A 230,686-nucleotide genomic window follows, 5' to 3' on the forward strand; every position below is an offset into this window, starting at 1 on the left:
TCGCCCTTGATACTTTTATCGCAACCTTTTTCGACTGTTTGTCAAGAGCGATTGCGGGGCCTCACGTCCCCCCAATGGAAGTGATCTAATACTTTACATAGTTTTCATAGAACTTTTGACACTACCATTAAGTTAATAGTTTTATATGGGAGCGGATATATTTTGGTAAGAGGAAAAACAACCAATGGGTTAATGCGTCACCTTAGGGACAAGCATGGCATTGAAATTAGTGGCAGCAAACAGAAAAGGGATTTGTTGAATTTAGGTTACTATCACGGATACAAAGGATATCGTTTTATTGGTCATGCCAGTAATCAAATACCATTCACCAATTTCGATGAAGTCGTTGGTGTCTATGAATTTGATACAAACCTTAAAACGATTTTATATCCACGAATCATGTTCATTGAAACAGCAATTAAAAATTATACACTAAATACCCTGATTGGAATAGGGCCGGTAGACTTTGATTTTGTTTTTTCACACCTATTAAATGATTATAAGAAAGAAAATACGGGTAATAGTAAGTATAGGGATAAAATGAAAAAACGGCTTGATTTAAGGAATAAAATCCACCAACAAATCAGTTATAATTACTCAGAACAAAAAGCCGTAATTTCACACTTTTTCCATACCAATAAGCCGATACCACTATGGGCAATATTTGAGGTAATTAATCTTGGGGAATTCGGTTTTTTCTTACAATGTTTAAACCAGGACACAAGGATTGCAATCGCAGAGGATTTAGGCATGCATACAACTAACCATAATCAAAATGGTAGAATTGTTGAAGATATCATTTTTCTAATTAAGGAACTGCGTAATGCTGTTGCACATAACTCCGTTGTCTTTGATTGCAGATTCAAAAAGACAAACCCGCCTTCACGCTTGAAGGAATACTTGCAAAGCGAGACTGGTATTACAAATATTACATTTGATAACATTGTGGATTACTTTATCATTGTGATTTTTCTTCTTAAAAAACTTGGAGTAACCAAAACTGAATTGAAACAAATTGTTCGAAAGTTTCATGCGGAATCTGAAAAGCTTAGAGATGCCATACCAATACCGGTTCACACCTCTATAATGGGGTCCGATTTTAGAAACAAAATAACTAGCTTAACGAATTATATTTAGGCTTGTACTTTACGAATAGGACAAACTGTAGTATCATAATATATAACTAATAGCGGTGTACAGCTTCGGCTTACACTTAAGGGGACTGGATGCGTCTGGTCCTCTTTTAATTTTGTCTAAAAATATTACTAAAAACCCACCAAGTGGCTCTGCACAAGCCTACTCAATGGGTTCCGCAATACTTCTCCAATGCATTTATCCATCCAGCCCATAACCAATGGAATCTAATCCATTTTTAATAGATTGCTAGATTAGCAGATTACCTATTTTCCTTTACTCTATACGCATACTCCCTGATATTCTTCCTTTGTCCCTGTACTTTGAAGCGCTCAAACGTCCCTTCTTTAAACAAAGGCATAACCACTCGATCGACAAGGGTTGTTTTCCCCATTTGTTTTCTTTCCAACATAAATGTCAACATCTCTTTCACCGTCCTAGGTTCATGACAGTATTCGAGAAGAGCAGCCACTTCTGGCCCTTTCAAAAATGCTTCATATTTTGCTTTTGCCTTCGCCCGCCGCTCCCTTTCACATTGTTCCTGAAAAGTAGAATACACCTCGTCGGTCGTCCATTCCAACCCAAAGCGCAAATGATACACAATGCTGCCATCTTTATATACAGCCGCATGGTCCACAACATCTGTATAAATCTCGCCGGGAAAGGCTTTTGATTCACTTTTTATATAAGCCTTCAAGTTTTTCATAAAACGCTTGAGTGTTTTTCGTTCTTCTTCCGCTTTCTCCTTCCAATCTCGAAAAGCCGCAAGACTCTCATACATGGCACATAGCTTTTCAGTCAATTGGTCCACTCGTTCTGTATCTCGACCCTGACCATGAAGGCTTTCATCGACCACCTCATAAAGTTCTTGATTTAATACGTTCACTTCTTGTTCTAGGTGCGTTTCTTTGACTTTCTCTTCAGGGGATAAGTCCAACTGTTCAATCGCCTGCTCTGCCTTTTGATAGAAAGTGGAATCTTCATAAATATTTGTTAAAAGGTGTCTAAAATGCTGTTCATAATAGTCTTGTTTAAAAGCCATCGAATCACAAGGATCATGAACATGATAGTGTGGATAGCCCGCTCGGTAACAGACCCAGAAATGTTGATAATAGTCACCATCTTTTTTCGGCCTTTTCTTCACATAATGGACCACTTGTTTGGAACATTCCCCACAATTCATCTTCCCTAAGAATGTTTCATTTTTATTTTCATTAATTTCTGGCAAGGGAGCTGAACGTTTCTTCTTTACCTCTTCCGCTCGCTCATCTAATATCCTCTGTACTTCCTCCCATTTTTTCTTTGAAATGATCGGTTCATGATGTTGTTCAATATAATATTGAGGTTCTTGCCCTTCATTTGGAACGATTTTCTTTTGACCGTTTTGAAGAGATACAGTTTGCTGGAATAAAATATCCCCTTTATAAACTACATTTCTTAAAATGTTTGTAATCGTTCTTACTCCCCAGGTTAAATTACCAGTTGGGCTCGGAAGCTTTTTTTCACTTAAATCCACTGCGATTTGAGACACTGTGACTCCTTTTCTTACTTCTCTAAAGATGCGCCGGACCACGCTCGCTTCTTCTTTCACTATGTGCCAACGGTAGTTATCATCAATCGTATAACCATAGTTCGGTCTTTTCTGATGGATAATACCCCGCTTGGCCATACTGCGGATGCCCCAAGCCGAGGATCTACCCATGCTAATACTTTCCTCTTGTGCAATGCTTCCGAAAATGGATAACATAAGGTCTGCTTGAGGGTCCGAAGTCCATATATTTTCACGTTCAAAGTAGATGTAGGTTGGATTAGGAAGCTGACGAAGATATCTCGTGATTTCCAATGTATCTTGAATATCTCGGCTTAGTCTGGAAACGGACTTAACCAAAATAACGTCAATTCGCCCACGCTCACATTCTTGAATGAGCCGATTCAATTCATCCCGATTTTTCATTGAACGCCCCGATATTCCCTCGTCTGCATAGATGCCTGCAAATTGATAGTTTGGGTTTTTCCAAATCAAATAAGTATAGTATGCGACCTGTGTTTTCAGGCTTGATTGCTGCTCTAAACGGTCAGTTGAAACACGGCAATAAGCTGCTGTTCGCAACGGTTCTATAGTATTTAGTTGGGAAGAAGGTTGTTTATTCACCCCCTCCATCGATGCTTCAATCGTCTGCAATATCGCTTTACTGTTGTTGGGTTCAATCTTCTGTACTTCTCTTTTTGGAATCGATGCTTTCTTTTGTTCCTTTTCCTTAATAAGCAAATCGCCTTTCTCATTCAGTATTTTCAATTCAGAAGTCACCTCCTTTGTTCTTTGGCTTTCTTCAGTCGGTGATGAGTCTATATCTTTTATTAATGGTGAGCCTATGGTCGTCACCGTTCCATCCAACCATTTCACCTCATAGTCTGTTTCAGTAGTTACCGATGCGTTTAAAATCCATGCTCTCAAATGTTCTAGAGTAACTTGTTCGTAAAAAGTCTCCATATTCTGAATGGAATCCAACCATCGAATGGTACTGGTCCGATAAGATCGTCCTTCTTCTATGCTTTCAATATGCACTTCAAATGCACGATACGCTTCTTCTTTTTCCTTCAGCTCTTCATCGGTATCCGTAGTTCGAGCCATCTCCATTTCCGTCAGCCACTTTAACCGATGGAACTCGAAATGGTCTTGTTGATTGGCAACGGTCAGGATTTTCTTTAAAGCACCGATTTGAACATTTTCATCTTTCAAGAACTTTTTCTCAAAAGCCTTTAGCATCATGGTTTGTAATTGATGTTCTTGTAATTCTGGTCCCTCGCAAACACCAGCTTTTCTTGCATTACACCGCCAGATATTACCGATCTTCCTTTTATGAACTCTTATAAGTTTTCCACAATGCTGGCAGATGATTTGTTTCTGAAAAGCATGTGGTTCTGTGGGAGTAGGTCGCTTACGTGGAGATTTATGGTCCAAACTAAACTTTTCCTGAGCCCGATCAAAGACATCAATACTGATAATGGCTGGATGGGTATTTTCAATCGTAATGGGGTCATCCTTGTTAATCGTTTTTTTCTTGGTAAACAAATCAATAGAATGAAGTCTGGCAACCTTATTACCGGTATAGGTAGGATTCTGCAACATATATTTAACACTTTTTGTCCTCCACACTTTTCCGCCCTTCATGGTTGGAATCTCCAGACGTATAAGTTCTCTCACGATGTCTTGGATGGACCAATCTTGTAAATACCAATCGTATATCAAACGAACTACCCCTGCCTGTTCCTCGTTGATTTCAAGGGTGGGCTGTCCATCTTTTGTGATTTTACGATAGCCGTAGGTCGCTACAAACTTTGGCTTTCCTTTTTGCAAACTTTTTTCATAGCCCCATTTGACAGAGGCGGAGATCGTTTCAATTTCTTCTTGTGCCAGAGCTGCATAGGTGCTTAGCAGAAATTGATTGTATTCAACCGAGGTATCTACCTTTTGCTCTTCAAAGTACACGCCGACTCCCTTCGCCTTTAGCTCTTCTACAATCGTGATAAGATGCTCCGCATTCCGTGTGAAGCGAGACACATTTTTGGTCAAAATAAAATCGACACGTCCTTCATGGCAGTGGCGGATAAGTCGTTGTAACCCTTTCTGCTTATTGGCATTCCCACCACTCGTGCCGTTATCAAAATACACACCAACAAACTTCCAGTTCGGCTTACTTCGAATGAGATGCGTATAATGTTGCACTTGGTTCTCTAGCGAATGCAGTTGCTTTTCTAAATCTGTACTTACTCGACAATAAGCAGCTACCTTCACTTCATGGTTTCCGATTAACGGACTTTCTTCCCTTGCCTTGACTGGATCCCACAACGTTCGGACCCACATACCTTTTTGAATTTCATCCAATATAAAAACCCCTTTCCTATAAGTGATAATGGCTCGTGTCCATCTATCACTCACATCCCGAGAACTTTCAAGTTCTTTTTATGGGTGGAAAGAGGTTTATGTTTATTTGATTAAATTTTGCTTATTTCTTCTTGGGTGTCTTTCGTTCTCTTACACAGAGGGTCCGTTTCACCCGGCATTTAAATTGAAATTCAACTATTCGTTCCTTATAAATAATGCCCCGTTCGATTGTCTTTTTGAAAAGCGTTACATCAAAGTCCTCTAGTTTCTCAGTTTCTTCTAATAAGACTAGGAGCGATTGAAATTGCTTTTCTAAATAAAGTTGTTCTTGCATGTTGTCCTCTAGGCTGTCCCGCTCCTGTTGGAGAATTTCTTGTTCATAAATCAAGTGCCTTAATGTCGCATCGTAAATGGCATCGCTGGTGGCGGACTCTCTTGCAGCCAAGTCACTAATGCGGTCGGTTATCGCTTCAATTTGCGTGTTCAACTCCTCCAGCCGTTGTTGTTCCGGTGGCGAGAGGGATGCTTTTTGAATGGCTTGTTTCGCTTCTTCTATTACTTCATCGAGGTTTTCTTTCATTCCCCTCATAATTTTCATAAAGGCATTTTCAAGGTCTGTCTCATGAACATAACTTGTTTTACAATCTTTATAGTCTCGATCTAGCCCTGCAGTCACTCGGCATTGCCATGCAGAAATGTAATACTTCTCCCCCTTCCTGCTTGAAGTCATCCTTCTTCGTATCACCGGCCTTCCACATTCTCCGCAATAGTACTGATTGGAAAATGGGCTGTGTCCGCTAAAGTGCTGCCGGTATTTGTTATCCGGGTCCCGCATCATCAAACTTCGCCTTTTCATTTCTTGTTGAACGGCTTCAAAGGTTTCTTCGCTGATAATGGCTGGGTGGGTGTTCTTTACAAAATACTGTGGTTGAATATCTCGGTTGCGAACGCGTTTATGCGATAAAAAATCAATCGTAACGGTCTTCTGTGCTAAACAGTGGCCTTGGTACTTCTCTTGTTTCAAGATTTTATAAACCGCATCTGACGTCCACGTTTTATTTCCCTTTCCTGTCTTTAATCCATCTCTTGTTAGGCCTTTTGCAATGCTTGGACACCCTTTTCCTTCTAAATACTCTCGAAAAATTCGTCTGACTACTTCAGCTTGTTCCTCGTTAATCACAATTTCTCCGTCCTCATCGGTATCATAGCCCAAGAAGAAGGTAGTCGGCATGTGTACGATACCTTGTTGGAATCTCTTCTGAACGCCCCATTTCGTATTTTCACTTACGCTGCGGCTTTCTTCCTGTGCCATTGAGGATAAAATCGTTAGGAAAAGCTCTGACTTTGAATCTAATGTGTCAATATTTTCCTTTTCAAAGAAAACACCCACGGCTGGCCTTAGACTCTTCAAACGCCTGATAATTGATATGCAGTCAAGAGTGTTTCTCGCGAAGCGACTGATTGACTTGGTCAAAATATAGTCAATCCGCCCTTCTTCACAGTCTTGGATCATTCGATTAAATTCTGTACGGTTCTTCGTCGAGGTCCCTGATATCCCTTCATCTGCATACACATCTGCGAGTATCCAAGCAGGGTTTTTACTTACATAATCTTTGTAATGATCCACTTGGAGTTCATAACTGCTTGCCTGCATTTCTGAGTCAGTGGATACTCGGGCATAAACTGCAATCCGTTTCTTTTGTCCACCAGGATTCGCTTCCGTCCGGCTCGTTCTAGCCTTTGCCGGAATTATCCGAACCCTTGAAGGGCTTTGATGGTTAGTCAATATCATGATCTCCTTTCCCAAAATCAATAATGGTTTCTTTACCGTCAATCCAATGCATACAAAAGGACATTGGTGATATCGCTTTTATGCGAACTACCCATGCCCTTAAAAATGCAGTTTGTTTCATCTCTTCATGTAATAGTTTTATTGGATTTCTAACTGCATCCATTTCCCTAAGCTTTATTAGTGCTGCTTTGCGAAAAGCGACATCCTGATCCAGAAGTTCCCACCATTCTTCTTTTACTCTTAACTCCTTCTCAATAGCTTCACGTTTGCGTGACAGTTCCTCAAGTACTTCTTTTGATTTCTCTGCTTCTGTTCCATTGGCGTTTATAAGGGCTACATTTTCTTCTAATAAAATCCGTTCTAAATCTAAGCGCAGTTGGTTGTAAGAAAAATCTCTTGCGGCGACTGCCCTAGTCAGGTCCTTTTGCATACGATCTATATCAATTACCTTCCTTATTGACCGATAGCGTTCGAGAAAAGCTTCTTGCATTGCTTTTAAAATTATCGTTTCTTGGATTCCTTGCATCTTACAAAGCTCTTTGCTTTTTCTGCTATTTTCACAACGCCATGTAACTCTCTCTCGGCAGACAAATCGGTGCAGATTTCCTCCACAAACTCCACATTGGATTCTGCTCGATAGTGGATAGCGTTTCGTCTTTTTATTAGGATTTGGTTTGTTGCGCCTCTCCAGTTCTCTTTGGACTGCTTCAAATACTTCTTGACTTACAATGGGTTCGTGGTGGTTCTCGATGAAATATTGAGTTCGTTCACCTGTGTTTAATTGCTGTTTATGAGAAAGGTGATCTTCCACATATGTTTTTTGGCAAATAACATCCCCCGTATAATCACTGTTTTGTAGCATTAACTTTAAGGTTGGTGATGACCAGTCTGTGCGTCCGTTCGTTTTTTTATATTTCTTTCTGATGAACTGTTTGCATATTTGGGAGAGTGTCTTGCCGTTCAAGATTTCATTAAAAGCCTCTCGAACAATTTGGGCTTCCTCTTCTACTACAACCCACTCTTTTCTTTCATTTAGTTCATAGCCGAGTTTCTTTACAAAGATCGGTTCACCTCTTTCAAACCTCTTAGTTTTAGCCCAAGTTATATTCTCCGAAATGCTTCTGCTTTCTTCCTGTGCTGTTGCGGAAAGCATGGTCAAAATAAACTCGCTTGCCATATCATCTGTGTCAATATTCTCTTTATCAAATATAATGCGCACTCCAAGTTGTCGCAGTTTCCGTATCGTATTAATTGCGTCAAGTACATTCCTCGCAAATCTTGATACCGACTTGCAAAGAATAAGATCAATTTTCTTTTCGGTAGCGTGCCGTATCATTCGATTAAATCCTGGCCTTTTAGCCATCGATGTTCCTGTTCGTCCATGGTCTGTATAAATGTCAACCATCTTCCAACCCGGTGTGGAGCGAATTAATTGAGTGTAATGCGTTTTTTGGTTATCAAAAGATCCTTCTTGTTCATCTGAAAGGCTGCTGACTCGTACATATGCAGCCACTCTCAGTTGTTTAGGTTTCTCTGGAGGTAGCTCCATTAATGAAATACCACCAACTCCTTGTCCAAATGAACCAAATAATGCTTCTGCCATGCTGTTGCCTCCTTTCAATTTTCATCCTCGTTTCTCAACACTAGGCTTCTTCTATTCAATCATGGCTCCCAAAAAAATCTGCTGAAGTCGCTTTGTATCAAGGTTCTTCAGCTTTATGGGTTATAGTATATATCACTTAGAAGGGGCTAAATAGCAAGAGAATAAGTAGATAAAAATCCATAAAAAAGAGCCGATATGTCAGCACATACCAGCCCTATTTTGTATAGCCTTATTTTAAAAATGCATCAGTAAATCCGGCAGATTTCAACTTCTTTAGTAATGTTTCTGCATTCCCTTTATTGGTGAAGGCCCCCACTTGCACCCTATAAAGTTTTTGATTGTCTGGAGGCTTACTAGATTTAACAACATTCAAAGCACCTACATCAATCCAACTCATAATCCCTGCAGATTCCTTATTCGTCTTCTTATCGACCTTTTTACCTAATAGCACACAATTCTTACCGCCTTTAACAACTGGCTTACCATTCGAAATAATCTGGGTCACTTTATGATAAGAGCCAGTTTTGACCCAAGCTGGGATACTAGCACCACCGGGATAATAAGTACTTGCTGAAGATTTTACCTCCACCACATCTCCCACCTGAATAGATGTTGATTGATTAATAGTAGGTTTACCGCCTGTTTTATTAAGCGCAACTTTAACAGCCGCACGGAAGGAATTCATGCTTTCCCCATGCTTCGGAAACCAATGCATCACATCCCCATGATTGCTTGCAATACCTTTTTTTGCTCCTTCAGAATGGCAAATAATATCTTCTTCTGTTAATTCATATTCCTGGCAAAGCATCACACAAAGATCTACTGCATTCTGCCAAGCCTTTCTAAAATAGGACTCGTTCTTTGCAACATTGTAGCCAACCATCGTTGAGCCTTTACCATAAGAAAAGCCACCCGGTTCGCAAATTTCAAAACCTATGTGCGTATTGTTCCCTGTACCACCGCAATGCCAACCTCTATGGTTCCAAGGTAAGTACTGCCATACTTCTTTATCATCAACAAAAGCATGAACACAAACTTGACGATTGGTTTCACCCGACTTGTACGACTTATTCCAGCGACTAAACCAGTCTGCTGCCATCACACCAGGAGTTGCAGTCGAGTGAACCATAATTCCTTTTGGTGAGATTTTCTTCCCAACTGTAAAACAATCGTTTCTTGTCATATATTTAGCGTTTAGTTTCATTCTTATCTTCTCCCTTGCCATGTAATTGTGCTAAGACATCTTTCAATTTTTGTGGAATTGGAAGCCCGATTCTTGAGCCATTTTCCATTATGCTGATGCCCTCATTGGAGAGATAAAAAAAGATGACGGCTGTTCGAATAACACTGCCCTCACCAATCAGTCGGCTGTCAATGATATGAGCTATCCCGACAAGTATAAAAATAAGGATCTTTTTGAAAATCCCTCGAGCACCAATTTCACTGGAAAGCTCTTTATTAATAATGGCCACCATAATTCCAGTAATATAGTCTACAATGACAAAAATAATAAGAGCATATAAAAATCCATCAAGTCCCCCAAGGAACCAGCCCAACCAACCGCCCACTGCAGCAATTACCGTTTGTAAAACAATCCAAAGTTCTTTTATTGCCATGTTTCTCCCCTCGCTCTCCAATCCGTTTTAATCTATATAAAAAGACGCCTGTGACAAGAGAGCCACAAAGCGCCTGTATTTTCATTATTTAATACGGAGCATAATACACATAACCACTGGCTTTCACATAAAACCCATCCCCAGGAACATAAATAGCTCCACCGAATGTATCCGAATTAGTTGTTGTAAATCCCGGTTGTTCGACTCCTTCCCAAGTCAGACCATCAGCCGATACATAAAGCATGCCTTCATTGAAAAGAGCATATTTCCCCCAATCCTCCATCCAGATGATGTTCTGTGGATTCGGAATTTTGTTATTGGCTAGATTTCCGACATGCGATAGGTTTGTTTCCGTCAGCTCCGTAGCACTATCGTTCATGACACACAAATTCACATGAAAGATTCCACTAACATATCGATATTTCATGACGAAAAGTTTATCGTGAACCGAGCGGACATACATATAATATGTATTTAAATCCTCTGAAATAGTCGTAGACCAAGAACCAGGGCTTGAAGTGCTTGCCGATGCAATCGACCGATCACCTCCAACGATTCCGATAAATCTTCCTTTATGTGCTGTCATATAGCTAAAAATAGGAACGGAAGTCCCGTCAGCACCTACCAAAGTCCAAGCCACTCTTTGTGTTAATGAAGCAAAGTTGTAATATACGGGAGACTTATAATACCACCAACTAACCACTCCGGCTCCCCTATTGCTGTCATATGCTCCAGTGGTCATGGAGTTCTGTGCCCCCTGACAGTAACCAGCATTATACCAGGTGATGCCATCAAATGAAGCGATAATATTGGCCAAGCCTATAATTTTGGCTAAAAACACACCATCGCCTGCCCATAAAATTTCTGGGGCACCGTTATTCCACCAAGAAACATTCACCACGGTCCATTTTCCAGTGGCTTTATTGTAATAGGACATATATGGGGTCTTTGCACGATACACGGCAATCTGTGCGTTCCCATTGTCGTGAACATCAATTCTTGTTTCACTTCCATACTTGGTATAGCCAAAATCATTATAATATTTCCTTTGCCAACTTAAGGTGGGGATGGGAAGAATGAGTTCACCCCTGCCTCCAAAAGCAGTCCAGATGGCTAGTGTATTATTAAAATTACTATGATAACTCATGCCCTATCCCACCACCTTTTTAATTCCAGTAATCCGACCACTACTATCGGTCGTGTAGGTATAACTAGCCTTTTCACCATCGACATACGTAATTTCAAATCTCGAAGTATCCACCAATAAAGTTGATACCTCTTTCAACAGTAGCTCTGAAAAAATATCCTCTAACGTAATACTTGTAATTCTTCCATTGCTATCCGTTGTGTAGTTGTATTTTGCGTGATATTGATGGGTATCTCCCTTTTCCACTTCATAGGTCACATTAATAAAGCCCGCATCCACAGACAGACTTTTTACAATGGTGTAGGATACTCCGAGCTGGTCCATTTTAAATTGAAGCCCTTCAACTGAACTTCCAACATCAGTGAGCGAACTTTCCACTTTACTCATGGAACTTTCAATTCTATAAAAAGTATCTGAAATGCTAGGCTTATAGCGTCCAACCTCAACCCGAATGTCATATCGATAAAAAGGATTGTATTCTAAAGAGATGATCCTCGTTTTGACATCAATACCAAGAGGCTTGAAAACGATATGGACATTATCCCCTACTGCTAGACTCATCAGTTTGAAAAAAGAAATATCATATGAAGAAGCATTTTCTCGAGAATCGTGGGATACAGCTACATTGGTGACGTTTTTACTACCCATTACGAGTTGATAGTCGCTACTGCCCCGGTGTTTGCGAATATTAATCTTGTAGCCATCGTATTCTATTTCGCCACCAAGGATAGCGATATACTGCATCAAAGCTGCCCGTCTTGATACTTCCTGATTAATTTTCATTGTACAGCTCTCAGTAAAATCTACTGTTCCGGCTGAAAAAGGAGTTCCTGATAATAGCTGATTTAATCCAGCCGCAGGAGCTCCCGTAAAATCAAACGCATCTATATTAAAAATCTCGTCATTTAAAATGTAAGAGACATGCTCACACGTGACAGAACAGACTGGAAGGCTACCTTGTAACGACTTCGCTATTTGTACAATTTCAAAATACTGATTATTTAGCTTAGCGAGTTGCTTCGTTTTTAAAGCAAGAGCAGACTTGGCTAGCACAGTAAAGGACAAGGTAAACTCTCCCTCGAGTGTCTCTCTTACATTCGCAGTCATGACCTTTCGAATGGATTGAATGAGTGTATTCCCCGCATAAATGTCAATCACCAATCTGCCCTCCTTTTACGAACCTGCAACTCCTAAGTTTCTAACGGTTACTGTATTTCGATTCCACTGAAGCTGGGCGATAATTCTTGTTAGGACATTGCCGTCAATCGTAAGTGGAATCGTGACATCGAATGTGGTTCCATCCGTCCCTTTTGCAGTAGCGCTTACTTCGCTATTGAGGTCAAGGCCAAAGTCAGTAGGAATGGCTTCTTCCATATCCTTTTCCACACCTTTCATGGCATCTGAAAAACCAACACCAATCCCTTCACCCATGTTTTCACCGATACCAGCAAAAACTCGTGAAGGTGAACGAATCCCAAGGACACCTTTTACACTACTAACGATGCCACCGACAAAACCGCTAACCTTATCTTTTATCCAGCCAATCATGGAAGCAATCCCATTCCAAAGCCCACGTACAATATTCACTCCCACTTGACCGATGGAAACAGCCGCTTTTCCAATTCCAACGATGATTGCAGAAATAATCTGCGGTAATTGCGCCACAAGCTGAGGGATAGCTCGGACTAATCCCGCTGCCAACTGAATGATCAATGAAATACCCAACTCAATAATCTTAGGGATATTCTCGGTAATAAAGGTAATGATTGATGAAATAATAGCTGGCAATGCTTCTATGAGTCTAGGCAGAGCATTGATAATTCCTACGGCTAAACCTTCTATAATTTTAAAAGCCGCCTCCAAAACCATGTCGAGATTGTTTATGATCGTTTCTACAATTAATAGAATCGCTGATACTATGGATGGAATAAGGTTAGGTAAAGCCTCACCAATCCCAGTTGCTAGAGTCACGACCATAGTTAATGCAGCTTCGATTAAGGCAGGGAGGTTGGCGAGAATACCCTCTACCAAACTAAGAACAAGGTAAAGTGCTCCTTCTGTGATTTGAGGTAGAGCCTCTATAATCCCTTGGAGTAGAGTCGTCACGATTTGCATGGCGGAATCAATGATCATTGGGAGGTTTTCTACGATTGCACCAACTAAGGACATAATAATTTGAAGTCCTAACGTAACGAACTGAGGCAATTGCTCTGTGATAAGTTCTGTAATACCGGCGACAGTCTCGCCAATCACCTCTGCAATTTTTTCAAAATCCCCATCTGCTTCATTAATCCCATTCGATAAGCCAGAAAATAAATCAGTGATCCCTGCAGACACTTCGCTCACAGCAGGCAAAAATACGCCTTGTAAGGAGCGTTTTACCCCCTCAATGCCATCAGTCAGGTTATCGTATTTGACCTCTGTAATTTGGGCCAGTGCGTCTCCGCTTGCAATGGTACTATCTTTTATCCCACCAAGAACTGGTAATATACTAGCTTCTAAATCTTCAAACTGTGTACCAAACAACTGCACACCAATTGTGTTTTTAAGAAGCGGATCTTCAATTTCTTGAAGTTTTTGAATGACACTAAAAAAGGCGGCATTGGCTGTTTCCCCACCTTGAGCAAACTGCTTCGTCATTTCTTCTGCATTAAGCCCAAGAGCAGTGAAAGCCTCCATACTTGACTTACTACCGTCTTTTGCCCGGATGTTAAATTCTTTTACGGCATCCCCAACCTTATCAATACTGAAAGCTCCACTTTCTGCCCCCGCTACTAAACTAGCAATAAATTCATCGGCACTAAGGCCAAGTGAAGCATATTGTACGGAGTATTCATTCAAGGTATCTAATAGATCGCCATTTTTATCGGCACCGTTTTGAGCACCAACAGCAATAATGTTATAGGCTTCATCTGCAGAGATGCCAAAGTTTTTCATAAGAGCACTGGCTGCCCTTGCCGATTCCTGCATATCGAAGTCAAAAGTTTTCCTCAAAGCAAAACCGGACTCGGTGGCTTTTTCTAGCTCGTCACCCATGAGTCCGGTTATCTTTTGTACCTCTGATATTCCTACTGCCACATCATCCAAGCTGTCGCCAAAATTATGCTTGTACACATTTTGAGCAATTTCCCCCAACTCCTCAAGTTCGGCACCTGTTGCACCAGTTGAAGCGGAAATTTGATTGACCGCCATATTGTACTCATCGCCGAGTTTAATCAGGCTTGCCCCTGTAGCAACCGCAGCGGTTCCAATAGCGGCTACCGCTGCACCAATCGTTGCTCCGATTCCTTTTAAAACGCCACCCAACTTTTCAAAACGACCAGAAGCATCTTCAGTCTGATCCGCTGCATTCTGTACTTCATCAGCAAACTCCTCAACTTCTCCTTCAGCATCATTGAACCCTTCATTCAACTCTTGTATGGCTTGATTGTTATTCTCAAGTTCCCGCTCCATCTTCATCAGTTCAGACTTTGCGTTATTCAGCTGAATTTGCCAGTTTTGGGTTCGTTTGTCTGTCTCTCCAAATGAATCTGCAGCATTTCTTAATGCGGCTTCTAACGTGCTGATTTTGTCTTTTTGGGCATCTACTGACTTGGTGAGCGTTCCATTTCTTGCTGTAAGAGCTTCAATGGATCTGTCTTGTCGGTCAAACTGCGAGGTTACAAGTTTCATTTCACTGGCTAATACTTTGAAATTTTGATTGATATCCCTCAAAGCATTTTTAAAGTCTTTTTCTCCCTCAACACCAATGCGGAGGCCAAAATTATCAGCCACGACTCCACCTCCCTTCTTCGCAAAGTATCCCTACCTAAATCCCCACTGGAATCACATCATCAATAAAAAGCTCCTGCTTTGGTTTAGCAATGCCAGTAAACTGTTTATGACATTCCCATAAATCCATTAAATAACCCATCGGCATCAGCCACACTTCTTCTTCTCTTCGATCTAGCTGAGCTGTTCCATAATAAAGAAGTCGGATAAACAATTCATCATCACTTACCCGACCTCCACGTTTTTTGATGGTTCACTCTGTATATGCCGTTTTGTACCTTTCAACATACTGGCCATAATTGCGTTTTTGTACTCTGCCAGCTCAAAAGGAGTAGTCAACAATTCAACTTCTTCCTCTTTTAGCAGGTCTTTCTTCAAATCTTTATTTCGTAAATTATGAATTAGGATCGACTGATTCGCTAACAACGTGATGAGCCAAACGATTTCATCTAAAGCCATTTCAAAATCTTTCGTATTCATCAGTTTTGTTCCGAGATTTTCAAGACCGCCATAGCGTTTGGCGATTTCCTTTGTTGCCTTTGTGGTTAGAATCAATTTGTATTCCAATCCACCAACTTCAATGACCGCACTTCTTTCTTCAGCGGCAAAATCAATATCTATCGCTTCATTTCCCATTTTCCATCATCCCCCTATGAAACATTTACTGTCGCAACATTCGACTTAACGGCACTTGCACCAGTTGAATTCAGCACACAGTAATAGTAGTAAGTTCCCGCTGTCAGATCCTTTGGAATGTTAAAGCTTGCTGATGTTTCCCCATTAATAGTTGTTCCACCAGTTGTACTTTCCACCGTATTTTCATACCACTGATAAGTAACAGGATGAATCGTATTTGTGCTTGCAACCACTGATAGACTACCAGAAATGCTACCCTCTACCACATCCGTCAATTCAGCTGGCTGCGTAAGAATTGTAATCATGGGTGTGACGGGTGTAAAATCAGGCTCATAGACAGTTTTGAACCAATTATTGATGGTCTCTAAGGAAACACCATTGTCACTTTCCGTCACTTCTGCCTTCCATGGATGTTTATTTTCACCATCCAGCTTATTTCGTCTAAACACCGTTCCTTCTATGGTGGGACTGCTAAACGTAATCGAATCCCCTTTTGTCGCAAGGTTGGTCGTGGGAATGCTAAAAATAACCCGATAAAGCCAAAAGTAACGGTATTTTCCATTTGATTTCTTGGCACGAAACCCAATCGCCACAGGATTCCCACCATCTTCACTTCTTGAAACCACGACATTGTTGCTGTCGATTTTACTTCCTGTTAAATCCTGGGCTACTAATGCACCGATATCATCGATACCAAGTGTTAACGTCCCGCTCTTAAATTCTTTTACCACTTCAGATGCTCCATCATCCGCATAAAGAATTGCTTCAATTAGTTCCACACTTAGCTCGGCGGTCATCGCTTTGGCGAGGATTTTCGGTGTTCCATAGGTTTCGGTGCCATTTTCGTCCTCTGTGATATTGGCGTAATACAAACGATCCAATCCTATAGTTGCCATTTACCCTTCCTCCATTTCATATTCTTTTAGTACATCAATCGCATAGTGATGATATTTAGTATCATCTTCAAATCCGATATATTGCCGGTCGGTTATTGTTATCTCTCCAACTAAAAGAGCCTTTGTTAATTGCTTTTTTAATGCCTGGTAATTCTTTTTAGTAAAAAGAGAAAGCCTTGCTTCTTCGATAACGGATTGGGCCTTGTTGTCTGCATAAAAATCCAACCTGTCCGACATTGGGGTAATGACGATATACTCTTCAGGTGGCTTTTTAGAAAAAAAGCCTGTTTCAATTGGAACTCCAATGGGCTCAAGTAGCTCCACTAAATCCTTTAACAAACTCATAATCTTTCAATCTCCCTATCCAATGCTTGTTCCATGGCACTTATACAGGCTTTCCTCGTAGCCGATTTGGTTGGTTTTAACCATGGTTTCGGTGGTTGACCGGATTTTCCGTATTCGATAACGGCTGCTTTCAAAGCATTGGAAACACCTTTGCTATCTTTCGTTGTAGGTACACCAACACGAAGATTCCAGTCTCCTTTTGCATCTTGAACAGGTTTTGTCGTTTCAAGTGAGGCTAACAATTCCCCGGTGGATTGAGATGGCTCCTTAGTTCCTTGACCAATTCTCGCTGCTAGATTGTTTTTTGCTTTTTGAATAACAGGCTTGGATCCTTTTTCTAGCACTCTTGGAACAATTTCATCAAAGTGACGATTGAGCTTTGAGATTTTTTCTAAAAATTCATCAGGCATTTTCACCGCTGCTCTTGCCATCCAATCACCCCTTCGAACCTGCAATTCTTTGTGCTAGCACTTCCATATACATCCCACGCTCTTTGATATCCTCCACACTTAAAATGTTGTAACGTTGGTCTTTACAAACAATAATCAAATCTGTTGTAATTTCTATGCCACGAGGTTTTCTAAAACGAAAAAGAGAACTAGCCTCACTAAAGCTAGCCCTGTTTTTCCATGCTTCACTTCCATGCTGATTTTCCTTGTAGGCCCTCATGGATGTGACGAGGAGCTCCTGTTTCGAGACAAACCCTTCCTCATCCCTAATTGATACTTCTTCATGTATCTCTATAAAACTATTCATTTTTCCAATACTCATATGATCACGTCCTTATTTAGACGGAGAAGCATATTAACCACATTCCACACTTGTTTACTCGCTTCCACATTGTCAGCAAAAAAGCCACCAGTGCTACCATCCCGACTCTCAAAAAAGTGGGATGATAGCATAATGACAGCCTGTTCAGTGGTTGGGTGCATTGGGTTTTCTTTATAAAAACCATCTGGTTTCTTTTGATAACTCTCTGCATAGGAAACAGCGGCAGTGATAAAGCTGGAAAGCAGGGTGTCATCTTCATCATGGTTTAGGATTAGGTTTTGTTTTACCTTTGGCAATAAATCCTCCATCACTGAATCCCCCTTATTTCATCAAACCAGCCGCTTTTAGTTTGGCTAAAAGAGCATTAAAATCGGCAACAAGACCAGCAACATCAGTCGCAGTAGAATCCTTTTGATTTACCGCAGGTTGTAATTGAGCTCCATCGAATAGAAGTTTCCCATCAGAAGCAATTTCCAAAGTCCCACCGATAACTGTTCTCTCGCCGCCTTGTTCCGTATAATTTTTTACATTACTCATGGCTATCACCTACCCTTTCTGTTGCAGCACTTTGATTGCTTCAGGGAGGATTAGTTTCCCGTCAACCCGCTGTGTGGCTTTAAATCCAACTTGGCCCGTTGCGGCATACAGTTCATTTAACCGCTGGAAGGAACGACCTTGGCGATCCGCTACCCAATAGTATCCGAAATCACCAAATGCAACGGTCTTGGCTCCCGCTTCAACCGTTGGTACGTAGGCGGAAGTTTTCACTGGTCGATTTAAAATCGTATCAGGTTGTCCCGCTTGAATGGATGGTTGCCATAGGTACTGGCCATTTCCATCTTTCAATTTTCGAATCAGTTTGACTGTCGCATCATTCATAATAAAGATAGCCTTTTTACGATAAGGGGATTTTAATGAATAAAATAAATCCATAATCTCATCAACTGAAATGGCGGTTGTAGAGGTACCAGTGACCCCAAGTTCAGCGCCACCCGTTGCATTAAAAATGCCAGTCGGTTTTCCGGTGCCGTCTCCTACAAAGAACGCTTCTTCTTCCTTAGCACCAATCCGTCTGGCAAATTCTTTTGCAATATACGCTTCTAAATTGAATACGCTGTCGTTCAATAACTCTTCTGATACTTTGATCATCGTTGCAAGCTTATAAGCCCCAATGGAAACTTGACCAAAGCTATCATCTGATTCAGGAATCAAGCCTTCCTCATCCACCCATGAAGCTGTTCCCTTTGAGGCAACGACTGGAATTTTCCGATCACCTGAAGAAGTCGTGATGACCTTCGCTAATGAGCGGAAGATGTTCTCTTCTTCTAAAGATTCAATAAGGGTACGTTCAAACTCATCCGGAGCTAGGTAACCCCCTTCAGAATCCGTTCCAACCTTTAATGCATTTTGTACATCATAATTGCTTTTGTTTCTCATCGCTCTCCAGAATGCATTTCTGTATTCATCGGTTGCTCGTCCTGTTTTTTGCCCTTCAACACCCGCTGGTTTAGAAGTAATCGGTTGATTGATTGGCTTGGAAAGTTCTAAATCAATGGCCTGTTGTCGTTCTAATCGGTCAATTTCTTTCCCTAAATTAACGACTTCTGTCTCCATCTTTTCATAGGTTGCAGTATCCTCTGCGGAAAGTAGTCCATTTTCTCCTCTTTTCGAATCAAGAAAGGCTTTCGCACCTTCCCATGCTTTTGCTCGTTTTTCACGTAGTTCTAAAACTTTACTCATCCAAATCTCCTCCTTAATATTTCAAGAGTTCTAATCTCTTGTCTAAAATGCTGATATCAGTACCTGTTTTCTTTTCCTTTTGCGGCAGCTTGTGTAAAAATGAATTCACCACAGCCATCTGACTATAGATGATTCCTTCTTCTGGAGAAGCTTGGGCACTTTCGTTTGCAAAAAGGATGCCATTAGCAAAGCCAAGCTCCATTGCCTTTTTGGAATTGAACCAGCTTTCCGCATCCATTAAGCTTGATAGCTTTGTCCTAGGTAAACCCGTTTTCAATTCATAGGCATTGATGATGCTTTCCTTTACCTCACTCAACATCTGAATGGCCTTTTTCATTTCAGCTGTATCTCCAAAAGCTATCGTCATCGGATTATGGATCATCATCATTGAAACAGGCGACATTAGCACTTCTCCACCCGCCATCGCAATAACGGAAGCAGCACTTGCAGCTATCCCATCAATTTTTACAGTGACATGACCCTTGTAATCCATCAGCATGTTATAAATTTGACTAGCGGCAAACACATCACCCCCAGGAGAATTAATCCAAATGGATATATCCCCGCTCTCATTGAATAGTTCAGATTTAAATTGCTTCGGTGTGACTTCGTCGCCAAACCATGTCTCTTCAGCAATGACACCATCAAGAAATAGTGTCCGGCCATCTTCGTTTTTGACCCAGTTCCAAAACTTTCTCATGGCTTATCCCTCCTCATACTTTTCTGTCCATGCTCCGGCCTTTGACATATCTACAAAATTCCCGTTCACTAAGTACTTGGATCCACCCTGCTCTTCAGGGATTAAGTTCATCTCTTCTAGTTCTCGGATGTCATTCGCAGACATCACTCCGTTTTGCCGCATGATTTGATAGAATTGCGCTCTTGAACCTGCATCTCCTCGGAGTCGCCCATTCAGATTAAATTTGATAAAGTATTCCTTCTTATCTGTTTCACTTAACAGGGCCTTCTTCATGGACTGTTCAATTCTAGTTACCCAAGGCATGATTGTATTGTCGATAAAGCTAATCGATTGATGTTCAATATTACTAAAAGTCGCTTTATCTAGATTGGCCACAAGGTGAGGTGGAACTCTAAAAATCCGGCAAATTTCTTCAGTCTGAAACTTCCTTGTTTCCAAAAACTGTGCTTGTTCTGGTGGAATACCGATACTTTGAAATTTCATCCCTTCTTCAAGGACAGCAATTCGATGGGCATTGTTAGATCCTTGATAAACTGCATTCCAGCTTTCCCGTATTTTCGATGGATCCTTAACCACACCGGGATGTTCTAATACACCACCAGGATTGGCACCATTAGCGAAGAACCTAGCTCCATACTCTTCGGTTGCCAAGGCCATTCCAATCGCATTTTTAGCCATAGCAATCGGTGAATAACCAACTAGTCCATCAAAGCCAAGCCCAGGAATATGAAGCACTTCCTCACTTCGAAGGATGACCGAACCCGTGTCTTTTCGGTATTCATAATAAAGTTCCCCTGTAGAAGTTCTATCTACCGCCATCCTATCTGGAAGTAAAGGATAAAGAGATAGTACATTTCCTCTGCCATCCCGGATAATCTGGGCGTAGGCATTTCCCCATAATAAAAGATGACTCATCAGTGTTTCTCTAAACACGAACGAAGTCATCTCGGCATTTGGCTCATCATGGAGCTTGTAATATAAACTGTTTTCTACTGCTTTTTCCTTCCCATTGTCAGTGTATCTGTATAGATGTAGCGGGAGACTTGCAATGGTTTCTGCTAGAATTCGTACACAGGCATAAACTGCAGTGGTTTGCATTGCTGTTCTTTCATTGACTGTTTTTCCACTTGTGGTACCACCAAAGAAAAAGCTGTAGGTACTACCCACAAAGCTGTTCTTTGGACCATCTCTTGATTGAAAAAGTCTAGATATCAATGGTATTTTCATTCACACACCTCCTTGCTGGCAGCAATTTATAAGATTAAAATCCCCCGACCATCATAAACACTCTCTCGATTCTCATTCCGAATAGCCCGGTCCAACGCCATAATCATAGCCACAGCACCGTCAATTCGTTCAGTACTCTTCGATTTATCCGGCTTTATGTTCCCAGCATCGTCGGTTTTAACAAAAATGTTATCCATCATCCACCTTAATACTGGATTTCCACCATGTATGATTCTCTTCTCGAGGGTTATTTTCATCAACTCTTTTGAAGCAGGTGACATATCCTTGTACCCTTGTCCAAATGGAATAACGGTAAAACCCATCCCTTCTAGGTTTTGCACCATTTGTACGGCACCCCAACGGTCAAACGCAATTTCTTTTATGTTATATTTTTTCCCAAGTTCTTCAATAAAAGCTTCAATAAAGCCATAATAAATGACGTTCCCCTCAGTCGTTTTGATATAACCTTGTTTTTCCCAAACGTCATAAGGAACATGGTCTCGCCTTACCCTCAACTTTAGGTTTTCATCTGGAATCCAAAAATGAGGAAGTACAATAAATTTCTCATCTTCTGTCCTTGGTGGGAAAACCAACACAAATGCTGTAATATCCGTTGTACTTGATAAGTCAAGGCCAGCATAACATTCTCTTCCACGAAGGCTATCAAAATCAACAGGATCATCACAAGCATCCCATTTCTCCATCTGCATCCAGCGGGTTGACTGCTTTACCCATTGATTTAGCCGCAGCTGCCGGAAGATATTTTCTTCGGCTGGGTTTTCCTTTGCACTTATATAAGCATTTCTTACTTTCTCTATATCAATGGTATGGCCAAGAGATGGATTGGCTTTGTACCAGTTCTTTTCAACAGACCAATCATCGTTATCTTCAATTCCATAAATCACTGGATAAAATGTTGGATCAATCTTTCTTCCTTCCAAAAGGTCCATCGCTTTTTGATGTACTTCATAACAAATCGAATTTCGATCCGTTCCTGCAGTCGTAATCAAGAAAAAGAGTGGTTGCAACCGTGCATCACCAGACCCTTTAGTCATAACATCGAATAACTCACGGTTAGGTTGGGCGTGTAGTTCATCAAAAATAACGGAATGAACATTAAGACCGTGCTTCGTATAAGCCTCAGCTGATAGTACTTGATAAAAGCTGTTCGTTGGCTTGTAAACCAATCGTTTCATGGACATAACAGGTTTGATTCTTTTTTTCAAAGCGGGGGACTGCTCCACCATTTCAACGGCAACATCAAAAACAATCGATGCCTGTTGGCGATCAGAAGCACATCCATAAACTTCCGCTCCCCATTCACCATCACCACATGTCATTAATAGGGCAACCGCTGCGGCGAGCTCACTTTTCCCATTCTTCTTTGGAATTTCAATGTAAGCAGTGTTGTATTGCCGATAGCCATTATCCTTAACCGTACCAAAAATATCTCGGATGATTTCATCCTGCCAAGGCAAAAGATCGAAAGGAACTCCACGCCACTGCCCCTTCGTATGTTTTAGACAATTGATAAAGTTGACGGCATGTTGGGCTTTTTTCTCGTCATACAACCTTAGCCACCACCTTTAAAGAGCATGAACTCCATCGGATCATCAGCGTCAATTGGCTTGTCCGCCACAATTCTACTTCTCGATGAAGGAGTTAATCCGAACTGCTCACAGAACCGATTCATGATTTTTAAATAGCTCTGGGCGATGGAAACCTGCGGCACCTGTTGCCAATATCCTGAAGGGGTTTTGACAATGGTTCCATGCTTGGTGATAAACTCTTCTGCCTCTTTCCATCTGGCATACGCTTGGCAATATCCAGCAAAGGCAGCCATATCTACTTCAGTCAGGATTCCTAATTGCTCTAGTTGTTTGACCATTCTTCGCCACTCTTTCTTGGCTTCTGGTTCCAGCCAAGATGGGCATCTTGGTGCTTTCTTTTCAGGCTTCGGTTCTTTCTGATTCAGATCTCGCTTCCCTGGGTTGCCTTCTAATGCCTTTAGTGCAGTTGGCTTTGGTTTCCTTCCACGTTGAGCCACAGGCGCCACCTCCTTTCAAATTTTGCATAAGAAAAGAGCCTACCTCCTGATAGACTCCAATTGATTCATTCCCTTAGTTCTTCCATATTTCCATTCTGAATTCTCCTCCAAAAACCATCCAGCGTACTTCCCCATCTTCAAGTTTTAGGACTAGTATTCCCGGCAAAAGATACATCTCATTTTCTTGGTATCCCGCTTCTGTCAATTCTCGCTTTTGCTGAAGTAAAAGTTCCATCCCTCTCACTGCATTAACGTTCCCTTGCAGCATCTGAACTATATCTCTGGTCATTCAAACAACCTCCCTGTGTTTTGGTATGTCTATACATCACTCTAAACACAGGGGTTATCAAGTTAATTATCACCTTTAATGCCTTTATAATTGTAGTTGCCTTTCTTAAATTCCTTATGTTCAGCTTCGACCGCCTCACCATAATCAGCCCGCTTGGATTCCTTATCCTTGCACGTTAAGCAAATGCAATCGGTATTGTACATGGACATAATCCGTCCGCCCTTTAAGCTACTGCCACAGCGATCACAATGTGTTTGTGTGAAAAATTTATCCATCATGTTTCACCTCAGAACTGTACTTCTTCCTTGTTTCCTTAATGAATGCTTCAAGGGCACTAGCTTCCGGATCCAAGTCCTCTTCACTGTTCCAAAACTGGTCCAGATCCTCTAGTAAGTCGAGAATGTTAAGCACTCCTTCTTTAGCATCCGCTTCACCAAGGACGACCTCTTTTTCAATGATGGTTGCCTTAAGTCCCTGAATCATTGCTTGGTAGATTTGCTCATTCATTCGGTTCACTCACCTTTCTAAAGGCTCCGCTTCCTTCAAGGTTTTGCAGTAGCACCTTTCTTGTCGTTTTGTACTCAGGACCATTCATTCCAAGTCTTATCAACCAAGTTCTAAAGGCATATTTCGGATTGTCATCCTGAGCCCGTTTAAAGGTTGCTCGCTTTTGCTTTTTGGCATTTTGGTTAATGAATGCGGTGAGGTCTTGAAATGCGGCCACCTTCTCTGAATCCAAATTTTGCGCCGCTAGTTTGATAGTGAATGTTTCTTTTTCAAAATCAAAAGCTAAACCTGGTATTCTCTCAAGGCTAAGTTCATCAAGTGCCTTCTTAAACTCTTCAAAGGTACTCGTTTCCTTTTCGCTCAAATCCTCTGGGAAGGTTTCATCCATCAGCAGCTCGCTTGTTTCAAAGGCCATCATGATCAGGAGCTGTTTGCTATAAAGCATGTTTACTAGATTTCTTAATGTGTTTCCGGTGTGGCCCTCGAGCGGGAGCGTTACCTCAATCTCATCCAAATCAAGAACCGCTGGCTGTTCCTCACCTGTTTCTTCTTCAGGCTCTGGCGGATTAGTTATCTCTTCAAAGGTTTTCACTTCTCCGGCTGAGTTTGTAATCGTGCCCTGCCTGTCAATGGTGTAGGTTGCATCCTCGGTTATAATTTCGTAGGCAAAGGTTGGAACGTTTAGATACTTGGGTTTCACTCCTAAAAATTCTCCTAGCTTTTTGACCATTTCTTTTCGATCCATTTTTACTACCTCCTGTGTTTTGGTGTAGTACATATATCACTCTAAACACAAGTAATAGCAAGTCATTCCTGATCAAAATGAGTATATTTATAGACCAATAGAAAAAGGCCCGTTAAGGCCACCACTTTAGTCGTTTTCAATTGCTGTATATCTTGGATAACTATAGCCTTCACTGTTTACTAAAACTGTTTCACAAGTTTCTTTATTGATGACTCTGATGCATCGAGCCTCCCTATTCGAATTCATTCCACCATCTTCTTCTGTGATCCAAGGCTGGTCGTTAAAGAAGTCTTTAGCAAAGTTATGAAAATCGTTATCTTCTAACTCCACTTCTTTTGTTACGATGTATGTTTGACCTCGCTGTCCTTGCTTCATAGCCTCTTCCGTGATTTCCTTCAGCTCAACTAGATTACTAATTTTCCTTCCAAACAACGCTTTCATTTCATCATCACTCCACCTCAACGTATTCCATGATGATTTGGAGGGCTTCACCATAGGAACTGGATTCCATCACCCGCTCACTGACTTCTTTAACATGTTCTTCTTTCCCAGCTTCTTTCAGCGCCCTACTCACTCGCCCAAGAATGGAAAAGATATTGCCATCTTCACCAATAAGTTTGACTGATGGTTTTCGGTTCACTTCCATCACTCTGCCTCCAATCTCTTCAAGGTAGTAGCATATTGCCATACATGCCTGAGGTATTGCAACTTAGTTCGTCTATAATATTTCATCTAATACAGGTTTGGGAACATCTGAATACGATAGCTTCTCTCCGTCTCTTTCCAGATAAACATTCGCATCCGTTCCCACATGTTCGATATACCGTTTGACAATCGCATCTGCATATTTTTCATCTAGTTCAATCGTATAGCAGATTCGATTAGTTTGTTCACAAGCCATGAGAGTGGAGCCACTCCCGCCAAAAGGATCCAGCACGATGCAGTTACTCATGCTACTGTTTTGAATCGGATAGGCACACAAGTTAACCGGCTTCATTGTTGGATGGAGTGCATTCTTCGATGGTCTGTCGAAATTCCAAATGGTACTCTGCTTACGATCGGCATACCAATTATGCTTCCCATCCTTTAACCAGCCAAATAAAATCGGTTCATGTTTCCATTGGTATGGACTTCTTCCAAGAACCAGACTCTGCTTGGCCCAGATGCAAACACCTGATAAGTAAAAGCCTGCATCCTTGAAAGCCTTTCTAAAGTTGTAACCTTCCGTATCCGCATGGAACACATAGATGGATGCATCCTTTTCCATACTAGCAGCCATATTCTTATAGGCTTTGAGTAAGAAGTTATAAAACTCTTCATCTTTCATATTATCGTTCTGGATACTGCCTGCTTGTGAAGAATAATTGACGTTGTAAGGCGGGTCCGTTACGACAAGATTTGCTTTCTGGCCATTCATAAGAACTTGATAAACTTCTGGATCTGTACTGTCCCCACAAACTAAACGATGCCTACCAAGTAACCACACGTCACCTTTTTGGGTAATAGCTGGTTCAGCTAATTCCTTTTCGACATCAAAATCGTCTTCCGTTATATCTTTATCATGTACCTCATTAAAAAGCTGGTCGATTTCTGGTGGGTCAAAACCTGTGAATGAAACGTCGTAATCCAAGGACTGCAAATCCTGAATGAGATCTGCTAACAATTCCTTGTTCCATTCCCCGCTGATTTTATTTAAAGCGATATTGAGAGCTTTTTCTTTTGTCTTATCAATATCGATAACTACACAGTCTATTTCTGTAAACCCTAACGTCTTTAAAACCGTGATTCTTTGGTGCCCACCGATCACCGTCATATCCTGATTGACAATGACAGGTTCTACATAACCAAATTGCTCAATACTATTTTTAATCTTTTCAAATTCACTGTCCCCCGGCTTTAGCTTTTTTCTGGGGTTATAACTAGCAGGAATCAAATCATCAATGGTCAGCTTTTTAAATTCCATCTTCTTCACTCCAAAATCTATATTTGATATAACAATCATGGCTGCAGAACTTCCGCTTCTTATTTCCGTAGCAACTAAAACTTCCCCCGCATTGTGGACACGTATAGTTATAAGTAGCGGTTTCCCTTTTCTTTCGTGCCTGAGGATTTTCATTCCACCATTTACGGCGGCATTCATCTGAACAAAACTTCCGAACTCTTCCTCGACCCTTTTGCTTAAGCAGTTTACCGCAGGAGGAGCAGAGCACATGGTTTTTCATTTGTTCTTTCACATTTAATGAAACAACTTTTGCGTCGCCTTCAAGGCCATTATGCTTACAAAAAATACGCACAGTATCACGGGATTTCCCCAACACTGTAGCAATCGCTTTATAGCCAACACCTTTGAGCCTTAGTGCATAGATTTGTTGTTTTTCGCCTTCAGTCACCGCTCCCACTCCTTTCTGCGTAAACAGTATTTGAAAGGGCAATAAAAAAACGCATAATTCAGCTATTCAACAAGCCAAAACATGCGTTTCGTTCGTATTTTTTGTTTATCGATTAAAACTGTTAAAACCCAGTCCCGCCAAGGGACGAACGCCATTTTTATCATTTCCTCAATCGTACCTTTTCGCAAAATTAAAAGTACTCCAAACCCTTACCACCATTGAGGCGAAGCTCATATTCAGTCCTTCAAGAGTAACCCCCCTTGTTTAATTCCGCGAAAATTCACGTGAAGGGGGCGCGCGGTCGCCATATAAAAGGTTGTAGAGATTTGACCTCCCCTACCCGTCCATTAAAAAGTGTAGATTGGATACTGATCTTCTGTTCTTGTCTTACGATCATGACATCTCTTACACAAAGACTGCCAGTTCTTTTCATCCCAGAACAGTCTCTGGTCTCCTCGGTGTGGTCTGATGTGGTCAACAACCGTTGCTTGAGTCAGCTTCCCTTTCTGCTCACAGTGTTTACAAAGAGGGTGGGCGTTTAAGAAACGCTTGCTCGCCTTCCTCCATCGGTTATCATAACCACGCTCGGTTGCGTTTGCTCTATCATCTACATGAAGCTTTGCATGAAACTCACAGTACTTGTCGTCCGTTAACAAAGGACAACCGTTGTGTTTGCATGGCTTCTTTGGTTTCATTGGCATTGCTCTCAACTCCGTTTAATCCTATTAAAAAAGCCCCGAAGGTAAGTTCCTTCAAGGGCTGTATCATTCTATTTCTATAGCTTATACTCTATCACAGGAAGAGGGTGGCTTATAATGGCTTTTCATGGCGTGTTTCAAAATCCAAACAAAAACCCTTAAAGAAACTGGATCCTTCAAGGGTGTTGTGAATAATCTTCTTTTTCATATGCATTCCACCGGGCTACTTTCTAATCGTTCCGTTGCTTCTTTCAATGCCTTTCGATGCAACCGATAGACCCACCGTACATCATACCCCATGATGGCAGCGACTTCTTCCCAAGTGCTACCACTAAGATAACGAAGCTCAAGTAGTAATCGGTACGAGTGATTCTCAATTTCAGATACAAAGGTTGCCAACTCACGTTTTAAATCAATCAATTGATCAATGTCGTCATTGATTTCCTCTTCAAGGCACATTAACTTAACGAGAGCACTCTCCATCGGTGATTGTTGTTTTGTATTTTGTACTTTATCATCCTGAAGGACGGATGTTGTTTTTAAAGCAAGGTCTCGTAACATCGAAACCTGTTCTAGTTTACTGTTTATTCTTTGATCAAGCTGAAAAGCTTGGGATAAATACTCTTTTGCATTCACCGGCGATTCCTCCCTCTTTACAATCCATGTGGCAAACCTTCTTTGTATTGGTTCATCCTTGCCTTGACTGCTTCAATCAGTGCAGCTTGACTCACATCTTTATCTTCCAATGCTTTCATCACTCGCTCATCAATCGTATCCTTTGCAATAATGTGATGAATGACTACTGTTTGTTTTTGCCCCTGCCGCCATAGTCTTGCATTGGCTTGTTGGTAGAGTTCGAGGCTCCAAGTTAAACCAAACCAAATGATAATGTTCCCACCTGTTTGAAGGTTCAGCCCATGACCAGCTGATGCTGGGTGGGCTAACATAACTTGAACCTTCCCTTGATTCCAATCCTTGATATCTTGATCTGTTTGAAGGATCCTCGGTTTTAGTTTCTTTAAATGCTGTAAAATCCTGTCCTTATCATGCTGATAACCATAAAACACAAGAACCGGTTTTCCGTTAGCTGTTTCAATCAATTCATCCAACGCTTTTAACTTTTCATCATGAATTGGTTTCACTTCTCCGTTTTCATCGTAAACAGCACCATTTGCCATTTGTAATAATTTATTAGCAAGGACGGCAGCGGAACCAGCCAAGACATCTGCTTCTTCGATTGATAAAATTAGTTCTTTTTCTAATCGGTCATACTGCTCCTTCGTCTTCATAGGAAGTTCCACCGAAATCACATTATTGATTCTGTCCGGCAGCTCGAGGTAATCCTTGGCCTTCATACTCACACAAATATCAGAAAGCCTTTCATGTATTGCGTCTTCCGCTCCCTCTTTTAATTTCCAAGTATAGACAATCATTTGGTTTCGTTTATCCGGTAAGAAATATTTCTCACGATATCCTGTGACTGTTTTACCCAGTCGTTCTCCACCATCTAGTAAATAAATCTGTGGCCACAAATCGATTAAACCATTCGGTGCAGGTGTTCCAGTTAAACCGACTATTCTTTTAATAAACGGCCTCACCTTTTTTAAAGCTTTAAACCGTTGGGCCTTCGAAGATTTAAAGCTGGACAACTCATCAATGACTACCATGTCAAATGGCCAGTCCGAATCAAATCGTTCTACAAGCCATGTTACGTTTTCACGATTGATGATGTAGATGTCAGCTTTTCTATATAAAGCAGCAACCCTTTGCTTTTCACTGCCGAGCACTTTGGAAATTCGGAGCCCTTTCAGATGATCCCACTTTTCCACTTCTTCCTCCCAAGTTGTACTGGCTACCCGAAGCGGTGCAATGACCAAAACCTTCGCCACATCAAAGTAGTCATACATTAGTTCCAAAATGGCGGTTAGAGTTGCTATCGATTTCCCCATTCCCATTTCGAGGAAGAGAGCTGATTTCTTTTTATCAATAATCCACTGGGTAGCATAAGCCTGGTAATGATACGGTTTATATTTCAAGGGTTCATCTCCTCCAGCATTCGATCGACCGCCTCATAGCTACCAATCTTAAAAACTTTAAAACCTAATGCTTCCAGCTGCTTTTTCCTTTTTCGTTGTAATGCTCGTAGCTTCTTAGCCGGTGCCTTTAATTCCACAAAAGCAATCTTTGAACCGTTAAAGAGTACCAACCGATCTGGCACCCCTGCAAAACCAGGGGATACAAGTTTCAAAGCCAATCCGCCTTCTTGCTTCACTTTCATTTTTAGCCTTTTTTCTATACTCGCTTCATTCATCTATCGATCACCCCTAAAATAAATGTTTACAGCTAAATCCCAGTATTCATAAGGCTTTCAGCTTTCTCGTAAACAAGTAAACATAAAAACAGTTAACCTACACATATATGGCTATTAGGCTATATAAGCTATATATGTTATTCTCTATTTCTTCTTTATATAGATAGTTATGTTTATCATGTTTACAAAGTATATAAGTAAGATGTAGTAAGGGCTTGAGGTGTAAACAATAAATGTTTTTTAAAGTTTACCTGTTTACAAATCCTCTCTTCTAAATCCTCTTTGTGTTCCATAACTATTATCAAAACGAACAGAGCTCACTCTTTTCCAGCCCGGTGTATGCTGAATAATCATATTAATTTCTTTGGCATCATATCTGGTCATAATGGATATATCTTTTTGAAATAGCTCTTCCCACACCATTTGAGCACACACCTTATTTAACTTCATTGTTTTTTCTGGCTGGCTTTCACCCTGATCCATATGCAAATAGGTTCTTCTAGTACCAATATCTAGTTCATACCAATTCAACGGAACCGCAGTTTCTAAATACTTTCTAATGCTCTCAGCAATTGGATTTTCCTGAGTATGAGCGGTCTGAAGTTCATAAGCTTTTTCTTCAATTTCTTTACTCAAAGCCAAGGTCTCTCCCTTTTCATACAGCACCTTTGCCTCCGCCCAAATCTGGTCCACTTCCTCTTCCGTTAAATCATCCCACATGTTTTTCCTACCGCCACCATTAACTGTTATGGGTAAAAAGCGGCGGTTCCCGGTAGGATCATTTAAAAAATCATAATCATTGGTTGTCCCAAAAAACACGCACTGCCGTTTAAACGTTTCATTATGTCTGCCATAAGCAACTCTAAAGGTATCCTCGGACTTAGAAATAAAATGCTTTACTGCTTCCGTATCTGCTTTCTTTGTTGCCGTCAGCTCGGCCATTTCTAAAATCCATGCACCCTGAAGCTGTTCATAGGCTTCTTTGCCCTTCACAGTAATCAAGGAATCCGAGTGCCATTCCTTACCTATAAGCTTAATAATGTAACTTTTCCCCACACCTTGAGGGCCAACAAGTACCACACAGTAATCAAACTTGGCACCCGGTCTATAAACCCTTGTCACTGCTGCAAGCATAATTTTTCGAGTAAATGTTCGGACGCACTCATTATCATCAGCACCAAGATAATCTACCAGTAAGGTTTCAATCCGCTCCTTTTCATCCCAAACGAGTCCGTCTAAATAGTCCTTAATCGGATGAAAGGCATACTTCACCGCCACTTCACTCCAAGCATCCGCAATAACACCCGCTCCTTTAATGCCGTAAATAGAGTAAAGGTAATTTCGTAAACTGGCATCATCGCTATCGGACCAATATTCACCCCGTTCGACACCCCGCCAAGGCAAATCATCTTTTATGACCACCCGGTGGACGAAGTCATTCAATGCGATTCGGTCTTTTAAAGCTGGGTCATTTTCAAGAATGAGGATGACATTCGGTGCACTGGAGACGATGTTCCCTTTTTGATCCCTTGTTAACTCCGTTAGCCATTCCATGTCTTCATCTTCAAAATCATCAGCAGCAAGGCTTAACTGTTCTTTACCGAGTGTCAGTTTGACCTGCTTGTCCTTTAAAGCTTCCTCTAACATGGCTTTATAGGAAGGCAAGCGATTAATAGGAGTTCCTTCTTTCACCGTTTCATCAAGCTCACCAAATAAATGCATTCGAACTAAATCAAATGCGTTACAAAGCCTTCCACCAATAGGGTCAGTAGAATGGTGAGAGTAGGCAAAGTCACCATCTTCGTATATCACCAATCCACCAGCAGTGGAACCAGCTGAATACGTATATCGGTTTGAATCCTCACAAGGAACGTAAATATCGCTTAAATATTTCTCAATCACATCGGTGACAGTGTAAGTCCGGCAAAAAGCACCGACCACACCTTCTTTGGATTTAGGATCACCTTGCTTATCAGCGAGCTTCTTTCGCTCGTGAACAGTTCTCGAGCTTTCGGGCCAATAAGAGGAATCTCTCCAATCTGGATATCTCGCCAAAACAGTATCTGGATCAATCCACGGCTCGTCCAGTACTTTAAACACAAACTCTCCATCAGATGAAGTCGATGGCCAATACATCAGTCGGTGCACTTGATAGGTGGTATCATCGAAAAAATCAATTCCTAGGTCAGCGGCAATCCTTCTGGCAATCGGTACGTATTCATCGGCAGTAACAGGTCTGGATAAAGGAATGACTAGTCTTAACCTTGGATTCTTCGGATGGTGTTTATGAGTAGAATACATGGCGCACCCGTAACCAAACATGGTCTCAACAGATGCCCATAAGTCCCCTTTCACAAAGTCAGCATCAAGGGAAACAATCTGCCGCCAAACCACACTGTCATGCTTTCTTCTGCCACCCTTCAGCGTTCCACCGACAAAGCCACCTACATCCTTAATTTCATCCTGTTTTGATTTGGAAAGCTTTTTATATTCCTCATATGTTTCGTGTGTTCTAACCGTATTGTTTAATTTCTGAACTACCTCAGACCAGAGCATATCCCGATTTTTCCAGTTCAGTTCTTTTCTGTTTCTTCCGGTTGCGATCGTAAGATTTGCATCATGTTTTATACTATGGCTTCTTCTTTCACTGAGCTCTTTCACATCTACCAGCCCTCCTTCGTAACACAGTACCCAGGCCCTTTTTGGCTCCTTCCAAATCACCGGAAAGAGCCTGACCTTTCAATGTTTTCATTGTTTGTTTTGGTAGTATATCTTTGTATCGTTTCAGGTACATTAGTAATTTCACTGTATCCATGTCAGCCAATCGCCATCGCTCCTATCCGAATGTTAATCTTTCTTGTAATAGAAGGTTTCAAAGCTATCCGCCCCAAGAGGTAGACCAGGTGCCCAATTAATTGATTGGCCCATTATGTTTTCTACCTCTTCCATTGACCCGGTTCCGATAGGAACATCAAGGATGACTTCATCATGAACATGAAAGTTAATGCGATACCCCACTTCATCCAACCGCAGCATGGCAACAGCAAGACAATCCCTAGCAATGGCCTGAATAATATTCTCCGTCAACTTCCCACCATAAGTAGGAATCCTTCCCCATTGCTTAGAGCCTTGTTCCGTTCCTTCATACGTAAGTTGCTCTTTTCCAAAACGCTCGTCTATCCCGATTCTTGGTCTAACATAAGCGAGGGACCGACCAGATGGCAGTGTAATAAATAGAATACCTTTGGTGTAATGAAAGGTAAGTCCATACTGCATTTTCACCACCGCTTTTTCTTTCACTGCTTTGATAGCTGCCGCTTCGATTCCCCACCAAAGTTTCACGATATTCGGATTAGCCTCTCGCCAAGCGGAAACTAACTCCGGAAGTTCATCCTCGGTCAACCCCATTTCTAAAGCCCCCATCTGCATCAACGCCCCTTTAGAACCGCCATAACCAAGAGCCAGTTCAGCAATTTTTCCTTTCTGCCTTAGCGGACTACCCTTATCAATCGTTTCAATTGGTACCTTGAACATTTGTGCAGCAGAAGCTTCATAAATCTTCCCATGAGATTGGAACACGTCCATTCGCCAACGCTCTCCCCCAAGCCAAGCAATTACTCTTGCTTCAATCGCTGAAAAGTCAGCTACAATAAAACGGTTGCCCTGTGAAGGAATAAACGCCGTTCGAATTAATTGAGATAATACGTCCGACACACTATCAAAAAGAAGTTCCAAAGCTTCATAGTTCCCTGACTTCAAAAGATCTCTTGCAATCTGTAAATCTATTAAACTGTTTCTTGGCAGGTTATGAATTTGAACAAGTCTACCCGCCCAGCGGCCTGTACGGTTTGCCCCGTAGAATTGCAACAAACCCCTAATTCTTTGGTCAGGACAGATAGACCGATCCATTGCTTCATACTTTTTCACTGATGTTTTTGACATTGCCTGTCTTAATTCCAACAGCCGCTTTACTTCCTGATTTTCCACTTCACCCATCAGTGCTTCTACATTTTTCTTTGCCAGACTATCTACTTCTATCCCTTGCTTAAGCAACCAGCCTTTTAACTGCGCTGGGCTATTTGGATTCTCTAGCCCTGTTAGGCGCACAGCTTCCTCAAAGAGCTTATCCTGAAATGCCTTATCTGCTTGAATGGCATTAATGACTAAGCCTTTATCGATGAGAACACCTTCATCGTTTATTTTCTGATCCAATTCCCAAAGTTTCTGTTCGACTTTCGTGATGGGGAAGGCCTCTAGCTTCTTTCGGATTTGTCTCTCGACCTCTACGTCCTGTTTGCAGTAATCCTTAAAGGTTACCCACTTATCCAAGTCATGTTCTGGTAAATTACGGCTCCTTCCCTCATTCACTTTTGTAGGTTTACATGGAACCGAAAAATAGCGAATTAAGGATTTCCCTTCCTTCAGTTTCTGTTCTTTCAACTTGAGGCATTTGGCCACACCATCAAGATATCCGGGCAACCCAAGCATTAATGCATGAACCGACGAACACCGCCATTGATCCGGCGGCATCGGCTTATTAAAGTGTTTGGCTAAACAAGTTCTTTCAAAATTGGCATTGTAAGCTGTCTTTATCACGGCTGGATCCGTAATGGCTTCTAAAACGTCAGTCGGTATCTTCTCACCTGAAGCTAAGTCAACAACCTGTACCTCTTCATCATCAACAGCATAAGCAAAAAGAAGAATTTCAAAATCAGATGACTCACAATAGGCATAGACCCCAGATTTAATGAGGTCTACACTACTGTAAGTTTCTATATCAATGGATAAGAGTTTCATTGACATCAACCTAAGATGTCATCTTCTTCATCGTCACTGTCATCGCCAAAATCAGCTTCAGCACTGCTACGGCCACCAAGTGGATCTCCATCATCTGTCTTCATAATGTTTTGAAGTCCGGCAGCAACCCCACGATTTCCGTTTACGTTAAACCCATAAAAGGTCAAACTAACTCGTCCATAGCAACCGGAGTAAAATTCGCTTTGGTCCATGATTGGATTTAAATCCGCATCGACAATTCCTGGTTTAATCTTGCTGTTGGCATTAATGAAGTAGGAATCCGCATAAGCCTCATCATCTTCACGATCCACATCACCGTCCCGCAGGGGCGTCTTCAAATTTGAAGGTACCTTGCCACCGAATTTATCCTTGTTTTCTTGAGTTGCTTTTTGAATCGCATCTTTAACCTTTTTGATAGTTTTCTTGTCCGATTTTGGGATAATAATACTTACTGAATACTTCAGGTCACTTCCATTAACGCTGACTGCTTGATGTACATTTGCATAACTGAACCGTACTGGATTTTCCTTTGTTCCAATTGTGATCTTTATCATTATTTAGTTCCTCCTCATTATTGAAAATCTGCTTCAGGTGAAGCTTTTATTTCTGGTCGCTTTTCCTCTTCAGGCACGAGCTTTATCTTGCCTGGCGCTTTTGTAATAAGAGAACCAAGCAACTCTTGAAACGCCTTTTTACCAAGTTCCTTTTCAAGTGTCGTAATAGTATTGAGTGATTTCTTATAAATCACATCTCCGTCATATCCAGCAGCAGTGAGTGCTTCAACCACAGCATTTTCATCACTATATTTACGGCTACCTCTGCCCTCAACCAGTTTCATCCCTGGCCATTGCTTGTTTTCATTCATCGCCATAGCAAATGCATATTCTTGTACATCTTTTGCCCAGCTCAGCAGCTGATCAATGGAAGTTAATACTTCTACTACTTCATCATCTGTCAGTAAGGGAGGTTTCTGAAAATCCATACAAGCAAGTTTCAGATTTTCTTCTGCTCTCGCTCTACAAGTCGCTTTCACCTTACAAAAGCGGCAATGCTCGCCAGCCATGAAGTCACCTTCACCCTTAAAAGCTAACTCCGCTTTGGGCTTGACCTCATTCTCTGCCCATTCCAATAGTTCTTCGACCTGCATTTCATCAGTGGAGATATTATCTAACCTTGGCTGCACAATGGTCATCAGTATTTTCTGAGTATCATAGAGTACACCAAAGTTGTTTAATGCACCCAAAGCGTACAGTCGCATTTGTGGGTTTTCAACTGCTGAAACCTTGACACCTTTCCCACCCTTAAGATCAATAACTTCTAATCTATCACCATAAATCAGTATTACGTCCCCGGTTCCGAATCCATCTGGAACATAGGGACTAAAATCTACCCTTTCCTCAATAAGGATGAGCGGATCCTTGCTAGATGCCCTAGCCTCGTTCATCTTTTCAGTAACAACATCTACATAGGTTTTTACAGCTTGTTCAATTTCTGAGTTATAAAATTCATTTTGTTTCATCTGCTTCAGCTTTTTGTTCAACTGAGCTTTTGTTATGTTTTTTAGTTCATGAGACAAATAGAGTTCTGACAGCTCATGCATGAATGTACCTTCTTTGGCAAAGACGCTTGTCGTTTCTTCGTACTGTTCTGACAACCGAACACTTGGTGGACAAGCTAACCAGCGACTCGCACCAGAAGCACTTAAACTCGCATGCGCTCTTTCTGAATGATTCATAGCTTTCCTCATTAAAGTTTCCCCGCTTCTTCTAAAAGCTCCGGATACTTTTCAGCTGGGATGTCACTTAATTTCTTAGCCCCAAAACTAGTAATTAGCTCTTTCACTTGTAACTGTTTTCCATCTTGAGAAAGTGCTGCAAGTTTTGCCCTGACATCTTCCAATGTTGGAAGCTTAGCTTTTTGAGGCTGTGTAGATTTCTTCGGTTCCTTGATTTCCTCCGCTTCCTGTTTCTCAACAGGGGCAGCGGAGTCCGTTTGATTACTCTCTAATGCAAACACCAAGGTTTCAATACTTCCTGCTAGATTTCTTAAGTCTGTTACTACATCAAGTGCAAGTTTAATTTTGCTCATGTGCTTTTTCTCCCTTCTTTTCATTTTGTACATCAAGCTGACTCAGTCGATTGGCTAGTCTTTTCGATACAATGCTGATAGCCGTAAGGACTCCAACCATCTCTTCCTGCATATCTTTATTGACACCTTTTTGCTTTACTTGTGTTGTCATCATCAGTCACCTCCTCGTTTTAGATATGGCCCTTCACTTATTAGCCAATGGGAAGGATCGTTTGGTAACCAAAATTACAAAAAATATTTTTTAAGCTTGTCCAACACCTTTTTATGCCGCTTAACCACAGCTACATGAGAGATGTTTTCTTCCTTCGCTACCTCTCTTACTGTTAATTCTTTATAGTAAAGAGCCTGTATGAGCGCTTGTTCCTTTTCATTCAGTTCAGCCATCGCTTCCTGCAAGATTAATAGAGTTGCCTTGTCACAAAGAATATCTTCTATCATTAGGTCATCTTCAAAATCAGCACCCAGTTCAATCAAACGATTGATTGAATCTTCTTTGCTCGGTACAAAATCAACTGTTTCTGCTTCAAGATCAACAGCTATCCGTCCAACTTTAATATCCTCTTCCAGGTACCGCTCTCTTCTTTTCATTTTGTAATACTCCTTGTAGACCTCCTCATTAACACAGACCTGCTCCTTGCCGATTTTAATATAAAACTCAGTCATTCTCTTTTCCTCCTATGGCCCGGCAAGGAGGAAAAGAGACAAAAAAATAAGCCGGACACAGAACACCCAACTGCATTATTTGCAGGGCGATCCATGTCCGGCTTATAGGTAGTTCACACCACGACTCCATTGCTCGGTACCGATTATTTTTGATTCAATGTGCATTCACTTGCTAGATGATCATTTTTTCTCAAAATATCGATCATCCGGCCTGGGTAATGCAGTCGATTCCTCGCTCGGTATCATCGTGATATGAACTTTTTATATAAATAAAAAAGGCCCAGATATATCAGTTATACTCCACTGATTTATCCGGACCCTAAGGTAGATCTGATTTGCAACTCATGGTGAGGCACTATCTCCTTTTCGTCTCGCTTTTGGTTTTCTGCTGACTTGTTTAAATTCATTTGTCGCGAGTTCAACTTCCCAAACCCGCTTACATCTAGTGCACTTCGTTTGTACGGGACCACACGCTTGAACCCCTTTATCAAACAACCTGTAACCACAGGCAGGACATTCAACTCGTGTAATGCTAGCTTCTTTTATCATTTGTTTTCCTCCCAACTATGCTGAAGCCATTTAAATGAAAAGTAATCCTTAATTATATTTTACATAGGAACACATGTTCTGTACAGTGAGAATTGTAAACAGTTGTCAATTAGCAACAAATATCAAAGCTAAATTACACCGCTTCCCCGTGAACCTCATTATTTAAAAATGATACATTAATCACTTTTCTGCATTTGGGACATTTTACTTGTACTTCCGCCTCCTTTGCCGAAAGCATGTCCATTAACCTTTTCTTACAAACCGGGCATTTTACTACTGTAGCCATTGATTCCATCCCCTTTTAATATCATGTAATTGAACTGAATTTAATATTGTTAGAACTTCACTTTATGTATTGTTTACAGTCAATAGATGTAGCAAAAAAATATGCGAGCAAAATAAACAATGTACCAGATGATTTTTCCAACAACTAATTTTGAAATTATTATATCACGCTACAAAAATTTACACAACATAATTATTGAAATTATTTTTGTTGTCTATTGACTGTACTTAATGGATAAAATATAATAAGAACATAAGATAGGATGAGGTGAATTATAATGGATAGTGAGGAACAATTCAATAAAGAGGAGTTTGCCAATCTTCTTGACCGGGCGAAAGGTGAAAGATCCATAAATAATTTCGCTAATGAAACAGGTGTAAGTGCCGCTCACATCTCCAGGTTTCTTAGACAAATGATCGCTTCACCTCCCACTCCGGAAACAATATCAAAATTTGCAGCAAAAGCACATAATGAAGTTACATATCAAGATCTTATGGTTGCTGCTGGGCATTTAGCTAGAAAAGATGAATCGGATGAAAATAGAAATGGCGGAGTAGAGAAATACTCTCCGATGAACTTTAGAGAGCAAATGGAAGAGTTAGAGAGAAAATTCCTACAGGTTATATTGGCTGATTTATTTGAGAGGCCATTTAAATGGAGTGTAGAAAAGACTGAGGAAAGATTTAGATTCCCTGATATGGTACTTAACATAGAGCACAATGAATATAAAAGATGGTATTTAGATTTTAGACCAAGTATTCCAGGCCGGAACCACCCTTCATTCCACCCATTTCACCTTTATGGGCGGATTGCTACATTTGAATTACTTGAAACTGATAAATTTACTATAGTTGTTAATGATGAAAAGGATTTTAATTATATCATGAGGAGACTACCATTATCTCTTCGAGCTAATTTATATGTAATGCTTATTGATCTTGAGTGGGGAAAAATATTAAAAGAAGAAATGCTGTGCAAATATAGGAAGGATTGAATATGGAATGGAGGATTATGTTATGAAGTGCATGATCCTCTTCTTTGTGGTCGGAAAAGATAAAAAGTACGACAAATAAGCCCGCCGAGCCACTTTTGGCCCAGCGGGTAATTGTAATTAGTCCTTCAAATTATAATAATCTACATACCAATCGGCAAATTTCTGAAGCCCTTCTTCAATCGAAGTCTCCGGCTTAAAGTCTACGGCTTTCTGCAATTGATCCGTCGAAGCATAAGTAGCTGGCACATCACCCGGCTTAATAGGTTCAAAGACCTTTTCAAATTGTACTTCTTTGCCTAGCGCTTTACTTAAGGCCTGTTCTAATGTTTCAATAAACACCATCAATTTTTCTGGGCTATTGTTTCCAATGTTAAAGACTTTATGTTGAACTTCACCTTCCGGTGGATTACTTAATAATCGTTCGATTCCTTCAACAATATCATCTATATAAGTAAAGTCCCGGTAAAGATCATTCTCAAAATCACCATTATTAAATATCTTAATTGGTTCACCAGCAAAATACTTATTTGCAAATCCATAATAGGCCATATCTGGTCTACCCATAGGGCCATAAACAGTAAAGAACCGAAGCCCTGTAGCTGGAATTTTATAAAGGTGGCTATACGTATGTGCCATTAATTCATTTGATTTCTTTGTAGATGCATAAAGTGATACTGGGTTATCTACAAAATCTGTTTCCTCAAATGGAACCTTTTTATTAGCCCCATAAACAGAACTAGAAGATGCATATACAAGATGGTCCACTGGATTATATCTACACGCCTCAAGGATATTATAAAAGCCAATGATATTACTTTGAATATAAACATCCGGATTCTCGATTGAATATCTTACTCCTGCTTGAGCCGCTAGGTTTACTACAACGTTAGGCTTGAACTCTTCAAAGGTCTTCATTATCAAATCCTTGTCTGATATGTCACCTTTAATAAAAGTAAAATTCTTATAAGGTTCCAAATTCCCTAAACGAGTATGTTTAAGATTCACATCATAGTAGTCATTGACATTATCAATACCAATCACCCGGCAACCCTGTTCCAGTAGTTTTCTAGATAAGAAGTATCCGATAAAACCAGCTGCTCCAGTGATTAGGTATGTTTTACTAGGATCAAGAGTTTTGTAATTCAAGATTCTTCGACTCCTTTAAAGCTTCTCTAGTTGCTGGCTTTCTTCCGATTGAGTGGTACTCTACTCGAGCCTCCTGCATTTCTTCAACACGGTAGATATTTCTTCCGTCATATACTAATGGAGTTCTCATTAATTTCTTGTACGTTTCAGGTGTTAATGCTTTTACTTCTCCCCATTCAGTAAAGATAAAGCAGACATTAGCACCTTCTAATGCATGCTCGATATTGGCAACATACGTGATACTACCTTTGCCATTTTTACCTTCTGGATGAACTTTGGCAAAATTCTCTGCTCCCACAGGATCATAAGCATAGATATCGGCACCTTGTTCTAATAATAAAGGCACATTCTCAAGAGATGCTGCCTCTCTTAAATCGTCCGTTCCAGGCTTAAAAGTTAATCCTAACACCGCAACCTTAAGACCGTTAAATGTAATAAGTCTTTTACTAGCTTTCTTATAAAGCATTGTTTTTTGTTCTTTGTTTACATCAATAGCAGCTTTAACTGTTTTAAGCTCATATCCGTTCTGTTTAGCAATATACTCAAGCGCTTTTGTATCCTTAGGAAAGCATGATCCACCAAAGCCAATCCCTGCATTTAAAAACTTACTTCCAATACGTTCATCAAAACTCATCCCTTTTGCTACATCTTGAATATCCGCTCCAACAAGTTCACATAGATTTGCAATATCATTCATATAAGAAATTTTAAGGGCAAGGAAGTCATTTGAAGCATATTTGATCATCTCAGCAGATCTTCTATTCACTGAAACAATCGGTAAGTGAAACGGTTCATAAATTTTTGTTAATAATTCCTCAGCCCATTTACTTTCTGTTCCAATAATGATTCTCTCAGCATGAAGAGTATCATGAACGGCAGATCCTTGCGCTAAGAACTCAGGGTTTGATGCTACTTCTACTTTCACATCTTTGACTAAAAAGTCCTGAATAAACTGTTCCACTTTATCATTCGTTCCAACTGGAACAGTAGATTTCACAACAACAAGACAGTCCTTTTCTACAGATTCAGCAATTTGCCTTGCAACAGTTGCAATATACGAAAGATTCGCGGAACCATCTGGCTGTTCTGGGGTACCTACACCAATAAATATTGCATCTGCATCCTTGTAGGCAGATTGGTAATCAGTCGTATAATTAATTCTTCCAGCAGCATAATTCTTTCTCATTAACTCTTCCAAATCAGCCTCATAAATTGGAGATACGCCTGATTTCATTGATTCGACTTTTTGATTATCTATATCAACACAAGTTACTTGATGGCCGACTTCAGCAAAACATACGCCAGCTACTAAACCAACATAGCCTGTTCCAGCTACTGCTATCTTATACATTTAGACCATCCTTTATCTAATTATTTTTTATATAAAAATTGATAAATATTCATTTTGTAAGACTTACTTCTTACAAATTTTTAATTCTTTTAGCTGGCACACCCGCATATATTCCATTTGGTTCACAATCTTTATTAACAACTGAACCTGCAGCTATTACACATCCACTACCAATGGTAACACCTGGTAAAATTGTTGCACGAGCACCAATCCAACAACCATCCCCTACCTTAATTGGTTTTCCAATAGGACGACCAGCTCTTTTACTTGCATGTCCTGAATCGTGGGTAGCAGTGCAAAACATAACCTCCATAGCAATGCTACAGTTATTTCCTATTTCAATGGGAGCCATTGTATTTTCGAAAAAACAATTATGATTTATAAAGGATCCATTACCGATTTTCAAATTACTCCTACAGATAAATTGACCAGAATATATCTGACTATTTATAATGCTAATTCCAAACAATCTATATATTAAAACCCTTATCTTATTATGGATAATTGATGATGAAGAAATGGAGTTTATAAATAATGACCAAATAAATTGTTTCATTGATTTCCCTCCCCTAAATAAAAACGATTGCAAACTCACCACAGGGTTATTTCCAATTTAATACCTTTACAATTTCTTAAAAAATCCCACAACATTGAAAAGTCATGTTCCTAAACTATTGTTTTTTACGTCTAATTTTATAATAGAATTTTAATATAATAGTTTTAATTAATGTTCTCTCTTCATTACGGGAAAAGAACAATACTAATAAAATAAAGTAAAAAATTATTGTAATAAAACTAATTATGAATACTCCCAGCCAATCATGTGATAGGAATGTTCTACTTATACCACTAATTATGCCTACCAAAAATGTCACAAAACATACTTTAAATATAGTTTTATAAAGACCCTTTGAAGAAATCCCCATAATTTTGGATGTATATTTCGGCATAAAAATGAAATTCATGAGAGAATAAGAGAAAAATCCACTAATCGCTAGCCCTAATGCCCCTAAATCAATTAAACTGGTAAGAAAAACTGCAAGGGAAATATTTATAAAACCGGTAAAAAGTTGCATAAACGCAGGTACCTTTACCTTTTGATAAGTAATTAAAATAGCAAACAGCGGTGAAATACAAACATTAATCGCTAAGGTTACAGCAAATATTATTAAAATAAATTGATACTTTAAAAAATTATCTCCAAGCCATAGCGCCACTACTATATCTCCAATTCCACCAAATAGACCAATTGGAATAGCCATCAAACATCCCGTAAACCAGACGGATTTTTTTGTATATTCTGTAAGTTCTACTATGCGATTTTTTGCATAAAGTTCTATATACCTTGGTGAAAATGTTGATGATATTGAATTACCTAATGACTTAATTAACTGAGGGATTTGATATATACCAGCAAATTCACCTGCAGTAGTAGCACTTAAATTTTTATTTGCTACAATTACGTCACTCTGATTATAGAGCAGCGATCCAAAGTTTGTTAGAGAATTCCAAGAACCAACAGAAAGTAAGGTTTTAGCCTTATCCTTACTAAATCTTGTTAAATTAATTTTCATATCAGGCATTAATTTTCTAAAAGTATAGAATTCCATTAATAAAAGTAACAACATGCCAATTGAATTTGCTAAACTATAATACCACAGCTCTTTATAATAAGTTATTAGTATAATTCCTAATATAGATCGAATTATAATAGAAATCATCAGGTTGTTATTAGAAATATACAGCTTATTTTCAGAAAAAGCGGCAACCTTAAATGCTATACTTAATGTACTGAACAAAAATGCAATACCTTGAAATAATAGAGCTAATTTTACATCTTTTATTAAGTTATCAGGTACATTTAAAAAAAGTTGTATATCATTCGCTACAATATAAATGATAAAAAGGAATAGGAAACTTACTGATAATAATGAAAAAAAGGATGTGTTTAGATATTCCTCCGCTTCACGTATGTTTCTGTTTTTAATGGAAATAGTAAAATACCTTCCTACCATTGAGGTAAACGCTATAGAGATTGCGTTTATATAATTCATTATACTTTGAATAATCGGGATGAAAGCATACGCCACTACACCAATTTCTTTTATTAATATAGGGGTTATTACTAATGTAGCTATAACATTTATACCTAAAGCAAATATATTAGTAAACATATTTAAAGAGAACCGATTCTTCAATTTAGCGCCTACTTCATTTTTCGTTTTATTTTTTTCTTAATTACTTTGAATAAATGCTTATAATAAAAAGACTTCTCTTGAAATTTCTCCACTAATTTTCCTTGATATGGATTATATATGGAAAAATTTAGTGTTTCTAAGTTATCATTTTTTATTAAGTTAAATCCATCAGGACCTATTAAGAAGCTTGAATAATCATTTGAATATTTTTTGACATTATTAAACTTTCTTTTTTGAAAATGGATATAGAGATATTCCTCTTCATAGATTTTTCCATTATCAATATATGCGTGAATAATAGACCCATCTCTCCATAAAAAAAGCTGATTTTCATAGTTTTTTTTACCGGTTATTTTAAATCTTCTATAACTAGGAGAAATATCAGCAAAAATTCTTTTATCGTAAATCGAGTATTTATTCTTTTTATATATTTCATTAATCGTTATCTCATCAAATGCTACGTGCTCTTCATTGCATAAAGCAGTAATATAATTTATTTCCCCCCCAGTGTCTTTGTACCTTTCATTTACAATGCTAGTATTTCTATATAATGTTAAGTGGCCAAGGGTAAGTACCTTATCATATTTATTCAGTATTTCGTTTGTAATAAATTTAGATATATCTCCAAATATCATATCGAAATCACAATGTCCCCAGAAATCATAATCCTTGATATCATCCTCAAAGATTTTCCCATAAACCGGTTTAAAATCACAGAGTTTATATGGCGCATTTATGACTGCTTGAATTCCTAACTTATCTCTTGCTAAACTTTCTATTTTTCCTAAAGTAGTATTAATCATAGCTACATTTTCAGGTAAATCTGGATAAGTCTGATCTGTATATATGATCCAATCTATATGGTTATTAGTTGAACAGGATTTTAGCCAATAGCTAAAATAATCGGGTAAGTTACCAAAATAACATCCTATAATCACTATCTTATATTTGTCCTGCACTTTAAATGCTCCTTTTACCTATATTCCAAATGATTATACTTTTTAAAACGAATTCGAATTGAACTATATATAGTTTTAGAATAGATTAGATAGTTTGAAGGACGTGCTGCCCTCCAGAACATGTTAGACTTAAAGAATACTAAAATCTTTTGCGGATTGTCCATCACTGTCTTAATAACAAAAATAAAATACCTTTTCATAAGTGTTTTAATAAATACTTTATTTTCATTCTTTTTACTTCTGAATAAATAATCAGTCCAATTATTAACAGACTCTATTGAAAATTCTCCAGAAGGTATGTTCCCACATAAAATAGAGTGTGACTGTATATCAATGTATGAAGGCTCTATGTCTAGTTCACGCAGTAATCGATACTGTATATTCGTAGTAATCTCTTTTTGCTGTTCTTTTGATTTATTGGTTATCTGGTCCTCATGTACTCTGTAAAGAAGTAGCGGCTCTTCTAGTATTCGTATAGGAAAATGACTTTTACACCTACTCCATAAGTCATAATCTTGTGATTTTTTTATACTCTCATCGTAATATAAATTATATCTCTCAATTAAACACTTACGTATAATTACACTAGGATGAACTATTGGACAGCCAAATATAAGTTCACTTCCTATAGATTCAAAATCGTCCCTTATAGTATTTATCAAACCGTTTTTTTCTCCAAAATAATATGCCCAAGTAGCTAGCACACCCACATCGTCATTATTCTCCATAAACTTAACCTGTTTTTCTATACGAGTTGGTAGACTTATATCATCTGCGTCCATTCTAACTATATATTTTCCATTCGAGAATCTTAGTCCTTTATTAAGAGACTTAGTTAAGCCTAAGTTTTCATTATTCTCTATATAAGTTATTCTAGAATCATTGTTTGATAGTATTATTGTTTTTGTGTTATCAGTAGAGCAGTCGTTTATCACTATTAATTCAAAGTTTGTATATGTTTGGTTTAAGATACTTAAAATAGCATCCTGTACATATTCCTCTCCATTAAATACTGACATCACTATTGATACTAGTGGATTAACCATTTTTCACCAACCTTACGATATCTTTTTGTATTTTTCCTTTTTTGTAAAAACCCATAAAAAAAACATTGTAAACCAAGGCCAAGGATGTATAAGGTCCCATTGCATAGTGCTACTAATTATTAAATACAGAAAAAATATATATAATTGGTAAGCTCTCAATGATTGTTTTCTTTTTACATAAATAAAAACCAATGAACATACTATACCAAAAATGAAGGGAATTATTATAACTCCTAAAATCCCAAAATCTCTACCAAACGTATATAAAGATGTAGCGAAAGCATTATATATAGTATTAGTGCCTATAACATAATCTTGACCTGTTACTCCCAACACAATTTCGTCTGGTCGGAGTATTTCAATACCTGTTATAACAGAAAATGTTGTAAGTAATGGTGCTATTAATCCCCCAATGGATGCAAATCCAAATAAATAGCCACCACCTATATCGGGATAACTCTCTAAATTTGTTAAAATATCCAACATGGTAAACGATCCCGTAAAATAAGTAACCAAATTTCCAGCTATGCTTAAACCTGGTAAACTTCGTTGGCTTGTAATAACTAACATAGAAACTATACCAACAATAGATAATAGCAAAGTTACTTTTCTTCTTTTCAATATTTTTATATCATATTTTTTAAAGGATTTTAGGAATAAGCTTGATAAAACGAGCATTACTATAAATCTATAAATAATCCATCTTCCACCAAACGTAAATGTATAAACTAATATGACAACCAATGCTAAAAAGAACAGAATCTTTTTTCCTTTACTTAAAGTTAATTGTATTGTTGCTGTTATCATAGTTGCTGTAAAAATCCCTAAAACTAGCCACTGAATGATAACTAAATTTAATAAAGAACCCGTTAATCCATCTTCACTTAACGAAACTGCCCTTAAAATTGCCGCACCGTGATTTATAAATATCTCAATTGCTTCAAGCGTGTATGGAATCATAAAAAGAATAGCAGCAAGATTGATAACTATAACATTTCTATAATTAACATTACCTTTTATATCATTACTTTTTATATCTATTTTTTTTAGATTTCCTGTTTTATCTCTCTTAGAAACAATTATTATACAACCCACACTAAATGCAATTATTGATAATAGAACCATCATATATACATCTACATCAGGTTTAAAAAGCCCAAAAAGTCCCAGGCTAGATATAATAGAATTAATAGTCCACCATATAGAATAAATAGAAATAGGGTTAATAATATTATTAAACATATCTCTAGAAACTACTGTAAGTATTAAACTAAGTAATACCATCAATATTAAAATAAATATAATCATGTTATCTCCTACCTAAAGCCTGAATCCATTTCTACATTTATCAATTATATAGTCCATCTGATTTGCAAGTTCTTTAGGGTTAAATGGATTAAAATAAAACGCCATATCATAACTATCTAACATATCGTGAGCAAAGGAACAATCTGATGCCAGTATAAAACAGTTATGCAACTTTGCCTCTAGTAAAGGCAAACCTACTGTTTCTATATATGAAGGGAAAATTAAAACTGAGTTAGTGTAATATTCAAAAACTTCGTCCCTATTTAAATTCCCAATAAAAGAAATTGGTAGGTTTTCTTTTTTAACTATACGATATATTTCTTTAATACTTGCATTTTCATCCCCATTTAAGGTTAAGACTACCCTGTAGTTTTTTTTTCTAAGCTTTCTACAAGCTTCTAAAATTAGTCTGTGATTTTTAAATTCTACTGCACTTGCCGGATAAAAAAAGACTAATGGTGATGCCCCATTATATTCAAAGGTTTTTTTCACTTCTATTTTTATTTCAGGAAATTTAACTTCAACTTTTTCACTAGAAATTCCTGTATCACGTATACAAGCCCTCTTCATCCATTCTGTTTGAACTAGCACCTTGTCAGCGTTACTTATCGACTTCATTATTTTTTTGCCTATAATGTTTTGATAAAACCATAGATATTTGTTCTCTTTGAAGCTAAATTTAATATCTGAAAAAGGTATTGCATTATGAACAAATAATGTTTGGGGAATGTTAGAAAAAGGAACAGTTACATTTTGCAATGATAAAACTCGATTAACTTTATAAATTCTTAATAATAACGGAGCTACTAAATAATCAAAAAATATCCTGTGTAACAAACTTTTTTTAATCCATGGAAACCTTAAAACTTTAATATTATCCGTTTCATCTAATATTGGTTTACTAACAACAAAAATCCATTTTACTCCGCTATTTTGATTAGTCATCACTTCTTTGTAAAAATCAGTTAATACCGATAACGCTCCTCCACTTTCAGCTGGAACATCAAAGACCATAATGTTCATAACTTTCTCCACACCATTCTATTTACAATACCAGTATAACTTTGAATAATTTTCACTATTTTCATACTAACATTTTTATCTATATAATTAGGTACATCGATACCAACATCATGATCAGAATTCATCCCCACTGCCATATCCACAGCTTGAAGCACTTGCTCAGTTGTTATACTACCAATAATCATGTTTCCTTTATCAAAAGCTTCTGGCCGTTCTGTACTAGTCCTTACTGAAACTGCAGGAAATTTAAAATAAGAAGCTTCCTCAGCAATTGTTCCACTATCTGAAACTACACAATATGAATTAAGTTGAAGATGATTATAATCAGAAAATCCAAAAGGTTGTAGACTTTTTATATTAGGATGGAATTTAAATCCTCTCTTTTCTATTAATTTCTTACTTCTAGGGTGAGTGCTATAAATAACCGGCATATCATAAATCTCTGCCATAACATTAACGGCATTCATAAGTTCCATAAAGTTTTGCTCATTATCGATATTCTCTTCCCGGTGAGCCGATAACAGGATATATTTCCCCTTTTCTAAACCGAGTGTTTCTAACACTTTACTTTTATTTATTTTATCTGCATTTATACTTAGGACTTCCGCCATAGGTGAACCTACAACATAGGTTCTTTCTTTTGGTACTCCTTCAGAATTCAGATATCTTCTTGCATGCTCCGTGTAGCAAAGATTAACATCACTAGTATGGTCAACAATTCTTCTATTAATTTCTTCAGGAAGATTCTCATCAAAGCATCTATTTCCAGCTTCCATATGAAAAATAGGGATTTTCAACCTCTTTGCCGATATAACACTTAGACAAGAATTTGTGTCCCCAAGAACTAAAATAGCATCCGGCTTTTGTTCTATCATAATCTCATAAGATTTAGCAAGAACATTACCCATTGTCTGCCCTAAATTTTCACCTACAACCCCCAAATAAAAATCAGGTTCTCTTAAACCTAACTCCTCAAAAAATACTTGATTCAGATTATAATCATAATTTTGACCTGTATGAACCAATATATGTTCAAAATATTTATCGCATTTTTTAATTGTCTCTGATAGTTTAATAATTTCTGGGCGAGTACCCACTATTGTCATAAGTTTTAACTTCCGCATTATTATGCCCATCCTTTACTTAAAAATAATGTGTATACATCTCTTTATGATTTAAGATCCACTCTTTCATTTCTACTATCATCTGTTCATAACTAGGGACCTTGAATGAGAAATCTGCTCTATTATTAACAAGAGATTTATCTACTACCACTGATTCACTCGGTAAGATATTAATAGAGTTATCCTTTAAATGCTTATTAAATAAATTAAGTAAATCAAACTTACTGATGGTCTGATTATTTACAAGGTTATATAAACCCGTTAAGTTTTCATCTGTCGCTTTCTCCATTGCTTTAGCTAAAGTTAACGTCGTTACTCCAGTCCAAATTGCCTTTGTGAAACCATTAATTTCACCATCCTGCTTCATAAACCAGTTAAACAGACCTATACCATCTTTATTAATATCTGGACCAATAATTGAGTTTCTAAACGTCAGATCTTTATCGTTTTCTAATTCTCCTAGAGCTTTCGAACGATCATAAAAAGTGTCTCCATCTCTTAAAGAATTTTCATTATAATTTCCACTCTTACCAGAGAAAACACAATCAGTACTCATATGAAAAATTTTAGTTTCAGTCTCTTTCGTTATATGACTTAAATAATGGGGTAAATAACTATTTAAAAATACAGCTTGATGTTTATTATCTTCTGCAAATTGATTTAATATACCGATACAGTTAATAACAGCATCATAGCTACCGTTTTGAATTACTTCTGTCACTACAGGTAAATCAGTCACATCAGCTATTATACTGTCGCAATAAGGAAAAGGCCTTCTGGTTAATGCTTCTACTTCATGACCTTGCTCTTTTAAATAAATAGCTATCACGTGACCAGCCATGCCAGTAGCACCTAATACTAAAAATCTCATACAGATACCTTTTCTAAATTATTGAGTTCTTCTTTTATATAATCAAGCTGCATTAATTTATCTTTAATTTGTTCAATATTTAAGCGATGTGTGTTATGAGAGTTGTATTCTTGATCAATAGAAAGTTTTTCATTTCCTTGCTCAAAGTATTTTTCATAGTTTAGGTCACGATTATCCGCTGGAACTCTAAAGAATCCACCCATATCATCCGCCACTACATACTCTTCTCTTGTTAAAAGAGTTTCATATAGTTTTTCTCCATGACGAGTGCCAATAACTTGTATCTCATTATCTGCATTAAAAAGTTCCTTTAATGCCACTGCTAAATCTCCGATTAAGCAAGCTGGTGCTTTTTGAACCATGATATCCCCAGCTGAAGCATTATGAAATGCAAATACAACTAACTCTACAGCTTCTTCAAGGCTCATTAAATATCTAGTCATATTAGGATCTGTAACTGTAATTGGTTGTCCACTTTTAATCTGCTCAATGAACAACGGAATTACAGAGCCACGAGAGGCCATTACATTACCATATCTTGTTCCACATATAAGTGTTTTATCTGAATCTACAGTTTTGGACTTAGCCACAAATACTTTTTCCATCATTGCCTTTGATATACCCATGGCATTAATAGGATAAGCTGCTTTATCAGTTGAAAGGCAGATTGCCTTTTTCACTCCATAATCTATTGCAGCGGTTAATACATTATCAGTTCCTATTACATTTGTTTTTACAGCCTCAAGAGGAAAAAATTCACAAGAAGGAACTTGTTTCAATGCTGCAGCATGAAAAACATAATCAACTCCATGCATTGCATTTTTAACACTTGCTAAGTCTCTTACATCGCCGATATAAAACTTTAATTTATCATTTTTATATAATTTTCTCATATCATCTTGTTTTTTCTCATCTCTTGAAAAAATACGAATTTCTTTTATCTCGCTATCTAAAAATCTTTCCATAACAGCATTCCCAAATGATCCTGTACCACCAGTAATTAATAATGTTTTATCTTTAAACATAGTTTAAGTTCACCAACTTTGAATTATTTGTTAATTACTTTTGTAATCATTCTGTAGTATTGATTTGTACAAACTACTCTTTCATAACGTTCATTAAATAATTTCCTTGCATTAATTCCAGATGTATTAATTTGTTTCGGGTTATTCAAGTAATTAAGAATTAATCTCTCCAAACCTTTATAATCACCCTGGCTTACGTTTCCACCTGCATTATATTTACTTAGATCACAAGCTATATCAGTCTCATCTGACATAATTGCTAGCACAGGTTTCCCAGCAGCTAAGTAACCATAAGTCTTACTAGGAACCCCTAATCCCTCAATTCCTTCTGCCAAACTTACAAGACAAACATCTGCTATATTAAGGACATCTTTATAATCTTGACCAAGTAAAAATCCATAAACTTTTGCATTATTAATCCCATTTGAATTGATATAATTTTTTACGTACTCTGCTTTATTTCCATGACCAGTAAACATAAAAAATACATCTTTTCTATTCATCATTAATTTCAAACATTCTAAGATAGTCTCCATATCTTGAAGAGTACCCATATTTCCACTATAAAGTACTATAAGTGGCCAATCCTCTTTTAATTTCTTGAATTCTGTATTACCTATAGTTTTTTTTTGTTCAACCTTATCTTTATTGTACCAATTTGGAATGACATCTATATTACCTGCGTTTAGAGATAGATTTTCTCTAATCATGTACTGTTTCATATCATTACTTATTGCAACTACTCGTGAAGCATGCTTATAGACTCTTTTATTGATATAATTCATTATTTTTTCAATAATTCCACCCTTTTTGATTGAACCTGATTTCAGTGCATTATCTGGGTAAATATCAAAAGCAACAAAGACAAACTTAGTTTTAGAAATACACGAAACAAAATAAGGTATCAAAGGAAGAATCGGAGGATTAGAATAAACTATTATACTTTTATATTTAAACAAATAAGGTAGCTTAAATAATATTGATATAAAAAAAGAAAAAAAGTTTATTAATCTTCCAAGCGTTGATTTATTATTAAACTCAGTGTACTTAACTCTATTTATTGTTAACCCTTTATAAAGTTCCTTTGTCTTTACCGGTTCTCCATCGTAATACTCTTTTGGATAACCGCATAAGACATCAACTGTTAAACCCTTATCAACTAGGTCCTCGGCCAAATCCGTAGGTAGTGTAGCAGATGAAACGTATTCTGGATAAAAATACTGACATAGAATTAAAATATCTTTCTTTTTTTTCATTGCATTTACTCCCTACCCTCTGTACTTATAATAGACTCTCCAAAAGAAACAACCTCATAATCTATTTTCACTCCATTTATTAATGTCCCTGGGCCACCTGAGATTCTTTTATCATAGACAAATGTCCCGAATACTTTCCTTAAAGTCCCTGACAGTTTAAGTCCTATTGCAACAGCCCAGTTAAAAACCTTTGATGTCTTAACTTCTTTCCCTCGAGCCTTTGCGATAAGCCTTACTAAATCAGTTGTATTCACATAATCCTTATTTTGGGGAAAATATATACCACCTTGGCTATTATCAATTATTATCCTTATAAATTCAGATAGATTGTCAATATATATCATGCTTCGCTCGTTCTTTATCTCTGGAAAAATTGGTAGCGTTATAGCCAACTTTGCTAGCCTAACGTAGTTCCCAGGACATCCTCTACCGTATACAATCGGTGGACGTAGAATTGACACATTAAAATCAGTAGAATTGATACCTAATAAAATCTGTTCAGCTTCATATTTTGACTGAGCATAAGGTGTCTTTGGAATTGGCTTAGTATCTTTAGTAATATAGCCTGTTTCCGTACCAAAAACCCCCATAGTACTTAAGAATATGAATTGCTTCACACCTTCTTTTTTGGCTTTCTTAGCGAGTTCTACTGTTGTATCTCTATTTATTTTAAAATACTTATTTGTATCGTCTTCCTTAACATGGACAATTGCTGCTGTATGAAAAATGACGTCATATCCAGAGAATGACTTTTCCTTCCAATGATCATCTCTTATACTAATAAAATCTACAGAATACTTATCAGGATATTGTGAAACCCATTTTTCAAATGAAGTACCTATATAACTATTAACTCCTGTTATAAGTATCTTTTTCATTTCAAAATCTTCTCCTCATTAGTAGATGCTACCTCTGCAGATCCTAAATTAATATCAACCAAGTACTTGTTGACATATCTATCTTCGCCAAATAACACAACACCAACAGTCCTAATAATTATCTTCAGATCAAGTAACAAGCTATAATGCTCCACATAATAAACATCAAACTTATACCGGTCTTCTAAAGAAAGATATATATTACCACTCACCTGTGCTAACCCCGTCATACCCGGACTCATATTAAGCCTTTTAGAAATTTCATCTGTATAATCACCAAGGGATGCTACTCGTTCTGGCCTTGGACCAACAAGGCTCATTTCGCCCTTAAGTACATTTAATACTTGAGGAATTTCATCTAACTTACTTCTTCTAAGAAACTTTCCAATGACTGTGATACGGTCATCGTCTTTCATTACCTCTTGACCTTTAACCATTTTTTCTGAACCCGGTCTCATTGTTCTAAATTTATAAACCTTAAAGATTTTCTTATTTAACCCCGGCCTATCTTGTAAGAAAATAACTGGCCCAGGAGATGTAACCTTGATTAAGATTGCAATTAAAACCCATATTGGAAGAAATGGTATAAGAACTATTAACGAAACAACAATATCAAATAAACGTTTAATTAATTTTTGGAATTTCAAATCTTTCATAACTAATCCTCTACCTCAAAATCGATAGGAAATAAATACCCATCAACAAGTTTTATAGCCCCGTCTTCTTTATTTGTTTTAGCAGACCAAATTCTGTAGGTTTTATCCCCATCTTTATAAAATGCACCTGGATAGGGGCGTGTAACTGCTCTTACCAATTTATCTGCTTCGTCCATGCTCATACTGTTTAGAATTTCACCATCTTCAGGCTTTCTTCCAGGCCATTCTGTGGCTTCTAGTTCATTTTGTTTCGTAAGTGTAATGTTGTTATTAACGATATCTTCCCAGTACTTTGCAATTAGTGTAATGTGCATATCATCAACTTTTTGATAAAGTTCTGTTGCTGTTGTGTTCTGATCTAATTTGATAACCCCTTGACCGATAATATCACCGGTATCAACACCTTCATCTAACTTAAACATAGTTACACCTGTTTCATCTAACCCCTTGATAATTGCCCATGGTATTGCCGCTCTCCCTCTACCGGTTGGTAATAAAGTAGGGTGCATACCGATACAGCCATACTTCGGTGTTTCAAGTACATCTTTCTTAGCAATTTGCGACCAACCAATAATAAATAACCAATCAATCTGGTATTCCTTTAAAGCAGAAAGAACCTCTTGATCGTTGATATTATCAATCTTCAATAGAGGTGCGTCATGTTCATTTGCAATCTCATCTAAATAGATTCTACCGGACTTTTTTTTTGCTTTTTCATCTTTAAGCGTAATAAGTAAATCTAGATTCCCACCAATACGATATATTTTTTCAATACAACTTAGCCCTAATTGAACGCAAGTTGCAAACGCAATTCTCTTCTTCAACGTATACCATCCTCTCTACTTTCTAGAATCCACGTCTAAATACACTCTCAAAGGCTTCTGCATAAACCATGCCTGATTGCCCACCACGGTAAGCTGCTAGTCCTTTGATTGCTTCCTTACTTCTAGGATGAGGGTAATCTCGCATAACTCCGCGATATTGTGCAAGAGCTTCTATTTTTTTATCCACGCTCAACTCACCAACTTCAATAAATGTATTAGGTGAAAACTGGTTCATAGCTTTATTTAATCCCCATTCTGTGGATGATGGCACTTCCATGAAAAGTAGTTCTCTAAGAGGAGCTATATCATTTCTTCTTTGGAATAACCTAACTGCTGCTTGGCATGCCATAGAAGTGTGTAAGTGGTCATTGTTTAAATCAGCTGGATGGTGAGTAAATACAACATCAGCATTTGTTTCAAGAATTGCCGCTTCTATAAACTGAACAAGTTTTAAATGACCTGCATTGTTAAACTCTATATTCGGAAAGTTACCAGTGATAACTCTATCAACACCTAAAATATTCATAGAGTTGTTGACATCTTCATTAAGCTCTTCAGTAGTAGGACGGTAGTTTCTTGCATTCACTTCACCTGATAAAATGCAGACATTCACTGAATGTCCTTCTTGAGCGAGCTTATACATTGTAGCGCCTGCCCCTAAAACCTCATCGTCTGGATGTGCAACAACAACTAAATATGACATATGATTTAACCTCACTTGTTTTTTATTCTCAACTCTTATAATCTATAAATAGGCCTTTATCGACCTTTTAGTTGGTTAGGACTTAATTGGAATATCATCTTCCAACCAACTACTAACCCACTAAATCTTATCTACAACTGATAGCCACCTCGCATTTAATATGCAATATGAGAAATAGATGAAAAAATCAACATATAGTATGTTTTGTCCTTAAAAAGCGATTTTCAATACTACATATTGCGTTTTCTTATCGAATTTCAATACTCACCTCGTAATATCTATTCAATCTACCACACAAATACGAAATAGATAATCACTACAAAACCACTCTAAACCATGTTTCTTCCTATTATATATACCATTCAATCAATCTATAATTCTCACTAAAAACGCTTCAAACCCTTATCCCGCAAGGTTTCTAGCACTCAATCTAACTACGATAGTCAGTTCCCAATGTTTATTCAATCATTTTTCCATTTTCAGGAATTTAAAAAGCCCGTCAATTCAACGTTTTCAATTTCTAGACTTCCAAAAATTAGGTGAAAAATGACCTTTTTATCTTTTTATACTAACAAAATGGTAATATGTTGATTAGATAAAATCCATATATTGTATATTTGATGGAATTTTCGTTAAAAAACATACTATATATTGTGGTTATCTAATAACAATAGTGACTTCCTTAACTCCATTCAATATTTTTCATTATTTTTGGTTACCAAAAAGCCCGTCAATTCAACGTTTTCCAAATTCAAAACACCTGATTTTAGCCATTTTATCTTTATATACTAACAAAATGGTACTATGTTATATAGATAAATCCCATATATTGTATAATTTCGTGACTTTTCACTGATTTTAATACTATATGTTGCGTTTATCTCTTGACCATTCTGACTTCCCTAAACTCCATTCAATATTTTTCCATATTTTTGGTTACTAAAAAGCCCGTCAATTCAACGTTTTCCAAAATCAAAACACCCAATTTTAACCATTTTATCTTTATATACTAACAAAATAGTACTATGTCATTTAGATAAACCCATATATTGTATATTTTCATGATTTTTCAATGTTTTTAACACAATATGTCGTGGTTATCTCTTGACCATTCTGACTTCCACTTCTCCATTCAATCTTTTCCCCAATATTTCAGGTCTCCAAAAACCCCGACACTCTCAATCTTTTTCAGAACCCATATCTTTAAAAACAACCATATGATCTATTTCAAAGTAACCCCATAACCTCAAAAATTGTGCATACTATAGCTAATGCAGATCTAACCACCTACCCAATTCCCTCAAATCAAGCAAACAATCATAAACAAAACAAAGATAATCCTCTAACCTCATCAAAGAATAATAATTTCTATAAAAACGGAACATCCTCATTCTCTTCACCAGATTCAGAATGAATGCTACACAATACCTCACCATCTTTATAGATAACCACTCCATGTTCAGGACATATCTCATCACCATAATTATTAAAATATTCATTAAACACAACCAACGAGTCTTGAATCCCCTCAAGCTGAATATATGTTAAATAATTATTTCTCAACTCTAACCGATTGGCTAAACAAACCTCTACTTTAGCCTTCTCTAGCAACTCAACTACACTTGGAACGGCAATCATTGCAATAATTCCTAATATTACCATGGTGACCAGCAATTCAATCAATGTGAATCCTTTCTCTTTCAACAAACGCATAGTTGTCTTCTTCTTAGAGGTCATATAAAAACACCTCCATGTACTATTAAAATTAGGTTTTTCAAAATAAATAATTAGGGCATCTAACCCCACCTCACACCATACCCATGACAACCAACGTGTCTAAGGCGTTTCCACCCACAGCATAGCCGAGTGCCCCCATTGATAACGGTAAGGAGACATCACCAAACTTCTTATGACAAAAAACCTTCTAGATACACGAATCCACGTCTGTATATCTAGAATAAAAGCACCACTTTAACTTACAAATTCATTTTCTTGTACACTTTTCTTATTCGCTAATCCCAGAACATACTCCTGAATTTCCATAGAAGTCATCTGAACAAACTCATGGATTAAATACTCCACTTCCTCATATCCACCCAAAACAGCCTTCCCGATAAAAATCTTCGGAAACACCGCTTCTCTATGCACTTCATTATCTCCAAGAAGCTCTTCATACATCTTCTCTCCGGGGCGAATTCCCGAGTATTGAATCCCGATTTCTTCTATTGTATATCCAGAAAGTTTAATAAGGTTCTTCGCTAGATCCACAATCTTAACCGGTTCTCCCATATCAAGAACAAAGATTTCTCCTCCACGAGCTAGAGCACCTGCTTGAATCACCAATCTAGAAGCTTCCGGAATCGTCATAAAGTATCGAGTCATATCCGGATGTGTTACCGTTACTGGGCCACCAGCTTGAATCTGCTTTTTAAATAAAGGAATTACACTTCCACGACTACCGAGTACATTCCCAAATCGAACAGCCACAAACTTCGTCTTGCTATGTTGTGCCAAATGCTGAATGACCATCTCAGCAATCCGCTTCGTGGATCCCATCACATTCGTTGGGTTTACTGCTTTGTCTGAAGAAACAAGCACGAACGTTCCAATCGAGAACGTATCTGCTGCTTCTGCTACATTTTTTGTTCCAATTACATTGTTCTTTACAGATTCCTTTGGATTGTACTCCATTAACGGTACATGCTTATGCGCCGCTGCGTGATAAACCACATCTGGTCGATGTAGTTCCATCACCTCGAAGATACGATGACGATCTTGAATATCTGCGATAATCGGAATGATTTCAAAATCATTTTTGTATTTGTTTCTAATCTCCATATCAATCTGATAAATGGAGTTTTCGCCATGTCCTAATAACAAAAGCTTTTTCGGCTGAAATTTACTTACTTGTCGGCAAATCTCTGAACCGATTGATCCACCAGCTCCAGTTACAAGAATCGTATTACCAGTAATCTTTTTCGAAATACTATCCATATCAAGCTCGACTGGATCACGACCAAGTAAGTCTTCCACTTCAACATCGCGGAATTGTTTTACAGAAACTCGTCCGATCATCACATCTTCCACTTTTGGCATAATCACTGTTTTCGCCTTGGTTTTTGCGCATTCCTGAAAAATGCTATTCATTTCTTTTTTACTAAGTGATGGAATGGCAATGATTACTTTATCAATATTCCACTCTTCTACTGCTTCTTGAATACTCACTGATGTCCCAACAACAGGTATTCCATGTATATCAAGCTTTAGTAAGTGTGTATTATCATCGATAAAAGCAACTGGGACAATTCCCGCATCTTGATTATTTAATAATTGGCGCGCAAGTAGAGTTCCTGCTGCTCCTGCTCCAACGATAAGTGCTCTTTCTTGTTCACTTTTCGGCTTAATATAACGATCTCGGTATACTCTCCATGAAAACCTTGAGCCACCGATCAATAACACATGCATCATCCATGCAAGAGATAACGCCCTTACATAGATGTCCTGAAATAGAACTAATTGAACAACTGCTGCTGACATAACCGCAAAGCTCACGGCTTTCACAATGGCTACTAGTTCTCCGACACTCGCATACTGCCAGGCCTTCTGATATAAACGATAATATGATGCAAAGATATGATGGCTAACCAGTAAGGTAACGGAACTAATCAATAGGGTCTTGTATGTAAAGACCTGGACTGTCGGATGGAGTATGATATAGCTTATATAGATGGCTGTTAAAACGATGAGTGAGTCTAACACGGTTAAAAATGTTAACCTTTTTTGAAAAGACAATCGTACCCTCCCCTTTCTAAATATTTGCTCGTAGTAACGCTTTAAAGCGTTATGAGCATAAAAATATCTAAGAAAAGACATATAATTCATATATTTTTTCTTAGATATTGACTTCCAATTAAAAGATTCCTAGAAACTTCTTTACTTTCACTTTTTCTGGAATCTCTTTCATCACGTTCTTTCCTTCAATTAGTAGTTCTGCATTTTCTGTATAGAAGTAGACCATGTCGTTTCCGAACTTAGACTCCACGATATCTAGCGCATCCATCACCTTAAATGTTCGATTATTCACATTATGTGCATCAGATGCTAGAAAATGAGTAAGATTTGCCTCGATCAGCTGTGTGGAAAACTTCTGGATTTTCTTCCCGAAATATCCTGCTACACTTGAAGCTGTTAGTTGAGTAAGAGCCCCTTTCTTGACGAGGTTGTATAAAATATCCGGATTCGTGATTATTTCTGTGTTTCGTTCTGGGTGAACGATAATCGGTGTTAATCCTTTTAGCTGAATATCAAATAGTAATCGATCGGTATATCTAGGTACATGACCTGAAGGGAGCTCCACGAATACATATTGAGTTTGATTTAATGGAAGGATATGAATAAGCTCTTCTTCTTCAAGAAATTCACCAAAGATTCTCGTTTCCTGACCTGGGAGAATCTTCAAGGGGATTTGTCCCTTCTGAAGTACCTCATTCAACTTGGTTACCTCTTCAATAATCGTTTGCTTATTGTTGTCATAACGCCCGTTTTTATGATGGGGAGTAGCGATAATTGTATCAATGCCTTCCTTTACCGCTTCTCTTGCCATTGCAACGGACTCACTTATATCCTTCGCTCCATCATCAAGAGATGGGAGGATATGACAATGGATATCAATCATATCATTCACTACTCTCCAAATATTTTAATCTGAGATTATTCAATACCGATACATATCATACCATTTGCCTATTAAACTGGCAATTAACTCCTATTTGCCACCATAATAGTAATAGTATTGAGATTGGTCTTGCTTCTTATTGTTTAAAATAACCCCTAATAACTTGGCTTTTGATGTGGTTAGCTGTTCTTTCGCTTTTACCGCATTTTCTTTTTCTGTGAAACCTGATGAAACAACTAGCACCGTTCCATCACACTTATTCGCTAGTAGCTGAGCATCTGTCACCACTAACACAGGAGGAGTGTCAAATATTACCAGATCATACACTTTTAAAGCTGTCTCCAAAAACTCATCCATAGAACGTGAGCTAAGTAGTTCGGATGGATTCGGGGGAATTGGCCCACAAGGTAATACATATAAATTTGATGTATCAATTTGTGTTACGGCATCATCTAAGTCGGATTGCTTGGTTAGTACAGTTGTTAGCCCGAATGTATTCGTAATGCTAAAAGTATAGTGAACGGTTGGTTTTCTCATATCCGCGTCGACCAGCAGGACTTTATTTCCCTGTTGAGCGAACACAGTTGCTAAATTGGCTACAGTCGTAGATTTCCCTTCTCCAGGTCCGGATGAAGTAACCATTAACGTACGGATTTCATTATCTATTTGTGAAAATTGAATATTGGTACGGATCGTACGATATTGCTCTGATACAGGAGATTTAGGATCGTTCTTTACTACGAGCTTACGCTTAAAGTCCGACACCTTTGATTTTTTTTCTTTTTTAAACGCCAACTCTCTCACCTCTTGTACGTGTTTTGCTTGAACGGCTTGTTTCTGGCACGGTTTCTTGAATGGTTGGGATAGCACCTAGTACAGGTAGTCCTAATGTTTGCTCTATATCCTGTTCTGTCTTGATTGTGTTATCAAGGTACTCCATTAGAAACGCTAACCCAACACCGATCATCAACCCTACGATAAGGGCAATGGCGATATTCATTAATGGCTGCGGCTTAATTGGAGATTGATTGTCTAAAACTACTGCTTTAGCTAAGATGCTAACATTGTCTACATTCATAATGTCTTTGATTTCTGCTTGGAAAATGGAAGCCGTCTCATTCGCTATATCAGCTGCTAAATTTGGATCTGCGTCTTGAACAGAAATGGTCACTACCTGAGAGTTTTGCTCACTTTGAACGGTAATTTTTCCATTTAGCTGGCCCGTTGTCATATTTAGATCAAGTTCTTTAATGACTAAATCTAGGATAGCTGGGCTTTTAATAATGACGTTGTACGTGTTGATTAATTGAAGGTTGGTCTGAACTTCACCAGCACTGTAAGTGTTTTGTTCATTTTTTGATTGGTTTACAAGGATTTGCGTTGATGCTTGATAAATCGGAGTAAGGTAAAAATAACTAATCAAACCACTAATTGTTGCAAATAGAATCGTAATTAAAGCTATTAAACTAAGACGTTTTTTTAACGTTAGAAATAGTTCTTTTAAACTTATTGTCTCTTCCATCATATCCTCCTAAAATGAAAAACTCATAGTATTATATCATATAATGTTGTAAAATCTGGTGGTTTTTGTCATACTTTATATGATTTTGTAGAATCATTTTTTCGTCTTTCTTAATAATAACTGTTTTTTTATAAAATCCTACTACTCTTTTTAAATTTACAGCAATTAACAAATCAATAGGAGTGATCAATTTTGCGAGCCTTTTTTACCACTATGATTGGACTTTTATGTTTGATTCTACTTATTCTCGGGAACTTACATTGGCAAAAGAAAACCGAAGTAACAGGAAGTGGTTCAAGTCAACAAGCTACTGTTTCGGAGGAAGGTTCGGAAGCATTCGCGCAAGTGGAGCCAGTCCTAAATTACACAATCAATTGGTCTGAGCAAGAAAAAATGCATTTCCAAACTGCTCTATCTGAAAATCGTCCCTATCATATTCTTATTGTTGGATCAGAACAACTAGGTGAAGGTGAAACTTCTTGGCCTACTTTATTTCAGAATGAAGTGGTAGCTACATATGGAGAAAATATTATTTCTATTGAATCAAGCACCTACACAGAAACTACATCAGAGTTTGTTGAATCAGGAAAGCAAGCAGAATTCATTGCGAATCAAGCAGACCTGATTATCTGGGAGCCTTTTATCTTAAGTGATAATGCGGTTGTTCCGATTGAAGCGACCCTAGAAAACATCTCATCTGTGATTAATGAGGTAAAAAAATCGAATCCGAATACAACATTTATTCTCCAGCCTCCAAATCCCTTGTACCAACCAAAGCTTTATAAAACACAAGTAGAGGAGTTAAAAGCATTCGCAGAGGCACAAGGAATACCTTATCTCGATCACTGGACAAGTTGGCCTGACCCTATGTCTGAGCAGATAAAGGAATACTTAAATGAATACAATCAACCGAATGAAGAAGGACATCGCGTTTGGGCAGATTATTTACTCGGGCGGTTTATTAGCCAATAAAAAGACAGACAGCAGATATTGTTATCTGCTGTCTTTTTTGTATACTTCTAAATTTATAGAACATTTATCCTATTTATCCAACAAAATCCTCCTATTTCTCTTATATATGGTAAGATAGAATTAGTTATTTTTCATAGATTAGGAGGATTTGTCAAAAAATGAAGAAAAAAGTCGTATCTCTTACATCCGCTGTTCTATTAACCTCAACCTTTGCATCCCAAGCTTTAGCAAGCACCTATACAGTTCAAAAAGGAGATACGTTAACCCGAATTGCTACCAAGTATAGTACGTCGGTTGCGTCTTTAAAATCCTTAAACCAGTTGTCTTCTGACATGATTTATATTAATCAGGTTCTAAAAGTTGCAGAGACTTCTTCTCCAACTCCTACTCAAACCGTTCAGACTCCAACTGTCGTAACAACATCGGAGGTTAAATACCATACTGTTGTTTCTGGTGATAGCTTAAGTAAGATTGCAAGTTTATACAAGATTTCATTAAGTGACTTACGTAATTGGAATAATCAACCGAGCGACTTAATTTATCCAGGGCAGAAATTTATTGTTTCAAACCCATCTAGTAGCGCTAGTACGCCTAATACCCCACCTACTTCAATCGCTCCAGTTACTTCGACACCAACCACTTCATCGGTGAGTGAGTATAGTGTCATGAGCGGAGATTATTTAGGAAAAATTGCTCTCCAGTTTGGATTAACCGTACAAGAGTTAAAAACCCTTAATGGGCTAACATCAGACCGGATTTATGTTGGACAAAAATTACTAGTTAGGCAATCAACTGGTACCACAACTCCTGCACAAGTGGCCACTCCAGCAAATACGGTTACACCGGTAGTAGACTTTGCCAAAACTTTAATAGGTATTCCTTATGTTTGGGGAGGAAGTACTCCTTCTGGTTTTGATTGTAGTGGATTCATTCATTATGTTCTTAATCAAACTGGAACAAAGATTGGACGCTATTCCGCAGAAGGCTACTATAGTCGCTCTTACTATGTGGATCAGCCGCAGGTTGGGGATTTTGTGTTTTTCGAAAATACATATAAAGCCGGAATCTCTCATATGGGGATATATATAGGTAATAATGAATTTATTCATGCCGATGCTAAAGGAGTAGTTATTACTAATTTAAATAACACGTATTATAAACAACGCTTTGATGGGTTTAAGAGACTATACTAGATATTTAGCACCTTCGTGATCAATCCGAAGGTGCTTTTTTATACACTCAAATTATATGAATATTCACAAATTATTTAGATTGGTAATTGTTTTTCTACTTTCCTCTAAGAGAGATTTTCTATATAATGGATTTATGATTGTTTTTTCCTAGTAGATTGGTAATTTTTTAAAGTTATACTATTAAAAAATAGGAATCTTCTCCGATGAAATATAGTAAGTATACGTATTTTTACTAGAAATGAGGATTCTCAGTGATTAATATAAATGAAAAGGATTTTATTGAGACTGTTCAGGTAAAAGGGTTGCAAGTTTCACTACTCGCTTCAAGCAGTTCAACAGAAATCATTCATCATAAACTGGATAATGGTGCAAATTGGGCATTAGAACCTGAGGAGGGTTGGGAAGCTCTAGAATATCTTCTTGTCTTAAGTGGAGAACTAAAAACCTTCCCTTACAATGAAAAGGTCCCTAACCTAAAAGCTGGAGATTCTTTCTTTAAACATCCTGTAAAAGAGGTTTATACTTTCCAAGCAGTTGGGACTACTGAGTTCCTTTATGTAACTTCTCAGCCAATTTTCCATCGATACAGTAAAATTGTGAATGAGATGATCGAGTTGGTAAAATCCATTGAAGCCAAAGATGGATATACTCTTAATCATTGCACAAGAATTACTCGTCTTTCTATGATAATCGGTGAGGCAATGGGAATGGATTCTGAGCAGATATTAAAGTTAAATTTAGCTTCCTTTTTTCATGATGTTGGAAAGGTTGAAATTCCTGAAAACATTTTAAAAAAACCTGGGAAGTTAACAGACGAAGAGTGGATTACCATGCGAAAACACCCTACTATTGGAAGAAATTTATTAGAAGGTTCAAATATCCCTGTGCTTGCATCTGTTGCAAAAATTGTAGAACAGCATCATGAGCGATTTGACGGAAAGGGATATCCGAAAGGGTTAACTGGAGATGAAATTTCTATGGAAGCGGCTATTATTTCTGTCGTTGATTCCTTCGATGCGATGACAACCGATCGTGTCTACCAAGAAAGAAGATCCCCAGAATATGCATTTAATGAATTATTACAATGTCGAGGAACTATGTATCATCCCGAGGTTGTTGATAAGTTTATAGAATTAAAAGATAGTATACTAGGAGTGAGCGAAAAGTGAAAAAAGTATTATTTTCTTTTATAGCAATATTAATTTTTGCTATCAGCATTGCGGTTTCACCTGCAAAAGCAGCGTATTTACCAGAATACGATAAGTATGTAGAAGTTTCTTCTGAAGAGGCACGTGCAATTGCTGATTTATTAGGATTAAAGGGTGTTCCACTTGGTGAAGAAACTGCTAAATTATCATTTGAAATCCAAGAAGCGATGATTGCAAAGATTGAATCTATTATTAACAAAGAAATTGATCACTACTATATCTGGTTAACAGTCAATGGAGAACCCGTACTAGGTATTGACCCTCCTGTAGTTTTAATTTAATTTAAGGTTAAACCTCGGTATTGTACCGAGGTTTTATTTTTCATATAATTCAATAGGCATCCCATCAGGATCAGCAAAAAACGTAAATTTTTTCTCCGTAAATTCGTCTATCCTTACCATCTCTACTTCAATTCCCTTTGCTTGTAATTCCTCCACCGCTTCTTCTATGTTATCTACCTCAAAAGCCAAGTGTCGTAATCCAGCAGCCTCTGGAAAGCTCGGTCTATCTGGGGGATTTGGAAAGGAAAAGAGTTCAACTTGGTATTGCCCGTTCACCGCTAAGTCAAGCTTGTATGAGTCTCTTTCTTTACGATAGACTTCATTTTTGGGTGTTAGTCCTAGGATTTCCGTGTAAAATTTCTTTGATTTTTCGTAGTTACTACAGATGATTGCAATATGATGGATTTTGTTTAGTTTCATGTCACACCCTGCCTTTTCATAATTTTGACCCCTCTTAGTTCAGAGGGGTCGTTTCTGTTATTCTGTTTGAATTACCCGTTTTACCTTTTCAACGACTACCTTCGAACCGCCTCTACCCTCCACATTTTCAATCATCATTGCAACAAGTAGACTTGGGTTGTCAGTGTTGTAGGCTACGAACCAGCCGTTCTCCTTGCCGGCTTCGTTTTGTTTTTCTTTAAATTCTGCTGTTCCCGTTTTCCCTGCTAGCGGGTAACCATCTATCTTGGCAGCATTTGCTGTTCCTCTTGGATTCTCAACTACTTGCTTTAGTGCTTCATTTAATTTTGTTACATTTTCTCGGTCAAGAAGATTTGACTTCCATACCTGACTATCTTCGTCATCTAGTAAAAGAGTTGGCTTGATCATATTTCCGTTGTTTACTAGCATGGTGTATGTGCTAGCCAGATGAAGGACACTCATTTCGACCTGCCCTTGACCGTATCCTGAGTCCGCTAGTGTCACTTCTGAGCTCATGTCTCCATAGGTGGATGTTTCTAATGGAAATAGGTATTCCGATTCTTCTTCAAATCCAAATGCTTTTAATCCTTGTTCGAATGGTTCTTTACCAAGATCCAGTGCTGTTTGAGCAAAGTACACATTATCCGAGTAAAGAAGCGCATCTGCTAAATTGACTGGTGCATTTGGATCGGTTACTCTTGTTACATAATAGCTTCCCCACGAGGAGTCCTTTTGCCATTGCTTCCCGCTCAGCTGCATGGTTTTTTCCCAATCCGTTGTTCCTGCTTGCAGGGCAATTGCCGCTGTTATTGGCTTTATTACAGATCCAGGCGCATAATTTGCTTTAAAACGATTTAGCAGTGGCTGTTTTGGATCTTCCTCTAATGCTTTCCAATCAGCTGCTGTTGCGCCAAAAGATAGCTTGTTTGGATCAAAGCTCGGACTGCTAACAAGTGCGAGTGTTTCTCCTGTTGTTGGATGAATGACTGTACCCATTCCCGCCTCTCCTTGAAGTTCTATATATATATCCTTTTGAACGGCCCCATCAATCGTTAGCTTTACATTCTCGCCTTCTTTGACAGGCTTTTCAGCGAGTACGGTTTCTGTTCCGTCTTCTTTTTGGATGAGTATCTGTACTCCCGACTCCCCTTTTAGACGTTTTTCTAGAACCTGTTCGAGTCCTCTTTTTCCAATTACATCATTAGCAGAATATGTTCCTGGCTCTTGCTTATCCAGTTCCTCTGCAGTAATAGCACCAACATAGCCAATCAGGTGTGCAGCTGCTTCACCGAATGGATATACACGAGCTTCGACTGTTTTTCTCTGAACACCAGGAATTTGGCCAAGCTGAGCTCTCAATTCTGTATCATTTTCAGAAATGGTCTTTAGTGGTACAAAATAATCGGGTTGTACCCAACTTGCATTCAAAGCTTTTTCTACGCTTTCTTTCGTCATACCCAAAACCGTCGCGAGTTGTTCAATAACCATTGTTTCTTGACCCTCAATTTCTTTTGGAACTATCCCCATTTCGAGGGCTGTTCCCGTTGTTGCTAGTTCAAGTCCATTGCGATCTAGAATATCTCCCCGTTTTGGTGTAGTTGTGTTAATTCCGACCTTATCTCCTTCTTTTAGGTCTGGAAATATATATGTAGTATCCCAGTTAAGGTACCAGTTTGTGTTATCTTCTCGCTCTTCCTTTGTTAACCGAGCATCATGCTCAAAGGAAATCTCACCAGCCATGCTATCCATGCTAACAGTAAAAGGAAGACTTGCTTCTGTGACCTTTTTGTCACGTTCCTTTATTTCGGTTGGTTTTTCATAAGAAACTTTTAAGTTGGTGATGCCGAGGTCATTGTATATTTTTTGATATCTCTCAACAAACTCATTCTTCTTAATGCTCTCCTTCGCTTCAGCCGAAAGATAGCTGTACATGTTCTCAAAATTTTGATCATTCCAAAGCTTTACATACATTACAAAACGATCCTCCGGCTGCGGCTCTTTGTTACAGCTCGTAAGGACAAATAGTAGTATTATGGCTATTAGCCATAGTGACTTCTTCATGATTCTCCTCCTTTAAATCTCATTGTTCTATTTTACCATATTCCTGTAAATAAACGTAAAAATCCGCACATGTCTAGTTTGTGACTACCCTCCAAAAGGGAAAAGAAAAACATAAAAAGAATGAGGTGAAAAGAATGGTCAAAATATTTATTGATCCTGGACATGGCGGATCTGATTCAGGTGCCGCGGGCTACGGGATTCTTGAAAAAAATGTGACACTACAAATTGGTCTTAGAATTAGAGACATTCTTGAAAGAGAATACTCCAATGTGTCAGTAAGAATGAGTCGGACTGGAGATACAACTGTTTCTTTGAATCAAAGATCCAATGCAGCAAATTCCTGGGGTGCAGACTTCCTTTATTCGGTACATGTGAACGCAGGTGGAGGCGTTGGTTACGAGGATTATATCTATAGTGGCTTATCTAGTAGTTCTCGTACTGCTCAGATGCAACGCACTATCCACTCTGAAATCATTGCGAGAAACAATATGAATGACAGAGGGATGAAGAAAGCGGACTTCCATATGCTTCGTGAAACCAATATGGACGCTGTATTAACAGAGAATGGTTTCATAGATAATGCTGGTGATGCGGCAAAAATGAAGGATCCAGCCTGGATTGAGCAGGTGGCTAGAGGGCATGTGGTTGGGTTAGAAAGAATCTATAATCTGACAAGAAACGGAAATGCTCCAGCCACATCTACTCCTGCTGCGGCAACGGCACCGGCAACGGCACCAGCACCGTCATCAGGTAGAACGATTTATCTCCCAGCATCAGCAGATTCGTGGAGAATTTATCGTGTAAATGATGCGCCTGTTAGAGCAAATGCTATTGGGCAACTAAGACCAGCAAAATTTGGTGGGCTCTCGTATCGTATTGTTGCTAACGGTAATGAACCATACACCTATATTATTGATACAGCTGACTTTGGAAGAGTGAAGATCTATGGGCATTCTAGTACGGGTGCAGTTATTAGGTAAGCTAGGTTGCCTCGAATGATTCGAGGCTATTTTTTGGGGGGAAGCAGAAGATAGCTTCCCCCTTTCTTTAGCTAACAAATCCTTTTAATGCTGTTTTTAATGCCTTCCTCTTCCCCATTTCCTTGAAATCTTTTTTCTTTAGCTTCTTTGGTTCAAGGGAGGTGTAGAACTTTGTTTTGTTTTTAAGCGTGTTCGCTTTGAGAACAAATTTTTCGCCCTCCTCCGCGTTGGCTTTAATTTCTTTTACATGGTTCAGTTGTAAGCCCGTTTCTATTTGGCGACGTTCGATGGTTCCGTTTGCCATCATGACATAGACGTATGACTTCGCACCTTTTTCTTGAATAGATTTAGTAGAAACGGTCAATGCATCGTTTATTTCGTTTGTAATGATTTTTAAGTTCACGTTTGAACCCAAAGGAATGTTTGAGCTAGGCTGTTCATCTAATTCTATTATGTAGGAATACTGAGTTTCCTTTTTTTCCTTTGGCTCATTTTTCGGAAGAGTCGAGATGCTTGAGATGGTTCCTTCCAACTTGTCTTTTTGAAGACCTGATGTTATTACTACCTTCATCCCCTCTTCAAAGGTTGAAATCTCTTTTTCTGTAAGAGTCGCTTCCACCTGTAAGTTATTCGATGTAATGGTAACAATCGGGTTATTTAGATCATGACGAATCTCTTTTACGATTCCAGCTATTTTGCTATCAATCGTCAGGCTGGATATACTCTCGTCCATACTAGCAAGTACAGTTTCCTGTTTTTCGAGTTCTGCTTCTAGTCTACTTACCTGTAATTCTTTTTCATAGATTTCAATTTCAAGTGAGTTGGCCATAATGGTGTTAGATGATTCATTTTCTTCGGTTATTGAACTTTCTATATCACCTAAGAGGTCATCTAAGCTATCAATATTGTCTTCAAGAGCTGCTATATCATCTTCAAGCCTTGATATTTCTAGTTCCTTTTGGGAAATGGCTGTATCAATATCGACAGAGGAAAGCTCTAAGATGGGAGTATTTTCTTCAACCTGGTCCCCTTCCTTTACAAGAAATGCTTCAAAGTTCCCTGTTTTCTCTTCGTAGTATATGTATTCCTCTTCTACTGGAGTAATTAAACCTTCGTCAGTTTGAGATTCTACTAGGTTCTGTTTTTTTACGGTTGTCCATGTATCTACGTAACTCATCCTCTTGATTTCGCTATCCTTTTTGTAAATAAGATAGAGATTGCCGATCATGAAGAGAGTTCCAACGAGGATGACTGTCCACTTTTTCCAGTTCATAATTCTAGCAACTCCTTTATAGTATTTTCTCAAAATCGACATAGGAGAATAATGCCTGTACTAGCCAGATAAAGACGTTTGTGGTAATCACAATGGCTAAGACGATTTTGTGGTTTCGGTTCATGTTGGATTTTACGTATGTATATTGAAGGACTATTGCCCAAATTTGAAAAAAGGTGATCTGAGCTAAGAATAGGATGATATACCTATATTCTGTTATATATTGAGCAATAACTCCTAACGAGTATGGAAGTGACACTGGGTCAAGTCCGAAATAGAAGTGGAACAGGATATTGATGGATTTTTCTATGAGGATAATAGTCGTGATGATTAGTTGAATGTTTACATATTTAATATAGTCCGTGTCAGAAAAAAGCCAGAAGATGAGCGCTGGGAAGAAAATAAAAAGTAGTGTTCCGAGTACCCCTATTAGTACTTGTCCAGCTGCAAACAATAGTTTGGTTGCTTCATATTCTGAAGGAGTTAACTGATAGATTTTGTTTGATAACATCTCGCTTCCTATACCTAGGTATGCACTAATGGAGTAAAGTAGGAAGCTCGCAAAGGTGAGTATCATCGTATACTTCCAGGTTCCTTCTACTTTTTCAGCTTTTGTCAATTGGTGTCCAATGATGTATGGGTCTTTTAATCCGCGGAACAACTGTACACGATAGATCATGTTTATCCTCCAATATTTCGCATATACTCTGATAATCTTACATTTTATTTTACTTGATATGATATTTTTTGGAAATGGAATCGACAAAAAAAGACCACTTCCGACGTGGAGATGGTCTAACTGGAGATTTCATATTGCTCATAAAGTTTGGTTACTAACGAGGGTTGGTACCCCAATCAAGCAACTTTTGTTTCAGTTCGTCTTCCATTTGAGCTAGTTCGTGCTCCGCTTGACGACGTTTCACACGACCTTCTTGCTGAATGCGAATGGTTTCCTCAAGTGTTTGGATGAGGTTTTCTTGCGTTTTCTTGAGTGTTTCAATATCCACTATGCCACGTTCGTTTTCCTTTGCTGTTTCGATTGTGTTGGTTTTTAGCATTTCAGCGTTTTTGAGTAAGAGTTCGTTTGTTGTTTTAGAGACTTGCTTTTGAGCTTCTACGGCGTTTCGTTGACGGATGAGTGTTAGTGCGATGGCCACTTGATTTTTCCATAATGGGATAGCTGTCATAATAGATGACTGAATTTTTTCAATCAGTGCTTGGTTGGTGTTTTGAATCAAGCGAATTTGTGGTGCACTTTGCACGGTAATTTCACGGCTGAGCTTTAGGTCGTAAATACGCTTGTCTAGACGGTCCGTAAACTGCATCATGTCGTTGACTTCTTGGAACGCCATTTGGTCTTGAGTTTGTTCCGCTTTCTGTTTAAGCTTTGGAATGGTAGATTGGTTCAGTTCCTCGAGCTTTAGTTCTCCCGCTGCGATGTATACGTTCAGAGCATGGAAATACTCTTTATTGTGTTCGTAAAGTTTTTCAAGAAACACCACATCGCTCATGAGTGTGTTTTTTGAGCGCTCTAACTTTACACTGATTCGATCAATCTGCGCACCTGTTTTTTGGTATTTCGAGAGCACCTCTTGTAGTGAATTTTGGATTTTTCCAAACATCCTTGAAAACATCGATCGTTTCTCCGGCTTTAGTTCGTCTGGATTGACCTCATTGAATTTCTTCATAAGGTCGGAGAGGATCTCGCCTACTTCCCCTATGTCTTCTTTTTTCACATGCTCAATCATCGAATTTGAAAAAGTCATCAGCTTTGATTGAGCTTGTGTACCGTACGTGATAATTGCTTGATGGTTTTTCGGATCAATTTGTTGCGCCAACTGGAATGCCTTCTCCCTGTTCTCCGGCGGGATCACATCAATTAGCTTTAACGGCTTATCTGTTTGTTGCGTAGCTAGGATAGGTTGGTCCTGAGCTGAAATTGGATCAGCAAAGGGGTTTCCGAGCAAATCGTCTAACATATTGCTGTTAGATGATGCTCGCTGCAATTGCGGTTCTGTGTTACGATCTGTCATTTTATTCTCCTACTTTCTTCATTCGGATCTAGATTCTTCGGTTTGAGGGTAATTTTCTTCACCACGTCAAGCTCGTAGTTCAGTTTATCTATATCATTCGATAGCACTTGGTTTAAATCCTCTTCAATTACATGGGAAAGGTCACGTAGAGCTATTTTTGTGTCTTGAAGAGATATAAGTAGTTCAGAGTTCTTTTTCGGCTGGCTAGATAGGAATGCGTATTTTTCTGCTAGCTCCACCATTGAATCTAAGTGTGAGTAGTAGAATGGTTCTGCTTGGTAGAAGCGCTTTGGTTCTTTTTTTGTAATCGAGTAGATCTTATTTGCTACTCGAAGTGTATCAAGCTGTTGCTTAAAAGCTGCGACGTCTCTAACTTGGAAGAATGCTTTTCTCAAACGTTGGAGCTTTGGCTTTGCTTCCTTTAGGTTCTTTCTAATGTATACATACTCTTTACGCGAGATGTTATATTTCTTGAATGTTTTTGCCTTTACGACTCCATTAGCGATCATATAAGTAATGATACCAGATACAACTGAGATTCCTGACGCTGTAAGAAAGCCATTGTTCAAAGCGAAAAAGCTAACAAGCCATGTCGTAATGGTCGTTGGAAGGGAGATAAAGAAAAATATAAGCAATGCAATGAAGAAGTTCACTGTAATCGACTCCTGACCTCTCGGGATTTCTATGTTAAGTAATACGAACCAATTGTAAAAAAAGTTTCATGTTTAAGTGAATCTAGTTTTTGATTCCAACTAATTTTCTCTATAATCAATATAACCGAAATTCACCATATTCAAAATGGACTTCCTTTGTATTTACATCTAGGTCTCAAGACTGAGAAACTGGGTGTCAGACACCCTCCGTGGACACTTTTGGGTGTTTTGTCTTTTTGGGGTGTCTGTCACCGCTCGTGGACAAAAATACCCATTTTGTCCTTGTGGGGCGGACACTTCCTGGCACCACTTAAGTATGATAGGCCCAATTAAGTACTGATGTCGGACTTTGTAGAAGTTTAGGTTGTTTATCTGTATATCATATGTGGTAAATAATGAGTACTTGATACCTAGGTTGAAGTGACAAATACAAAGGAGTGGTCTTGTGAAGATTAAGGTCAAAAGCTGGAAGATGCTTACTGCTCAAGACAAAATCTTTATTTTAAAAGCCATTAGCTTTCGGTCACAGGCAATGTCTTCAAGTAATACCTCAGATTAATTAACCAGCTATTTTTCCTTAAGGCATTTACTCACTATGCTAGTTAGCCTGTAAACATTCCACCTTTTCAGCCATATTTTGTGAACTTTATTAACATATGTCCCACTGCATGAATATACATACTATTGAAAGGAGGGATTTATGTTGAATAGTTATCCTTTATTACTCTTAGCTGCTATGCTTGCTGGTTTTGGATTGTTACGTGTTCCTGTAAGCGGATTCTTAGCGCCTCTTGATCCACTGATCGATGGCATTGGAGTTTTAACTGTCCTTATCTTTGCTTTAGCTCTTATCTATCATGGATTGATGTTTTTAGCAGGAAAGAAAAAATTTTAACTTATTCTAACCAGACTCTTTGGGTCTGGTTTTTTGTTTGAAAATAGAAAAAGTATTCATAATTCCTTCTTTTGGAATTAAAATGGAATAGTACATAATTTCCAGGAGGATGATGGGGTTGTTTAAAAAAATTGCTGCAGATGCTTTAGGATTATCGGATATTGGTAAGATCATTGACCCAAAGGATTTTGACAAGACAGATGCTGACGATTATGTCATGCATGAGGACAATGAAAGAATTTACTTCTTGATCAAAACAAAGGCTGATGAATATTGCTTTACGAATTTAGCATTGATTCATGTTGATGGTCAAAGTGCTGCTTCCTCTAAGCGCACATTGTATCGTTATCCGTATTCTCAACACAAGATCTCGAACGTAACATTAGAAACTGCCGGAAAGCTTGATATGGATGTGGAGATTAAGTTCCGATTAGGCGATGTTCAATTTGATGTTGATGTACAAAAAGATCAAATTGAAAAACTGAAGGATTTGTATAAGGCGTTGCTACGCATCTCTGAAACTACTTATGAAAATTCAGTTGTAACTGGCTTGGCGAACGAAAGTCTAGCGAAGGCGGTTGCTATTCTTCAAAACTCTCGCACTGAGGAGTTAAAGCTCTCTGAACAATATAAAGAGCTTACTGAGTTTGGCTTTAATTGGCTAACGTCTATTCGTGAACAGTATCATGAGAAGGACTTTGGAGATATGTTTGAGAAGTATATAAATAATTAGTAAACCATTAATAATTGAAAAAGCTGAATTCTCCATCAGCGGGAACTCAGCTTTTATTCACTGTATCATAGTCCTTCGTCTGGTTTACATCTAAATGCTACTTAACTTGTTTTATAGATTCATGACCGGGGATTTTAGGACCGCTTCATCTGCAAAAATAGTTACATGTGGATGTTTTTGGAGTATGGAAGCGGGGAATTTTTCGCTTACCTCACCATTAATCAACGCATTAAGTGCCTCCGCTTTTTTCTCTCCGGAAACTAGCAAAACAATTTCTTTACTTTTCATTATGGTATCAATCCCCATTGTTATGGCTCTAGTAGGGACTTCCTCTAGGGATTGAAAGAATCTTGAATTCGCTTTTCGAGTTGACTCTTCTAATTCAACTACATGGGTTTGAGTCGAAAAGGGAGTTCCAGGCTCATTAAATCCAATATGTCCGTTCCTCCCAATTCCTAGAATTTGTAGATCAATCCCCTTTAACTCTTCAATTCGCGATTCATAATTCTCACACTCCTTAGAAATATTCTTTGCTAATCCATTAGGAACGTGAGTATTTTCTATTTGTATATCTATATGATCAAAAAACTTTGAATTCATGTAGTATCGATAGCTATTTCTATCATTTCCAGATATACCCACATATTCATCTAAGTTAAATGTTGTTACGTTTTTAAAAGACAGAGATTCTTTTTGGACTTCATCAACTAGCAGTTCATACAGTCTTTCCGGTGTTGAACCAGTTGCTAATCCCAGCACAGGTGTGGCCAGAGTATTTATTTTCATTTTTACTAGCTTACAGACTTCAACACTCATCTCCTCATTATCCTTCACTTCAATTAGTTTCATCGAATAACCTCCCTAAACAACAATTCTTGATTCTCCCTTTTTTCTAGGAATCGTCAACCATTTCCCAAAAATGCATCATCTAATTGCGTATTCAGATACACTATCAAAAAAGTGAACCTTATTCATATTTATTTTGAGTTTAGTTGAGTGACCAATTGTCGGGTTGGATTGTCCAGGTACCCTGGCAATTATCGTCTCATTGTTTAACAATAAGTGTAGAAATAGTTCTGAACCCATATTTTCTATGACTTCTACTTTAAGATGAACCATTGAGTTATGTTCGGCACCTTCAACATTCACAACATCCTCACGAATATCTTCAGGGCGTACACCAAGAGTAATCGATTTATTGACATACCCACCTTTTTTCAGTACTTCTGCTTTTTCTGGTGGAATACCCAACCGAACTTCTTTACTTTTGAAAAATAAAGAAGATTGCTGTTCAATTATTTCACCGTCTATAAAATTCATTCCTGGAGAGCCAATGAACCCAGCTACATACTTATTTGCTGGATGATTATATATTTCATGTGGTGATGCAACCTGCTGAATCACTCCATTATTCATAACAACAATTCTGTCTCCCATGGTCATTGCCTCTGTTTGATCATGAGTCACATAGACAAATGTTGCGCCTAGTCGTTTATGCAATCGCCCAATTTCTGTCCTCATCTGAACTCTCAGCTTGGCATCCAAATTAGAAAGAGGCTCATCCATTAAAAACACTTGAGGTTCACGTACGATTGCTCTCCCAAGAGCTACACGTTGACGTTGACCTCCTGATAAATGCTTTGGCTTTCGATCTAGTAGATGAGCAATACCTAAAATTTCTGATGCTTCCTTCACACGACGATCGATTTCCTCTTTTGGAAATTTACGCACTTGCAATGCTAAGGCCATATTTTTATAGATTGTCATATGTGGATATAAAGCATAGTTTTGAAAGACCATCGCAATGTCTCGGTTTTTCGGAGCGATTTCATTGACTATTTGATCTCCGATAATAAGTTCACCCTCTGTAATCTCTTCTAACCCTGCGATCATTCGTAGCGTTGTTGATTTACCACATCCTGAAGGTCCAACTAAGACTAGGAATTCCTTATCCTTTACCTCAAGATGGAAATCTTTTACCGTATAGTCATTATCTTTTCCATAATTCTTTCTGACATGATTAAATATTAAAGTTGCCATACTACTCATCCCCTTATGCTGGATTCAATCTTTGTTTTGTTATTTTGTATACATAAAAAAGTAGGATTGCACCAAAACACGAACTTATGGAGCACGATAAGTACATAAGATTCGGCCCACCAACCTCAAACAAATAACCATTCAGTAAATTCCCTACCATTCCAGCCAATCCGACAAAAACCATATTAAATACACTTTGCCCTGTAGCTTGAATATGCTTTCCTGTAATCTTTGCTACATATTCAACAGCAGCAATATAGAAAAACCCAAATGAGAGACCATGCAATACTTGGATCCCAATCACAACAAAGGGGATTGGAAAGAACAATTGAATACCCCAACGAACAATATAGGCTGTGGCCGCAAATAATAGTGTTTTCTCGTATCCAATGCGGTTAATTACTCTAGACGCTAGGACCATTGCTGGTACATTTGTTAGAGATGCTATCAAAAGCGCTGTCCCTGCCAATGAGAACGATCCTCCAATTGCTTGAAAAGACAAAACAAAATACGTATTAAAAGCTGTTAATGTTTGATTTACCATAAAGCAGCCTAACAGGAACACGATAAAAATCGGATTCGTAATAAGCTCTTTTACCCCTTTGGAAAATGGACTATTACCGGACACACTCTTTCTACTTCTATTAAAAGGTAAGATTAAGACTACTGTAATAGCAGCCACATTTAGTATCAAATAAGGAACCCATATTGAGTCAATTAAGAAATATGAAAGATAGAGTCCTCCGGCAAATCCCCCTAACGCATTCCCAAAACTCCCTAGGCTACGAATACTTCCATATGTCTTCTTTGCTTGTTTTGCCGCCTCCACTGCATAGGAATCAGAGGTTGGAATTTGAGAAGCAGCAAAAATAGTTGATACTGAATAAATAATAACCATCATCATAAATAAACCGGTATTATAAAAATAAGCTAGTATTCCAGGGACCGCTAAACTTAGGGTTAAGATGAGCCGTGTACATTGATAGCGATCAACCAGCATTCCCCAGATGGGTTGGATCAACACCGATATACAGGTTCCTATCGACATTACGATTCCTACCTGGTTACTTGATAATCCATTATAGGAAAATAAAGTCGTTAAGTACGGTCCTAAGAGTCCACCCGTTAGACCTGTTAAAAAATAAAATAATCTTAAGTTATATACCGCCTTCATAGCTGATAGACTAGTGACTTTTGGTTGCTGAGCTACTGATTTTAGTAATTCCACTTTGTTACAACCACCATCTCTTTAAATTGATTATTCCTCTTTAAATGACAACTCCCCATCTCTTGCACAGTAAGTATACTTTTTCCCGCGATAGGAAATCCCCTTTACTAAGGTGTTCCCCCACTTAGGGATTTTCAATTCAAAGTCGCCATTCAGTTGAGGTGTTAATCCTAATCCCCCATAGAGCATAGCTGCTGCAGGCATTGCACTCCACCCTTGAAGATAGGAACCCTTCCCAAAAACTGGATCGAAGTATTCTACAGGAGTTAACCACTGTCTCTCAATTGAGTAGGTGAACCATCGAGTAAGTGGGTATTCCCAATCGTCTCTATTTCGGGTAAGCTTCGCCCAGGCATATACACCACTTAAATACGGCCAATCACTTCCACTATGGTAACGGAATGGGTAGGAAGATTTTTCAACTAGATGTTTTGTATGAGTGTAAGAGGGATAAACAGTCATTACACCCCAATCGCCAAATGGCTGATCGGCATTATTTTTCGTTTCAAGTATATCTGTGAGCAAATCTAATAGCTGCTCTTGGTCTTTATCTGAACCAATGTTAAAAACAGCGGCTAAAGCCTGCTCTATGGACACATTATTCTCACTTACACCATTTTCACTCGTATTCACATAGTTGGCATATCCACCGCCTTTCCATAGCTGTTCTTTTAAAGCCTCTACCATGGGTACAGTACTTTTCATTATTTTCTCTGCCTTTTTCCCTTCACCTATAAAGCGTAAGATTTCAGCAAAGCAGCTTCTGGCACGGATATGAAGCAGAACATCGTAGGTGACTAAACCTTGGCGAACAACATTATCACACCAATCTCGGCGATTTTCAGGCTTATTCAATTGATTTAATTCCAAATCTGTATAACGCTCTAGTTTTCCAATACATGCATTTACTAAATCCAATACTGTCCTTCCCTTTACTTCGACGACCAATAAGTCCGTATCATGAGTCCATGCCAAGTAGTCATGGATCATCATGACAAAAAAGGAGGGAGAGTCAAAATGATCTGGCCAAAACTGTTCAAATTTATTTTGTAAAAAATTATAAATAACTGCACTTGGACAAGATCCGTCTTCATCAATTCCATATGCCAATGTAAGAATTTCATTTCTCACCCATTCGGGTTTAAAAGGTAAGATGGGAAGAATAGTCCAGTAACCATCTCTAAAGTACGTTCTTGATGGGCTTTGATAGTTGACACCTGCATAAAATGCTGCGAATTCCTCTCCTGATTCCTTATATGAGGAATTTGATACATTTACACAAGAAGCAAACATTGAGTTCAGTAGGTTATTTTCAGAAGTAAATAGCTCTTGTAGCCATCGGGAATAATCCACAGCTTGATGATAAGTAGTATTCCTTTTATCCATCAATTCGTTTATCGGTAGGGGGCTTGTTCCTCCCGAAATAGAAATGGTGATGAAAGCAGATTTCCCTGGTTCCAAATGATCTTTGAAGTCTAAAACCATTCTTGGTCCTTCTTGTTCAATTTGAATAGCTGGATGACTAGATGCCAAATGAACAAAGTAATCTTTCCCTAGTTCCGCTTCCCATGAAGTATGAGATTCGTTCCAAGATCCTTTCATTTCCATAGATTCATATCTACCATAGGTTTTAACCATTGATGACATATAACTAGCTAAATCCCAGTTCATGCCATGACGTACAAACACATCTGCAGGCTGGTCTCCCTTATTTTCAAACCTCATCTGAATGTACATCGCATTATCATTATCATTACAATATTGATTCACAGAAACCTCAACCGAATCGAGTTCCTCTCCTGAATCAAAGGTAATGTTCATCAACCGCCCAAGGGTCGAAACCTTTTTTGTCCTCCTCGATGACAGTCTCTTTCCATTAACTGACCAAGCGGTAAACCAGCTTTTCTCTGTGACAATCACCCATTCTCCTGCTACAGAATATTTAGAAATACCAATATTCCCATCGAATTGTCCAATTACTTTTTTATTGGATACATCATATTCCAAAGGCTCATACCAAAAACCCTCCGTAATAAGTGCCTTGTCTTTTGGCTTGGTTACTAACATGGATCTATCTCCCCTTACTGTTGTTATTTAGATGCTCCTTGTGAAAGACCGCTGACAAAATGCTTTTGACAGGCAAAGAATAAGATAAGAATTGGTATGATTGAGATAATGGCATAAGCTGCCATTGGACCCAAATCCCCCATCCTCTCTCCCAACGCATTTCTAAGCCCAACAGGAATGGTTCGTGATTCATCTGAGGATGTTAAGGTTAAGGCAATCATAAATTCATTCCACGTTCTCACAAAAACCAGAATGGATGCAGCCGCAAGACCTGGACGTACTAATGGAATAAGAATCGTTAAAAACATTCGTAATCGAGAAAGTCCATCTATCATCGCAGCCTCTTCAATTTCGTCTGATATCCCTGCAAAAAAGTCCTTCATTACAAAGATCACCATTGGAATTCCCATAGCGGTATATGCTAAGATTACTGCCCAAAGAGTATTTAATAAGCCTAGTGAATGCATAAGCACATATAATGGAATCACAGTTAATAAGGCTGGAATCATTTTCACAGAGAAAATGGTCATAAAAATAGTTTCTTTAAATGGAAACTTCAATCTCCCCAGTGCGTATCCAGCTAGACATCCAAGAACAATGGATAGAAAAAGGGAAACTGCTGTAACAAAGACACTATTTAGAAAGTAAGTAGTTATAGGTGAGTTATTAAAAGCACTTAAATAATTTTCAAGGGTAGGTTTTGTAGGAAAAAAAGTAGGGGGAAAACTCATCCACTCTTCTTCGGATTTAAAGGATAGACCTAACAACCAAATAATTGGTGCGATTGATATGACTACCCATGTCAATACAGGTACATAGATTAGCAGTTTTTTTAGCCATTTTTTAGCGACCATACTGTTCTCCCTCCAATTACTCCTCTTTTGTTTTTAGTAATTTTAGGTAAAAAATACTCAAACCTAAATTTATGACGAACATTAGTACAGCAATAGCTGAACCTTGCTCAAAGGCACCGAATTTGAAGGCCGTATTATACATATGGATACCGAGTAAATTAGTTGATTCTAGCGGTCCACCACCAGTTAACGCATAGACAAGATCGAACTCATTTAAAGTACTTGCCGAGATCCAAATTAATGTGACTAAAATAGTAGGCTTTAACAAAGGTAGTGTAATATGAATTAACTCTTGCCATTTATTCGCTCCGTCAATGGTTGCTGCTTCATATACATCATCATTTATTGATTGAATCCCTGCTAGGAGCATAACCATTGAGAATGGCATCCCAAACCATAGGTTGGCTAAAATTACCATCTCCATAGCCGACTCGACACCTAACCAAGCTACCGGCTCAGAAAGGATTCCCAAAGACATTAGTAAATAGTTTAATAGCCCGGTTTGATCAGGAATGTATAAAAATTGAAAGATAACAGCTATAACTACCGGAGATAATATCCACGGAATAATAATCATCGCTCTTAAAATTGCGTTTAATTTCAATTCGCGCCTCAGCAGAAGTGCCATTAACAAACCAAGTCCGAACTGTAAAACAACACTAAAAAAAGTAAAGAAAAGAGTTTTATATAGAGGTAACCAAAAGCCTTTACCTGTTAACAACTCCAGATAATTCTGTAATCCTACAAACGTTCGATTAAACACTAGAAATTTACTTTGAAAAAAACTTAGATAAACGGCGTAAAATGCAGGATAAAATGCAAAAACACCTATAAATATGAGAACAGGTAACAATAGTAATGCAGCGAGCACCCATTCTCTATTAAGCTTCTTTTTCTTTCTTTTAGTCACTGGAGCAGTCCATTCTTTTTTCAGAGAAATATTTGAGTACTCCTTTTCCATCTGCAGCCCTCCTAAATGTTTAAGGGGAAAAGGAAAATCCAGTTCCCCTCTACTTTGTTCCAATTATTCTTTCCATTCCGCTTCAGCTTTTGCTTGCGCCTCATCTAATGCTTCCTGAGGTGTCATTTCTCCACTAAGTACTAACTGGATGGCCTGACGGTACGATTGTGATAGTAATTCGTAATTTAATGTTTTCGGACGAGGTTGAGCATTAGGGAGAATGTCTACAAATGTTTGGAATACTGGATCAGATGTAAAAATAGGATCTTCATACGCTGATAGTCTTAGAGGCATGTTTCCAGTACCATCTTTAAAAATATTCACTTGATGTTCTGGAGAAGTTACTTTCTCAATCCATTCCCATGCTTCATCCTTTACCTTTGAGTGATCGAAAACAACCCACACTCCATATCCGACTGCTGTAGCAGCTTTATCTGGATCTTCTCCATTTGGTACTGGTATTGGTGCAGAAGCTAATTTCCCCTTTAAACCTTCTTGTGCTAAAAAGCTTGCATCGGATCGCCATTCCCAAGAACCAACAATTGCCATCGCACTCTGTCCACTATTTACAAGACCTTGAACTTCCACTTTTTTATTTAAGTAGCTATCACTAGGAGATACTTTATACTTCTTGACTAAGTCAGACATAAATTGAACAGTATCTACTACTTCTGGACTATTTAATGCTGGCTGTCCCTCTTCGTCTACAAAACTACCACCCATATCCCAAATCCAAGGTAACGATCTCATAGAAGTGTGTTCAGAATCTCCTCCATTTAACGCAAAACCATACTTAACACCTTCATCCTTACCCGCTTCCATTAATTTAGTCGATACATCGATGAGCTCATCCCACGTTTTAGGTGGTGAAGCTGGATCAAGACCTGCCTTTTCCATTAAATCTGTACGATATAATAACGATCGTACATCCCCATCACCAGGTACTCCATAAACCTCGCCATCAAATACAACTGAATCCCATACTTTTTCTGGATAATCACTTGCATGACCCGATTCATCCGTATATTCTGTAAGAGGTGCTAACATCCCCACCGCTTGAAACTCTGCGAGCCATTGTCCATCTAAGAAAGCTACGTCTGGTAGATTGTTTGCTGATGCAGCTGCCATTAGTTTTGTACGAAGACTATCATTTGTAATTTTTTCGATGTTTAATTCCACATTAGGGTTTTCCGCTTGATAGCTATCCATGACAATATCCATCGGCTTTTTCTTATCATCCAAGTAGGGGTCTGTCCAATCCCAGATGACTAACTCTTTTTTCCCGTCCTCATTCTCACCAGAGACTCCCCCACCTGTTTCCTCTTTTGATGAACAACCAGCAAGAACCATACTTAAACCTAAAGCAACACTTAGAAATTTACTTATTTTTTTCATTTCATTGCCCCCTTGATTTCTTATATAGTCATTTCATATACTTGTTTTCTGCATTTCCCTAAGATAAATGCAATTCCACCAATAGCCCCTGCCTCATTTCCTAGAGATGCAGGAATAATCTTTGCCTGATTCGGAGTATATTTTCTGACACGCTTTGCAATTTCTACTATATAAAAATCCCCTCCTTGTGGAACTCCTCCTCCAATAACAACTTTTTCTAAATCTAGTAATGAAATGATATTGGCAACTCCAATCGCCATATGATTTAATGGCTTTTCAAGTATGTCTAGAGCAACACGATCGCCCTTTATGGCTGCTTCAATGACCTCTTTTGCACCGATCTTTTCAATTTCATGATTCACTAAACTTAAAATTAGTGAATGCTTCCTTTGCTTTCTAAAATACTCTCTAGCCCTGTTTCCAATCCCAGTTCCAGAGGTCACTGTTTCAAAACTCCCAAATTCCTCCGTATAAATATGCTCAGAAGATGTTTCATCATCTGTTATTACAAAATGTGAGATTTCACCGGCTGCCTTATGCACACCTTGAAACAATTCTCCATTTAGGATTAATGCTCCACCAATTCCTGTCCCCACAGTAATCATTAGAAAGTTGCTGACTCCTTTAGCAGCACCAATCCATTGTTCTCCTAACGCAGCTAGATTTACGTCATTATTTAAAAGCACCTTACCTTTAAAATGATGTTTTACTAGTTTCTCAACATCTGTATCTCTCCAAGGTAATGCAGGTGCATTGGTCAAATAACCCGTTTCATGATCAACCACTCCTGGTAATCCAATTCCTATTCCACCTACATGGTTTAACGATAACTGCTTCTCTGCTAGCAATAGTTTTAGTTCCGTAAACAAACGATTAAAAAAAGTTTCAGGAACATCACAGGGAGTTGTTGATATTCTCTTTTTCAATATGATTTCATGTGTTGGATTAGCTACGCAGATTAAAGTCTTCGTTCCACCGATATCAATTCCTACTGTGTATGTTTCCAAGTAAGTAACAGTCCCTTCTTCCTACATTAGTTATCAGATAATATTTCATTTCGGATATAGTCCATCGTACTTAACACAGCTTGATGAACAGCTCCTAGCACAACCGCTTCATCTCCTATTTCAGTCTTCTTCAACATAGGAATAACTTGTAATTTTGAATCAAGAATGGACTTCAGCTTTTCAATAAGTAAATCCCCACTCCCCCCAACATCACCTCCTAAAATAATCAAATCTGGTGCTACAATTACACTCAAACTAACTAGTGCGAGAGAAAGAAGATGGCAGTACTCTTCTACAATTTGTGTTGCTACCTTATCGCCTTTGTTTGCATTTTGGAAAATAAAATGAGGCGTCAGCACTTTTACCGTATCTAATAAACTAGATTCCTTTTTCTCTCGTAAATATCGCCTAGCTATTTTTAGCAGACCTTGTGTTGAAATAAAGTCTTCTAGCTTTTTTCCACCATCTATTCCAATAAGCATTTCACCAAGCTCTCCTGCTGCTCCCCGAAGCCCTCTCCATAACACTCCGTTCATAACCAGTCCTGCCCCTACACCAGCACCGATAGAGAAATAGATAAAGTTCTCTTGTTTCTTGGCCACACCATATTGTTGTTCCGCTAAGGCAGCGAGATTAACGTCATTTTCAAGAAGAACTTTACAAGGAAAAAGTTCTGATAAAACTTGAAGGCTTAAATGAGTATCGAATCCTTTTAAGGTTTGAACAATTAGCATTACAACCCCTGTATCAGGAGTAACAACTGCAGGTGCCCCGATCGAGATGTACTTAATAGACTCCCAACAAATATGTCTGGAATTAATCAATAACTCTACACGTTGATAAATCAGTGTAAGAATTTCATCAGGCGTTAAGTCGATTATGTTAAACTGATCATAAAAAAGGAGCTCTCCATAAAGATTTCCTAAAGCCACACGGATGTGTGTGGCACCTATATCAATCCCGATAACATAAAATCTCAATTCATTAAACTCTACTAATGTTGCCTTTCTCCCCTGGTGATTCTCTGCTCTCCCAACATTCCTAATAAGCTCATTTTCCAACAAATTAGTAACAGCTGATGAGATGGTTGGTTTACTAAGACCAGTTATCCTGCTCAAATCTGCTCTAGATAAACTTCCATGCTGTATTAGTACCTCTAATACTAATTTTTCATTTAAGTTTCTTATCAATTGAGGATTCCCTTTTGTCTCCATCATCATAGTCCTCCGATTTAGTTAGTAAAGTTTCCTTACTAACTAACTAAAAAATATAGCCACTATTTTTGGCAGCTAAAACTTCTTCGGTATTTCCAATAAATTAGTTAGTAAACTATACTTACTAATTTTTTATAAAGTAATTAAATTCGCTCTACATAATCTGATTATTTCAATATCAGTTATTTAGTTGTATTATTAATCAATCAAAATAAGCTGTCCATTTTGGTGTTAGGTTACCTGACATAGAATTTTAAAAACTACTAAAAAAAGATCCTCTCTTGAAAAAGAGAGGATCTTTTTGAGCAATTCTTTAATTATTGATAAGTTTATCTAGTTCTACTTTTTCTTCGCATAAATAATATACCGCTCCGGCGCATCACCTATATATCCAAATGGATAACAGGTAGTTAGGATAAGTTCTTCCTCCTGATTTTGTAACGTAATAACGCTCGTATCTTCAGCATCAACGATTTTTGTATTCACTATTTTATATGATGTTTCTCCGTAGGACATTTTCATTACGAATTCATCACCAATGTCAAGCTCCCCTACTCGTTTAAATACGGTATCACGGTGGCCTGATAAGACAATTTGACCACCTTGTTCTGGATAAAAGGAACCTCTGTAATGTCCCACTCCTTTAGCGAGTTCGTCTGGTTCCGTTCCTTCGACAATGGCTAACTCTGATTCTATTTTAGGAAGAAAAAGCAAGCCTACCACTTCCCCAACCACTGGCTCAAAATTTGATTCATCCTCTTGGTCATCCTGCACTTCCACTTTCCCTTTTGCTTCCTTCAATGATTTCTCTGCTTGTATATTCGAATGCATAATCTGATACCCTGCATAACCAGTTATTCCCAACCCTAAAAGAATGAAAAGATAAATAATGGACTTAATTTTGACCAGTCCTCCTTTTCTCATAATTATAGCAATGTTTATAAAATTTTCTGTTAAAATTTGTTATATACTTATAGAAAAAAGTGGAGGAAACCTTAATGAAGCTAATATTATTTTTTGCATTGATGCTTTTTTCCTTAGTCTTATCATTACTAGTTGGTCGTTTGTCTTTAAAGAATTCAACTAATCTATGGAGACCTTTTATGTACTCGGTATTCACCAATATCGTTATTTTAGGACTCGCTAGTATCTGGTGGTTTTTAACTGAAACGGATGGGATTAGTCAGGGTCTTGGTGTTATATACTATTGCATTGCAATGGCTTTGATCTCATTGGTTAACCTCGTTGTATTATCCATATTCCGTTCCAAACTAGATTCCTAGTGAAAAGGGAATCCCTCAACTCTGAGAGATTCCCTTCCTCAATCATTCTAATTCCTTCTTAATCTAGCTCTTCGGTTTACACCCAATAAGGTCAACCCTATAAAGAGAAATGCGAAACCTAACAATAGGATGTTATAGAAGTTTGTTGCTGTATTTGGTAATGTTTTTCCTGCTACCGGTGCTGTTGTTACCTTCGACATATCCTTTTTAAAGACTGCGAAAGTCGTAAAGTGAGTGGTCGGGACACTTACTTTTCCATTTTTGTATTCAGCACCTGAAACAAGCTCCCACCTCTTTGTTTTTTCGTTGTAAAAATAAACATCCAGACTACTTCCGTTTGCCTGTGCTCCCACATTGAAGGTTACCATAATAGCTTCGCTAAAACGTGAGATCTTCTTGCCCTTTTCATCGTAAATATTGAAATCATAGACCGCACTGATCGCATCATCCATATCCTTCATACGCTTCATCTCTATTTTCACTGCACCATTTGGAAAGATAGAAACTGGAATAGTTAATGTTGCTTTGCTATTAGAAAGAACAATCTTCGCACCCTTTTCTTTTAGCACTTCAATTTGAGCTGCGGTCAAGCTTAATTCTACTGAATCGTTACTAACCTCCACCGTTAGTGTGCCGTTTTGAATCAGTTTTTCTACATCAGCATCTGCGATGGTTGCTACTCCATTTTTGATCTTTGGTTTTACAATTACGTGGCTTTGTCCTGTGTTTTCAGGATTACTCGGTTTTCCTGGATTGCCTGGTACCGTAGGATTACCTGGGTTACTTGGTGTCCCCGGATTGTTGCCGCCATTACCTGGATTGCCCGGTGTTCCTGGGTTATTGCCTCCATTACCAGGATTACCCGGATTCTCACCCTCATCAGGATCCCCTGGATTTTCACCATCTCCATCCCCCGGCTCCCCAGTAGATGCCGCCTCAGCTAAAATAAACGTTCCACCCGCATCACGAGACGCAAGATCCACCGCTACTTCCTTCGCATCAGAAACCGTATAGCTTACTCCACTATACTCATCCACAAGCACCGCGCCTGGCTCAAAGTCCACCGCAAAAGTGACCTTCGTGGCTTCCGTTGCTGTGTTTAATCCAACATATACTTTCTTTCCAAGGTACTCACGCTTCGTGATGGAGTACTTCTCTTCATTTCCACCAGCAACCATCATACGTGTACCCTTCGAGAAAATCTTCGAGTAGTCGCCACGAATATTTAGTAGCTTGGCATAATGGTCATGCAGCTTAACCGCTGTTTCGTCTCCACTTTCAAGCTTTTCCCATGACATTCCGTCACGGTTTTGGCCGAACGCTGATACGACGCCATTGCTAGATTCCCAACTTGATTTTCCAGAGTTCCCAAGCTCTTCTCCGTAGTAAATCACTGGTTGACCTTTGGACGTAATTTGCAGAGCTGCTGCGACCATTAGCTTGCCAACATCGCCACCCACATACTCAGACAAGAAGCCGTCCTGGTCATGTGAGCTTAAGAATTGTCCAAGTGTCGCCGTGTTGTCGATGTGAGCATCGCGCTCGACTAAATACGACTCCACTCCACTGATGTCACCGTTCACAAAGTTCTTTGCTTTTTCTTTAAAATCAAAGTCCAACAACGAGTCCATTTGTCCAGAGCGTAGGTAGCCACCGTCATTCGTGACGCTTGCTCCCCAATATTCGCCGATCATTTTGAAGCTCGGGCTGATTTCGGTTAGCGCGTTTTTAAACGCCATCCAAGTAGTTTCTTCGACGTGCTTCACGGTGTCGACACGGAAGTAGTCAATCGTTTCTCCGCTATCTGTTCTTGCTTTTTCCAACCAAGCGGTTTGCCATTCAATGATTTTGGCACGAACGGCTGGGTCTTCGGTTCTGAAGTCAGGAAGTCCGTCTAGTTCTCCGCGAACGGTTGGGTCCTCCATTTCGGTACGAAGCATATCCTTTAACACTGCTTGCTCTTCGGCCGTTGGTAGTCCTGCTTGACCTTGCCAGTTCGGTTCAATGGAATCCATTCCGTAACCAGCGTGGTTTAACACGACGTCCACCATGATTTTGATGCCTTTGTCATGCGCTTTTTCGATGAGCTTTTTGAATGTTTCCATGTCACCGAGGCTTTCATCTAAAGACGTGAAGTCCTTTGCCCAGTAGCCATGATACGCGTATTGCTTCGCATCTAAGCCTTCGGTTGTTGTAAAATCGACACCCTTATTAAAGTCGATATTATCAACGATTGGTGAAATCCAGATGGTGTTGATGCCTAAGTTATCTAAGTAATCCAAGTTATCAATGATACCTTGGAAGTCCCCGCCATGGTACGCCTCACTATGCTCTGGGTCGTAACCAACCGGGTTATTGCTTGAATCTCCATCCTTGAAACGGTCGGTGAGCATGAAGTAAATTCGTGCTTCATCCCAATCAAAGTCAAGATCTCCTTGGTATGTGCGTGGTGCAACTTCCACCGCTACCGTTTGATTGTGTCGGTTTCCGAATTCGTCCACCGCTGTTACCGTCAGGTTCTTGATTCCTGCGGCAACCGAATCCTTCACTCCGATTGTGACTGCTTGAAGCTGCGGGTCAATCATGAGCTTGGATTTTCCACCAAGTGGTGTGGCATCGACGTACATTTCTTTAAAATTGACATTTTCATCTGTTGTCACATTGATCTTTAATACGGCATTTTCGTTATGCGTGATTTTCCCTGGTGAAACCTGACCTTCTATGGTCACCTTCGGCACGGTATATACAATCACCGATTTGCCATCAACCGTGTTTTTCGGGTCGGTCACCTCGGTTGTTTCGCCGTCCTTTGTTACAAGGAAGCTGTACTCGTAGGTGCCTGGGTCCAGGTTTTTCAACGTGTAGTAAAAGTACTCATTCTTCTCGTCATATGTCATCGCATATTCCTGAGCTCCGACTTTCACCTTCACGCCTTCAATCGTGTGCATCGCGTCGTTTTGGTACAACTCTTCATCACGATAGTAGAACGTTACATTTCCATCTTCTAAAACTGGTCCTTTTACTGCTGGTACAACGGTTTGGCCCGCTACACCTGTGACGACGGTTACCTTTGTGATGACCTCATCACGGTCAATTTTTACCACATGGTCATCGCTGTCCGGTGCAATCTTCGCCGTTGCCCAGTCGGTTCCTTTTCGGATTAAGAAGCCGATCGATTCGGTTGTTGGTGCGATTTCGATATTCGCAATCGCTGTGTCATCATTGATTTCCGTAAAGTCGATTTGATCGTTCTTCACGCCTGTATTCCATACCCAAATGTTCCAGTCCGTGAAGTCCTTGTCTGGTCTCACATATTTCACGCGAACATAGCGTTTCACGTTTTTCTTTACCGTTAAGGCGAGTGTTGCTTCCGCGTCGCCTGCTTTTGCTTTGATCGTTGCGGTTCCTGGCTTTAGGCCTGATACCTTGCCCGTTCCATCCACGATGGCTATTGCTTCATCAGACGATGTCCATGTAACCTTTGCCCCAAGCATTTCTTGGTTAAATTGGTCACGAACTAGTGCGGATAGCTGAGCTGTGTAGGTTTCGTAGACGGATTTATCTCCTGAAATCGTAATACTCTTCGGTGCGAGTGTGGCCACCGTGACTTCAATTTCCGCCTTCGCTTCACCAACTGCGGCAACAATCGTTGCTGTCCCATTTTTCACAGAGGAGACTTTCCCACCATCCACCTTTGCTACTTCTGGATTGGAAGACGTCCATGTGATGTTTTGGTCAAGCATGATGCGTCCCTTTTGGTCTTTCACGTAAGCGGTGATCGTTTTCGTTGTGCCTGGATTGATCGCAAAGCTCGTTGTGTTTGTTTCGATGCTTGTGACCGTTGGTGTGTATTCACCTTCTGCCTCATCGTACAGCACCATCATCGATAATGGAGCGACCGTTGCTGTTGCACCATTGATCGTGCGAAGCGTTTCGACACCGGCTGCTTGGTCGTCGACTACCACATTCCAGGACGCGCTGGATGGGAGGCTAACTTCCTTCGCTGCGTTGTTTGCATTGTAAATGACGACGATGTTTTTCCAAGAATCGTTGTTCGCATAGTTTTTTAACTGGAATGCGACGATATTATCGTCAGTTTTGTACACTTGAAGATTTTGTTCAATGGCTGTTTTTGTGTTCATTTTAAATGCTGGATGCGCTTTTCGTAGCTCGATCAAGCCTTGGTAATAATCAAACACTGGCTGGTATTGGTCCTTCAGCTCCCAACGAATTTGGTTGATGCTGTCAGGACTCTTATAGCTATTGTGGTTACCATATTTACTTCTCAGCATTTCTTCTCCTGCATGGAGGAAAGGAATTCCTTGTGACGTAAGGACGATGCCATTCGCTAGTAGACTGCGTTTGACCCATTCGTTTTGAAGGGCATTGTCTTCAGTGATGATCGCGTGCGGATCGGTCGTGATGTCCTGGGTCGCGACCTTCATCATTTTGTCCCATAGGTTTAAATTGTCATGCGCGGTGACGTAGTTGATGCTTTCGGATGCACGGTTTGTAAAGTCGGTGATCGAACCGATGACACCTTTGGCAACGTCGGCTTCCTTCCCGGTTGCTCCTGTCGCGAAACCTGTGGATGCGTCATCACTTCCGCCTTTAATGGCACCACGGATATTGTCGTTAAATACCGCGTAACCTTGGTCTTTCTGCGTTCCTTTGAAGTTTTGTAAGGAAGCATCTAAGCTTGTCGATCCGCCAGTCCATGGTTCGCCATAAATCAGAATGCTCGGATCAACCTCTTCCTTCAGCTCCTTCGTTAATTCGCTCATTGTTTGACGGTCGATTAAGCCCATCAAGTCAAAGCGGAAGCCGTCAACTCCATATTCGGATGCCCAATATTTCACGGAGTCTTTGATGTACTTACGAACCATCGGACGTTCGGAAGCGACTTCATTTCCTGTGCCCGAACCGTTCGTAATTTTCCCGGCATCGTCCGTACGGTAGTAGTAGCCCGGAACGATTTTGTCAAATGGAGAACCGCCAGAAAGCTGGGTCGCTTCAGGGATGTACGTGTGATTGTACACCACGTCCATCACGACGCGAATGCCTTTGTCGTGCATCGCTTGAACCATTTCCTTAAACTCGGTCACACGTGACGTTGGATCTGCTGGGTCGGTGGCGTACGATCCTTCTGGTACGTTGAAGTGGATCGGGTCATAGCCCCAGTTGAACTTCGGGTCAGTGGAGTTCGGGTCATCGACGGTTCGCTCGTTCACGGAACCGAAGTCATAGACTGGCAGCAAGTGAACGTGAGTCACTCCCAATTCTTTTAGTGAGTCTAAGCCTGTTTTGACGCCATTTGGCCCCGTGGTGTTCGACTCGGTAAATGCCTTGTACTTCCCTTTATTGGTCATGCCTGAATTTTCATCTATGGAAAAATCTCGCACGTGCAGCTCGTATAGAATTGCATCGGTTGGCGACACAAACGCTGGTTTGACTTCCGGATTAAACCCGGTTGGGTCCGTATCATCCAAGTTGATGATCGCGGTCCGTTGGCCGTTTGGCGAAGTGGAGCGGGCATACGGGTCAACCGCATAGTTGGTTGTTCCGTCTGCGAACTCGACTTTGTACATATAGTATTTTCCGTTTTGATCACCGTTTAGGGTGAGTGACCACACGCCGTTGGAGGCACGAGTCATGGCGGTTTCGTTGCCGTTTGTATGGTCAGTGACGAACGCCCCTTCGTAAGTGCCTTGGTCGCTATAGATGGCGACGCTTACTTTTTGAGCAGTTGGAGCCCATAGCTTGAACGTGGTTTCTGATGGTGAGTACGTGTACCCTAGATCTTTTCCATCATAGTAAAATTGGTCATCGTTTAAAACGTTTCGCATCGTTACCTTTGTAGGTTGGTAACCGGTTGCGTTGACTTGGTATTGCTTTCTTACGTCGATTTGTGAAGGGTCTGTGATTGTTAGCTTCACTTTTGTATCGCTAAGCTTCGTTGTGGTTGTTGCGATTTCTTGGTTCGCTTCGACATCTGTTAGTGTGAACGTAGTGTCATCTGACAGCTTTTTGTTTACGGACACGGTGATGCTGTTTTTAGCATCCATTAATGCCGCTTGAACCGCTGCGGTTAAGTCTGGCTTGGTGTAGCTCACTTCGGTTTGGTCTTGAGTGAGCCAAACTTCAACAGAGTCACCTTCTTTGATCTCGATTTTTCTTTGAACATCTTGTGTTGTCCAGTCCCCTGTTCTTGTGATGATGTTAATGGAGCTGGATGAGAATTCGTATGTTGCTTGGGCAAATCCGTCTTGTGTTGTGGTGAATGGATAAGCCGCTCCTTCTTTTCCGTCTTCCCAAATCCACATATCCCAATTGTTTTGGGCACCGTCAAAACGGTAGTAATTGATGGTATAAGAATAAGTAGTGCTTAAGATTTGAATCGTTTTTTCTGCCGTTTTTCCGTCGAGTGACGCTTGGACAGTGATGCTCTCGTTCGGTTGAACGGAGTACGTGTCTGCGATCGTTAGGCTGTTGTTGGATAACGTGATTCCGTCTCTACCATCCTTCAGGCTCCATTGAGGAGTCACGTCAGACTGTTCTCCCTTTTCGTTAAGTGCTTTCGCAGAGAGAGTAACCGTTTGGCCTTTTTTCATTGTGGCTGGTGCGTTGATGATAAGACCCGGTGCATGGACGACGGAGTTACCGTTCGCTTCGTTCGGGTTGCTTGGGTCGGTGATCCAATTGCTTTCTCCGATGATGAACTTGTATTCGTAGGTTCCTGGAGGAAGCTCGGTGGTGAGCTGCCACACACCTTCCGCGTTTTTCTTCATTTCTTTTGCGTTGTCAGCCCAGTTCGTAAAGCTACCTGCCACACGCACGCGGTCACCCTCACCTAAATACTGGAAAGTAACCGTAGCATCATCGTTGATGACCGGACTTGAGGCTGTCGCTGGTGGCGGTCCGATAAGGAAAGTTGAATTATCTCCCGCCTTCGGGTTGGTGTTTAATGGGTCCGCCGTGCTTTGATCCCAGCTTTTGTTGTTTAGTAGAAACTTATATTCATAGTTTCCTTCCGCTAGGGTTGGTAGTGTGGCGGTAAACACACCGTTTTCTAAGGTCATCGGGGTCGCTGTCTCAAGCGTCCAGTTGTTATGGGTACCAATGACATACGCGGCAGTTTCCCCTTGGCTTACATAGTTAAAGGTAACGCTGTTGTCTTCATGGATAATCGGGCTCGCTGGTGTGGTTTCGGCATTTACTCTTGTATACAATCCACTTCCTGAAACTAGCTGAAGTAGAAGAGCTATAACCATCACTATCGAGAACGCCCTCATGTTCTTCCTACTCAATCGCTTCTCCTCCTATTCTGTTTTACGGGTGGTGCTGACTAGCTGTGAACCTTGGTGATGTTTGTTGAAAAATGTGGTGCTTTATGTAGCTTCATGTTGCAATGGGGTGCAGGTTTTTGTGCAATCGATTGCACAAATGATAAAAAAAGAGATAATAGTTCAGTTGACGCCCTGTGCAACAAGTTGCGCAAGCGCTTTCACAAACTACTAACCTAATAATATCACCCCCCTATGGTGTCTGTCACCACAAAAAGACAAAATCGTACAATTTGTCCACGAGCGGTGTCTGTCACCCTTCGTGGACAGATTCAACGTTTTTGTACGCCTGAGATGGACACCCCATTACATTACTACTTTGTCTTCATTGGATACCTTTGCTAAATCTAACGCCTTTTTCAAAAATGCCTCTTCGCTTATTTCTCCGTTTAGCCTTGATCGGACTAGCTTCTCATGTTTCTCTGTCACATTGAAACCTGAGATTTCCAGGGACGCCTTCGCATTACGGAATGCCCTTTCCATTGGTTCTTCATTTGGTTTTGTCATTGATAGCCCTCCTAAATATAGGTTTCTTCTGATCTTTCGCCTAATATCACCATTCTCATATTATACAAGAGGACAATTGTATCTTTATAGTGCAGGACCTATTACATAATCCTTAAGTTTCATGTAAAATACAATCATTACCACTTACATATAATAGGAGCTACCACCATGAAACATACGATGAACTATACATTATCGGAGCGCTTTGAGGTTGCCTTTAATCAAATTCACGAAATGTTAAAAAATAAAGTGAAAATAAATGATGATAGATTTGTAGTGTTGTTGGATAGAGGGGCGAATAGACATCAATTAATAGCAAACTATCAAAAGGATTTAAAGCAATATGCTAAGTTAAGAAATGCGATTGTCCATGATAAGCGCGAGTTAGGCTTTTATATCGCTGAACCCCATAGCGAGATTGTCGAACATATTGAAATGATTGCTAAAGTGTTCAGCCGGCCAAATTACGCATTATCGATCGCAACTAAAGAAGTGATTTGTTTTGATTACGAAGATAGCTTACAAGAGGTCTTTAAAGTTATTAAAGAATATGGCTATGCTCAATATCCCATCTATAAAAATAAAGAATGTATAGGCTTATTATCTACTGATGATATTGTCAGATGGATGTCTGAGAATCTGATCAATACGATTGTAGACATAACTGACATTCGTGTATTTGATATTATTTCAACGGTAGAAAGCCACCCGATAGAGTTTGTTTCAAAAACAATGGACATCTTTTCAGTAGAAGAAATTTATGAGGAAAAACATAAAAATACGTTGGATTTAGAAGCGATTATTATTACTGAAAATGGAAGCAATTCTGAAAGACCACTAGGAATCATTACTGCTTGGGATCTAATAGAGTTGGACTACCAGGATGAAAATTGAATACGCTCGTCGTAAAGGCACTTGCAGTGATGCAGATGTCTTTTACGTATTAAGCACTACTGAGGTGTTAATAGGGTGTCTGTCACCCTTCGTGGACACTTTTGGTATTTTTGTACGCGTGGAGTGGACAGTCTACTTCCTTACTTATTCTAAGGTGTTTATTTAGAGAGACTAAATGAATACGTAGTGTTTCTCTCAAGGAACAAATTACAACGAATGGCAAAAATCCCTAGATATAATTTGTTTATTTACCACCACTCTGTAAGCGATTACAATATTGCTTACAAGTACTTGTCAGATATCACCAATACCTACATACCTAACTATCTGAACTTTCAGTTATTTGGTTATCCGGGGACATACGAACATATGAGGTATTTATTTTTCACATCCAGAAAAACAGAAGAGTTTTCACCTATTAACTATTTTTAGATCGATCTTAGAACGTGAGTTAAAGACGAACATAGGGGGAAAAAGGATGAGTAAATTTAATAGCTTCTTAGAAACAAAAGTAATGCCTGTGGCAGGTAGATTAGCTGCCCAGCGACATCTTGGTGCACTGCGAGACGGGATTATCCTAGCCATGCCACTGATTATCATTGGCTCTCTTTTCTTAATCATTGCTAACTTCCCAATTACTGCATGGACTAACTATCTAGCAGAACATCCAACTCTTAAAACTAGTCTGTTATATCCATACCGCGGGACCTTCGAAATCATGGGGCTCGTCGCTACATTTGGGGTCGCATATCGCTTAGCTGAAAGTTATAAGCTCGATGCACTGGCTAGCGCGGCTATTTCACTTGCTGCCTACTTTGTTGTATCACCTTTTACTAGCTATGTGATTGGACAAGATCCAAATACTGGTGCAGACATCTTGGAAAATGCTTATAATACTGGACTTTTTACAAGTAAAGGCTTATTCGTTGGAATGGTCATTGCCATCCTATCAACTGAAATTTACCGAAAAATTACTGAAATGAATATTGTCATTAAGTTACCTGATGGAGTACCTCCTGCTGTTTCGAGATCCTTCTCAGCTTTAATACCAGCGTTTGTAGCCGTTGTTGTAGCATGGGGATTACGCTTGCTTGTAGAAAACATCGGTGACTTTGGCAGCATACACAATGTTGTATCCGTCCTATTACAGCAGCCGCTAACCACCCTTGGCACAAGCTTGGTTGGAACGATTATTGTCTTTATACTTATTCAAATGTTATGGTGCTTAGGTTTACACGGAGCAAACATTGTTAACGCAGTTATCTTACCGGTTTGGTTAACATTGACACAAGAAAATGCAATGTCATTTGAAGCTGGCGAACCTGTGAAAAATATTGTAACAAACGAGTTTAATGATATTGTCTTTATCGGTGGATCCGGTACAACGCTCTCTTTAGTACTCGCCATGGTATTTTTCGCAAGAAGCCAACAGATGAAACAGTTAGGACGCCTTGGTATTGGACCTGGAATCTTTAATATCAATGAACCAGTTACCTTTGGTATGCCAATCGTTCTGAATCCAATTATGATGATTCCATTTATCTTAGCTCCAGTTGCTGCGGTTATTATGACGTTTGTTTCTATGGATTTAGGATTGGTAGCAAAACCAATCGGAGTCGTAACTCCGTTTACCATGCCTCCTATCCTAAACGGTTATATCATCACTGGCAGTATCTCAGGTGCCATTCTTCAATTGGCCATCATCGTAGTATCATTCTTCATCTACTTCCCATTCTTTAAAATGTGGGATACGCAGAAGCTTGCCGAAGAGAAAGGTGCCGCTACGAATACTACATCTACAGAAAACACTGTTAATATGTAGTTGTGGTGACAGACACCCTTAAAAGACAGATTGGCTTGTTTTGTCCACGGATGGTGTCTGTCACCCTTCGTGGACAAAACCACTCATTTTGTACGTGTGGAGTGGACACTGTCATTAAAAAAGGATTGGCTCGTATGGAGCCAATCCTTTTTCTTTATGTTCTAACTACTAAATCTCCCCGTATTATAAGCTTCCCTTCCAATTCTAATGAAAATAGTTGCTCTTCTAGATCACCATATTCCGATCCTAATATCTGCTTTAATTTACTGATTGAGACAGACTGAGGAATTTTCTCCAATAAAACTGAATTTGCATCCGGTTTAATAGCTGATTTAGGATCCACACTCGTATTTTCTTGAAACACTGACTCCACACCAATATAAGGTCTCTTTCCTTTTACCAATAATTGATTACATCCTTGGCCTTCTAATGAATAAATAGGATGTGGGACTGCATATACCTCCCGTTTCTGCCTTTCAGCAAACTTAGCGGTCCAGAGTGCCCCACTTTTGACACCAGCTTCAACAATAATGACTTCGTTAGACCAAGCACTAATTAAAGCATTTCTTTCGATAAATTGTGGCTGTTTAACCGATGTTCCAGGTGGATATTTAGATAAAAATACGCTTCCTGATTCAATCAGTTCATCATAAAGCTTTCGCTGTTCAGTGGGATAACATATGTCTACCCCACTTCCTAAGAACGATATCGTTTTACCGCCCGCCTTCATACATGCAGCTTGTGAATACGAATCGATACCTTTCGCAAAACCACTTACTACGACTATGTCCCTTTTAGCAAGCTCTTTTCCTATTTCCTTGGCTACTTTTTTCCCATACTCAGTACAACGTCTTGCACCAACGACTCCAATTGAACGTTCAAACTTCTGTAGCCTGCCCTTAAAATAAAGTAGGATTGGCGACTCACCACATGTCTTTGCGATTTCAGGATACCTTTCATCTGTAATGGGTAACAAACCTATTCCCTTTTCTTCGATGGTTCTACTAATTGAATCAACTTTTTCAAAACTCTTGTTATCCATTATTTGTTGGATCATTCGTGTAGTGATACCAGGGACTCCATTCAAATCCTCTTGTGTTGAAAGGTATATCCTCTTCAGATCCCCATTAAAATATGCATAGAGATTCTTCTGCATAACTGGACCAATATATTTTAAAGTTGCTAGCCAAATCCAATACTTATCCATGGCCTCCTCCAAACAAATGAAATGCGTCTTTATCCAAGTCTCTACTTTGTAAACTAAGTCTCATATGATTTACATTTATTTTATTTTCGCCTTCTAGATCAGCAATAGTCCTTGCCACTTTAATAAATTTGTGAAGACTTCTGCCACTATACTTAAAACGATCATATGCCTTTTGAAGCAATGAAGTGGTTTCAGAATCTAACGGACAAAACTGCGCGATTAGGGATGCTGTTAGTTGAGCATTTGAGCTTATTCCTGATATATTTTTGTACCGTTTTTCCTGAATCTTTCTTGCATAGTCCACCCGCGCTTTTAATTCAGCCGAACTTTTAGATGGTAGGACATTTGAAAAGAAATTTACGTTATTAACGTATTTCTGAATATCCATTCGATCAATGATCGGACCTGATAATCTTTGCCGATATTTAATAATTTCGTAGTCTGTGCATCTACATTTTTCATTCCCAAAATAACCACAGGGACAAGGATTCATCGCACCAACTAGCATAAAATTAGCAGGATAGGAGTTTGAACCCCACACCCTAGTGATTGTCACCATCTGATCCTCAAGAGGCTGTCTTAGAGCATCAAGAGTTTTCCTACTGAATTCAGCGATCTCATCAAGAAAAAGAACCCCATTATGTGCAAAAGAAATCTCTCCTGGTTTCGCAAATGGACCACCTCCAATGAGTGAGTTTGTTGAAGCATTATGATGGGGTGCACGAAACGGTCTCTGTGTAATTAAAGTTCCTTTTTCATGTAACATACTTGCTATGCTATAAATCTTGGTTACTTCTAATGACTCCTTTTCACTCATCTCAGGAAGGATCGTAGGAATTCTTTTAGCAATCATTGATTTGCCACAACCGGGTGGACCAATCATAAGGAGATTATGTCCTCCAGCTGCCGCTATTACCATATAATTAAGGATGGTTTCCTGTCCCTTAACATCAATAAAATCCAATTTGGTTTGTTGTTCTGGAATACCTTTTTCATTTAGTAATAATTCGTCTGGAACCTTCCCTCCCAAAATTTCAACAGCCTCTCTTAAATCTCTACATCCAAAGATTTCTACTCCTTTTACTAATTTCGCTTCCTGTACATTTTCTATTGGAAGGAGAATTTTCTTAATTCCAACCTCTTGCGCTTTTAAAACCATGGGAAGGATTCCACTGCTTCCACGAATGTTAGCGTTCAATGAAAGTTCTCCAATAAATGCGGTTTGATTCAAATCTCTTGGTTCTGGTATTTGATTGCTTCTTAAAAGTAACCCTATTGCCATAGCTAAGTCGTAATGAGTTCCCGTTTTCTTCATATCAGAAGGGGCAAGGTTAAAAACCACTTTGAATACAGGAAAAACAAAGCCTGATGATAACATTGCTGCTTCGAGTCTTTCTCGTGCCTCTTTCACTGCCTTATCACCTAACCCAACAATGGATACAGAACTCAGCCCCGCCATTGTCTCTGTTTCCACTTCAACCACCTGCCCATCAATCCCCAGCAAAGCAAAACTATAAACACTCGAGGCCATACAACCGCTCCATTTCCTTTGATCCATAATTCTCTTTTTGCATCAAAAACTCTAGATAGTGTTCTCGCATTGGTTCGGGAAAATAGGAAAGGATTTGTTCTTTTGTTACAAGGGGATTATGTTCGTTGAGCATGTAGGCACGGTAACTACTCCAAGGATAAGTTTCTAAAGATTCAACCATACCAGCAGATAAGGGGTTTCTGTGAATATAACGGCTTAGGTCCAGTTCATGTTCGGGGGAATCAATTATATCGTGGAAATATCTCTTTTCGAATACATGTCCGGAGAAGTCATATTTGAGGTTAAAATATCTGGCGTATTTGCTGTGAAGGTATTTGATGATAGGACCAGGAGGGATTTTCGTGGTTTCTAGCTGAAGATGAATATGATTGGACATAAGGCAGTAGGCGTGGATATTGAAACTGTATCTTTCCTTAGTTTCTAATAACATACCTAAGTATTTTCTTCGATCCGGATCATCGTAAAACAAGGGTTGCTTCCTGATTCCTCTACTTGTGATATGATACTTCGCACCCGGAAACCAAGTACGTGCACGTCTTGCCATGCGTGAGCCTCCTTTTAATTTTATTTAATGAAGTGTCGAGTTTGTTGAGAGAGATTTGTAGGTTTCGCAAAGTGGGAGAAGTGGGGTTTCTAATATTATACTACTCTCTCACCCACCAATAAATAGAGTCAACAGTTTACCTCATATAAATCATAATAAATATGACAACCTTCCTCTCCTCCCCACTGTCCACCTCAGAAAGACAAAAAGACCAAATCTGTCCACGAAGGGTGACAGACACCCTAAAAAGACAGATTGGCCCTATTTGTCCACGAACGGTGTCTGTCACCATAAGTGTCACCGTAAGTAGACTCTTGTTTCATATGGTTGGAGGGTGGATTCTTTGTGGAGCTTCCTTTCAGCCCCTTCATAGTTTGCCAGAGCTAGTTCAAAGTCTCCTAGTTTTCCTCCATCACTAACTACAGAATTTCCCGGCACTCTGAATCTTGTCACTTCTTCACTGAAGTTATTCACCACAAGTGCCATCTTTTTCCCCCATTTGCGTGTATATGCAAACAGCTTCGGGTGATTTGCTAGCAATAACTCATACGTACCATACACGAACACAGGCTGATCCTTTCTCAATCGGATCAACTGCTTATAAAAGCTCAAGATCGAATCCGGATCCCCGACCTGCGTCTCCACATTGATATCCACATAATTCGGGTTCACCCCGAGCCATGTAGAATCTCCGCTCGTGAATCCTGCCGTCTCTGATGAAGCATTCCACTGCATCGGCGTTCGCGAGTTGTCTCGGCATTGCTTCCAGATGAGCTGCATGAGCTCCTCATGCGAGCGACCTTTCCCGCGTTCCACCCGGTAGTAATTCACCATTCCCACATCGTTGTAATCCTCGATCCTCGGGAACTGCACGTTTGTCATTCCAATTTCTTGACCTTGGTAAATGAACGGAGTTCCTTTCATCAGGAAGTACAGCGCAGCTAGCATTTTCGCGCTTTCTTTCCAGTATTCCTTGTCATTTCCCCAGCTCGACACACGGCGCGGCTGGTCGTGATTTTCGATGAAGAGCGCATTCCAGCCTCTTCCTTCCAATCCCGTCTGCCACTTGGTTAGCGCCTTTTTCAACGCGAGAACATCCACACGACTGTCATCCGAGTTCTTATCCCAAAGGTCCAAAAACTCAAACTGAAAAATCATATTAAAATAGCCATTCTCTTCACCAACCCAGCGATCCGCGTCAGCAATCCGAACCCCGTTAGCCTCACCGACCGTCATCACATCGTACTTTTTAAAAGTCCTTTGTGAAAAGTCAGCCAACCACTCATCGATACCCTCCACATTCATCATGTAAGGAAAGCAAGGAACCACATCTAGCCCTTCAGGATTTGGCATATCTGGGAAACCTGGCTTCTTTTTAATATGAGAAATCGCATCGACACGGAATCCATCAATGCCCTTATCAAGCCACCAGTTCACCATGTTCTCCAACGACTCACGCACCTCTGGATTTTCCCAGTTTAGATCAGGCTGACGCGTCGAGAAGATATGCATGAAATACTGGTCGGTCGCCTCGTCGTACTTCCAAGCCGGACCACTAAAAATCGACTCCCAGTTATTCGGCTCCTTACCTTCCTTCCCATCAGCCCAAATATACCAATCACGCTTCGGGTTATCCTTACTCGACCGTGACTCAATGAACCACGGATGCTCATCGCTCGTATGATTGATCACCAAATCCAAAATGATCCTCATTCCACGCTCATGAACACCCGCCAACAGCTCATCAAAATCCGCCATCGTGCCAAACTCATCCATAATGTCATGATAATCGGAAATATCATAGCCATTATCGTCGTTTGGCGATTTGTACATCGGCGAAAGCCAAATCACATCAATGCCCAAATCCTTTAAATAATCTAGCTTCGAGGTTAACCCCTTTAAGTCGCCAATCCCGTCTCCATTGCTATCCATGAAGCTTCTTGGATACACCTGATAGGCAACACTTTCCTTCCACCACTTCTTGTTCACGTTCGCACCTCTATTTCTACTTACACCCACCACATTTGTGAAACAGGCTCTTCAATTAACACCGACTTTAAATTCACAACCGCGCGTGTAAAGCCTTCTTCAATCGACATGATTGGATCTTCATGCTCAATGCTTACCACATAGTCATAGCCGTATGTGCGTAATGCACTCATCATATCCGACCACTCTTTCAAGCTGTGTCCACAGCCAACTGAACGGAAGTTCCATGCGCGTGTTCTGATCTCCCCATACGGCTGCATATCCGTTAATCCATACATATTGACATTATCTTGGTCAATATACGTATCCTTCGCATGGAAATGATGAATCGCATTTTCTTTTCCTAAAATTTTAATCGCAGCCACCGGGTCAATTCCCTGCCACCATAAGTGACTCGGATCCAGGTTCGCCCCAATTGCGTCACAAGTTTCCTTGCGAAGCTTTAACAAAGTATATGGCGTGTGAACCAAAAATCCGCCATGTAACTCTAGACCAATTTTCACATGATGATCTTTCGCGTATTGTCCAACTTCACGCCAGTAAGGAATCAATTTCTCTTCCCACTGCCATTTCAACACATCGCCATACTCATTCGGCCAAGGTGCCACCGGCCAGTTCGGCTGTTTCGCATCCTCGGAATCACCAGCTGTACCAGAGAAACAGTTCACGACTGGTACGTTTAAAAGTGACGCCAACTTGATCGTCTTCAACAACGTATCATTGGACTGCTCCGCAAATGCCTTATCCGGTGAAATCGGATTGCCGTGACAGCTGAACGCACTAATGATCAAGCCACGCTCTTCCACTTTACGAAGATACTCTGCCCTTGCTTCTTCACTTGCCAAAAGACCATCCAGATCACAATGGTTATTCCCCGGATAGCACCCCGTACCTATTTCGACTGCATGTAAGCCTGCCTTTTTTACCGTATCAAGCATTTCCTCAAATGATTTCTCTGCAAAAAGTACTGTAAATACTCCTAGTTTCATCGTGAACCTTCCTCCCTTTCACTGCTTTCATAAATCTTGTCTATAATTTGTGACACTTGCAGCGCTTGCTTTGGTTTTACCACAAGCTCCGCCTCACCCAAACAAGCCGCGACAAAATTGCTTGCCTGTGGTACATCTGGTTCCTCTTCTCCTGGCATCCAGTCGGCTTGCGTGTTAAAAAGCATGCCATTTTTCGTTGTATATAACTCAAATGGGAATACATTTAATCCGCCTTCCACACCAGAAACGCTAACATTCGCCACATCTTCCTTGATGTTGGCTGCCCAAGATGTTTCAAACAGCATCGATGCTCCATTTTCAAACGTCATGTAAGCCGTTACATGATCATCCACTTCAAACGTCTGATGGTCAAACTCTCCCCATTGGTTCACTTGACCTGGAATTTTACTCAACGTATTGTACGAGCGACCCGTAACGCTTGTTTGCTTCGGATTGCCCATCAGCCAAAGAGCCAAATCAAGTAAATGGCAGCCGAAATCGATTAAGCTTCCGCCACCTTGGAGTTCTTTGTTTGTAAAAACACCCCAGCCAGGAACCTTGCGACGTCTGAGCGCTTGAACCCGAACAACCAATGCCTCCCCAACGTCCTCCATCGACTTCTTAGCCGCGATCGCTTCCTTCATAAATCGGTAGTGATATGCGATCGCCAGTACCTTGTTTGCCTTTTTCGAAGCGTCAATCATCGCCTCACACTCGGCTGCACTTAGCGCCATCGGTTTTTCACATAGCACATGAACTCCCGCTTCAAACGCAGCAATCGTAATTTCTGCGTGAAACTTATTCGGAGTACAAATGCAAACCGCATCCACCTCTTGAAAAAGTTCTTTATAGTCCTGAAACACATGCGGGATGTTGAACTTTTCCGCCGCCTCACGAGCTCGATCACCATTCACATCACTAACGGCCGTAATCGTGCATTTATCGCCTAAAGCAAGAAAAGCCGGGATATGGCGGGCCTGTGCAATCCCGCCAACCCCGATAATCCCGATTCGTAGCTTTTCCATTATTCTTTTACTCTCACAATCTGTTTCGTTTCATTAGACTCAAGAGCTGCTAAGATCACTCCAAGAGATTTCATTCCCTCTTCACCACTTACAGGCACTTCTTTATCATTCAGCACAGCATCCACAAACTGATCAATCACATGTGAACTCGACTGGCCGCCCTCGTCATTGGATTGAATTTTTCCAAGCTGATAATTCACAACATCACCATTTTTGTATTGAACAACTAACGAGTTGTTTGGATCGTCCTCTAAACGAAGGATCGCATTTTCTCCATAAATAATCGTTGAGTTGTCTTCCTTGCCCACATACGACCAGCTCGCCGCAAGCGTCCCAATGGTACCGCTTTCTGTTTTCAACACACAAACCGCTGTGTCATCGACCGTAGCAAATTCCTTCGCACTCGTCTCAACAAATGCACCCACTTCAACTATTTCTTCTCCTAATACGTAACGAAGAAGGTCTGTTTTATGAACGCCTAAATCGCCCATCGCCCCAACGAAAGCTTTATCTTTTTGGAAAAACCAACCTTCCTTGCCTTCCACACTCCAGCCCTCTGGTCCACCGTGTCCAAAAGCCGTACGGAAGCTATAAATCTTCCCAACTTCTCCACTTTCAATCAGTTGACGAGCTTTTTGGTGAGAGGCCACAAAACGTTGGTTGTGCGCGATCATCAGCTTTTTACCGCTATTTTTCGCTGTCTCAATCATCGATTTTGCTTCCTCTTCTGAAGTCGCCATTGGCTTTTCGCAAAGAACATGAACACCTGCAAGCAGCGCAGCATTAGAGATTGGTGCATGAAGATAGTTCGGTGTACACACGCTCACCGCATCTACTTCCGCGTTTCTTAAAAGTTCCACAAAGCTCGTGTACGATGGAACTCCGTACTTTTCACCAATTTCAAGTGCTCTTTCTGCGTTATTATCGCAAACTGCCACAAGCTCTACATTCGGATTTGCTGCATATTCAGGTAAATGGCGATGGCGCGCGATACTTCCGCAGCCAATCACACCTACTCGTAATTTTTTCATGTTAGTTTCCTCCTTTGATCGTTTCTAACGGTTTTGCATTTCCGTATACTGGACGCTCTCTCTTTACTGGCTGTGCCCAATTGACAGCGTTTGTGATGACCTTTTGAATTTGTTCATTATGGTAAGTCGGGTACGTTTCATGTCCTGGTCGGAAGTAGAATACCTTTCCGTTTCCGCGCGTATATGTACAACCGCTTCGGAACACTTCTCCGCCTTCAAACCAGCTAGTAAAAACAAGCTCGTCTGGCTGTGGAATATCAAAATGCTCGCCGTACATTTCTTCCTGTGGTAACTCGATATATTCACCAATACCTTCTGCGATCGGGTGACTCGGGCTCACTACCCAAAGACGCTCTTTCTCATCCGCTTCACGCCACTTCAGATCACAGCTCGTTCCCATTAATGTTTTAAAGATTTTCGAAAAATGGCCAGAATGAAGCACAATTAAGCCCATTCCATCAAGAACGCGCTGCTGCACCTTTTGTACGACAGTGTCTGACACTTCGTTATGCGCAAGATGCCCCCACCAAACAAGTACATCTGTATTCGCTAACACTTCATCCGTTAATCCATGCTCCGGCTCATCAAGAGTCGCTGTCTTCGCTTCGTAACCTGCTGAAGTTAAAAACGACGCAATCGCCCCGTGAATACCCTCCGGATAAATATCCCTTACCACTGGATTCTTCTGCTCATGTCGATTCTCATTCCATACTGTTACCTTCACCACGTCAAACCACTCCTTTTACAATATCTTACTCCCTATTTTAGAGATTCATAGATTTTATGAAACGGCTTACATTGACTAGTAGGGTGGAAAATATTGACCTCAGCGGGTGCATTAGTAATTAGATTACTATCAAATATATATATTCTGCTTCATGAGGACTTAGAAACTCTTTTGGTTACCGTTAACTTAGTTTTCCTGCCTTCGCGGGAACCTAACTCTTTTGGTTACCGCTAGACTAGTTTTTCTTCTTCCACGGGAACTCAACTGCCCTTTCACTTACCGCTAACCCCGTTCTCCTCCCTTCATCGGTAACTCAACTACCCTTTCAGTGACCACCAAACCCTATTTTCCTCATAAACAGGCACTGCCCCCCCCTGCCAAACTCGACCTCTCCTATTGAAAAAAGACACCACCTCATAGTAGTCTCCCAACAATCTATTTCTTCCCTTCACCCCGATACTCATTCGGCGTAATCCCCACAACCTTCTTAAACACCTTACGAAAATACTTATCATCCTGATAGCCAATCATATTCGCAATTTCATAAATTTTCAGCTGGCTATTTTTCAACAATGATTTTGCCTTTTTCATTCGAATGTTCACAATGTAATCAGAGATATTCACGTTAAATTCCTGCTTGAACTTTCTTGAAATATACTCCCGGCTAATGTAAAAATGCTCAGAGATCTCTTGTAGCTTCACGTCGCGATCGAAGTTTGCCTGCAAATATGCTTCGATATCTTCAATAATATTGCTTGTCTTTCTACTAGCCTGTTTCTTCAGCTTCCTCAAAAACAAACTGATCTCGCGCCTTTTCGCAGCCACATACTCATCCAGCATGAAGTTCCCATCTTCATCAAAGAACGAATCCACTCGCCCTTCGACATCTTCAGACACCTTCACCTCAAGCTTTTTGGCCTTATACGAGCGATTGCTCAACAGCAAGTACTCATTTTCAAACTGCAATACTTGTCTAACCGATAAGTAATCATTTTCAGTAAAATCGGCCCGCACCTGCTCAATAACCTCATCGAATGCTTCAATTTCTCCTGCTTGCATCGCTAGGTCTATGCTTGAGGTGTAGTCCATGAGGCTCTTCAACGGTTTGTCCGGCATCATATATTCCACATACACTTTGCATGCTTTCGGCTCCAATAGATTTCTGCCCACGAGTACTTTCCTCGCTTCTCGGTACGATTCCATTAGCTGTGCGCTTTCACCGACCATTTTTCCTAACGCCATCGGACAAGCGATATTCATGGCCGCTTGCAGAGATTCATAAATGCCAGCAAGAATGTCCCCGACCTCATCAAACCGGTCCCAAAAGATGATCACAACCTCACCTTTGTTGGATAAATATCGAAACCCGATTCCGCATTCTTTTTCTAGTAAAATCTCGTTCACCACATTTAGTACTGTAAAATAGGCTAAATCACGATCTCCACTAAAGGCTTCAATCGTACTTCGGTTCACCCGAATGATCCCCACCGTGTAGCTTCGAGATGACTGAAACCCTAATTCCTCAAACAGACCCTCGTCTACACCTTCATCACTATTCATGAGCTGCGTCAACTTTCGGTCGCGGTAGACAGGCTTCATCATGTTCATCAACTGTCCGCTAGTCTCTTCTTTTTTCCGCTCCTCTTCTTCCTCTTTCCATTCGTTCACAGCCGTTTCTAGCGTTTGATTCAATATCTCCGGATCAACCGGCTTCAGCAAATAATCCGTGCTTCCGAAGTGAATAGCTTTTCTCATATAATGATAGTCATCGTATCCAGTGACGACGATCACCTTGCTTGAGGGGTGATTTCCTTTGATCCATTCAAGTAGCTTCGTGCCGTCCATTTTCGGCATTTTCATATCGGAAAAAATAATCTCTGGACGGTGTTTTTCGATCAGGTTCGTTGCTTCTTCCCCATTGCTCGCTTCATAGATCGTGGTGATTCCGTGCTTCTCCCACTCCCCTAGAAGTTTGATTCCTTCACGTACATGCGTTTCATCATCAACAATTAAAACGATCACGGCTAGTTCCCCTCCTTCGGCATTTCAACAGGAATGCTCATGCTTACAACAAAGCCTTCTTCTCCATTTTTATAAATGGAAAAATCCGCTTGATTTCGATAATAAATTACTAAGCGATCATAAATATTTTTCAGGCCGATCGATGCCGATGACTTCTCCGCGCCAGTATATAATTCGTGACGAATAAGGGTTAATTGCTCATCGGTTACTCCTGCTCCATTGTCCTTTACGGAGATTTTAAGCATCCCGTTCTCCTGAACAGCTGCTGAAAGGATGATCGATTGTTTGTCTGTATGCTGATCAAAGCCATGCTTAAAGCAATTTTCAACAATTGGCTGCAGAATCATCTTCGGAACGAGAATTCCCTCGGTTTCCTTTTGAATCACTAAATGAAAGTTAAATTGATCATCAAATCGTTGTTTTTGTAACTGCAAGTACGCTTTCACATGCCGTATTTCATGTGAAAGCGGGACGATATCGTCTTTCATATTCATGCTATAGCGCATAATTGCTGCAAGTGACGTTAGCAAGGTATACACCTTTGTCCCGTTTGCTTTGAGTGCCAACGTGCCAATCGACTGGAGCGAATTATATAAAAAATGCGGATTGATTTGCGAGCGTAAGACGCGAAGCTGGGAAGCTTTATTTTCAATTTCCAACCGGTATTCGCGCTCGATCAGTTCATTTATTTTTTCAATCATGCTCTTAAAATGTTTTCCTAGCATACCAATTTCATCATTTCCTAATGACTCAAAATCAGCCTTGAACTCCCCTTTTTCTACTCTTTTCATATTGGAAATAAGCACTTTGATAGGGGCTGTAATTTTAAAAGAAACAAACATCGTTGCTCCTAGTACGACGACCATGGTTACAATCCCGATCAGGATGTTCGTATAGGCGGTCTGACGAGCGATTTGGTACAACACATCATACGGAATACGCTTGGCAATATACCAATTTTCAACAGGTCCTGAAAATTGGTCAAACACGATGACCCCTTCGTCCCATTCTAGGCTCTTTGTGGATACCGGTTGCTCCTTGATTGGTTCGTACCAACTCTCCTTCATTGGTTCTCCAATCACTTCTTCATTAGAGGAATACACCACGATTCCCTGATCATTCACAATGAAAAGCTCTTCGGCGTCCTTTGTATATAACCGATCCGCTACCGCACCGATTCTTGATAAATTAATATCAATCGAAAGAAAACCTAATATATCTTCCGCTGGTACGTCGCGAATAATGCTATGAAAGCTGAGGACCTTTGTACTCTGTGATTTTGGTATAAAGGCCATATTGTTATAGCTGGAAATTTCATGTGGTGGTTCAATTAAATAAAAATCATCATGACCAGGCAGCTGCGCATAATAAGGATGTGACATGATATTCTCGTATTCACCCCTGCCACTAATCGTAGAATGATAGTTCGTAAACGAGTCCTTATCCTTATCAATATACAAATGCATTTGTTCAATTTCAGGACGTGTATTAAATAAATACGCTAGCGCGCGTCGGATTTCTTCTTGGTTACTCCCAATGTCTCCCGATACTCCTTCTCTCATCACGCTCATTAGCGGGTCATAGCGATAGAGCACCGTTGACATTTGTGCAATATCTTCCAGATAAACCGTTAGCTCCTGCTCACCTTTTGTGATAAGGTCATGATTCGTGGAGACAAACTGATCATTAATAGAGTTGGTTGTTTGGTAATAGGTGATTCCAATCGCTGTACCAAATGGAAGGATGGTTGCCAGCATTAAAAAGATGATTAACTTTTTTCTAATTCCCCACTTCATAGCTCCCTGCTCCTCCTCGGACACGAAATCCCACTCATTGTAGCACAATTTTCTTGGACTTTAACAGAGGGTGTAAAAAATGAAACCGTTCAATATTTTCCACCCTGTTGGTCAATGTAAGCCGTTTCATAGTTTTTTAAAATAGTTGAAAATAGGACTATGGAGGTGCAGGGGATGAATAGTCAAAGTAATGTAAAAGAAGTTGACGGGGCAGTTGTTGTTAGTGAGAAACGCACGCAAAAAGCTGTGTCCACTCCTTTGTTTAGTAAAAAGAAGCTGAAAGATGCAGGATTGTTCACCTTATTCGTTGGACCTGTATTCTTAGCATTTACCTTAATTGTCCTAATTCCTTTCTTTTCGGGTGTTTATTATGCATTTACGGATTGGAACGGGATTACGGGGTCGGTCCAGTGGGTTGGACTTGATAACTTTAAGTATTTGATTTTTGAAGATAAACAGTTTCACGCTTCCTTCCTTCTAACGACGAAATATACGATTGTAGCAATCTTGCTCACAAACGTGATCGGGTTTGGATTAGCGATTCTCGTGACACAAATGCTGAAAACGAGAAATATTTTACGAACAGTCTTCTTCATGCCGAATCTACTTGGTGGTCTTTTACTAGGATTCATTTGGCAGTTTATTTTTGTAAAAGGATTCGCTTCTATCGGTGAAATCACAGGAATTCCACTTTTTGAACTAGCTTGGCTAGGAGATGCAAGCACAGCCTTTTGGGGAATTGTGATTGTCAGCGTGTGGCAAGGTGCTGGTTACATCATGATCATCTATATCGCGGCACTACAAAATGTTCCACAAGAATTAATTGAAGCAGCAAGAATTGACGGGGCTAACAGATTTCAAATTCTCCGTCACATCACGATGCCATTAGTTGCACCAGCTGTAACGATCTGTTTATTCTTAACAACGGCATCCTCTTTTAAAATCTTTGATGCGAACCTATCGCTAACGAATGGTGGGCCATTTAAATCAACGGAAATGTTAGCGCTTAATATTTATACAGAGGCTTTCGTTAATAACCGTTACGGAATTGGTGAAGCCAAGGCATTGATCTTCTTCCTTGTCGTAGCTGCAATTACCGTATTACAAGTGACGATTTCTAAGAAAAGGGAGGTTGAATCGTGATGGGTCACAAGTATTCATGGAGAACCTTCAGTGTTGAGATCTTTGCGATTGTACTCGGACTTTTGTTCCTAGTCCCTTTCTATTATGTGGTGTCAAACTCCTTGAAGCCTTTTGCCGAAATTTTAACGAATACGTCGGCATTACCGAAAGTGTTTCAGTTTGAAAACTATGTACGAGCTTTTGAAATGCTTGATTTCTTTAACGTTTTTAAAAATTCGTTGATTATAACGATTGCTAGTAATGTAGTTTTGGTGATCTTTTGCTCGATGGCGGCGTATATGCTCGTTCGTACGAAAAAGAAGATTAGTAATATCATCTTTATGACCTTCGTTGCTGCGATGATTATTCCGTTCCAATCCATTATGATTCCGCTGATTAAAACAGCTGGAAATTTTGGATTACTGAACAGCGTGTGGGGCCTTGTGATTATGTATTTAGGCTTCGGGTCTGGAATGACGATCTTCTTGTACCACGGTTTTATTAAAGGAATTCCGGTTGAACTGGAAGAAGCAGCAATCATTGATGGTTGTTCTAGATTCGGCGTCTTCTGGAGAATTGTTTTTCCACTATTGAAGCCGATTACGGTGACGATTGTGATTTTAAACAGCTTATGGATTTGGAATGACTTCCTATTGCCGTCTCTTGTTCTTCAGGATCCGGAGCTAAGAACGATTCCACTTGCGACTTTCTTCTTCTTCGGTCAATATACGAAGCAATGGGATTTAGCACTAGCTGCATTGGTACTTGGTATCATTCCGTTATTGATTTTCTTCTTCTCGATGCAAAAACACATCATTAAGGGGATTACTAGTGGTTCGATTAAGTAAGGGTTTTACCTCCACAGTCTGAAAAAACTCAGGCTGTGGAATCAAATATAAAAATTTTAAAGATCTTTTTCCAAGGGGGAAAACAAAAATGGCTTTAAAGTTGAAAAAGTATTCTGTTTTAGCAGGTGTATTGTCTGCCTCACTTCTTTTAGGAGCTTGTTCAAGTGATAGCACTTCTGGCGACAAAGAAGGTGCAAGCAAGGACGATAAAGTAGTAATTGATATTTTCCAAGGAAAGGTTGAAATTGCTGATCAATTGAAAGCGTTAACAGATGAGTATACTAAAGAACACCCTGATGTGACTTTTAATATTGAAACAGTTGGTGGTGGTGCGGACGGTGCTGCTGCACTAAAAGCAAAATTTGCTTCAAATAAAGCACCTGATATTTTCACAAATGATGGAGATGCACAATTACTGGTTTGGCAGGATAAGTTAGAAGATTTATCTGACCAACCTTGGGTAGCTGACGCATTCGAAGGTACTCTAGATGGTATGACATCTGATGGGAAAATTTACGGTATGCCTTTAAATATGGAAGGTTACGGCTTTGCTTATAACAAAGAATTATTTGAAAAAGCAGGTATCACGGAGCTTCCTACGACGTTCTCTGAATTAGAAGCAGCTGCTAAGAAGCTTCAAGACGCTGGAATCACTCCATTCTCGATCGGATACGGCGAGTGGTGGGTATTAGCAAACCACGGCTTAAACGTTCCATTTGCTTACCAAGAAGACACAGATGCTTTCTTCACTGGCTTAAACGACGGTTCTGGTAAAATTGAAGGCAACGAATTCGTAAGCAAGTACTTTGATCTAATCGACCTAACGATCAAGTACGGTAACAAAAATCCATTAACAACTGACTACAACACACAAGTAACACTTTTCGCTACAGGCGAAGCAGCAATGACGCAACAAGGGAACTGGATTCAACCAATGTTAGACAAGATCAACCCTGAAATTGAAGTTGGATTTATTCCAATGCCAATTACAGATGATGCAGCACAAGCAGATAAGCTAATGGTTGACGTACCAAGTAACTGGGTCATCCACAATGGTGCTACAGATGAAGAAAAAGAAGCAGCGAAGGACTTCTTAAACTGGATGGTTACTTCTGACGCTGGTAAAACAGCTATGACAAAAGAATTCAAGTACATCCCAGCATTCAAGTCTGTTGAAGCATCTGCCGATGACATCGGACCTCTAGGAGCTGACCTTCTGAAGTACTCTCAAGAAGGCAAAACCTACTCTTGGCAGTTCATGAAGTACCCAGACGGTGCTGGTCAAGAATTCGGTGCAGCTCTTCAAGCATACGTTGGCGGCCAAGCATCTAAAGAAGACACAATGAAAGCCTTCGACGCAACTTGGCAGAAGCTTAAGAAATAAGTAGTAAAACATGGGATTCACTGACTGACTCAACTAAGTTGGGTCAGTTTTTTTGTATTGCCCCCTGACTGTCCACCCGACACGGACAAAAAGGGCAGTTCTGTCCACGAGCGGTGACAGACACCCTAAAAAGACACTTCTCTACATTCTGTCCACGAACGGTGTCAGACACCGCAAAAAGACACTTTCCCACATTCTGTCCGCGAGGGGTGTCTGTCACCGCATTCGGTGGTATAATGGAGGATAGACTATTTTTGATAACGGGAGGGTTGGACGGATGTCACATATCCCTGAGGTATACAAAGAATTAATTGAAGCGACTGCCGCAGATGTTTCGAAGCTCCTTAGTCCGGGTTATGAGCCGGATGCGAAGCTGGTGCAGAAAGGACTTCTGATATATAGACAAGGGCTTGTTACAAAGGTCCGCTACGAGGATGGCTCGGTTACATCAACGGTTCAGGATGTTTCACCGGTGTTTGTTCAGGTGGAACTCAACTTCTTCCAAACAAGCTCCTGCTCCTGCCCAGCCGACGGAATTTGCCGTCATATCGTCGCTACCTTTCTTTACGCATTTTCTCAAGTTGGCAGCGTGGCTGACTGGGTCGAGGAATGGCGCACTCCTCTTCATGAGAAAAAAACGGCGCAACAGCTCGGACTCATGAAGGCCAAGGATTTAATGAAAGGATCAGGCTCCATCAAACCCGATTACGATCATTGGGTGCAAACCTTTCAAAATAGCTTTCAATCCATCATGAATGGCCAAGGGACACCCAAGCCCTACCTCATCCCAGAACTGTACCAGGCCTATACACGACGCCTCCGTGCAAGTGCACCTGTTGAACAAGAATGGAAGCAGCTCTACCTACTGATCGGAAACATCTTTTCGTTCCGCCAGTTACTTAACTTAAGCCAACAATCCGGTCATAGCTCGTATGACATTGAACGCAACTACCAGCAGCTATTTTTCTCACTCATTGACGAAACCGAGGTGCTCATTAACCGCCTAAGCGTACACGCCCTTCCTTTCGCCTTTGATGAGTTCATCGCCCGACTCAAAGATGACGTAACCGACCTTCTCATCGACGAGGTCGCCCTAGAATTCGAACGAATTCAACTTTATCAGCTGCTTTGGAGTTCTCTTTTTAAAAAGAAGCATTGGCGTGAAGAAGAGCTAGAAAAACTAGCGAACCTTGGAAAAATCAATGGCTCCTACGCCCTATCCATTGGCTTCATTCACCTCAACCTATTGTTAAAACGAGACGAAAAAGCTCTAGCTATCATCACTCAACACGAAGCAGACATTAGTCCTTTTCTTCTCATCTGGTTGGAGGACTTTAAATCACAGCGTGACTGGAAACGCATGGGACCATTCGTTGAGGCATTTATTGGATACTTACGGCCATATTTACTCAGCTTACCGAACAGCTACGCATGCTTTGACTTCACACGCTATGCAACAAGGGTGCTGCAATCCTATTGCTCAGAAACCAATCGGATTGATCTGTATGAAAAAATTCTCATGCAGCTTCTTCCCTACAGCTACCGTGAATACGAGCAATACTTATATATAGAAAAGCAATACGAAAAATGGAGCGACCTGCAAGCCTATATCGGCTATGACATGACCTCCATCTCGACCGACAAAATCAAAGAGCTTCAAAAAGAGGACCCAGCCGTCCTTTTGCCGCTCTACCATCAATCAATTCAGAAAAATATTGATTTAAAAAATCGTGGCAACTATCGCCAAGCTGTTCGTGAGCTAAAAAAGCTTCGAACACTATACAAAAAACTCAAGCGCCAAGACGAGTTTGAGCAATTTTTCGACCTATTACTTGAGCGCACGAAACGGCTTCGAGCGTTTCACGAGGAATGTCAAAGGGGTAAGCTGATTCATGCTTAAAACGAGACTCGTACACATACACATTCGTCATACAGAGAACAATCGCTACTTTATTTGGGCAACCAATGACCATAACGACGACGTCCAACCGTCCCGATGGAAATCGCTTCTTTTTAACCGCCATAAGGAATCGTATTACGGAACCTTTGTCGATGAAGAAACGATTGACCAACATCGCGGCGTGTCCATCGATGCTTGGCAGCTAGTCTCCCTTTTAGCACAAGAGCAATTCAACCAGCTGATCGAGTGGGACTGGGATGAAACGGCGCAAATCTGCCTAGCCTCTGCCCATTCGCTACACGAAGCGATTTCGGAAAAAGATTGGCTTCCTGACTTTTCAGCGTGGGAACAAGACGAATTCCGCTGGGCTCTTCCTGAGCGGGTAAAGCAGGAATTTGATCCTTCTTTTTTCGAGCAACAAATTTCTGAGGAAGAAACCGTTCAACTTTTTATAGAAAAATGGTTCGATTCCTCCCTGAGCGCCTTCTTCGACAGAAATCAGGAATGGCATGAAAAAGTCGGAGTAAAGCTTGATGCCTTGAAAAATCAAGCCCTGTCTCCACGCGCATTGGCTACGTATTTTGATGAAGAAACCTGGAGTGAATGGATTGGACTGAAGGAATCCCAAGTACCGTTTTCATTGGGTTTGCGATTAGAAGAACCAGCGGATCTTGATGGAATATGGGAGCTGCAAGTCTTTTTACGAGGAAAAAATCAACCCGATCTCATTGTCGATGCCAAAGATGACAGCAATATGCCAAGAAACTGGCAGGCGTACGATTCGTATATTGAACGTGAGCAACAGCGCTGGGTGGAACTTTTTCCATGGCTGGAAGGAAGACGTGGAGTCACTAGCCAGTTAACGGAAAACGATGCTTGGATGTTCTTGTCTGATGCGAGTGAAACGTTGCTGGCACTAGGAGTTGAAATCCTCCTCCCTTCTTGGTGGCAAGCAATGAAGAATGCGAACTTGAAGGTTAAAGCAAAGCTCAAGGGCACGGGCTCACGCGGCCAGTCCTTTGTGGGACTCCAGGCAATGCTCGATTACAACTGGCGTTTCTCGATGAGCGGAGTGGAGCTAAGTGAAGATGAGTTCCATCAGCTTGTAGAGGAAAAAAGACGCCTCGTGTTTATTCGCGGTCGCTGGATCAAGCTCGATCCAGGATTTATTCGCACGATTCAAGATCTGATGAAAAAAGCGGAAAAAGAAGGCTTGCACGTAAGGGACCTCATTCAGCAAGAGCTTTTAGATGGAGATGACGAAGATCCATCCCAATCGCTAGATGATCCACGTGCGTTTGCCAAAATACAAATCGAGCTGAATCGTCAGTGGAAGCAAATGATCAAGCAGCTTCAGGACGTTCGGTCGATTCCTGAGGTTGAAGTGCCAAAAAGCTTCCTCGGTGAGCTAAGACCATACCAAAAACAAGGCATGAGCTGGCTATTGTTCTTACGAAAGTATGGATTTGGTGCGATTTTAGCGGATGATATGGGACTTGGAAAAACGATTCAGTTGATCAGTTACCTTTTACAGGTGAAAAAAGAGGACAAAAATCCGGCACCCGCTTTGATTGTTTGCCCAACCTCCGTACTCGGAAACTGGCAAAAGGAGATCGAACGCTTTGCTCCAAATATGAAGGTTTACCTGCATTACGGTTCGAATCGTTTGAAAGAGGAAAAGTTCAACGAGAAAGTGCTGGAGTCGGACGTGGTGTTAACATCCTATGGACTGACCCATATTGATGCAGCCGAGTTTGAGGCCATTACGTGGAGCTCGGTCGCGATCGACGAAGCGCAAAACATTAAAAATGCCGGAACGAAGCAATCCCGTGCGGTCCGAAAGCTGAACGGCAAGCATCACATCGCACTAACGGGAACACCGATGGAAAACCGCCTGACCGAGCTTTGGAGTATTTTTGATTTTACCAATCACGGTTACTTAGGAAGCTTAGGGAATTTCCAGAAAAAGTTCGTCTTGCCGATCGAAAAAGACAATGAGAAGGAAAAAATCAGTGAGCTTCAAGCATTGATTCGCCCATTTTTACTCAGACGGACGAAAAAAGACGAAGAAGTTGCTCTCAACCTGCCGGATAAGCAGGAACAAAAGGAATACTGTCCGCTTACGGCCGAGCAAGCATCCCTGTACGAGCAACTCGTTCAAGATACGTTTGCTCAGATCGAAACGTTAACTGGCCTCGAGCGAAAGGGACTTATTTTACAATTGTTGAGCCGCTTAAAGCAGCTGTGCAACCACCCTGCCCTTTACTTGAAGGAAGAAAATCCATTACAGCTTCTAGAACGATCAGTTAAGCTTGAAAAATTAACCGAGCTCATTGAAGCCGTACTTGAGCGTGAGGAAAGTGGCTTGATTTTCACCCAGTATATCGAAATGGGTGAAATTATCCGACGCGTGTTAAATAAGAAGTATGGCATTGAAGTTCCTTTCTTAAACGGAAGTGTGCCAAAAGCAAAGCGTGACGAGATGATCACACGATTCCAAAACCGCGAGTTCCCTGTGTTCCTACTCAGCTTGAAAGCTGGTGGAACCGGGTTAAATCTAACAGCGGCGAATCACGTCATCCACTACGACCGCTGGTGGAATCCAGCCGTTGAAAACCAAGCAACCGACCGTGCGTACCGAATCGGCCAAAAACGATTCGTCCACGTTCACAAATTCATCAGCACCGGAACACTCGAAGAAAAAATTGACGCCATGCTAGAGAAAAAACAAACGCTAAACGATGCCATCATCCAAAGCGATAACTGGATCACCGAGCTCTCCACCGACGAGCTCCGCGACCTAATCCTGCTCTCCTAGTAAAAACGGTGTCTGTCACCACAAAAAGACAGATCAGGCCTTTTTGTCCGCCTGGAGTGGACACTTTACATTTTGTCTATTGTCCGCCTCAGGTGAACAAAACCGGCAAAAGTGTCCACGAAGGGTGTCTGTCACCGCAAGCGGGACGCAGAAAGACCCAGCCAGTGGCTGGGGCTTTTCCTTATATCGCTAAATGCCCTTTCAACTCCTGCCGTACTCTTTCCCTTTCCTCATCAGAAACAAAAAGGTACCACACTCTCCCTATATAACCACCTTCACCTTGAATCGCGAGTTGGTCAATCATCCTCCCAGATTTCCGATAATTCTTCTGGATATCGACCATTTGGTCCCAAGTTAGGTTTGTTCGTACATTTTCTCCGAGTGCGGAGAAGATATCACCGAAATTGGTTAATGAGTTCAAGCTTGCTCCTTCACGAATAACCCCTCGAATAATTTGGCGCTGGCGTTGCTGTCTTCCGAAGTCTCCTTGTGGGTCATCGTATCTCATTTGCACATACGAAAGAGCTTCTTCACCCGTTAAGCCGATTTGACCTTCTTTAAAAGTAATGCCACCGTTAGAAAACTCGAACGAGTTATTTACTGTAATTCCACCTACTGCATCCACAATATCTTGAAAGCCTTCCATATTCACCTTTATATAATAGTCAATCGGAATATCGAGGAAGTTCTCTACAGTTGCCATCGCCATTTCTTCATTCCCGAAGGCATACGCATGATTAATCTTATCCTCGGTACCACGACCAACGATCTCCACCCTCGTATCACGAGGAATACTTAACATCTTCACTGTCTCTAATTCCGGATTCACCGTCAATACTATCATCGTATCTGATCGGCCTTTGTCTCCTTCTCTCTCATCCACACCAAGCATCAACACAGAGAACGGCTCCTGCGCCTCGAGCGAAACCTCCTGTGCCCTCTTGTCGGACACCTTCCGACTCGTTGGATCATGCATCGTCTCCATCGCTTTACTCAGCGAGTGATACACGGAATATGCATATGCACCTGCTCCAAGAAAAAGCAGCAGCAGGATGATTCCTGTTACCCTGACCCATCTCCGCTTTTTCTTACGCCTTTCTGCCCTCATAAAGACAACCTCCCTTTATGAAAAAAGAATAACAGAAAATTATTCCAATTCTAGAAAAAGTGTTCGACAATTCTTTTATATATTAAACAACCAAACCACCAAAGTCGCAAAACTAGAACCTAAAATCGCACTTAACGTCATAGCAACCGAGCTTATCGAAACCGTTAATTCATCAAATTCCTTAGCCTTCGAGGTTCCAATCGCATGAGAGGCACTTCCAAAAGCCATTCCCCTTCCTAATTGGCTTGTAATGCGGAACCATTTAAAGATGGTAGGTCCCAACACCGCTCCTGTCAGACCTGCAAGCAACACGAATACGATCGTCATAGAAGGGATTCCTCCGATTGCTGTGGTCACCTGGATGGCAACGGGTGTGGTAATTGATTTAGGAATAATAGAAAGAATGAAATTTTGTGAAACTCCTAAAACCTCCGCCAGCAACAATCCGCTAACCATTCCAACTACTAACCCCATAACCACCCCTCCCACAATCGGAACAAGCTTACCCATTAACGTTTTTCTCTGCTTATACAACGGAAGGGCAAGAGCAACAACCGCGGGTCCAAGCAAGTGGTTGATCCATTCTCCACCAATCATATACGTTTCATAGGATAGTTGAAGCACACTTAATATCACTATAATCGCGATGGTGGTTGTCAGTAAGGGGAGAAGAAACGCGAAGGAATACTTCAAGTACAACCTGTTCATCAAAAGGTACATAGCTACCGTTAATACCACAATAATTATTGAGACAAGGAATTGTTGCACTGAATTTTCTCCTTCCTTTTTTGTGCCATTCTTTCCAAGTGCTGACTACACCACCCCACCGAAACCATCGTCACGATCGTACTTATCATGATAATCCCGAATAACACCAACCCATTTCCTGAAAAAAGCGACGGTTCATTCATTACGCTGACCGTTGCTGGTACTAATAACAGTGGAAGAAAAGTGATGAGAACATTCGCACCGTCCTGAATCCAATCGACGGGAATTATTTTTAAAAATAATAAAATCAATAATAATAGCAATCCAATAATACTCCCAGGAAGAGGGATATGAAGAAAGCCTTTAAGAAAACTGCCTATATAAAATAAACCAATCAAAATACCAATCTGAAAAATTACCTTCGTAACGTACATAGTCAGTTGATTCGCCACCTTATTAATAAGATTATCTTCATTTTACTATAAAAAAACTTTTAGTAGAGAGTCGATTGGACTGCATTCTCTTCGCTGTTATTTCTATCGAAATAAAGGCTCGATTCTGCATTCCAATCGACATTGAATTTTCCACCCACGCAAAAAAAATCAAGCAGCCAATATAGCTGCTCGAATAGTGAGGGGGAGTGAGGAAGTTATTGATTCTATCTAAGGGAGAAAATATGAGGGTTATTTTAGTATCTTACATGCATTTCTCGTATCGCACATTCTAATTGCGCGATTCTCATTTGTAACAGGGAAATATGTTCATGGGATTTCCCCACAAGTTCGATTAGTTGTTCCACTACATGTTCGTTCATCTGTTTCAAGGAGTAACAACCTCTCTTTCTGGGGGAGGAGTTGGAAATGGGATTTTCGCGACCCGTTCGTCCTCTCTTTTCGGACCGATAAATCGGACATTTTCAGCGACCACTTCGGTTACATACGTTCTTTTCCCCTGTTGATCATAGCTGCGTGTTTGGATTCTGCCGGTAATGCCAATGAGGGAGCCCTTTTTACAAAAGGCCGTCGTGTTTTCGGCGGTTTTTCGCCATAAGGTACAATGAACAAAGTCTGTGTCCACCTCTCCTTTTTGGTTTCGATATTGTCGGTTTACTGCGAGGATGATATTGCAGACATATACTCCTTCTGGTGTCACTCTCAAATCTGGATCCTTTGTCAACCTCCCTACCAACGTCACTTGATTAATCATCTGTCATCTCCTCTCCAATTGATGCTCTTATCATAATCGGAAAAGGACGCCTATGTAAAATAGTCATGGTTCAATTTTCCTATTTATTTCCCATGAACTTTTCATCATTTCCTTAGATAAAAATGCAAATTCACCCTCTAATCACCCCTCCAAATTACGATTTTCACCTTTTCAAAAGTTTTTTTCGACAAAGCTATTTGTTTATTGCATAGGCAATAAGGACTGTACCCACAAATTCCACCCACCCTCCTGTAAAAAGAAGGATTCGTTTTTGTTTCTCCTTTTCCTCCGAAGTTAGTACACCGATTGAATCGAGGATCGTACCTAACGTAATCAGACTCAATCCAGCCAACTCTAGGTTAGGTGACGTTCCTTCTCCCACTTGGGCAACACCAGTTGCTTCTAGCGCCGCCCCCATCGATTGAATCGTGCTTCCTAAGGAGTTGAATCTGGTATTCTCTTCAGAAGGACTTTCAATTTCAACATTGGTCGCCAAACTATTAATGGTATTTCCACTTGCCTGTACAAAGGTCCCGACCATCCCAAGAACATTCTTCTCTTCCTCCGCATCATCCATCAGCTTTAACCGACCAACTCCTTGTAAGGTATTCCCAACCGCTTGTACCGCATTGCCATCACGTATGAGCTTCTTATTGATTTCTTCCACTGGATGAGCCCCCGTTTCCCCAACGGCAGAAATGAAAGCACCTATTGCCAATAAATTGGCTCCGACCACATTTAACTCTTCTCCCTCTAAATACAAAGAAATCACCTCACCCCTAAGCTCATGCTAATATCCTATTCGAGGAGCATTTCCCTGACTATTTTTTATGGATTTTTTCAAAAGGGAGCAGAATTCGCTTTCATCTCTGCATATGTTATAATTTAGGAAAGCTTGTTCGGGAGGTATCAAAATGAAAACGTTCAAATTGATTTCTTTACAAATCATTGACGACAGTGAAGCACTAGATATTACTCTCCATGACGGACTAATTATCAACAAAGAGGACGAAAGAAACAGATGGCTGATTGAAGCGTATGTCGGTGCTAACTACCATGATTTTTTTACAAAGCTTCTTGAATCGGAAAAAGAAACACCAGCTCAAGTTGTCATATCTAAAAAGGAAAATGATCCTGCCAGTTTTACAACAAGAGTTCTATCCGTGAAAAAAATTGATGGTCGTCTTTCTGTTTTATTTGAAGGCTTTTTAAAAAGATCGAAAAATTACGCAGAGCTACTGCTAAGTGACCTTATTGAAAAAGGATTAAGCGGGGAAGAGCTATTAAGCGAATTCCGTGAAAAAATGATGACCAAACCCAAATTAACTTCTACCTCATAAAAAAAACGTCAACGAGCAGTGCTTGTTGACGTTTCATTTACTTCCTCACCTTAACTACCATAAACTAGGAATACCGTCCATTTCATTTTTCAATCATACTGTAAAAGCTCCGAAACCGTCACAAAGGTGTAGCCTTTCTTTTTCAAAGCTTCAATAGTTGGCCCCACCGAATTCAAGCTCTCTTTTCGACTTTCGTACATAACATGCAGTAAAATAATCGAACCAGGCTCAATATGTGTCACAATATCATCCGTTATTTTCTCAGAATCGGCAGCAATCTCCGGATCTGTCTCTGGTTCCCTATTCCACATAATGGTTGGTCGATCATGCTTATTCAAGTAGTAGGGAAGAAACAATAGTTTTTTTCCAAAAGGAGGTCGAAACGTAATCTCTCCTTCGTACCCAGCCGCCCGAATCCACTCATCCGTCGATTCGATTTCATTTTTAATAAAGCTTGGTGATTTTAACACCATCCGCTCGTGAGAATAGGTATGGTTGCCTATTTCATGACCGGCCTGTACAATCTTTTTTGCCTCTTCTATATTTTCTTCGATTTCTCTTCCTGTGAGATAGAAGGTTGCTTTAATCCCCTCTTTTTTTAAAATCGACAGGATCTCATCTGTTTGAATCCCAGGCCCATCATCGAACGTTAATGCGACGACTTTTTCTTCCGTCTCTACTTTTTCTACAATGCCTCCAAAAAATTGAAAGCTTCGAGATTTCGATACTTGAAATAACGAATAACTCACCGCTATAAGTACGAGTAGAACAATCAAGATCTTTTTCATATATCCTCCAAAAAAATAGACCAAATCCTATGATTTGGCCTATTTTAATCTATTCCTTTTTGTCTCCAAGACCAAACATAATTTCCACTTCACAAACAAGTTCGCCTTCAACCGTAGCAACTGCCTTGCCTTTTCCGAACGTGCCGCGTACTCTTGTCATTTCTACCTCTAATCGAAGCTGATCACCAGGAACCACTTGGCGCTTAAAGCGACAGTTATCAATTCCTGCAAAAAATGCCAGACGGCCTTTATTTTCTTCTTTAACGAGCATCGCAACCGCTCCAACTTGCGCAAGAGCTTCTACAATCAGAACCCCTGGCATAACAGGAAACTCAGGAAAATGTCCGTTGAAAAACTCTTCGTTTGCTGTCACATTTTTAATACCGATTGCACGCTTTCCTTCTTCAAGCTCTAAAATGCGATCTACAAGCAAGAATGGGTAACGATGCGGAATGATTTCTTTAATTTGTTCTATATTCAACATGAGAATTAGTACCTCCTACTAATACTAGGTTTTATAGATACTATTGTAGCGGAAATCCACTAGGAAAAGCAAACAAAAAAAGCAGTCAGACTCCTTGACTGCTTTCTGCTTATTTATCACTATTCACCAATTCAACGATATGCGTCCACGTTGATTTGTCAAACACATCCTTGGCTTTGCCATTACCCATGACGCTGTATCCGATCATGGCACCTGATACGGTACTAACAACAAGTAGAATGGCAACGATGATAACCCGAAGCCAGATCGGAATCAGACGAATGCGAATTCGCTTTCGGCCTTCCTTTAGCGCTTTCTCCTTTTCTTCTCTGCGTTCCTTTTTTCGCTGCTCGCGTAAGGAAACAGCTTCCTGGTTACTATTGTTTACAGCCATGGTTGATTCCCCTTTTAACGAATTCCGTTCACAAGTCCCATCATCTGGTCCGCAAGTGTCACGGAGCGAGATTGAAATTGATATGCACGCTGAACATTGATTAGTTCCGTCATTTCTTTTGAAAGATCCACATTCGATTGTTCAAGAGCTCCCTGTTGAAGACTAATTTCTCCTCTTAGTCCTCCCGTTAACTCGGTTAAGACCTCATCTTGAGCTACATTTGCCGGAAGACCAAGTAAGTTCCCACCGCGTTGCTCTAAGAATTGTGGCTTATTCACACGAACCACTCCAAGGTTAAACACTTCTGTCGCACCTGCCGTTTTCGTTACCGTTAACTGGCCATTTGCATCGATGCTATAATCCTTGGCTTCACCATTTATTGTAATCGGATTATTATTTTCGTCAAGTACTGGCAACCCATCGCCATTGACAAGCATCACTTCTGTATCGGAAAGAGGCGATAAATAAAGCGCACCATTTCTCGTATACTGAACTTCGTTCACTCCATTAGTTTGAACGAGCACTTTAAAAAGTTGTCCTTCTTTTGTAAAAGCCGTATCCAGTGAGCGATCCGTTTGCTTAAGTGCTCCTTGGGTCATGACTAGTTGAGCTTGTCCAAGCTTTGCCCCTGTTCCTTGGCGGATACCGTTGGGAGTGAGTCGATTCACTTCTTTATTCGCACGTTCTTGGTTGTTGAACTCTTGCACCAATAGATCAGTGAACGTCGCTTCTCTTCTTTTATAGCCATTTGTATCAACGTTTGAAATATTATTAGAGATAATATCCATTTGCTTTTGAAGCTGAGATAATGTGTTCGTCGCTGTAATCATCGTACGATTCATGAATGAGTGCCTCCTTCCTTATCCAATTCTTCCGATTTCATTTGCTGCCTTGTCCATGCTCTTATCATACGCTTGAAGCACCTTTTGGTTGGCTTCAAAGGCACGATACGCCGTTAACATATCTGTCATTGTACGGCTCACGTCAACATTTGAGCGCTCTAAATACCCTTGCTGCAGCTTAAACTGAATGCCTGCTTCGTTAAAGGCGTTGGCAAGTGGATTGCCATCCTCTGTGCGATATAACCCATCGCCCTCTTTAATCATACGCTGTGGATTTGCGGCAAAGCCTACACCTAGTCGGTCCGTTTCTCCATTTGCCCCAGTGATACGACCATCTTCAGTTACTGTGAACTGATCACTAGAAAGCTGGATACGCTGTCCTTGATCATTTAGGACGAAATTCCCGCTAGACGTGGTTAAAAACCCTTGTCCATCTAATGTAAAGTCACCATTACGAGTGTATTTCGTCGTACCATCTGCGCCTTGTACGCTATAAAAAACCGATCCTGCTAGTCCGTTGTCTCCATTTGGCGGCATATACAAATCAACAAGCGCAATATCCGTACGTTGCTCTGTCGCTTGTAAATCACCTTGAATGAACTTTGGAATCGCTTCTTGCATATACACGCCTGTATTAATCGCACCAATCGTTGTTCCAGTCGTAAGGTTTAACCCTTTTTCAGTCGGAATCGATTGTGAATCATACCGTTTTAACAGCATCTCAGGAAATGCACGCATCGACGCCTGATCCGCCTTAAATCCTGGCGTATTCGCATTCGCCATATTATTAGAGAACATCTCCGTTCTTCTCTGTTGGGAGATCATACCTGAAGCAGCCGTATAAAACCCTCTAAACATCCTGTCACCTCTTCATTTTTAAACTATCTATATAAATATCAATAAATTTCAAAAATATATAAAACCACACTTAGTATCTATTATAAAAAAAAATGTCGAAAAGCACATTATGTTTTTTCAGGAAATTTGGTACGGGTAATATTTCCCGGTAACCCCCTCGGTGACACCCCTCCGGTGACAGACACCACAAAAAGACAAATCACCCCATATTGTCCACGGACGGTGTCTGTCACCACAGAAAGACAGATTAGCCTGTTTTGTACGTCTGGAGTGGACACTCAATGAACTGTCCGCCTGAGGTGGAAAAATGGTGTGTTTTGTCCACGAAGGGTGACAGACACCCTCATACGGACACCCGATATCAGCAAACGAAAGGCACTTCCGGACGGAAGTGCCTTTTGGTTGGTTTTAGCCTAGTCTTCTGCGTGGGAGACGGTCGATGTTATCGAGCATGATGCCTGTTCCGATTGCTACGCAGTCCATTGGGTTTTCTGCTACTAATACAGGGACCTTCAGCTCTTCGGCAAGTAGCATGTCGATGCCGTGTAGTAGTGCGCCTCCACCTGTTAAAATTACGCCACGGTCAATGATGTCCGCAGATAATTCTGGTGGTGTTCTCTCAAGAACAGATTTTGCTGCTTGTACAATAACTGCCACAGATTCACGAAGAGCTCCTTCGATTTCTTCTGAACGAACTGTGATCGTGCGTGGAAGTCCTGACACCATGTCACGACCGCGAATTTCCATTTCCTCTGAACGAGAACCTGGGAAAACTGTTCCGATATTGATTTTGATATTCTCTGCCGTACGCTCACCGATTAATAATTTGTATTGACGCTTAATATAATGAAGAATTTCGTTATCGAACTTATCTCCAGCCATCTTAATCGAAGAAGAAGTAACGATATCACCCATAGAAAGAACAGCCACATCCGTTGTTCCGCCACCGATATCAACAACCATATTTCCGCTTGGCATGAAAATGTCCATCCCTGCGCCAATCGCTGCCACCTTTGGCTCCTCTTCTAAATAAACCTTTTTCCCGCCGCTCTTCTCAGCCGCTTCTTTAATTGCCTTTTGCTCAACACTTGTAATATTGGTTGGGCAGCAAATCAAAATGCGTGGCTTAGATAAGAAGCCTTTTACATTTAACTTATTAATAAAGTGCTTTAGCATCGCTTCTGTTACGTCGAAGTCAGCGATTACTCCGTCCTTCAGCGGGCGAATCGCAACGATATTCCCCGGTGTACGACCAACCATCTTTCTCGCTTCTTCACCAACCGCAAGCACGCGATTCGTATTCTTATCTATAGCCACAACAGATGGTTCATTTAACACAATGCCGCGGCCTTTCACATGGATCAGTACGTTAGCTGTTCCTAAATCGATTCCAATATCTCTCGCAAACATCCTTTTCATTTCCTCCTTGAAAGGTAACAATCGTATTCGTGCTCTTCTCATATATATCATGGGTTAAATTCTCATTAAAAACTCGGTGTGTAGGAAAAGAGACTTACCTATTACGAACCTAATGTCTCTAATAGAGTATTTTATCACAAATAGGTAAATTACAATAATAATTTGTCAAAAAGACAGACAAAATGTCAAAAAAACTTTTGAATACGAAAATTCACAACCCTTTTCTTTGTAAAACAAGGCTAATACCCGTTTTTATAGGTCCTTCCGCAAAAGGTAATCTGCACAAACAAAAACCTCCCATAATAGATATGGAAGGTTTTAAAAATCACTTTACAGGCTCGCCTTCTAGTTCTTCTTTCTTATACTTCATTTTTGTCGCTTCTCCCCCACGCAGGTGGCGGATGGATTTATGGTAATCTAATATGTCCTTCACTTCGTTTGCCAGTTCTGGGTTTATCTCGGGTAGTCTTTCAGTTAGATCTTTATGGACTGTACTTTTGGACACGCCAAACTCCTTCGCGATTACGCGAACTGTTTTTCTCGTCTCCACGATATACTTTCCAATCTTGATAGTTCTCTCTTTGATGTAATCGTGCACACCACTCGCCCTCCCTAAATTGGATGTGAGAAGTGTGAAATGAGACTCGCTTCCGCTTTTGGTGTACTGTTACCCGCACAACATCCATTATTATTTTCAAAAAACAATTTCTTCTGAGCATTGTGTGCGGCAGAAAGTGTGACACTTTCTAAACTTTACAAGGAATAAACATGTATGGAACTAAATCTCGCGCATTTGCAAACGACTCCTCACCTCATACACTCTCTTTGTAGGTTTGTAACAGTTTATTAGCTTGGTTGATAATTTATGCACGAAAAACTCAATAGGGACAAGGCTTATTGAAAATATTTTGAAAAATCGGATAAAAGAAACCTTTCCGCTCTTATTTATTTCGTAATAAATGTTACAAAATCGGCACAAACAAGAAAAAAGGACCATTCGATAAAAAGGACAAGCAACTATCATTTACCGGTCATTTTGTCCCTGTCGTCGGAAATTCTGGAAATCCCCTCCAAAAGTGTAGGTCGTATTATGCCAAAAATCCTCATGTTTTTGTTGAAAAATAGGCGAAAGGTTTGAAGAAGCCTGTCGAAATTTTAGAGAGGTTCTCCCTATTGTCTACCCAGGGACATATTACGTAGAATGAGGTGAATTTATACATAAATATTGGTTTTACTACTACATTTTGGGGAGATATTATGGACTATACAAGAAAAGCACGGATTCAAAACGAAAGAAAAGCAGCGGCCAAGGCAAACCGTCGTAAACTGGCTGGTGTGACCATGATGGCAGCGATTACAGCTTCATCCTTATTTGGATCTGGTATGAAGTCTGCAATAGCAGAAACAGAGGCAGGCATATACACCGTTCAAAAAGGTGATACCCTTACACGCATTGCAAAACAATACAATGTAAGCGTAAACGAGCTGATGAAGGAAAATAAGCTCGTTTCCGACAAAATATATATCGGCCAAAAACTTGAGGTTCCTACTCACCTTGAGGAAGAAGAGAACTACGAAGAGATTTCCGTGCAATCACATAAAGTGGTTTCCGGTGATACGTTATACCGGATTTCTGTCAAATACGGAACAACGATTTCAGAGCTAAAAAAAGTAAATAGTCTAACGTCCAATACAATTAAAATCGGACAAACGCTACTCATTCCAGCGAAAGAAAAGGAAATCTCACAAAAATCAAAGCAGCTTGCAAAGTTTTATACCGTTGCCCCTGGGGATACGATCTATGGGTTATCCAAGCGCTTTGGTACGTCCATTGAAGTACTAAAGGGACAAAATGGCCTGAATACAGAAATGATCTTAATCGGGCAAAAAATACTGATTACCGATACACCCGTTACTACAAGAGCCAAAGTGGTTGGTGCGATCGACAAGTTTACCGTCGAGTTCCAAACAGCCACTGGATCACTTCCCTTAAAAGTGTCTTACGGAACGGCAGAGGCCTATCAAAAGCTATCAGGTAAAGAGTACATTCTTTCCTATAAAAACGGTGCGTTAGTCTCCATTCAACCGGAATAAAATAAAGAGCATGGGTAACCCCCATGCTCTTACAACTGTAAGGAACGCGCTTGACTCTCAGTTGCCTTCACAAGCTCCCCCCACGTACGATAGCCGCGATCACGAAATTGCTGGATAAGCTCCACAAATAAATACGCCGTAGTCTTCGCATCACCTACCGCATTATGCCGCTCATAAATTCTTGTTCCAAACGCACGCGCGTATCTCTCCAGGTCACGCATATCATAGGACGGAGCAAGAAACCCGATCAGATCAAGTGTATCGATTGTAAAAGTCTCCTTTAACCCGTGCTTTTCCCGTTTCAACTCATTTTTCAACACCAGTGCATCAAAGCTTACATAATGCCCGACCAGACTCACCGTTTCCTGCTCTCTTACATACGAAAAGAAGTCGGAAATGGCCTCAAATGCAGACGGTGCGCCAGCCACTTGCTCATTAGAAATAGACGTCAATTCCGTTATTTCCCGAGAAATTTGTCGAGATGGATTCACATAGGTTTGAAAGCTAGAAGCCTCATCAACCTTAAATCCTTCTACTAAAACGGCCCCAATTTCTATTAATCTGTCTGACGTAGCTATTTCGAACCCTGTCGTTTCCGTGTCAAAAACGACAAATTTCAGCTCTTCTAGTGGAGTGGATAACGGTATTTCCTGATATAGAAGCGGGCAGGTGATTGATTTTCGCAAAAAAAACATTTCTTCCCTCCTTCTATACAGTAAAGTTAGCAAACACTTGGCTTTGCAACTCTTTTAATGATTTTAAACTAAGAATGAGCTCTTCTTTTTCACGAGTGGATAGTCTAGCAAACTCAATATGGGACTTTCCTTGATGCTGCCAGCGCTGAGTCACATACAGCCGCAGAACCTCTTCCGCCGCCTGCTTCAAATCGTTGGCAAACACCTCCGACAGCACCCCTTTCTCTTTTAAAAAAGAGATCTTGGCAACGGACGTCCCAGACATTCCCCCGTGTAAAAGAGTGAGAATTTGCAAACTATGATGATAAGCAAATAACACTTCCTTTTTCATATCCAATTGCTTACGCTCAAGTTTGAATATGGAACGTATCGGCTGATCCAGAGTCGGAATCACATGCTCTCTTTCCACTTGAGAGAGTCGAAACAGAAAGATTTTGGAACGCTGTAACAGCTCTCGTATTCCCTCTTCAAATCTCTCATGCAACGTATGTGATCCTGTTAAAAATCGATAAGAAAAGAAGTTTTGCGCTAATAGGAGATGGTCATTGGTCGCTTGCAGTATCCACCCTCTTACTCTTTCTTGCCACCCTTCAATGGTCCCACGCCATTTCCCCTCACTACACATCATCAAACCTAGACAACGTGCATAACCCGCTTTTTCAAGCATGTTGGTAATCTCCCTACCTAATCTTGAAAAATATTCGTTGTACTCCTCCTTCTCGTAAACAAGGAAATGATCCTGATCGGTGAGCAAAAACTGCTCACCACGGCCCGCACTTCCCATTTGATAGAAAGCAAACGCACAAGGAACCTCTTCTCCCATTGCCTCTACGGAAAGCTCCACCGCTCTCTTTACTAGACGATCGTACAACCCAGTCACAATCTCTAACGTTTTTAACATAGGAATCTTGTCTTTAATCAGCGTTCCAAGAATGTCATAAATCGCTTTTTTCACAGAAACGATCGTCTCTTCTGTGCATTGCTCAATCTTTTGAATCGTCTTCATCACATTTAGGTTCTTTTTCCGTAATAAATCAGATAATGTGACCACTCCGATGAGCTTTTCACCTTCTACGACTGGCAAATGCTTGATTCCTTTTAACAGGATTAAAGATAACGCATCATAATAATAGGAGAAACGCGAGATCGTCACTGGATCAGGTGTCATAACCTCACGTGCGACACAATCTAAAGATCGCCCTGCCGCAATTACTCGCTCGACCATGTCCCGTTCTGTAATGATTCCATCCAGCCTACCATTTTCCATGACAAGTACTGAGCTTGTGCTCTCTTTATGCATCAGAATGGCGGCCTCTTGTACCTTTGTTGTCGGGGAAACACCCACTACTCGGTCCGTCATCAAATCTTGAACGCGCAGCATGAAAGCATCTCTTTCTCCAAAATCACGTACAAGCTGAACCTGCTCCGCTAACGAGGCATAAATGTCCTTAAGCCGCACACTCACCTGCGCTAATAAATAATCATGAACATTCGGGTCATCCCACCGCTTGGCAATGACGGTAAAAGGGATATAAAGGGCTTTGCAAGGTTCGACCGCGCGTACCTCTACTTGAGTGGCTGCCTCCTTGCCCGGCTTGGAAACACCTAGGAAGTCAGCCAAACTCGAAATGCCAATCAACTCCCCCTTTTGAACTACTTCAAGTACTTCCTCCTGCGTCCCTTGCTCATTTTTTATAAACACTTCAGCAATTCCCGATAAGATGAGGAGCAAGCCGTCACGTGGAGCCTCTTTTTTCAGCATCGTTTCGTGCTTTTCATACATTCGAAGCTCGCAAAGCTCGATAAGGGAAAGGGCCATACGGACATCCACCCCTTGAAAAAAGGGGTGAAACCGTACAGCCTCTAAAATGATCTCCTTATAATTCTTTGGTTCCATCGTTCATCCAAACCTCGCCATTCTTATACACCATCTGCTCTGGATAGCGTAAATCAATCACTTCCTCTTGGATTTTCTGCGATGGAGCCTCTGTTGATAAAGAAACGATAATATTCGTTAAGAACGCCGCTGCTGCTCCAAACACTCCCGCTCCTGTATCAATAATGCCTAAGATCGTAAATCCACCGTATTTCGCAGCAAAAATATACGTTAAGGTCACACCTAACCCGACTAATAGACCTGCGATTACTCCTTTTGCATTCGAACGCTTCCACCAAACACCAAGAACAAGTGCTGGGAAGAATGTTCCTGTCGCAAGCGCAAACGCCCAAGCCACAATCTGTGTGATCGCTCCTGGTGGGTTAAGAGCGATCAACCCTGCAAATAAAGTCGCGATAACGATCGACCAGCGAGCTACAGAAAGACGTTTCTTTTCCGTCGAATTTGGCTTCAAGACACGGTAATAAATATCATGAGCAAAGGAAGAAGAGATTGCAATCATCAATCCACCTGCTGTAGATAATGCCGCTGCCATCGCACCAGCAGCGACCAAACCGATGACGAATACACCAAGATTCGCAATTTCAGGTGTGGCCATAACAACGATATCGTTAGAAATCACGAGCTCGCTCCATTGAAGAATGCCATCACCATTACCATCCGCTACTTGAAGCTTCCCAGTATCCACCCATGTTTTTGTCCATTCCGGAAGCTCAGAAATTTTACTACCAGCCACTTTTGTCATTAAAATAAAGCGTGAAAACGCCGCATAAGCTGGTGCCGATAAGTACAATAATCCGATGAATAGCAGAGCCCAAGCTCCTGACCAACGAGCCGCTTTCATCGTGGATACCGTATAGAAACGTACGATGACGTGTGGAAGTCCAGCCGTTCCAGCCATAAGCGTAAACATAAGAGCCAGGAACTGCCACTTCGTTCCGTTCGTAAACGGTGCAAAGTATTCTGAAATGCCAAGTTCCCTATCGAGTTCACCCATTTTTCCAACAAGCTCCCCGTACGATAGCCACGGCATCGGGTTCCCTGTAATTTGCAAGCTCATAAAAATAACAGGAATCAAGTAAGCAATAATTAAAATAATATACTGTGCTACCTGCGTCCATGTAATCCCCTTCATTCCTCCGAACGCTGCATAGAAGGCGATTAACACCACCCCGATCATCGTTCCAAGCTTTGCATCGATTTCAAACAATCGCCCGATAACTACCCCAGAGCCTGACAACTGACCGATTGAATACGTAAAAGAAATAATGATCGTAATGACAGCCGCAATCACACGAGCCGTATGACTGTCAAATCGGTCACCGATAAATTCAGGAACCGTGTAGCGACCATACTTACGAAGCTGTGGAGCAAGTAAGAACGTCAGCAATAAATATCCGCCCGTCCAGCCCATGATATAAGCAAGACCATCGTATCCGAGTAGCATGATCGTACCTGCCATACCAATGAATGAAGCTGCACTCATCCAATCCGCCCCAATAGCCATCCCGTTAAAAATAGGCGGTACCCCGCGTCCGGCTACATAGAAATCAGAGGTTGCCTTCGCCTTGTTGTATAAGGCAATCCCGATATACAGGGCAAACGTCGCTAAAATGATCGTTAATGAGACCAAGAATTGTGTATCCAAATGTATTCCCCCCTATGGATTGATTTCGCTTTTTCTATTTGAGACCCCGAGCATTCCCCTTTAATGCTCGAACACTTTTCCAGAACTGATTTGTTCATTTTTGCTCTCATCAATTCCGTATTTTTTGTCCACATTGTCACTTAGCTTGGCATTTACAAATAGTAAAATGATAAACGTGATCACTGCCCCTTGAGCTCCCATAAAGTAATGAAGGGGAAACCCATTAATTGAATACTGACTTAGTGGCTCAGCAAAAAAGACTACTCCAAAGGAAACGAGAAACCAGAAGATAAAATAAATAATAATATTGCGTGTTCTTTCGCGGAAATAACGATCGGCTACCTCTTTATCAATTTTCTTCACACTTACACCCCCATGAAAAATGATGTTCTTGTGCGGTTCTAGATGTTTCTCACACAACCCTCCTTTCTATTCGAAAAATATATATGAACTTTTACTCGCCGGTTATGCAAGAAAAAGTCATCAACCTTTTTAACTTAAGCTGAAGATAAACTTGATGGTATCAATGAATGGCATAGGAACTAGGATGATTTGAACGATGAAGTAGACGAAAATGGATAGGAATGGAATAACTAAGAAGAAGGGTCTTTTCTTTTTAAATGCAAAAAATAAACAAACGACAGAGATGAGAAGTAAGCTTAAAAAGATCATTTCTTGCCTCCTTTTATGTGAAAGCGTTAACAACTTTTACTTTTCTGAAATTTTAAGAAAATTCAATACTTATTATCTACATAAACCGTCTCTTGGTCAAGTAAGACTAGCAAGTAAATTTTCAGAGTGCTTGTCGAAATTTGAAAATACACCTTAAAAACATAGATTTACCAATACTTTCCTTTCAAAACATCCGTCGAAAACTTTTTCTTCCAAGGAGTTTGTAAGATTAGTTAACACTATCTTGAAATTAGAAAACCCAACCCAAATGGTGACATAGAAAAAGCATGTGAAGTCTCACACGCTCAGTGCCTTAATCACTATTTTAACGGCTTCAAGCAAGTCTCTGGAGGACCAGCTTGGCATCTCTTTTTTCCCATCTATTACAAGCTCGTGGGAAGCTGGAACATGTACAAAGCCAGCTGGAATATCCCATTGCTTCTCCTTTAACTCATGTAAAACGGTGTACATCACATTGTTGCATAAATACGTACCCGCACTGTTCGAGACCCTAGCAGGATAGCCTTTCTCTTGAAGGGTGTCCACTAGCATCCGAATAGGAAGTGTAGAAAAATAGCCATCTGCACCCTCTTCAGCGATCTTAGAATCTACGAAAGCTCTCCCGCTATTATCCGCTTCCCCGTCGCGACAATTAATGGCAATCCGCTCCGGTGTTATCTCCGTCCGTCCCGCAGCAAGACCGAGCGACAGGACCGCATCAGGGGCAACCTCACGAACCGCATCCAATATCGCCAATGGTGCTTTTTCAAAATCTACTGGCAAAAGAACTCCCTTCACCTCGTATTCACCAATCTGTGCTCCGTCCAGTCTCAATACGATCTCCTCGGTGGGATTGATTGGATGGTTTAGAAACGGTTCAAACCCTGTTAACAATAGCTTTTTCATAGATGTGTCTCCCCTTAATAACTAGCAATGCTACCGTCCGTACGCTTTTCCGTACCTCCCGTTAGCACACCTGTCTCTGGATTACGAACAATCACCTGACCACGACCAAACCCACCAGAATCATGTGCAACAACCATCTCATGCCCTTTTCTCGCCAGCCCCTGAACCAAATGATTTGGAAAATCATGCTCCACTTCGATCTTCTTTCCAGATATCCACTGCCATCTAGGAGCATCTAGCGCACTTTGCGGGTTTAGGTCAAAATCAATCATATTCATCGCTACCTGCACATGCCCTTGTGGCTGCATATAACCACCCATCACACCAAAAGGCCCAACAGCCTCTCCATCCTTTGAAATAAAACCAGGAATGATCGTGTGATACGTCTTTTTCCCAGGAGCAAGCGCATTTTCGTCTTCTACATTTAATGAGAAATCATGGCCGCGATTTTGCAAACCAATTCCTGTGTTTGGAACGACAATCCCAGAGCCAAAGCCCATATAATTGCTTTGGATAAAAGAAACCATATTTCCTTCCCCATCAGCAGTCGCCAAATACACCGTCCCGCCCTTTGGAAGAGTACCTGGTTCTGGGATCTGAGCCTCCTCTGTGATTTTCTCACGAGCCCGCTCAGCAAATTCCTCTGAAAGCAAATCTGAAACACTTGCCTTCATCGTAGTTGCATCCGTAATATACGTTTTCCCATCGGTAAATGCCTGCTTCATGGCTTCTAATTGCAAATGCAAGCCCGTCAAATCTTCACGATGCGAAAACTCGTAGCCTTTTAATATATTGAGTGCCATAAGCGCAACCAAGCCCTGACCGTTCGGTGGAATTTCCCACACATCGTAGCCGCGGTAGTTGACAGAAATCGGCTCCACCCACTCTGCTTTGTACGCGGAAAGATCTTCTTTTCGTAAAAAGCCCCCATGAGCCTTAGAAGCAGCATCGATTTCATCGGCTAATCGGCCTCGATAAAAGCTTTCTGCATTCGTCTCAGCAATTTCTTGAAGAGTATTGGCATGATCCTCAGACTTCCACATCTCCCCGATTTGTGGTGGCTTTCCATCTGGAGCAAACACGCGGAACCATTCCTGGTATGAGGCGTCCTCCCCAAAGCGTTTCTGATAAATGTTATAGGCACTACCCCAATACTTCCCAAGTGTTGGAGAAACTGGGTAACCACCTCGTGCATATGCAATCGCCGGTTGCAACACTTCCGTTAATGGCAAACGTCCGAAGCGTTTGGAGAGCTCCGCCCATGCAGAGGGAGCACCAGGAACGGTTACCGGAATCCAGCCATGCGATGGCATTTTTTCATGCCCAAGCTCTTTCACTTTTTCAATTGAAATTCCTTGCGGGGAAGGTCCGCTCCCATTTAAGCCGTACATCTTATCTTTGATCCAAACCAGCGCAAAGGCATCGCCACCAATGCCATTCGACGTTGGTTCAACGACGGTTAAGCACGCTGCTGTCGCAATCGCAGCATCCACGGCATTCCCACCCTTTTTTAACATATCAAGTCCTGCCTGTGCTGCCAGTGGCTGAGATGTCGCCACCATGCCATTTCTAGCAATCGTCGCCATTCGCTGTGATCGATACGGATATGTAAGGTATGACAAATGAAACTCCCCCTATTAAACTTCGTCTTTCGAAATATTATACGATAGATTTTGAATTTTTCCAATAATTAAGAAATTACTAACTTGGGTGTCTGTCACCGCCCGTGGACAAATTCTTGTTTTTGTCCGTCTCAGGTGGACACTTAATAACAAAGTTTCTCCTCCTCAACAAAAAAAACCCGCACAAGGCGGGTTTCCTCTTACTATATCCTATGCATCAGAATTATCTGTGCTGTCAGTTCCTTCTTCAGTTCCAGGAGTTTCTTCTTTACCAGAATCTGTTCCTTCTTTTTCAGTAGACTTGTCCGCATCTTCTTCTTCAGCAGCTTTCTTTTCTGCTGCGTCATCCGTTGCTTCCTCTTCTTCTTCTACTGCATTTGGATCATCTTTTCCGCTGTTTTCCATATCAGACACATTTACTTCTTTTAATGAACTTAAAGGCTTTTGGAAATAGTCAATTGGATTTAAAGCTACTCCATCTTTGCGAATTTCAAAGTGAACGTGAACGCCAGCTTCTTCATTAACTAGGCTTTCACCTGCAGTTGCGATTGACTTACCTTGCTTAACTTCATCGCCAACTTTTACTTTGATGTCACTAACTGATTGATATTGTGTTACAATTCCTTTATCATGCTCAATTTCAATCACATTACCAAGTAGAGAATCGTTATCAACCACTTTTGTCACTGTTCCGCTAAGAGCTGCAACTACATCGAATGCTTCCCCATCTTTTTGAACAATATCAATACCTGTGTTTGGATGGTATGAATTGTCGTAGAATACTAGGGCTGCTTCTTGCTGTTCTGTTGAGCCGTTATTATCATAGAATTGCTTTTGAATTTCGACCTTGTTTGGATCTGTCACCGGCATTACAAAGTTTTCCATTGTACGTGATACTTCAACAGCTGGCTCATTGAACTTCTTGTCTGTAACGTCAGTAGCCTCGTTGTTGTACCCAAACTTGTCTGAATCTGTTGCACTGCTTTGATACCATAAAACCGCGGTTAAAATGATCGCTGCGCTTCCTAGATAAATTGCTGGGAATGCCCATCTTTTCTTTAAAAAGCGCTTAACATTTGAATCTTGAGAAGATCGTTTCTTTTCTTCCTCTCTCATTTATCATCACCTCAGCAATCAGTTTGAACAATGTGAGAGAAATATATACGTTGTGAGAAAAAATTTTTTTAGACTTATTTTTCGACAAAGCTTTTACAATTATTCATGATAGGAGAATGTTTTATGAAAAAATTTCTTTGGACCCTTCCCCTTGCATATATGGCGCTGATTTGGACACTATCCAGCTTTCCGGCCGATGAATTCGTCGCTTTGCCCGACTTGTCCCTTGACCGCATCATTAAAGAGTCACTACACCTGGTCGAATTTGGAATTCTATACCTCCTCTTCGCCCTTGCACTATATGGAAATGGACAGCTCACAAAAAAGACAAGCCTCCTCTTTGCGATCATCGCTTGCCTGTACGGGGCACTTGATGAAATTCACCAGTCCTTCGTTCCCTACCGCTCCGCCACATGGATTGACCTTGTAAAGGACGTTATTGGTGTCACCGTAGCTTATTATTTCGTAAACCGATTTTATTTTTTGAAAAAAAATAAGCTAGAGCAAAAGCTCTAGCTTATTTCTGGGCAGTAATCTTCGTGAGCAGATCGTTTGATGATACGACTTCTACTCCTTGATAGTAGTACTTCGCGATATCTACGTAGTTCTTTCCTTCTTGTGCCATTCCATTCGCCCCGTATTGGCTCATACCAACACCGTGGCCGTATCCCTTTGTATTAATCACGATTTGGTCGCCTTTTCGCTCCCACGTAAAGTCTGTTGATTTTAATTCCAGCTTCGTACGAATATCTTGCCCGGTTAGCACGGTCCCATTAAAGTCGACCTTGCTCACTCGGTTACTAGATGTACGCTCGACCACTTTTCCGATCGTATCACCTGAACCCACCTTCACGCCTAACAATCGCTCAAAGTCGGAAACGGAAACAACCTTTTGTCCGTTAAATTCCTTTGAGTTCAGATCCCAAGGGCTCTCGACACTTTTTAAATAAGGGAGTGCACCTTGCCAAACTGATTCGGAATTTTCCGTATACCCATTACTTGTTGAAAAGAACGTCGCATCGATTGGGCTTCCCTCATAGGTTAAAATTTGACCGCTCGTTTCCTGTACCGCTTTACGGATCTTCTCTATTTTCCAAGAGTAGTCCTTGCCCCAAATCTTTCTAAGCTCTTCATCGTTCTTAAATACCTGGTGCTGCACCGTATCCGTTACAAGTGCCCCGTCAGGTACCTCAAGCTTTTCTGAGCTAATCATTTGCCTCACGATATAGGTTCTTGCAGTAAGCGCTTGTGCCTTCAATGCTTCCAGTTCAAACGTGGCTGGCATTTCTGATGCAACGACGCCTGTTACATAGTTATCCAGTTCAAGTGTCTCCACTGATTCTGATGCGGTACGATAGACAGCAACTTCTACGGCCGGACCCGTTGGTGGTGCTTCAGCGACCGTCTCTTTAGCGGTTTCCTCTCCAAGTTTACCACTTACCTTACCCTCTGAAAAAGGGAGCACGACGAGTGTAGGAATCATGAGTGTGACGACGAATAGAATGGCGGATACGAATACAAATGGTTTTAGTTTCATTATGCTTGTGCCTCCAGTACGCATTAGGTAACAAGGAATATGTAGTCCCGTCTCCATTCATACATATGGACTTGGACAAGCAAATATGACTTTTTCTTATATCATGAATAAAAACATCATGGATGCATCACAATATTCTAGGTGGTCATTCTTTATGTAATAAAAATGTAAAAAACCGCAGAGTATGGAATACTTCTACGGTTTACATTTACGAATATACATTTATTTAAGCATTCATATCGCTAACGTATGTTTTTTCAATCGTTTCAACGACTTCTGTCACACGCTCGATATCTGCACCAAGTGCTGCAAGCTTCTGGTGGAAGTCAACATACCCACGGTCTAAATGCTTAAGCTCTGTTACACGAGTGATGCCGTCAGCGACTAATCCTGTTAAGATAAGCGCAGCAGCCGCACGTAGATCTGTTGCAGCAACCTCTGCTCCTTGCAGGTTAGATGGTCCATTCATAATCACTGAACGACCTTCAATTTTAATATCAGCATTCATACGACGGAATTCTTCTACGTGCATAAAACGGTTTTCAAATACCGTCTCCGTAATCATACTAGTTCCTTTTGCATTAAGAAGTAATGCCATCATTTGTGATTGCATATCTGTTGGGAATCCTGGATGTGGCATTGTTTTGATATCCACGGCTTTAAGCTTATCTGGTCCAATGACACGTAAGCCGTCTGCCTCTTCTTCAATAATAACGCCCATCTCTTCCATTTTCGCAATAAGTGAGGTCAAATGTTCTGGAACGGCTCCTCTTACAAGCACGTTTCCACCAGTAATAGCGGAAGCAACCATGAATGTTCCAGCCTCGATACGGTCAGGAATAATATGATGCTCGCAACCGAAAAGAACATCTACACCTTCAATGCGAATCGTACCTGTTCCTGCTCCTCTAACCTTGGCACCCATCTTGTTAAGGAAATTAGCTAAGTCCACAATTTCTGGCTCTTTCGCACAGTTTTCCATCACTGTTGTACCATTGGCAAGAGTCGCTGCCATCATAATATTTTCAGTCGCACCGACACTTGGGAAATCTAAATAGACTTTTGCGCCGTGTAAGCGACCTTCTGGAGCTTCGGCTTCAATAAATCCGTTTCCAACTTTTACCTTAGCACCCATAGCTTCAAAGCCTTTTAAATGCTGATCAATTGGACGTGAACCAATTGCACAGCCACCCGGCAATGCAACTCGTGCACGGCCATTTCTTGCTAGCAATGAACCCATAACTAGTACAGATGCTCTCATTTTTCTTACATATTCAAATGGTGCTTCTTCTCTTAATACTCCAGATGCATCAACCGTCACCGTGTTATCTTTAAATCCAACATTGGCATTCAAATAGCGTAACACTTCGTTGATTGTATATACATCGGAGAGCGTCGGCACATCTTTAATTACGCATTTTCCATCACTTGCTAATAATGTTGCGGCGATCACAGGCAAAACTGCATTTTTAGCGCCTTCTACTTTCACTGAGCCACTAAGCCTTCTTCCGCCGCGGACGATGATTTTTTCCAAGTGTATTCCCCTCCGCGTCCATTTTCTCTATATTAATATTCAATCGTAATGATTGGTGTGCCAACTACTAGGGTAGTCTTTGCGCCCAATCCTTGCGTTCTAAGTCCTACTTGTAAGTTCATTTCTTTCTGGTTGCTTGTTAAGGTTTCTGACAACATTGGCGAATACGCCGATGATGATACAAAATTATTTTCGTCTAATGACTCGATCTCTTCTGCCTTAAACTGTGTAAGCAATCGATTAACAGTATCAGGCAAAGACTTATTCATCTTATCACTGAATTCGCCTTTTATACAAGAGAAAATTGTTGGTTTTCCTCGAAAGATGTCAGAGAGCTGCAATGGTAGTTCATTTTCAAGAAATTGTGTGGTTTGTTGCGAAAATTTCACGTCATTCACCTCATAAATGATATACGTTTGAGGTTGATGATTTGTGAGGGTTGTTAAAACTTGGATTTTTTCCTTTGGACCATGGTCAGTGGTGCTTATACCTGTAGCTTCCCACATATTCGCTTTCGAATTCACGTTCCACGACCATTCAGGAAATTTTTTTTGCAAGTCGTTGCTGAACTCCTTCACGTCCTCAAGGCTGTCTAAATGGTCCACTTTCTCTCTTGCATGCAGAGACCATCCAGTGATGGGAATTTGTTCCCCTTCCACGACAGAAGCAAGTGTTAGTAAGTCAAGCTGTTCTTCAGCTACTATCGTTTTATTCCCAATGTTTATAATAGCAAAACCTGTTAAGCACATAATTAATAAGACATAAGAAAGTTTTTTCATCTACAATTCCTCCCCTTACTACCATTGTTACCAGGTAGCAGAAGGACATACTTGGGAATTGTCGTCACTTTTTGACAAGTCTTATGTAAGGTTTTGTGCAGTAACACACAAAGAGAATTGTACTTAAATTTAGCCGTTAATAAAAATGTCAGAAGACCTATATTTTACATAATCATTTGAAAGAGTAGTGGTAGTTGTTGTGACCAAAGCAGGTAATCCAGGAAAAAATTACTAACAGCAGAACCAATCACAATGGATAAAAATATAAACAACACTCGTGCTTGCAATACATGGTTCCCTCTTAATAGCTTTTCGTAATTAATGGACTGAAGCGCCCACCAGGCAAGTGCAATAAAAAACAAATGCGATAAAATGCTAATTAATGCTTGATGTCCAAATTCTGCGATCATCCATACCTTCTCTCCCTTATACAATTGGTCTTTGGGCAAGCCTACCTTTCATTGTATCATTTATGTAACAGAAACAGAACCACATACCTCATTATTGACGAGTAAGGTTGTGGAAAAGTTTCATTTTTTTAGGAGATTTTTATCAGTTGATGGTTTTATGACATATTCGAGCTTGGAGTACCACCGTTACGCGTCATAAAACACTCTTTACCCTACGCCCTAACAATAAAAACCTCTATGCACAAAAAAGAAGAGGGTTCCCCAACCCTCTTCTTGCTAATTCTATTAAAACCCCATCTTACCGTCTAGCAAAAGTCCCCCAACTCTTGCTAGTTTTTCTTCCATTACCTATTGAAACATGTCCGAAAAGCCGTTGAAGTGATTGTGCAAGAAATCAAACGCCAAATTCGGGAATAGACCAAACACAATGGTTGCTGCGACCGTAGTGACTAACACAACGATGATTCCAGCTGGCAGTTGGATTTTTTCATCGGTTGCTGCTGGTCGGAAGAACATTTGTGTAAAAATGCCGAAATAGTAGAAGTACGAAATGACGGTCGTGGCGATCATGACCGATGCTAGCACATAGTGTGCTGGATCCACATAGAACGTTCCCATAAAGATGTTCAGCTTTCCAATAAAGCCTGCTGTTCCTGGAATTCCCGCTAACGAAAGGAGGAACACTCCCATTGAAACAGCCAAGATTGGTGAACGCTTATAAAGGCCAGCAAATGCACTAATATCTTCATTATCTGATTTTCCACTGATCAGCTGAATGATGGCAAACGCACCAAGATTCATAAACAAGTAAGCTCCTAAGTAGAACCACATCGCGTCAAACATGAATGCTGACAGAGCCGCTATTGCTACCAACAGGTAACCCGCATGCGCAATGCTGGAGTACGCGAATAATCGTTTCACATTGCGCTGACGTAACGCAATGACGTTTCCGATAATCATCGTTGCTCCTGCTAGCAGTGCGATATAATCCTGCATCTTAATCAACATCGGATACGATGCCGTACTTGAACCAGATGGTGCCGCCCCGTATACAGTCAAAAGAATACGAAGCAAAATCACGAATCCAGCTGTTTTGGACACCACGCTTAAAAACGCAGTAACTGGAGTTGGTGCTCCTTGATACACATCTGGTGCCCACATATGAAACGGTACAGAAGCCAGTTTAAACGATAAACCAACAAACACTAGTAAGAAGGATAAACCAAGCAAGTAGATCTGCTGTGTATCAAAATTCGCTGATAACACACCTGTAATCTCGGTTAAGTTGGTTGATCCGGTTAAACCAAACACATAGCTTAATCCAAACAGTGTGACAGCTGTTGAAATTCCGCCATTGATGACATATTTCATGGCTGACTCATTGGATGGAAGATGCTTTTTACGAATCCCCGCTAATATATAAGAAGAAAGTGATAAAAGTTCAAGTCCGACAAATAATGTGATTAAGTCTCCGCTCGACGTCATAACCATTGCTCCAAGCAAAGCGGTTAAAAACAAATAATAGAACTCTCCCTTGTACTCCTTCATCTCTTCTTTGGGTTCGTAGCTGATCGCAAGTAGCATAACAAGCGCTGCACCAAGGAGCAGTAACAACTTGAATGCTTTTGCGTACGAATCTAAGCGAAACGTATCATATAAAATACTCGTTAATTCTAAATCCACCAATCCTAATAGTGAGACAAACGCTGCAATAATGGCAGTGAATGCAATCCAGCCAAGAATTTTTCGATCTTGGTCTTTCGGCATGAACAAGTCCATGATGGAAAGGATGGTTGCAATACCAAGGATGATGAACTCCGGTGTCATAATTGCCCATTGATACGATAACATTTGTTCAAGATCCATCCTTCATCACCCTCCTAACCCAAGCATGATAGTCTCAAGTGTGGCTTGTAGTGGTTCACTTAGTACACTTGGGTAAACACCAATTAACACAATTAACGCGACAAGCACGAGTACCGGCGCCCATTCAAAAGAACGAATATCTGATACGCTAGTGAATTCTCGATGCGCTTTTCCAAACGTTATCCCTAAAACCGCTCGCAGTAAGTACACAGCGGTTAAAATAATGCCTAAGCAGCCGACCGCAGCAAGGACAGGCATGGCCTCGAATAATCCTAAAAACGCCATGAACTCACTTACGAATCCACTCATTCCCGGTAAACCAAGAGAAGCCATGGCTCCCGCTAATAAGAAACCAGCTGTGATTGGCATTCCCTTTGCCATTCCGCCAAGCTTCCCGATATGAGACGTATGGAAACGCTCATAAAAGATTCCCACTAAGAAGAACAATAGTGCGGAGATCAACCCGTGAGAAACGACTTGGAAGATCGCTCCTTGAATACCCGCTTCATTAAGTGCTCCTACTCCGATTAACACAATTCCCATATGAGAAATCGAAGAGTATGCGAGCACCATCTTGAAATCCTTTTGAACCAGTGCAAGGAACGCACCATACAATAAGTTCACAACACCGAGCGTGGCAAGCAACCAAGCGATAGAGGTGAATTGTTCTGGAAAAATGCCCATTCCGAAGCGAATTATCCCGTATGCTCCAATTTTCAAAAGAATGCCTGAGTGAAGCATAACGATCGATGGTGGAGCCTGAACGTGAACGCGAAGCATCCATGTATGTAACGGAAAAATAGGTAGCTTTACACCAAACGCCACTAACAAGGCAAGTAAAAGCCCCATTTTAACGGAGTCCGTAATGCGAGCATGGCCTGCATCCGCTGTTAGCAATTGCTGTAACACATCAATATTGGATGTTCCTGTGCGAGCGAACAACACCATAATGACAATCAGTAGAACTGCTGAACCAAGTCCATTGTAAATCAGGAAGCTATACGCTGCTTTTTCTTTTTCATGATAACCCCATTTTCCGATTAAAAAGAACATCGGAATGAGTGTGATTTCAAAGAATAAGAAGAACAGAATTAGGTTTTCAGCAACGAATACTCCGAGCATTCCTACTTCAAGGAGAAGGAATAACATGAAGTAGCCCTTCCACTCTTTTTTAATATGAAGCGAAGCAATAGCCGCTAACAAGGACAGAATACTTGTTAAAACCACCATGATCAGTGAGAAGCCATCCATCCCTAACTCAAACGGGATTTCAAATACTCCTTCACTTATGCCAAAGTGAATCCAGTCCCATTTCAGATTGTACTCAAACAGTTCTGTTCCATTTTTATATTGAGAGAAAACAGCCAATGAAAGAACCATTGCTGGCAAAGTCGCAAGAATCCCAACCAGCTTAATAGAACTCTCTTGCATTTTTGGTATAAATGATAAAACGAGAATCCCAAGTAACGGGGAAAACACGATGAGTGCTAACATCAAATTCATCCGAAGTACCCCCCTGTTACAGCAAAAATCACAAATAAAACAGCTAAGCCAACAAAGGCAACGGTTCCGTACATTTGCACCTGACCGTTATGTACGCGTGAACCTGTTTTTCCAAACGTTTGAACAATCTGGGTAACGAGGTTAACGATTCCTTCCACAATAAACACTTCAATATACTTGAGGAACAAGCTAAAGAACTTGGTTAACTTCACAATCGTTAACTCGTAAAATTCATCTATAAAGTATTTGTTGTATAAAACACTGTACGTCACTGGTGCACGGCTGGATAACCAATCGCGTGACAGAGACTTTTTCCCATACATGAGGTAAGCAATGAAAATTCCCGCAAGTGACACAAGTGTTGCCACAATCATAATCCACGCTGGACCTTCGACGTGACCATGGCCAAGTGCTTCATTCCCCTCCACTAACCAATCTCCTAAAAATGTTCCAAACCAAGGTGTGTTCACATAACCAGCAACCACTGCTAGTACTCCAAGCACAACCATTGGAAGTGTCATTACTGCAGGAGACTCGTGTACCTGCTTGATTTCTTTTCTAGCCTCACCAGTAAAGACGAGGAAGAATAAGCGGAACATATAAAAAGCCGTAAAGAAGGCGGCGATCACTGCTAACCAAAATAATGCCGTGTTTCCATGAACCCAAGCAGAAATTAAGATTTCATCTTTACTAAAGAACCCGGAGAATAATGGAACTCCACTTATCGCCAATGTCCCCACTAAAAATAATGGACCCGTGACGCGAAGCTTTTTCCATAAGCCACCCATTTCTTCAATGTTCTGCGTATGAACGGCATGGATAACACTACCTGCTGCTAAGAATAATAACGCTTTGAAAAACGCGTGTGTCATCAGGTGGAATACCCCAGCCACATAACCAGCTGATCCAAGTGCTAACATCATATAACCTAACTGAGATACCGTAGAGTAAGCAAGGATCCGTTTGATATCGGTTTGAACTAAGCCGATGCTAGCCGCAAAGATCGCGGTAATCGCCCCCACTACTGCTACTGTCATTAATGCGGTTTCACTCGCGGTGAAAAGCGGGAACAAAGCTGCTACTAAATATACCCCTGCCGCAACCATCGTTGCCGCGTGGATTAATGCCGACACAGGCGTCGGACCTTCCATCGCATCCGGTAACCAGGTGTGAAGCGGAAATTGACCTGATTTCCCAACGGCACCAATGAAAATTAGGATCGCCGTTAATGTGATCATGCTTGTAGAAATCGAACCCGCCTCTACCGCAGCAAAAATCTCATCGTATTCAAAGCTTCCTACCTGCCAGAATAATAGAATCATCCCGATAAAAAGGCCCACATCCCCGATACGGGTCATGATAAAGGCTTTTTTTGCAGCCTTTTTGGCGTCTTCCTTAAAAAAGTAGAAACCGATTAATAGGAAAGAGCCAACGCCGACTAATTCCCAGAAAATATACGTTTGTAAAAGGTTGGGCGATAATACTAAACCAAGCATTGCAAACGTAAATAATCCTAAATACGCGTAAAAGACATGAAAGCGTTCATCGTCATGCATATACCCCTTTGAATACGTATGTACAAGCAAACTAACAAGAGATACGATGACGAGCATTAGCGCATTTAACTGGTTTACTTCAAAACCCGCTGTTAGTTGAACATCTCCGATCGAAAGCCATGTGCCTTCTGCTTTATAGGTCGGTTGTGTAAAACGCGCAAATAAGACAATAAGCGAATAAACAAACGACACACCCACTAGCAGAATACCGACAAAGGCGCTGTTTTCCTTTAGCTTTTTTCCGAACAGAAGAAGGAACAAAAATGATAGTAGCGGGAAAAGCGGTATGATCCATGCATTTTCCATCAATATCACAATCCCCTTTTAGAACGCGCACCGGTTTTTTTTATGTTGCGCGTTTGATTGAGGCCCGCTGTAAATAAGCGAGTCATATTTTTCTAATGCTTTAAGGTGTTCATTTCATCCATATTAACGGTTTTTCGATTACGGTAAAGGGCAATTAAAATCGCCAACCCAACGGCTGCCTCCGCTGCTGCCACAGCGATCGAAAATAATGCAAACACTTGACCCGTAATCCCTGGGTTCGCTCCGTACTTACTAAAGGCAACCAGATTTATATTGACTGCGTTTAGCATCAATTCAATGGAAATTAATACAATCACTGTATTTCGCTTCGTTAATGCACCGTACAATCCGATACAAAATAGAATTAACGCAAGCGTGAGGTAGGCTGAAACGGGAACTGAGCTCATTCCTTATCCGCCTCCTTTTCATCATCTTTTTTCGCTAACACAATCGATCCGATCAAAGCAACTAATAAGATGACAGATGTGATTTCAAATGGAATCACATACTTTGAGTAAAGCGCCACCCCAATTTGCTCGGTATTATTTTCATGAAGCGTGTTTGGTCCAGAAGCCAAATCTAGGTCATACACCCCGATATACATCACAACCGCAAATCCGAGGACACCGATGAATAGGAGAGTCTTTCGAATCCAACCTTCCTCTGGTTCGCTCGTATCATTATGACGGGTAAGCATAATCCCAAATAGCATAATGATGGTAATGGCGCCTGAGTAGATTAGTATTTGAACCGTTGCGACAAATTCAGCAGAGAGCATCACGTAAATTCCCGCAATGCTCACAAAGGTGAACACAAGAGCTACGATCATATGAACAACCTTCGTCAAATTCAACAACAGAACGCCGCCAATGACCGCAACGAGCGCTAGCGACATAAATGCGATTAATTCACCCGTAACTGTCATGCTTTATTCACCTTCCGAATATTTTCATCGTTCTCATCTAACCATTCTAGGTTTTTAAAAAGCTCATCCCGGCTATATTCCGCGAGCTCAAAATTATTTGTCATAATGATGGCCTCTGTCGGACATACCTCCGTACAAAGATCACATAGGATACAGATTTCGAAATTGATATCATACGTATCAATGATTTTTCCTTTTTTCGTAGGGTCAGGGTGTTTTTTCCCGGTCAATTGAATGCAATCGGTTGGACAAATGGCTGCACACTGATTACAGACGATACATTTTTCGGGGTAAAACTTCTGTATCCCACGGAACCGGTCCGGAAGTGGCAGCGGCTCATTTGGATAATCGTAGGTTACTTTTTCTCTTGCTAGGTTCTTGAGTGTATAGGCTAACCCTTTTGCTAATCCAAGCACGTTGACTCACCCTCTCTAGTAAGTAGGCTTTGTTTAGGTAAAGGATCTATTTCACCTTCCGTTCGCTGGTGTTGCTTTGCAACAAAGGCTACTTCAGGCGAAACAGCTCCTTAATGTGTCTGTTAAACTGGGGTGTTGATTTCCGCTCCGGGCGCTAGCTTTCCTGGGGGCGTCCGCCGAGCCTCCTCGTCGCTATCGCTCCTGCGGGGTCTCGCCTGTGACGCTGATCCCCAAGGAGTCAAGCACCCTCCGCTCCAATCAACACTGTGTATAATCAACTGAGTTCCTATCTTAAAAAAGCTTAAGCAATTCTTTTACCAATGCTGTTAAGAAAATGTTCGCCAAGGCTACTGGTAATAGTACCTTCCATCCGAATTCCATTAGTTGGTCTGCTCTTAGGCGTGGGAAGGTTACTCGGATCCAGACTAGGAAGAAGATGACGACGCTGAATTTTAGAGCGAACCATACGGCTCCTGGGATGAATCCTAAGAAGTCGAATGGTGGTAGCCATCCTCCTAGAAATAGTACGGTTGTTAGTGATGCCATTGCGAATAGGTACACATATTCAGCGAGCATGAAGAATGCCCATCGGAAGCCTGAGTACTCAACGTGGAATCCGGCTACTAGTTCGGATTCGGCTTCTGGCAAGTCAAACGGTGTACGGTTTAATTCAGCAACAGAAGCGATGATAAACACAAGAAACGCTATCGGTTGCCAAATAATGAACCAGCCTTGCTCATCTTGAGCGGCGACGATATCGTTTAAATTCAAGCTGCCTGCAAAAAGGATGACTCCAATTACCGACATCACGAGTGGGATTTCGTAGGAAATCATTTGGGCTGCTGCACGCATCCCACCAAGTAGTGCGTACTTATTATTTGATGCCCATCCACCTGTTACCACTCCCACAGTGGTTAAACCTGAAATGGCAATATAGTACAATAATCCAACACCAATATCAGCAAACTGAAGGTGATCGGTTAACGGAATCGTTGCAAGCACCATAAATGCCGGTGCAAACGCAATGACAGGTGCAAGGATAAAGAGCGGGCGATCTGCTAGCTTCGGTATCGTATCTTCTTTTAATAGAAGCTTTAATACGTCAGCTACCGTTTGTAAAAGTCCCCAACGTCCTCCAACCTGATTGGGTCCGTGACGAAGCTGCATGAAACCCATGACTTTTCTTTCTGCTAAAATCGCATACGTAACAAATCCTAAAACCACTAATAATAGAACCGTTGCTAGTAAAAAGAAAATCCCAAAGTTTAAGAGTCCTGGTTGTGATTGCAGCAGTTCCTCTACCATTAGCCATCAACCTCCCCTAGGACAATATCAATTGCACCTAAAATCGCGATTAAGTTTGCTATATTTTCTCCCTCCAATAGCTTCGGAAGGATTTGCAAATTGTAAAAAGAAGGTCTTCTAAACTTCAAGCGGTACGGCTCTTTTTTTCCATCACTCGCGATGTAACATCCAATTTCTCCACGAGGTGACTCGATACGAACGTAAGCTTCACCTTTTGGTGCTTTAATAATCTTCGGAACTTTCGCGAGGATTTCCCCTTCTTTCGGGAACTGCTCGACCGCTTGTTCTAAGATTTTCAAAGATTCCTCAAGCTCCGCTAGACGAACATGATATCTTGCCCAAGCGTCTCCACCCTCTTGAACAGGAACGTCAAAGTCAAATCGGTCATAAATCGAATACGGCTCATCTTTACGAAGATCCCATTTGACTCCCGTACATCTAAGGTTAGCTCCACTTAATGAGTAGTTAATCGCATCTTCTTTCGTGTAGCGACCCACACCCTTCACTCGGTTCATGAAAATTTCATTCCCCGTCACGAGGTCATGATAGCCCTTCAGCTGTTCACGCATATATGGGATAAACTCATCCACTTTTTCAATCCAGCCCTCAGGTGCATCCCACTTTACGCCACCTACCCGCATGTAGTTAAACGTAAGACGCGCACCGGATAATTCATTTAACATATTAATAATCATTTCACGCTCACGGAATGCGTATAGAAACGGACTTACCGCCCCGATATCCAATAAGTATGTACCCCACCAAACGAGATGACTAGCAACACGACCAAGCTCCATCGCGATAACACGGAGGTATTCCGCTCGATCTGGAATCTTTAAATCCATCATCGTTTCAACTGCATGACAGAGCACATAGTTGTTTGTCATTGCTGCTAAATAATCGAGTCTGTCTGTGTAAGGAATGATTTGAGTGTATTGTAAATTCTCAGCTAATTTTTCCGTTCCACGGTGTAAGTACCCAATAACTGGCTTTGCTTCCTTGATGATTTCTCCATCAATTTTCAACACCAGTCGGAATACACCATGTGTACTTGGATGCTGAGGACCTACGTTTAAAAGCATTTCTTCCGTTCGAAGCACTCGTTACACCTCCACATCGTATGGTTCATAGTCTTTGCGTAGAGGGTGACCAATCCAATCATCACCGAGCATAATTCGGTATAAGTTCGGATGATTTTTAAACTGAATTCCTAGTAAGTCATATGTTTCGCACTCCGGCCAGTTGGCACCTGCCCAAAGCTTCGAAAGCGACTCTACCTCAGGTTTCTCGCGATCAATCTTCACCTTTAACGCAACGGATTGCCTGTTATTATATGAGTAAAGATGAGCATACACTTCCATGTGCGTCTCAAAATCTCCTCCATGAAACTCTGATAAATAATTAAAGCCAAGCTGCTCATTGTAGCGAAGGAACTCAGCAATTCTATAATAGTTTTCCGGCTTCGCCACCAAAGTTGGCACGTCCTTCGACAGATTATTAATATAGAAGTCTTCCAATACATCCTTGCCCAGATGCTCTTCAATGACCTTCACGTATTTATCCAAATACGGTTGGTTTGGTGAAGGTACCAGTTCTTCTGGAGCCTCTTCTTCCGCCGGCTTTGCCTTGGCTCTTGCAGCGGCTGCAGCTGCAGCTTTCGCTTTTGCGGCAGCAATCGCCTTCGCTTTTTCATCATCTCCAGCGGTTCCGCTTTGTGCGGCTGCTTTAGCTTTCGCGGCGGCTGCGGCTTTTGCCTTAGCTGCTGCGATGGCTTTTGCCTTTTCGTCATCACCCGCTGAAGTACCTTCTGCTCCGCCCTGCTGTTTTGCTAGTGCGGCGGCCTTCGCTTTTGCTGCTGCTGCGGCTTTCGCTTTCGCAGCGGCGATGGCCTTTGCCTTTTCGTCGTCTCCCGCTGGTGCTTCTTCGGCCCGACCTTGCTGTTTTGCTAGTGCAGCGGCCTTTGCTTTGGCTGCTGCTGCAGCTTTCGCTTTCGCGGCGGCAATGGCTTTTGCCTTTTCGTCGTCTCCCGCTGGCGCTTCCTCTGCACCGCCTTGCTGTTTTGCTAGTGCGGCGGCCTTTGCTTTGGCTGCTGCTGCAGCTTTCGCTTTCGCGGCCGCTTTGGCTTTTTGTTTAGCTAAATCTGTGTCATCAGAGCTAGACGATGCTTCTTCGGCCTGCTCTTTTTCCTTCATTTTCGCTAGTGCAGCTGCTTTGGCCTTTGCAGCGGCGGCAGCCTTGGCTTTTGCTTTTTCCTCATCCGTCATCGGCTTTTCAGTGGCTGCTTCTGTTGAAGCTTCCTTCGCTTTCATTTTTGCAAGTGCGGCCGCTTTTGCTTTTTCCGCAGCTTCCTTCTTTAACTGTTCCAGGTCCTTTTCCCCACTCATGGATTAGATCACCCTCTTCCCAGTCTTAGCCTCATAGCGAATTTTTTCCTTCAATTTATTAATTCCGTAAATAAGTGCTGCTGGGTTAGGAGGGCAGCCTGGAATATACACATCGACAGGTACGATTTGATCGACACCCTTCACGACTGAATACGACTTTACATAAGGTCCACCAGCTGTAGCGCATGAGCCCATCGCAATTACCCACTTAGGCTCAGGCATTTGATCGTAAAGTCGACGGACAATTGGCGCCATTTTCTTCGTAACCGTACCCGACACAATCATGACATCTGACTGACGTGGAGACGTACGAAAAAACGATCCGAATCGGTCAAGGTCATAGTGTGAAGAACCTACGCCCATCATTTCGATCGCACAACAAGCAAGCCCGAATGTCATTGGCCACAATGAATTGCTTCGTGCCCATGCTTTAATTTGTTCTAGTGTTGTTAAAAATACATTTCTCTTTAACTCTTCTAATTCTTCTGGTGAGATGTTTTCCAATTTTAAGTCCATTTTAACACCTTCTTCTTCCAAGCGTAGACAAGTCCTACAAGCAGCATTAATACGAAAATAAGCATTTCAATCAATGCAAAGATACCGAGTTTCTCATAAGCTACTGCCCATGGGTAAAGAAACACGGTTTCAACATCAAAGATTACAAACATTAGAGCAAAAATATAATAGCGGACATTGAACTGCACTCTTGAATCGTGAAATGGTTCAATTCCGCTTTCGTATGTGGTGTACTTCGCATCATAAGGCTTATACGGACGCAATAGTTTCCCCAGAAACAGCGCAACCACAGGTAATAAAACACCTAGACATAGAAACACAAAGACAATCAGATAGTTATTCTGATATACATTTAAAAGCTCCATGTCCATCCCCTCCAATGTCTTATAATTTTCTAAACATTAAATTATGTAACCGAATTCATTATAACACTGTTACAAATTTGTGTCGACAAGCCAAAGACTTTTATTGGAATTTCTGAAAAATTGTTTCTTGTCCCTCGAGGATATAGTATGTGAAATAATAATCTTTATTCTATTAAATGGTAAAAAGCGGTGTTTGTCTGTGAGAATAGTCAATGAAATATGAAAATATTATTATTTTTGGTGGATTAGTAGATCAAGGAGGTGTGCTTGGTTGTCTTTGTTTGATTCAGTTACCATGCAAGCTTTTTTTCCAGCTCTACGGGCACTAAAGCCTGACTTTGATTACCGTCACACTGCTTTTCCCTCGCTCACGGGAACCTAACACCCACTCTGGTTACCGTCTCACAGTTTTTTCCTCGCTCACGGGAACCTAACCTCCACTTTGGTTACCGTCACACAGTTTTTTCCTCGCTCACGGGAACCTAACCTCCACTTTGGTTACCGCAACACTGCTTTTTCCTCACTCACGGGAACCTAACTACCACTTTGATTACCATCACACAGTTTTTTCCTCGCCCACGGGAACCTAACTACCACTTTGATTACCATCACACAGCTCTCCTCTCTCTCACGGGAACCTAACACCCTCTTTTTCCCCGCTCAACCAAAAAATAAACATAAAAAAACCCCCTCCGACGATCTGACTAAGAGTCGCCAAAGGGGGTTGGTTGATTGATTGTTTTATCGCTTCTCTGAAACAGAGATACGGTTGATGGCACGTTGCAATGCCATTTCGGCACGCTTGAAGTCTACGTGTGAACGTTGTTGCTCGCGCAGGCGTTCTTCAGCACGCTCTTTTGCACGTAGTGCGCGTTCGACGTCGATGCTATCAGATACTTCTGCAGATTGAGCCAAGATGGATACTTGGTCAGGACGAACTTCTAAAAGACCGCCACTTACTGCTACGTATTCTGTTTTGCCGCCGTTTTTCAAACGAACAGATCCAATTTGTAACGGTGCGACCATTGGAATATGTCCTGGTAAAATACCTAACTCACCACTTTGAGCTTTGGTGCTTACCATTTCCACATCTGATTCATACACCGGGCCATCGGGAGTAACAACACTGACTTTAATCGTCTTCATTTTTTACCCTCCTGGTCCTAATTTAGACCTCTACGCCCATTTTCTTTGCTGATTCGATTACTTCTTCAATTCTACCTACAAGACGGAATGCATCTTCTGGAAGATGGTCATACTTACCTTCTAGGATTTCCTTGAAGCCTTTCACCGTTTCTTTAACAGGAACATATGAACCTGGTTGTCCCGTGAACTGTTCTGCCACGTGGAAGTTTTGTGATAAGAAGAACTGGATACGACGCGCACGACCTACGATAAGCTTATCTTCGTCAGATAGCTCATCCATACCTAAGATTGCGATGATATCTTGTAGTTCTTTATAACGTTGTAATGTTGACTGAACTTGACGAGCTACTGAGTAGTGCTCTTCTCCAACGATTTCTGGTGACAATGCACGAGAAGTTGAAGCAAGTGGATCCACCGCTGGGTAGATACCCATCTCAGAAAGCTTACGCTCAAGGTTAGTTGTTGCATCTAAGTGAGCGAATGTTGTAGCTGGAGCCGGATCCGTATAGTCATCGGCAGGTACATAAATTGCTTGGATAGATGTAACAGAACCTACGTTAGTAGATGTGATTCGTTCTTGCAGTCGACCCATTTCCGTAGCAAGAGTTGGTTGGTAACCTACCGCTGAAGGCATACGGCCTAAAAGGGCAGAAACCTCAGAACCTGCTTGTGTGAAACGGAAGATGTTATCCATGAAGAAAAGAACGTCTTGTCCTTGATCATCACGGAAGAATTCAGCCATTGTCAGACCCGTTAGAGCAACACGCATACGTGCCCCAGGCGGCTCGTTCATTTGTCCGAATACCATCGCTGTTTTCTTAATAACTCCAGAGTCAGTCATTTCGTGGTAAAGGTCATTACCTTCACGTGTACGCTCACCAACACCTGCGAATACGGAGATACCACCGTGCTCTTGAGCGATGTTGTTGATTAGCTCCTGGATAAGAACTGTTTTACCTACACCGGCACCACCGAATAGACCGATTTTTCCACCTTTAATATATGGAGCAAGTAAGTCTACTACTTTGATACCAGTTTCAAGAATTTCTACTTGTGTAGAAAGTTGCTCGAATTTTGGTGCTTCTCTATGAATAGAGTCACGACGAGCACTTGCAGGAATATCCTCGTTTAAGTCGATTGCCTCACCAAGTACGTTAAATACACGTCCAAGTGTTACATCACCAACTGGTACAGAGATAGCAGCACCAGTGTCTTCTACTTCGATTCCACGAGTTAATCCGTCAGTAGAAGCCATTGCGATGGTACGAACTGTATCGTCACCTAAGTGAAGGGCAACTTCAAGGGTTAAGTTGATATCAACTTCAGATTCGCTCTGCGCGTTGTTTACAATTTTAAGTGCATTATAGATCTGTGGTAGATGACCGCTTTCGAACTTTACGTCAACAACCGGACCCATAACTTGAAGAACGCGTCCTTTAGTCATTGTGTTCCCTCCTTAATACTTCATAAAACTTAGCAAATATAATCTATGGATATTAGGTCCATAGAAGAATGGTATTGTGTTTCGGTGTCCAGCTCCAGCGGCTAGCTCCTCGGGGTCATAAGCCAAAACCCTCCAGAGGTCAGGACCTCTTGCGGTTTTCGTCTTATGCCTGTCGGAGCTGTTCAAGCCGCTTCCGCTATTCTAACGCCGCTGCTCCACCAACAATCTCAGTAATCTCTTGTGTAATTGCCGCTTGACGTGCACGGTTGTAGACAAGGCTTAGGTTGCTGATTAGCTCGTTTGCGTTGTCTGTTGCATTTTTCATAGCCGTCATCCTTGCAGCATGCTCACTTGCTTTACTGTCAAGAAGGGCGCCATAAATTAGGCTTTCCGCGTACTGTGGCAATAGGACATCAAGAATTTCCTCCGCAGATGGTTCAAACTCGTAAGATGTAAGTTTCCCTTCTGATTGAATATCAGTTAGAGGAAGAAGCTTCTTCTCCGTTACATCCAGTTGAATCGCACTTACGTAGTGGGTGTAATATAGGAATAACTCATCAAACGTCTCATCAGCAAACATACCGACGGTTTTTGATGCGATGTCTTTTATTTCAGCGAAGCTTGGTTGATCTGGAACTCCAATGATGTCCAGAATAACCGGCATATTGCGTTTCTTAAAAAAGTCACGGGCAACACGTCCGATTGCGATAATCGCAAACTCATCGTTTGATTGGTGACGGCTTTTAATTGTATTAAATAGCTGCCTTAGCACGTTACTGTTGTATGCACCCGCTAGACCACGGTCAGAAGAAATGACTACATACCCAGTCTTTTTTACCGGACGGCTTGTAAGCAATGGGTTTTGCACGTCCTTACTTCCTTGTGCGATCGAAGCAGTAACCTCTTGAATCTTCGTCATGTAAGGAACGAAAGACTTCGCGTTCATTTCTGCACGATTCATCTTTGCAGCAGATACCATTTGCATGGCTTTTGTAATTTGGCTCGTCTTCTTCGTCGAAGTAATACGAGATTTTATATCGCGTAATGATGCCACAGATTCTCACCACCTTGTTTTCAAAGTGAAACACTTGGGAAAGAGGAAGAACCGGTCTTCCTCTTCCCATTTATCAATTACTCACTAACAGCAAACGTCTTTTTGAAGTCGTTGATTGCTGATACTAATACATCGTCAGCTGGAAGGTCTTTTGTTGTTACGATTTGGTCAAGCACTTCCTTGCGGTTGTGGTCTAACCAACTTAAGAACTCACCTTCGAAACGCTGGATATCCGTTACTGGAATATCATCTAAATGGCCTCTAGTTAATGCGTAAAGAATCATAACTTGCTTCTCTACTTTTAACGGCTTGTTTAGATCTTGCTTTAGAACTTCAACTGTACGAGCTCCACGGTTAAGCTTTGCTTGTGTTGCTTTATCTAAGTCAGATCCGAACTGAGCAAATGCTTCTAGCTCACGGTATGAAGCAAGGTCAAGACGCAGTGTACCTGCAACCTTTTTCATCGCTTTAATTTGGGCAGAGCCCCCTACACGTGATACAGAAAGACCTGCGTTGATCGCTGGACGTACACCAGAGAAGAATAGGTCAGATTGTAAGAAGATTTGTCCGTCCGTAATCGAAATTACGTTTGTTGGAATATAAGCAGATACGTCACCTGCTTGAGTTTCGATGAATGGAAGAGCTGTGATTGAACCAGCACCCTTTGCATCGCTAAGCTTTGCAGCACGCTCTAATAGACGGCTGTGTAAGTAGAATACATCCCCTGGATATGCTTCACGACCTGGAGGACGACGTAGTAATAGTGATAATTCACGGTAAGCCGCAGCTTGCTTAGAAAGATCATCGTATACTACTAGTACGTGCTTGCCATTGTACATGAACTCTTCACCCATTGTTACACCAGCATAAGGAGCTAGGTATAATAATGGAGCTGGTTGAGATGCAGAAGCTGTTACAACGATTGTGTACTCTAATGCACCCATTTTACGAAGGGTTTCAACTGCGTTACGAACCGTTGATTCCTTTTGTCCGATGGCTACATAGATACATACCATGTTTTGATCCTTTTGGTTAAGGATGGTATCGATAGCAACAGATGTTTTACCTGTTTGACGGTCTCCGATGATTAACTCACGTTGACCACGACCGATTGGCACAAGTGCGTCAATCGCTTTAATACCCGTTTGAAGTGGCTCGTGTACAGATTTACGATCCATAACACCAGGTGCTCCAGCTTCAATTGGACGAGATTTTGTTGTTTGAATTGGACCCATACCGTCAACCGGTTGTCCAAGAGGGTTTACCACGCGGCCAATTAGCTCTTCACCAACTGGAACCTCCATGATACGTCCTGTACGACGAACCTCGTCACCTTCACGAATATCTGTGAAAGGTCCAAGGATGATAATACCAACGTTATTTTCTTCTAGGTTTTGCGCCATACCCATAACGCCGTTCGAAAATTCAACTAGCTCACCTGACATTACGTTGTCAAGACCATGAGCACGAGCAATTCCGTCACCAATTTGGATAACAGTACCTACATCACTCACTTGAATTTCCGACTGATAGTTTTCGATTTGCTGTTTTATCAGCGCACTAATTTCTTCAGCATTGATGCTCATGAGTTTCACCCCTATCTACGAATCTTAGCCTAACAATTGACGTTCCAAGCGCTCAAGCTTTCCGCGCAAGCTACCGTCGAAAATTCGGTTTCCGATTCGAAGCTTGATGCCGCCGAGCAGATTGGTATCAACAATATTTTCAATACGGAGAGATCGCTTTCCAACTTTAGCAGCAAACGTAGCAGATAATGCTTGTTGCTCAGCTTCTGTTAGCGGACGAGTAGTGTATACTTTTGCCTCAGCAATTCCTCTTTCTTCATTTGCAAATTCAATAAAATAATCAGCCACTGCTACAATATAGTCCTCACGATGACGATCGATTAGAATCATTAACGTGTTTAGAACATATACACTAGCATTAGAGAATGCCTGTTTGATTATCTCTTTTTTCTTCTCATTCGTAAGCTTAGGAGATTTCAAGACAACCGAAAGCCCAGCATTTTGGCTGTACACTTCTTTCACTACGCGAAGTTCACTTTCCATTTGGTCCAGAAGGTTTTTCTCTTTAGCCAGACGGAATAGAGCGACCGCATAACGCTTAGCTATTGTAGCATTGCTCATCGCTTCTCTCCTGCCTCTTGAATGTATTGATTAATTAATTTTTCTTGATCAGATGCTGTCAATTCCTTTTCAATCACTTTTGAAGCAATTAATACGGATAATGATGCAACCTGCTCACGAATCGCTGCAACTGCATGTTGCTTTTGTTGCTCAATTTCTTGCTTTGCACCTTCTTTTAGGCGTTCAGACTCAGCGCGTGCAGCTGAAATAATTTCTTCACGCTGTACATCAGCTTGCTTTTTCGCACTCTCAAGAAGTTGCTGAGCTTCTTGTCTCGCTTGTTTAATCAGACTCTTTTGCTCTTCTAAATAAGATGCTGCTTGTTGACGGTTTTTTTCTGCATTTTCAATTTCATTTGCCACATATTCTTCACGTTGCTTCATGACGCCCATTAATGGACCCCATGCAACCTTCTTTAAAAGTGCTAATAAAATTAAAAATGCTACAAGTTGGAAAATGACATCTCCACTATTAAACAATGGTTCTCCAGCAGCCGCACCTAATACAAAAAGGCTTGTTGACACGCAATTCACTCCTTTCGAGAAACATTCAACATCAAAAATTTATCATTTAATAACACGACATTTAATAATTGTACATAAAGGAAAGGCGAAGTTTCTCAAGGAATGATCTTCGCCAAGTTTTTGAAAATCTATTTATATAGACACTATTTAATTACTATTGTCCAACTACCATAAAGGCAATTACAACGGCCATGATTGGAATCGCTTCTACGAATGCAACCCCGATGAACATTGTTGTTTGAAGCATTCCACGAGCTTCTGGTTGGCGAGCAATCCCCTCAACCGTACGTGAAACGATCATACCATTCCCTAAACCTGCACCTAATGCTGCTAAACCAATTGCGATTGCTGCTGCTATAGCACCCATTTCTAATTTCCTCCTTATTGTATATAAAAGTTAGTTTTTGTTCATTGAATGAACATTATATTATTAATGGTCGGAACTGACTTTGTGAGACAAGTAGACCATTGTTAATAAAGTAAAGATAAACGCTTGGATAGAACCAACAAAAATAGAGAAACCTTGCCAAACAATTGTTGGTAGTATTGCAATTAAATGTCCTGTAACACCTGTTGCAAGTGTTCCAGCGAGTAGTGTTAGCAGAATCTCCCCTGCGTAGATATTTCCATAAAGACGCAAACCTAATGTAAGTGTGTTGGAGAATTCCTCAATAATTTTTAGTGGGAACAGAAACCCTACTGGCCTAAAATAATCTCGCCCGTACTCTTTCGCTCCTTTGATCTTGACACCATAATAGTGCGATAACGCAACTACCATAACAGCTAGTGTTAAGGTGATAACTGGATCTGCGGTTGGAGATTTCCACCAAAGCTCATGGTCGTACACAATAGCAAAAGGTAACCCTAGCATATTCGAAACAAATATGTACATGATTAAGGTTAATCCCAAAATATGAAATCTTCCGCCGGTCTCCCAATCCATAGAGCCTTTAATAATACCTTTTACAAAATCCATGACCCACTCTAAAAAGTTTTGCATTCCTGTGGGCTTCATTTCTAGCTTACGAGTCGCCAATAAGGCAATTAGAAACACAATAACACTTGCGACTGTAATCATTACAACGTTTGAAAGATTAAAGTATAATCCTAAAATCTTGACTATAGGAGCTTCATGACTCAACTGTATTCACCTCTCTTCCCCGCTATTTACGTAAAAATTTAAATGATTGGAAAAGTATATCTATCATAATGACTATATAAGATGTCATTAATCCTAATATCACGCTGTAAAAATGAAGTAAATCAGGATATTCCATTGCTATCATTACCGCTACAACAGCTGTAGCCATCCTTGAAAACATCCCTAACGAGCGGACCGTTTCTCCTTTTTGAATGGTCTCACCAAATCGGTCAATTCTTCTATTAAGTAGCCACATATTAAACAAGCTAAGGCTAGTCCCAAATGCAAGACCTAAAAAAACAGTTTGGTAGGAAGTAAACCCCCAGCCCAGAGCATAGAAAGCCATTAAAAAGAATAGCCATTTTCTTTGACGTATGTAAATTCCTTTTGTTTCTGGCATTGACATTAATCTCCCGAAAAAAAATGTTGGATGAGTTTAATTGTAGAATAGACCCCTGTAGCTAAACCGAGTAGCAATCCGATAATTAAAAAAAGCGGCTCGGTGTCAAGTGTACGGTCAAGCCATCTTCCGGCAAAAATGCCTATTAATACGGAGCCTACCAACTGCGAAAGAATCCCCGACATTAACGCCATTGCTTGATATGGACGACGGTTTTTTTGATTCATTTCAGGCACGTCCTTTTAAAGAGACTGGTAGATAGAAGATTGTTTTTCGCAATGGATTTTTCGGGGTTAGGAAAACTATATTTATACAGTACCCATGTTGAAAACCCTATCATTAATACCCTTTGTAAGCATACAATAGGCACTTGTCAATGTCAATTAGTTTGGAGTGAAAAAGTTCACAATTCAAACAATGGAAATTCTTGTTCACATTATGTTCAAAAAGTTTTTTATTTTCCTATTGCAAATGGAGGGAGCGTTGTTCTCACTCCCTCTTTTCCTTACCGTTCTTTCACTTTCGAGACAGCAATCCCTGTTTCAACCATATCTTCTTTACCAGCTTTTTTCGCAAAAACCTTTGCTAAGTATAATCCATTTTCTGGTAATTTTTCCACTGGAATGTCCATCTTTAGCATTCCTCTTGCGACATTCCGTTTCCAATCTAAAAATTTAACGAACCGATATGTGTCTGGATCAAAAAGAGCAATTCCAAATTCATCTGCTCCACCCGGTAAATACACTTCGTAATGATACACCCCATGTTTATCTCCAGGACCAAATTCAAACCCCATAATACGCGGGTAATCCGGTTCCTCTAAAACATACAGATAGGGCACACTTACTTTTTGAGATCCTGCCATGATGGTCAAATGGCCTTCATGTATTTTTTTATTTAGTTCACTTGGGTCCACACTCATCGTTACTTCCACCGTTTTTTCTTTTCCCGCATCTACAGAAAAAGCAAGAGGCAGCTCAAACTGTATTCCGTCCCTTTGATGAGGAACTTCAAAACGATAGGTCATACGACGGTCGCTTACATTTTTAAACGTCAGCTGCTGGGTATGCTCATGCTGCCTTTCTACTAACTTAAACTTCCCAAATTGCAGGGAAGCAGGCTTTACGAGCGTACTTGTTTGGATCGCTTCAGGAATTCTTATTCTTCCAGCACCTTGCTCATACGTTTTATAAGGGACTTTTTTTCCATCTACTATTGGAATAGCCGTATTCATGAGCGCGGCCTTGATCTCTTCCGGTCCCCAATCTGGATGAGCTTGCTTGATTAGAGCTGCGGCTCCAGCCACATGCGGGGCCGCCATACTTGTTCCTTGAAGAGCTAAGTATCCCCCTGGAATCGTGCTCGTTATCGCTACTCCCGGTGCGACCACATCCGGCTTAATCTCCCAAGTCGAAGTAACAGGTCCTCTCGAACTAAAACTAGCAAGCAAGTCCTTTTCTTCTATTATATTTGTTGTTGCAAGGATTTTTTGGCTAGCCATTGATTTAACGATGTCTAAACCGAGCTCCCTAGACATGGTGGCAACCGGAATATCAATCGGACGATCGAGATTTCCAGCAAACTCACCATTCATATTATTAAAAATAATCACAGCGACTGCACCAGCTTCCTGTGCATACCATGCTTTTTCCGAAAAGGTTAGTTCCCCTCTTTGAATAAGAGCTATTTTTCCAGCAACATTGGCAAGGTCTTCTTTTTTCCCAAGCTTTCCATATGCCACTTCATACGACCGATCAAGCTTCCAATCTATAGAGCCCTGCATCGGTTCGAGCCTTAAAGTTTCTTTCCTTCCATCGATCTTGAGATAAGGAACCTTCAAAATGGGTGTGGAGGCACCAACTGATATGGCTTTTGATGCCGTACCAGGAGAACCAACCGTCCACATATTCGGTCCCGAGTTTCCAGAAGAAGTTACCGCTGTGATCCCGTTCTCCACCGCTTTATTTAATGCGAGCGATATGGGTAAATCCGGACCATTCACATTGTTTCCTAGTGAGAGATTCAAAATATCTACTTTATCTTTGATTGCCTTGTCAATGGCAGCAAGCACTTGTTCCGTTGTTCCTGATCCACCCGGTCCAAGCGCACGATAGGCAATAATCTTTGCGTCAGGTGCGACTCCTTGGATCTTTCCATTTGCCGCAATAATGCCGGCCACATGCGTCCCATGTAAGGTACTTTGGCCGTACATACCCTTCGTTTCCATCGGATCATCATCAATATCGACGAGATCATAGCCCCTTTTATAGCTTCGTCTTAAGTCAGGATGATGGTAATCAATCCCTGTATCAATAACCCCGACGGTGATCCCCTTTCCGGTAAGCCGTTCGTCTTTCGGATCAAAGTATCCTCGCACTTCCTCTGTACCAATGATTTCTATATTCGATTCTGACTGCACGCTGTAGGTTGTCACTGGAGAAACTGACTCGACTTTGGACGTTTGTGCGAGCTTATCAAGAGATCCCTTCGTCCCTTTAACCGAAAAGCCATTCAGAGCCTCGGTGAAAATATGACGGAGCTCAAGGTCAGGGTATGGTTCGATGAGTTGTTTGATTTGCTCTTCTGTCGCAAGTGTTGGTAGTGTCACGATCGCGACTTTTTCCGTTGTGAGGGGTTCTTCTGGGATGGGTGGATGAATGAGTGTTTTAGCTGATAAAGCGGGAGTGCAAACAAATGAGAATAACAAGGCTGTTAAAAAAATGATTCTACGTTTCACGCTTGTCTAGCACCTCCGAAGTTTTTTACTATGTTTTGCCATAGGTTGGGGAGTTATGCGTATTAGGAGTAATAGTAGTGGCTTTTTTATTGCCAGAGTATTGAAGGTTGTAGGGGTCGAATCGAATGTCTATTCAGACTCTACTCCCGTCACAAGCGCTCTTTCCTGTCCGAATGACAACTCTTTTCAGACTCTATCCCGCCACAAGTGTTCTTTCCTGTCCAAATGACATCTCTATTCAGACTCTATCCCGTCACAAGCGCTCTTTCCTGTCCGAATAACATCTCTATTCAGACTCTATTCCGTCACAAGTGATCTTTCCTGTCCGAATGACATCTCTATTCAGACTCTATCCCGCCACAAGCGCTCTTTCCTGTCCGAATGACATCTCTATTCAGACTCTATCCCGTCACAAGCGCTCTTTCCTGTCCGAATGACATCTCTATTCAGACTCTATCCCGTCACAAGTGATCTTTCCTGTCCGAATAACACCTCTATTCAGACTCTATCCCGTCACAAGTGATCTTTCCTGCCCGAATGACAACTCTATTCAGACTCTATCCCGTCACAAGTTCTCTTTCCTGTCCGAATAACACCGCTATTCAGACTCTACTCCCTCCCAAATCGCCCTTTCTTGTCCGAATAGTACCTTTAGTGGACTCAAACCTGTGCTAACTGAATTAATTGTCCGAGTAATCCCCCAGCACACATCAACTACTCCATACAAAAAAGCTAACCGCCCAAGCGGTTAGCTTCATCTCTTACTTCGTTCCAAATAAACGGTCACCAGCGTCACCTAGTCCAGGGACGATGTAGCCGTGGTCGTTTAATTTTTCGTCTAGTGCTGCGATATAGATATCTACATCCGAGTGCGCTTCTTTAAGAGCGTCCACGCCTTCTGGTGCTGCGATTAGGCACATGAATTTAATATTCTTCGCGCCACGCTTTTTCAATGAGTGGATCGCTTCAATCGCTGAACCACCTGTTGCAAGCATTGGGTCAACTACGATGAAGTCGCGCTCTTCTACGTCGCTTGGTAACTTAACGTAGTATTCAACTGGCATCAATGTTTCTGGGTCACGATACAGACCGATATGACCAACCTTTGCTGCAGGGATAAGCTTTAAGATTCCATCTACCATTCCAATTCCCGCACGTAAAATAGGCACAATTCCTATTTTCTTCCCAGATAACACATTTGATTTCATTGTGCTTACTGGTGTATCGATTTCGATTTCCTCTAACGGCATGTCACGAGTAATTTCGAACGCCATTAATGTTGCAACTTCATCTACTAGCTCACGGAAGTCCTTAGTTCCTGTATTTTTTTCGCGGATGTATGTAAGCTTATGCTGAATGAGGGGATGATCAAACACATATACCTTTGCCATCTAGCATCTCTCCTTTTCTAACTCGATTCATAAACACTTCGTCTAATTTTACAGAAAAAACTTCCCGTGGGCAACCTCGAACAAAAATTGGATATTACAATTCTTAGACAAAGTAAAAAGCCAGCCCGAAAATATCAGACTGGCTAGCAAAATTAGATTTGTCTTTCAGGATATAAAGTGAAACGGCTAGTAAGTGCAGATACACGCTCTCTTGCTTCTGCTAACTTCGCTTCGTCTTCATGGTTTTTCAATGTAAAGCTAATGATGCTTGCGATTTCTTCCATCTCAGCCGCACCGAATCCGCGAGAAGTAACAGCTGCTGTACCGATACGGATACCACTTGTTACGAATGGACTTGCTGTTTCAAACGGAATCGTGTTTTTGTTAACTGTGATTCCTACTTCATCAAGTACGTGTTCAGCTACTTTACCCGTTAAGCCTAAAGAACGAACATCGATTAATAGAAGGTGGTTGTCTGTTCCACCAGATACTAGATTGATTCCTTCTTTTTGTAAACTTTCAGCTAAAGTCTTAGCGTTAGAAATGATGTTTGCTGCATATTCTTTGAAGCTGTCTTGAAGGGCTTCACCGAAAGCAACAGCCTTTGCAGCGATAACGTGCATTAATGGACCACCTTGAATTCCAGGGAAGATCGACTTGTCGATTTTCTTACCCCATTCTTCGCTCGTAAGGATCATACCACCACGAGGACCACGTAATGTTTTATGTGTAGTTGTTGTTACGAAATCAGCGTAAGGAACTGGATTTTGGTGAAGGCCAGCTGCTACTAAACCAGCGATATGAGCCATATCCACCATTAAGTAAGCGCCCACTTCATCAGCGATTTCTCTGAACTTTTTAAAATCGATTGCACGAGGGTACGCACTAGCACCAGCAACGATCATTTTCGGCTTATGCTCTAATGCTTTTTCGCGAACGATGTCATAGTTAATCGTTTGTGTTTGCTCGTCCACTCCGTATTCCACGAAGTTGTACTGAACACCACTGAAGTTAACCGGGCTTCCGTGTGTTAAGTGACCACCGTGAGAAAGGTTCATCCCAAGAACTGTGTCACCTTGCTCAAGAGCCGTAAAGTAAACTGCCATATTGGCTTGAGCACCTGAGTGAGGTTGTACGTTAACATGCTCAGCACCGAAGATTGCTTTTGCGCGGTCACGAGCGATGTCTTCTACCACATCAACATGCTCACAGCCACCATAATAACGCTTGCCTGGGTAGCCTTCTGCATACTTGTTTGTTAAAACAGATCCTTGCGCTTCCATTACCGCTTCACTTACAAAGTTTTCTGATGCAATTAGTTCAATCTTTGTTCTTTGACGCCCTAATTCGTCTTGAATAGCTTGTAAAACTTGCGTATCTTGCTGTGCTAAATGCTTCATCCGTAATCCCCCTTATATGTTAAAAACTAATTTATATAGCAGTTTTGAAAATTCCTACTTCATCTTAACACACTCTCAGTATGACAGGCACGAAAAAAATATTTTTGAAAGCGTTATTTTCGTCTTTTTCCAACATTTTTCGCTAATCGAAAGAAAAAAGCCTCTGCAAAATCTGCAAAAGCTTTATGAACAAGACTCATTACCCTTCGAATGTTCGTATATTGCTCGAGCCCCTCCAATTAACTTCGGACGTGTGCGAGCCAGTGTTACATGTGCACTGCCAAGCTCAGAAATCGACGCTCGAACCGGAACCGCTACATGCTTTACATGCATCCCTATAAAAGTATCTCCAATATCAATCCCCGCATCCGCTTGTATAAACTCAACCACTACCGGTTCAGAAAAATGATTATAGGCATATGTAGCCATTGCTCCCCCAGCCTGTCTAACCGGAACAACAGATACTTCCTCCCAACCCTTTTGATCAGCAGTTGTTCGTTCAACAACAAGGGCACGATTTAAATGCTCACAGCACTGAAAAGCAAGAGCTACACCTGTTTGTTGACTGAATTCTCGCAGACTTGAAAAAATTAGCTCAGCCACTTCATTTGTTCCCGCTGTACCAATTTTCTTCCCAATCACCTCGCTCGTGCTACAGCCAATCACAAAAACATGCTTGTCCGTTAACACTACTTGGTCCGAAAAATCTGCTAAAATCGTTTCCAGCTGGTTTTTCCAAATGGACAAATCACTTGTCATTTGTTACCCCTCCATCAACTTACTTGCTTTTTTCATAATCGCTTATTTTACCGATTCTGTTGGCATGTCTTCCGCCTTCAAATTCCGTTTCAAGCCAGGCAAGGGCAATTTCCCGTGCAAGCCCAGGTCCGATGACTCTTTCCCCCATCGCTAGCATATTGCTGTCGTTATGCTGACGAGTTGCCTTCGCACTAAATACGTCATGAACAAGAGCACAGCGAATGCCGTTTACTTTGTTTGCCGCAATGCTCATTCCGATTCCTGTACCACAAATCAAGATTCCACGATCGTATTCCCCGTTTGCCACCTTTTGCGCAACCGGCAAAGCAAAATCTGGATAATCGACTGATGTATCACATTCACAGCCAAAATCATCGTACTGAATGCCCATTTCGTCCATAAGACTTTTAATTTCTTCTCGAATATTTACGCCACCGTGATCAGATGCAATTGCTACCTTCATTGTTACGCCTCCCATTTGTAAAAACTATCTTTATTTTGACATAACCTTATATAAAGATAAAGCTAGTCAGTCTAAAAAAATAAGACCCTGCATCCGTTTGCAGAGTCCTATCTCCTACATCTTAAATCTAGTAATCGTACCTTTAAGTTTAACTGCCTGATCATTCAATTCGTGCGCCAAGCGCTCAACTTTTTCAATGACCTCTGTTTGCTGTCCTACAGCGGTTGCTACCTCTATTGCACCTGCTGAAGTTTCTTCGGCAATCGCAGCTACTTCCTGTGATTGCGTGGCAGTATGCTGAATGTCTTCCATTTGTCGGTCAACAAGAGTTGAGATCTTTTCTACCGCTGACGCCATTTGAACGACGGTTCGTGTCATTTCTTCAATTGCTTGGTTCGTTGCATGGCCTTTTTCAGCTTGTCCAAGTGCTGTTTGTACTTGGTTTGTTATTTGAGACACCACATTACGAACTTCGCTCTGTATATTTTGAATCAGTTCAGAAATTCCTTGAACTGCTTTTGCACTCTCATCCGCAAGCTTACGAACTTCGTCTGCTACTACCGCAAAGCCTTTTCCGTGCTCACCCGCTCGCGCCGCTTCAATCGATGCATTAAGAGCTAAAAGGTTCGTCTGGGCTGCGATATCTCCAACCAACTGAATAATTTGTTCTACTTGCGCCGCATTTTCCTCTAGTTTTTTCACTGAGACAAGTGACTGCTTGTTATCTTCAGCAAGCGTTTGAATGCCTGATACTAGCGAGAAAATCACTTTCTTAGACTCGTCTAGCTCTTCAACCATTTCATTGGAGATTTTTTGCGATTGCTGTGCCGTTAATTGTACTTCTTCGGCAATATGAGTGACCTCATCCATCGAACTGGCTGTATTTTGCGTTGCTGCCGCTGAGTTTTCTGCTCCAAGCGAGATTTCATTAACCGTTCGATCAATCATGTCTGCTTTTTCTGATGCAATAGCACTTTCCCTTGATATCGCAATGACCTTCTCATTCGTTTGCTTAAAGTTCTCATCGATGGTTTGAACCATATCACGTAAATTAAACAGCATATGATTAAACGCGACCCCTAACGAGCGAATTTCATCATCCGATTTGGAAATCTCCACATCCTCACCAATGTCTCCGTGCGCTGCTTTTAATGTGACCCTTTCTAGCTTTTGAAGAGGTTTAATGATAAACCCCGCTGCTAAAAATGCTAGAATCCCAGACCATATAATCCCCATTAAATAAGTAATAAAAGAAAAGCCCGCTTTTTTCATCCCTATAAAGTCCTGAATCATCGGAAATAACACATCAATAAAGATCGCACTCGTTGTATACGTAATGACTGCTAAAATCGTAGTAAATAATACAAGTTTCTTCCTAAGTCCAAACTTGTATGCCCTTTTCTCCCCCATAAAGCCTTCCCCCTGGTTGTATTACGATAATTTGTGTAAGCTTTTTTCAATCAGCTCTTTCAATTCTTCGAAGGTTTGTTGATAAACAGACAGAGATCCACCATAAGGATCACTCACGTCCCCAAATCCACCAGCAAATTCCTTTAATGTAAAGGTTTTCACTTGTGATGACGGGAATGTGGCAACAATATTCGCTTTATGACCCGCTGTCATCGTTAAAATATACGTGGCCCACTCTACCTGCTGTTCGGTTAATAAAGAGGATTGATGGCTATGATCCATCTGTTGAGATTCTAGTACTTTTTTTGCATGCGGAGATGCATCGCTTCCATTCATAGCAAAAACACCTGAAGAACGAACTTCCACTCCGGGTATGTTTTTACTTTTTAAAATAGCCTCCGCCATTGGACTTCTGCACGTGTTCCCTGTACATACAAACAATACATTTATCATAATGATTCTCTCCTCCATCTTCATTATATGACATATTTCCTTATTACTAAAGTCTGATTTCTAACGAAAAAAGGCATTTTCATGAAGAAAACCCCTTTTCCACTATGTGTTCTATTTTAATTAGAATGGTAACAATAATTTAATCCCAAAGGCAAGCAAAATCGTGCCTCCCAACGCTTCACTGTACGTTCCAATCCACCCTTGGACTTTACGTCCTACAAGAAGACCTAACCAAGTTAAAATAGTGGCACCTATTCCGAAGCAAGTTAGGACTAGCACTGTTTTTGCACCATAAATCCCCAGTGTCAACCCGACTGAAAAGCTATCAAGACTCACACTTAATGCAAATACAAGTAAACCAAAACCTACCGGAGTGATAAATGAACTGTCGTCTTCCCTAAAACATGACCATAGCATTTGCAAACCTAACACAATTAAAAGGCCTCCGCCACAATAAGCAGCAAATGCACCGAACTGCTCGGACAAAAATCTTCCTGCGATCATTCCTAATAACGGCATCCAAATATGGAATAACCCGATGGTGATTCCAATTTTTAAGATTTGCCGAAGCCCGAGCCTGAACATTCCCATTCCCAAGCCCACAGAAAATGCATCCATTCCTAGTGCAAATGCCATTATTATTAGTGTGATCATTTCTCCAATCATTGATGACATACTTTCGCCCCCTTGGACTTGCTAATTCAGCATATGCACGTCCAAAAGGGTTTAGAATGAAAAAATCGCTTTATTCAATGATCTGGTTTCCTGCCGCCTTCATCAACCGGTTCATAATCGCTTCTCCTACACCGGCAGAAGGAAACATTTCACTAAAGATGATATCTACTTCTCTTTGATCGAACGATCGTAACACATCATATAAAGCGCTTGCCACAGTCGCAAGATTTTCTCTTGTTCCACAGAAAATCACTTCATCTGCTTGATAAAAGCCCTCATTTTCTTTCGTCGTTAACACGCCAACCTTTCGACCTTCAAGTTTTTCCTTATTAATCAGTTGCTGAAGTTTGTCACGGTCTCCTTTTACTAAAAAAAGAGGAGATTTTGGGGCATAATGACGATACTTCATGCCCGGTGATTTTGGTGCTTCGTTCTGATCCTTAAGAGCTGGGTCCACTTGAACCGTACCTACTACTTCCTCAAGCTCGTCCCTTGTCACTCCGCCTGGCCGTAGGATAATCGGAATCTCTTCTGTACAATCAATGACGGTTGATTCTACCCCAACTCCTGTCGCTCCTCCGTCCACAATGCCAGCGATTCTTCCATTTAAATCCTCTAGCACATGTGACGCTTTCGTGGGACTCGGTTTTCCTGAACTGTTCGCGCTTGGCGCTGCAATAGGAACTCCCGCTTCTTTAATCACTGCTAGAGCAACGGGATGATTGGGCATCCTTACAGCCACTGTGGATAAACCCGCTGTTGCTAGCTGTGACAACTCAGAGCTCTTTTTTTCAAAGATGATTGTAAGCGGGCCTGGCCAAAACTGGTTCATTAGTTTGGTGGCTTTCTCTGGAATATGTGTAACAAATTCATTCAGTTGGTCCCTGTCAGCAATGTGAATAATCAGTGGATTATCGCTCGGACGACCCTTCGCTTCATATATTTTTTGAATTGCTTTATCCGAATGGGCATTTCCTCCGAGTCCGTATACCGTCTCCGTAGGAAATGCAACCACTTCATTTTCTCTTAAAAGTGATGCCGCCTGTGTGATTTGTGGATAGTTTTTTGGATTATCCACATTTTTATCCACTGACCATAGCTTTGTTTGTATGTTTTCCACCTTGAGTATTTCTCCCTATTTTTCTTGTAATACGTAAGAAAGTATAAAAGAAGATGGTGTATAACTCAAGTTTTATCCACAAATTGTGTACAACATTTGCTATTTTGTGGGTAACTTTGTGGATTAATCCAGTTTTAACTCCATGAATAACGAGTTATCCACAGTTAAGATATGTTGCACATGAGCAGACTCGAATATTTTTTCATGCAGCGCTTTCTTTTCCACCTGTTGAAAACCCATCATCTCGAAAAATTGGACAGATCCCTTTTTATTTGTGGCTAAATACAATGATTGCATCTGTTTATCCCTTGCCAATAAGAGCATTTGTTCAAAAATTAACAGCAATTCCTTTTCACTCGCCTGTGATGTGATCGCTAAAGATCGTAACAATCCGACCGGTCCATGTGGTTCAATTCCGAGAGTTGCTTGTATATTTCCAGCTTCGTCTTCTAATAGAAGAAAATAATCCACAGCCTCTTCTACTCCATCTGTTCCCAAGTTAGCCTTCTCTAAAAAGTTTACTAGTTTCTTTACATCCTCTACTTGTGCACAACGAACCATTGTTTCCACCCAAATCACCTCTATTTTTTTCTTGTTACTCTATGAATATGAAAAGGTAGAAAAAGTAGAACTAGATTTGGGGATAATTTTTTGCACTTAGAGATTGTATTACAACCGACAATTTTTACACCATAGAAAAAGATGCAACCAATACAGTTGCATCTCACTTCTTATGAAAAGATCTTATCCCAAAGCTCTACAAGGAAAAACTTCACTTCCACTTCTTGTTCATCCTTCTTTTCCTCTACGAACACTGGCTCTTTTGCTTCTTTAGCTCCAACTTTTTGTTCCACCACTTTTTCCTCTTGCTTCTCTGCCTCATCCACACCTTCTTTAACTGCTACTGAGTTTGAAAAATCAAGGAAACATAGAGGAGGGAATAACACGCACCACCAGTTGGCTCCTTCCCCTTCACCAAGTGTGATCAATACTGCTTCATACTCACCTGCTGGATACAAGAACTCACCATATAACTTCGTTGGAAACTCTACTTTTCCGAAATCGGTTTTTACGCTTTGGTCGGACTCATTCTTTTCTAGTACTTCTTCTGCAATCGCCTTAATTTCTGGTAAGCGTGATTGAATTAAGTCGCGGGCTGCTTCTACGGAAGTTAATTCTGCTACCCATTCGGTGATTGCTGCGTTTACTTCATCTCGAACTTCTCGCTTAAGCTCTTGATCTACTTCTAAGTCACTGTTTGCTAGAATTCGTAAGCGAATGGCTTCATTTGGAATGACAATCGCTTCGTTGGCGGTGACTTCATTTTTTGGTATGTATAGACTTAATATAGTTCCTATGGATAAGATGATTATATATAATTTCGCAAGTGTTTTTGTTTTCATTTACTAGCACCATCCCTTCACTATCAACAGTGTGGACAAGAGATGTTCATCTTAAACTAGTAAATTAAAAAAAATTAATAGAACACAATTGAGTCTGTTGATTTCCGCTCCAGGCGCTTGCTTTCCGGGGGGCGGGCGGTGAGCCTCCTCGTCGCTTACGCTCCTGCGGGGTCTCACCTGTCCCGCTAATCCCCCAGGAGTCAAGCACCTTCCGCTCCAATCAACAGCGTGTTTTAATAGAGTTCTTTCTATCATATAATAAATGACTCAACCAGCAACATCTGTTGAGTCATTTTCAAATTAAAATCCAATTTCTGCAAATACCATTCGGTCCTTACCATTGATATCGTATACGACCTCTACCAATGCAGTTGGGAATGTTTCTCGGAGCATTCCACTGACTGCTTCGGATTGTCCGGCTCCGATTTCAAATCCCACTAGTGCCTTGTTTTTTATCACTTGAGGAAGTTCGTTCATGAAGCGACGATACAAGTCTAAGCCGTCTTTTCCCGCAAATAAGGCTCGGTGTGGTTCGTGCTTTGTCACAACGACTGACATTTCCTTCTCATCTCCAAGTGGAATATATGGAGGGTTAGAGAGAATCACGTCAAACTTCGCTCCTGACTCTATAAATGGCAAGAGCAGGTCTCCTTGTAAAAATTCCACTTTAGCTCCCAGCTCTTCTGCATTTTTTCGAGCAACTTCGAGGGAAGCTTCAGCAATATCCGTCGCTGTCACCTGTAAAGCAGGACACTCAAGCTTCATCGTAATCGCGATTGCTCCACTTCCGGTTCCGATATCAACCAACTGAACCTGCTCCTCACCGAACAACCTTTTTATACGATCTAATGCACCATACACTAACTCTTCGGTTTCCGGTCTTGGAATCAACACCTCTTGGTTAACGGAAAAACGACGGCCGTAAAACTCTTCATAACCGATCATGTATTGAACAGGCATTCCCTCGCCATGCTTTTTTACTGACTCCACAAACTGCTCCCATATTGCTTCTTCGACCACATCATGTAAACTCGCCAAAAGGCATGACCGTGACATATTCATATAATGACGAAGCAATAATTCCCCGGCATTTTCGTCGCGGCCTTGCTCCTTTAAAAAAGAAGAAGCCCAAGCGAGGGCTTCGAACACTTTTTTACTCATTAGATGCTTCTTCAAGCTTTCTTGATTGTTCTTCCACAATTAACGCTTCAAGTACTTCATCAAGCTTTCCTTGTAAAATTTGATCAAGCTTTTGAATCGTTAACCCGATGCGGTGGTCAGTCACACGGTTTTGCGGGAAGTTATACGTACGGATACGCTCAGAACGGTCACCCGTTCCAACCGCCGATTTACGAACTTGGTCGTACTCTGCTTGTGCTTCACGTTGGAATTTATCGTACACGCGGGCACGAAGGACCTTCATCGCCTTTTCCTTGTTCTTAATTTGTGACTTCTCGTCCTGACACGAAACGACAACTCCTGTTGGAATATGCGTTAAACGAACGGCTGACATCGTTGTATTAACGGACTGTCCACCCGCACCACTTGATGCGAAGGTATCTGTACGAATATCTTTGTCGTGAATCTCTACTTCTAGTTCCTCTGCTTCTGGTAAAACAGCAACCGTTGCAGTTGATGTATGAATACGTCCGCCAGATTCAGTTTCCGGAACACGCTGTACGCGGTGAGCTCCGTTTTCGAACTTTAGCTTCGAGTAAGCACTGGTACCATTAATCATAAAAATGATTTCTTTATAGCCACCAACGCCCGTCGTGTTAGCATCCATCACTTCGGTTTTCCAGCCTTGCGATTCCGCATATCTAGAATACATACGGTACAGGTCACCTGCGAATAAGGCAGCTTCATCTCCACCAGCCGCTCCACGAATTTCCATGATAACGTTTTTGTCATCGTTCGGGTCCTTCGGAATCAACAAGATACGTAGACGAGCTTGAAGCTCTTCCATGCGGTCTTCTAATTCACTTAATTCTTCCTTTACCATTTCACGCATATCTGCATCAAGCTTTTCCTCAAGCATGGCTTTTGCGTCTTGAAGCTGCTCTTTTACATCTTTATACTCACGATACGCTTCGACAGTTGCAGATAAATCTGACTGCTCCTTCGAGTACTCGCGTAATTTTTTAGAATCATTTACGATCTCTGGGTCACTTAAAAGCTCGTTCAGCCTTTCATAGCGATCTTCTACTGATTGAAGACGATCAAACAAAGTCCTTCACCTCTTATATTAGTCACGCGTGGTTACACGCTAGTTATTCCGAATCAAAAAGCAAAATCTATAAGTGCTTAACATTTCTATTATAGTATAGGTGAAACACCTCGTCAAAACCATCCTCCCCATAGAAAAATAACATGCCCTTTGGGACATGTTATGAGCGGTCTTCTTTGACCTGTACCTCGATTTCATAACGTGGGACAGCCTTGATGAGTTTTTTGTGTAATCGCGCTTCGGCATCCACTCGTTCCTGACGTGACATCTGCCCTTTTTTATAAGCGGTCACCCACAGACGATTTCCATTCACCCAAATCGATCCTGCTTCGAACTCATCGGTTGCATTCACCGTTTCTCTCGCTTTATCAATATAACCATCGTAATCCACTCGGCCACCATCGGTATTTAAAAAGTTTGGATTTTGATCGCCTCGTTGCCACCCTCTTGACTGGGTATTATCCTGCCCAGTATCTTTATTAGCAACAAACGACCTTCCCGCACGATCCTCCTGCTGATCAGACAAGCCTTTCGGATTATTATTACAAGCCGCTAAAACCAAAACCGTCAAAAGTATAAAAAGCCATCTTTTCACTGTCAACACCTCCTATGGATAGTGTTGCAATCGCCTTTTGAAATTACTCTCGCTAATTATTTCCGGTTGCTCTTTTAACCAAAAATCCACCCTACACATAGGGTGGATACAAATTTTATAATTTCGACTGTGTAAAATCCGCTCGTTCAATTACATTTGGTGATTTGGGAACTTGATGGTGGTGGCGACAGCGCGGTTCGTATGCTTCTGATGCACCTACCAAGATAATTGGATCATCGTAGGAGGCTGGCTCTCCGTTAATAAGTCTTTGCGTTCGACTTGCAGGTGATCCACAAACCGCACATACGGCTTGCAGCTTTGTGACTAGCTCGGCAATAGCCATTAATGCTGGCATGACAGTAAATGGCTCACCACGGAAGTCTTGATCCAAACCTGCAGCAACCACACGATGACCGCTATCCGCTAAGTGCTGAATCACTTTTACTACTTCCTCATCGAAAAATTGGACTTCATCAATGGCAATCAAATCAATTTCAGGATCAATATGCTGAAAAATCTCTGTTGAATGGGCAATTGGACGCGCAATAAACGATGTGCCATTGTGAGAGACAACAGCTTCATCGCTGTATCTATTATCAATTTTCGGTTTAAAAACGGCAATGTTTTGTTTGGCAAACTGGGCTCTTCTGACGCGGCGAATCAGTTCTTCTGACTTCCCAGAGAACATGCTACCACAAATCACTTCTACCCAACCATGGTGCTTCATTACATACATAAACGGCCTCTCCTTCCGCTTCGCTCTCTATTTTAAAGTAGACAGTTTTCACATAAATTATCCTATCACTGTCTCACTATGTACGTTCATTTTCATAATGGCTGTTTTCACATAGATAGCCGTTAAAATCCTAAAGCCGATTTTAACGCGGAAACAAACTATTTTGCGCTTGAAATTAAGAATACAAGCTCTTTTCTTACAATTTGAGTCCATTTTGCTACGAATTTTAGCTCAATCAAGCATTTTCCATCTCCAAAAGCAATGAAGTTTAGAAAAGAGCCTCATAAAAAAACAGGCAAGGTCTGAAATCTTCTTGCCTGTTTCTTTTTCTTATTAGTTTGTAGCTTTGATTCCGTATTTCTTGTTGAAACGGTCAACACGTCCGCCTGCTTCAGCAAACTTTTGACGTCCTGTGTAGAATGGATGACATTCTGAGCAAGTTTCGATACGAAGTTCTTTCTTTACTGAACCAGTTTCGAATGTGTTGCCACATGCACAAGATACCGTTACTTTTTTATAGTTAGGATGAATTCCTTCTCTCATTACCTTTCATCTCCTTTTGCCCTGAGTCGTTCGAAACAGAGTTATTCATACACACTTGGTGTAATGGAAAAACACACTGATGTTATTATAACAAGCAGGGAATGGTTTTGCAACATGGGATTTATTTCCTATGAATTCCTTTTTGCTTTCATCTCTTCGTCTAGCTTAGCAAAAAATTCTTCATTCGACTTCGTTTGCTTCAGCTTACGTAAAAATTTATCCACAAAGTCAGGTGTATCCGACATTGATTTACGGATCGCCCATAACTTATCCAAATGATCCTTCGGAATAAGTAGCTCTTCCTTACGCGTTCCTGAACGACGGATGTCAATCGCAGGGAAAATACGGCGTTCAGCTAGACCACGATCCAGGTGAAGCTCCATATTACCGGTTCCTTTAAATTCTTCATAGATCACATCATCCATACGAGATCCTGTGTCCACAAGCGCTGTTGCAAGGATGGTTAAGCTTCCACCTTCCTCAATGTTACGCGCCGCACCGAAGAATCGCTTCGGACGGTGGAAAGCAGCAGGGTCAATCCCCCCTGATAACGTACGTCCACTTGGAGGAATGACAAGATTGTACGCACGAGCCAGACGAGTAATACTATCCATAAGAATAATAACATCGCGCTTATGCTCCACAAGACGCATCGCACGCTCTAGCACAAGCTCGGCCACTTTAATATGATTTTCAGGCACTTCGTCAAACGTGGAGCTCACCACATCTCCAGCAACTGAACGCTCGATGTCTGTTACCTCTTCCGGACGCTCATCGATTAACAGAACAATCAGCTCTGCTTCTGGATGATTGGTCGTAATGCTATTAGCAATTTGCTTTAATAGCATCGTTTTCCCTGCTTTTGGAGGAGCAACGATCAATCCACGCTGACCAAAACCAACAGGAGAAATCAGGTCCATAATTCTTGTGCTCACATGCTTTGGGGATGTCTCAAGCTTCATTTGACGATCAGGATATAAAGGTGTCAACGCAGGGAAATGAACACGTTCCTTTGCTGATTCCGGGTCATCGCCGTTAACGGCACCAACCTGTAAAAGCCCAAAATAACGCTCGTTTTCCTTTGGAGGACGAACTTTACCAGATACTTTATCACCATTTCTCAGGTCAAAACGTCTAATTTGTGAGGCTGAAATATAAATATCCTCTGAACTTGGGGAATAGTTAATAGGTCGTAGAAAACCGAAGCCTTCAGACTGAATGATTTCAAGGACACCTTCCATAAAGAAAAAGCCTTCTGATTCCGCACGTGCTTTTAAAATGGCAAAAATAAGTTCTTTTTTTGTTAGCTTGCTATAATAAGACACTTTAAAGGTCTTTGCTAGCTCATAAAGCTCTTTTAGCTTCATATTTTCCAGGCTTGAAATTGTTAACTCCATTAGTACACCACTCTTTTTACAAAATAAGTTGTTCCACCACAAGCTTTATGATTTTGTTCGATAAAATGGATGGAAAGGATTGAATGTTTGAGGCTTTCTAGAAGTATAAGAAGAGATAGAGAAAGTCATATTCTATAAAGACAAGGCTTTTCTATGTAAGCCTTTTTAAAAAACAATTTCTATTTTACCCTTTTTATTAATTATTAATCAACATTATTTTATAGGGAAGTTATTAGTAAGGAGGATAATTTTAAAAAAGGCAGACGAAAGCAGGTCTGCCTTCTTTCTATTTTTTCTTTATCTATTGTTAAAAGGTTATGCGTTTTTCAGCTGTTCTAGCTCTTCTTTTGTCATCGCTTCACGCCAAATGGTTGCACCAAGTCCATTTAATTTTTCAACAAGATGGCTGTATCCACGGTCAATATGCTCAAGGCCTGTTACTTCTGTAACTCCTTCTGCCATCAACCCGGCGATCACTAAAGCTGCGCCCGCTCGTAAATCACTAGCCTTCACTTTGGCTCCCTGAAGTTTGACAGGTCCGTGAATAATCGCTGAGCGACCTTCGACTTTGATGTTGGCATTCATTCTTCTTAATTCATCGATATGCTTAAAGCGAGCTCCATAAATCGTATCCGTCACCATGCTTGTCCCAACAGCGCTAGTTAACAACGAGGTTAATGGCTGCTGCAAGTCGGTTGGGAAGCCAGGATAAACCAAGGTTTTAATATCAACTGCTTTAAAGGATTCGGCTTTTCCTACAAAGACTTGGTCATCGCTTGTTTCGATCGGTACACCCATTTCACGAAGCTTCGCAATTAACGACTCTAAGTGTTGAGGAATAATATTATCAATTAACAGCCCGTCTCCTACCGCTGCACCAAGAATTAAATACGTACCTGCCTCAATTCGGTCAGGAATAATCGTATGCTGGCAGCCATGAAGCTCGTCCACTCCGTCAATACGAATAACATCTGTTCCGGCACCTTTAATCTTTGCCCCCATATTTGTGAGCAATGTGGCCACGTCAATGATTTCCGGCTCTTTTGCCGCATTTTCAATGATCGTACGCCCTTTCGCACGAACAGCCGCAAGCATGATATTAATGGTTGCACCAACGCTCACCACGTCCAAGTAAATTCTTGCTCCACGAAGCTCGTCCGCACGTAGATAGATCGCGCCCTGTTCATTGGTCACGGTCGCTCCTAGTGCTTCAAAGCCTTTGATATGTTGATCGATCGGTCTTGGCCCTAAATGACAGCCACCAGGCAAGCCAATTACAGCCTTTTTAAAACGACCTAGCATCGCACCCATTAAATAATAGCTTGCACGAAGCTTCTTGACCTTTCCGTTCGGCAAAGGCATAGAGATCATTTCAGAAGGATCCACCCACATTTCATTGTTTGTAAAAGTGACCTTCCCACCGATCTCCTCGAGCAACCCTTGTAAAATCTGAACATCGGAAATATCAGGTAATCCTTCAATCGTTACTGGTGAATCGGCTAAAATGGTCGCTGGAATGAGTGCGACTGCACTGTTTTTGGCACCACTTATACGAACGGTTCCCTTTAAAGGGTCTCCACCGGCAATCATCAGCTTATCCATCGTTGACTCCCTTCTAAGCCATATCAATTCACACAGAATACGTATTATATCTTGTACTGATTTGGCTCATCTTTTTTATTTTTCCATATATGCTTTTACAATAAATCTATACGAGGTATATTCTTCCACTAAAAAAATACAAAAAACGACATATACCACCCTTAATTTATAGTTTACACGAAATTTCAAACTTCATGTATGGAATTATAAAAAAGTTATAAATAGGAAATATGTCCCACTTATTAATTCTCTCTAGTTTTCCAATCAGCTAAAAAGGCTTCAATCCCTTTGTCTGTTAATGGATGATTGAATAATTGCATAATCACTTTGTATGGTATCGTAGCAATATGCGCCCCGCGTAGAGCTGCATCTGTCACGTGCCCAGGATGACGGATCGAAGCAGCAATAATTTCTGTTTCTAACCCATGAACCGCGAAAATATCTGCAATGGTTGAGATTAAATCAAGACCGTTGAAACCGATATCATCTAATCGACCAACAAAAGGAGATACATATGTAGCCCCAGCTCTTGCTGCTAGCAATGCTTGGTTTGCACTAAAAATTAATGTTACGTTTGTCTTGATGCCTTCCTTAGAAAAAGTAGATACCGCTTTTAAACCTTCTGGTGTCATTGGTACTTTAATTGTAATATTTGGAGCAATGGCAGCTAGTTCGCGACCTTCACGAATCATACCTTCTGCATCAAGCGCGATCACTTCTGCACTAACCGAACCTGGAACTAATGCTGTAATCTCACGAAGACGATCTTCAAATGAAACATTTTTTTCTTTTGCAACTAATGATGGATTTGTTGTAACCCCTGCAACAACTCCTAAAGAATACGCTTCTCTAATTTCTTCCATATTTGCTGTATCAATAAAAAATTTCACCTGTTCCACTCTCCCTATTACATTATTCGACTTTTTTTTCAAAATGACATCAATACAATTGAAACCGCCCTTTTCAAGAAAAGGCGGTTTCAACTTATGAAGCAAATAAATTCGATTACGCTCTACCTGAAGAACCGAATTCGCGCATTTTGCCGATAACTGTTTCTTTAATCGCATCGCGAGCTGGTCCTAAGTATTTACGTGGATCGTATTCATCTGGTTTCGCTGCTAACACTTCACGAACCGTTTTTGCAGAAGCAATTTGGTTCTCAGTATTTACATTAATTTTTGCTGTTCCAAAAGAGATTGACTTTTGGATGTCAGCTGTTGGGATTCCAGTTCCACCGTGTAGAACTAATGGTACACCAGTAGCTGCACCGATTTCTTCCATTTCTTTGAAGCCTAGGTTAGGTTCACCTTTGTAAGGACCGTGAACAGAACCAAGTGCTGGAGCCAAGCAATCGATACCAGTACGAGATACTAGTTCTTTACACTCTTGAACATCAGCATAGATAACACCTTCAGCAACAACATCATCCTCTTGTCCGCCAACTGTTCCAAGCTCAGCTTCAACAGAAACACCTTTTGAATGAGCATACTCAACTACTTTTGTTGTAGTTTCGATATTCTCTTCGAAAGGATGGTGAGATGCATCGATCATTACTGATGTAAAACCAGCATCGATTGCTTCTTTACATTTATCAAAGCTTGAACCGTGGTCTAAGTGGATAGCCACAGGCACAGTGATTTTGTAATCTTCTAAAAGACCTTCTACCATTTTTACAACTGTTTTGAAGCCACCCATGTAACGAGCTGCACCTTCAGAAACCCCAAGGATTACTGGAGACTTTTCTGCTTCAGCCGCTTGTAAAATTGCTTGTGTGAACTCAAGGTTGTTCAAGTTGAATTGTCCTACTGCATACCCTTCAGCTTTTGCTTTATTGAGCATGTCTGTCATAGATACTAAAGGCATTCTTCTTCCTCCTATTCATGATGACCTTTTATAGACAGGTTCCCTATTAGAGTTTTCCCTAAACAATTAACGTTATGTAATTTGAGACCCTGACTTTGATTGATCATCCGCTAAATTCATTTGTAATCATACCAAATAAAAATTAGAAATGCTATCAATCTTGGTCACTTTTAGAGGATGTCATAAAATAGATGAAATGCAATCGCTACCATTTGTATATTTTGCCAAAATTTGTGGAAATCAACTATTTTTTACTGGTAAATACTTCTTTACGGCTGCACGAATATCATCAATATCAAATGGCTTGGCAAAATGAGTGAGAGCTCCAAGATCCTTCGCTTCCTGAATCATATCTAGCTCTCCGTAAGCAGTCATAATGATGACACGAATATCTTTTTCAATGACTTTCATTCTTTTTAAAATTTCAATTCCGTCCATACCAGGAATTTTCATATCTAGTAAAACAAGGTCTGGCGGGTTTTTCGTCACGATCTCTAAAGCTTGTACTCCATTTGCCGCTTGAAATGTTTCGTAGCCTTCCTTTTGAAGCACTTCATTTAACAGAATTCTTATACCAAATTGGTCATCTACTATTAATATTTTGCCTTTCATGAAAAGCCACCCTCTTTTTCTGGATTTTTAATTTTTTGTATGTAAATAAACGATTAGGACTATCCACCTTCATGTAGTTCGATACACTACTTAATTTCTCCTGCTAACATTTTACATCAAAATCATATAAATTTTTACAGTTTGTGATTTTACCTTCCTTGTCCGTTTCTTTTATAATATATGAAGATTACGATTTGGAGGCCATTTATGTTAAAAATGTTCACAACCCAACTGACTGGATTATTAAAAAAAATCCAAGATAAAGAAGACCTTTCCATCGAGGATGGCGCAAGACTTCTTGCCCAAGCACTTATTGGAGATGGTCATATATTTATTTATGCTGCAGACGAGTTGACTGCCGTTCAAGCGGAAGCCATTCATAGCAAGGAACCTTTACAACGCGCTCGTGTTCTTGAGGGTTTGGCACAACTGGATCAGGTGACAGTTGCTGACCGTGTACTGATTTTGGCTAGAACCACTCACGATGACCGCGCAGTCGCTATTGGGAAAGCTCTTGAAGAAAAGGGAATTCCGTTTGTATCGGTTGCTACTTTAGATGAAGGTGAGGGAGAACCACTGAATGATATCGCTCACGCTCATATCGACCTTCAATTAAAAAAAGGACTGCTTCCCGATGAGGAAGGAAACCGCTATGGCTACCCCGCATCCATGGCCGCCCTATACGTTTATTATGGATTAAAATTTACGATTGATGAAATTATGGAAGAGTACTGATAGAAAAGCGGAAGCGACTTGGTCAGCCCCGACAGGCACAAGACGAACCACGTAAGGGTCCGCACTTATCTTTTGGAGAACAGGTTAGGTTAAGCAACCGAGCTGATAAATAGACGGACAAATTCCGCTTAATTAGTAATTCTTATTAAAAAAGGCTTAAATAAACGGAGAGATTCCGCCTATTGGCTCAAAAAAACCGAAAATAGGAGATTTTGCTTTGCTTAAGCGGAAAACCTCCCCTTATTTACCCCAAAACCAGGCTCCTTTTTGCATCTAACCGGAAATTCTCCGCTTATTTTACTCATGCTGGGTACTTGCTTAAGGACAAAACATCTTATTTATAAAGGAGTGAGGTTTTATATAAATTTTGTTTTTGTATTCATAATAAATAAACTCGCCAATTTTACTATGGCGAGTTTTACTTTTTTATATACCCACAATGATGTTAACATCCGCGGGAGGCTTTCCATATTAGTCTCTAGACTTCAATGAAGCTTCAACAAAATCTCTGAACAATGGTTGAGGTCTTGTTGGTCTTGAGATAAATTCTGGGTGGAATTGAGATGCAACGAACCATGGGTGGTCTGCAAGCTCAATGATTTCCACTAAGCGACCATCTGGACTAGTACCAGAGAAGATGAAGCCTGCTTGCTCCATTTCTTGACGGAACTGGTTGTTGAACTCATAACGGTGACGGTGACGCTCGTACACCACTTCATCATTGTAAGCAGCATATGCTTTTGTGTTTTCTTCCAGCTTACATGGGAAGATACCTAGGCGCAGTGTTCCACCAAGATCTTCGATATCTTTTTGCTCTGGTAGAAGGTCAATGATTGGGTACTTTGTTTCTGGGTTAATTTCCGCAGAGTTCGCATCAGCGTGACCAAGCACATTACGCGCAAATTCAACAGAAGCCAACTGCATACCCAAACAAATTCCAAGGAAAGGTACTTTGTTTTCACGAGCATATTTAATCGTCGTGATTTTCCCTTCAATACCACGATCCCCGAAACCACCAGGAACAAGAATTCCATCCACATCAGAAAGAAGTTCACGTGCATTGTCTTCATTTACTTCTTCTGCGTTAATCCACTTAATATCAATATCTGAATCAAATGCAAATCCAGCATGCTTTAATGATTCCACAACAGAAATATACGCATCTTGAAGTTCCACGTATTTACCAACTAGTGCTATACGAGTGGTTTTTGACAGATTGCGAACTTTATCTAGTAATGCTAACCATTCAGTCATTTCTGGTTCTGGACTTTGAAGCTTCAAGTGATCACAAACGATTTGATCCATTTTTTGCTCTTGAAGTGCGATTGGTACGGCATACAATGTGTCTGCATCTTGGCACTCAATAACGGCTTTCGAATCGATATCACAGAATAAAGCAATTTTGTCCTTCATGTCTTGCGATACTGGCATTTCTGTACGAACAACGATAATGTTTGGCTGAATTCCTAAGCTACGAAGCTCTTTTACACTGTGCTGAGTTGGCTTTGTTTTCATTTCACCAGCTGCTTTAATGTAAGGAATTAGTGTACAGTGAATATACATTACGTTATCACGACCAATATCACTCTTAATTTGGCGGATTGCTTCTAGGAATGGTAGTGATTCGATGTCCCCAACTGTTCCACCAATCTCCGTGATAACCACGTCCGCACCTGTTTCACGACCAGCACGGAATACGCGCTCTTTAATTTCGTTTGTGATATGCGGAATAACCTGTACCGTTCCACCTAAATAATCTCCACGGCGCTCTTTCTTTAATACCGTTGAGTAAATTTTCCCAGTTGTCACGTTGTTGTACTTGGTAAGGTTAATGTCGATGAAACGCTCGTAGTGACCTAAGTCAAGATCCGTTTCAGCACCATCACCTGTTACGAATACTTCACCGTGTTGGTACGGACTCATTGTCCCTGGATCCACGTTAATATATGGATCAAATTTTTGGATCGTTACGCTTAAGCCGCGATTTTTTAATAATCGTCCTAAAGACGCTGCTGTGATTCCTTTTCCTAAAGAAGAAACCACTCCACCTGTTACGAAAATATACTTTGTCATCTGTAATCCCCCTCTAAATAAGTTTGTACATATTTTTTAAATATCAATCCATTACATTGGCAAGGGGATAAAACGATTTTTGAAGACCGATTTTCACACCTATAAAAAATAAAAACGCCCCTCCTGCTAGAAATAGCAAGGGGAGCGTGAAATTACGTTTCGATTGTTCCTTTTTAAGGAGCCCAAAAAGTATTCTACCTACAGCTCTGTAAAAAGTCAAGTCGAGATCCTACAAAATTCGACTTAAAGCTTCTCGTCGTCCTCATCATCAAAATCATCTTCTTCAAGGTCTTCATCGTCTTCATCTTCATCCAGATCGAATTCCTCATCCTCTTCGAGAAGGTCTTCATCATCGTCTTCTAAATCTTCATCAATGTCATCATCTACAAGATCATCATCGTCGTCTTCGTCATCGAAGTCATCATCCACATCATCGTAATCGAGCTCTTCTTCCTCTAACTCGTCATACTCTTCAATGTCAAGATCCTCGTCCTCATCGACCACTTTCTTCGCCTTTTTCTTCTTCGGCTTCACGGCTGTTACATGTTCTTCTTCGGTTTGGTCAACTGGATACCAAACGCGAAGACCCCAGCGATTTTCACCGATTGTCATAAAGCGTCCATCTATATTTAAATCTGTATAAAATTGAGCAATTCTCGCTCTCACTTCATCTTCTGTTAATCCACGTAGTTCTGTAATTTCATCCATTAATTCTTTAAAAGAGACCGGCTGTTTCTTTTCCTTAAGCAATTCAAACGCAATCTCAATTAAGGACATTTCTTGCAATTCTTCTTGAGTAACTTGTTTCAAACTCAATATTTGCACTTCCTTTCGCTATGTAAAACACGACAAATAAAATATGTACACAATTATTGCATATTCTTCATTATAAACAAAATATGAACCTTTATGCTAGTTCTATCTAATCGATACCAAACTTTTTAGTACTTGCCCTCGTTTCTCTGCCTTTTTTTCTCCTTAACAAACAATCTGACCGCTAAATAGAAGAAAAAAAAGGCCAATAGAAAGAAAGGGATGGCACCAAGCTGCAATGAGTATAGATAAATAGCCGAAACAACAGTAAGAATAACAGCAATAAATTGAAGAAGTTGTTTCAATTATCTCACTTCCCGTGAAAATGGTTAGGTCCTTTGTTTGAAAAAGAACTTTCTATCTTCTTCTATTATAGTAAAAATTAGGACATTTTAGGTATGAGTTATGTAAAAAAAGTGTAAAGAGCAAAGTGAAAGCGCTAGCTTTCACTTTGCTCTTATTCTTACTACATATTTCTCCGGTACTGTCCGCCCACCTCATACAACGCACGGGTAATTTGACCGAGGCTTGCTACTTTTACTGTTTCCATTAGTTCCTCGAAAATATTGCCGTTGTTGACGGCTGTTTGTTTTAGTTTTTGCAACGCTGCAGCGATTTTGTCTTTGTTTCGCTCTTGGAATTCTCGTAAATTTTGAATTTGCAGTTCTTTTTCTTCTTTTGTTGCTCGTGCCAGCTCCATATTGTCTGTTTCTTCTTCTGATGGAGGATTCGGATTCAAATATGTGTTAACGCCAATGATTGGCAGCTCACCCGTATGCTTTTTCATTTCATAGTACATCGATTCGTCTTGAATTTTTCCGCGCTGGTATTGTGTCTCCATCGCACCGAGTACTCCCCCACGGTCATTCAATCGCTCGAATTCTTGAAGAACCATTTCCTCCACCAAGTCCGTGAGCTCCTCCACAATAAATGAGCCTTGAAGAGGATTTTCATTTTTCGATAAGCCATGCTCTTTTGTAATAATCATTTGAATCGCCATCGCACGACGCACTGACTCTTCTGTCGGGGTCGTAATTGCTTCATCGTATGCATTCGTATGAAGCGAATTACAGTTATCCTGAAGAGCCATTAGGGCTTGAAGGGTGGTGCGGATATCGTTAAAATCAATTTCCTGTGCATGAAGGGAGCGCCCGCTAGTTTGGACATGATACTTCAGCTTTTGACTTCGCTCATTCGCCCCGTACTTCTCTCTCATCACGGTCGCCCAAATACGACGGGCCACACGTCCAATTACCGTATATTCAGGATCAAGTCCGTTAGAGAAAAAGAAGGATAAATTCGGAGCAAAATCATCAATATGCATGCCTCGGCTTAAGTAGTACTCCACATACGTCAATCCATTGGCAAGTGTAAAGGCCAGCTGAGAAATAGGATTGGCCCCCGCTTCAGCGATATGATAACCAGAAATCGAAACGGAATAATAGTTACGCACTTTATGATCAATAAAATATTGCTGAATATCTCCCATCATTCGAAGCGCAAACTCTGTGGAGAAAATACATGTATTCTGCCCTTGATCTTCTTTTAAAATATCGGCTTGAACCGTGCCTCTCACCGTTGAAAGAGTGGCTGCCTTCACATGAGTCCATTCCTCGAGTGTAAGCGGTCGACCTAGTTCCTGCTCCTTTTTTTCCACTTGTTGTTCAATGGCTGTATTCATAAACATCGCCAAAATAATCGGAGCCGGACCGTTAATCGTCATCGACACAGATGTGGAAGGATGGCATAAATCAAAGCCATCATACAGCTTTTTCATATCGTCTAACGTACAGATGCTTACACCGCTTTCCCCAACTTTTCCGTAAATATCTGGGCGATAATCCGGATCTTCCCCGTACAAAGTGACTGAGTCAAACGCCGTACTCAAGCGCTTCGCATCGTCATCCTTTGAAAGATAATGAAAGCGTCGATTTGTCCGTTCTGGTGTTCCTTCCCCTGCGAACTGACGCTTCGGGTCTTCCCCCTCACGCTTAAATGGAAACACTCCTGCAGTGTATGGAAATTCACCTGGAACATTCTCTTTGTATACCCAGCGAATAATCTCTCCGTAATCCTTGTATTTCGGTAGTACTACCTTCGGAATCAATAAGCCGGACAAGCTTTTGGTTTTTAAAATCGTTACGATTTCCTTGTCGCGGATTCTAGTCACAAAGTGGTCGGAGCTATAGAGCTTTTGTTTTTCCTCCCAAGAAGATAACACCTTTTTGGTTTCGGAAGTAAGCTTTGCCTCCACCCCAGCCTTGAGTTCCTCTAACGCCTTAATTACTTCTTGACCTGCACTAGTTTCTTCAATAACAGCAAGCGTGCCTTCTATTTGAAAAAGCTTTCGAGCAAGATTCGCCTGTTCCTCCGCTTTTTTATGGTAGCCTCGAACCGCATCTGAGATTTCACGTAAATAGTAGCGGCGATCCGTAGGAATAATGACGCTCTGCTTTTCTACAAGAGCATCTTTGGAAAAAGTGGTCAGTAATGATGATCCCGTTTTTTCATTTAATGTCTCAATCAATGCCGCAAACAGAGCATTTGTGCCCGAATCATTGAACTGGCTTGCAATCGTTCCGTATACCGGCATATCATCTAGCTCTTTTTCAAAAAGCATGCGGCTTCGCTGATATTGCTTTTGTACTTGTCGAAGTGCATCTTCAGATCCTTTTCGTTCAAACTTATTGATCACGATTAAATCCGCGTAATCAATCATGTCTATTTTTTCAAGCTGTGATGGAGCTCCGAACTCACTCGTCATAACGTACATAGAGACATCACAAATCTCCGCGATCTCTGCATCCCCTTGACCAATTCCACTTGTTTCTACGATGATGAGATCAAAGCCAGCCGCCTTGACCACCGCAATCGCGTCTTGAATAGCAAGCGATAGCTCGGTCTTTGATTGTCTGGTCGCTAAGCTTCGCATATATACTCTTGGGGAAAAAATGGCATTCATTCGGATTCGGTCCCCGAGCAGTGCTCCCCCCGTTTTTTGCTTGGTTGGGTCAACCGAGAGTACCGCGACCTTTTGCTCCGGTACTTCATTAATAAAGCGACGAATCAGTTCATCGGTTAACGAGCTTTTTCCCGCCCCACCTGTCCCTGTAATCCCGAGGACAGGAACCGATTTTTGCCGTGCCTTGACCTGCTGCATCACGGTTTCTACCGCAGCGGCACTTTCTTTATTAGCGCCCACCTGCTGCTCAGCAAACGTGATCAGCTTGGCTGTCGCAATCGTGTCACCCGAATCTAACTTTGAAAGATACGTATCCACCTCTGACGAAATCGTTGGATAATCGCACTCCTCTAGCATACGATCAATCATTCCCTGCAGTCCAAGCAATCGCCCATCCTCAGGTGAGAAGATGCGTGCAATGCCATACTGATGTAGCTCCTTAATTTCACGAGGAATAATCACCCCACCTCCACCGCCATAAATACGGATATGAGTGGCACCCTTTTCCTTTAGAAGATCATACATGTACTTAAAGTACTCCACATGTCCTCCTTGGTATGAGGAAATTGCAATTCCTTGAACATCCTCTTGTATCGCCGCATTCACCACTTCTTCTACCGAGCGGTTATGGCCCAAGTGGATCACTTCAGCTCCACTTGCCTGTAAAATCCTTCTCATAATATTTATGGAGGCATCATGTCCGTCAAACAAGCTAGACGCGGTGACAAATCGGATATGATGCTTATGTGTATACGTTGGTTTCGTATTCATTTTTCTCCTCCCATCCTCGTTATGCCTGAAAACAATAGCTCTGTTTGAAGGGTGATGTATTCCTCAAGCGTGTAGAGCTTTTGGAGTGCCCAGCGTCTGAATCCCCACATTTGCCCTTGAACAAAAATATTATGAGCAATCATTTTTACCTGTTTTTCAGTCAGATTGATTTCCCCATTTTCCACACAGCGGGCAATCACATCCTCAAACATTGCTACCATTTCCATTTCTTTTCTTAGTACATATGGAAGAGCATCCTTGTTCAGCGATTTTGCCTCCTGGTACATGACGAGCACTTCTGATTGAAGCTCATCCATGACACGAAAATAGTTGGCAATTCCTCGCTCCAAGCTTTGTAACGTTCCCTTTTTCGTATCTAAATCCTTTTGCAACCGCTCCTGCACTTCGTCATAAATATGATCACAGACCAGGTACAACACATCCTCCTTCGTCCGTATATACTCATACAAGGTGCCAATGCTAAAGCCGGATGCTTTCGCAATTTCTCTAGTTGTAGTGCGATGAAAGCCCTTCTCTTTAAAAAGCGCAACCGCCCCTTTAATCATCTGGTCACGCCTTTTCACGACGAGCTGTTCATCCTTCACAGAGGCATGAACTTCTCTTTTTTTCATCGATTTTTCTACCCCTTTAGAGAGATTTTCATTTATTTCGTAATCATCCGCGAAATAACGAGTCGTTGGATTTCCTGTGTTCCTTCATAAATTTGTGTGATTTTTGCGTCACGCATATATCGTTCTACCGGATAATCCTTTGTGTATCCATAGCCCCCAAAGATTTGGACCGCTTCTGTTGTTACTTTCATGGCCGTGTCACCGGCAAACAACTTGGACATTGCGGATTCTTTTCCGTATGGAAGACCTTCCGACTCTAGCCAGGCCGCTTGATAGGTTAATAATCTAGCAGCTTCAATGCTGGTCGCCATATCCGCTAGCTTAAAGCCGACGCCTTGCTGCTGTGCAATTGGCTTTCCGAACTGAACACGTTCTTTGGCATAATCGGTTGCTGCATCCAGTGCACCTTGTGCAATTCCGACAGCTTGAGCAGCAATTCCGTTACGTCCTCCATCAAGGGTCATCATCGCAATTTTAAACCCTTCTCCTTCTGCCCCGAGCATGTTAGCTGCAGGTACACGGCAGTCTTCGAAAATGATCTCTGTTGTTGGTGACGAGCGAATGCCGAGCTTTTTCTCCTTTTTTCCGACCGAAAAGCCTGGTGTATCACTTTCAACAATAAAGGCCGAGGTTCCCTTATGCTTTTGCGCGGCATCTGTTACCGCAAACACGACATAAATATCAGCAATGCCACCGTTCGTGATAAAGATTTTGGAGCCGTTTAAAATAAACTCATCACCATCTCGACGTGCCGTTGTTTTCATGCCACCTGCATCAGACCCGCTACCAGGTTCGGTTAACCCGTAACCGCCGATTTTTTCACCTAATGCCATCGGACGCAAAAACTTTTGCTTTTGCTCTTCACTACCAAACTTATAAATGGGCCAGCCTGCTAAAGAGGTATGAGCGGACAGCGTCACACCAGTTGACGCACATACGCGAGATAACTCTTCAACGGCGATACAATAGGCTAAATAATCACTGCCAATACCACCGTACTCTTCAGGCCACGGAATCCCCGTCAAACCGAGCTCTGCCATTTTATTGAAAATCTCGCGATCAAATCGTTCTTCTTCATCTCTTTCTGCGGCAGTTGGTGCCACTTCATTTCTCGCAAAGTCACGAACCATCTTACGAATCATTTCATGTTCTTCTGACAATTTGAAATTCATCTTGTTCCCCTCGCTTTTTCAAAGTTTATAAATGCTTGCTAATAACGATGCGCTGAATTTCGCTCGTTCCTTCGTAGATTTCAGTCACTTTTGCATCTCGAAAAAAACGCTCAACTGGGTAATCCTCTGTATAGCCATATCCACCGAACACTTGAATGGACTCCGTTGTTACTTCCATTGCCGTTTTGGAGGCAAATAATTTGGCCATCGAAGCTTCTTTTCCACATGGTTGACCAAGGGAACGAAGCTCGGCAGCTCGATAGATTAATAGTTTTGCCGCTTCAATATTGGTTGCCATATCAGCTAATTTAAAGCCAATTCCTTGCTGATAGGAGATCGGCTTTCCAAACTGGATACGTTGTTTCGCATAGTCGACAGCTGCCTCATAAGCTGCTTCAGCGATTCCAAGCGCTTGGGCTGCAATGCCGATTCTTCCAACATCCAAATTGCCAAGTGCGATTTTCAAGCCTTGACCTTCTTTGCCGATTAGGTTTTCTTCTGGCACCTGCATATCCTCGAATGTAAGCTGAACCGTTCTTGACCCGTGCAATCCCATCTTGTGCTCATCTTTCCCGATCACCAGTCCTGGAGTATTTTTTTCAACGATGAAAGCTGAAATTCCCTTGTCTTCAATCGAAGCAAACACAATGTAAATATCCGCTTCTCCACCATTTGTAATAAACACTTTTGAACCGTTGATCACATAATGATTCTCTTTTTTGACGGCACGTGATTTTAAGCTTGCAGCGTCAGAGCCCGCACTTGGTTCGGTTAAGCAGAAGGCGCCCAAGTATTCCCCACTTGCGAGCTTCGGGACGTATCTTTTCTTTTGCGCTTCATTACCAAAATAAAGAATCGGGTTCGTGCCAACCGATGTATGCACGGAGAGAATCACACCGATCGTGGCACTGACTTTTGAAAGCTCGTGAATCGCTATGATATAAGAGGTGAAATCCATCTCCGCTCCGCCGTACTGTTCGGGAACAGGGATCCCCATGAGGCCGAGTTCCCCCATTTGCTTAAGGATGCCTCTTGGAAAATCTCCTTGTTCCATTTTTTCAATAAATGGACTGATCTCGGTTCGGGCAAAATCCTGAACCATCTTTCTCATCATCTGCTGTTCTTCCGTCCATCGTAAATCCATATCATTTCCTCCTGATATCGGGGTAGTTAACTATACTCATAAAATCCACGACCCGATTTCCTTCCGAGCCAGCCCGCTTTTACGTATTTGCGGAGCAGTGGGCATGGACGGTATTTGCTGTCGCCAAAGCCATCGTAGAGGGTTTCCATAATATACAAACAGGTATCGAGCCCGATAAAGTCAGCCAAGGTGAGTGGTCCCATCGGGTGGTTCATCCCAAGCTTCATGACCTCGTCGATCGCTTCCTTTGTTGCTACTCCTTCATAAAGCGTATAGATGGCTTCGTTAATCATCGGCATAAGAATTCGGTTGGACACGAACCCGGGGTAATCATTCACTTCAACTGGCACTTTTCCAATCGTTTTTGTCATGCCTTCGATGAGTTCATATACCTCGTCATCCGTTGCTAGACCACGGATAATTTCTACGAGCTTCATGACTGGGACAGGATTCATAAAGTGCATTCCGATGACCTTTTCTGGCCTTGAGGTTGCTGCCGCAATTTCTGTAATCGGTAGTGAGGAAGTGTTGCTCGCAAGGATTGCGTGATCAGGAGCGATTTTATCGAGCTCACGGAAAATCTTTGTTTTGACCTCCATGTTTTCCACTGCTGCTTCAATCACTAGGTCCACACCACTTGCGTTATGCAAATCAGTGGAAGGCTGGATGTAGGCTAAAATCACTTCCATCTGGTCTTGTGTCATTTTTCCTTTATCTACTTGACGCGCTAGGTTTTTCCGGATCACCCCAAGTCCACGTAAACAATAGTCTTCGTTTAGATCATGCAATAAACAATCGTAACCCGCTTGGGCACACACTTGAGCAATTCCAGCTCCCATCTGGCCAGCACCAATAACCATTACCTTTTTGATTTCCATCTTATCCCCCTTTTCTACCATTAGAGTTCTTAAAAAAGGGGACATTCCGTACAAGACGATCGGAAATCCCCCCATAAAAATTCTACTGTTTTGGCACCTCAATCATAATCGCATCGCCTTGCCCTCCACCTGAGCAAATCGCTGCTACACCGATTCCACCGCCACGTCTCTTTAACTCGTACATTAACGTAATGATGATTCTTGCCCCACTCGCACCGATCGGATGACCAATCGCTACGGCTCCACCATTCACATTGACCTTTTCATGATCAAGTCCAGCAATTTCTGCACTTGCTAAAGCAACCGCTGCAAAGGCTTCGTTGATTTCAAACAAATCAATTTCCTCGACTGATTTACCCGTTTTCTTTACCAATTCGTTAATCACGATTCCAGGCGTTTTCGGGAAATCCTTTGCTTCTACCGCGACAGCTGCCTGCCCGATAATATAAGCTTCTGGTGTTCTTCCTTCCCGAGCCGCTCGTTCTTCACTCATCAACACTAGTGCTGCAGCTCCATCATTCACTCCTGGTGCATTTCCGGCTGTGATTGTTCCGTCTGAGTTAAACACTGGTGCAAGCTTAGACAGCTTTTCCATGCTAGTATCTTTTCTCGGTGACTCATCAGTTGACACCACAAGTGGTTCGCCTTTTCGCTGTGGAACTCGAACCGCTACCATTTCTTCGGCTAAAACACCAGATTCGATTGCTTGAACGGTACGCTGGTGGCTTCGAAGCGCCCATTGATCCTGCTCCTCGCGCGAAAGCTCCATTTCCTTTGCCACACCATTTCCGTATGTTCCCATATGAACACCCGTAAACGTACAAGTTAGTCCGTCATACACCATTAAATCCTTTACGGACGAATCGCCCATTCGTAATCCCCAACGAGCTTTTGGAAGAAAATAAGGAGCGTTGCTCATCGACTCCATTCCTCCGGCAACGATGACTTCTTCATCACCTAAACGGATGATTTGATCTCCTAACGTCACACTTCGCATCCCAGAAGCACAAACCTTATTGATCGTTTCTGTTTTCACATTCCATGGAAGTCCTGCCTTTTGAGCTGCTTGTCGTGATGGAATCTGACCCTGCCCCCCTTGCAGAACCGTTCCAAAAATCACTTCATCCACTTTTTCTGCTTCTACTCCTGCACGACCAAGTGCTTCCTTGATCACCAATCCCCCTAAATCAGATGCTGTAAATGCGCTTAAGCTTCCGCCCATTTTTCCAAAAGGTGTACGAACTCCGCTTAAAATAACTGTTTTCCCCATGTTACTCTCCCCTTTTTCGTATTCATTTGTTTGGATTCTTTCTTTGTGTGATTCATTCTGTGATGTGACTGAACGCTCGCTCAGTATGTGAGGTGGAAAAAAGGAGAATTTGAATTTCTCCTTTGAAGGTAATTTAATTTGTAAGCGCTTTATTGTCTTCTTCTATTTTACTATCAAAATAGTTAGAATAGAAATAATTTACATAAAAATCATGCAAATTATTTCTATCCTCTTTACGACACGATTTGTGCCTCTCCAATAACGGCTTTTTCTAGTAGCTCTGCCACGTCATACGTTGATACCGTTTCTTCGACTTCCTTTGCCTTTGTTCCATCTGAAAGCATGGTGAGGCAATACGGACAGCCTGATGAAATAACAGACGGTTTAACGGCTAATGCTTGCTCAGTTCTTGCTACATTGATACGATGGCCCGTTTCTTCTTCCATCCACATCAAGCCACCACCAGCTCCACAGCACATTCCCGTGTCTCTATTTCGAGCCATTTCTACGAGTGTGACGCCTGGAATGGCTTTTAATATATCTCGTGGTGCATCATACACCTCATTGTAGCGTCCTAAATAACAAGAATCGTGGAAGGTGATCGTTTCGTTCACTTCGAACTTCGGTTTTAGTCTTCCATCCTTCACAAGCTCAGCAAGTAGCTCGGTATGATGGTACACTTCCGCTTTTAATCCGAAGTCAGGGTATTCATTTTTGAATGTATTATACGCATGAGGATCAATCGTCACGATCTTCTTTACTTCGCTCTTCTCAAATTCCTCAATATTCTTTGTCGCAAGCTCTTGGAATACAAACTCATTTCCTAGACGTCTTGCGGTGTCACCGGAGTTCTTTTCCTTGCTTCCTAATATCGCAAACTTCACACCTGCTTCATTTAAAAGCTTCGCAAAGGACAAAGCAATTTTTTGACTGCGGTTGTCATAAGAGCCCATTGACCCCACCCAGAACAAGTACTCAAACTCTTCTCCAGACTTTTTCATTTCTTTTACCGTTGGAATGAGAACATCTTCTCTCTCCGTGCGCCAGTTTTCACGCTCTTTGCGATTTAGTCCCCAAGGATTTCCTTGACGTTCGATGTTTTGCATCGCTCTTTGAGCATCGGCATCCATTTTTCCTTCTGTTAAAACCAGATAACGACGAAGGTCAATAATTTTATCGACATGTTCATTCATGACCGGACATTGATCTTCACAGTTTCGGCAAGTAGTACAAGCCCAAATTTCTTCCTCTGTTATCACATCTCCGATCAAGCTTGGACTGTAAGCTAGACTTGCCGCAGACTCCTGAACCCCTTTTCCAGCAGCTGCTAATGCGATTTGATTTCCTTTTGTATTGGAAAAAGCAAAGGTCGGAACCCATGGTTGCTTTTGCGTAATGGCTGCCCCATGATTGGTTAAGTGATCGCGCATTTTTACAATCAAGTCCATCGGTGACAGCATCTTTCCTGTCCCTGTTGCTGGACACATATTCGTACAGCGTCCGCATTCTACACACGCGTATAAGTCAATGAGCTGATGCTGAGTGAAATCTTCAATTTTCCCCACACCGAAGGTTTCTTGTGTTTCGTCTTCAAAATCAATCTTGGTTAATTTCCCTGGCTTTTCTAAGCGATTAAAATACACATTCGCTGGACCTGCAATCAAGTGCGCGTGCTTGGACTGTGGAACATACACAAGAAATGCTAGCAGGAACAAAAGATGAATCCACCAAGCCACATAGAAAATCGCGATGGAAGCTGTTTCTCCTATCCAAGAAAAAGCTAGGCTCACTAATGAGGCAATTGGCTCTGTCCATGAGGCTTCATGAGCATGCCAGATGAGACTCATTCCATTTCCAAGTAGTACAGAAAGCATTAATCCACCGATAAAAATTAACACGAGTCCCGATTTAAAATTCCGTTTCAAACGAACCAATTTTTCTACATATCGACGATGAAACGCCCAAAAAACCGCCACTAATATCATTAAGGTGACCATTTCCTGAAAAAACGTAAATCCTGGATACAGAGGTCCTAGTGGCAAGTGCGCACCTGGTACAAGACCTTTAATAATAAAATCGATCGCCCCAAATTGAACAAGAATAAATCCGTAAAAAAACATCACATGAATAATTCCACTTTTCTTATCCTTTAACAGCTTTTTTTGCCCGAATACATTAACCCAAATCTTATCGAGCCTTTCCTTCACTCGGGATTCAAACTCCACCTTCTTCCCAAGCTTTATGTACTCGATTCTCGTTTTGACTACATAAACAAACAGACTAACTGCGTAAGCGGTTACAATTAGAAAAGCAATCAAGTTGATCCAAAGCATGGCGTTCATCTTCTCTACCCCTTTCTGGCTTACTTGAACTCCCCTTCAAGCAGCACAGGTTTTGCGTGAAAATGTGTAATTTTCTGAATTGTATCTACTCCTATTATATAATGAATGAGCATTCAGTCAATGTTTTTTTATCGCAACTTTCTGTCTTCATAGAAAGAACACTTACAGGAGATACTACAACGTACGATCACTCCCGAACCAATGGGGTATCCTTTAGAAGGGAGAGAATTTGATGAAGGTTATCGGTTTCATTCTACTTGCTTTCGTACTCATCCTATTGCTATTGTATGTCGACTTTGTACTTGGCAGAAGACAACATTTATCTTCTATTTATCGAAAAAGTTATCCGATGAGGCAAAGTCATATTGATGTGTTTACAAGAGGAGATGCCCTCTTCACGGACTTATTTTCAGAAATCGAACATGCAAACGAGCATATCCATGTTCTTTTTTATATATTAAAAGATGATCCATATGGCCGTAGGTTTCTTCAAATTTTAAAAAACAAAGCATTAGAAGGAGTGGAAGTTAGACTGCTCCTCGATTGGGCAGGATGCTTTAGTGTTCCACGTAAAATTGTAAATGAAGCCAAACAAGCCGGCATTCACTTTTCGTATAGCCATAAACCGAAATTTCCTTTTCTCTTTTACCGTTCACAAGTTCGAAATCACCGAAAAATTACAGTCATTGATGGAAAGCTTGGCTATATTGGTGGTTTCAATGTCGGAAAAGAGTATTTAAATGAGGATCCAAAGCTGAACCCTTGGCGTGACTATCATTTAAAAGTTATGGGTGAAGGGGTTCATGATCTACAACGTGAGTTCTTAAAGGACTGGGAAGAGGAGACGCAGGAACATCTTCTGAGTATTCCTACTTATTTTCCTGAACCAGTTTCAGGACCAATTCGTCACCAAATTATCCCTTCAGAAGGGTTTTATCTCGAAGAAACCTTCTCCGGAATGATTCGAGGGGCTGAGACATCGATTCACATCGGTTCTCCTTATTTCATCCCTAGCAAGCGCATCTTTCAAGATTTATTGGCTGCATTGGATCGCGGTGTGGAAGTGACTATCCTTGTACCGCAAACTCCTGACCACGCGTTTGTGAGAGAGGCCTCGTTTCCTTATTTGCGCACGCTTATTTCTAAAGGGGCGAATGTCTACGGTTATGCCAAAGGCTTTTACCATGCAAAAATCCTTATCATTGATGACCGGATTTGTGATTCTGGTTCAGCCAACTTTGACAAAAGGAGCTTCTTTTTAAATCATGAAATTAACTGCTATATGTATGATCCAGACATCATCTCACTTATGAAAAATATTTATGAAACGGATGTAAAAGATGGAAAAAAATTATCCCTTCATGATTTGAACCATTTAAGCTTCAAGCAAAAAATAATGGAGTGGATCGCACGCCCTATTTCCTATTTTCTTTAGTTAGGAGTTCATAAAACAATGAAAATTCGCTTCGGCTATGTATCGACGGCCCTTTCTCTTTGGGAGGCATCGCCTGCAAGAGCCCTGACCTTTACCCGGTATAAGCAGCTTCCCGCTTCCGAACGCGAGGAAAAACTAATGGCTGTCACGGGTGAAAATATCTTTAATACGTTACGAATGGTTTGCTATAATATCGCTCACGGCATTCAAGTGTATCGCTTATCAAGCTCGATTGCCCCGCTTTCTACTCATCCAGAGGTGAACTGGGACTTTGTCACCCCGTTTCGAAAGGAGTGGCAGGAGCTTGGCGATTTAATTCGAAGACATCAGATGCGTGTAAGCTTTCACCCAAACCAATATACTTTGTTCACCTCTCCTCGTGAAGAAGTAACAAAGAATGCGGTGATTGATATGGACTATCATTACAGAATGCTAGAAGCAATGGGAGTGGAAAAAGAAGGGGTCCTCAATATTCATGTCGGAGGGGCCTACGGGGACAAAACACAGTCACTAAAACGATTTCACGAAAACATCCAATCTCTCCCCTCCCATATCAAAGAGGTAACCACCTTAGAGAATGATGATAAAACTTACACAACCGAAGAGACCCTTTCTGTATGTCAGAAAGAGGGCATTCGTCTGGTTTTTGATTATCACCATCATATGGCCAATTTGAGTGACGAGCCTCTCGATACTCTGCTACCAAAAGTTTTTCAAACATGGGAAGGTTGTTCTTTAAAACCGAAGATCCATATTTCTTCCCCGAAGTCGGAAAAAATGTACCGAGCACATGCTGACTATGCGGATTTGGAATATGTCATGCCCTTGATCGACCTTCTCCGTTCCATGAATGTGGATGTTGACTTTATGATTGAAGCAAAGGCGAAGGATATGGCATGCCTCAAACTCGTAGAAGACATTAGCCGCATTCGGGGGGTGAAACGAGTGGGTGGGGCTGCGATTGAATGGAAATGACCCATTTTTTCGGTTGGGGGTTCAGATTAAGCACCCGAGCTGTTAAATAGCCGGAGAGATTCCGCTTAACTAGAAATTATTCTTTAAAAACGCTTAAATAAACGGAGAAATTCCGCCTATGGGCTCGAAAAATTCAAAAATGGGAGATTTTGCTTTGCATAAGCGGAAAACCTCCCCCTATTTCCCTCGAAATGAGCTCCATTCTGCATATAACGGAAAAATCTCCGCTTATTAAGGACAAGACTTTCAGGCTTCCCTTATTTTCCAAAACTTTGCAGCCATGGAGTTAACTGCTCAAACACTTTAAAACCTAAATAGATTCCAACAATTCCAGTGATACCCGCTAAAGCAGGTGGTGCCGGAATGGGCAGACGAAAGAGTGCAAAAATAAACCCGACGAAAAAACCCGTTACTAAAGATAAAAGGACAAGCTTCATAGTACCCCTCCAAAAATCATCCGTATACCTTAAAGCATTCCCCACCATGCTATTTTATACTTCGATTTTTGCTCTTCTTGATTGCTCAATAATCTCCGCTATCTTGTTTGTAGCTTCTAAAATTGAATCGCTGCAAACAAAAATCTCCGGGTTCTCATAGTCTCCTACTTTATTGCTGTAGCGCGGATCATAATAATGCTCCATTAACAGTCTAATAAGGGGCAAATAATCTCTTTCTTCCACACATCTTAGAAGCTCCATTTGAATATCAAATGATTTTATTCTCTTAATAATCATCTTTAAAGCAAGCTCAACACGTTCATGAAAAGCATCTGAGTGCTCATAAGGCTTCACGTACTGCTCATAAATTCGTTCCATTCTTTTTTCGATGGAGGAATAGACGGTAATATGAAGTCCTTTCAATTTTTTCTCGGCTAACTCTGTTGGCTGCACAGCATGTCCAATTCGTTTGCTCTCTCCTTCCATAATGAAATATGGAGAGCCTTTGAGTTTCTTTAAATCTTCAAAAAGAAGAGCATCAAACATCTTTTGGTTATGTGGAGCTTCCCCACCAATCGAGCCAAACACCGAGCCTTTATGATTCGCGTACTTCTCTAAATCGAGCACGGGATATCCTGCCGTTTTTAGATGCTGAAGAATGTCCGTTTTCCCTGTTCCCGTCATCCCGGTAATGACCACTGCTTCATCAGGAATTAAGTCAGAGAGATGCTCTATCACATGCTCACGATAAGCACGGTACCCTCCTTCAATCCTCCTAACATGGAGCCCGGCGAGTGTAGCAAATGTGGCAACAGATTGGCTTCTCATTCCACCTCTCCAGCAGTACACCATGGGCTCGCGACCAGACTCTTCAATCTCCTGAATTCGTGCAAGCATATCAGGAATTTTTGGACTAACAATCTCCATCGCCTTCCATTTGGCTTCCTTTTGCCCTTCTTGCTTATAAAGAGTTCCAATCAATGCCCGCTCTTCATTTGTAAAAAGAGGAATATTGACCGACCCAGGAATATGGCTATCAGCGAACTCACCTGGTGACCGTACATCGATCGTCGTATAGCGATGCTTATTTTCTAAAAACTTTTCAACTGAACAGTCTCTAATCATGTCTTCCTCCACCTTTAAGTTTCAAAAGAGGCTCCCCATCCGGAAGCCTCTCACTTGTTACATTTTTTCAGGAGCGGAAACTCCGATTAATTTCAGTGCATTCTTTAACGTCGTTTGCACCGCTTTAATTAATGAAAGGCGTGCCTTTGTGCGCTCCACGTTTTCCGCATCCAATACTTTTTCCGCATTGTAAAAGCTATGGAAAGTTGAAGCAAGTTCATAAATATAGTTCGTCACTCGGTGTGGCATGCGTTTCTGAGCGGCTTCTGCCACTGCTAAAGGAAACTCACCAAGCTTTTTAAGCACTTCAATTTCCTTCTCAGCGCCGATTAAAGAGAAATCAGCGTTCGTATCATACGTGAACCCATTCTCTTCCCCTTGACGAAGGATGCTGCAAATACGAGCATGTGCATATTGCGCGTAGTATACTGGATTTTCATTGGATTGTGATACAGCTAAGTCCAGGTCAAAGTCCATATGCGTATCTGCACTTCTCATTGCGAAGAAGTAACGAGTCGCATCTAATCCTACCTCTTCAACAAGATCACGCATCGTAACCGCTTTTCCGGTCCGCTTACTCATCTTCATCTTTTCACCGTTTTTGTACAGGTGAACAAGCTGGATGATTTCGACCTCAAGTACATCTTTTCCATACCCTAATGCTTCGATCGCTGCTTTCATTCTAGGAATATACCCGTGGTGATCGGCACCCCATATATTAATAAGCTTTTCAAAGCCGCGATCAAGCTTATTTTTATGATAAGCGATGTCAGGTGTTAAGTAGGTGTAAGAACCATCCTGCTTAATAAGCACGCGGTCTTTGTCATCTCCTAGATCTGTCGAGCGGAACCAAGTGGCTCCATCTTCTTCGTAAATATAGCCATTTTCACGAAGTTTGTCTAAAGCTACATCAATTTTTCCATCTCCATAAAGAGAGGTTTCAGAGTACCACACATCAAATGGCACGCGGAAGTCCTCAAGATCCTGCTTCAGCTTGGCCATTTCCTCTTTTAACCCGTAGCTACGGAAAAAGTCAAAGCGCTCTTTCTCATCCATATTTACGAACTTGTCACCATACTCCTCAGCCAAACGCTTACCGATTCCAATGATATCTTCCCCATGGTAACCATCAGCCGGCATCTCTTTTTCCATACCAAGCGCTTGGAAGTAACGTGCTTCAACCGATAATGCCAGATTATTAATTTGGTTTCCTGCATCGTTAATATAGTATTCACGCGACACATCGTAACCCGCTTTTGCAAGCACATTACAAAGAGAATCCCCAACAGCCGCTCCACGAGCATGTCCAAGGTGAAGATCTCCTGTTGGATTCGCAGACACAAATTCGACCTGAATTTTTTGTCCATTTCCTACCGTAGTTTCTCCGTATTTTTCACCAGCTGTAAGAATCGTTGGAATAAGATCTGTTAAGTAATTATTGTTCATGTAAAAATTGATAAATCCAGGACCAGCGATATCAATCTTTTCAATGGATGCCTTTGATTGATCAAAGTTTGCCACAAGTGCCTCCGCAATCGCACGAGGTGCTTTCTTTGCCACTCTCGCTAACTGCATCGCCATATTGGTCGAGTAGTCCCCATTTGCTTTATCCTTTGGTGTTTCTAAAATTACATCTGGAAGCTGCTCCTCTGTTGCTAACTCTGCTTTTATCACTGCCGCTCTTATTTCTTCTTTAAGCTTCAATTGTACCTGTTCAACGATATTCAACGTTTTTCCTCCTCAAACACGATTTGCAATTTGTATGTACCTGCTTTTGAGCCTTGTATCAAAAGATCGTATAAAACCTCAATCGTTCCTATACTATTCTCACTGTTCCATCTATGCTGAAGTTCTTTTGTATCTGTGATCATTAGCAGCTCTCCAAATGGAGTGGTATAGCTGCCACGATGCTGCTTCTTTTCTTCTAACAGCATTCGCATTTTCACCGAGCCACTTCTCATCAGAAGAATTCCATCCTCTGTGAGCTTCATCGTAGTCTTCATCGGCCCCTCTTCTGTACTTTCCTCGTATTGAAGGTAGCCGCTCGCATTCTTTACATAGTATCGACCAAAAGTTGTGAGTTCAAAAGTTTCCTTTTCCCCACCATTTTCAATCATAGTATGTACCTTAATTTTTACGGTAATTTGATCCGCTGGTTGAATCGGCAACGGCCATACACTTCCTTTTATCATTGCATTCTCTATAACTTAATAATTATAAAGATTTTAGAGGGGGAGCGCAAGGTGTGATGCTACTATTTGAGTGGTTGTATGCCTCTTATGACCTTATTGGAGGGGTCGCACCTTGTTTTCATGTCATAACTTTGTTTTTATGACATATGTAAACCTTGTTTTTAGTCTATGTAAGGTCATAAAAAGAGCTTTATGACTTTAATACAATGCTATTTTTCCTGTTACAGGTCATAACTAGCTTTTTAGGGGTTTTAATGAGTGGCTTTTTGGCAATTCGTTTTTCCTCATTTGCCTGTGCCCACACGTTAAGTTCCCATGAGAACACTTTTGCTACCCCGAGCGGGAACCTAACCCCTACTTCGATTCCCGCTCGCGCTCTTTTCCAGCCCACACGGGAACCTAACCTCTACTTTGATTCCCCCTCGCACTCTTTTCCAGCCCATACGGGAACCTAACCTCTACTTTGATTCCCGCTCGCACTTTTTTCCAGCCCATACGGGAACCTAACTCCCTCTTCACTTCCCAAAAACACCCTTTTCTCTTCTTAGTAATCACCTGAAACACCTCATAAAAAAACACCCGCCAAATCCTGGCAGGTGCACAACTTCATCCTTATTTCACCCATCCAAGAATCATTTCGCGGATGAGTTTGCTTGCTGTGTTTGCTGTTTGTTCAGAGTGGTCGTAAATTGGAGCTACTTCTACTAAGTCTGCTCCCACTACATTCACTTCCGAGCGTGCAATTTCGTGAATAGAAGCTAATAGCTCTCTAGAAGTAATTCCACCTGCATCAACGGTTCCTGTTCCTGGTGCATGTGCTGGGTCAAGAACGTCGATATCAATCGTCACATACACGGGACGTCCTGCTAATGTTGGCAATACTTTCTTCAAAGGCTCAAGTACTTCGAACGGAGAAATATGCATGCCGACTTCCTTCGCCCATTGGAATTCTTCCTTCATGCCGCTACGGATCCCAAATGAATACACATTTTGTGGTCCGATTAAGTCTGCTACCTTACGAATCGGTGTCGAGTGAGATAATGGCTCTCCCTCATAGTTCTCACGAAGGTCTGTGTGTGCATCCATATGTATGATGGCTAAATCCGGATACTTTTTTACCATCGCTTTAAAAACGGGCCAAGAAACTAAATGTTCTCCACCCATACCAAGTGGGAATTTCCCTGCATCAAGAACCTGATCCACGAACTCTTCAATCATATCTAAACTACGCTGTGGATTTCCGAATGGAAGTGGAATATCACCTGCATCATAGTATTTCACATCTTCTAGCTCACGGTCTAAGTACAAGCTGTATTCTTCTAAACCTATAGATACCTCACGAATACGCGCTGGACCAAAACGAGATCCTGGGCGGTAACTTACTGTCCAGTCCATTGGCATTCCGTACAATACCGCTTTACTTTCCTCAAAGCTTGGATGGCTTTTAATAAACACATTACCTGAGTATGCTTCATCAAAACGCATTTTGTTTCCTCCTTTAAATTAAGAGGGGGTCAGTTTCATATCCGCCAGCTGGTGTTACTACGTAACAAAGGCTTCCTTCAGGCGGAAACTGCCCCCACAATCTAATTCTTTCACAGTAAAAAACGGAGAGAATCTCCCCCCGTCTTATTTATTATTAGCCTTCAATTAAATCTTTAACAAACTTCGGTAGCACGAATGCTGCATTGTGAAGCTCTTTTGTGTAATACTTGGTATCAATATCATGGAAACGTTCTTCAGCTACTTCAAGTGGATCATGCTTCTTTGATCCTAACGTGAATGCCCACATTCCGCTTGGGTATGTTGGGATGTTTGCGATGTAAAGGCGAGTGATCGGGAAGATTTCCTTTACGTCTTTTTGTACAGAACGAATTAAGTCTGCTTTGAACCAAGGGTTATCTGATTGAGCAACAAAGATTCCATCTTCTTTTAACGCCTTAGAGATTCCTGCATAGAAACCTTTTGTAAATAGGTTTACTGCTGGACCAACTGGCTCAGTTGAGTCTACCATGATCACATCGTATACGTTTTCTGCAGTAGCTATGTGCATAAAACCATCATCCACTTTAACTTCTACGCGTGGATCGTCTAGCTGTCCTGCGATCTCTGGAAGGTACTTTTTAGAGTACTCAATTACTTTTCCGTCGATTTCAACAAGTGTTGCTTTTTTCACGCTTGGGTGTTTTAGCACTTCACGAATAACTCCACCGTCTCCGCCTCCAACAACTAGTACGTTTTCTGGATTTGGGTGAGTGAATAATGGAATATGAGCAACCATTTCGTGGTACACGAACTCATCTTTAATAGACGTCATGACCATGTCATCTAAAAGAAGCATATTGCCCCATTCTTCTGTTTCTACCATATCTAACTTTTGAAAGTCTGTTTGCTCCGTATGTAATGTGCGCTTTACCTTCATTGTAATACCAAAATTCTCAGTTTGCTTTTCCGTAAACCAAAGTCCCATTTACGCCATCCTTCCTTATTTAAAAAATATCTATCGGTTTCAATACTAATTTCCTGTATTGTTATTCTTCCCCAAAAAAACTCAAACATGAGAAAAAGTATAGATGAATCTAGCAAAATTGCAAGAAAAAAATTCTTTTTTTAATAGATAGGCGTTTAAAACAGCCTCTTTCTTTTCATACTAGTAAGAAAGATGGAAAAACAGGAAAAATCTATCTGAAGTTGAGGTGTCAATCCTTGGAGGTTATTACGGATCAGCGGTTTAGAAGAACGATGAAATACATACGTGCCTTACTCATTCTTGGATCAATCGGTCTTGGTTTACTTGTTTTAGTAGTGACCGGTGTTCTTATATACGCCAAGGTGCAGGGCCCTCCTCCTCTTGCCGTGCCTCAATCATCTCTCTATTACTCGGATGATGGGCAGGTCATCGGTGAAAGCAATAATGGAGAAAAAAGATACTGGGTAGGAATTGATGAAATTTCCCCTCATTTAATTGGAGCAACCGTGGCGATAGAGGACCGATCCTTTTACAAGCATAACGGATTTGATTTTAAACGAATTGCTGGTGCTGCTCTTGCTGACATCAAGGCAATGGCCAAAGTTCAAGGTGCAAGCACGATTAGTCAGCAGTATGCCCGAAATTTATTTCTTGAGCATGAAAAAACGTGGAAGCGTAAGCTACTAGAAGCTCTGTACACGATTCGAATCGAAATGAATTATACGAAAAATGAGATTCTCGAAGGTTACTTAAATACGATCTATTATGGAAAAGGAGCATATGGCATTCAAGCAGCGAGTCAATATTATTTAGGTAAAAATGCCGCTGACTTGACGCTAGCTGAAGCTTCTATGCTAGCTGGAATTCCAAAAGGACCGAGCATCTACTCTCCTCTTATTTCGGAGGAAAATGCAAAGAGCCGTCAAAAAATTATTTTGGATTCGATGGTAAAAAGTAAATATATTACTGAATCCGATGCAAACGCAGCTATTCATGAAACCTTATCCTTCATTGGTGAGCACTCCCATGCGGTGACACAAATTGCCCCGTATTTTCAGGATGCCGTCAAGCAAGCATTAAAAAATGATTTAGGTTTGGATGACCGAACAATTGAGCTTGGTGGACTTCATGTGTACACGACACTTGATACCGAACAGCAGGAGTTAGCAGAGAAAAATGTTTCTACCCATATGGCAAAGGAATCTGAATTGCAGGTAGCACTCGTGTCGATGAATCCGAAAAACGGGTATGTTAAGGCAATGGTTGGTGGAAGAGATTATGTGGAAAGCCCGTTCAACCGTGCAGTTCAAGCGGTTCGTCAACCAGGATCTACCATCAAACCACTTCTTTACTATGCGGCGATATCACAAGGATTTACGCCCGCTTCATTAGTGAGAAGCGAAATGACGACCTTCCGTTTTGACGATAACCGAGCGGAGTATACACCACATAATTTTAATAATAAGTACGCAGGGAAAGAAATCACGATGGCACAAGCGCTCGCCCTTTCCGATAATGTGTATGCGGTTAAAACACATTTATTTTTAGGCGAAGAAACACTCGTAAAAACAGCCAAGCAATTTGGAATTACAACTCCGATGGAAAAAGTACCGTCATTAGCACTTGGGACCAGTGGGGTAAAGGTGATTGATATGGCCAATGCCTATAGCTTGTTTGCTAACGGTGGGAAAAAAGTAAAACCAGTTCTTATTAAGAGAGTGGAAGACCATCGAGGGGAAGTCATTTACGAGTATGAAAAGGAAAATGAGCGTGTGTTGAAACCTGAGGAAGCGTTCGTTATGACTCATATGATGACAGGAATGTTTGATAAAAAGCTCGATGGATATTCCAATGTAACCGGTAGCTCGATGATCAATGATATGACTCGAATTTATGCTGGAAAGTCTGGTTCCACTGATTCTGATAGCTGGATGGTCGGTTTTTCCCCTCAGCTCGTGACCGCGGTATGGACCGGTTATGACCAAGGAAATCCGATTGAAATCGTTGCCGAGAAATCGTACGCGAAAAAAATTTGGGTCAACTATATGGAGGACGCATTAGCTGACGAGCCGATCAAAAACTTCAAAGCCCCTAAAGGAACCGTTGGAGTATATATTGACCCTGAAAGTGGCCTTCTAGCAACCGATGACTGTCCAATCAAACGACTCACCTATTTTATTGCAGGCACAGAACCAACCAAGCACTGCATCGATCATCTTGATCATGATGCCGAAAAGCCAACTGAAAAGAAAAAAGAAGAAAAGAAAGAGAAAAAGACGTGGTATAAGAGGATTTTTGATTGGAGCTAACCACCCATTCACTATTCAAATATACAAAAAAGCCCCGAGTCACATGTACTCGGGGCTTTTTCTGTCCTAGTGCTATAGCGTGTTATCGCTGTTTAAAGTTTACTTTTTTTAACGGAAAACGGCAAGTATTTCCTAACAATTTGTTAAAAAAACCTTTTTGGAATAATTTCCTATCCTTGAAGATCTGTCTTCAATTTCTCTTCCGATCTTTCCCACATACCCGCATCATGATTTTTCAGAAAATCAGTTAGAATTCCTTTTGAACGACTATCCATATGATCGACGATGATCTGACGTTTAATCGACTTATCCATGCGATTCACATGCTCAGGTAGTGACTTATAGCCACGACGAATTTCACGGTCCACGGTCATTTCGCAAGCCGTCACACCCGCATAATAAGGTCCTTCCTGCTTTCGGTCAATTGTGACCCAAACCAACCAGTAAGGCTTGGCGTTTGGAACTTCTTCCTTTGTTTTTAAAAACTTAATCCCTTTTTCCACCACACTTCTTGCGTGCATGGCGCCAACATCAATGATTGCTTCCCCGGCATCCACATCAATAATAACCGGTGAAACATTATCTAAGGTGAGAGCTCCAACACCAAATCCTCCATGCCCTTCGGTTGGATCACTTTTAATAATATTAAAACCAATACTTTTCTTCTTTTTTTCTTCCATAAAAATGAACGCCTCCTACAAAAATAACTGATAAAAGAACTGATCTAAAGTCGAAAGAATCGACGGAACGACTGTCGAATACAGTGGGTCAATCGTATATTGATCAAGTGGAGTAATAACTAAAATAAGAAAGATTAGTGCTCCATATTGCTCATACTGTGTCATTTTAGCCCGTACATTCACCGGTACGAGGTCTTCAATAATTCGGTAGCCATCTAACGGTGGGAACGGCAGCAGATTAAACACAAATAAAGCAACATTTAAATACAAAAATATATTAAGAAACTCAAACACGTATGAGGGTAGAGTTTCCACCGCACCAGTAGCCACCAATCCATACAATAACACAAAGCCAAGAACGGATAGCATTAGATTACTAAGGGGCCCTGCTATTGATACAAGAATACTTGCTAACCGAGGATTTTTAAAGAAAAAGCGATTGACTGGAACAGGTCTTGCCCAACCGAAGCCTATAATAAAAATTAACAATGTGCCAAAGGGGTCCAAGTGCTTCATCGGATTTAGAGTTAGTCTGCCCTGATTTTTCGCCGTATCATCCCCAAACTTATAGGCCACCCACGCATGGGCAAATTCATGGACAGAAAACGCTACGATCAACGTAATAACCACGTATGGAATCATTTCTATATCAAAAGCTAAAAACCTAGATAATTGCTCCAACACGTCAACTCCTTTTCGAAGACTCTACTTAGCCAAATTATACATGAAATATAGGATAAATGGAAAAATGAGTATTCCTTTCTCACGTTTGGAACATTATGATTAGGTTAAGAAGAACTTACATATCTCTCAAGGAGGCAATCATCATGCCATACGTAACCGTAAAAATGCTAGAAGGCCGTACTGACGACCAAAAGAAAGCTCTTGTGGAAAAAGTAACCGCTGCTGTCGTGGAAACAACGGGAGCACCTGCTAAGAAAGTCGTTGTATTCATTGATGAAATGACGAAAAATAATTATGGGATTGCTGGAAAAAGGCTGTCTGACGAGTAAAATTAGTTTTTGGGTGTCGGTTGTTATGCATTCTCTTCGCTGGTATTCCTATTGGAATACAGGCTCGATTCTGCATAACAACCGACAACATATTTTTTACAAAAGAGGCTTGGACATAAAAAGTCCAAGCCTCTCTTTTATACAGGGACCACTTTCCCCTTTAATGCTTCAATATATTCATACGCCTGCTTAATTTCGTCTTCGGTGTATTTTTGCTTGCTCTTTAGAGTAAAGATTTTTTCCTTTACTTCCTCTACTTCTAAATCGTCAAAGAAAAGTACGGTTGATACGAGTTCTAGAAACCTAGCATTCTGGCTATTCATGTCGGTTAAACAATCCTCTAAAGCCGGAAGTTCCACTAGGTTCATATTTAAAAATTCCATACCCTCATCTGTTAAGGAGTAGCGGTACTGCATGTAACCGCCCTTTTTCTCCTTCACCTCGTTAAGAAAGCCCATATTGCATAGCTCTTCTACACGAAGGGTCAACTCTTCGGAGTAAGGTCCATAAAAGTGAAACTGAAACCTCTCTTGGAAAGGAAAATCTACTTTTTTCGCTATATAAATCATTTTTTGCAGTTTTTTCCGACCAACAATTTCCCCTGCCGCTGCAAAAGCTTGCATTATTTTGGCATGATCCTTTAACAATGAGACCCTCTCCTACTTCTATATTTATATCAAGCACCTATCTCATAGGTCTAGTAAGTTGCGAATTTGCTTTTTAATGTTCTTTTTAGATGAATCGTCCTTTAAAAGATCTGCAGGGAAATACAACTTATGGTCTGTTCTTCTTTTCCCTGAAATGGCATCAACGATCTGAGATTCTCTTGAAAGCTCTCTTACTTCTCCATTTTTCATAAGAAGTTGAATCGGCAGGCGCTCTTCTTCCTCACCTGGTCGATAAAAGTCGTATGGTAAGTCTGACGAGGAATCAACGACTAAATAATACTCCGGGTCAAGACCCGCCTTAGCAAATAAGGTAGAAAGCTCGCTTAGCTTCTTATATTCTTTCGCTGGGTCAAACTCCACATATTTAAACAAATTTCGATCCATAAAACGGACACACAGGTCACGCAAGATCAAATCCTCTTCCTCTTCCCACATTTGGAAGTAATAGAGAATAACGGCTTCATCTAATTTCAAATAGTCATAAAGGGTAATATTTTCAGCAAATACAGAATAAAAGTGAATCGGTTCGTGCTTAAATTGGTAGCCTTTTTGGTACAAATGCTTGGCACGGTGGAGAATCTTGGTCAAAATGACCTCTGCACTACGAGTAACAGGATGGAAGTACACCTGCCAATACATTTGGTATCGACTCATGATGTAGTCTTCCACTGCATGCATACCACTTTGCTTGATCACGACTTGATCTTCTTTTGGCCGCATCACGCGTAGAATCCGTTCCATATCAAAATGCCCATAGCTCACACCTGTAAAGTACGCATCACGCTGTAAATAATCCATACGATCCGCGTCAATCTGGCTAGAAATCAAGCTAATCACGAGCTTGTTCGGTGAGGTTTTGGCGATCACCTCAGCGACCATCTTCGGGAAATCCTTGCTTACCTTTGTAAGAACCCTATTTACTTCTGTGTTGCCAAGAATAATCTTTTGTGTAAAAGCTTCATGATCGAGGTCGAATACTTTTTCAAACGAATGCGAAAAGGGACCATGTCCGAGGTCGTGAAGGAGTGCAGCACAAAGTGAAAGCAAACGCTGCTCACTGTTCCACTCCGGTCGTCCATCAAATACATCATCAATAATGCGACGAATGATTTCATAGACTCCGAGCGAATGGTTAAAACGGCTATGCTCTGCCCCGTGAAATGTAAGATATGTCGTTCCAAGCTGCTTAATCCGGCGTAGACGTTGGAATTCCTTCGTACCAATCAAATCCCAAATCACACGGTCTCTCACATGTACATAACGATGAACGGGATCTTTAAAAACCTTTTCCTCCACTAGCTTTTCCTGTGAATATGCCACTGTAGAATCCCTCTTCCTATCTATCTTTAAACTATTATAACTTGATTCATTCTACAATTCACCCTAAAAAAGGAAAAAATCTACAGAATTTCGACAAATTTAGAAGACAATATTCAACCTTTTTCTCCCCAACTCGGGTAGTAACATGTCTGATGGGCTGCATTCTCTTCGCTGGTATTTCTATCGAAATAAAGGCTCGATTTTGCATCCCATCAGACAAATAATCAAAGAAAAAACCACCTATCTTCCGTACCAATAGGTGATTTTATTTTTTCAGCTTCTTATTAATTTTATCCATTAATTCTTCTTCTGTTAGCGCAGAAAGGGGACGGTTATTCACGAATGCGAATGTTTTCTTTCTCCCTGGTCCGCAGTATGATTGGCAGCCAATTTCAATCGTTGCCTCAGGATCCATATCCTTTAGTCGAGGAATCAACGTTTTTAAATTTACGGCCTGACAATCGTCACACACACGAAATTCATTTGCCATCTATATTACAACCCTTTCTTCGGTGCAAACTAAGCCAAGTAAACTCTTTTTAATAATCTAAACGGTATTTTACCGTTTCTTTTCTCCTAATGCAAGCTGTAATCCTTAGCCGAATATCCATAAAAAACCTGTCTATCTAGTCAAATCTTAAATATTTTCGAAAAAAACTCTACTATCCTTGCAATCAATTTGTATAAAACCAGCCGCATGTGGTCATGCTTTAACTAAGAACTTGAAAATGTATTCTGGTTAGGGAGTTGAGTAGAATGAAAGTTAGACAAGATGCATGGACAGATGAAAATGACTTATTACTAGCTGAAACCGTTTTACGACATGTTAGAGAAGGAAGCACACAGCTAAATGCATTTGAAGAGGTTGGGGACAAGCTTAATCGTACCTCTGCAGCATGTGGTTTCCGCTGGAATGCCGTTGTAAGGCATCGCTACGAAAAAGCATTACAATTAGCTAAAAAGCAACGAAAGCAGCGTCAAAGAATACTAGGAAAAGACCAGGGTGGGAAAAAGAAACTATTATACTCACCACCAGTTCCAACACTAGAAGAAGTTGGCCCAATTGCAGCAGCTGAAGTAGAAACTTATGAAGTACCAAATTTCTCAGAAGAAATGGCTATTGAGCCAGCAGAGATCGCTCAAAGCGTTACACAAGTGGCCTTACCAAGCCCGGTCGCATCACAAACGCAAGCTCCAAGAGACATGAATATGGAAACGGTAATCTCGTATCTACGATCACTAGGTGGGTCTAATATTCAAGTGGATATTTTAAAAAGTGAGAATGAGAGACTGAAGCGCGAAATCGCTTCATTGAAGAGACGTAATGAAGAGCTAGAAGGAAAAATTAATCATCTTGAGCAAAATACAGAAATCATCCAGGAAGATTACGAGACATTAATGAAAATCATGAATCGCGCTCGTAAACTAGTGGTGTTAGAGGAAGAAGAAGACCGCCCAGCCACTAAATTCAAAATGGACCGAAATGGAAATCTCGAAAAGATTGCTGAGTAGAAAATAGATATATTTTGGGAGAGTAGGCAATAATATCTCTTAGTTGAAAAGCCGTACCTTTATTGGGTACGGCTTTTGTACTTCTCTTATTCATTCGCCTCAACTAAAAATTTATCATTCCGCTCCACGACTCTTAAGACATACGAATCAAGCATTTGCAATTCTTCTTCCGTTAACACGCCCGCTTGCAAGATCCCTGCCTTCTTTTTCAAGGTGAGCAATAGCCTTAGCATTACATCTTGAACCGTAAGTGAAACCCCAAACAATTCAGATAAAGAAGCCATAACCCTTGGCTTTATTTTTGGATAAGAGAATTTCGTCTCTTCCCCCTTAGTAGCTCGATTATAAAACTCTTGAATAACCTTGGCACGTTCGCTTCCACTTCCCGTTACACAAAGGTAGATTTGAACCGCCACACCGCCTCGCAAACGCCGCTGTGAGATTCCAGCAAACTTTTTTCCATCAATGCTTAAGTCATAGCTTCCCGGACAATATGATCCTACAATTTCTCGAGCCTCAATCGAGCGTTCAAAATCAGCAAACATCTCTTGAATAAGCGTCCACATCGCATCGTATCCGCGATTGATATCAATTCCCTTTTCCTGTTCTGGGAGAATAATTGATAGATTGAGAACTCCCTCGTCGAGGACAACAGCTAATCCACCTGAGTTCCGAACGATATACTCGTAGTTTCGACCTTTCAAGTACTGTAATCCATCACTTATATAAGGCAATCTAGTATCTTGGATTCCAAGTACAATGGTATCAGCATGAACCCAAGCCCGAACCGTCGCTGGTGCTCCCTTGGTACCAATCGAGGCGCAGAGCGTATCATCATACCCAAACGAATGAAGAGCACTCATATGAAGTCCCGTACTTGATTGATCAATAATTCGCCAGGTAGGCTGGTTTAATAGTTTCTGCGCTTCTTCCATCGTTTCCGTCTCCTCGTGTTTTCTTGCCTTTATTTTACCATAGAAAAGAGCCAGTTAAAGAGAACTGGCTCACTAGTAATTATTGACTTAATGCTTGAGCAGCTGTGATAAGTGACAGCTTGTATACATCTTCCTCGTTACAACCGCGAGAAAGATCGTTCACAGGGCGGTTTAAGCCTTGTAAAATAGGTCCAACTGCTTCAAAATTTCCTAAACGCTGAGCAATTTTGTAACCAATATTACCAGCTTCTAAGCTTGGGAAAACAAATACGTTCGCATCCCCTTGAATCACTGAGTCTGGAGCTTTTTTCTTTGCAACAGAAGGAACAAATGCAGCATCAAATTGGAACTCTCCATCTAATACAAGAAGAGGATCTCTAAGCTTTGCTTCTTGAACAGCAGCAGATACCTTTTCCGTTTCTGGAGATTTCGCAGAACCCTTTGTTGAGAAGCTAAGCATCGCCACTCTCGGCTCGATATCAAACATTCTTGCTGTTTTTGCACTTTCTACAGCGATTTCAGCTAAGTCTTGTGCATCTGGAGCAATATTGATTGCACAATCAGCAAACACATACTTTTCCTCTTCGCGTACCATAACAAATACACCTGATGTTTTACGAACGCCTTCTTTTGTTTTGATGATTTGAAGCGCAGGTCTTACCGTATCAGCTGTTGAATGGGCTGCACCACTTACTAGTCCATCAGCTTTGTTTGAATAAACAAGCATCGTTCCAAAGTAATTTTCATCAAGTAAAATCTTGCGTGCATCCTCTTCCGTTACTTTCCCTTTTCTTCTTTCAATAAAGGATGCCACTAACTCATCCATCATTGCAAATTGACTTGGATCGTAGATTTCAGCCTTCTCTAAAGACACGCCTAATTCTTTTGCCTTTGATTCAATTGCTTCTATATTTCCTATTAAAATAGGCGTTAAAACATTCTCTTCAGCTAAACGTCCAGCTGCATTAATAATTCTTTCGTCTAAACCTTCAGGAAAAACGATTTTAATGTTTTGTCCACTTACTTTTTCCTTCAGTCCTGTAAATAGGTCGCTCATGACGAATCCTCCCTTATGTACTATACCTTTAGCATACGCTTACCACATAAAATTTCAACCGTTTCACAGATTGTTACCGTTTCCACATAAAAAGTTTTTGTTTTCTGAATAATCCACAAAAACCCTTATCTTCTTTACTATCTGCCATTCTCATTAAAAATATCCTTTTTTAATTAACCATAGTGAAAATTCAGGTTTTATTCACACGTTTACTGGTGAAACTATGGTATAGTATGTTTTGTACATTATAATAATTCTAATGAGGAGTGAAACAAATGGCAGAAGCAGCACAAACCCTTGATGGCTGGTATTGTTTACATGACTTCCGTACAATTAACTGGAGTGCTTGGAAATTACTATCAAGCGACGACAGACAAACCGCGATTCATGAATTTTTAGGTTTAGTAGAAAAATGGAATGCCACTCAAGATAAGAAAGAAGGCAGCCATGCTTTATATACAATTGTTGGTCAAAAAGCTGATTTTATGATGATGATTTTACGTCCAACGATGGAAGAATTAAATGAAATCGAAACAGAATTCAATAAGACGATGCTTGCTGAATATACCATTCCAGCTCATTCTTACGTGTCTGTAGTAGAGCTAAGCAACTATCTTCCAGCTGATCAGGACCCTTATCAAAGCCCTGAAATCCTTGCTCGTTTGTATCCAACTCTACCAAAAGCAAAGCATGTGTGCTTCTATCCAATGGACAAGCGTCGCCAAGGAAATGACAACTGGTACATGCTACCGATGGAAGAACGCCGTTCCATGATGCGCAGTCACGGGATGATTGGTAGACGGTATGCAGGAAAAGTAAAGCAGATCATTACCGGATCTGTTGGCTTTGACGATTACGAATGGGGAGTAACACTCTTCTCAGATGAAGCTTTACAATTTAAAAAGCTCGTGTACGAAATGCGCTTTGATGAAGTGAGTGCACGTTACGGTGAATTTGGTGCCTTCTTTATAGGAAATTTACTAGAAATTGATCGTCTACATAGCTTCTTACACGTAAACTAAGCATTTATGAACCCTCTAGCTTTTGCTAGGGGGTTTTTTCTATTTCCTAGGAATAAAAGAATTTCCCTTCACATACGAATGAATTAGTGAGCTGTTCCTTTATTTGACCCTTTCATCTCACCACAGAAGGTACAACACGAAGAGAGGTGAAATTCATGGGTGTGATCCCTTACACAGAAGAGCATGTAAAGCTTTTGGCCCGATTAATTCGAGCAGAAGCGGAAGGCGAAGGAAATTTAGGTATGCTGTTAGTTGGAAATGTTGGTGTGAACAGAGTAAGAGGACAGTGTCTGGATTTTAAAGACATTCGTGACATACAAAAAATGGTCTTTCAGCGTCCGGGTGGATTTGAAGCAACCGTCAAAGGTTACTTTTACCAAGCTGCAAGAAAAAATGAGATAAAGCTTGCAAGACGTGTAATAAAAGGGGAGCGATTTCATCCCGCTTCAAATGCTCTTTGGTTTTTTAGACCATCGGGCCCTTGTCCCGCTCAGTGGTATAACCAGTGGAACACAGGTCGTTTTAAGGCACACTGCTTCTTCAGTCCATCCCAGCAGGATTGTCCAAAAGTATATTAAATACGATTACTAATTGGAGGGATTTCTTTGTCACAAAATTATGATCCAAATGCTTTCTACAGACAAACAGGGTACCAACAACCTTATTTTGGAGCCCCCATCCAGCCAAGTGCACCAAAATATCCGCCAGCAGGCCAAGTAGCCGGCGCTGGCACCGGTGCGCCTACATACGGTGCACCCCAAGCATATCCTACTATGCCAGCGGGCTCAACACTTCCACCTGCTGGAGCTGTTCCAGGTTACACAGGCGCCTTTAACGCGCCATCAGCTGGTCCTCAAGTGCCAGGTATGCTGCCGCTAGAGGAATCGTATATTGAAAACATCTTCCGCCTAAACAAAGGAAAGCTAACTACTGTGTACACCAATTTTGACGGAAATGATGAGGGCTTAGCAAGAACCTTTAAAGGAATTATTGAAGCTGCTGGGCGGGATCACTTAATCTTAAGCGATCCACAAACCGGCATGAGATACTTAATTCCAATGGTGTATTTCGCCTATGCAACCTTTGATGAGGAACTTGAGTATGACTATCCTGGTTATGTTCCCGGATTAGCTTCTTATCCTCCTCGCTAATAACGCATAAAAACAGGAGCATCCTTCAATAGCAGGATGCTCCTTGTTGTTTACAAATATTTTACTGCTGCTACGATGATTAAAATCCATGCAGCTAAAAACGCCAAGCCCCCTAGTGGTGTAATCGCACCAAGGATGCTAATTTTCGTTAAAGTCATAACGTACAAGCTTCCTGAAAAAAGAATGATACCAATTAACATCATCCAGCCTGACCAAGATAAAAGCGCATTTGCCGGCAAACGTCCAAGCAATACACCCACAATTAGTAAGCCAGTAGCATGAAACATTTGATACGTGACTCCGGTTTTCCAAATCTCTAAGTATTTTTGCTCCACTCGACCTTCTAGACCATGTGCCCCGAAGGCCCCCAATGCCACTGCTAAAAATGCATTAATGGCTCCAATGATAATAAATGTTTTCAACCTCTCCACCCCATTATGTTAAAAATCAAACAGTGAATCTCCATTGCTTTCATCGTCTATTTGCAACTTTTTCGGCTGTGTTTGAAGGGGTGAAGGAGTTAGAATTTGCTTTTCGTTTGTTGGAATCACAGGATTCATTCGAGGTAGCTCACGTGTGGTCTCACCCATTTGGCTTTCAAGGACAAGCTCACATAATGTTTTAATCGCTTGAACTCGTTCTCTCACTTGTGAATTCGCCCCACTTGCTTTGGCTGCCAGCAGCTCCTGTTCCATTTTTAAAAGTAGCTTTTGCACACTAATATCCAATTCATTCACCTCAAACCCTCGTCTACCCTATAGTATACGACCTGTTACTGATTTTTCCAAAGAATAGCGTTACTTTTTCTCAAAACGAAGACAAGCCTGTCCCGAAGCCTTCATTACCTCAACCGACGGAAGCTGCCTTGTTTTAAATCCAAATGCTTTACATCCCTTTGGAAAATGAGGATCCCAGGTCACGTAGAAATACTGACACTTAAAGCAGTCCTTTCTTTCCACCTTCATGTAATCCCCTCCTATTTCATTTGATAGACCAATCAATCTCTGTGTAGCCCTTCTCTTTCAGCCAGTCATTTGCCTTTGAAAACGGTCGGCTCCCAAAGAAGCCACGATGAGCAGAAAGTGGGCTTGGATGCGGAGCTTCAATGATATGATGGTGGTCCGAAATCAATCTCTTTTTCTCTTGTGCTGGTTTCCCCCATAGCACAAACACCATCGGTTTCTGTCTCTCACTAAGCTTGGTAATCACTGCATCGGTGAAAATTTCCCAGCCCATTTTTTTATGAGAATGTGCCTGACCCGCTCGAACAGTTAGGACCGTGTTTAACAAAAGAACCCCTTCATCGGCCCATTTTTTTAAATACCCGTGGTTTGGTACGGGTGCGCCAACATCATTCTGTAACTCTTTGAAAATATTTTTTAACGATGGAGGCGTAGGAACACCTGGCAGGACCGAGAAGCTCAGGCCATGAGCTTGCTCTGGGCCGTGATAAGGATCCTGACCAAGTATGACGACCTTCACCTGCTCATACCTTGTGTACTGTAATGCAGAAAAGATGTGCTCTCTTTTCGGATAGACCGTATACTGTTCATACTCCTCTTCAATCATGTGTTCTAGCTTAGTGAAGTATTCCTTTTTAAACTCGTCCCCGATGTAGGACTCCCAGCCATTCCAATTACTCTTCATATGTGATCACCGTTCGATATCCAAGGGCTGAGAAAAACTCCGTAAATGTTTTCTCTGCATTTTGTTCTGCCACCTGAATGAGCCCTTGAGAAATGGCCTCTTCCTTTACAAGCCCCTTGGCCTCCTCTGCGAGCTCGTAAGCCTCATTCCAATTCACTTCATCCCGAAAGATTCCTTCTACAGAAAACACCTGAGCTTGGTCAAAGTCTAGTGTGGGCTCTTGGATAATGGAGGCTTTTGGAAGCTTGATTTCTATTATCTTCTCTTCTTCATTTACATGGAGATTGGATTCAGTAATTCCAGTCAAGTCAACTCCCGCTGTAACCGTACCAGGGATAATTAGAAGGAACTTTCTCTTTGTTCCTGGAAGATTTGTGCTAATATCCTTCCCAAACAGCTGATTGTCCTCTTTTTCAATTACCGCCTTCACGTACGCCTGTGATGACGCTAGGGACGACAAGTCTTTTATTTGCTCTATGAAACTACCCGATTGTACGGTAGCTTGATGGGTCCCTTTTATCGTGAAAATGATTCCGATTATAACTAGAATGGAGAGGACCATTCCCAACAACTTCCATACTATTGATTTCGGAATACCTCTCACTTTTGATTGATTGTGATGGTGTATCTCGTTGAATGCAAGCGAGGCCGCCATTTGTTGCTTCGCTTCCGTAAGCTCCTTCTGCAAGGCCTCTAATTGCGACTGTACCTCTTTCTCGTTCATCTTCACCCTCCTTACAAACTCCTAGAATTTATTATAACGGTTGACGATGGATTTTGTAGAATTTTGCAGAAAGAAGTCGTATAGAAGATATTAGTAGATTAAATATGATGGCTTGTCCTTAATCGAGTGACCAGCAAAAGTAAGTTAAGCGGAGATTTTCCGGTTAAATACAGAATGGAGCTTTTTTCGGGGTAAATAAGGGAAGGATTTCCGCTTATACAAAGCAAAATCTCCTATTTTCGTAGTTTTCGAGCCAATAGTAGGAATTTCTCCGTCTATTTGATCATTTTTTCATAATTATTACTAATTAAGCGGAATTTCTCCGTCTATATATCAGCTCGGGGTGTGCTTAACCCTGATTTGCCAACCGATAAATGCGCGGACCGAATGTAGAAATGTTAATAAATAAAGAAAAGACGTATTCATACGTCTTTTCTTGTGTCTTTTAATAAGTAAGCACTCAAAAATCGTCTCTCCAACTACCAACCTACCCCAACAATCTCTGATAAATTGACCGCGCCTGACTCATATCCTTCGTCCCATGAACAAGCCCCCGACCGTCTTTAAAAAGAACCACACGCTGCTCGTCCATTTCAACCGAAAGCAAATACGGATTTGCCTTCACCACGTACCCCAACCTTACTAGTTGATCCGCTAAGTCCGCTAAATTCAACTCACTTTGTCGTGGAGGGCGAATTTGCACCGTATCACGACCACAAAGGACTGTTGAGCGTGAAAGATTCTCCTTATCGAGATACGGATACTCTCGAAGATCTCCACACGACAAGCATCCCGGGTCCTTTGCTTTTCCCATTTTCATGCTCGTGTATTGATTTCGCCATAAATCAAAGCTCGCAAACGAATCACGAACCGCCTCCCAATCTTCCACCAGAATCTTCAGAACCTCTGCTGATTGATGAGCAATGACCATCTGCACAGCCGGTCCAATGATTCCTCCTGTATCACAGGTCATTCCTTGAATAGGAATTCTTTTCAGCAAACAATTCAAGCAAGGAGTTTTGCCAGGAATGATCGTAAAGCTCATACCAAAGCTTCCTACACATGCACCATAGATCCAAGGGATTTTGTACTTTTGAGAAATATCGTTAATGGCCATTCGCGTTTCAAAATTATCTGTCGCATCCAAGATCAAGTCCACATCCACAACAAGCTCCTCTAAGATGTCAGGCGATGCGTCGCCAACAATCGGCACAATCTCAATCTCGCTGTTTATAGCTCTCAATCTCTTTTCAGCTGCAATTGCCTTCGGAAGCTTCTCTCGAACATCTTCTTCTGTGTACAACTGCTGTCTTTGCAGATTGCTCGCTTCCACATAATCTCGATCCACAATCGTTAGCTTCCCTACACCCGCGCGCGTAAGCACTTCACCATTTCCCGATCCAAGTGCACCAGCACCGATCATCAGCACATGCTTAGATCCTAGCTTGTCCTGTCCACTTTTTCCAATCGGTGAAAAAAGAATTTGCCTCGAGTACCGATCATCCATGCTAAAAACCTCCTTCCTCTGTCCGGCTCAGCTATTCTACTTAGCCCCCACTAACTGGTGGTATAAAAGCAACCACATCTCCATCACTCAACACATCTTCATCACTAGCAAACTCTTCGTTTACAGCTGCCATAACCGAATCCAAATTCACTCCATACTGCTCACTTAGAATCGCTTTAGCCTCTGCAATGGTTTTCCCTGTAAGGTCTACGGATACCGATTCTTCCCCAACCGCATCGCGCAGATGAGCGAAAAACATGACTTTATTCACCTAAATCACTCTCCTCTGGTTTTCCTTTTGGATAAGCAACCGTTTCAAGTTGATTTCCGATCCATTCTTCTCCGTCTTCCCAATGCTCTTTTTTCCAAATAGGAACAATCTCCTTGATTCGCTCAATAGCATAACGATTGGCTTCATACGCATCGGCACGATGTGGGGTAGATACAGCAATGACAACAGCTATATCCGTAATTTCAAGCTTCCCCACTCGATGCGAGATCGCCACCTTTGCTCCCGACCAGCGCTCTTCGATTTCACGTCCAATTTGCTCCAACTTTTTCACAGCCATGCTCTCATACGCTTCATAAATTAAATATAAAGTCTTTTTACCTGCGGTTAGCTCTCTTACCGTTCCAATAAACGTTGTAATGGCTCCCGCTTCCCTTTGAACGACTTTGTCAATAATCGATTGCGTATCAAGGGGCTCTTTGGATATTTCAAAATTCATGTCTGCACCAACTTCCGTTCTATCTTGTCTTTAAGATTGTATCATATCCCTACGTTCTTCTCATAAAAACGAGGCTCCATCACGATCCAGCTTTTTCGCTTTTTCATACTCTATCTGATCATTCATATTAAAAACAGCGGTATCCTCCACATGGATGCCCTCTCTTCTTAAAATATCTTCTGAAATATACCTCACCTTAAGTTTCTGAAGTAGACTCATGATACGAAGCTCGTTCCTCTCTAAAGACTGAGAAACCGCTTGTAATGCATCCTTTCGATACGCACCAAACAAAGGATGCATTCGACCTTCAAGCTTTGGTATGGCTGCTTGGTAGTCTTCTAACTCCTCTAGTAAAAAATCCCCCAGGCTTGAAGAGATAAACGGCATATCACAGGCCACTATTAAATTTTCCTCGGACCTGGAAGCTTTAAGCCCTGCTTGTATTCCGGCAAGGGGACCTTTCCCCTTTTCCTCGTCTTCAACCATCGGTATGTTCAAATATTCATACGTTTGAAACGTGTTGGTGACGATGAGAAGTTCATCCGTGATTTTTTCAAGTTCGTTTGTAATTCTGTCGATGACCCGTACACCGTCTATCATCATCAATGCCTTGTTTTGTCCCATACGACTTGATTGTCCACCTGCTAAAATAATCCCTGTTCTACTCAGGCTCATCGTCCACCTTTCTTAAAGAATATATGCCTCTATTTTAATATGGAAAGAGGAGAAAGACTATTAGGTCTATTCGCCTTTATTTACAAATTCAGCACAGTTGATTACTAATTTAGGTAAGCGAAAGAAAATACTAGAAACATCTAGGAAACTAGACTATGATTAAAAAAATAAAGCTCATAGGAGGTTCAACACATGACATTAAAAAAGGTAATGACAATCGCTGGTTCTGACACAAGCGGAGGCGCTGGCATTCAGGCAGATTTAAAAACATTCCAGGAGCTTGGTGTATATGGAATGACCGCTCTAACAACGATTGTAACTATGGATCCTAAAAATCATTGGCATCACCATGTGTTTCCTATCGCGATTGAAACGCTAGAAGCACAGCTTGAAACGATTCTTTCGGTAGGAATCGATGCAATGAAGACAGGCATGTTAGGTACAGTGGAAATCATTGAACTAGCTGCTAAGGTAATCGATGAAAACCAACTTCAAACCGTCGTTATTGATCCAGTTATGGTATGTAAAGGGGAAGACGAAGTATTGCACCCAGAAACTACGGATGCTCTTCGTGAAATCCTAGTACCACGAGCAACTGTTGTCACTCCAAATCTATTCGAAGCAAGTCAGCTGGCACAAACCGCTCCACTTCGTACGATTGAAGATATGAAGCAAGCAGCTGTAAAGATTCATGCCCTTGGTGCCAAGTATGTATTAATTAAGGGTGGAAGTAAGCTAAATCATGAAAAAGCCGTTGATGTTCTGTTTGATGGTGAAGAATTTACTCTACTAGAAAGTGAAAAAATTGACACCACTTACATTCATGGCGCAGGCTGCACATACTCTTCAGCTATTACTGCCGAGCTTGCAAAAGGTGCTTCCGTGAAGGACGCTGTTGCGACGGCAAAGGACTTCATTACAGCTGCAATCGCACATGGTTTTAAGTTAAATGAATATGTTGGACCAACGATGCACGGTGCGTACCGTACATTTGGTGCAAAAGTGAACGCATAAAATAGAAGCCGCTGGAGGTTCAATTCCAGCGGCTTTCATCTATTTTTATTCAAACATACGACCTAAATTCGCCATTTCAATCGCTGAAACCGCTGATTCCCAGCCTTTGTTTCCAGCCTTTGTTCCTGCTCTTTCAATCGCTTGTTCAATTGTATTCGTTGTTAACACACCGAAAATAACAGGAACTCCTGTGTTTAATGTGGTTGCCTGTACTCCTTTTGCTGCTTCATTACATACATAATCGAAGTGTGGAGTGGATCCGCGAATAACCGTTCCTAATGTGATTACTGCATCATATTTTTTGCTTTGGGCCATTTTTTGAGCGATTAGTGGAATTTCAAATGCACCTGGTACCCAAGCCACATCTACATCTTCGTCAGCCACACCGTGTCTTTTCAGAGCATCTTGTGCTCCGCTTAGCAATTTGCTTGTAATAAACTCATTGAAACGACCTACAACGATTCCAACCTTTAACCCACTGCCAACTAAATTCCCTTCAAAGCTTCTTCCCATAATTCATTCCTCCTAAAAGTGTAGTAAATGTCCTAATTTACTTTGTTTTGTTTTTAAATACTTTTCGTTCTCTTCTCTTGATTGCATTTGGATCGGCACACGATCGACAATTTCCAAGCCATACCCTTTTAATCCTTTGATTTTTCGAGGGTTGTTCGTTAACAGTCGAATTTGACTAATTCCTAAATCTTTTAAAATTTGAGCTCCAATCCCGTATTCTCTTAAATCGGCACCAAAGCCAAGCTTTTCGTTCGCTTCAACCGTATCGTAACCTTCCTCTTGCAGCTTATACGCTCTTAGCTTGTTCAACAGTCCCAGTCCTCGACCTTCTTGGCGCAAATACAGTAACACCCCTGCGCCTTCCTGCTCGATCTGACTTAAAGCAGAATGAAGTTGTGGACCACAGTCGCAGCGATACGATCCGAACACATCACCCGTTAAACATTCGGAGTGAACGCGAACAAGAACTGGTTTGCTAGGGTCAATGGTTCCTTTTACTAAAGCCACATGCTCTTTGCCATCGATCAAATTGGAATAACCTACCGCTCGGAATTGGCCAAACTCGGTAGGAAGCTCAATTTCCACTTCTCTTTGAATTAAGCGATCTTCGCGGTTACGATACTCGATCAAATCTTTAATCGTAATCATTTTAACATTTAACTTATCAGCAATCTCTTTTAACTGTGGAACACGTGCCATGCTCCCGTCTTCATTCATGATCTCGCAAATAACCCCTGCTGGTTTTGCTCCGGATAATATGGCCAAGTCAACAGCCGCCTCCGTATGACCCGTACGCTTAAGCACCCCGCCTTTTTTTGCAATGAGTGGAAAAATATGACCTGGGCGTTTAAAATCAGCTGCCTTAGATTCAGGGTTGAGCATTTGTAAGATGGTATCCGAACGCTCAAAGGCCGATATACCAGTCGTTGAGCTTTTATGATCAATACTAACGGTGAAGGCTGTCCCATGGGGATCGGTGTTTCTTGCCACCATCGGCATGAGCTCGAGCTTCTGAGCTAGCTCTTCTTCGATTGGAACACAGATTAACCCTCTTCCATGCGTGGCCATTAGATTGATGACCTCTGGAGTTGTTTTTTCCGCTAACGAAAGGAAATCCCCTTCGTTTTCTCGATCTTCATCATCACAGACGATGATTACTTTTCCATTCTTTAAGTCTTCCAATGCTTCTTCAATCGAATTAAACATGTCTTTTCCTCCTTATTTAAACCCATTTTCCTCTAGAAATTGAGTGGTGAGAGAAGAACTCTTTTGAATGGTTTGAGTGGATTGTTTGGATAAAAAGTGTGAAATGTACTTGCCAATCATATCGCACTCAATATTTACGATGTCCCCAGCCCCTTTTCGCCCGATTATCGTTTCTGATAACGTGTGTGGAATCAGCGAGAGAAGGAAACTCGTCTCTGACACACCAAAAACGGTTAAACTTGTCCCATCTACCGTAACGGACCCTTTTTCAATAATGTAGTGTAAGAGATCGCTCGCTGCTTCTATCTCGTAGTACACAGCGTTGGCAACTTCTCTCTTTTCTTTAATCACCCCAAGGCCATCCACATGCCCCGACACAAAATGACCACCAAACCGTCCGCCAGCTGCCATGGCCCTTTCCAGGTTGACATGGGAACCTGGTTCCACATCTCGTAAACTGGTTGCCTTAATCGTTTCTGGCATCACATCTACGGTAAATGCGTTAGACGTGAAAGAAGTAACCGTCAAACAAACCCCATTCACGGCGATACTGTCGCCAAGTTTTACATCCGCGAGAATATGATTGGCCTCAATCGTTAACACCGAAGATTGCCCTGTATTCTTTGTATTGGTTACAAGTCCAATTTCCTCAATAATCCCTGTAAACATATTTCTTGCCTCCTTCCTTGGTTAAGTTACTTATGCCGCTCGTTTTACCAGTTTCCTTCTTGTAGCATTTCCGAAAACCTCGGGAATCTCTCGTTAGACTGTATCAAAAGCTTATGACTCTTAAAGACAAAACTCTTCACCAACACAGGTCATAAACAAACTTTTATGACCTAGGCATACCTTTTTTCTTTCCATACGTGTCATAAACCATCGTTTATGACCTTTGAACCTAATTTTTACCTAGCAACCAGTCATAACCACACTTTTATAACCTGTTGCCACCATATTCCTTCGAAATGGAGTCATAAAAAAATAAAAACCCCGCACCAATAAAGGAACGGGGTCAGAAAAATGGCAATGTCAAATAAAGGTCTAAAAATGGGTACACTTCACCCATACACGTAAACCAGAATTTTTTTCCTTCTCCCATCCAGACTTTTACTGTCGGCTCTGGAGTTTCACCAGATCCACCGTTTGAATGAACACTCAAACGGGTCACGGACTAAGAAGCTCTTGCTTCATCACCGCCGGTTGGGAATTGCACCCGACCCCGAAGGAATACTATTTAAATTGCTCTCATTATACATAATCTTTTCGCAAAAGGAAACCTAAAACTCTTACCGACAGAATTTTGTTATAAAAACAACAATCCTACTTTTCGCTTTTCCCTCATGTTTTTAGTAAAATAAAGATTATTACATGCGTTAATGAAGTGAAGGAGGAAATAATATGGAGCTCGTTATAGTGGAAGAAGTTCAAAAAGAGCTAAACCGTCTTGCGAACCAAGATGTGTATATACATTTAGAAACGACAAATGGAGCGTATGCAACTCATAATGATGAATCCTTTTTTTCCTCAGGGGCATTTATTCGCAATGCACTGGTGAAATATGAGATTGGTCAAATCAAAGGAAATGGGCCTTACCGCATTGGCTTGAAGCTGAACATTGGCTGGGTTTATGCGGAAGGAATCACTCATTTTGAAGTAGATGATCAAAATAGATTATTAATGGCTGGACATGATTATCAAGGTAAACTAGCAGTTGCCTTCCAAATCAGTCCAACACCATTTGAGTAGAAAGGAGCGCATCATGGAAAAAGAACGTCAAATTTTAGTTATATTCCCTCACCCTGACGACGAGGCATTCGGCGTTTCAGGCACCCTTGCTTTGCATATCCAAAACGGGACACCTGTCACATATGCCTGCTTAACGCTTGGTGAAATGGGACGGAACTTAGGGAATCCACCGTTTGCAACAAGAGAGTCGCTCCCGCAAATTCGTAAAGTGGAACTTCAAAACGCAGCTCAGTCGATTGGAATCCAAGATTTACGTATGCTCGGATATCGCGATAAAACGGTAGAATTTGAAGATCCTGAAAGATTAGCGGATCATATGGGAGAAATTATTGCCGATGTGAACCCGTCATTAATCATCACGTTTTATCCAGGATATTCCGTACACCCTGACCACGATGCAACGGGGGCTGCGGTCGTGAAAGCCGTCGGTCGATTAGCTCCAGAAAAAAGACCTAAGCTTCACTGTGTAGCTTTTTCAAAAAACACATTGGATGAGCTCGGAGCACCAGATATCGTCAATGATGTCACAGCTGTATCTGATCAGAAAATTGCCACGATCAAGGCTCATGCGTCGCAAACGCAATTAATGATTCAAAATATGGCCGAAAAGCTTAAAGCAAATGATCCCGACATGATTGCTTGGGTAAATAACGAACGTTTCTGGACGTATAAATTTTAAATCTTCGCCCACAGGATTCCTAGCCTGCGGGCTCTTTCTTTATCTATGAACTTCTTCTGTCTCAAGTACTTCTTTTAACTTTTGTAATTGTCCGCCATCTTCATTTTTAATTATTTTAACTAACTGTTTTTTCGTAAGGAAGCTTAAAAAGCCTCCCGTTTTGACTTCGGCCTCCATCTCGACCTGGGTACCTTCCTCAATCGCCGAAAAAGTATAGTGATATAGGATTTCTACTCCATTGGATACGCTTTTTGAGGTAAAGGAAGTGGGTCGAGCGAACTCGGTAATGTGAACTTCCGCTTGAATACGCCTTCTTCTCACAAGCCTTGTTTCCAAGAATCGGCTTCCATGCCCAACTGGTCCAGTAGACAATTTCTCCATATCCGTCACAAACGGCAATAGTTCTGTAGCATGTTCTAGGTTTGATAGATAACTAAACACTTCTTCGATCGGTCGGTGAATGATCTCACTTACTCGAAAATCAGCCATTATTATGCACCTCGAGACGATTGTTTGTCCTTATTATACTAAAATCAAAGGAAAACCTCTGTCGAAAATATTCACAAAATCTCCCTTTTCATTTGAAAAAGTTTCGCTTATGATAGTAATGAGTGATTACTCACTTTTATTATAAGGAGGGATTCACATGAATCCAATCGTCCAAATTGAACAGGTGACAAAGCACTTTGGTAAGCAAGAAGTATTAAAAGGAATTGATTTAGATATTAACGAGGGAGAAATCTTCGGGTTGCTTGGTCCATCCGGCGCAGGGGAAACGACACTTGTGAAGCAGCTAGTGGGTCTTGAGCTGGAGGAATGAAGCGACGACTCTCGCTGGCAATCGCTCTTATCCATGAACCAAAGTTATTAATTTTAGATGAACCTACGGTGGGGATTGACCCTGTGCTTCGAAAAAGCATTTGGGATTCCTTTTATGAGCTAAAACAGCGTGGAGTAACCATTATTGTCACCACACATGTCATGGATGAGGCAGATAAATGCGAAAGATTAGGGATGATAAGGGACGGACACTTAATCGCTGTCGGTACTCCTCAAGCCCTAAAAGAAAGCATGAACAGTACGAGTCTTGAAGATGCCTTTTTGAGCTATGGAGGTGGGAACTGATGCGCGTCATGGCCCTTGTAAGAAGAATTTTAAAACAAATTGTTCGTGATAAACGAACGATGCTACTACTCATTATGGCTCCAATCCTTGTTTTAACGATGCTTCATCTCGTCTTTAATGGAGACAGCTACTCACCAAAGGTTGGTTTTGTCGACCTTCCCACTTCCCTTGTAGAACAGCTTGATGATCATGAAGCAACCATCAGCCTATACGAAACAACAAACGAAGCAAAGACTGCCTTAAAGGACCGAGACATCGATGGCTATGTGAGTATGTCAGGTACCTCTCTTCAGCTAACGTTAGAAGGTAGTGACCCGACCATCAACGGAGCGACGATGAAGTGGTTACAAGAGTCACTGAAGTCACTGCAGCCTGACTCTTCCGCTACCATGCTTAAAGTCAACTATCTTCACGGTTCAAGCGAAATGAGCCAGTTTGACTCGTTCGGACCCGTGTTGTTAGGATTTTTCATCTTCTTTTTCGTATTTCTGATTGCTGGAGTTTCCTTTTTACGTGAACGAACGACCGGAACACTTGAGAGACTGCTCTGTAGTCCCCTTCGAAAATGGGAAATCGTCGTTGGCTATGTGGTTGGGTTTGGAATTTTCACGATGATACAAGCGACCATTATTGCCTCCTATGCCATTTATGTTCTTGGAATGATGATGGAGGGTGCGTTCATTTATGTTCTTGTCATCACCTTACTTTTATCTCTGACCGCCTTAACACTCGGGGTCCTATTGTCGGCATTCGCTAACAATGAGTTACAAATGATTCAGTTTATTCCGCTTGTGATTGTTCCACACTACTTTTGTATAACGTCAAGTACGTGGAGATAATATTTTTTTTGTTATCAATACTATATTGTATTAATTTTATCCATATTTCCTGGACAAAATCTGGTTTACAATAGTCATATCCTATTTAAAGCAAAATAAAAAGGCTATTTTTTAAATAACCTAACTTCCCCTCTTTTTCTACAGTCGGGTCTTCTTTTATATTAACTTTCCCTTTTTTATTAATTATTAGTAGAAGCTAATGAATAAATTGTGACAAACTTATAGGGGAGCATACATTAATTTTTTCTATTGTATTCTTTTATTTCTTTTACAATATTATAAATA

General features: G+C 40.9%; 228 protein-coding genes, 1 pseudogene and 1 riboswitch (1 of these 230 cut by a window edge). Of the genes and pseudogenes, 34 read left to right on the top strand and 195 right to left on the bottom strand.

All coding sequences use genetic code 11. The features are described from left to right. The first annotated feature begins 162 nt into the window (after positions 1 to 162). A complete protein-coding gene (locus ACFFHF_RS10585; RefSeq protein ID WP_340905718.1) occupies positions 163 to 1,137 on the top strand; it encodes an Abi family protein in 975 nt (324 codons plus the stop codon). A 259-nt stretch (positions 1,138 to 1,396) separates the two neighbouring features. On the opposite strand, the gene ACFFHF_RS10590 is transcribed toward ACFFHF_RS10585, so the two are convergent. The 42 genes from ACFFHF_RS10590 to ACFFHF_RS10795 form a co-directional block, all read right to left on the bottom strand. Continuing rightward, the gene (locus tag ACFFHF_RS10590; RefSeq protein ID WP_377058082.1) at positions 1,397 to 5,020 is read right to left on the bottom strand and encodes a recombinase family protein; all 3,624 of its coding nucleotides are present in this window, start codon (positions 5,018 to 5,020) and stop codon (positions 1,397 to 1,399) included. 121 nt (positions 5,021 to 5,141) lie between these two features. After that, on the bottom strand, positions 5,142 to 6,806 hold the full coding sequence (locus ACFFHF_RS10595) for a recombinase family protein (RefSeq protein WP_377058083.1): 1,665 nt from the start codon (positions 6,804 to 6,806) through the stop codon (positions 5,142 to 5,144). Next, complete coding sequence (locus tag ACFFHF_RS10600; RefSeq protein WP_340905723.1) at positions 6,799 to 8,415, bottom strand: recombinase family protein; 1,617 nt, start codon at positions 8,413 to 8,415, stop codon at positions 6,799 to 6,801. The genes ACFFHF_RS10595 and ACFFHF_RS10600 overlap by 8 nt, the downstream gene beginning before the upstream one ends. A gap of 229 nt (positions 8,416 to 8,644) precedes the next feature. After that, positions 8,645 to 9,619 (bottom strand): N-acetylmuramoyl-L-alanine amidase, encoded by a 975-nt coding sequence (locus ACFFHF_RS10605; protein ID WP_340905725.1) that lies wholly within the window; start codon positions 9,617 to 9,619, stop codon positions 8,645 to 8,647. Then, the gene (locus ACFFHF_RS10610) at positions 9,603 to 10,031 is read right to left on the bottom strand and encodes a phage holin family protein (protein ID WP_340905726.1); all 429 of its coding nucleotides are present in this window, start codon (positions 10,029 to 10,031) and stop codon (positions 9,603 to 9,605) included. Before ACFFHF_RS10610 ends, ACFFHF_RS10605 begins: the two co-directional genes overlap by 17 nt. A gap of 88 nt (positions 10,032 to 10,119) precedes the next feature. Next, positions 10,120 to 11,178 (bottom strand): hypothetical protein, encoded by a 1,059-nt coding sequence (locus ACFFHF_RS10615; protein ID WP_340905727.1) that lies wholly within the window; start codon positions 11,176 to 11,178, stop codon positions 10,120 to 10,122. 3 nt (positions 11,179 to 11,181) lie between these two features. Next, a complete protein-coding gene (locus tag ACFFHF_RS10620) occupies positions 11,182 to 12,336 on the bottom strand; it encodes a hypothetical protein (RefSeq protein ID WP_340905728.1) in 1,155 nt (384 codons plus the stop codon). Positions 12,337 to 12,351: 15 nt separating this feature from the next. Beyond that, entirely contained in the window at positions 12,352 to 14,952 is a 2,601-nt protein-coding gene (locus tag ACFFHF_RS10625; RefSeq protein ID WP_377058084.1) for a phage tail tape measure protein, read from the bottom strand. 34 nt (positions 14,953 to 14,986) lie between these two features. Further along, positions 14,987 to 15,163 (bottom strand): hypothetical protein, encoded by a 177-nt coding sequence (locus ACFFHF_RS10630; protein WP_340905731.1) that lies wholly within the window; start codon positions 15,161 to 15,163, stop codon positions 14,987 to 14,989. 11 nt (positions 15,164 to 15,174) lie between these two features. Next, a complete protein-coding gene (locus ACFFHF_RS10635) occupies positions 15,175 to 15,585 on the bottom strand; it encodes a hypothetical protein (RefSeq protein WP_340905732.1) in 411 nt (136 codons plus the stop codon). A gap of 14 nt (positions 15,586 to 15,599) precedes the next feature. Next, positions 15,600 to 16,481 carry a major tail protein gene (locus tag ACFFHF_RS10640; RefSeq protein WP_446695002.1) on the bottom strand — a complete coding sequence of 294 codons (882 nt, stop codon included), beginning with the start codon at positions 16,479 to 16,481 and terminating at the stop codon, positions 15,600 to 15,602. Further along, a complete protein-coding gene (locus ACFFHF_RS10645) occupies positions 16,482 to 16,826 on the bottom strand; it encodes a hypothetical protein (RefSeq protein WP_340905733.1) in 345 nt (114 codons plus the stop codon). Further along, a complete protein-coding gene (locus tag ACFFHF_RS10650) occupies positions 16,823 to 17,257 on the bottom strand; it encodes an HK97 gp10 family phage protein (RefSeq protein WP_340905734.1) in 435 nt (144 codons plus the stop codon). The genes ACFFHF_RS10645 and ACFFHF_RS10650 overlap by 4 nt, the downstream gene beginning before the upstream one ends. A 4-nt stretch (positions 17,258 to 17,261) precedes the next feature. Further along, on the bottom strand, positions 17,262 to 17,597 hold the full coding sequence (locus ACFFHF_RS10655) for a head-tail adaptor protein (RefSeq protein ID WP_340905735.1): 336 nt from the start codon (positions 17,595 to 17,597) through the stop codon (positions 17,262 to 17,264). Next, positions 17,594 to 17,905 carry a head-tail connector protein gene (locus tag ACFFHF_RS10660; protein ID WP_340905736.1) on the bottom strand — a complete coding sequence of 104 codons (312 nt, stop codon included), beginning with the start codon at positions 17,903 to 17,905 and terminating at the stop codon, positions 17,594 to 17,596. Before ACFFHF_RS10660 ends, ACFFHF_RS10655 begins: the two co-directional genes overlap by 4 nt. A 13-nt stretch (positions 17,906 to 17,918) precedes the next feature. Next, complete coding sequence (locus ACFFHF_RS10665) at positions 17,919 to 18,134, bottom strand: head fiber protein (protein WP_340905737.1); 216 nt, start codon at positions 18,132 to 18,134, stop codon at positions 17,919 to 17,921. Between the two features lie 9 nt (positions 18,135 to 18,143). Beyond that, positions 18,144 to 19,337 carry a phage major capsid protein gene (locus ACFFHF_RS10670; RefSeq protein WP_340905740.1) on the bottom strand — a complete coding sequence of 398 codons (1,194 nt, stop codon included), beginning with the start codon at positions 19,335 to 19,337 and terminating at the stop codon, positions 18,144 to 18,146. 13 nt (positions 19,338 to 19,350) lie between these two features. Then, the gene (locus ACFFHF_RS10675) at positions 19,351 to 20,037 is read right to left on the bottom strand and encodes a head maturation protease, ClpP-related (protein WP_340905741.1); all 687 of its coding nucleotides are present in this window, start codon (positions 20,035 to 20,037) and stop codon (positions 19,351 to 19,353) included. 3 nt (positions 20,038 to 20,040) lie between these two features. Next, the gene (locus ACFFHF_RS10680) at positions 20,041 to 21,264 is read right to left on the bottom strand and encodes a phage portal protein (RefSeq protein ID WP_340905742.1); all 1,224 of its coding nucleotides are present in this window, start codon (positions 21,262 to 21,264) and stop codon (positions 20,041 to 20,043) included. A gap of 26 nt (positions 21,265 to 21,290) precedes the next feature. Continuing rightward, the gene (locus ACFFHF_RS10685; RefSeq protein ID WP_340905743.1) at positions 21,291 to 22,835 is read right to left on the bottom strand and encodes a terminase large subunit; all 1,545 of its coding nucleotides are present in this window, start codon (positions 22,833 to 22,835) and stop codon (positions 21,291 to 21,293) included. A gap of 2 nt (positions 22,836 to 22,837) precedes the next feature. After that, on the bottom strand, positions 22,838 to 23,311 hold the full coding sequence (locus ACFFHF_RS10690) for a phage terminase small subunit P27 family (RefSeq protein WP_340905744.1): 474 nt from the start codon (positions 23,309 to 23,311) through the stop codon (positions 22,838 to 22,840). Between the two features lie 73 nt (positions 23,312 to 23,384). Continuing rightward, on the bottom strand, positions 23,385 to 23,600 hold the full coding sequence (locus ACFFHF_RS10695) for a hypothetical protein (RefSeq protein ID WP_377058085.1): 216 nt from the start codon (positions 23,598 to 23,600) through the stop codon (positions 23,385 to 23,387). A 62-nt stretch (positions 23,601 to 23,662) separates the two neighbouring features. Continuing rightward, complete coding sequence (locus ACFFHF_RS10700) at positions 23,663 to 23,878, bottom strand: hypothetical protein (protein WP_377058086.1); 216 nt, start codon at positions 23,876 to 23,878, stop codon at positions 23,663 to 23,665. Continuing rightward, the gene (locus ACFFHF_RS10705; protein WP_377058087.1) at positions 23,868 to 24,107 is read right to left on the bottom strand and encodes a hypothetical protein; all 240 of its coding nucleotides are present in this window, start codon (positions 24,105 to 24,107) and stop codon (positions 23,868 to 23,870) included. Before ACFFHF_RS10705 ends, ACFFHF_RS10700 begins: the two co-directional genes overlap by 11 nt. After that, a complete protein-coding gene (locus ACFFHF_RS10710; RefSeq protein WP_377058088.1) occupies positions 24,100 to 24,852 on the bottom strand; it encodes a hypothetical protein in 753 nt (250 codons plus the stop codon). The genes ACFFHF_RS10705 and ACFFHF_RS10710 overlap by 8 nt, the downstream gene beginning before the upstream one ends. A gap of 126 nt (positions 24,853 to 24,978) precedes the next feature. Next, complete coding sequence (locus tag ACFFHF_RS10715; RefSeq protein ID WP_377058089.1) at positions 24,979 to 25,293, bottom strand: DUF6329 domain-containing protein; 315 nt, start codon at positions 25,291 to 25,293, stop codon at positions 24,979 to 24,981. Between the two features lie 7 nt (positions 25,294 to 25,300). Beyond that, on the bottom strand, positions 25,301 to 25,498 hold the full coding sequence (locus ACFFHF_RS10720) for a hypothetical protein (protein WP_377058090.1): 198 nt from the start codon (positions 25,496 to 25,498) through the stop codon (positions 25,301 to 25,303). A 72-nt stretch (positions 25,499 to 25,570) separates the two neighbouring features. Further along, a complete protein-coding gene (locus ACFFHF_RS10725) occupies positions 25,571 to 26,815 on the bottom strand; it encodes a site-specific DNA-methyltransferase (protein ID WP_377058091.1) in 1,245 nt (414 codons plus the stop codon). Next, a complete protein-coding gene (locus ACFFHF_RS10730; RefSeq protein WP_377058092.1) occupies positions 26,805 to 27,242 on the bottom strand; it encodes an RNA polymerase subunit sigma-70 in 438 nt (145 codons plus the stop codon). The genes ACFFHF_RS10725 and ACFFHF_RS10730 overlap by 11 nt, the downstream gene beginning before the upstream one ends. A gap of 347 nt (positions 27,243 to 27,589) precedes the next feature. After that, the gene (locus ACFFHF_RS10735; protein WP_377058093.1) at positions 27,590 to 27,943 is read right to left on the bottom strand and encodes an HNH endonuclease; all 354 of its coding nucleotides are present in this window, start codon (positions 27,941 to 27,943) and stop codon (positions 27,590 to 27,592) included. A gap of 201 nt (positions 27,944 to 28,144) precedes the next feature. Continuing rightward, entirely contained in the window at positions 28,145 to 28,576 is a 432-nt protein-coding gene (locus tag ACFFHF_RS10740) for a DUF1492 domain-containing protein (protein WP_277673328.1), read from the bottom strand. 17 nt (positions 28,577 to 28,593) lie between these two features. Next, a complete protein-coding gene (locus ACFFHF_RS10745) occupies positions 28,594 to 29,976 on the bottom strand; it encodes a DEAD/DEAH box helicase (protein WP_377058094.1) in 1,383 nt (460 codons plus the stop codon). After that, complete coding sequence (locus ACFFHF_RS10750) at positions 29,973 to 30,251, bottom strand: PDDEXK family nuclease (RefSeq protein WP_377058095.1); 279 nt, start codon at positions 30,249 to 30,251, stop codon at positions 29,973 to 29,975. The genes ACFFHF_RS10745 and ACFFHF_RS10750 overlap by 4 nt, the downstream gene beginning before the upstream one ends. Before the next feature lie 255 nt (positions 30,252 to 30,506). Continuing rightward, positions 30,507 to 32,912, bottom strand: a complete 2,406-nt coding sequence (locus tag ACFFHF_RS10755) for a virulence-associated E family protein (protein WP_377058096.1) — start codon at positions 32,910 to 32,912, stop codon at positions 30,507 to 30,509. Between the two features lie 186 nt (positions 32,913 to 33,098). Continuing rightward, on the bottom strand, positions 33,099 to 35,048 hold the full coding sequence (locus tag ACFFHF_RS10760; protein WP_377058097.1) for a DNA polymerase: 1,950 nt from the start codon (positions 35,046 to 35,048) through the stop codon (positions 33,099 to 33,101). A gap of 5 nt (positions 35,049 to 35,053) precedes the next feature. Further along, positions 35,054 to 35,602, bottom strand: coding sequence for a DUF2815 family protein (locus tag ACFFHF_RS10765; RefSeq protein ID WP_377058098.1), 549 nt, complete (start codon positions 35,600 to 35,602; stop codon positions 35,054 to 35,056). A gap of 17 nt (positions 35,603 to 35,619) precedes the next feature. Next, positions 35,620 to 36,783, bottom strand: coding sequence for a DUF2800 domain-containing protein (locus tag ACFFHF_RS10770; protein ID WP_377058099.1), 1,164 nt, complete (start codon positions 36,781 to 36,783; stop codon positions 35,620 to 35,622). 11 nt (positions 36,784 to 36,794) lie between these two features. Continuing rightward, positions 36,795 to 37,136, bottom strand: coding sequence for an rRNA biogenesis protein rrp5 (locus ACFFHF_RS10775; protein WP_377058100.1), 342 nt, complete (start codon positions 37,134 to 37,136; stop codon positions 36,795 to 36,797). Further along, a complete protein-coding gene (locus tag ACFFHF_RS10780; protein ID WP_377058101.1) occupies positions 37,123 to 37,290 on the bottom strand; it encodes a hypothetical protein in 168 nt (55 codons plus the stop codon). Before ACFFHF_RS10780 ends, ACFFHF_RS10775 begins: the two co-directional genes overlap by 14 nt. Positions 37,291 to 37,361: 71 nt before the next feature. Beyond that, positions 37,362 to 37,799 (bottom strand): sigma-70 family RNA polymerase sigma factor, encoded by a 438-nt coding sequence (locus ACFFHF_RS10785; RefSeq protein ID WP_377058102.1) that lies wholly within the window; start codon positions 37,797 to 37,799, stop codon positions 37,362 to 37,364. 342 nt (positions 37,800 to 38,141) lie between these two features. Further along, positions 38,142 to 38,348 carry a hypothetical protein gene (locus ACFFHF_RS10790; protein WP_377058103.1) on the bottom strand — a complete coding sequence of 69 codons (207 nt, stop codon included), beginning with the start codon at positions 38,346 to 38,348 and terminating at the stop codon, positions 38,142 to 38,144. 133 nt (positions 38,349 to 38,481) lie between these two features. Next, a complete protein-coding gene (locus tag ACFFHF_RS10795) occupies positions 38,482 to 38,634 on the bottom strand; it encodes a hypothetical protein (RefSeq protein WP_377058104.1) in 153 nt (50 codons plus the stop codon). Between the two features lie 277 nt (positions 38,635 to 38,911). Between ACFFHF_RS10795 and ACFFHF_RS10800 the strand changes: the two genes are divergently transcribed. Further along, entirely contained in the window at positions 38,912 to 39,628 is a 717-nt protein-coding gene (locus ACFFHF_RS10800) for a hypothetical protein (protein ID WP_377058105.1), read from the top strand. Positions 39,629 to 39,745: 117 nt separating this feature from the next. Here the strand turns inward: ACFFHF_RS10800 and ACFFHF_RS10805 are convergent, their stop codons facing one another. The 21 genes from ACFFHF_RS10805 to ACFFHF_RS10905 form a co-directional block, all read right to left on the bottom strand. After that, positions 39,746 to 40,774 carry a GDP-mannose 4,6-dehydratase gene (locus tag ACFFHF_RS10805; RefSeq protein ID WP_377058106.1) on the bottom strand — a complete coding sequence of 343 codons (1,029 nt, stop codon included), beginning with the start codon at positions 40,772 to 40,774 and terminating at the stop codon, positions 39,746 to 39,748. Beyond that, positions 40,755 to 42,125, bottom strand: a complete 1,371-nt coding sequence (locus ACFFHF_RS10810; RefSeq protein ID WP_377058107.1) for a UDP-glucose dehydrogenase family protein — start codon at positions 42,123 to 42,125, stop codon at positions 40,755 to 40,757. The genes ACFFHF_RS10805 and ACFFHF_RS10810 overlap by 20 nt, the downstream gene beginning before the upstream one ends. 70 nt (positions 42,126 to 42,195) lie before the next feature. Further along, a complete protein-coding gene (locus ACFFHF_RS10815; protein WP_377058108.1) occupies positions 42,196 to 42,681 on the bottom strand; it encodes an acyltransferase in 486 nt (161 codons plus the stop codon). Between the two features lie 115 nt (positions 42,682 to 42,796). Then, complete coding sequence (locus ACFFHF_RS10820; protein ID WP_377058109.1) at positions 42,797 to 44,323, bottom strand: lipopolysaccharide biosynthesis protein; 1,527 nt, start codon at positions 44,321 to 44,323, stop codon at positions 42,797 to 42,799. A gap of 8 nt (positions 44,324 to 44,331) precedes the next feature. Then, complete coding sequence (locus ACFFHF_RS10825) at positions 44,332 to 45,282, bottom strand: DUF6625 family protein (protein ID WP_377058110.1); 951 nt, start codon at positions 45,280 to 45,282, stop codon at positions 44,332 to 44,334. Between the two features lie 14 nt (positions 45,283 to 45,296). Further along, on the bottom strand, positions 45,297 to 46,328 hold the full coding sequence (locus ACFFHF_RS10830) for a glycosyltransferase family 2 protein (RefSeq protein ID WP_377058111.1): 1,032 nt from the start codon (positions 46,326 to 46,328) through the stop codon (positions 45,297 to 45,299). A gap of 12 nt (positions 46,329 to 46,340) precedes the next feature. After that, positions 46,341 to 47,636 (bottom strand): O-antigen polymerase, encoded by a 1,296-nt coding sequence (locus ACFFHF_RS10835; RefSeq protein ID WP_377058112.1) that lies wholly within the window; start codon positions 47,634 to 47,636, stop codon positions 46,341 to 46,343. Positions 47,637 to 47,648: 12 nt separating this feature from the next. Next, complete coding sequence (locus ACFFHF_RS10840; protein WP_377058113.1) at positions 47,649 to 48,659, bottom strand: glycosyltransferase; 1,011 nt, start codon at positions 48,657 to 48,659, stop codon at positions 47,649 to 47,651. Beyond that, positions 48,656 to 49,783, bottom strand: coding sequence for a non-hydrolyzing UDP-N-acetylglucosamine 2-epimerase (gene wecB / locus ACFFHF_RS10845; protein ID WP_377058114.1), 1,128 nt, complete (start codon positions 49,781 to 49,783; stop codon positions 48,656 to 48,658). The genes ACFFHF_RS10840 and wecB overlap by 4 nt, the downstream gene beginning before the upstream one ends. A 19-nt stretch (positions 49,784 to 49,802) precedes the next feature. Then, positions 49,803 to 50,654, bottom strand: a complete 852-nt coding sequence (locus tag ACFFHF_RS10850) for an SDR family oxidoreductase (RefSeq protein ID WP_377058115.1) — start codon at positions 50,652 to 50,654, stop codon at positions 49,803 to 49,805. Next, entirely contained in the window at positions 50,651 to 51,679 is a 1,029-nt protein-coding gene (locus ACFFHF_RS10855) for a polysaccharide biosynthesis protein (protein ID WP_377058116.1), read from the bottom strand. The genes ACFFHF_RS10850 and ACFFHF_RS10855 overlap by 4 nt, the downstream gene beginning before the upstream one ends. Positions 51,680 to 51,702: 23 nt before the next feature. Beyond that, positions 51,703 to 52,935 (bottom strand): glycosyltransferase family 4 protein, encoded by a 1,233-nt coding sequence (locus ACFFHF_RS10860; protein ID WP_377058117.1) that lies wholly within the window; start codon positions 52,933 to 52,935, stop codon positions 51,703 to 51,705. A gap of 5 nt (positions 52,936 to 52,940) precedes the next feature. Then, a complete protein-coding gene (locus ACFFHF_RS10865) occupies positions 52,941 to 53,813 on the bottom strand; it encodes an NAD-dependent epimerase/dehydratase family protein (RefSeq protein ID WP_377058118.1) in 873 nt (290 codons plus the stop codon). After that, positions 53,810 to 54,469: a sugar transferase gene (locus ACFFHF_RS10870; protein ID WP_377058119.1), complete on the bottom strand. Its 660-nt coding sequence runs from the start codon at positions 54,467 to 54,469 to the stop codon at positions 53,810 to 53,812. The genes ACFFHF_RS10865 and ACFFHF_RS10870 overlap by 4 nt, the downstream gene beginning before the upstream one ends. Before the next feature lie 2 nt (positions 54,470 to 54,471). Further along, positions 54,472 to 55,293, bottom strand: a complete 822-nt coding sequence (locus tag ACFFHF_RS10875; protein ID WP_377058120.1) for a formyltransferase family protein — start codon at positions 55,291 to 55,293, stop codon at positions 54,472 to 54,474. A 22-nt stretch (positions 55,294 to 55,315) separates the two neighbouring features. Next, positions 55,316 to 55,996 (bottom strand): PIG-L deacetylase family protein, encoded by a 681-nt coding sequence (locus ACFFHF_RS10880; RefSeq protein WP_377058121.1) that lies wholly within the window; start codon positions 55,994 to 55,996, stop codon positions 55,316 to 55,318. A 1,368-nt stretch (positions 55,997 to 57,364) separates the two neighbouring features. Then, positions 57,365 to 57,733: a type II secretion system protein gene (locus ACFFHF_RS10885; protein WP_340905792.1), complete on the bottom strand. Its 369-nt coding sequence runs from the start codon at positions 57,731 to 57,733 to the stop codon at positions 57,365 to 57,367. 234 nt (positions 57,734 to 57,967) lie between these two features. Further along, positions 57,968 to 59,788: a polysaccharide biosynthesis protein gene (locus tag ACFFHF_RS10890; protein WP_340905793.1), complete on the bottom strand. Its 1,821-nt coding sequence runs from the start codon at positions 59,786 to 59,788 to the stop codon at positions 57,968 to 57,970. A 118-nt stretch (positions 59,789 to 59,906) separates the two neighbouring features. After that, a complete protein-coding gene (locus ACFFHF_RS10895) occupies positions 59,907 to 60,671 on the bottom strand; it encodes a tyrosine-protein phosphatase (RefSeq protein ID WP_377058122.1) in 765 nt (254 codons plus the stop codon). A gap of 90 nt (positions 60,672 to 60,761) precedes the next feature. Next, positions 60,762 to 61,466 (bottom strand): CpsD/CapB family tyrosine-protein kinase, encoded by a 705-nt coding sequence (locus ACFFHF_RS10900; RefSeq protein ID WP_340905795.1) that lies wholly within the window; start codon positions 61,464 to 61,466, stop codon positions 60,762 to 60,764. Beyond that, positions 61,456 to 62,193 carry a YveK family protein gene (locus ACFFHF_RS10905; protein ID WP_340905796.1) on the bottom strand — a complete coding sequence of 246 codons (738 nt, stop codon included), beginning with the start codon at positions 62,191 to 62,193 and terminating at the stop codon, positions 61,456 to 61,458. The genes ACFFHF_RS10900 and ACFFHF_RS10905 overlap by 11 nt, the downstream gene beginning before the upstream one ends. A 192-nt stretch (positions 62,194 to 62,385) precedes the next feature. On the opposite strand from ACFFHF_RS10905, the gene ACFFHF_RS10910 reads away from it, so the two are divergent. The 4 genes from ACFFHF_RS10910 (at position 62,386) to ACFFHF_RS10925 (ending at position 65,847) form a co-directional block, all read left to right on the top strand. Next, complete coding sequence (locus tag ACFFHF_RS10910) at positions 62,386 to 63,165, top strand: SGNH/GDSL hydrolase family protein (RefSeq protein ID WP_377058123.1); 780 nt, start codon at positions 62,386 to 62,388, stop codon at positions 63,163 to 63,165. A 158-nt stretch (positions 63,166 to 63,323) separates the two neighbouring features. Then, positions 63,324 to 64,358, top strand: a complete 1,035-nt coding sequence (locus ACFFHF_RS10915; RefSeq protein ID WP_160545801.1) for a C40 family peptidase — start codon at positions 63,324 to 63,326, stop codon at positions 64,356 to 64,358. Positions 64,359 to 64,609: 251 nt separating this feature from the next. Further along, positions 64,610 to 65,527, top strand: coding sequence for an HD-GYP domain-containing protein (locus ACFFHF_RS10920; protein WP_377058124.1), 918 nt, complete (start codon positions 64,610 to 64,612; stop codon positions 65,525 to 65,527). Continuing rightward, positions 65,524 to 65,847, top strand: a complete 324-nt coding sequence (locus ACFFHF_RS10925) for an 8-amino-7-oxononanoate synthase (protein WP_377058125.1) — start codon at positions 65,524 to 65,526, stop codon at positions 65,845 to 65,847. Before ACFFHF_RS10920 ends, ACFFHF_RS10925 begins: the two co-directional genes overlap by 4 nt. A 33-nt stretch (positions 65,848 to 65,880) precedes the next feature. Here ACFFHF_RS10925 and gloA2 read toward each other — a convergent pair whose 3' ends face one another. Next, the gene (gene gloA2 / locus ACFFHF_RS10930) at positions 65,881 to 66,267 is read right to left on the bottom strand and encodes an SMU1112c/YaeR family gloxylase I-like metalloprotein (protein WP_160545802.1); all 387 of its coding nucleotides are present in this window, start codon (positions 66,265 to 66,267) and stop codon (positions 65,881 to 65,883) included. Between the two features lie 57 nt (positions 66,268 to 66,324). Further along, on the bottom strand, positions 66,325 to 68,328 hold the full coding sequence (locus ACFFHF_RS10935) for a penicillin-binding transpeptidase domain-containing protein (protein ID WP_377058126.1): 2,004 nt from the start codon (positions 68,326 to 68,328) through the stop codon (positions 66,325 to 66,327). 134 nt (positions 68,329 to 68,462) lie between these two features. Here ACFFHF_RS10935 and ACFFHF_RS10940 point away from each other — a divergent pair, with 134 nt between their 5' ends. Beyond that, positions 68,463 to 69,308: an N-acetylmuramoyl-L-alanine amidase family protein gene (locus tag ACFFHF_RS10940; RefSeq protein WP_377058127.1), complete on the top strand. Its 846-nt coding sequence runs from the start codon at positions 68,463 to 68,465 to the stop codon at positions 69,306 to 69,308. A 67-nt stretch (positions 69,309 to 69,375) separates the two neighbouring features. Here ACFFHF_RS10940 and ACFFHF_RS10945 read toward each other — a convergent pair whose 3' ends face one another. The 4 genes from ACFFHF_RS10945 to ACFFHF_RS10960 all read right to left on the bottom strand — a co-directional run bounded on the left by ACFFHF_RS10945 (position 69,376) and on the right by ACFFHF_RS10960 (position 73,267). Further along, on the bottom strand, positions 69,376 to 70,581 hold the full coding sequence (locus ACFFHF_RS10945; protein ID WP_377058128.1) for an efflux RND transporter periplasmic adaptor subunit: 1,206 nt from the start codon (positions 70,579 to 70,581) through the stop codon (positions 69,376 to 69,378). A 16-nt stretch (positions 70,582 to 70,597) separates the two neighbouring features. Then, on the bottom strand, positions 70,598 to 71,260 hold the full coding sequence (locus ACFFHF_RS10950) for a hypothetical protein (protein WP_377058129.1): 663 nt from the start codon (positions 71,258 to 71,260) through the stop codon (positions 70,598 to 70,600). Between the two features lie 154 nt (positions 71,261 to 71,414). Next, complete coding sequence (locus ACFFHF_RS10955; protein ID WP_377058130.1) at positions 71,415 to 72,614, bottom strand: toxic anion resistance protein; 1,200 nt, start codon at positions 72,612 to 72,614, stop codon at positions 71,415 to 71,417. Continuing rightward, a complete protein-coding gene (locus ACFFHF_RS10960) occupies positions 72,611 to 73,267 on the bottom strand; it encodes a 5-bromo-4-chloroindolyl phosphate hydrolysis family protein (protein WP_377058131.1) in 657 nt (218 codons plus the stop codon). The genes ACFFHF_RS10955 and ACFFHF_RS10960 overlap by 4 nt, the downstream gene beginning before the upstream one ends. A 700-nt stretch (positions 73,268 to 73,967) precedes the next feature. On the opposite strand from ACFFHF_RS10960, the gene ACFFHF_RS10965 reads away from it, so the two are divergent. Both ACFFHF_RS10965 and ACFFHF_RS10970 read left to right on the top strand, forming a co-directional pair. Continuing rightward, positions 73,968 to 74,162 carry a hypothetical protein gene (locus tag ACFFHF_RS10965; RefSeq protein ID WP_377058132.1) on the top strand — a complete coding sequence of 65 codons (195 nt, stop codon included), beginning with the start codon at positions 73,968 to 73,970 and terminating at the stop codon, positions 74,160 to 74,162. A 118-nt stretch (positions 74,163 to 74,280) separates the two neighbouring features. Next, complete coding sequence (locus tag ACFFHF_RS10970; protein ID WP_377058133.1) at positions 74,281 to 74,895, top strand: PH domain-containing protein; 615 nt, start codon at positions 74,281 to 74,283, stop codon at positions 74,893 to 74,895. Between the two features lie 111 nt (positions 74,896 to 75,006). On the opposite strand, the gene nagB is transcribed toward ACFFHF_RS10970, so the two are convergent. The 10 genes from nagB to srtD all read right to left on the bottom strand — a co-directional run bounded on the left by nagB (position 75,007) and on the right by srtD (position 86,561). Further along, on the bottom strand, positions 75,007 to 75,744 hold the full coding sequence (gene nagB / locus ACFFHF_RS10975; RefSeq protein WP_377058134.1) for a glucosamine-6-phosphate deaminase: 738 nt from the start codon (positions 75,742 to 75,744) through the stop codon (positions 75,007 to 75,009). Positions 75,745 to 75,819: 75 nt separating this feature from the next. Then, positions 75,820 to 76,935, bottom strand: a complete 1,116-nt coding sequence (locus ACFFHF_RS10980) for an ABC transporter ATP-binding protein (protein ID WP_377058135.1) — start codon at positions 76,933 to 76,935, stop codon at positions 75,820 to 75,822. 13 nt (positions 76,936 to 76,948) lie between these two features. Next, entirely contained in the window at positions 76,949 to 78,163 is a 1,215-nt protein-coding gene (locus ACFFHF_RS10985) for an MFS transporter (protein ID WP_377058136.1), read from the bottom strand. Positions 78,164 to 78,193: 30 nt separating this feature from the next. Then, the gene (locus tag ACFFHF_RS10990) at positions 78,194 to 80,230 is read right to left on the bottom strand and encodes a glucosidase family protein (RefSeq protein ID WP_377058137.1); all 2,037 of its coding nucleotides are present in this window, start codon (positions 80,228 to 80,230) and stop codon (positions 78,194 to 78,196) included. A 23-nt stretch (positions 80,231 to 80,253) separates the two neighbouring features. Then, positions 80,254 to 81,084 carry a carbohydrate ABC transporter permease gene (locus ACFFHF_RS10995; RefSeq protein ID WP_377058138.1) on the bottom strand — a complete coding sequence of 277 codons (831 nt, stop codon included), beginning with the start codon at positions 81,082 to 81,084 and terminating at the stop codon, positions 80,254 to 80,256. A 16-nt stretch (positions 81,085 to 81,100) separates the two neighbouring features. After that, positions 81,101 to 82,045 carry a carbohydrate ABC transporter permease gene (locus tag ACFFHF_RS11000; protein WP_377058139.1) on the bottom strand — a complete coding sequence of 315 codons (945 nt, stop codon included), beginning with the start codon at positions 82,043 to 82,045 and terminating at the stop codon, positions 81,101 to 81,103. 63 nt (positions 82,046 to 82,108) lie between these two features. Then, positions 82,109 to 83,440: a sugar ABC transporter substrate-binding protein gene (locus ACFFHF_RS11005; protein ID WP_377058140.1), complete on the bottom strand. Its 1,332-nt coding sequence runs from the start codon at positions 83,438 to 83,440 to the stop codon at positions 82,109 to 82,111. Between the two features lie 20 nt (positions 83,441 to 83,460). After that, complete coding sequence (locus ACFFHF_RS11010; RefSeq protein WP_377058141.1) at positions 83,461 to 84,447, bottom strand: ROK family protein; 987 nt, start codon at positions 84,445 to 84,447, stop codon at positions 83,461 to 83,463. A gap of 26 nt (positions 84,448 to 84,473) precedes the next feature. Next, the gene (locus ACFFHF_RS11015) at positions 84,474 to 85,664 is read right to left on the bottom strand and encodes an ROK family transcriptional regulator (RefSeq protein WP_377058142.1); all 1,191 of its coding nucleotides are present in this window, start codon (positions 85,662 to 85,664) and stop codon (positions 84,474 to 84,476) included. 336 nt (positions 85,665 to 86,000) lie between these two features. Then, positions 86,001 to 86,561 (bottom strand): class D sortase, LPxTATN-specific, encoded by a 561-nt coding sequence (gene srtD, locus ACFFHF_RS11020; RefSeq protein ID WP_377058210.1) that lies wholly within the window; start codon positions 86,559 to 86,561, stop codon positions 86,001 to 86,003. A gap of 98 nt (positions 86,562 to 86,659) precedes the next feature. Here srtD and ACFFHF_RS11025 point away from each other — a divergent pair, with 98 nt between their 5' ends. Next, positions 86,660 to 86,944 (top strand): hypothetical protein, encoded by a 285-nt coding sequence (locus ACFFHF_RS11025; RefSeq protein WP_377058143.1) that lies wholly within the window; start codon positions 86,660 to 86,662, stop codon positions 86,942 to 86,944. Positions 86,945 to 86,991: 47 nt separating this feature from the next. Here the strand turns inward: ACFFHF_RS11025 and pulA are convergent, their stop codons facing one another. Continuing rightward, on the bottom strand, positions 86,992 to 94,251 hold the full coding sequence (gene pulA, locus ACFFHF_RS11030) for a type I pullulanase (RefSeq protein ID WP_377058144.1): 7,260 nt from the start codon (positions 94,249 to 94,251) through the stop codon (positions 86,992 to 86,994). Positions 94,252 to 94,593: 342 nt separating this feature from the next. Next, on the bottom strand, positions 94,594 to 94,794 hold the full coding sequence (locus tag ACFFHF_RS11035) for a hypothetical protein (RefSeq protein ID WP_377058145.1): 201 nt from the start codon (positions 94,792 to 94,794) through the stop codon (positions 94,594 to 94,596). Between the two features lie 168 nt (positions 94,795 to 94,962). On the opposite strand from ACFFHF_RS11035, the gene ACFFHF_RS11040 reads away from it, so the two are divergent. Then, positions 94,963 to 95,688 carry a CBS domain-containing protein gene (locus ACFFHF_RS11040; RefSeq protein ID WP_377058146.1) on the top strand — a complete coding sequence of 242 codons (726 nt, stop codon included), beginning with the start codon at positions 94,963 to 94,965 and terminating at the stop codon, positions 95,686 to 95,688. A 478-nt stretch (positions 95,689 to 96,166) separates the two neighbouring features. After that, positions 96,167 to 97,510 (top strand): PTS cellobiose transporter subunit IIC, encoded by a 1,344-nt coding sequence (gene celB, locus ACFFHF_RS11045; protein ID WP_377058147.1) that lies wholly within the window; start codon positions 96,167 to 96,169, stop codon positions 97,508 to 97,510. A 154-nt stretch (positions 97,511 to 97,664) separates the two neighbouring features. Here celB and dprA read toward each other — a convergent pair whose 3' ends face one another. The 10 genes from dprA to ACFFHF_RS11095 form a co-directional block, all read right to left on the bottom strand. After that, positions 97,665 to 98,717, bottom strand: coding sequence for a DNA-processing protein DprA (gene dprA / locus ACFFHF_RS11050; protein WP_377058148.1), 1,053 nt, complete (start codon positions 98,715 to 98,717; stop codon positions 97,665 to 97,667). Then, positions 98,710 to 100,248 (bottom strand): YifB family Mg chelatase-like AAA ATPase, encoded by a 1,539-nt coding sequence (locus ACFFHF_RS11055; RefSeq protein WP_377058149.1) that lies wholly within the window; start codon positions 100,246 to 100,248, stop codon positions 98,710 to 98,712. Before ACFFHF_RS11055 ends, dprA begins: the two co-directional genes overlap by 8 nt. After that, a complete protein-coding gene (locus ACFFHF_RS11060; RefSeq protein WP_340905838.1) occupies positions 100,229 to 100,813 on the bottom strand; it encodes a transposase in 585 nt (194 codons plus the stop codon). Before ACFFHF_RS11060 ends, ACFFHF_RS11055 begins: the two co-directional genes overlap by 20 nt. A 297-nt stretch (positions 100,814 to 101,110) precedes the next feature. Beyond that, positions 101,111 to 102,802: a glycoside hydrolase family 13 protein gene (locus ACFFHF_RS11065; RefSeq protein ID WP_377058150.1), complete on the bottom strand. Its 1,692-nt coding sequence runs from the start codon at positions 102,800 to 102,802 to the stop codon at positions 101,111 to 101,113. A 20-nt stretch (positions 102,803 to 102,822) separates the two neighbouring features. Next, the gene (locus ACFFHF_RS11070; protein WP_377058151.1) at positions 102,823 to 103,791 is read right to left on the bottom strand and encodes a sugar phosphate isomerase/epimerase family protein; all 969 of its coding nucleotides are present in this window, start codon (positions 103,789 to 103,791) and stop codon (positions 102,823 to 102,825) included. Then, positions 103,788 to 104,816: a Gfo/Idh/MocA family protein gene (locus ACFFHF_RS11075; RefSeq protein ID WP_377058152.1), complete on the bottom strand. Its 1,029-nt coding sequence runs from the start codon at positions 104,814 to 104,816 to the stop codon at positions 103,788 to 103,790. Before ACFFHF_RS11075 ends, ACFFHF_RS11070 begins: the two co-directional genes overlap by 4 nt. Continuing rightward, on the bottom strand, positions 104,816 to 105,847 hold the full coding sequence (locus ACFFHF_RS11080) for a Gfo/Idh/MocA family protein (RefSeq protein WP_160545817.1): 1,032 nt from the start codon (positions 105,845 to 105,847) through the stop codon (positions 104,816 to 104,818). The genes ACFFHF_RS11075 and ACFFHF_RS11080 overlap by 1 nt, the downstream gene beginning before the upstream one ends. A gap of 1 nt (position 105,848) precedes the next feature. Further along, a complete protein-coding gene (locus ACFFHF_RS11085) occupies positions 105,849 to 106,574 on the bottom strand; it encodes a ThuA domain-containing protein (RefSeq protein WP_377058153.1) in 726 nt (241 codons plus the stop codon). 435 nt (positions 106,575 to 107,009) lie between these two features. Continuing rightward, on the bottom strand, positions 107,010 to 108,596 hold the full coding sequence (locus tag ACFFHF_RS11090; protein WP_377058154.1) for a response regulator: 1,587 nt from the start codon (positions 108,594 to 108,596) through the stop codon (positions 107,010 to 107,012). 2 nt (positions 108,597 to 108,598) lie between these two features. Further along, positions 108,599 to 110,392, bottom strand: coding sequence for a cache domain-containing sensor histidine kinase (locus ACFFHF_RS11095; RefSeq protein ID WP_377058155.1), 1,794 nt, complete (start codon positions 110,390 to 110,392; stop codon positions 108,599 to 108,601). A gap of 174 nt (positions 110,393 to 110,566) precedes the next feature. Here ACFFHF_RS11095 and ACFFHF_RS11100 point away from each other — a divergent pair, with 174 nt between their 5' ends. The 5 genes from ACFFHF_RS11100 to ACFFHF_RS11120 all read left to right on the top strand — a co-directional run bounded on the left by ACFFHF_RS11100 (position 110,567) and on the right by ACFFHF_RS11120 (position 118,464). Then, on the top strand, positions 110,567 to 111,535 hold the full coding sequence (locus ACFFHF_RS11100) for a carbohydrate ABC transporter permease (RefSeq protein WP_340905854.1): 969 nt from the start codon (positions 110,567 to 110,569) through the stop codon (positions 111,533 to 111,535). Next, complete coding sequence (locus tag ACFFHF_RS11105) at positions 111,535 to 112,362, top strand: carbohydrate ABC transporter permease (RefSeq protein WP_340906371.1); 828 nt, start codon at positions 111,535 to 111,537, stop codon at positions 112,360 to 112,362. The genes ACFFHF_RS11100 and ACFFHF_RS11105 overlap by 1 nt, the downstream gene beginning before the upstream one ends. An 88-nt stretch (positions 112,363 to 112,450) precedes the next feature. Continuing rightward, positions 112,451 to 113,746: an ABC transporter substrate-binding protein gene (locus ACFFHF_RS11110; protein ID WP_377058156.1), complete on the top strand. Its 1,296-nt coding sequence runs from the start codon at positions 112,451 to 112,453 to the stop codon at positions 113,744 to 113,746. A 277-nt stretch (positions 113,747 to 114,023) separates the two neighbouring features. Further along, complete coding sequence (locus tag ACFFHF_RS11115) at positions 114,024 to 115,646, top strand: SWIM zinc finger family protein (RefSeq protein ID WP_377058157.1); 1,623 nt, start codon at positions 114,024 to 114,026, stop codon at positions 115,644 to 115,646. Then, positions 115,639 to 118,464, top strand: a complete 2,826-nt coding sequence (locus ACFFHF_RS11120; protein WP_160545822.1) for a DEAD/DEAH box helicase — start codon at positions 115,639 to 115,641, stop codon at positions 118,462 to 118,464. Before ACFFHF_RS11115 ends, ACFFHF_RS11120 begins: the two co-directional genes overlap by 8 nt. 181 nt (positions 118,465 to 118,645) lie before the next feature. Here the strand turns inward: ACFFHF_RS11120 and ACFFHF_RS11125 are convergent, their stop codons facing one another. From ACFFHF_RS11125 to ACFFHF_RS11150, 6 genes are all read right to left on the bottom strand, one after another. Next, complete coding sequence (locus tag ACFFHF_RS11125) at positions 118,646 to 119,572, bottom strand: LCP family glycopolymer transferase (RefSeq protein WP_160545826.1); 927 nt, start codon at positions 119,570 to 119,572, stop codon at positions 118,646 to 118,648. 75 nt (positions 119,573 to 119,647) lie between these two features. Then, positions 119,648 to 120,340 carry an LrgB family protein gene (locus ACFFHF_RS11130; RefSeq protein WP_377058158.1) on the bottom strand — a complete coding sequence of 231 codons (693 nt, stop codon included), beginning with the start codon at positions 120,338 to 120,340 and terminating at the stop codon, positions 119,648 to 119,650. Then, positions 120,316 to 120,714 (bottom strand): CidA/LrgA family protein, encoded by a 399-nt coding sequence (locus ACFFHF_RS11135; RefSeq protein ID WP_160545827.1) that lies wholly within the window; start codon positions 120,712 to 120,714, stop codon positions 120,316 to 120,318. Before ACFFHF_RS11135 ends, ACFFHF_RS11130 begins: the two co-directional genes overlap by 25 nt. Before the next feature lie 254 nt (positions 120,715 to 120,968). Further along, positions 120,969 to 121,103, bottom strand: coding sequence for a hypothetical protein (locus tag ACFFHF_RS11140; protein ID WP_340905868.1), 135 nt, complete (start codon positions 121,101 to 121,103; stop codon positions 120,969 to 120,971). After that, complete coding sequence (ssb, locus tag ACFFHF_RS11145; RefSeq protein WP_377058159.1) at positions 121,100 to 121,486, bottom strand: single-stranded DNA-binding protein; 387 nt, start codon at positions 121,484 to 121,486, stop codon at positions 121,100 to 121,102. The genes ACFFHF_RS11140 and ssb overlap by 4 nt, the downstream gene beginning before the upstream one ends. Before the next feature lie 193 nt (positions 121,487 to 121,679). Further along, positions 121,680 to 122,258, bottom strand: a complete 579-nt coding sequence (locus ACFFHF_RS11150) for a DUF6944 family repetitive protein (RefSeq protein ID WP_377058160.1) — start codon at positions 122,256 to 122,258, stop codon at positions 121,680 to 121,682. A gap of 142 nt (positions 122,259 to 122,400) precedes the next feature. Here ACFFHF_RS11150 and ACFFHF_RS11155 point away from each other — a divergent pair, with 142 nt between their 5' ends. After that, positions 122,401 to 122,826 carry a YwpF-like family protein gene (locus ACFFHF_RS11155; protein WP_377058161.1) on the top strand — a complete coding sequence of 142 codons (426 nt, stop codon included), beginning with the start codon at positions 122,401 to 122,403 and terminating at the stop codon, positions 122,824 to 122,826. 89 nt (positions 122,827 to 122,915) lie between these two features. On the opposite strand, the gene ACFFHF_RS11160 is transcribed toward ACFFHF_RS11155, so the two are convergent. The 7 genes from ACFFHF_RS11160 to spoIIID all read right to left on the bottom strand — a co-directional run bounded on the left by ACFFHF_RS11160 (position 122,916) and on the right by spoIIID (position 128,209). Then, on the bottom strand, positions 122,916 to 123,614 hold the full coding sequence (locus ACFFHF_RS11160) for a polysaccharide deacetylase family protein (RefSeq protein ID WP_377058162.1): 699 nt from the start codon (positions 123,612 to 123,614) through the stop codon (positions 122,916 to 122,918). A 49-nt stretch (positions 123,615 to 123,663) separates the two neighbouring features. Beyond that, entirely contained in the window at positions 123,664 to 124,098 is a 435-nt protein-coding gene (gene fabZ / locus ACFFHF_RS11165) for a 3-hydroxyacyl-ACP dehydratase FabZ (RefSeq protein WP_119710220.1), read from the bottom strand. Positions 124,099 to 124,207: 109 nt separating this feature from the next. Further along, a complete protein-coding gene (locus ACFFHF_RS11170; RefSeq protein ID WP_377058163.1) occupies positions 124,208 to 124,492 on the bottom strand; it encodes a DNA-directed RNA polymerase subunit beta in 285 nt (94 codons plus the stop codon). Between the two features lie 14 nt (positions 124,493 to 124,506). After that, positions 124,507 to 125,334, bottom strand: a complete 828-nt coding sequence (locus tag ACFFHF_RS11175) for a flagellar hook-basal body protein (RefSeq protein ID WP_340905879.1) — start codon at positions 125,332 to 125,334, stop codon at positions 124,507 to 124,509. An 18-nt stretch (positions 125,335 to 125,352) separates the two neighbouring features. After that, positions 125,353 to 126,192, bottom strand: a complete 840-nt coding sequence (locus ACFFHF_RS11180; protein WP_377058164.1) for a flagellar hook-basal body protein — start codon at positions 126,190 to 126,192, stop codon at positions 125,353 to 125,355. Between the two features lie 408 nt (positions 126,193 to 126,600). Then, positions 126,601 to 127,602, bottom strand: a complete 1,002-nt coding sequence (locus ACFFHF_RS11185) for a rod shape-determining protein (protein ID WP_160545970.1) — start codon at positions 127,600 to 127,602, stop codon at positions 126,601 to 126,603. A gap of 334 nt (positions 127,603 to 127,936) precedes the next feature. After that, positions 127,937 to 128,209 carry a sporulation transcriptional regulator SpoIIID gene (gene spoIIID, locus ACFFHF_RS11190; RefSeq protein WP_340905883.1) on the bottom strand — a complete coding sequence of 91 codons (273 nt, stop codon included), beginning with the start codon at positions 128,207 to 128,209 and terminating at the stop codon, positions 127,937 to 127,939. 659 nt (positions 128,210 to 128,868) lie between these two features. Between spoIIID and ACFFHF_RS11195 the strand changes: the two genes are divergently transcribed. Continuing rightward, complete coding sequence (locus tag ACFFHF_RS11195; protein ID WP_377058165.1) at positions 128,869 to 129,705, top strand: LysM peptidoglycan-binding domain-containing protein; 837 nt, start codon at positions 128,869 to 128,871, stop codon at positions 129,703 to 129,705. A 29-nt stretch (positions 129,706 to 129,734) separates the two neighbouring features. On the opposite strand, the gene ACFFHF_RS11200 is transcribed toward ACFFHF_RS11195, so the two are convergent. From ACFFHF_RS11200 to spoIIQ, 8 genes are all read right to left on the bottom strand, one after another. Continuing rightward, complete coding sequence (locus tag ACFFHF_RS11200; RefSeq protein WP_377058166.1) at positions 129,735 to 130,400, bottom strand: 3'-5' exonuclease; 666 nt, start codon at positions 130,398 to 130,400, stop codon at positions 129,735 to 129,737. A gap of 13 nt (positions 130,401 to 130,413) precedes the next feature. Further along, positions 130,414 to 132,297: a DUF294 nucleotidyltransferase-like domain-containing protein gene (locus ACFFHF_RS11205; RefSeq protein WP_377058167.1), complete on the bottom strand. Its 1,884-nt coding sequence runs from the start codon at positions 132,295 to 132,297 to the stop codon at positions 130,414 to 130,416. Next, a complete protein-coding gene (locus ACFFHF_RS11210) occupies positions 132,278 to 133,945 on the bottom strand; it encodes a sodium:solute symporter family protein (protein WP_160545838.1) in 1,668 nt (555 codons plus the stop codon). The genes ACFFHF_RS11205 and ACFFHF_RS11210 overlap by 20 nt, the downstream gene beginning before the upstream one ends. A gap of 60 nt (positions 133,946 to 134,005) precedes the next feature. Then, positions 134,006 to 134,308 (bottom strand): DUF4212 domain-containing protein, encoded by a 303-nt coding sequence (locus ACFFHF_RS11215; protein WP_377058168.1) that lies wholly within the window; start codon positions 134,306 to 134,308, stop codon positions 134,006 to 134,008. A gap of 129 nt (positions 134,309 to 134,437) precedes the next feature. After that, positions 134,438 to 134,617, bottom strand: coding sequence for a hypothetical protein (locus tag ACFFHF_RS11220; RefSeq protein ID WP_160545840.1), 180 nt, complete (start codon positions 134,615 to 134,617; stop codon positions 134,438 to 134,440). A 297-nt stretch (positions 134,618 to 134,914) separates the two neighbouring features. Beyond that, entirely contained in the window at positions 134,915 to 135,523 is a 609-nt protein-coding gene (locus ACFFHF_RS11225; RefSeq protein WP_377058169.1) for a pyroglutamyl-peptidase I, read from the bottom strand. A gap of 14 nt (positions 135,524 to 135,537) precedes the next feature. Further along, positions 135,538 to 137,145: a gamma-glutamyltransferase family protein gene (locus ACFFHF_RS11230; RefSeq protein WP_377058170.1), complete on the bottom strand. Its 1,608-nt coding sequence runs from the start codon at positions 137,143 to 137,145 to the stop codon at positions 135,538 to 135,540. 210 nt (positions 137,146 to 137,355) lie between these two features. After that, complete coding sequence (gene spoIIQ / locus ACFFHF_RS11235) at positions 137,356 to 138,261, bottom strand: stage II sporulation protein SpoIIQ (protein WP_160545843.1); 906 nt, start codon at positions 138,259 to 138,261, stop codon at positions 137,356 to 137,358. Between the two features lie 123 nt (positions 138,262 to 138,384). Between spoIIQ and ACFFHF_RS11240 the strand changes: the two genes are divergently transcribed. Beyond that, a complete protein-coding gene (locus tag ACFFHF_RS11240) occupies positions 138,385 to 138,777 on the top strand; it encodes a VanZ family protein (RefSeq protein ID WP_160545844.1) in 393 nt (130 codons plus the stop codon). Between the two features lies 1 nt (position 138,778). On the opposite strand, the gene spoIID is transcribed toward ACFFHF_RS11240, so the two are convergent. The 46 genes from spoIID to ACFFHF_RS11470 form a co-directional block, all read right to left on the bottom strand. Beyond that, entirely contained in the window at positions 138,779 to 139,801 is a 1,023-nt protein-coding gene (gene spoIID / locus ACFFHF_RS11245) for a stage II sporulation protein D (protein WP_377058211.1), read from the bottom strand. A gap of 223 nt (positions 139,802 to 140,024) precedes the next feature. After that, complete coding sequence (gene murA / locus ACFFHF_RS11250; RefSeq protein WP_377058171.1) at positions 140,025 to 141,332, bottom strand: UDP-N-acetylglucosamine 1-carboxyvinyltransferase; 1,308 nt, start codon at positions 141,330 to 141,332, stop codon at positions 140,025 to 140,027. Positions 141,333 to 141,364: 32 nt separating this feature from the next. Beyond that, entirely contained in the window at positions 141,365 to 142,111 is a 747-nt protein-coding gene (locus ACFFHF_RS11255) for a YwmB family TATA-box binding protein (protein ID WP_377058172.1), read from the bottom strand. Between the two features lie 164 nt (positions 142,112 to 142,275). Further along, positions 142,276 to 142,521 carry a DUF1146 family protein gene (locus ACFFHF_RS11260; protein ID WP_340905905.1) on the bottom strand — a complete coding sequence of 82 codons (246 nt, stop codon included), beginning with the start codon at positions 142,519 to 142,521 and terminating at the stop codon, positions 142,276 to 142,278. A gap of 348 nt (positions 142,522 to 142,869) precedes the next feature. Continuing rightward, positions 142,870 to 144,387, bottom strand: a complete 1,518-nt coding sequence (nuoN, locus tag ACFFHF_RS11265; RefSeq protein WP_377058173.1) for an NADH-quinone oxidoreductase subunit NuoN — start codon at positions 144,385 to 144,387, stop codon at positions 142,870 to 142,872. Between the two features lie 6 nt (positions 144,388 to 144,393). Further along, positions 144,394 to 145,890 (bottom strand): complex I subunit 4 family protein, encoded by a 1,497-nt coding sequence (locus tag ACFFHF_RS11270; RefSeq protein ID WP_160545849.1) that lies wholly within the window; start codon positions 145,888 to 145,890, stop codon positions 144,394 to 144,396. Continuing rightward, the gene (gene nuoL / locus ACFFHF_RS11275; protein ID WP_340905911.1) at positions 145,887 to 147,755 is read right to left on the bottom strand and encodes an NADH-quinone oxidoreductase subunit L; all 1,869 of its coding nucleotides are present in this window, start codon (positions 147,753 to 147,755) and stop codon (positions 145,887 to 145,889) included. The genes ACFFHF_RS11270 and nuoL overlap by 4 nt, the downstream gene beginning before the upstream one ends. 89 nt (positions 147,756 to 147,844) lie before the next feature. Further along, entirely contained in the window at positions 147,845 to 148,159 is a 315-nt protein-coding gene (nuoK, locus tag ACFFHF_RS11280; protein ID WP_160545851.1) for an NADH-quinone oxidoreductase subunit NuoK, read from the bottom strand. Then, positions 148,156 to 148,677 (bottom strand): NADH-quinone oxidoreductase subunit J, encoded by a 522-nt coding sequence (locus ACFFHF_RS11285; RefSeq protein ID WP_340905916.1) that lies wholly within the window; start codon positions 148,675 to 148,677, stop codon positions 148,156 to 148,158. The genes nuoK and ACFFHF_RS11285 overlap by 4 nt, the downstream gene beginning before the upstream one ends. Then, a complete protein-coding gene (gene nuoI, locus ACFFHF_RS11290) occupies positions 148,674 to 149,093 on the bottom strand; it encodes an NADH-quinone oxidoreductase subunit NuoI (protein WP_119710242.1) in 420 nt (139 codons plus the stop codon). Before nuoI ends, ACFFHF_RS11285 begins: the two co-directional genes overlap by 4 nt. Positions 149,094 to 149,384: 291 nt before the next feature. Then, a complete protein-coding gene (gene nuoH, locus ACFFHF_RS11295) occupies positions 149,385 to 150,398 on the bottom strand; it encodes an NADH-quinone oxidoreductase subunit NuoH (RefSeq protein ID WP_119710243.1) in 1,014 nt (337 codons plus the stop codon). Then, positions 150,398 to 151,498 carry an NADH-quinone oxidoreductase subunit D gene (locus ACFFHF_RS11300; protein ID WP_377058174.1) on the bottom strand — a complete coding sequence of 367 codons (1,101 nt, stop codon included), beginning with the start codon at positions 151,496 to 151,498 and terminating at the stop codon, positions 150,398 to 150,400. The genes nuoH and ACFFHF_RS11300 overlap by 1 nt, the downstream gene beginning before the upstream one ends. A gap of 3 nt (positions 151,499 to 151,501) precedes the next feature. After that, positions 151,502 to 152,782: an NADH-quinone oxidoreductase subunit C gene (locus ACFFHF_RS11305; RefSeq protein ID WP_377058175.1), complete on the bottom strand. Its 1,281-nt coding sequence runs from the start codon at positions 152,780 to 152,782 to the stop codon at positions 151,502 to 151,504. 3 nt (positions 152,783 to 152,785) lie between these two features. Further along, a complete protein-coding gene (locus ACFFHF_RS11310) occupies positions 152,786 to 153,298 on the bottom strand; it encodes a NuoB/complex I 20 kDa subunit family protein (RefSeq protein WP_377058176.1) in 513 nt (170 codons plus the stop codon). Continuing rightward, positions 153,289 to 153,663, bottom strand: coding sequence for an NADH-quinone oxidoreductase subunit A (locus ACFFHF_RS11315; protein WP_066059966.1), 375 nt, complete (start codon positions 153,661 to 153,663; stop codon positions 153,289 to 153,291). The genes ACFFHF_RS11310 and ACFFHF_RS11315 overlap by 10 nt, the downstream gene beginning before the upstream one ends. Positions 153,664 to 154,404: 741 nt before the next feature. Beyond that, complete coding sequence (locus ACFFHF_RS11320) at positions 154,405 to 154,809, bottom strand: F0F1 ATP synthase subunit epsilon (RefSeq protein ID WP_160545856.1); 405 nt, start codon at positions 154,807 to 154,809, stop codon at positions 154,405 to 154,407. A 22-nt stretch (positions 154,810 to 154,831) separates the two neighbouring features. Beyond that, complete coding sequence (gene atpD, locus ACFFHF_RS11325; RefSeq protein ID WP_066059969.1) at positions 154,832 to 156,253, bottom strand: F0F1 ATP synthase subunit beta; 1,422 nt, start codon at positions 156,251 to 156,253, stop codon at positions 154,832 to 154,834. Between the two features lie 196 nt (positions 156,254 to 156,449). Continuing rightward, on the bottom strand, positions 156,450 to 157,307 hold the full coding sequence (locus ACFFHF_RS11330; protein ID WP_340905927.1) for a F0F1 ATP synthase subunit gamma: 858 nt from the start codon (positions 157,305 to 157,307) through the stop codon (positions 156,450 to 156,452). A 77-nt stretch (positions 157,308 to 157,384) separates the two neighbouring features. Further along, on the bottom strand, positions 157,385 to 158,893 hold the full coding sequence (gene atpA, locus ACFFHF_RS11335; RefSeq protein ID WP_340905928.1) for a F0F1 ATP synthase subunit alpha: 1,509 nt from the start codon (positions 158,891 to 158,893) through the stop codon (positions 157,385 to 157,387). A gap of 24 nt (positions 158,894 to 158,917) precedes the next feature. After that, the gene (locus ACFFHF_RS11340; protein WP_377058177.1) at positions 158,918 to 159,454 is read right to left on the bottom strand and encodes a F0F1 ATP synthase subunit delta; all 537 of its coding nucleotides are present in this window, start codon (positions 159,452 to 159,454) and stop codon (positions 158,918 to 158,920) included. Continuing rightward, the gene (gene atpF, locus ACFFHF_RS11345) at positions 159,451 to 159,978 is read right to left on the bottom strand and encodes a F0F1 ATP synthase subunit B (protein ID WP_377058178.1); all 528 of its coding nucleotides are present in this window, start codon (positions 159,976 to 159,978) and stop codon (positions 159,451 to 159,453) included. Before atpF ends, ACFFHF_RS11340 begins: the two co-directional genes overlap by 4 nt. 154 nt (positions 159,979 to 160,132) lie before the next feature. After that, entirely contained in the window at positions 160,133 to 160,345 is a 213-nt protein-coding gene (atpE, locus tag ACFFHF_RS11350; protein ID WP_053361064.1) for a F0F1 ATP synthase subunit C, read from the bottom strand. A 63-nt stretch (positions 160,346 to 160,408) separates the two neighbouring features. Continuing rightward, positions 160,409 to 161,119 (bottom strand): F0F1 ATP synthase subunit A, encoded by a 711-nt coding sequence (gene atpB / locus ACFFHF_RS11355; protein ID WP_377058179.1) that lies wholly within the window; start codon positions 161,117 to 161,119, stop codon positions 160,409 to 160,411. Between the two features lie 22 nt (positions 161,120 to 161,141). Next, positions 161,142 to 161,519, bottom strand: a complete 378-nt coding sequence (locus ACFFHF_RS11360) for an ATP synthase subunit I (RefSeq protein WP_377058180.1) — start codon at positions 161,517 to 161,519, stop codon at positions 161,142 to 161,144. 5 nt (positions 161,520 to 161,524) lie between these two features. Continuing rightward, positions 161,525 to 161,746 carry an AtpZ/AtpI family protein gene (locus ACFFHF_RS11365; RefSeq protein WP_377058181.1) on the bottom strand — a complete coding sequence of 74 codons (222 nt, stop codon included), beginning with the start codon at positions 161,744 to 161,746 and terminating at the stop codon, positions 161,525 to 161,527. A 278-nt stretch (positions 161,747 to 162,024) separates the two neighbouring features. Further along, positions 162,025 to 164,256: a S8 family serine peptidase gene (locus ACFFHF_RS11370; protein WP_377058182.1), complete on the bottom strand. Its 2,232-nt coding sequence runs from the start codon at positions 164,254 to 164,256 to the stop codon at positions 162,025 to 162,027. 761 nt (positions 164,257 to 165,017) lie between these two features. Next, positions 165,018 to 165,647 (bottom strand): uracil phosphoribosyltransferase, encoded by a 630-nt coding sequence (upp, locus tag ACFFHF_RS11375; RefSeq protein WP_160545860.1) that lies wholly within the window; start codon positions 165,645 to 165,647, stop codon positions 165,018 to 165,020. 152 nt (positions 165,648 to 165,799) lie between these two features. Next, on the bottom strand, positions 165,800 to 167,047 hold the full coding sequence (gene glyA / locus ACFFHF_RS11380; RefSeq protein ID WP_160545861.1) for a serine hydroxymethyltransferase: 1,248 nt from the start codon (positions 167,045 to 167,047) through the stop codon (positions 165,800 to 165,802). Positions 167,048 to 167,230: 183 nt separating this feature from the next. After that, positions 167,231 to 167,806, bottom strand: a complete 576-nt coding sequence (locus ACFFHF_RS11385; RefSeq protein WP_160545862.1) for a TIGR01440 family protein — start codon at positions 167,804 to 167,806, stop codon at positions 167,231 to 167,233. A 19-nt stretch (positions 167,807 to 167,825) separates the two neighbouring features. Continuing rightward, complete coding sequence (gene rpiB, locus ACFFHF_RS11390) at positions 167,826 to 168,269, bottom strand: ribose 5-phosphate isomerase B (RefSeq protein WP_340905943.1); 444 nt, start codon at positions 168,267 to 168,269, stop codon at positions 167,826 to 167,828. 114 nt (positions 168,270 to 168,383) lie between these two features. Continuing rightward, a complete protein-coding gene (locus tag ACFFHF_RS11395; RefSeq protein ID WP_377058183.1) occupies positions 168,384 to 169,679 on the bottom strand; it encodes a methyl-accepting chemotaxis protein in 1,296 nt (431 codons plus the stop codon). A 21-nt stretch (positions 169,680 to 169,700) separates the two neighbouring features. Further along, entirely contained in the window at positions 169,701 to 170,132 is a 432-nt protein-coding gene (locus ACFFHF_RS11400) for a low molecular weight protein arginine phosphatase (protein WP_160545865.1), read from the bottom strand. 120 nt (positions 170,133 to 170,252) lie between these two features. Further along, positions 170,253 to 170,807: a manganese efflux pump MntP gene (locus ACFFHF_RS11405; protein ID WP_377058184.1), complete on the bottom strand. Its 555-nt coding sequence runs from the start codon at positions 170,805 to 170,807 to the stop codon at positions 170,253 to 170,255. 70 nt (positions 170,808 to 170,877) lie between these two features. Next, complete coding sequence (locus tag ACFFHF_RS11410) at positions 170,878 to 171,918, bottom strand: L-threonylcarbamoyladenylate synthase (protein ID WP_377058212.1); 1,041 nt, start codon at positions 171,916 to 171,918, stop codon at positions 170,878 to 170,880. A gap of 132 nt (positions 171,919 to 172,050) precedes the next feature. Beyond that, complete coding sequence (locus tag ACFFHF_RS11415) at positions 172,051 to 172,488, bottom strand: GNAT family N-acetyltransferase (protein WP_160545975.1); 438 nt, start codon at positions 172,486 to 172,488, stop codon at positions 172,051 to 172,053. Between the two features lie 170 nt (positions 172,489 to 172,658). Further along, positions 172,659 to 173,330, bottom strand: a complete 672-nt coding sequence (spoIIR, locus tag ACFFHF_RS11420; RefSeq protein WP_377058185.1) for a stage II sporulation protein R — start codon at positions 173,328 to 173,330, stop codon at positions 172,659 to 172,661. A 300-nt stretch (positions 173,331 to 173,630) separates the two neighbouring features. Continuing rightward, positions 173,631 to 174,491 (bottom strand): peptide chain release factor N(5)-glutamine methyltransferase, encoded by an 861-nt coding sequence (gene prmC / locus ACFFHF_RS11425; RefSeq protein WP_377058186.1) that lies wholly within the window; start codon positions 174,489 to 174,491, stop codon positions 173,631 to 173,633. After that, a complete protein-coding gene (gene prfA / locus ACFFHF_RS11430) occupies positions 174,484 to 175,557 on the bottom strand; it encodes a peptide chain release factor 1 (protein ID WP_340905952.1) in 1,074 nt (357 codons plus the stop codon). Before prfA ends, prmC begins: the two co-directional genes overlap by 8 nt. Before the next feature lie 160 nt (positions 175,558 to 175,717). Beyond that, positions 175,718 to 176,152: a fimbrillin family protein gene (locus ACFFHF_RS11435; protein WP_160545870.1), complete on the bottom strand. Its 435-nt coding sequence runs from the start codon at positions 176,150 to 176,152 to the stop codon at positions 175,718 to 175,720. A gap of 115 nt (positions 176,153 to 176,267) precedes the next feature. After that, positions 176,268 to 176,888, bottom strand: a complete 621-nt coding sequence (locus tag ACFFHF_RS11440; RefSeq protein ID WP_160545871.1) for a thymidine kinase — start codon at positions 176,886 to 176,888, stop codon at positions 176,268 to 176,270. A gap of 333 nt (positions 176,889 to 177,221) precedes the next feature. Beyond that, positions 177,222 to 177,431 carry a 50S ribosomal protein L31 gene (gene rpmE / locus ACFFHF_RS11445; RefSeq protein WP_119710269.1) on the bottom strand — a complete coding sequence of 70 codons (210 nt, stop codon included), beginning with the start codon at positions 177,429 to 177,431 and terminating at the stop codon, positions 177,222 to 177,224. Between the two features lie 128 nt (positions 177,432 to 177,559). Beyond that, positions 177,560 to 178,828 carry a transcription termination factor Rho gene (gene rho / locus ACFFHF_RS11450; protein WP_160545872.1) on the bottom strand — a complete coding sequence of 423 codons (1,269 nt, stop codon included), beginning with the start codon at positions 178,826 to 178,828 and terminating at the stop codon, positions 177,560 to 177,562. Positions 178,829 to 179,143: 315 nt separating this feature from the next. Further along, positions 179,144 to 180,430, bottom strand: a complete 1,287-nt coding sequence (gene murA, locus ACFFHF_RS11455; protein WP_160545873.1) for a UDP-N-acetylglucosamine 1-carboxyvinyltransferase — start codon at positions 180,428 to 180,430, stop codon at positions 179,144 to 179,146. A gap of 242 nt (positions 180,431 to 180,672) precedes the next feature. Then, positions 180,673 to 181,320, bottom strand: a complete 648-nt coding sequence (gene fsa / locus ACFFHF_RS11460) for a fructose-6-phosphate aldolase (RefSeq protein WP_377058187.1) — start codon at positions 181,318 to 181,320, stop codon at positions 180,673 to 180,675. A gap of 115 nt (positions 181,321 to 181,435) precedes the next feature. Continuing rightward, entirely contained in the window at positions 181,436 to 182,293 is an 858-nt protein-coding gene (locus ACFFHF_RS11465; protein ID WP_160545874.1) for a class II fructose-bisphosphate aldolase, read from the bottom strand. Between the two features lie 240 nt (positions 182,294 to 182,533). Then, positions 182,534 to 182,905 carry a response regulator gene (locus ACFFHF_RS11470; protein WP_119710273.1) on the bottom strand — a complete coding sequence of 124 codons (372 nt, stop codon included), beginning with the start codon at positions 182,903 to 182,905 and terminating at the stop codon, positions 182,534 to 182,536. A gap of 207 nt (positions 182,906 to 183,112) precedes the next feature. On the opposite strand from ACFFHF_RS11470, the gene ACFFHF_RS11475 reads away from it, so the two are divergent. Then, positions 183,113 to 183,640 (top strand): DUF2529 domain-containing protein, encoded by a 528-nt coding sequence (locus ACFFHF_RS11475; protein WP_340905958.1) that lies wholly within the window; start codon positions 183,113 to 183,115, stop codon positions 183,638 to 183,640. A 471-nt stretch (positions 183,641 to 184,111) separates the two neighbouring features. Here ACFFHF_RS11475 and pyrG read toward each other — a convergent pair whose 3' ends face one another. The 10 genes from pyrG to ACFFHF_RS11525 all read right to left on the bottom strand — a co-directional run bounded on the left by pyrG (position 184,112) and on the right by ACFFHF_RS11525 (position 197,697). After that, positions 184,112 to 185,713 carry a CTP synthase gene (gene pyrG, locus ACFFHF_RS11480; RefSeq protein ID WP_377058188.1) on the bottom strand — a complete coding sequence of 534 codons (1,602 nt, stop codon included), beginning with the start codon at positions 185,711 to 185,713 and terminating at the stop codon, positions 184,112 to 184,114. Positions 185,714 to 185,956: 243 nt separating this feature from the next. After that, complete coding sequence (gene rpoE / locus ACFFHF_RS11485) at positions 185,957 to 186,529, bottom strand: DNA-directed RNA polymerase subunit delta (RefSeq protein ID WP_377058189.1); 573 nt, start codon at positions 186,527 to 186,529, stop codon at positions 185,957 to 185,959. Between the two features lie 125 nt (positions 186,530 to 186,654). After that, positions 186,655 to 186,831 carry a hypothetical protein gene (locus ACFFHF_RS11490; RefSeq protein ID WP_377058190.1) on the bottom strand — a complete coding sequence of 59 codons (177 nt, stop codon included), beginning with the start codon at positions 186,829 to 186,831 and terminating at the stop codon, positions 186,655 to 186,657. 161 nt (positions 186,832 to 186,992) lie between these two features. Further along, positions 186,993 to 190,259 carry a fused isobutyryl-CoA mutase/GTPase IcmF gene (gene icmF / locus ACFFHF_RS11495; RefSeq protein WP_377058191.1) on the bottom strand — a complete coding sequence of 1,089 codons (3,267 nt, stop codon included), beginning with the start codon at positions 190,257 to 190,259 and terminating at the stop codon, positions 186,993 to 186,995. Next, positions 190,256 to 190,891 carry a TetR/AcrR family transcriptional regulator gene (locus ACFFHF_RS11500; RefSeq protein ID WP_377058192.1) on the bottom strand — a complete coding sequence of 212 codons (636 nt, stop codon included), beginning with the start codon at positions 190,889 to 190,891 and terminating at the stop codon, positions 190,256 to 190,258. The genes icmF and ACFFHF_RS11500 overlap by 4 nt, the downstream gene beginning before the upstream one ends. A gap of 32 nt (positions 190,892 to 190,923) precedes the next feature. Further along, positions 190,924 to 192,063: an acyl-CoA dehydrogenase gene (locus ACFFHF_RS11505; protein ID WP_160545879.1), complete on the bottom strand. Its 1,140-nt coding sequence runs from the start codon at positions 192,061 to 192,063 to the stop codon at positions 190,924 to 190,926. 25 nt (positions 192,064 to 192,088) lie between these two features. Further along, positions 192,089 to 193,207: an acyl-CoA dehydrogenase gene (locus ACFFHF_RS11510; RefSeq protein WP_160545880.1), complete on the bottom strand. Its 1,119-nt coding sequence runs from the start codon at positions 193,205 to 193,207 to the stop codon at positions 192,089 to 192,091. Between the two features lie 26 nt (positions 193,208 to 193,233). Next, a complete protein-coding gene (locus ACFFHF_RS11515) occupies positions 193,234 to 194,085 on the bottom strand; it encodes a 3-hydroxybutyryl-CoA dehydrogenase (protein ID WP_160545881.1) in 852 nt (283 codons plus the stop codon). Positions 194,086 to 194,167: 82 nt separating this feature from the next. Next, complete coding sequence (gene mmgA / locus ACFFHF_RS11520) at positions 194,168 to 195,355, bottom strand: acetyl-CoA C-acetyltransferase (protein WP_160545882.1); 1,188 nt, start codon at positions 195,353 to 195,355, stop codon at positions 194,168 to 194,170. Between the two features lie 233 nt (positions 195,356 to 195,588). Beyond that, positions 195,589 to 197,697: a heterodisulfide reductase-related iron-sulfur binding cluster gene (locus ACFFHF_RS11525; RefSeq protein ID WP_160545883.1), complete on the bottom strand. Its 2,109-nt coding sequence runs from the start codon at positions 197,695 to 197,697 to the stop codon at positions 195,589 to 195,591. A 232-nt stretch (positions 197,698 to 197,929) separates the two neighbouring features. Between ACFFHF_RS11525 and cls the strand changes: the two genes are divergently transcribed. Continuing rightward, positions 197,930 to 199,132: a cardiolipin synthase gene (gene cls, locus ACFFHF_RS11530; protein WP_160545884.1), complete on the top strand. Its 1,203-nt coding sequence runs from the start codon at positions 197,930 to 197,932 to the stop codon at positions 199,130 to 199,132. An 18-nt stretch (positions 199,133 to 199,150) separates the two neighbouring features. Then, the gene (uvsE, locus tag ACFFHF_RS11535) at positions 199,151 to 200,107 is read left to right on the top strand and encodes a UV DNA damage repair endonuclease UvsE (protein ID WP_160545885.1); all 957 of its coding nucleotides are present in this window, start codon (positions 199,151 to 199,153) and stop codon (positions 200,105 to 200,107) included. 257 nt (positions 200,108 to 200,364) lie between these two features. Here uvsE and ACFFHF_RS11540 read toward each other — a convergent pair whose 3' ends face one another. The 6 genes from ACFFHF_RS11540 to speE all read right to left on the bottom strand — a co-directional run bounded on the left by ACFFHF_RS11540 (position 200,365) and on the right by speE (position 206,331). Further along, complete coding sequence (locus tag ACFFHF_RS11540; RefSeq protein ID WP_160545886.1) at positions 200,365 to 200,544, bottom strand: XapX domain-containing protein; 180 nt, start codon at positions 200,542 to 200,544, stop codon at positions 200,365 to 200,367. Between the two features lie 54 nt (positions 200,545 to 200,598). Next, complete coding sequence (gene mnmH / locus ACFFHF_RS11545) at positions 200,599 to 201,669, bottom strand: tRNA 2-selenouridine(34) synthase MnmH (protein ID WP_160545887.1); 1,071 nt, start codon at positions 201,667 to 201,669, stop codon at positions 200,599 to 200,601. A gap of 57 nt (positions 201,670 to 201,726) precedes the next feature. Further along, positions 201,727 to 203,397 carry an arginine--tRNA ligase gene (argS, locus tag ACFFHF_RS11550; RefSeq protein WP_377058193.1) on the bottom strand — a complete coding sequence of 557 codons (1,671 nt, stop codon included), beginning with the start codon at positions 203,395 to 203,397 and terminating at the stop codon, positions 201,727 to 201,729. Beyond that, positions 203,394 to 203,861 (bottom strand): YwiB family protein, encoded by a 468-nt coding sequence (locus tag ACFFHF_RS11555; protein ID WP_377058194.1) that lies wholly within the window; start codon positions 203,859 to 203,861, stop codon positions 203,394 to 203,396. Before ACFFHF_RS11555 ends, argS begins: the two co-directional genes overlap by 4 nt. 612 nt (positions 203,862 to 204,473) lie before the next feature. Further along, entirely contained in the window at positions 204,474 to 205,346 is an 873-nt protein-coding gene (speB, locus tag ACFFHF_RS11560; RefSeq protein WP_160545889.1) for an agmatinase, read from the bottom strand. Between the two features lie 154 nt (positions 205,347 to 205,500). Beyond that, positions 205,501 to 206,331, bottom strand: a complete 831-nt coding sequence (speE, locus tag ACFFHF_RS11565) for a polyamine aminopropyltransferase (RefSeq protein WP_119710289.1) — start codon at positions 206,329 to 206,331, stop codon at positions 205,501 to 205,503. A 236-nt stretch (positions 206,332 to 206,567) separates the two neighbouring features. On the opposite strand from speE, the gene ACFFHF_RS11570 reads away from it, so the two are divergent. Further along, positions 206,568 to 208,640, top strand: coding sequence for a transglycosylase domain-containing protein (locus ACFFHF_RS11570; RefSeq protein WP_377058195.1), 2,073 nt, complete (start codon positions 206,568 to 206,570; stop codon positions 208,638 to 208,640). Positions 208,641 to 208,810: 170 nt separating this feature from the next. Here the strand turns inward: ACFFHF_RS11570 and ACFFHF_RS11575 are convergent, their stop codons facing one another. Beyond that, a complete protein-coding gene (locus ACFFHF_RS11575) occupies positions 208,811 to 209,320 on the bottom strand; it encodes a YwhD family protein (protein WP_377058196.1) in 510 nt (169 codons plus the stop codon). 15 nt (positions 209,321 to 209,335) lie between these two features. Then, entirely contained in the window at positions 209,336 to 209,962 is a 627-nt protein-coding gene (locus ACFFHF_RS11580; protein WP_340906375.1) for a site-2 protease family protein, read from the bottom strand. Between the two features lie 137 nt (positions 209,963 to 210,099). On the opposite strand from ACFFHF_RS11580, the gene thmT reads away from it, so the two are divergent. Continuing rightward, positions 210,100 to 210,333: a 2-hydroxymuconate tautomerase gene (thmT, locus tag ACFFHF_RS11585; protein ID WP_160545892.1), complete on the top strand. Its 234-nt coding sequence runs from the start codon at positions 210,100 to 210,102 to the stop codon at positions 210,331 to 210,333. Between the two features lie 137 nt (positions 210,334 to 210,470). On the opposite strand, the gene ACFFHF_RS11590 is transcribed toward thmT, so the two are convergent. The 3 genes from ACFFHF_RS11590 to ACFFHF_RS11600 all read right to left on the bottom strand — a co-directional run bounded on the left by ACFFHF_RS11590 (position 210,471) and on the right by ACFFHF_RS11600 (position 212,811). Beyond that, positions 210,471 to 210,980: a YwgA family protein gene (locus ACFFHF_RS11590; protein WP_119710292.1), complete on the bottom strand. Its 510-nt coding sequence runs from the start codon at positions 210,978 to 210,980 to the stop codon at positions 210,471 to 210,473. A 42-nt stretch (positions 210,981 to 211,022) separates the two neighbouring features. Continuing rightward, the gene (locus tag ACFFHF_RS11595) at positions 211,023 to 212,321 is read right to left on the bottom strand and encodes an HD domain-containing protein (protein ID WP_340905982.1); all 1,299 of its coding nucleotides are present in this window, start codon (positions 212,319 to 212,321) and stop codon (positions 211,023 to 211,025) included. A gap of 265 nt (positions 212,322 to 212,586) precedes the next feature. Further along, positions 212,587 to 212,811, bottom strand: coding sequence for a YuzB family protein (locus tag ACFFHF_RS11600; RefSeq protein ID WP_377058197.1), 225 nt, complete (start codon positions 212,809 to 212,811; stop codon positions 212,587 to 212,589). 266 nt (positions 212,812 to 213,077) lie between these two features. Here ACFFHF_RS11600 and ACFFHF_RS11605 point away from each other — a divergent pair, with 266 nt between their 5' ends. After that, positions 213,078 to 213,833 (top strand): RsfA family transcriptional regulator, encoded by a 756-nt coding sequence (locus ACFFHF_RS11605; RefSeq protein ID WP_160545893.1) that lies wholly within the window; start codon positions 213,078 to 213,080, stop codon positions 213,831 to 213,833. 86 nt (positions 213,834 to 213,919) lie between these two features. Here the strand turns inward: ACFFHF_RS11605 and lipL are convergent, their stop codons facing one another. Then, the gene (gene lipL / locus ACFFHF_RS11610; RefSeq protein WP_160545894.1) at positions 213,920 to 214,768 is read right to left on the bottom strand and encodes an octanoyl-[GcvH]:protein N-octanoyltransferase; all 849 of its coding nucleotides are present in this window, start codon (positions 214,766 to 214,768) and stop codon (positions 213,920 to 213,922) included. A gap of 79 nt (positions 214,769 to 214,847) precedes the next feature. Continuing rightward, the gene (gene pta, locus ACFFHF_RS11615) at positions 214,848 to 215,825 is read right to left on the bottom strand and encodes a phosphate acetyltransferase (RefSeq protein ID WP_340905984.1); all 978 of its coding nucleotides are present in this window, start codon (positions 215,823 to 215,825) and stop codon (positions 214,848 to 214,850) included. 275 nt (positions 215,826 to 216,100) lie between these two features. Here pta and hemQ point away from each other — a divergent pair, with 275 nt between their 5' ends. The 3 genes from hemQ to gerQ all read left to right on the top strand — a co-directional run bounded on the left by hemQ (position 216,101) and on the right by gerQ (position 217,998). Further along, positions 216,101 to 216,847 carry a hydrogen peroxide-dependent heme synthase gene (hemQ, locus tag ACFFHF_RS11620; RefSeq protein ID WP_340905986.1) on the top strand — a complete coding sequence of 249 codons (747 nt, stop codon included), beginning with the start codon at positions 216,101 to 216,103 and terminating at the stop codon, positions 216,845 to 216,847. A gap of 155 nt (positions 216,848 to 217,002) precedes the next feature. Beyond that, the gene (locus ACFFHF_RS11625; protein WP_340905987.1) at positions 217,003 to 217,425 is read left to right on the top strand and encodes a cell wall hydrolase; all 423 of its coding nucleotides are present in this window, start codon (positions 217,003 to 217,005) and stop codon (positions 217,423 to 217,425) included. Positions 217,426 to 217,452: 27 nt separating this feature from the next. Further along, positions 217,453 to 217,998, top strand: coding sequence for a spore coat protein GerQ (gene gerQ / locus ACFFHF_RS11630; protein WP_377058198.1), 546 nt, complete (start codon positions 217,453 to 217,455; stop codon positions 217,996 to 217,998). 50 nt (positions 217,999 to 218,048) lie between these two features. Here gerQ and ACFFHF_RS11635 read toward each other — a convergent pair whose 3' ends face one another. The 9 genes from ACFFHF_RS11635 to mobA all read right to left on the bottom strand — a co-directional run bounded on the left by ACFFHF_RS11635 (position 218,049) and on the right by mobA (position 223,279). Then, positions 218,049 to 218,420, bottom strand: a complete 372-nt coding sequence (locus ACFFHF_RS11635; protein WP_160545898.1) for a DUF423 domain-containing protein — start codon at positions 218,418 to 218,420, stop codon at positions 218,049 to 218,051. A gap of 18 nt (positions 218,421 to 218,438) precedes the next feature. Further along, a complete protein-coding gene (locus ACFFHF_RS11640) occupies positions 218,439 to 218,735 on the bottom strand; it encodes a YwdI family protein (RefSeq protein WP_377058199.1) in 297 nt (98 codons plus the stop codon). A gap of 60 nt (positions 218,736 to 218,795) precedes the next feature. Then, a complete protein-coding gene (locus ACFFHF_RS11645) occupies positions 218,796 to 218,963 on the bottom strand; it encodes a uracil-DNA glycosylase (RefSeq protein WP_160545899.1) in 168 nt (55 codons plus the stop codon). 16 nt (positions 218,964 to 218,979) lie between these two features. Continuing rightward, on the bottom strand, positions 218,980 to 219,645 hold the full coding sequence (locus ACFFHF_RS11650; protein WP_377058200.1) for a uracil-DNA glycosylase: 666 nt from the start codon (positions 219,643 to 219,645) through the stop codon (positions 218,980 to 218,982). Beyond that, positions 219,635 to 220,369 carry a DUF4230 domain-containing protein gene (locus tag ACFFHF_RS11655; protein WP_377058201.1) on the bottom strand — a complete coding sequence of 245 codons (735 nt, stop codon included), beginning with the start codon at positions 220,367 to 220,369 and terminating at the stop codon, positions 219,635 to 219,637. The genes ACFFHF_RS11650 and ACFFHF_RS11655 overlap by 11 nt, the downstream gene beginning before the upstream one ends. Positions 220,370 to 220,856: 487 nt before the next feature. Next, a complete protein-coding gene (locus tag ACFFHF_RS11660) occupies positions 220,857 to 221,876 on the bottom strand; it encodes a MoeB/ThiF family adenylyltransferase (RefSeq protein WP_340905997.1) in 1,020 nt (339 codons plus the stop codon). Positions 221,877 to 221,916: 40 nt separating this feature from the next. Further along, a complete protein-coding gene (gene moaD, locus ACFFHF_RS11665; RefSeq protein ID WP_377058202.1) occupies positions 221,917 to 222,147 on the bottom strand; it encodes a molybdopterin converting factor subunit 1 in 231 nt (76 codons plus the stop codon). Continuing rightward, on the bottom strand, positions 222,140 to 222,604 hold the full coding sequence (locus tag ACFFHF_RS11670) for a molybdenum cofactor biosynthesis protein MoaE (protein WP_377058203.1): 465 nt from the start codon (positions 222,602 to 222,604) through the stop codon (positions 222,140 to 222,142). The genes moaD and ACFFHF_RS11670 overlap by 8 nt, the downstream gene beginning before the upstream one ends. Before the next feature lie 60 nt (positions 222,605 to 222,664). Further along, positions 222,665 to 223,279 carry a molybdenum cofactor guanylyltransferase gene (gene mobA / locus ACFFHF_RS11675; protein ID WP_377058204.1) on the bottom strand — a complete coding sequence of 205 codons (615 nt, stop codon included), beginning with the start codon at positions 223,277 to 223,279 and terminating at the stop codon, positions 222,665 to 222,667. 192 nt (positions 223,280 to 223,471) lie between these two features. On the opposite strand from mobA, the gene pdxK reads away from it, so the two are divergent. After that, positions 223,472 to 224,293 carry a pyridoxine/pyridoxal/pyridoxamine kinase gene (pdxK, locus tag ACFFHF_RS11680; RefSeq protein ID WP_377058205.1) on the top strand — a complete coding sequence of 274 codons (822 nt, stop codon included), beginning with the start codon at positions 223,472 to 223,474 and terminating at the stop codon, positions 224,291 to 224,293. Positions 224,294 to 224,338: 45 nt separating this feature from the next. On the opposite strand, the gene ribH is transcribed toward pdxK, so the two are convergent. From ribH to ribE, 3 genes are read right to left on the bottom strand one after another with little or no spacing between them, the layout of a single operon-like run. Continuing rightward, positions 224,339 to 224,806, bottom strand: a complete 468-nt coding sequence (gene ribH, locus ACFFHF_RS11685) for a 6,7-dimethyl-8-ribityllumazine synthase (protein ID WP_160545906.1) — start codon at positions 224,804 to 224,806, stop codon at positions 224,339 to 224,341. A gap of 12 nt (positions 224,807 to 224,818) precedes the next feature. Next, positions 224,819 to 226,012 (bottom strand): bifunctional 3,4-dihydroxy-2-butanone-4-phosphate synthase/GTP cyclohydrolase II, encoded by a 1,194-nt coding sequence (locus ACFFHF_RS11690; protein ID WP_160545907.1) that lies wholly within the window; start codon positions 226,010 to 226,012, stop codon positions 224,819 to 224,821. A gap of 12 nt (positions 226,013 to 226,024) precedes the next feature. Continuing rightward, the gene (gene ribE, locus ACFFHF_RS11695; protein ID WP_160545908.1) at positions 226,025 to 226,681 is read right to left on the bottom strand and encodes a riboflavin synthase; all 657 of its coding nucleotides are present in this window, start codon (positions 226,679 to 226,681) and stop codon (positions 226,025 to 226,027) included. 414 nt (positions 226,682 to 227,095) lie between these two features. Then, a riboswitch (FMN riboswitch) is annotated at positions 227,096 to 227,243 on the bottom strand. Positions 227,244 to 227,410: 167 nt separating this feature from the next. Here ribE and ACFFHF_RS11700 point away from each other — a divergent pair. Both ACFFHF_RS11700 and bshB2 read left to right on the top strand, forming a co-directional pair. Continuing rightward, entirely contained in the window at positions 227,411 to 227,758 is a 348-nt protein-coding gene (locus ACFFHF_RS11700; RefSeq protein WP_119710310.1) for a YojF family protein, read from the top strand. A 13-nt stretch (positions 227,759 to 227,771) separates the two neighbouring features. Continuing rightward, the gene (gene bshB2 / locus ACFFHF_RS11705; protein WP_160545909.1) at positions 227,772 to 228,437 is read left to right on the top strand and encodes a bacillithiol biosynthesis deacetylase BshB2; all 666 of its coding nucleotides are present in this window, start codon (positions 227,772 to 227,774) and stop codon (positions 228,435 to 228,437) included. A gap of 39 nt (positions 228,438 to 228,476) precedes the next feature. Here bshB2 and ACFFHF_RS11710 read toward each other — a convergent pair whose 3' ends face one another. Further along, positions 228,477 to 228,926, bottom strand: coding sequence for an SRPBCC family protein (locus ACFFHF_RS11710; protein WP_377058206.1), 450 nt, complete (start codon positions 228,924 to 228,926; stop codon positions 228,477 to 228,479). Between the two features lie 157 nt (positions 228,927 to 229,083). Between ACFFHF_RS11710 and ACFFHF_RS11715 the strand changes: the two are divergent. Continuing rightward, positions 229,084 to 229,562: pseudogene (locus tag ACFFHF_RS11715) on the top strand (ABC transporter ATP-binding protein). Then, complete coding sequence (locus ACFFHF_RS11720; protein WP_377058207.1) at positions 229,562 to 230,401, top strand: ABC transporter permease; 840 nt, start codon at positions 229,562 to 229,564, stop codon at positions 230,399 to 230,401. The pseudogene ACFFHF_RS11715 and the gene ACFFHF_RS11720 overlap by 1 nt, the downstream one beginning before the upstream one ends. Positions 230,402 to 230,637: 236 nt before the next feature. On the opposite strand, the gene ACFFHF_RS11725 is transcribed toward ACFFHF_RS11720, so the two are convergent. Continuing rightward, positions 230,638 to 230,686, bottom strand: the end of a protein-coding gene (locus tag ACFFHF_RS11725) for a helix-turn-helix domain-containing protein (RefSeq protein ID WP_340906598.1). Its footprint extends 302 nt past the window's final position; the window shows 49 of its 351 coding nt (coding positions 303-351); its start codon lies off the right edge, out of view — the gene reads right to left on this strand; its stop codon occupies positions 230,638 to 230,640.

The organism is Robertmurraya beringensis (genome assembly GCF_042433785.1).
GTDB lineage: Bacteria > Bacillota > Bacilli > Bacillales > Cytobacillaceae > Robertmurraya_A > Robertmurraya_A beringensis.

Excerpts from the sequence above, each read along its gene's own strand:
- ACFFHF_RS10600 (WP_340905723.1), bottom strand. The coding sequence starts at position 8,415 with ATGGCAGAAGCATTATTTGGTTCATTTGGACAAGGAGTTGGTGGTATT.
- ACFFHF_RS10605 (WP_340905725.1), bottom strand. The coding sequence starts at position 9,619 with ATGAAACTAAACGCTAAATATATGACAAGAAACGATTGTTTTACAGTT.
- ACFFHF_RS10610 (WP_340905726.1), bottom strand. The coding sequence starts at position 10,031 with ATGGCAATAAAAGAACTTTGGATTGTTTTACAAACGGTAATTGCTGCA.
- ACFFHF_RS10615 (WP_340905727.1), bottom strand. The coding sequence starts at position 11,178 with ATGAGTTATCATAGTAATTTTAATAATACACTAGCCATCTGGACTGCT.
- ACFFHF_RS10635 (WP_340905732.1), bottom strand. The coding sequence starts at position 15,585 with ATGGGAAATGAAGCGATAGATATTGATTTTGCCGCTGAAGAAAGAAGT.
- ACFFHF_RS10640 (WP_446695002.1), bottom strand. The coding sequence starts at position 16,481 with ATGGCAACTATAGGATTGGATCGTTTGTATTACGCCAATATCACAGAG.
- ACFFHF_RS10645 (WP_340905733.1), bottom strand. The coding sequence starts at position 16,826 with ATGAGTTTGTTAAAGGATTTAGTGGAGCTACTTGAGCCCATTGGAGTT.
- ACFFHF_RS10650 (WP_340905734.1), bottom strand. The coding sequence starts at position 17,257 with ATGGCAAGAGCAGCGGTGAAAATGCCTGATGAATTTTTAGAAAAAATC.
- ACFFHF_RS10655 (WP_340905735.1), bottom strand. The coding sequence starts at position 17,597 with ATGAGTATTGGAAAAATGAATAGTTTTATAGAGATACATGAAGAAGTA.
- ACFFHF_RS10660 (WP_340905736.1), bottom strand. The coding sequence starts at position 17,905 with ATGGAGGATTTATTGCCAAAGGTAAAACAAAACCTAATCCTAAACCAT.
- ACFFHF_RS10665 (WP_340905737.1), bottom strand. The coding sequence starts at position 18,134 with ATGAGTAATGTAAAAAATTATACGGAACAAGGCGGCGAGAGAACAGTT.
- ACFFHF_RS10670 (WP_340905740.1), bottom strand. The coding sequence starts at position 19,337 with ATGAGTAAAGTTTTAGAACTACGTGAAAAACGAGCAAAAGCATGGGAA.
- ACFFHF_RS10675 (WP_340905741.1), bottom strand. The coding sequence starts at position 20,037 with ATGAGAAAGTTTTGGAACTGGGTCAAAAACGAAGATGGCCGGACACTA.
- ACFFHF_RS10680 (WP_340905742.1), bottom strand. The coding sequence starts at position 21,264 with ATGAAAATACCATTGATATCTAGACTTTTTCAATCAAGAGATGGTCCA.
- ACFFHF_RS10695 (WP_377058085.1), bottom strand. The coding sequence starts at position 23,600 with ATGACCAGAGATATAGTTCAGATGCTGCAAGGGAACGTTAATGCAGTG.
- ACFFHF_RS10700 (WP_377058086.1), bottom strand. The coding sequence starts at position 23,878 with ATGATGGATAAATTTTTCACACAAACACATTGTGATCGCTGTGGCAGT.
- ACFFHF_RS10705 (WP_377058087.1), bottom strand. The coding sequence starts at position 24,107 with ATGAATGAGCAAATCTACCAAGCAATGATTCAGGGACTTAAGGCAACC.
- ACFFHF_RS10710 (WP_377058088.1), bottom strand. The coding sequence starts at position 24,852 with ATGGATCGAAAAGAAATGGTCAAAAAGCTAGGAGAATTTTTAGGAGTG.
- ACFFHF_RS10715 (WP_377058089.1), bottom strand. The coding sequence starts at position 25,293 with ATGAAAGCGTTGTTTGGAAGGAAAATTAGTAATCTAGTTGAGCTGAAG.
- ACFFHF_RS10720 (WP_377058090.1), bottom strand. The coding sequence starts at position 25,498 with ATGGAAGTGAACCGAAAACCATCAGTCAAACTTATTGGTGAAGATGGC.
- ACFFHF_RS10725 (WP_377058091.1), bottom strand. The coding sequence starts at position 26,815 with ATGGAATTTAAAAAGCTGACCATTGATGATTTGATTCCTGCTAGTTAT.
- ACFFHF_RS10735 (WP_377058093.1), bottom strand. The coding sequence starts at position 27,943 with ATGCCAATGAAACCAAAGAAGCCATGCAAACACAACGGTTGTCCTTTG.
- ACFFHF_RS10750 (WP_377058095.1), bottom strand. The coding sequence starts at position 30,251 with ATGAATGAAGCGAGTATAGAAAAAAGGCTAAAAATGAAAGTGAAGCAA.
- ACFFHF_RS10760 (WP_377058097.1), bottom strand. The coding sequence starts at position 35,048 with ATGAAACTCTTATCCATTGATATAGAAACTTACAGTAGTGTAGACCTC.
- ACFFHF_RS10765 (WP_377058098.1), bottom strand. The coding sequence starts at position 35,602 with ATGATAAAGATCACAATTGGAACAAAGGAAAATCCAGTACGGTTCAGT.
- ACFFHF_RS10770 (WP_377058099.1), bottom strand. The coding sequence starts at position 36,783 with ATGAATCATTCAGAAAGAGCGCATGCGAGTTTAAGTGCTTCTGGTGCG.
- ACFFHF_RS10775 (WP_377058100.1), bottom strand. The coding sequence starts at position 37,136 with ATGAGCAAAATTAAACTTGCACTTGATGTAGTAACAGACTTAAGAAAT.
- ACFFHF_RS10780 (WP_377058101.1), bottom strand. The coding sequence starts at position 37,290 with ATGATGACAACACAAGTAAAGCAAAAAGGTGTCAATAAAGATATGCAG.
- ACFFHF_RS10785 (WP_377058102.1), bottom strand. The coding sequence starts at position 37,799 with ATGACTGAGTTTTATATTAAAATCGGCAAGGAGCAGGTCTGTGTTAAT.
- ACFFHF_RS10790 (WP_377058103.1), bottom strand. The coding sequence starts at position 38,348 with ATGATAAAAGAAGCTAGCATTACACGAGTTGAATGTCCTGCCTGTGGT.
- ACFFHF_RS10795 (WP_377058104.1), bottom strand. The coding sequence starts at position 38,634 with ATGGCTACAGTAGTAAAATGCCCGGTTTGTAAGAAAAGGTTAATGGAC.
- ACFFHF_RS10800 (WP_377058105.1), top strand. The coding sequence starts at position 38,912 with ATGGATAGTGAGGAACAATTCAATAAAGAGGAGTTTGCCAATCTTCTT.
- ACFFHF_RS10810 (WP_377058107.1), bottom strand. The coding sequence starts at position 42,125 with ATGTATAAGATAGCAGTAGCTGGAACAGGCTATGTTGGTTTAGTAGCT.
- ACFFHF_RS10815 (WP_377058108.1), bottom strand. The coding sequence starts at position 42,681 with ATGAAACAATTTATTTGGTCATTATTTATAAACTCCATTTCTTCATCA.
- ACFFHF_RS10830 (WP_377058111.1), bottom strand. The coding sequence starts at position 46,328 with ATGGTTAATCCACTAGTATCAATAGTGATGTCAGTATTTAATGGAGAG.
- ACFFHF_RS10835 (WP_377058112.1), bottom strand. The coding sequence starts at position 47,636 with ATGATTATATTTATTTTAATATTGATGGTATTACTTAGTTTAATACTT.
- ACFFHF_RS10840 (WP_377058113.1), bottom strand. The coding sequence starts at position 48,659 with ATGAACATTATGGTCTTTGATGTTCCAGCTGAAAGTGGAGGAGCGTTA.
- wecB (WP_377058114.1), bottom strand. The coding sequence starts at position 49,783 with ATGCGGAAGTTAAAACTTATGACAATAGTGGGTACTCGCCCAGAAATT.
- ACFFHF_RS10850 (WP_377058115.1), bottom strand. The coding sequence starts at position 50,654 with ATGAGATTTTTAGTATTAGGTGCTACTGGCATGGCTGGTCACGTGATA.
- ACFFHF_RS10855 (WP_377058116.1), bottom strand. The coding sequence starts at position 51,679 with ATGTTTAAAGATAAAACATTATTAATTACTGGTGGTACAGGATCATTT.
- ACFFHF_RS10860 (WP_377058117.1), bottom strand. The coding sequence starts at position 52,935 with ATGAAAAAAAAGAAAGATATTTTAATTCTATGTCAGTATTTTTATCCA.
- ACFFHF_RS10865 (WP_377058118.1), bottom strand. The coding sequence starts at position 53,813 with ATGAAAAAGATACTTATAACAGGAGTTAATAGTTATATAGGTACTTCA.
- ACFFHF_RS10870 (WP_377058119.1), bottom strand. The coding sequence starts at position 54,469 with ATGAAAGATTTGAAATTCCAAAAATTAATTAAACGTTTATTTGATATT.
- ACFFHF_RS10880 (WP_377058121.1), bottom strand. The coding sequence starts at position 55,996 with ATGTCATATTTAGTTGTTGTTGCACATCCAGACGATGAGGTTTTAGGG.
- ACFFHF_RS10885 (WP_340905792.1), bottom strand. The coding sequence starts at position 57,733 with ATGACCTCTAAGAAGAAGACAACTATGCGTTTGTTGAAAGAGAAAGGA.
- ACFFHF_RS10895 (WP_377058122.1), bottom strand. The coding sequence starts at position 60,671 with ATGATTGATATCCATTGTCATATCCTCCCATCTCTTGATGATGGAGCG.
- ACFFHF_RS10905 (WP_340905796.1), bottom strand. The coding sequence starts at position 62,193 with ATGGAAGAGACAATAAGTTTAAAAGAACTATTTCTAACGTTAAAAAAA.
- ACFFHF_RS10915 (WP_160545801.1), top strand. The coding sequence starts at position 63,324 with ATGAAGAAAAAAGTCGTATCTCTTACATCCGCTGTTCTATTAACCTCA.
- gloA2 (WP_160545802.1), bottom strand. The coding sequence starts at position 66,267 with ATGAAACTAAACAAAATCCATCATATTGCAATCATCTGTAGTAACTAC.
- ACFFHF_RS10935 (WP_377058126.1), bottom strand. The coding sequence starts at position 68,328 with ATGAAGAAGTCACTATGGCTAATAGCCATAATACTACTATTTGTCCTT.
- ACFFHF_RS10940 (WP_377058127.1), top strand. The coding sequence starts at position 68,463 with ATGGTCAAAATATTTATTGATCCTGGACATGGCGGATCTGATTCAGGT.
- ACFFHF_RS10945 (WP_377058128.1), bottom strand. The coding sequence starts at position 70,581 with ATGAACTGGAAAAAGTGGACAGTCATCCTCGTTGGAACTCTCTTCATG.
- ACFFHF_RS10950 (WP_377058129.1), bottom strand. The coding sequence starts at position 71,260 with ATGATCTATCGTGTACAGTTGTTCCGCGGATTAAAAGACCCATACATC.
- ACFFHF_RS10955 (WP_377058130.1), bottom strand. The coding sequence starts at position 72,614 with ATGACAGATCGTAACACAGAACCGCAATTGCAGCGAGCATCATCTAAC.
- ACFFHF_RS10965 (WP_377058132.1), top strand. The coding sequence starts at position 73,968 with ATGTTGAATAGTTATCCTTTATTACTCTTAGCTGCTATGCTTGCTGGT.
- nagB (WP_377058134.1), bottom strand. The coding sequence starts at position 75,744 with ATGAAACTAATTGAAGTGAAGGATAATGAGGAGATGAGTGTTGAAGTC.
- ACFFHF_RS10980 (WP_377058135.1), bottom strand. The coding sequence starts at position 76,935 with ATGGCAACTTTAATATTTAATCATGTCAGAAAGAATTATGGAAAAGAT.
- ACFFHF_RS10990 (WP_377058137.1), bottom strand. The coding sequence starts at position 80,230 with ATGTTAGTAACCAAGCCAAAAGACAAGGCACTTATTACGGAGGGTTTT.
- ACFFHF_RS10995 (WP_377058138.1), bottom strand. The coding sequence starts at position 81,084 with ATGGTCGCTAAAAAATGGCTAAAAAAACTGCTAATCTATGTACCTGTA.
- ACFFHF_RS11000 (WP_377058139.1), bottom strand. The coding sequence starts at position 82,045 with ATGGAAAAGGAGTACTCAAATATTTCTCTGAAAAAAGAATGGACTGCT.
- ACFFHF_RS11005 (WP_377058140.1), bottom strand. The coding sequence starts at position 83,440 with ATGAAAAAAATAAGTAAATTTCTAAGTGTTGCTTTAGGTTTAAGTATG.
- ACFFHF_RS11015 (WP_377058142.1), bottom strand. The coding sequence starts at position 85,664 with ATGATGGAGACAAAAGGGAATCCTCAATTGATAAGAAACTTAAATGAA.
- ACFFHF_RS11025 (WP_377058143.1), top strand. The coding sequence starts at position 86,660 with ATGAAGCTAATATTATTTTTTGCATTGATGCTTTTTTCCTTAGTCTTA.
- ACFFHF_RS11035 (WP_377058145.1), bottom strand. The coding sequence starts at position 94,794 with ATGACAAAACCAAATGAAGAACCAATGGAAAGGGCATTCCGTAATGCG.
- ACFFHF_RS11040 (WP_377058146.1), top strand. The coding sequence starts at position 94,963 with ATGAAACATACGATGAACTATACATTATCGGAGCGCTTTGAGGTTGCC.
- celB (WP_377058147.1), top strand. The coding sequence starts at position 96,167 with ATGAGTAAATTTAATAGCTTCTTAGAAACAAAAGTAATGCCTGTGGCA.
- dprA (WP_377058148.1), bottom strand. The coding sequence starts at position 98,717 with ATGGATAAGTATTGGATTTGGCTAGCAACTTTAAAATATATTGGTCCA.
- ACFFHF_RS11055 (WP_377058149.1), bottom strand. The coding sequence starts at position 100,248 with ATGGCCTCGAGTGTTTATAGTTTTGCTTTGCTGGGGATTGATGGGCAG.
- ACFFHF_RS11060 (WP_340905838.1), bottom strand. The coding sequence starts at position 100,813 with ATGGCAAGACGTGCACGTACTTGGTTTCCGGGTGCGAAGTATCATATC.
- ACFFHF_RS11070 (WP_377058151.1), bottom strand. The coding sequence starts at position 103,791 with ATGAAACTAGGAGTATTTACAGTACTTTTTGCAGAGAAATCATTTGAG.
- ACFFHF_RS11075 (WP_377058152.1), bottom strand. The coding sequence starts at position 104,816 with ATGGAAAAGCTACGAATCGGGATTATCGGGGTTGGCGGGATTGCACAG.
- ACFFHF_RS11080 (WP_160545817.1), bottom strand. The coding sequence starts at position 105,847 with ATGAAAAAATTACGAGTAGGTGTGATTGGCTGCGGAAGTATCGCGCGC.
- ACFFHF_RS11095 (WP_377058155.1), bottom strand. The coding sequence starts at position 110,392 with ATGAAGTGGGGAATTAGAAAAAAGTTAATCATCTTTTTAATGCTGGCA.
- ACFFHF_RS11100 (WP_340905854.1), top strand. The coding sequence starts at position 110,567 with ATGAATAGTCAAAGTAATGTAAAAGAAGTTGACGGGGCAGTTGTTGTT.
- ACFFHF_RS11105 (WP_340906371.1), top strand. The coding sequence starts at position 111,535 with ATGGGTCACAAGTATTCATGGAGAACCTTCAGTGTTGAGATCTTTGCG.
- ACFFHF_RS11110 (WP_377058156.1), top strand. The coding sequence starts at position 112,451 with ATGGCTTTAAAGTTGAAAAAGTATTCTGTTTTAGCAGGTGTATTGTCT.
- ACFFHF_RS11115 (WP_377058157.1), top strand. The coding sequence starts at position 114,024 with ATGTCACATATCCCTGAGGTATACAAAGAATTAATTGAAGCGACTGCC.
- ACFFHF_RS11120 (WP_160545822.1), top strand. The coding sequence starts at position 115,639 with ATGCTTAAAACGAGACTCGTACACATACACATTCGTCATACAGAGAAC.
- ACFFHF_RS11125 (WP_160545826.1), bottom strand. The coding sequence starts at position 119,572 with ATGAGGGCAGAAAGGCGTAAGAAAAAGCGGAGATGGGTCAGGGTAACA.
- ACFFHF_RS11135 (WP_160545827.1), bottom strand. The coding sequence starts at position 120,714 with ATGTACGTTACGAAGGTAATTTTTCAGATTGGTATTTTGATTGGTTTA.
- ssb (WP_377058159.1), bottom strand. The coding sequence starts at position 121,486 with ATGATTAATCAAGTGACGTTGGTAGGGAGGTTGACAAAGGATCCAGAT.
- ACFFHF_RS11155 (WP_377058161.1), top strand. The coding sequence starts at position 122,401 with ATGAAAACGTTCAAATTGATTTCTTTACAAATCATTGACGACAGTGAA.
- ACFFHF_RS11160 (WP_377058162.1), bottom strand. The coding sequence starts at position 123,614 with ATGAAAAAGATCTTGATTGTTCTACTCGTACTTATAGCGGTGAGTTAT.
- fabZ (WP_119710220.1), bottom strand. The coding sequence starts at position 124,098 with ATGTTGAATATAGAACAAATTAAAGAAATCATTCCGCATCGTTACCCA.
- ACFFHF_RS11170 (WP_377058163.1), bottom strand. The coding sequence starts at position 124,492 with ATGGCTGTAAACAATAGTAACCAGGAAGCTGTTTCCTTACGCGAGCAG.
- ACFFHF_RS11175 (WP_340905879.1), bottom strand. The coding sequence starts at position 125,334 with ATGAATCGTACGATGATTACAGCGACGAACACATTATCTCAGCTTCAA.
- ACFFHF_RS11180 (WP_377058164.1), bottom strand. The coding sequence starts at position 126,192 with ATGTTTAGAGGGTTTTATACGGCTGCTTCAGGTATGATCTCCCAACAG.
- ACFFHF_RS11185 (WP_160545970.1), bottom strand. The coding sequence starts at position 127,602 with ATGTTTGCGAGAGATATTGGAATCGATTTAGGAACAGCTAACGTACTG.
- ACFFHF_RS11195 (WP_377058165.1), top strand. The coding sequence starts at position 128,869 with ATGGACTATACAAGAAAAGCACGGATTCAAAACGAAAGAAAAGCAGCG.
- ACFFHF_RS11200 (WP_377058166.1), bottom strand. The coding sequence starts at position 130,400 with ATGTTTTTTTTGCGAAAATCAATCACCTGCCCGCTTCTATATCAGGAA.
- ACFFHF_RS11205 (WP_377058167.1), bottom strand. The coding sequence starts at position 132,297 with ATGGAACCAAAGAATTATAAGGAGATCATTTTAGAGGCTGTACGGTTT.
- ACFFHF_RS11220 (WP_160545840.1), bottom strand. The coding sequence starts at position 134,617 with ATGATCTTTTTAAGCTTACTTCTCATCTCTGTCGTTTGTTTATTTTTT.
- ACFFHF_RS11225 (WP_377058169.1), bottom strand. The coding sequence starts at position 135,523 with ATGAAAAAGCTATTGTTAACAGGGTTTGAACCGTTTCTAAACCATCCA.
- spoIIQ (WP_160545843.1), bottom strand. The coding sequence starts at position 138,261 with ATGAGAGAGGAAGAAAAGAAACGATCTTCTCAAGATTCAAATGTTAAG.
- ACFFHF_RS11240 (WP_160545844.1), top strand. The coding sequence starts at position 138,385 with ATGAAAAAATTTCTTTGGACCCTTCCCCTTGCATATATGGCGCTGATT.
- ACFFHF_RS11255 (WP_377058172.1), bottom strand. The coding sequence starts at position 142,111 with ATGAAAAAACTTTCTTATGTCTTATTAATTATGTGCTTAACAGGTTTT.
- ACFFHF_RS11260 (WP_340905905.1), bottom strand. The coding sequence starts at position 142,521 with ATGATCGCAGAATTTGGACATCAAGCATTAATTAGCATTTTATCGCAT.
- nuoN (WP_377058173.1), bottom strand. The coding sequence starts at position 144,387 with ATGGATCTTGAACAAATGTTATCGTATCAATGGGCAATTATGACACCG.
- ACFFHF_RS11270 (WP_160545849.1), bottom strand. The coding sequence starts at position 145,890 with ATGAATTTGATGTTAGCACTCATCGTGTTTTCCCCGTTACTTGGGATT.
- nuoK (WP_160545851.1), bottom strand. The coding sequence starts at position 148,159 with ATGAGCTCAGTTCCCGTTTCAGCCTACCTCACGCTTGCGTTAATTCTA.
- ACFFHF_RS11285 (WP_340905916.1), bottom strand. The coding sequence starts at position 148,677 with ATGACAGTTACGGGTGAATTAATCGCATTTATGTCGCTAGCGCTCGTT.
- nuoH (WP_119710243.1), bottom strand. The coding sequence starts at position 150,398 with ATGGTAGAGGAACTGCTGCAATCACAACCAGGACTCTTAAACTTTGGG.
- ACFFHF_RS11305 (WP_377058175.1), bottom strand. The coding sequence starts at position 152,782 with ATGAGTGGGGAAAAGGACCTGGAACAGTTAAAGAAGGAAGCTGCGGAA.
- ACFFHF_RS11310 (WP_377058176.1), bottom strand. The coding sequence starts at position 153,298 with ATGGACTTAAAATTGGAAAACATCTCACCAGAAGAATTAGAAGAGTTA.
- ACFFHF_RS11315 (WP_066059966.1), bottom strand. The coding sequence starts at position 153,663 with ATGGAGCTTTTAAATGTATATCAGAATAACTATCTGATTGTCTTTGTG.
- ACFFHF_RS11320 (WP_160545856.1), bottom strand. The coding sequence starts at position 154,809 with ATGAAGACGATTAAAGTCAGTGTTGTTACTCCCGATGGCCCGGTGTAT.
- atpD (WP_066059969.1), bottom strand. The coding sequence starts at position 156,253 with ATGACTAAAGGACGCGTTCTTCAAGTTATGGGTCCGGTTGTTGACGTA.
- atpA (WP_340905928.1), bottom strand. The coding sequence starts at position 158,893 with ATGAGCATCAATGCTGAAGAAATTAGTGCGCTGATAAAACAGCAAATC.
- ACFFHF_RS11340 (WP_377058177.1), bottom strand. The coding sequence starts at position 159,454 with ATGAGCAATGCTACAATAGCTAAGCGTTATGCGGTCGCTCTATTCCGT.
- atpE (WP_053361064.1), bottom strand. The coding sequence starts at position 160,345 with ATGGGTGCTATAGCAGCAGCAATCGCAATTGGTTTAGCAGCATTAGGT.
- ACFFHF_RS11360 (WP_377058180.1), bottom strand. The coding sequence starts at position 161,519 with ATGCCAGAAACAAAAGGAATTTACATACGTCAAAGAAAATGGCTATTC.
- ACFFHF_RS11365 (WP_377058181.1), bottom strand. The coding sequence starts at position 161,746 with ATGAATCAAAAAAACCGTCGTCCATATCAAGCAATGGCGTTAATGTCG.
- upp (WP_160545860.1), bottom strand. The coding sequence starts at position 165,647 with ATGGCAAAGGTATATGTGTTTGATCATCCCCTCATTCAGCATAAGCTT.
- glyA (WP_160545861.1), bottom strand. The coding sequence starts at position 167,047 with ATGAAGCATTTAGCACAGCAAGATACGCAAGTTTTACAAGCTATTCAA.
- ACFFHF_RS11385 (WP_160545862.1), bottom strand. The coding sequence starts at position 167,806 with ATGACAAGTGATTTGTCCATTTGGAAAAACCAGCTGGAAACGATTTTA.
- rpiB (WP_340905943.1), bottom strand. The coding sequence starts at position 168,269 with ATGAAGGTAGCAATTGCATCTGATCACGGTGGCGTAAATATTCGAGAA.
- ACFFHF_RS11395 (WP_377058183.1), bottom strand. The coding sequence starts at position 169,679 with ATGGGGGAGAAAAGGGCATACAAGTTTGGACTTAGGAAGAAACTTGTA.
- ACFFHF_RS11400 (WP_160545865.1), bottom strand. The coding sequence starts at position 170,132 with ATGATAAATGTATTGTTTGTATGTACAGGGAACACGTGCAGAAGTCCA.
- ACFFHF_RS11405 (WP_377058184.1), bottom strand. The coding sequence starts at position 170,807 with ATGTCATCAATGATTGGAGAAATGATCACACTAATAATAATGGCATTT.
- ACFFHF_RS11415 (WP_160545975.1), bottom strand. The coding sequence starts at position 172,488 with ATGGTTCGTTGTGCACAAGTAGAGGATGTAAAGAAACTAGTAAACTTT.
- spoIIR (WP_377058185.1), bottom strand. The coding sequence starts at position 173,330 with ATGAAAACAAAAACACTTGCGAAATTATATATAATCATCTTATCCATA.
- prmC (WP_377058186.1), bottom strand. The coding sequence starts at position 174,491 with ATGAGTAAAAAAGTGTTCGAAGCCCTCGCTTGGGCTTCTTCTTTTTTA.
- ACFFHF_RS11440 (WP_160545871.1), bottom strand. The coding sequence starts at position 176,888 with ATGTATGTAATGAAGCACCATGGTTGGGTAGAAGTGATTTGTGGTAGC.
- rpmE (WP_119710269.1), bottom strand. The coding sequence starts at position 177,431 with ATGAGAGAAGGAATTCATCCTAACTATAAAAAAGTAACGGTATCTTGT.
- rho (WP_160545872.1), bottom strand. The coding sequence starts at position 178,828 with ATGGAGTTAACAATTTCAAGCCTGGAAAATATGAAGCTAAAAGAGCTT.
- murA (WP_160545873.1), bottom strand. The coding sequence starts at position 180,430 with ATGGATAAGCTGATGATTGCCGGTGGAGACCCTTTAAAGGGAACCGTT.
- ACFFHF_RS11465 (WP_160545874.1), bottom strand. The coding sequence starts at position 182,293 with ATGCCTTTAGTATCTATGACAGACATGCTCAATAAAGCAAAAGCTGAA.
- ACFFHF_RS11470 (WP_119710273.1), bottom strand. The coding sequence starts at position 182,905 with ATGAAAGGCAAAATATTAATAGTAGATGACCAATTTGGTATAAGAATT.
- ACFFHF_RS11475 (WP_340905958.1), top strand. The coding sequence starts at position 183,113 with ATGTTAAAAATGTTCACAACCCAACTGACTGGATTATTAAAAAAAATC.
- pyrG (WP_377058188.1), bottom strand. The coding sequence starts at position 185,713 with ATGACAAAGTATATTTTCGTAACAGGTGGAGTGGTTTCTTCTTTAGGA.
- icmF (WP_377058191.1), bottom strand. The coding sequence starts at position 190,259 with ATGAATACGAAACCAACGTATACACATAAGCATCATATCCGATTTGTC.
- ACFFHF_RS11500 (WP_377058192.1), bottom strand. The coding sequence starts at position 190,891 with ATGAAAAAAAGAGAAGTTCATGCCTCTGTGAAGGATGAACAGCTCGTC.
- ACFFHF_RS11505 (WP_160545879.1), bottom strand. The coding sequence starts at position 192,063 with ATGAATTTCAAATTGTCAGAAGAACATGAAATGATTCGTAAGATGGTT.
- ACFFHF_RS11510 (WP_160545880.1), bottom strand. The coding sequence starts at position 193,207 with ATGGATTTACGATGGACGGAAGAACAGCAGATGATGAGAAAGATGGTT.
- ACFFHF_RS11515 (WP_160545881.1), bottom strand. The coding sequence starts at position 194,085 with ATGGAAATCAAAAAGGTAATGGTTATTGGTGCTGGCCAGATGGGAGCT.
- mmgA (WP_160545882.1), bottom strand. The coding sequence starts at position 195,355 with ATGGGGAAAACAGTTATTTTAAGCGGAGTTCGTACACCTTTTGGAAAA.
- ACFFHF_RS11525 (WP_160545883.1), bottom strand. The coding sequence starts at position 197,697 with ATGAACGCCATGCTTTGGATCAACTTGATTGCTTTTCTAATTGTAACC.
- cls (WP_160545884.1), top strand. The coding sequence starts at position 197,930 with ATGAAGGTTATCGGTTTCATTCTACTTGCTTTCGTACTCATCCTATTG.
- uvsE (WP_160545885.1), top strand. The coding sequence starts at position 199,151 with ATGAAAATTCGCTTCGGCTATGTATCGACGGCCCTTTCTCTTTGGGAG.
- ACFFHF_RS11540 (WP_160545886.1), bottom strand. The coding sequence starts at position 200,544 with ATGAAGCTTGTCCTTTTATCTTTAGTAACGGGTTTTTTCGTCGGGTTT.
- mnmH (WP_160545887.1), bottom strand. The coding sequence starts at position 201,669 with ATGATTAGAGACTGTTCAGTTGAAAAGTTTTTAGAAAATAAGCATCGC.
- ACFFHF_RS11555 (WP_377058194.1), bottom strand. The coding sequence starts at position 203,861 with ATGATAAAAGGAAGTGTATGGCCGTTGCCGATTCAACCAGCGGATCAA.
- speB (WP_160545889.1), bottom strand. The coding sequence starts at position 205,346 with ATGCGTTTTGATGAAGCATACTCAGGTAATGTGTTTATTAAAAGCCAT.
- speE (WP_119710289.1), bottom strand. The coding sequence starts at position 206,331 with ATGGGACTTTGGTTTACGGAAAAGCAAACTGAGAATTTTGGTATTACA.
- ACFFHF_RS11575 (WP_377058196.1), bottom strand. The coding sequence starts at position 209,320 with ATGGAAGAAAAAAAGAAGAAAAGTATTGGTTTTAATATTATTAAAAGT.
- ACFFHF_RS11580 (WP_340906375.1), bottom strand. The coding sequence starts at position 209,962 with ATGATTCCATACGTGGTTATTACGTTGATCGTAGCGTTTTCTGTCCAT.
- thmT (WP_160545892.1), top strand. The coding sequence starts at position 210,100 with ATGATTAGGTTAAGAAGAACTTACATATCTCTCAAGGAGGCAATCATC.
- ACFFHF_RS11600 (WP_377058197.1), bottom strand. The coding sequence starts at position 212,811 with ATGGCAAATGAATTTCGTGTGTGTGACGATTGTCAGGCCGTAAATTTA.
- ACFFHF_RS11605 (WP_160545893.1), top strand. The coding sequence starts at position 213,078 with ATGAAAGTTAGACAAGATGCATGGACAGATGAAAATGACTTATTACTA.
- lipL (WP_160545894.1), bottom strand. The coding sequence starts at position 214,768 with ATGGAAGAAGCGCAGAAACTATTAAACCAGCCTACCTGGCGAATTATT.
- pta (WP_340905984.1), bottom strand. The coding sequence starts at position 215,825 with ATGAGCGACCTATTTACAGGACTGAAGGAAAAAGTAAGTGGACAAAAC.
- hemQ (WP_340905986.1), top strand. The coding sequence starts at position 216,101 with ATGGCAGAAGCAGCACAAACCCTTGATGGCTGGTATTGTTTACATGAC.
- ACFFHF_RS11625 (WP_340905987.1), top strand. The coding sequence starts at position 217,003 with ATGGGTGTGATCCCTTACACAGAAGAGCATGTAAAGCTTTTGGCCCGA.
- ACFFHF_RS11645 (WP_160545899.1), bottom strand. The coding sequence starts at position 218,963 with ATGAAGGTGGAAAGAAAGGACTGCTTTAAGTGTCAGTATTTCTACGTG.
- ACFFHF_RS11650 (WP_377058200.1), bottom strand. The coding sequence starts at position 219,645 with ATGAAGAGTAATTGGAATGGCTGGGAGTCCTACATCGGGGACGAGTTT.
- ACFFHF_RS11655 (WP_377058201.1), bottom strand. The coding sequence starts at position 220,369 with ATGAACGAGAAAGAGGTACAGTCGCAATTAGAGGCCTTGCAGAAGGAG.
- ACFFHF_RS11660 (WP_340905997.1), bottom strand. The coding sequence starts at position 221,876 with ATGGATGATCGGTACTCGAGGCAAATTCTTTTTTCACCGATTGGAAAA.
- ACFFHF_RS11670 (WP_377058203.1), bottom strand. The coding sequence starts at position 222,604 with ATGAATTTTGAAATATCCAAAGAGCCCCTTGATACGCAATCGATTATT.
- mobA (WP_377058204.1), bottom strand. The coding sequence starts at position 223,279 with ATGAGCCTGAGTAGAACAGGGATTATTTTAGCAGGTGGACAATCAAGT.
- pdxK (WP_377058205.1), top strand. The coding sequence starts at position 223,472 with ATGACATTAAAAAAGGTAATGACAATCGCTGGTTCTGACACAAGCGGA.
- ribH (WP_160545906.1), bottom strand. The coding sequence starts at position 224,806 with ATGGGAAGAAGCTTTGAAGGGAATTTAGTTGGCAGTGGGTTAAAGGTT.
- ACFFHF_RS11690 (WP_160545907.1), bottom strand. The coding sequence starts at position 226,012 with ATGTTTAATTCGATTGAAGAAGCATTGGAAGACTTAAAGAATGGAAAA.
- ribE (WP_160545908.1), bottom strand. The coding sequence starts at position 226,681 with ATGTTTACAGGGATTATTGAGGAAATTGGACTTGTAACCAATACAAAG.
- ACFFHF_RS11700 (WP_119710310.1), top strand. The coding sequence starts at position 227,411 with ATGGAGCTCGTTATAGTGGAAGAAGTTCAAAAAGAGCTAAACCGTCTT.
- bshB2 (WP_160545909.1), top strand. The coding sequence starts at position 227,772 with ATGGAAAAAGAACGTCAAATTTTAGTTATATTCCCTCACCCTGACGAC.
- ACFFHF_RS11710 (WP_377058206.1), bottom strand. The coding sequence starts at position 228,926 with ATGGCTGATTTTCGAGTAAGTGAGATCATTCACCGACCGATCGAAGAA.
- ACFFHF_RS11720 (WP_377058207.1), top strand. The coding sequence starts at position 229,562 with ATGCGCGTCATGGCCCTTGTAAGAAGAATTTTAAAACAAATTGTTCGT.